Annotated in this window: 202 protein-coding genes and 1 tRNA gene (1 of these 203 only partly in view); 109 read left to right on the top strand and 94 right to left on the bottom strand. The window is 64.4% G+C overall.

Annotated elements, in window-relative coordinates; all coding sequences use genetic code 11:
- The 15 genes from CK215_RS13840 to CK215_RS13770 all read left to right on the top strand — a co-directional run.
- Nucleotides 1-238: the 3' end of a PIG-L deacetylase family protein gene (locus CK215_RS13840; RefSeq protein ID WP_067003507.1), read on the top strand. 452 nt of this gene lie to the left of the window's left edge; only the last 238 of its 690 coding nucleotides appear in the window; its start codon lies beyond the left edge, outside the window; its stop codon occupies nt 236-238.
- Nucleotides 239-478: 240 nt separating this feature from the next.
- Nucleotides 479-1,810: an extracellular solute-binding protein gene (locus tag CK215_RS13835; RefSeq protein ID WP_095782297.1), complete on the top strand. Its 1,332-nt coding sequence runs from the start codon at nt 479-481 to the stop codon at nt 1,808-1,810.
- A 101-nt stretch (nt 1,811-1,911) separates the two neighbouring features.
- Entirely contained in the window at nt 1,912-2,859 is a 948-nt protein-coding gene (locus CK215_RS13830) for a sugar ABC transporter permease (RefSeq protein ID WP_095831228.1), read from the top strand.
- The gene (locus CK215_RS13825) at nt 2,856-3,806 is read left to right on the top strand and encodes a carbohydrate ABC transporter permease (RefSeq protein ID WP_067003501.1); all 951 of its coding nucleotides are present in this window, start codon (nt 2,856-2,858) and stop codon (nt 3,804-3,806) included. The genes CK215_RS13830 and CK215_RS13825 overlap by 4 nt, the downstream gene beginning before the upstream one ends.
- Nucleotides 3,803-4,009: a hypothetical protein gene (locus CK215_RS13820; protein ID WP_095831227.1), complete on the top strand. Its 207-nt coding sequence runs from the start codon at nt 3,803-3,805 to the stop codon at nt 4,007-4,009. Before CK215_RS13825 ends, CK215_RS13820 begins: the two co-directional genes overlap by 4 nt.
- Nucleotides 4,010-4,011: 2 nt before the next feature.
- Complete coding sequence (locus CK215_RS13815; protein WP_095828104.1) at nt 4,012-5,118, top strand: ABC transporter ATP-binding protein; 1,107 nt, start codon at nt 4,012-4,014, stop codon at nt 5,116-5,118.
- A complete protein-coding gene (locus CK215_RS13810) occupies nt 5,111-6,124 on the top strand; it encodes an ABC transporter ATP-binding protein (protein WP_095831226.1) in 1,014 nt (337 codons plus the stop codon). The genes CK215_RS13815 and CK215_RS13810 overlap by 8 nt, the downstream gene beginning before the upstream one ends.
- A gap of 51 nt (nt 6,125-6,175) precedes the next feature.
- On the top strand, nt 6,176-7,816 hold the full coding sequence (locus CK215_RS13805) for a dihydroxyacetone kinase subunit DhaK (RefSeq protein WP_095831225.1): 1,641 nt from the start codon (nt 6,176-6,178) through the stop codon (nt 7,814-7,816).
- A 10-nt stretch (nt 7,817-7,826) separates the two neighbouring features.
- Nucleotides 7,827-8,426 carry a dihydroxyacetone kinase subunit DhaL gene (dhaL, locus tag CK215_RS13800; RefSeq protein ID WP_067003491.1) on the top strand — a complete coding sequence of 200 codons (600 nt, stop codon included), beginning with the start codon at nt 7,827-7,829 and terminating at the stop codon, nt 8,424-8,426.
- Nucleotides 8,426-8,815 carry a dihydroxyacetone kinase phosphoryl donor subunit DhaM gene (gene dhaM, locus CK215_RS13795; protein WP_067003489.1) on the top strand — a complete coding sequence of 130 codons (390 nt, stop codon included), beginning with the start codon at nt 8,426-8,428 and terminating at the stop codon, nt 8,813-8,815. The genes dhaL and dhaM overlap by 1 nt, the downstream gene beginning before the upstream one ends.
- A gap of 19 nt (nt 8,816-8,834) precedes the next feature.
- Nucleotides 8,835-9,137 carry an HPr family phosphocarrier protein gene (locus CK215_RS13790; protein ID WP_067003487.1) on the top strand — a complete coding sequence of 101 codons (303 nt, stop codon included), beginning with the start codon at nt 8,835-8,837 and terminating at the stop codon, nt 9,135-9,137.
- A gap of 41 nt (nt 9,138-9,178) precedes the next feature.
- A complete protein-coding gene (gene ptsP, locus CK215_RS13785; RefSeq protein ID WP_170950296.1) occupies nt 9,179-10,753 on the top strand; it encodes a phosphoenolpyruvate--protein phosphotransferase in 1,575 nt (524 codons plus the stop codon).
- 7 nt (nt 10,754-10,760) lie between these two features.
- On the top strand, nt 10,761-11,192 hold the full coding sequence (locus tag CK215_RS13780; protein WP_095782290.1) for a hypothetical protein: 432 nt from the start codon (nt 10,761-10,763) through the stop codon (nt 11,190-11,192).
- A gap of 26 nt (nt 11,193-11,218) precedes the next feature.
- Complete coding sequence (gene dhaK, locus CK215_RS13775; RefSeq protein WP_095782289.1) at nt 11,219-12,205, top strand: dihydroxyacetone kinase subunit DhaK; 987 nt, start codon at nt 11,219-11,221, stop codon at nt 12,203-12,205.
- A gap of 58 nt (nt 12,206-12,263) precedes the next feature.
- The gene (locus CK215_RS13770) at nt 12,264-13,289 is read left to right on the top strand and encodes a nucleotidyltransferase family protein (RefSeq protein ID WP_095831223.1); all 1,026 of its coding nucleotides are present in this window, start codon (nt 12,264-12,266) and stop codon (nt 13,287-13,289) included.
- Between the two features lie 16 nt (nt 13,290-13,305).
- Here CK215_RS13770 and CK215_RS13765 read toward each other — a convergent pair whose 3' ends face one another.
- From CK215_RS13765 to CK215_RS13755, 3 genes are read right to left on the bottom strand one after another with little or no spacing between them, the layout of a single operon-like run.
- Entirely contained in the window at nt 13,306-14,292 is a 987-nt protein-coding gene (locus CK215_RS13765) for a serine kinase (protein WP_095831222.1), read from the bottom strand.
- Entirely contained in the window at nt 14,289-14,723 is a 435-nt protein-coding gene (locus CK215_RS13760; RefSeq protein ID WP_095831221.1) for a lasso peptide biosynthesis B2 protein, read from the bottom strand. Before CK215_RS13760 ends, CK215_RS13765 begins: the two co-directional genes overlap by 4 nt.
- On the bottom strand, nt 14,723-15,010 hold the full coding sequence (locus CK215_RS13755; RefSeq protein WP_095831220.1) for a PqqD family protein: 288 nt from the start codon (nt 15,008-15,010) through the stop codon (nt 14,723-14,725). The genes CK215_RS13760 and CK215_RS13755 overlap by 1 nt, the downstream gene beginning before the upstream one ends.
- 583 nt (nt 15,011-15,593) lie before the next feature.
- On the opposite strand from CK215_RS13755, the gene CK215_RS13750 reads away from it, so the two are divergent.
- The 3 genes from CK215_RS13750 (at nt 15,594) to CK215_RS13740 (ending at nt 19,666) form a co-directional block, all read left to right on the top strand.
- Entirely contained in the window at nt 15,594-17,501 is a 1,908-nt protein-coding gene (locus CK215_RS13750; RefSeq protein WP_095831219.1) for a propionyl-CoA synthetase, read from the top strand.
- Nucleotides 17,502-17,623: 122 nt separating this feature from the next.
- On the top strand, nt 17,624-18,703 hold the full coding sequence (locus CK215_RS13745) for an acyltransferase (protein WP_095831218.1): 1,080 nt from the start codon (nt 17,624-17,626) through the stop codon (nt 18,701-18,703).
- A 246-nt stretch (nt 18,704-18,949) separates the two neighbouring features.
- Nucleotides 18,950-19,666, top strand: coding sequence for a metallophosphoesterase family protein (locus tag CK215_RS13740; RefSeq protein ID WP_164747572.1), 717 nt, complete (start codon nt 18,950-18,952; stop codon nt 19,664-19,666).
- 30 nt (nt 19,667-19,696) lie between these two features.
- On the opposite strand, the gene CK215_RS13735 is transcribed toward CK215_RS13740, so the two are convergent.
- From CK215_RS13735 to CK215_RS13710, 6 genes are all read right to left on the bottom strand, one after another.
- On the bottom strand, nt 19,697-22,078 hold the full coding sequence (locus CK215_RS13735; protein WP_095777034.1) for a polysaccharide biosynthesis tyrosine autokinase: 2,382 nt from the start codon (nt 22,076-22,078) through the stop codon (nt 19,697-19,699).
- 167 nt (nt 22,079-22,245) lie between these two features.
- Nucleotides 22,246-23,142 carry a UTP--glucose-1-phosphate uridylyltransferase GalU gene (gene galU / locus CK215_RS13730; RefSeq protein WP_067003460.1) on the bottom strand — a complete coding sequence of 299 codons (897 nt, stop codon included), beginning with the start codon at nt 23,140-23,142 and terminating at the stop codon, nt 22,246-22,248.
- Between the two features lie 75 nt (nt 23,143-23,217).
- Nucleotides 23,218-24,168, bottom strand: coding sequence for a glycosyltransferase family 2 protein (locus tag CK215_RS13725; RefSeq protein ID WP_095831217.1), 951 nt, complete (start codon nt 24,166-24,168; stop codon nt 23,218-23,220).
- Nucleotides 24,158-25,102, bottom strand: coding sequence for a glycosyltransferase (locus CK215_RS13720; protein ID WP_095828119.1), 945 nt, complete (start codon nt 25,100-25,102; stop codon nt 24,158-24,160). The genes CK215_RS13725 and CK215_RS13720 overlap by 11 nt, the downstream gene beginning before the upstream one ends.
- Nucleotides 25,102-26,091 (bottom strand): glycosyltransferase family 2 protein, encoded by a 990-nt coding sequence (locus tag CK215_RS13715; RefSeq protein WP_095831335.1) that lies wholly within the window; start codon nt 26,089-26,091, stop codon nt 25,102-25,104. The genes CK215_RS13720 and CK215_RS13715 overlap by 1 nt, the downstream gene beginning before the upstream one ends.
- A 25-nt stretch (nt 26,092-26,116) precedes the next feature.
- The gene (locus tag CK215_RS13710) at nt 26,117-27,289 is read right to left on the bottom strand and encodes a glycosyl transferase family 1 (protein WP_095831216.1); all 1,173 of its coding nucleotides are present in this window, start codon (nt 27,287-27,289) and stop codon (nt 26,117-26,119) included.
- A gap of 195 nt (nt 27,290-27,484) precedes the next feature.
- On the opposite strand from CK215_RS13710, the gene CK215_RS13705 reads away from it, so the two are divergent.
- Together CK215_RS13705 and CK215_RS13700 are read left to right on the top strand one after the other, a co-directional pair.
- Entirely contained in the window at nt 27,485-28,981 is a 1,497-nt protein-coding gene (locus CK215_RS13705; RefSeq protein WP_095831334.1) for a lipopolysaccharide biosynthesis protein, read from the top strand.
- Between the two features lie 81 nt (nt 28,982-29,062).
- Entirely contained in the window at nt 29,063-30,085 is a 1,023-nt protein-coding gene (locus tag CK215_RS13700; protein WP_095831215.1) for a phosphoribosyltransferase, read from the top strand.
- A gap of 122 nt (nt 30,086-30,207) precedes the next feature.
- Here the strand turns inward: CK215_RS13700 and CK215_RS13695 are convergent, their stop codons facing one another.
- The 8 genes from CK215_RS13695 to CK215_RS13660 form a co-directional block, all read right to left on the bottom strand.
- Nucleotides 30,208-31,287, bottom strand: coding sequence for a glycosyltransferase (locus CK215_RS13695; RefSeq protein WP_095831333.1), 1,080 nt, complete (start codon nt 31,285-31,287; stop codon nt 30,208-30,210).
- Between the two features lie 71 nt (nt 31,288-31,358).
- Nucleotides 31,359-31,802 carry a hypothetical protein gene (locus tag CK215_RS13690; RefSeq protein WP_067003730.1) on the bottom strand — a complete coding sequence of 148 codons (444 nt, stop codon included), beginning with the start codon at nt 31,800-31,802 and terminating at the stop codon, nt 31,359-31,361.
- Between the two features lie 11 nt (nt 31,803-31,813).
- A complete protein-coding gene (locus tag CK215_RS13685) occupies nt 31,814-33,259 on the bottom strand; it encodes a GMC family oxidoreductase (protein ID WP_095831214.1) in 1,446 nt (481 codons plus the stop codon).
- Between the two features lie 107 nt (nt 33,260-33,366).
- Nucleotides 33,367-34,698 (bottom strand): UDP-glucose/GDP-mannose dehydrogenase family protein, encoded by a 1,332-nt coding sequence (locus tag CK215_RS13680; protein ID WP_095831213.1) that lies wholly within the window; start codon nt 34,696-34,698, stop codon nt 33,367-33,369.
- 135 nt (nt 34,699-34,833) lie between these two features.
- Nucleotides 34,834-35,706, bottom strand: coding sequence for a glycoside hydrolase family 16 protein (locus CK215_RS13675; RefSeq protein WP_067003444.1), 873 nt, complete (start codon nt 35,704-35,706; stop codon nt 34,834-34,836).
- Between the two features lie 130 nt (nt 35,707-35,836).
- Nucleotides 35,837-36,229: a hypothetical protein gene (locus CK215_RS13670; RefSeq protein WP_095831332.1), complete on the bottom strand. Its 393-nt coding sequence runs from the start codon at nt 36,227-36,229 to the stop codon at nt 35,837-35,839.
- A 127-nt stretch (nt 36,230-36,356) separates the two neighbouring features.
- The gene (locus tag CK215_RS13665; protein ID WP_095777026.1) at nt 36,357-37,370 is read right to left on the bottom strand and encodes a glycosyltransferase; all 1,014 of its coding nucleotides are present in this window, start codon (nt 37,368-37,370) and stop codon (nt 36,357-36,359) included.
- A gap of 56 nt (nt 37,371-37,426) precedes the next feature.
- A complete protein-coding gene (locus tag CK215_RS13660) occupies nt 37,427-38,584 on the bottom strand; it encodes a nucleotidyltransferase family protein (RefSeq protein ID WP_095831212.1) in 1,158 nt (385 codons plus the stop codon).
- Nucleotides 38,585-39,084: 500 nt separating this feature from the next.
- Here CK215_RS13660 and CK215_RS13655 point away from each other — a divergent pair, with 500 nt between their 5' ends.
- The 6 genes from CK215_RS13655 (at nt 39,085) to CK215_RS13630 (ending at nt 44,912) form a co-directional block, all read left to right on the top strand.
- Nucleotides 39,085-39,237: a lasso peptide gene (locus CK215_RS13655; RefSeq protein WP_082953851.1), complete on the top strand. Its 153-nt coding sequence runs from the start codon at nt 39,085-39,087 to the stop codon at nt 39,235-39,237.
- Between the two features lie 159 nt (nt 39,238-39,396).
- Nucleotides 39,397-39,696 carry a PqqD family protein gene (locus tag CK215_RS13650; protein WP_067003437.1) on the top strand — a complete coding sequence of 100 codons (300 nt, stop codon included), beginning with the start codon at nt 39,397-39,399 and terminating at the stop codon, nt 39,694-39,696.
- Entirely contained in the window at nt 39,680-40,096 is a 417-nt protein-coding gene (locus CK215_RS13645) for a lasso peptide biosynthesis B2 protein (protein ID WP_095831211.1), read from the top strand. The genes CK215_RS13650 and CK215_RS13645 overlap by 17 nt, the downstream gene beginning before the upstream one ends.
- 3 nt (nt 40,097-40,099) lie before the next feature.
- Nucleotides 40,100-42,019, top strand: a complete 1,920-nt coding sequence (locus CK215_RS13640) for a lasso peptide isopeptide bond-forming cyclase (protein WP_095831210.1) — start codon at nt 40,100-40,102, stop codon at nt 42,017-42,019.
- Complete coding sequence (locus CK215_RS13635) at nt 42,016-43,005, top strand: serine kinase (protein ID WP_095831209.1); 990 nt, start codon at nt 42,016-42,018, stop codon at nt 43,003-43,005. The genes CK215_RS13640 and CK215_RS13635 overlap by 4 nt, the downstream gene beginning before the upstream one ends.
- 8 nt (nt 43,006-43,013) lie before the next feature.
- Nucleotides 43,014-44,912, top strand: a complete 1,899-nt coding sequence (locus tag CK215_RS13630; RefSeq protein ID WP_095777107.1) for an ABC transporter ATP-binding protein — start codon at nt 43,014-43,016, stop codon at nt 44,910-44,912.
- Here the strand turns inward: CK215_RS13630 and CK215_RS13625 are convergent.
- Nucleotides 44,883-45,152, bottom strand: a complete 270-nt coding sequence (locus CK215_RS13625; protein WP_095777106.1) for an exopolysaccharide production repressor exox — start codon at nt 45,150-45,152, stop codon at nt 44,883-44,885. The two genes, CK215_RS13630 and CK215_RS13625, sit on opposite strands and share 30 nt — an antisense overlap.
- 606 nt (nt 45,153-45,758) lie before the next feature.
- Here CK215_RS13625 and CK215_RS13620 point away from each other — a divergent pair.
- From CK215_RS13620 to CK215_RS13610, 3 genes are all read left to right on the top strand, one after another.
- Entirely contained in the window at nt 45,759-46,436 is a 678-nt protein-coding gene (locus tag CK215_RS13620) for a sugar transferase (protein ID WP_067003431.1), read from the top strand.
- 175 nt (nt 46,437-46,611) lie between these two features.
- Nucleotides 46,612-47,799, top strand: a complete 1,188-nt coding sequence (locus CK215_RS13615; RefSeq protein ID WP_095777021.1) for a polysaccharide biosynthesis/export family protein — start codon at nt 46,612-46,614, stop codon at nt 47,797-47,799.
- Between the two features lie 106 nt (nt 47,800-47,905).
- On the top strand, nt 47,906-49,000 hold the full coding sequence (locus tag CK215_RS13610; RefSeq protein ID WP_095831208.1) for an acyltransferase: 1,095 nt from the start codon (nt 47,906-47,908) through the stop codon (nt 48,998-49,000).
- Between the two features lie 111 nt (nt 49,001-49,111).
- Here the strand turns inward: CK215_RS13610 and CK215_RS13605 are convergent, their stop codons facing one another.
- A complete protein-coding gene (locus CK215_RS13605) occupies nt 49,112-50,395 on the bottom strand; it encodes an O-antigen ligase (RefSeq protein ID WP_067003426.1) in 1,284 nt (427 codons plus the stop codon).
- A 483-nt stretch (nt 50,396-50,878) separates the two neighbouring features.
- Between CK215_RS13605 and CK215_RS13600 the strand changes: the two genes are divergently transcribed.
- The 4 genes from CK215_RS13600 (at nt 50,879) to CK215_RS13585 (ending at nt 56,271) form a co-directional block, all read left to right on the top strand.
- The gene (locus CK215_RS13600; protein ID WP_067324214.1) at nt 50,879-51,808 is read left to right on the top strand and encodes a TIR domain-containing protein; all 930 of its coding nucleotides are present in this window, start codon (nt 50,879-50,881) and stop codon (nt 51,806-51,808) included.
- A gap of 91 nt (nt 51,809-51,899) precedes the next feature.
- Entirely contained in the window at nt 51,900-52,550 is a 651-nt protein-coding gene (locus tag CK215_RS13595) for a bifunctional DNA primase/polymerase (RefSeq protein WP_095828132.1), read from the top strand.
- Nucleotides 52,547-54,709, top strand: coding sequence for a glycosyltransferase (locus CK215_RS13590; protein WP_095831207.1), 2,163 nt, complete (start codon nt 52,547-52,549; stop codon nt 54,707-54,709). Before CK215_RS13595 ends, CK215_RS13590 begins: the two co-directional genes overlap by 4 nt.
- A complete protein-coding gene (locus tag CK215_RS13585) occupies nt 54,706-56,271 on the top strand; it encodes a glycosyltransferase (RefSeq protein ID WP_095831206.1) in 1,566 nt (521 codons plus the stop codon). The genes CK215_RS13590 and CK215_RS13585 overlap by 4 nt, the downstream gene beginning before the upstream one ends.
- An 85-nt stretch (nt 56,272-56,356) precedes the next feature.
- On the opposite strand, the gene CK215_RS13580 is transcribed toward CK215_RS13585, so the two are convergent.
- The 3 genes from CK215_RS13580 to CK215_RS13570 form a co-directional block, all read right to left on the bottom strand.
- Nucleotides 56,357-56,938: a DUF1349 domain-containing protein gene (locus CK215_RS13580; RefSeq protein ID WP_095777014.1), complete on the bottom strand. Its 582-nt coding sequence runs from the start codon at nt 56,936-56,938 to the stop codon at nt 56,357-56,359.
- 12 nt (nt 56,939-56,950) lie between these two features.
- Entirely contained in the window at nt 56,951-58,390 is a 1,440-nt protein-coding gene (locus CK215_RS13575) for an aldehyde dehydrogenase family protein (protein WP_095831331.1), read from the bottom strand.
- A 189-nt stretch (nt 58,391-58,579) separates the two neighbouring features.
- Nucleotides 58,580-59,065, bottom strand: coding sequence for a hypothetical protein (locus CK215_RS13570; protein WP_067003420.1), 486 nt, complete (start codon nt 59,063-59,065; stop codon nt 58,580-58,582).
- 164 nt (nt 59,066-59,229) lie between these two features.
- Between CK215_RS13570 and CK215_RS31610 the strand changes: the two genes are divergently transcribed.
- Entirely contained in the window at nt 59,230-59,415 is a 186-nt protein-coding gene (locus tag CK215_RS31610) for a hypothetical protein (RefSeq protein WP_176477927.1), read from the top strand.
- Between the two features lie 66 nt (nt 59,416-59,481).
- Here CK215_RS31610 and ugpC (CK215_RS13560) read toward each other — a convergent pair whose 3' ends face one another.
- The 10 genes from ugpC (CK215_RS13560) to CK215_RS13515 all read right to left on the bottom strand — a co-directional run bounded on the left by ugpC (CK215_RS13560) (nt 59,482) and on the right by CK215_RS13515 (nt 67,854).
- Nucleotides 59,482-60,549: a sn-glycerol-3-phosphate ABC transporter ATP-binding protein UgpC gene (gene ugpC, locus CK215_RS13560; RefSeq protein ID WP_095831205.1), complete on the bottom strand. Its 1,068-nt coding sequence runs from the start codon at nt 60,547-60,549 to the stop codon at nt 59,482-59,484.
- A gap of 3 nt (nt 60,550-60,552) precedes the next feature.
- Nucleotides 60,553-61,401, bottom strand: a complete 849-nt coding sequence (locus CK215_RS13555; RefSeq protein WP_067003416.1) for a carbohydrate ABC transporter permease — start codon at nt 61,399-61,401, stop codon at nt 60,553-60,555.
- Nucleotides 61,401-62,324: a sugar ABC transporter permease gene (locus tag CK215_RS13550; protein WP_095831204.1), complete on the bottom strand. Its 924-nt coding sequence runs from the start codon at nt 62,322-62,324 to the stop codon at nt 61,401-61,403. Before CK215_RS13550 ends, CK215_RS13555 begins: the two co-directional genes overlap by 1 nt.
- A gap of 273 nt (nt 62,325-62,597) precedes the next feature.
- Nucleotides 62,598-63,875, bottom strand: coding sequence for a sugar ABC transporter substrate-binding protein (locus tag CK215_RS13545; protein WP_067003717.1), 1,278 nt, complete (start codon nt 63,873-63,875; stop codon nt 62,598-62,600).
- 25 nt (nt 63,876-63,900) lie between these two features.
- Nucleotides 63,901-65,103, bottom strand: a complete 1,203-nt coding sequence (locus tag CK215_RS13540) for a PLP-dependent transferase (RefSeq protein ID WP_095831203.1) — start codon at nt 65,101-65,103, stop codon at nt 63,901-63,903.
- Nucleotides 65,100-65,831 carry a FadR/GntR family transcriptional regulator gene (locus tag CK215_RS13535; protein ID WP_067324712.1) on the bottom strand — a complete coding sequence of 244 codons (732 nt, stop codon included), beginning with the start codon at nt 65,829-65,831 and terminating at the stop codon, nt 65,100-65,102. The genes CK215_RS13540 and CK215_RS13535 overlap by 4 nt, the downstream gene beginning before the upstream one ends.
- A 129-nt stretch (nt 65,832-65,960) precedes the next feature.
- Nucleotides 65,961-66,662: a DUF2161 family putative PD-(D/E)XK-type phosphodiesterase gene (locus CK215_RS13530; protein ID WP_095831202.1), complete on the bottom strand. Its 702-nt coding sequence runs from the start codon at nt 66,660-66,662 to the stop codon at nt 65,961-65,963.
- 61 nt (nt 66,663-66,723) lie between these two features.
- Nucleotides 66,724-67,074 carry a hypothetical protein gene (locus tag CK215_RS13525; protein ID WP_245299804.1) on the bottom strand — a complete coding sequence of 117 codons (351 nt, stop codon included), beginning with the start codon at nt 67,072-67,074 and terminating at the stop codon, nt 66,724-66,726.
- A 132-nt stretch (nt 67,075-67,206) separates the two neighbouring features.
- Nucleotides 67,207-67,282 (bottom strand) — tRNA-Ala (locus CK215_RS13520).
- Between the two features lie 176 nt (nt 67,283-67,458).
- Complete coding sequence (locus tag CK215_RS13515; protein ID WP_067003406.1) at nt 67,459-67,854, bottom strand: TIGR02300 family protein; 396 nt, start codon at nt 67,852-67,854, stop codon at nt 67,459-67,461.
- Between the two features lie 194 nt (nt 67,855-68,048).
- On the opposite strand from CK215_RS13515, the gene aroA reads away from it, so the two are divergent.
- The gene (aroA, locus tag CK215_RS13510) at nt 68,049-69,407 is read left to right on the top strand and encodes a 3-phosphoshikimate 1-carboxyvinyltransferase (RefSeq protein WP_095831201.1); all 1,359 of its coding nucleotides are present in this window, start codon (nt 68,049-68,051) and stop codon (nt 69,405-69,407) included.
- A gap of 254 nt (nt 69,408-69,661) precedes the next feature.
- Nucleotides 69,662-70,312, top strand: coding sequence for a (d)CMP kinase (gene cmk / locus CK215_RS13505; protein ID WP_095831200.1), 651 nt, complete (start codon nt 69,662-69,664; stop codon nt 70,310-70,312).
- 9 nt (nt 70,313-70,321) lie between these two features.
- On the opposite strand, the gene CK215_RS13500 is transcribed toward cmk, so the two are convergent.
- Nucleotides 70,322-71,212, bottom strand: a complete 891-nt coding sequence (locus tag CK215_RS13500) for a bile acid:sodium symporter family protein (protein WP_095831199.1) — start codon at nt 71,210-71,212, stop codon at nt 70,322-70,324.
- Between CK215_RS13500 and CK215_RS13495 the strand changes: the two genes are divergently transcribed.
- Complete coding sequence (locus CK215_RS13495) at nt 71,211-71,411, top strand: hypothetical protein (protein WP_067003398.1); 201 nt, start codon at nt 71,211-71,213, stop codon at nt 71,409-71,411. The genes CK215_RS13500 and CK215_RS13495 overlap by 2 nt on opposite strands.
- Before the next feature lie 203 nt (nt 71,412-71,614).
- A complete protein-coding gene (gene rpsA / locus CK215_RS13490; protein ID WP_067003396.1) occupies nt 71,615-73,312 on the top strand; it encodes a 30S ribosomal protein S1 in 1,698 nt (565 codons plus the stop codon).
- A gap of 77 nt (nt 73,313-73,389) precedes the next feature.
- On the opposite strand, the gene CK215_RS13485 is transcribed toward rpsA, so the two are convergent.
- The 4 genes from CK215_RS13485 to CK215_RS13470 form a co-directional block, all read right to left on the bottom strand.
- On the bottom strand, nt 73,390-74,097 hold the full coding sequence (locus CK215_RS13485) for an SDR family NAD(P)-dependent oxidoreductase (protein ID WP_095831198.1): 708 nt from the start codon (nt 74,095-74,097) through the stop codon (nt 73,390-73,392).
- A gap of 183 nt (nt 74,098-74,280) precedes the next feature.
- The gene (locus tag CK215_RS13480; RefSeq protein ID WP_095831197.1) at nt 74,281-75,861 is read right to left on the bottom strand and encodes a 5-guanidino-2-oxopentanoate decarboxylase; all 1,581 of its coding nucleotides are present in this window, start codon (nt 75,859-75,861) and stop codon (nt 74,281-74,283) included.
- A gap of 197 nt (nt 75,862-76,058) precedes the next feature.
- A complete protein-coding gene (locus CK215_RS13475) occupies nt 76,059-76,730 on the bottom strand; it encodes a TetR family transcriptional regulator C-terminal domain-containing protein (RefSeq protein ID WP_095831196.1) in 672 nt (223 codons plus the stop codon).
- Nucleotides 76,700-77,572: a dimethylarginine dimethylaminohydrolase family protein gene (locus CK215_RS13470; protein WP_095831330.1), complete on the bottom strand. Its 873-nt coding sequence runs from the start codon at nt 77,570-77,572 to the stop codon at nt 76,700-76,702. Before CK215_RS13470 ends, CK215_RS13475 begins: the two co-directional genes overlap by 31 nt.
- 211 nt (nt 77,573-77,783) lie before the next feature.
- On the opposite strand from CK215_RS13470, the gene CK215_RS13465 reads away from it, so the two are divergent.
- From CK215_RS13465 to CK215_RS13435, 7 genes are all read left to right on the top strand, one after another.
- Complete coding sequence (locus tag CK215_RS13465) at nt 77,784-78,599, top strand: ABC transporter ATP-binding protein (protein WP_067003385.1); 816 nt, start codon at nt 77,784-77,786, stop codon at nt 78,597-78,599.
- A gap of 55 nt (nt 78,600-78,654) precedes the next feature.
- Nucleotides 78,655-79,449 (top strand): transporter substrate-binding domain-containing protein, encoded by a 795-nt coding sequence (locus tag CK215_RS13460; RefSeq protein WP_067003384.1) that lies wholly within the window; start codon nt 78,655-78,657, stop codon nt 79,447-79,449.
- Between the two features lie 199 nt (nt 79,450-79,648).
- A complete protein-coding gene (locus tag CK215_RS13455) occupies nt 79,649-80,314 on the top strand; it encodes an ABC transporter permease subunit (protein ID WP_127247917.1) in 666 nt (221 codons plus the stop codon).
- On the top strand, nt 80,314-81,123 hold the full coding sequence (locus CK215_RS13450) for an ABC transporter permease (RefSeq protein WP_067003383.1): 810 nt from the start codon (nt 80,314-80,316) through the stop codon (nt 81,121-81,123). Before CK215_RS13455 ends, CK215_RS13450 begins: the two co-directional genes overlap by 1 nt.
- Nucleotides 81,124-81,256: 133 nt before the next feature.
- The gene (locus CK215_RS13445; RefSeq protein ID WP_095831195.1) at nt 81,257-82,258 is read left to right on the top strand and encodes an Ldh family oxidoreductase; all 1,002 of its coding nucleotides are present in this window, start codon (nt 81,257-81,259) and stop codon (nt 82,256-82,258) included.
- A gap of 380 nt (nt 82,259-82,638) precedes the next feature.
- Nucleotides 82,639-83,091 (top strand): DoxX family protein, encoded by a 453-nt coding sequence (locus tag CK215_RS13440; protein ID WP_095831194.1) that lies wholly within the window; start codon nt 82,639-82,641, stop codon nt 83,089-83,091.
- A 158-nt stretch (nt 83,092-83,249) separates the two neighbouring features.
- Nucleotides 83,250-84,233 carry a complex I NDUFA9 subunit family protein gene (locus tag CK215_RS13435; RefSeq protein WP_095831193.1) on the top strand — a complete coding sequence of 328 codons (984 nt, stop codon included), beginning with the start codon at nt 83,250-83,252 and terminating at the stop codon, nt 84,231-84,233.
- A gap of 27 nt (nt 84,234-84,260) precedes the next feature.
- Here the strand turns inward: CK215_RS13435 and CK215_RS13430 are convergent, their stop codons facing one another.
- Nucleotides 84,261-85,631, bottom strand: a complete 1,371-nt coding sequence (locus tag CK215_RS13430) for a cytochrome P450 (RefSeq protein ID WP_095831329.1) — start codon at nt 85,629-85,631, stop codon at nt 84,261-84,263.
- A 180-nt stretch (nt 85,632-85,811) separates the two neighbouring features.
- On the opposite strand from CK215_RS13430, the gene CK215_RS13425 reads away from it, so the two are divergent.
- The 3 genes from CK215_RS13425 to CK215_RS13415 all read left to right on the top strand — a co-directional run bounded on the left by CK215_RS13425 (nt 85,812) and on the right by CK215_RS13415 (nt 90,237).
- A complete protein-coding gene (locus CK215_RS13425) occupies nt 85,812-86,393 on the top strand; it encodes an NADPH-dependent FMN reductase (protein WP_095831192.1) in 582 nt (193 codons plus the stop codon).
- Between the two features lie 236 nt (nt 86,394-86,629).
- Nucleotides 86,630-89,101 (top strand): DNA topoisomerase (ATP-hydrolyzing) subunit B, encoded by a 2,472-nt coding sequence (gene gyrB, locus CK215_RS13420; RefSeq protein WP_095776999.1) that lies wholly within the window; start codon nt 86,630-86,632, stop codon nt 89,099-89,101.
- Nucleotides 89,102-89,319: 218 nt separating this feature from the next.
- Nucleotides 89,320-90,237, top strand: coding sequence for a hypothetical protein (locus tag CK215_RS13415; protein WP_095831191.1), 918 nt, complete (start codon nt 89,320-89,322; stop codon nt 90,235-90,237).
- 76 nt (nt 90,238-90,313) lie between these two features.
- Here CK215_RS13415 and CK215_RS13410 read toward each other — a convergent pair whose 3' ends face one another.
- The 10 genes from CK215_RS13410 to CK215_RS13365 form a co-directional block, all read right to left on the bottom strand.
- Nucleotides 90,314-91,711: an NAD(P)(+) transhydrogenase (Re/Si-specific) subunit beta gene (locus CK215_RS13410; RefSeq protein WP_067324170.1), complete on the bottom strand. Its 1,398-nt coding sequence runs from the start codon at nt 91,709-91,711 to the stop codon at nt 90,314-90,316.
- Between the two features lies 1 nt (nt 91,712).
- Nucleotides 91,713-92,135: an NAD(P) transhydrogenase subunit alpha gene (locus CK215_RS13405; RefSeq protein WP_095831190.1), complete on the bottom strand. Its 423-nt coding sequence runs from the start codon at nt 92,133-92,135 to the stop codon at nt 91,713-91,715.
- On the bottom strand, nt 92,135-93,403 hold the full coding sequence (locus CK215_RS13400) for a Re/Si-specific NAD(P)(+) transhydrogenase subunit alpha (protein WP_095831189.1): 1,269 nt from the start codon (nt 93,401-93,403) through the stop codon (nt 92,135-92,137). The genes CK215_RS13405 and CK215_RS13400 overlap by 1 nt, the downstream gene beginning before the upstream one ends.
- Before the next feature lie 86 nt (nt 93,404-93,489).
- The gene (locus CK215_RS13395) at nt 93,490-93,714 is read right to left on the bottom strand and encodes an aa3-type cytochrome c oxidase subunit IV (RefSeq protein WP_067003362.1); all 225 of its coding nucleotides are present in this window, start codon (nt 93,712-93,714) and stop codon (nt 93,490-93,492) included.
- A gap of 272 nt (nt 93,715-93,986) precedes the next feature.
- Nucleotides 93,987-94,136, bottom strand: a complete 150-nt coding sequence (locus CK215_RS13390; RefSeq protein ID WP_067003359.1) for a DUF3096 domain-containing protein — start codon at nt 94,134-94,136, stop codon at nt 93,987-93,989.
- Between the two features lie 149 nt (nt 94,137-94,285).
- Nucleotides 94,286-95,206 (bottom strand): hypothetical protein, encoded by a 921-nt coding sequence (locus CK215_RS13385; RefSeq protein WP_245418676.1) that lies wholly within the window; start codon nt 95,204-95,206, stop codon nt 94,286-94,288.
- Between the two features lie 223 nt (nt 95,207-95,429).
- Nucleotides 95,430-97,745 carry an EAL domain-containing protein gene (locus CK215_RS13380; RefSeq protein WP_067003356.1) on the bottom strand — a complete coding sequence of 772 codons (2,316 nt, stop codon included), beginning with the start codon at nt 97,743-97,745 and terminating at the stop codon, nt 95,430-95,432.
- A 253-nt stretch (nt 97,746-97,998) separates the two neighbouring features.
- Nucleotides 97,999-101,502 (bottom strand): indolepyruvate ferredoxin oxidoreductase family protein, encoded by a 3,504-nt coding sequence (locus CK215_RS13375; RefSeq protein WP_280953077.1) that lies wholly within the window; start codon nt 101,500-101,502, stop codon nt 97,999-98,001.
- A gap of 175 nt (nt 101,503-101,677) precedes the next feature.
- Nucleotides 101,678-102,205, bottom strand: coding sequence for a hypothetical protein (locus CK215_RS13370; protein ID WP_067324162.1), 528 nt, complete (start codon nt 102,203-102,205; stop codon nt 101,678-101,680).
- Entirely contained in the window at nt 102,198-102,806 is a 609-nt protein-coding gene (locus CK215_RS13365) for a CGNR zinc finger domain-containing protein (RefSeq protein WP_095831186.1), read from the bottom strand. The genes CK215_RS13370 and CK215_RS13365 overlap by 8 nt, the downstream gene beginning before the upstream one ends.
- A 95-nt stretch (nt 102,807-102,901) precedes the next feature.
- Between CK215_RS13365 and CK215_RS13360 the strand changes: the two genes are divergently transcribed.
- The 4 genes from CK215_RS13360 (at nt 102,902) to CK215_RS13345 (ending at nt 107,490) form a co-directional block, all read left to right on the top strand.
- Complete coding sequence (locus CK215_RS13360) at nt 102,902-103,807, top strand: branched-chain amino acid ABC transporter permease (RefSeq protein ID WP_095776991.1); 906 nt, start codon at nt 102,902-102,904, stop codon at nt 103,805-103,807.
- Nucleotides 103,808-104,050: 243 nt separating this feature from the next.
- Nucleotides 104,051-104,656 carry a TRAP transporter small permease subunit gene (locus CK215_RS13355; protein ID WP_067003346.1) on the top strand — a complete coding sequence of 202 codons (606 nt, stop codon included), beginning with the start codon at nt 104,051-104,053 and terminating at the stop codon, nt 104,654-104,656.
- Nucleotides 104,653-106,449 carry a TRAP transporter large permease subunit gene (locus CK215_RS13350; RefSeq protein ID WP_170950295.1) on the top strand — a complete coding sequence of 599 codons (1,797 nt, stop codon included), beginning with the start codon at nt 104,653-104,655 and terminating at the stop codon, nt 106,447-106,449. The genes CK215_RS13355 and CK215_RS13350 overlap by 4 nt, the downstream gene beginning before the upstream one ends.
- 12 nt (nt 106,450-106,461) lie before the next feature.
- Complete coding sequence (locus CK215_RS13345; protein ID WP_095831185.1) at nt 106,462-107,490, top strand: zinc-dependent alcohol dehydrogenase family protein; 1,029 nt, start codon at nt 106,462-106,464, stop codon at nt 107,488-107,490.
- Between the two features lie 84 nt (nt 107,491-107,574).
- On the opposite strand, the gene CK215_RS13340 is transcribed toward CK215_RS13345, so the two are convergent.
- The gene (locus CK215_RS13340; protein WP_067003340.1) at nt 107,575-108,684 is read right to left on the bottom strand and encodes a TRAP transporter substrate-binding protein; all 1,110 of its coding nucleotides are present in this window, start codon (nt 108,682-108,684) and stop codon (nt 107,575-107,577) included.
- 245 nt (nt 108,685-108,929) lie between these two features.
- Here CK215_RS13340 and CK215_RS13335 point away from each other — a divergent pair, with 245 nt between their 5' ends.
- Nucleotides 108,930-109,700, top strand: coding sequence for a gamma-glutamyl-gamma-aminobutyrate hydrolase family protein (locus CK215_RS13335; RefSeq protein ID WP_095831184.1), 771 nt, complete (start codon nt 108,930-108,932; stop codon nt 109,698-109,700).
- Nucleotides 109,701-109,706: 6 nt separating this feature from the next.
- Here CK215_RS13335 and CK215_RS13330 read toward each other — a convergent pair whose 3' ends face one another.
- The 5 genes from CK215_RS13330 to CK215_RS13310 form a co-directional block, all read right to left on the bottom strand.
- On the bottom strand, nt 109,707-110,099 hold the full coding sequence (locus CK215_RS13330; RefSeq protein ID WP_170950294.1) for a hypothetical protein: 393 nt from the start codon (nt 110,097-110,099) through the stop codon (nt 109,707-109,709).
- A gap of 131 nt (nt 110,100-110,230) precedes the next feature.
- The gene (locus CK215_RS13325; RefSeq protein ID WP_095831183.1) at nt 110,231-111,214 is read right to left on the bottom strand and encodes a 2-hydroxyacid dehydrogenase; all 984 of its coding nucleotides are present in this window, start codon (nt 111,212-111,214) and stop codon (nt 110,231-110,233) included.
- Nucleotides 111,211-112,233, bottom strand: a complete 1,023-nt coding sequence (locus tag CK215_RS13320) for a LacI family DNA-binding transcriptional regulator (RefSeq protein ID WP_067324144.1) — start codon at nt 112,231-112,233, stop codon at nt 111,211-111,213. The genes CK215_RS13325 and CK215_RS13320 overlap by 4 nt, the downstream gene beginning before the upstream one ends.
- A 61-nt stretch (nt 112,234-112,294) precedes the next feature.
- On the bottom strand, nt 112,295-113,179 hold the full coding sequence (locus CK215_RS13315; RefSeq protein WP_170950301.1) for a DMT family transporter: 885 nt from the start codon (nt 113,177-113,179) through the stop codon (nt 112,295-112,297).
- 340 nt (nt 113,180-113,519) lie between these two features.
- A complete protein-coding gene (locus tag CK215_RS13310) occupies nt 113,520-113,927 on the bottom strand; it encodes a DUF2000 family protein (RefSeq protein WP_067003707.1) in 408 nt (135 codons plus the stop codon).
- 33 nt (nt 113,928-113,960) lie between these two features.
- On the opposite strand from CK215_RS13310, the gene CK215_RS13305 reads away from it, so the two are divergent.
- Complete coding sequence (locus CK215_RS13305) at nt 113,961-114,812, top strand: AraC family transcriptional regulator (RefSeq protein ID WP_095831182.1); 852 nt, start codon at nt 113,961-113,963, stop codon at nt 114,810-114,812.
- 238 nt (nt 114,813-115,050) lie between these two features.
- On the opposite strand, the gene CK215_RS13300 is transcribed toward CK215_RS13305, so the two are convergent.
- Nucleotides 115,051-115,524, bottom strand: coding sequence for a MarR family transcriptional regulator (locus tag CK215_RS13300; RefSeq protein ID WP_095831325.1), 474 nt, complete (start codon nt 115,522-115,524; stop codon nt 115,051-115,053).
- Nucleotides 115,525-115,882: 358 nt separating this feature from the next.
- Here CK215_RS13300 and CK215_RS13295 point away from each other — a divergent pair, with 358 nt between their 5' ends.
- The 6 genes from CK215_RS13295 (at nt 115,883) to CK215_RS13270 (ending at nt 123,838) form a co-directional block, all read left to right on the top strand.
- A complete protein-coding gene (locus CK215_RS13295; RefSeq protein ID WP_067003322.1) occupies nt 115,883-116,944 on the top strand; it encodes a GTP-binding protein in 1,062 nt (353 codons plus the stop codon).
- A 141-nt stretch (nt 116,945-117,085) separates the two neighbouring features.
- Nucleotides 117,086-118,060 carry a WD40 repeat domain-containing protein gene (locus tag CK215_RS13290; RefSeq protein WP_095782237.1) on the top strand — a complete coding sequence of 325 codons (975 nt, stop codon included), beginning with the start codon at nt 117,086-117,088 and terminating at the stop codon, nt 118,058-118,060.
- Nucleotides 118,061-118,249: 189 nt separating this feature from the next.
- On the top strand, nt 118,250-119,626 hold the full coding sequence (locus tag CK215_RS13285) for an aspartate aminotransferase family protein (protein ID WP_095831181.1): 1,377 nt from the start codon (nt 118,250-118,252) through the stop codon (nt 119,624-119,626).
- Nucleotides 119,627-119,637: 11 nt separating this feature from the next.
- Nucleotides 119,638-121,044, top strand: coding sequence for a glutamine synthetase family protein (locus CK215_RS13280; RefSeq protein WP_095831180.1), 1,407 nt, complete (start codon nt 119,638-119,640; stop codon nt 121,042-121,044).
- An 89-nt stretch (nt 121,045-121,133) separates the two neighbouring features.
- Nucleotides 121,134-122,369, top strand: coding sequence for a putative DNA modification/repair radical SAM protein (locus CK215_RS13275; RefSeq protein WP_095831179.1), 1,236 nt, complete (start codon nt 121,134-121,136; stop codon nt 122,367-122,369).
- 2 nt (nt 122,370-122,371) lie between these two features.
- Nucleotides 122,372-123,838, top strand: coding sequence for a UdgX family uracil-DNA binding protein (locus CK215_RS13270; protein ID WP_095831178.1), 1,467 nt, complete (start codon nt 122,372-122,374; stop codon nt 123,836-123,838).
- 290 nt (nt 123,839-124,128) lie between these two features.
- Here the strand turns inward: CK215_RS13270 and CK215_RS13265 are convergent, their stop codons facing one another.
- From CK215_RS13265 to CK215_RS13250, 4 genes are all read right to left on the bottom strand, one after another.
- Entirely contained in the window at nt 124,129-125,388 is a 1,260-nt protein-coding gene (locus CK215_RS13265; protein WP_095831177.1) for a glycerate kinase, read from the bottom strand.
- Nucleotides 125,385-125,888 carry a heme-degrading domain-containing protein gene (locus CK215_RS13260; protein ID WP_095831176.1) on the bottom strand — a complete coding sequence of 168 codons (504 nt, stop codon included), beginning with the start codon at nt 125,886-125,888 and terminating at the stop codon, nt 125,385-125,387. The genes CK215_RS13265 and CK215_RS13260 overlap by 4 nt, the downstream gene beginning before the upstream one ends.
- Before the next feature lie 75 nt (nt 125,889-125,963).
- A complete protein-coding gene (gene guaD / locus CK215_RS13255; RefSeq protein ID WP_095831175.1) occupies nt 125,964-127,277 on the bottom strand; it encodes a guanine deaminase in 1,314 nt (437 codons plus the stop codon).
- A gap of 2 nt (nt 127,278-127,279) precedes the next feature.
- Nucleotides 127,280-128,506: a urate hydroxylase PuuD gene (locus CK215_RS13250; protein ID WP_095776977.1), complete on the bottom strand. Its 1,227-nt coding sequence runs from the start codon at nt 128,504-128,506 to the stop codon at nt 127,280-127,282.
- Between the two features lie 151 nt (nt 128,507-128,657).
- Here CK215_RS13250 and CK215_RS13245 point away from each other — a divergent pair, with 151 nt between their 5' ends.
- Nucleotides 128,658-129,578 (top strand): LysR family transcriptional regulator, encoded by a 921-nt coding sequence (locus CK215_RS13245; RefSeq protein ID WP_066995946.1) that lies wholly within the window; start codon nt 128,658-128,660, stop codon nt 129,576-129,578.
- A 36-nt stretch (nt 129,579-129,614) separates the two neighbouring features.
- On the opposite strand, the gene CK215_RS13240 is transcribed toward CK215_RS13245, so the two are convergent.
- Complete coding sequence (locus CK215_RS13240) at nt 129,615-130,451, bottom strand: PhzF family phenazine biosynthesis protein (protein ID WP_095777101.1); 837 nt, start codon at nt 130,449-130,451, stop codon at nt 129,615-129,617.
- A 247-nt stretch (nt 130,452-130,698) separates the two neighbouring features.
- Between CK215_RS13240 and dps the strand changes: the two genes are divergently transcribed.
- Complete coding sequence (dps, locus tag CK215_RS13235; protein ID WP_066995949.1) at nt 130,699-131,187, top strand: DNA starvation/stationary phase protection protein Dps; 489 nt, start codon at nt 130,699-130,701, stop codon at nt 131,185-131,187.
- Nucleotides 131,188-131,217: 30 nt separating this feature from the next.
- Here the strand turns inward: dps and xdhC are convergent, their stop codons facing one another.
- The 4 genes from xdhC to uraH form a co-directional block, all read right to left on the bottom strand.
- On the bottom strand, nt 131,218-132,213 hold the full coding sequence (gene xdhC / locus CK215_RS13230) for a xanthine dehydrogenase accessory protein XdhC (RefSeq protein ID WP_095831324.1): 996 nt from the start codon (nt 132,211-132,213) through the stop codon (nt 131,218-131,220).
- A 62-nt stretch (nt 132,214-132,275) separates the two neighbouring features.
- Nucleotides 132,276-134,639 carry a xanthine dehydrogenase molybdopterin binding subunit gene (gene xdhB, locus CK215_RS13225; protein WP_095831174.1) on the bottom strand — a complete coding sequence of 788 codons (2,364 nt, stop codon included), beginning with the start codon at nt 134,637-134,639 and terminating at the stop codon, nt 132,276-132,278.
- Nucleotides 134,639-136,117 carry a xanthine dehydrogenase small subunit gene (xdhA, locus tag CK215_RS13220; RefSeq protein ID WP_095831173.1) on the bottom strand — a complete coding sequence of 493 codons (1,479 nt, stop codon included), beginning with the start codon at nt 136,115-136,117 and terminating at the stop codon, nt 134,639-134,641. Before xdhA ends, xdhB begins: the two co-directional genes overlap by 1 nt.
- A 3-nt stretch (nt 136,118-136,120) precedes the next feature.
- Entirely contained in the window at nt 136,121-136,495 is a 375-nt protein-coding gene (gene uraH / locus CK215_RS13215) for a hydroxyisourate hydrolase (RefSeq protein WP_066995957.1), read from the bottom strand.
- 176 nt (nt 136,496-136,671) lie between these two features.
- On the opposite strand from uraH, the gene puuE reads away from it, so the two are divergent.
- The 14 genes from puuE to CK215_RS13145 all read left to right on the top strand — a co-directional run bounded on the left by puuE (nt 136,672) and on the right by CK215_RS13145 (nt 151,873).
- Nucleotides 136,672-138,096, top strand: coding sequence for an allantoinase PuuE (gene puuE / locus CK215_RS13210; protein ID WP_095831172.1), 1,425 nt, complete (start codon nt 136,672-136,674; stop codon nt 138,094-138,096).
- Nucleotides 138,097-138,106: 10 nt separating this feature from the next.
- On the top strand, nt 138,107-138,967 hold the full coding sequence (locus CK215_RS13205) for a bifunctional allantoicase/(S)-ureidoglycine aminohydrolase (protein ID WP_067324113.1): 861 nt from the start codon (nt 138,107-138,109) through the stop codon (nt 138,965-138,967).
- Nucleotides 138,964-139,455, top strand: coding sequence for an ureidoglycolate lyase (locus CK215_RS13200; RefSeq protein ID WP_095831171.1), 492 nt, complete (start codon nt 138,964-138,966; stop codon nt 139,453-139,455). Before CK215_RS13205 ends, CK215_RS13200 begins: the two co-directional genes overlap by 4 nt.
- Before the next feature lie 19 nt (nt 139,456-139,474).
- Nucleotides 139,475-140,068, top strand: coding sequence for a nucleoside deaminase (locus CK215_RS13195; protein WP_095831170.1), 594 nt, complete (start codon nt 139,475-139,477; stop codon nt 140,066-140,068).
- Nucleotides 140,069-140,151: 83 nt separating this feature from the next.
- Complete coding sequence (locus tag CK215_RS13190) at nt 140,152-142,137, top strand: CocE/NonD family hydrolase (RefSeq protein WP_095831169.1); 1,986 nt, start codon at nt 140,152-140,154, stop codon at nt 142,135-142,137.
- 149 nt (nt 142,138-142,286) lie between these two features.
- The gene (locus CK215_RS13185; RefSeq protein ID WP_095776969.1) at nt 142,287-143,873 is read left to right on the top strand and encodes an ABC transporter substrate-binding protein; all 1,587 of its coding nucleotides are present in this window, start codon (nt 142,287-142,289) and stop codon (nt 143,871-143,873) included.
- A gap of 17 nt (nt 143,874-143,890) precedes the next feature.
- Nucleotides 143,891-144,850 carry an ABC transporter permease gene (locus tag CK215_RS13180; protein ID WP_067324105.1) on the top strand — a complete coding sequence of 320 codons (960 nt, stop codon included), beginning with the start codon at nt 143,891-143,893 and terminating at the stop codon, nt 144,848-144,850.
- An 11-nt stretch (nt 144,851-144,861) separates the two neighbouring features.
- Nucleotides 144,862-145,689: an ABC transporter permease gene (locus CK215_RS13175; protein ID WP_066995982.1), complete on the top strand. Its 828-nt coding sequence runs from the start codon at nt 144,862-144,864 to the stop codon at nt 145,687-145,689.
- A complete protein-coding gene (locus tag CK215_RS13170; protein WP_067324103.1) occupies nt 145,689-147,344 on the top strand; it encodes an ABC transporter ATP-binding protein in 1,656 nt (551 codons plus the stop codon). The genes CK215_RS13175 and CK215_RS13170 overlap by 1 nt, the downstream gene beginning before the upstream one ends.
- A gap of 90 nt (nt 147,345-147,434) precedes the next feature.
- Entirely contained in the window at nt 147,435-148,274 is an 840-nt protein-coding gene (locus CK215_RS13165; protein WP_095831168.1) for an alkaline phosphatase family protein, read from the top strand.
- A 271-nt stretch (nt 148,275-148,545) separates the two neighbouring features.
- A complete protein-coding gene (locus CK215_RS13160; protein WP_095782222.1) occupies nt 148,546-149,112 on the top strand; it encodes a sigma-70 family RNA polymerase sigma factor in 567 nt (188 codons plus the stop codon).
- Nucleotides 149,109-149,777, top strand: a complete 669-nt coding sequence (locus tag CK215_RS13155) for an anti-sigma factor (RefSeq protein WP_095831323.1) — start codon at nt 149,109-149,111, stop codon at nt 149,775-149,777. The genes CK215_RS13160 and CK215_RS13155 overlap by 4 nt, the downstream gene beginning before the upstream one ends.
- Nucleotides 149,767-151,206 carry a S8 family serine peptidase gene (locus CK215_RS13150; protein WP_095831167.1) on the top strand — a complete coding sequence of 480 codons (1,440 nt, stop codon included), beginning with the start codon at nt 149,767-149,769 and terminating at the stop codon, nt 151,204-151,206. Before CK215_RS13155 ends, CK215_RS13150 begins: the two co-directional genes overlap by 11 nt.
- A 127-nt stretch (nt 151,207-151,333) precedes the next feature.
- On the top strand, nt 151,334-151,873 hold the full coding sequence (locus CK215_RS13145; protein ID WP_095831166.1) for a GNAT family protein: 540 nt from the start codon (nt 151,334-151,336) through the stop codon (nt 151,871-151,873).
- A 38-nt stretch (nt 151,874-151,911) separates the two neighbouring features.
- Here the strand turns inward: CK215_RS13145 and CK215_RS13140 are convergent, their stop codons facing one another.
- The gene (locus tag CK215_RS13140; protein WP_067324096.1) at nt 151,912-152,934 is read right to left on the bottom strand and encodes a substrate-binding domain-containing protein; all 1,023 of its coding nucleotides are present in this window, start codon (nt 152,932-152,934) and stop codon (nt 151,912-151,914) included.
- 360 nt (nt 152,935-153,294) lie between these two features.
- On the opposite strand from CK215_RS13140, the gene CK215_RS13135 reads away from it, so the two are divergent.
- From CK215_RS13135 to ugpC (CK215_RS13115), 5 genes are all read left to right on the top strand, one after another.
- A complete protein-coding gene (locus CK215_RS13135; protein WP_066996009.1) occupies nt 153,295-154,650 on the top strand; it encodes an ABC transporter substrate-binding protein in 1,356 nt (451 codons plus the stop codon).
- Nucleotides 154,651-154,817: 167 nt separating this feature from the next.
- Nucleotides 154,818-155,831: a sugar ABC transporter permease gene (locus CK215_RS13130; protein WP_095831165.1), complete on the top strand. Its 1,014-nt coding sequence runs from the start codon at nt 154,818-154,820 to the stop codon at nt 155,829-155,831.
- 1 nt (nt 155,832) lies between these two features.
- On the top strand, nt 155,833-156,987 hold the full coding sequence (locus CK215_RS13125) for a carbohydrate ABC transporter permease (RefSeq protein WP_067324093.1): 1,155 nt from the start codon (nt 155,833-155,835) through the stop codon (nt 156,985-156,987).
- A 4-nt stretch (nt 156,988-156,991) separates the two neighbouring features.
- A complete protein-coding gene (locus CK215_RS13120) occupies nt 156,992-158,656 on the top strand; it encodes an alpha-glucosidase (protein ID WP_095831164.1) in 1,665 nt (554 codons plus the stop codon).
- 33 nt (nt 158,657-158,689) lie between these two features.
- A complete protein-coding gene (gene ugpC, locus CK215_RS13115) occupies nt 158,690-159,802 on the top strand; it encodes a sn-glycerol-3-phosphate ABC transporter ATP-binding protein UgpC (protein ID WP_066996021.1) in 1,113 nt (370 codons plus the stop codon).
- A gap of 104 nt (nt 159,803-159,906) precedes the next feature.
- Here the strand turns inward: ugpC (CK215_RS13115) and CK215_RS13110 are convergent, their stop codons facing one another.
- From CK215_RS13110 to CK215_RS13080, 6 genes are all read right to left on the bottom strand, one after another.
- Nucleotides 159,907-160,137 (bottom strand): DUF680 domain-containing protein, encoded by a 231-nt coding sequence (locus tag CK215_RS13110; protein ID WP_066996024.1) that lies wholly within the window; start codon nt 160,135-160,137, stop codon nt 159,907-159,909.
- Between the two features lie 147 nt (nt 160,138-160,284).
- The gene (locus CK215_RS13105; protein WP_066996029.1) at nt 160,285-160,491 is read right to left on the bottom strand and encodes a DUF680 domain-containing protein; all 207 of its coding nucleotides are present in this window, start codon (nt 160,489-160,491) and stop codon (nt 160,285-160,287) included.
- Between the two features lie 625 nt (nt 160,492-161,116).
- Entirely contained in the window at nt 161,117-162,661 is a 1,545-nt protein-coding gene (locus tag CK215_RS13095) for a DegQ family serine endoprotease (RefSeq protein WP_095831163.1), read from the bottom strand.
- A 191-nt stretch (nt 162,662-162,852) separates the two neighbouring features.
- Entirely contained in the window at nt 162,853-163,599 is a 747-nt protein-coding gene (locus CK215_RS13090) for an MBL fold metallo-hydrolase (RefSeq protein ID WP_170950293.1), read from the bottom strand.
- Entirely contained in the window at nt 163,599-164,765 is a 1,167-nt protein-coding gene (locus CK215_RS13085; RefSeq protein WP_066996041.1) for a diphosphate--fructose-6-phosphate 1-phosphotransferase, read from the bottom strand. The genes CK215_RS13090 and CK215_RS13085 overlap by 1 nt, the downstream gene beginning before the upstream one ends.
- Nucleotides 164,766-164,887: 122 nt before the next feature.
- Entirely contained in the window at nt 164,888-165,655 is a 768-nt protein-coding gene (locus CK215_RS13080) for a L,D-transpeptidase (protein WP_095776964.1), read from the bottom strand.
- A gap of 230 nt (nt 165,656-165,885) precedes the next feature.
- Between CK215_RS13080 and CK215_RS13075 the strand changes: the two genes are divergently transcribed.
- From CK215_RS13075 to xylB, 3 genes are all read left to right on the top strand, one after another.
- Nucleotides 165,886-166,509 (top strand): LysE family translocator, encoded by a 624-nt coding sequence (locus CK215_RS13075; RefSeq protein WP_066996047.1) that lies wholly within the window; start codon nt 165,886-165,888, stop codon nt 166,507-166,509.
- 110 nt (nt 166,510-166,619) lie between these two features.
- Entirely contained in the window at nt 166,620-167,945 is a 1,326-nt protein-coding gene (locus tag CK215_RS13070) for a tetratricopeptide repeat protein (protein ID WP_095831162.1), read from the top strand.
- Between the two features lie 82 nt (nt 167,946-168,027).
- A complete protein-coding gene (gene xylB, locus CK215_RS13065) occupies nt 168,028-169,482 on the top strand; it encodes a xylulokinase (protein ID WP_095831161.1) in 1,455 nt (484 codons plus the stop codon).
- A gap of 197 nt (nt 169,483-169,679) precedes the next feature.
- On the opposite strand, the gene CK215_RS13055 is transcribed toward xylB, so the two are convergent.
- Nucleotides 169,680-170,042: a nuclear transport factor 2 family protein gene (locus CK215_RS13055; RefSeq protein WP_095831322.1), complete on the bottom strand. Its 363-nt coding sequence runs from the start codon at nt 170,040-170,042 to the stop codon at nt 169,680-169,682.
- 111 nt (nt 170,043-170,153) lie between these two features.
- On the opposite strand from CK215_RS13055, the gene xylA reads away from it, so the two are divergent.
- The 3 genes from xylA (at nt 170,154) to CK215_RS13040 (ending at nt 172,716) form a co-directional block, all read left to right on the top strand.
- The gene (xylA, locus tag CK215_RS13050) at nt 170,154-171,479 is read left to right on the top strand and encodes a xylose isomerase (RefSeq protein WP_095831160.1); all 1,326 of its coding nucleotides are present in this window, start codon (nt 170,154-170,156) and stop codon (nt 171,477-171,479) included.
- Nucleotides 171,480-171,664: 185 nt separating this feature from the next.
- Nucleotides 171,665-171,868, top strand: coding sequence for a hypothetical protein (locus CK215_RS13045; RefSeq protein WP_095831321.1), 204 nt, complete (start codon nt 171,665-171,667; stop codon nt 171,866-171,868).
- Between the two features lie 74 nt (nt 171,869-171,942).
- Nucleotides 171,943-172,716 (top strand): TIGR01458 family HAD-type hydrolase, encoded by a 774-nt coding sequence (locus CK215_RS13040; protein WP_095831159.1) that lies wholly within the window; start codon nt 171,943-171,945, stop codon nt 172,714-172,716.
- Here the strand turns inward: CK215_RS13040 and CK215_RS13035 are convergent.
- On the bottom strand, nt 172,697-173,677 hold the full coding sequence (locus CK215_RS13035) for a GlxA family transcriptional regulator (RefSeq protein WP_095776958.1): 981 nt from the start codon (nt 173,675-173,677) through the stop codon (nt 172,697-172,699). The genes CK215_RS13040 and CK215_RS13035 overlap by 20 nt on opposite strands.
- Nucleotides 173,678-173,805: 128 nt before the next feature.
- Here CK215_RS13035 and CK215_RS13030 point away from each other — a divergent pair, with 128 nt between their 5' ends.
- From CK215_RS13030 to CK215_RS12975, 12 genes are all read left to right on the top strand, one after another.
- Entirely contained in the window at nt 173,806-174,723 is a 918-nt protein-coding gene (locus CK215_RS13030; RefSeq protein ID WP_095831158.1) for a 3-keto-5-aminohexanoate cleavage protein, read from the top strand.
- Between the two features lie 95 nt (nt 174,724-174,818).
- Complete coding sequence (locus CK215_RS13025) at nt 174,819-175,442, top strand: HD domain-containing protein (RefSeq protein WP_066996070.1); 624 nt, start codon at nt 174,819-174,821, stop codon at nt 175,440-175,442.
- A gap of 2 nt (nt 175,443-175,444) precedes the next feature.
- Nucleotides 175,445-176,572, top strand: a complete 1,128-nt coding sequence (locus CK215_RS13020) for a carnitine 3-dehydrogenase (protein WP_095828183.1) — start codon at nt 175,445-175,447, stop codon at nt 176,570-176,572.
- 4 nt (nt 176,573-176,576) lie between these two features.
- Complete coding sequence (locus CK215_RS13015; protein WP_066996076.1) at nt 176,577-177,740, top strand: acyl-CoA dehydrogenase; 1,164 nt, start codon at nt 176,577-176,579, stop codon at nt 177,738-177,740.
- A gap of 64 nt (nt 177,741-177,804) precedes the next feature.
- Nucleotides 177,805-179,883, top strand: a complete 2,079-nt coding sequence (locus CK215_RS13010) for an acetate--CoA ligase family protein (protein ID WP_066996197.1) — start codon at nt 177,805-177,807, stop codon at nt 179,881-179,883.
- On the top strand, nt 179,876-180,658 hold the full coding sequence (locus CK215_RS13005) for a carnitinyl-CoA dehydratase (protein WP_066996079.1): 783 nt from the start codon (nt 179,876-179,878) through the stop codon (nt 180,656-180,658). Before CK215_RS13010 ends, CK215_RS13005 begins: the two co-directional genes overlap by 8 nt.
- Nucleotides 180,659-180,874: 216 nt before the next feature.
- On the top strand, nt 180,875-181,816 hold the full coding sequence (locus CK215_RS13000; RefSeq protein WP_095831157.1) for an alpha/beta hydrolase: 942 nt from the start codon (nt 180,875-180,877) through the stop codon (nt 181,814-181,816).
- Between the two features lie 549 nt (nt 181,817-182,365).
- Entirely contained in the window at nt 182,366-184,360 is a 1,995-nt protein-coding gene (locus tag CK215_RS12995) for a hypothetical protein (protein ID WP_095831156.1), read from the top strand.
- The gene (locus CK215_RS12990; protein WP_095831155.1) at nt 184,357-188,079 is read left to right on the top strand and encodes a DUF11 domain-containing protein; all 3,723 of its coding nucleotides are present in this window, start codon (nt 184,357-184,359) and stop codon (nt 188,077-188,079) included. The genes CK215_RS12995 and CK215_RS12990 overlap by 4 nt, the downstream gene beginning before the upstream one ends.
- 200 nt (nt 188,080-188,279) lie before the next feature.
- Nucleotides 188,280-188,957: a ribulose-phosphate 3-epimerase gene (gene rpe / locus CK215_RS12985; protein WP_066996092.1), complete on the top strand. Its 678-nt coding sequence runs from the start codon at nt 188,280-188,282 to the stop codon at nt 188,955-188,957.
- A 261-nt stretch (nt 188,958-189,218) separates the two neighbouring features.
- Nucleotides 189,219-189,962, top strand: a complete 744-nt coding sequence (locus CK215_RS12980) for a GntR family transcriptional regulator (RefSeq protein WP_095831154.1) — start codon at nt 189,219-189,221, stop codon at nt 189,960-189,962.
- 61 nt (nt 189,963-190,023) lie between these two features.
- Nucleotides 190,024-191,550 (top strand): malonyl-CoA synthase, encoded by a 1,527-nt coding sequence (locus CK215_RS12975; protein WP_095831153.1) that lies wholly within the window; start codon nt 190,024-190,026, stop codon nt 191,548-191,550.
- Nucleotides 191,551-191,742: 192 nt separating this feature from the next.
- Here CK215_RS12975 and nagA read toward each other — a convergent pair whose 3' ends face one another.
- The 4 genes from nagA to CK215_RS12955 are packed head-to-tail and all read right to left on the bottom strand — an operon-like array spanning nt 191,743 to nt 195,632.
- Nucleotides 191,743-192,903: an N-acetylglucosamine-6-phosphate deacetylase gene (gene nagA, locus CK215_RS12970; RefSeq protein WP_095831152.1), complete on the bottom strand. Its 1,161-nt coding sequence runs from the start codon at nt 192,901-192,903 to the stop codon at nt 191,743-191,745.
- The gene (locus tag CK215_RS12965; RefSeq protein WP_095831151.1) at nt 192,900-193,931 is read right to left on the bottom strand and encodes an SIS domain-containing protein; all 1,032 of its coding nucleotides are present in this window, start codon (nt 193,929-193,931) and stop codon (nt 192,900-192,902) included. Before CK215_RS12965 ends, nagA begins: the two co-directional genes overlap by 4 nt.
- On the bottom strand, nt 193,928-194,707 hold the full coding sequence (locus tag CK215_RS12960; protein ID WP_067324046.1) for a GntR family transcriptional regulator: 780 nt from the start codon (nt 194,705-194,707) through the stop codon (nt 193,928-193,930). The genes CK215_RS12965 and CK215_RS12960 overlap by 4 nt, the downstream gene beginning before the upstream one ends.
- Before the next feature lie 43 nt (nt 194,708-194,750).
- Entirely contained in the window at nt 194,751-195,632 is an 882-nt protein-coding gene (locus CK215_RS12955) for an N-acetylglucosamine kinase (protein ID WP_095831150.1), read from the bottom strand.
- A gap of 200 nt (nt 195,633-195,832) precedes the next feature.
- Here CK215_RS12955 and CK215_RS12950 point away from each other — a divergent pair, with 200 nt between their 5' ends.
- The 6 genes from CK215_RS12950 (at nt 195,833) to CK215_RS12925 (ending at nt 202,131) form a co-directional block, all read left to right on the top strand.
- Nucleotides 195,833-196,741, top strand: coding sequence for an N-acetylmuramic acid 6-phosphate etherase (locus CK215_RS12950; protein WP_095831149.1), 909 nt, complete (start codon nt 195,833-195,835; stop codon nt 196,739-196,741).
- 52 nt (nt 196,742-196,793) lie between these two features.
- Nucleotides 196,794-198,053 (top strand): ABC transporter substrate-binding protein, encoded by a 1,260-nt coding sequence (locus tag CK215_RS12945; RefSeq protein ID WP_067324040.1) that lies wholly within the window; start codon nt 196,794-196,796, stop codon nt 198,051-198,053.
- Nucleotides 198,054-198,281: 228 nt separating this feature from the next.
- On the top strand, nt 198,282-199,211 hold the full coding sequence (locus tag CK215_RS12940; RefSeq protein WP_066996121.1) for a sugar ABC transporter permease: 930 nt from the start codon (nt 198,282-198,284) through the stop codon (nt 199,209-199,211).
- A gap of 8 nt (nt 199,212-199,219) precedes the next feature.
- The gene (locus CK215_RS12935) at nt 199,220-200,059 is read left to right on the top strand and encodes a carbohydrate ABC transporter permease (RefSeq protein WP_066996124.1); all 840 of its coding nucleotides are present in this window, start codon (nt 199,220-199,222) and stop codon (nt 200,057-200,059) included.
- Entirely contained in the window at nt 200,056-201,117 is a 1,062-nt protein-coding gene (locus CK215_RS12930; RefSeq protein ID WP_095831148.1) for a Gfo/Idh/MocA family oxidoreductase, read from the top strand. Before CK215_RS12935 ends, CK215_RS12930 begins: the two co-directional genes overlap by 4 nt.
- A gap of 15 nt (nt 201,118-201,132) precedes the next feature.
- Complete coding sequence (locus CK215_RS12925) at nt 201,133-202,131, top strand: ABC transporter ATP-binding protein (protein ID WP_066996130.1); 999 nt, start codon at nt 201,133-201,135, stop codon at nt 202,129-202,131.
- A 181-nt stretch (nt 202,132-202,312) separates the two neighbouring features.
- Here CK215_RS12925 and CK215_RS12920 read toward each other — a convergent pair whose 3' ends face one another.
- The 5 genes from CK215_RS12920 to CK215_RS12900 form a co-directional block, all read right to left on the bottom strand.
- Nucleotides 202,313-203,158: a fumarylacetoacetate hydrolase family protein gene (locus CK215_RS12920; RefSeq protein ID WP_095831147.1), complete on the bottom strand. Its 846-nt coding sequence runs from the start codon at nt 203,156-203,158 to the stop codon at nt 202,313-202,315.
- A 239-nt stretch (nt 203,159-203,397) separates the two neighbouring features.
- The gene (locus CK215_RS12915; RefSeq protein ID WP_095831146.1) at nt 203,398-204,129 is read right to left on the bottom strand and encodes an SDR family oxidoreductase; all 732 of its coding nucleotides are present in this window, start codon (nt 204,127-204,129) and stop codon (nt 203,398-203,400) included.
- 200 nt (nt 204,130-204,329) lie between these two features.
- Entirely contained in the window at nt 204,330-206,705 is a 2,376-nt protein-coding gene (locus CK215_RS12910; protein WP_095831145.1) for an aldehyde dehydrogenase family protein, read from the bottom strand.
- A gap of 166 nt (nt 206,706-206,871) precedes the next feature.
- The gene (deoC, locus tag CK215_RS12905) at nt 206,872-207,921 is read right to left on the bottom strand and encodes a deoxyribose-phosphate aldolase (protein ID WP_095831320.1); all 1,050 of its coding nucleotides are present in this window, start codon (nt 207,919-207,921) and stop codon (nt 206,872-206,874) included.
- Nucleotides 207,922-208,061: 140 nt separating this feature from the next.
- Nucleotides 208,062-208,889 carry a ferredoxin--NADP reductase gene (locus CK215_RS12900; RefSeq protein WP_095831319.1) on the bottom strand — a complete coding sequence of 276 codons (828 nt, stop codon included), beginning with the start codon at nt 208,887-208,889 and terminating at the stop codon, nt 208,062-208,064.
- A gap of 220 nt (nt 208,890-209,109) precedes the next feature.
- Between CK215_RS12900 and CK215_RS12895 the strand changes: the two genes are divergently transcribed.
- Together CK215_RS12895 and CK215_RS12890 are read left to right on the top strand one after the other, a co-directional pair.
- The gene (locus tag CK215_RS12895) at nt 209,110-211,182 is read left to right on the top strand and encodes a hydantoinase/oxoprolinase family protein (protein WP_095776939.1); all 2,073 of its coding nucleotides are present in this window, start codon (nt 209,110-209,112) and stop codon (nt 211,180-211,182) included.
- Nucleotides 211,183-211,184: 2 nt separating this feature from the next.
- Complete coding sequence (locus CK215_RS12890; protein ID WP_095831144.1) at nt 211,185-212,891, top strand: hydantoinase B/oxoprolinase family protein; 1,707 nt, start codon at nt 211,185-211,187, stop codon at nt 212,889-212,891.
- On the opposite strand, the gene CK215_RS12885 is transcribed toward CK215_RS12890, so the two are convergent.
- The 6 genes from CK215_RS12885 to CK215_RS12860 are packed head-to-tail and all read right to left on the bottom strand — an operon-like array spanning nt 212,892 to nt 219,953.
- A complete protein-coding gene (locus CK215_RS12885; protein ID WP_066996153.1) occupies nt 212,892-213,353 on the bottom strand; it encodes a MarR family transcriptional regulator in 462 nt (153 codons plus the stop codon). It abuts the gene before it with no gap.
- Entirely contained in the window at nt 213,350-213,934 is a 585-nt protein-coding gene (locus tag CK215_RS12880; RefSeq protein ID WP_095831143.1) for an amino acid synthesis family protein, read from the bottom strand. The genes CK215_RS12885 and CK215_RS12880 overlap by 4 nt, the downstream gene beginning before the upstream one ends.
- Entirely contained in the window at nt 213,927-214,808 is an 882-nt protein-coding gene (locus CK215_RS12875; protein WP_095831142.1) for a hypothetical protein, read from the bottom strand. Before CK215_RS12875 ends, CK215_RS12880 begins: the two co-directional genes overlap by 8 nt.
- The gene (locus CK215_RS12870) at nt 214,808-216,349 is read right to left on the bottom strand and encodes a 6-hydroxynicotinate reductase (protein ID WP_095831141.1); all 1,542 of its coding nucleotides are present in this window, start codon (nt 216,347-216,349) and stop codon (nt 214,808-214,810) included. Before CK215_RS12870 ends, CK215_RS12875 begins: the two co-directional genes overlap by 1 nt.
- On the bottom strand, nt 216,346-219,099 hold the full coding sequence (locus CK215_RS12865) for a molybdopterin-dependent oxidoreductase (RefSeq protein WP_095831140.1): 2,754 nt from the start codon (nt 219,097-219,099) through the stop codon (nt 216,346-216,348). Before CK215_RS12865 ends, CK215_RS12870 begins: the two co-directional genes overlap by 4 nt.
- Nucleotides 219,096-219,953 (bottom strand): xanthine dehydrogenase family protein subunit M, encoded by an 858-nt coding sequence (locus CK215_RS12860; protein ID WP_095831139.1) that lies wholly within the window; start codon nt 219,951-219,953, stop codon nt 219,096-219,098. The genes CK215_RS12865 and CK215_RS12860 overlap by 4 nt, the downstream gene beginning before the upstream one ends.
- A gap of 224 nt (nt 219,954-220,177) precedes the next feature.
- On the opposite strand from CK215_RS12860, the gene pncA reads away from it, so the two are divergent.
- Both pncA and CK215_RS12850 read left to right on the top strand, forming a co-directional pair.
- Nucleotides 220,178-220,792: a bifunctional nicotinamidase/pyrazinamidase gene (gene pncA, locus CK215_RS12855; RefSeq protein WP_095776932.1), complete on the top strand. Its 615-nt coding sequence runs from the start codon at nt 220,178-220,180 to the stop codon at nt 220,790-220,792.
- Between the two features lie 58 nt (nt 220,793-220,850).
- Nucleotides 220,851-222,251, top strand: coding sequence for a sodium:proton antiporter (locus tag CK215_RS12850; protein WP_095831138.1), 1,401 nt, complete (start codon nt 220,851-220,853; stop codon nt 222,249-222,251).
- Nucleotides 222,252-222,341: 90 nt separating this feature from the next.
- Here CK215_RS12850 and CK215_RS12845 read toward each other — a convergent pair whose 3' ends face one another.
- The 6 genes from CK215_RS12845 to CK215_RS12820 form a co-directional block, all read right to left on the bottom strand.
- Nucleotides 222,342-223,070: an ABC transporter ATP-binding protein gene (locus tag CK215_RS12845; protein WP_095782184.1), complete on the bottom strand. Its 729-nt coding sequence runs from the start codon at nt 223,068-223,070 to the stop codon at nt 222,342-222,344.
- The gene (locus CK215_RS12840; RefSeq protein WP_095831318.1) at nt 223,063-223,791 is read right to left on the bottom strand and encodes an ABC transporter ATP-binding protein; all 729 of its coding nucleotides are present in this window, start codon (nt 223,789-223,791) and stop codon (nt 223,063-223,065) included. Before CK215_RS12840 ends, CK215_RS12845 begins: the two co-directional genes overlap by 8 nt.
- Nucleotides 223,788-224,750, bottom strand: a complete 963-nt coding sequence (locus CK215_RS12835) for a branched-chain amino acid ABC transporter permease (protein ID WP_095831137.1) — start codon at nt 224,748-224,750, stop codon at nt 223,788-223,790. The genes CK215_RS12840 and CK215_RS12835 overlap by 4 nt, the downstream gene beginning before the upstream one ends.
- Entirely contained in the window at nt 224,747-225,628 is an 882-nt protein-coding gene (locus CK215_RS12830) for a branched-chain amino acid ABC transporter permease (RefSeq protein WP_095776928.1), read from the bottom strand. Before CK215_RS12830 ends, CK215_RS12835 begins: the two co-directional genes overlap by 4 nt.
- 107 nt (nt 225,629-225,735) lie before the next feature.
- Complete coding sequence (locus CK215_RS12825; protein WP_095831136.1) at nt 225,736-227,040, bottom strand: ABC transporter substrate-binding protein; 1,305 nt, start codon at nt 227,038-227,040, stop codon at nt 225,736-225,738.
- Nucleotides 227,041-227,295: 255 nt separating this feature from the next.
- Nucleotides 227,296-228,651 (bottom strand): hypothetical protein (locus CK215_RS12820; protein WP_141245471.1); only part of this gene is annotated, 1,356 nt, incomplete at its 5' end.

The following is a 228,651-nucleotide window of genomic DNA, read 5'->3' as shown; positions in this document are numbered from 1 at the left end:
CCACTGGGACCTCAAGGGGCAGGCGATTCTCGCGCATCGCTCACAGGGGCCCGAGCATTATCTCAACGGTGCACGCATGCAGAACGCGTTCCGCGCCGGCCAATGCAACGGCGCGCCCGGCGCGCTGGCCGAGGCGTTTCGGTTCGAGCCCGTCTTCCCCTTTGCCGACATCCGCGAGCTGCTGCCTCCGGCGCCGCGGATCCGGCCGGTCACGGTGGGCCCGAAGAGCGTCAAGTAGCCGGCTGAAGCTACGAGCCGCCAAGGCACCGACACATATTTCCCAACGATTTCAAGCACCGCCTTCGTCATGCTGCGGCGCAGCAACGAATTCGCTTGCGTTGTTTAGTAAAAAGAGCATCACTAAACAAATTACTAAACATCGGCGGCGCGACGCGCGCCATGTTCAGGCCCTCGGAGGAGCGAGGTTGAGGCTTTTGAAACCGTCATCCGGACGCGTTTCGCAAATGGGAGGTAAGGCATGAAATCGACCTTGAAACTGGCGTTGGGACTGGCCTCGGCGGCACTCGCGTCGACCGCCGTCTCTAACGCGGCGCATGCGGAAGACCTGACGCTTTGCTGGGCGGCCTGGGATCCGGCCAACGCGCTCGTGGAATTGTCCAAGGACTTCACCAAGGAAACCGGCATCGGCATGAAGTTCGAATTCGTGCCGTGGACCAACTATGCCGACCGCTTCCTCAATGAGCTCAACTCACACGGCAAGCTCTGCGACCTGATCATCGGCGACAGCCAGTGGATCGGCGGCGCGGCCGAGAACGGTCATTACGTCAAGCTGAACGACTTCTTCGACAAGGAGAAGATCAGCATGGACGACTTCGTGCCGGCGACCGTCGTCGGCTATTCCGAATGGCCGAAGAACACGCCGAACTACTGGGCGCTGCCGGCCATGGGCGACGTGGTCGGCTGGACCTATCGCAAGGACTGGTTCTCGCGGCCGGAACTGCAGAAGGAGTTCAAGGAGAAGTATGGCTGGGACCTCGCCCCGCCGACGACCTTCGACCAGCTGAGGCAGATCGCCGAGTTCTTCCAGAAGCGGCAGATCGACGGCAAGACCGTCTATGGCGCCTCGATCTACACCGAGCGCGGCTCCGAAGGCATCACCATGGGCGCCATGGACGTGCTTTACAGCTACGGCTTCCAGTACGAGAACCCGAAGAAGCCCTATGAGATGGACGGCTTCGTCAATTCCGAGAAATCGGTGAAGGGGCTGGAATTCTACAAGGCGCTCTATGATTGCTGCACACCGCCCGGCGCTTCCAACAGCTACATGGGCGAAGGCGTCGATGCCTTCAAATCCGGCCAGGTGGCGATGCACATGAACTTCGCCTTCACCTGGCCCGGCCTGCAGAAGGACGAGAATGTCGGCGGCGACAAGATCGGTTACTTCGCCAATCCGAAAGGTCCCGACGGCGACCAGTTCGCGCAGCTCGGCGGCCAGGGCATCTCGGTGGTTTCCTACTCCGACAAGCAGGAATCGGCGCTGAAATACATCAAGTGGTTCGCCAACAAGGACGTGCAGGCCAAGTGGTGGTCGCTCGGCGGCTATTCCTGCCTGAACTCCGTCGTCAAGGATCCGAAGTTCCCGTCCAGCCAGCCCTATGCGCAGGCCTTCCTCGACTCCATGGCGATCGTGAAGGACTTCTGGGCAGAGCCGAGCTACGCGCCGCTGCTGCAGGCCTCGCAGAAGCGCTTCCACGACTATGTCGTCGCCGGCCAGGGCTCGGCCAAGGATGCGCTCGACGGCCTCGTTAAGGACTGGACGCAGATCTTCCAGGACGACGGCAAGATGTAAGGCTCCTCCCGAGCAGGTGCGTCCCGTGCCGCGTTGGCACGGGACGCAGTTCAGATAAATTTCATCGCCGAGGCTGACCAGTGACCGATGCAGGACTAACCATGCTCAATCGGACTGCGGACAACGCTGCACGGGCCACACCCGAGCCGTTGGCCAGGAAGATCCGGGGCATCAGCGACAAGGGCCTCGCCTGGCTGTTCATTTCGCCGACGATCCTTCTGCTTTTAGCCATCAACATCTTCCCGCTGTTCTGGGCGATCTACCTCTCCTTCACCAATTACCGCGCCAACCGCCCGAACGAAGTGGTCAAGAATCTCGGGCTTTCCAACTACAGGCGCATCCTCGGCGACCAGGATATCTGGATCGCCATGCAGACGACGGCGCATTTCGTCTTCTGGACCATCCTGCTGCAGACGGTGATCGGCTTCACGCTCGCCTGGCTGATCGACCGGAAATTCCGCGGCCACGCCTTCTGGACCACGATCATCCTGGTGCCGATGATGCTGTCCCCGGCGGTGGTCGGCAATTTCTGGCGCTTCCTCTACGAGCCGCAGATCGGACTGTTCGCCTACGCCGTCTCATTCCTCACCGGCATCCCGCCGACGAATGTCCAGATGCTGTCCAACGTCGAGCTGGCGCCATGGGCGATCATCATCGTCGACACCTGGATGTGGACGCCTTACGTGATGCTGATTTGCCTCGCCGGTCTGCGTTCCATCCCAGAATACATTTATGAAGCGGCCGAGGTCGACCGCGCCTCCAACTGGCGGCAGTTCTGGTCGATCACCCTGCCGATGGCGCTGCCCTTCATCATGCTGGCGGTGCTGTTCCGCGGCATCGAGAACTTCAAGATGTTCGATATGGTCAACCTGCTCACTGGCGGCGGGCCGGGCTCGACCACCGAGGTCGCCTCGATCACACTGAAGCGGCAGGCCTTCGAAAGCTGGCGCACCGGCTATTCCTCGGCTTTCGCCATCGTCCTGTTCGTCGCGGTGTTCGGCCTAGCCAACATCTACGTCAAGGCACTCAACAAGGTGAAGCAGAGATGAGCCTGACCGCCGCCCATTCCGTCGTCGCACCTTCGACGAATTCGAAGCGGATCGCCGGCGTGCTCGTCGTCGGCTACGCGCTGATCTCGATCGTGCCGCTCTTGTGGATCTTCGCCACCAGCTTCAAGACGCCGCCGGATTCGATTGCCTATCCGCCGAAGATCGTCTTCCAGCCGAGCATCGAAGGCTACTGCAACCTGTTCACGACCCGCACCAGGCAGACGCCGGAATACATCAACGCGCTCGGACCGGCGACCGGCTTCTGCGATGAGACGGTGCGCAAGCGCAACATGGTGATCGCCGGCCCGTCGAACTTCCTGCCGCGCTTCGTCAACTCGCTGATCATCGCCTTCGGCTCGACCTTCTGCGCGGTGTTCCTCGGCACGCTCTCGGCCTACGGCTTCTCGCGCTTCAAGGTGCCTTTGGCAGACGACCTCCTGTTCTTCATCCTGTCGACGCGCATGATGCCGCCGATCGCCGTCGCGATCCCGATCTACCTGATGTACCGCGAGCTCGGCCTCTCCGACACCGCGCTCGGCATGATCCTGCTCTACACCGCGGTCAATGTCTCGCTGGCGGTCTGGCTGCTCAAGGGCTTCATCGACGAGATCCCGCGCGAATACGAAGAAGCGGCGATGATCGACGGCTATACGCGGCTGCAGGCCTTCTGGCGCACGGTGCTGCCGCAGGCGACCACCGGCATTGCCGCGACCGCCATCTTCTGCCTGATCTTTGCCTGGAACGAATATGCGTTCGCCGCGCTTCTGACCTCCGGCACGGCGCAGACGGCGCCGCCCTTCATCCCGACCATCATCGGCGAAGGCGGCCAGGACTGGCCGGCGGTCGCCGCCGGCACGACGATATTCCTGGTGCCGATCCTGGTCTTCACCATCCTGCTCCGCAAGCAATTGCTGCGCGGCATTACCTTCGGCGCGGTGCGCAAATGAGCACGACCCAGCCTGCAAAACGCAAATCGCGTTGGCCCGTCTGGGCAAGACGCGGCCTGATGGAAAACATCGCCACCGCGATCATCGCCATCGGCTTTTTGATGCTGTTCCAGCCTTTCGCGCTGTCGCTCTACAGCTATTCCTTCGTCACCATGCTCGCCGGCACCGCCATGTTCATCGTCGTCTCGAAATTCCCGGAATAAAAATGGCCGAGATCCGTGTTCAGAACCTGAGGAAGGCCTTCGGCGAGTTCGTCGCCGTGCAGGATTCCAATTTCGTCGTCGAGGATGGCGAGTTCTTCGTCATGCTCGGGCCGTCGGGCTGCGGCAAGACGACGACGCTCCGCATGATCGCCGGTCTCGAACTGCCCACCGGCGGCAAGATCCTGCTCGGCGGCGAGGACGTCACCATGCGCCGGGCGCGCGAGCGTGACATCGCCTTCGTCTTCCAGCTCTTCGCGCTCTATCCGCATATGAATGTGCGCAAGAACATCGGCTTCCCGCTCTTGGCGCAAGGCATGGCGTCGGCCGAGATCCGCACGCGCGTCGAGGAGACCGCGAAGCTGCTGCGCATCGACCACCTGCTCGACAAGTCGGTCTCCGGTCTTGCCGGCGGCGACCGCCAACGCGTCGCGCTCGGCCGCGCCATCGTCAGGCGACCGAAATGTTTCCTGATGGATGAGCCGCTTGGAACCCTGGACACCGAGTTCCGCGATTTGATGGTGCATGAGCTGCGCGAGCTGCACAACCGCATCCACGCCACCACCGTCTATGTCACGCACGACCAGATGGAAGCGATGTCCATGGCCGACAAGATAGCGGTGATGAACCACGGCGTCATCGAGCAGTTCGGCAGCCCGCGCGAGATTTACGACCGGCCGGCCACGATGTTCGTCGCCGATTTCATCGGCTCGCCGCCGATGAACTTCTTGCGCTTCGGCGGTGGGCTCGCGAAGGGTGCGAAGGAGATCGTCGTGCAGGGCGCCAGGGTGACGGTCCCGGAAGTGCGCGAGGATATTGCGCCGGCCGACATGGCGCTTGGCATCCGCCCCGAGCACATCCGCTTCGATGATGCTTCGAAGCTGCGCGGCGCGATCTACGGCACCGAATATCTCGGCACCACGCAGATCGTCGCGGTGGAGACGGCTGACGGCATCATCAAGGCCCGGGTGCCGGCCGGAATCCATCTAAATACGGGCGAACAGGTAGGGCTGGCATTGAGCAGCGCGCGGCTGTCGCTGTTCGAGAAAGGCACTGGACGCGCGGTGAAAACCGCCATGTACGATCAGGCAGTGGAGGCGCGCCATGGCTGACGTGCAGATTCAGGGTGTGACCAAGAGCTTCGGCGAGACAGTCGCGGTCAGCGATCTCGACCTGCAGATCAAGGACGGCGAGTTCGTCGTGCTGCTCGGCCCGACCGGCGCCGGCAAGACGACGACGCTCAGGCTGATCGCAGGGCTCGAGCGGCCGGACAGCGGCACGATCCAGATCGGCGGCCACGATGCGACGGGGCTGTCGCCGGCCGAGCGCGACACGGCCTTCGTCTTCCAGCAATATTCGCTCTACCCGCATCTTTCGGTCTTCGACAACCTCGCCTTCCCGCTGCGCTCGCCGGCGCGGCGTTTTCCGGAGGAAGCAATCCGCCGCCGCATCGAGGAAGTCGCGCGGATGGTGCGCATCGACCACAAGCTCAACAACCGCTCGACCAGGCTTTCGGGCGGCGAGATGCAACGCGTCGCCATCGGCCGCGCGCTGGTGCGAAAACCCTCGATCTATCTGATGGACGAGCCGCTGTCCTCGCTCGACGCCAAGCTGCGCGCCGATCTCAGGCTCGAGCTGAAGCGCATCCAGTCCGAGCTCGGCGCCACCATGCTCTACGTCACGCATGACCAGATCGAGGCGATGACCATGGCCGACCGCATCGGCATCCTCTCCGAGGGCGTGCTGGTGCAGATCGGCACGCCGCGCGCGATCTATTCTGAGCCGGCAAACCTTCATGTCGCGGCCCGCCTCGGCCAGCCGGCGATCAACCTTCTGCCGGCAGGGTTGCTGCCCGACGCGGCCGCGCCCACCGGTACGACGACGATCGGCGCGCGCACCGAACATCTCGCGATCGAAAAGGCGGCGAACGGCCATGCCGACGGCGTCGTCGACTGGGTCGAGCATCTCGGCGACCAGAACCATCTGCATGTCACGGTGGGCGCCAAGAAGCTGGTGACGCTGACCGATCCCGACACGCCGCTCGCAAAGGGGGACAGAGTGACGATCCGCTATCGCTCGCCGCTTTATTTTGGTTCGGACGGTCAAAGATTGATGTAGCCGGCGCACCCGCACTTTTTTGACGACCGCAGATACGACTGGACGAAATCCATGAAGCACTTTTTCAACCGCAAGGACTCGATCGTTACCGAAGCGCTGGACGGTTTTCTGGCCACTACCGGCTCTGGTGCGCTGGCGCGGCTCGACGGCTATCCGGAGATCAAGGTCGTGCTGCGCGCCGACTGGGACAAGGCGAAGGTGAGCGTCGTTTCCGGCGGTGGCGCGGGGCATGAGCCGTCGCATGCGGGCTTCGTCGGCGCCGGCATGCTGACGGCGGCAGTCTCCGGCGAGATCTTCGCTTCGCCGAGTGTCGAAGCGGTGCTGGCGGCGATCCGCGCGACGACCGGGCCGGCCGGCTGCCTGCTGATCGTCAAGAACTACACCGGCGACCGCCTCAATTTCGGCCTCGCCGCAGAAAAGGCCCGCGCCGAGGGCTTCGCGGTCGACATGGTGATTGTCGGCGACGACATCGCGCTGCCCGATATCGCGCAGCCGCGCGGCGTCGCCGGCACGCTGTTCGTGCACAAGGTCGCCGGACATCTTGCCGAATCCGGCCATGACCTGGCCTCGGTCGCGGCGGCAGCGCGGGCGGCGGCGAAGGATATTGTTTCGCTCGGCATCTCGCTCTCCTCCTGCTCGATCCCGGGCCAGACCCACGAGGACCGCTTCGGCGCCGGCGATGGCGAGCTCGGCCTCGGCATCCATGGCGAGCCGGGCGTGGAGCGCATAACCCTGCAGAGCGCCAGTGCGCTCGTGTCCATCATGGCCGAGCGCCTCGCGGCCCGGCTCGATGCCGGCAGCCGCTATGCGCTCCTGATCAACAATCTCGGATCCGTTCCGCCGCTCGAAATGTCGTTGATCGCCAATGCCGTGCTGACCTCACCGCTGGCAAAGGCGGTGACGCTGACGATCGGTCCCGGACATCTGATGACCGCGCTCAACATGAACGGGTTTTCGCTGTCGCTGATCAGGCTCGAGGCGGAGCGCGAGGCGGCGCTGCTGGCGCCGGTCGGCCCGCATGCCTGGCTGCCGGCCAGGCCGGTTCGCCCGCCGGTCGTGGTGGCCACAGCCCAGCCGGCAGGTCGCGACATCGCCAAGGCGGCCAGCCGTGACGCCGGCGCCGAGCGGCTGATTGCTGCGGTCTGCGAGAAGCTGATCTCGCTCGAGGAGGCTCTGAATGGCCTCGACGCCAAAGCCGGCGACGGCGACACCGGATCGACGGTGGCGACCGGCGCACGCAGCGTGCTCGACCGCGTCGACACGCTGCCGCTTGCGGACAAGGCCGCAACTCTCGCCACAATCGGCGATACATTGGGAACTTCTATGGGCGGTTCCAGCGGCGTGCTTTTGTCGATCTTCTTCACGGCTGCCGCGCAGTCGCTCAACGGCGGCGCGCCGCTCAGCAAGGCGCTGCTCGCCGGCCTTGACCGCATGACCTTCTACGGCGGCGCGAAGCTCGGCGACCGCACAATGGTCGACGCCCTGGAGCCGGCTCTGAAGGCGCTCGACACGAACGGGCTGGAGGCGGCTGCTTCGGCCGCGCGGAGCGGCGCGCAGGCGACGGCGGCGATGCAGAAGGCGAAGGCCGGTCGCTCGGCCTATATCGGCCGCCAGCTTGACATAGCGGATCCGGGCGCGTTTGCAGTTGCCGAGGCGTTCGCGGCCGTGGTGGCCATGTTCGCCCCGGCATGAAGGACAGGCGATGGCCGCATCCGATTTCTCACAATTGATCGCGGCGACTGCGGATACGATCGCGGCGCATGCCGACGAGCTGACCGCGCTCGACCAGGCGATCGGCGACGGCGACCATGGGCTGAACATGAAGCGCGGCTTCGATGCGGTGCGTGCCGAAAAGGCCGCAATCGCGGCAAAACCGCTGCCGGACGCGCTGACCGCGGTCGGCACCAAGCTGGTGATGACCGTCGGTGGAGCCTCCGGCCCCTTGTTCGGTACTCTGTTCATGGCGCTCGGCAAGGAACTGTCCGCCACGCCCGACCGCGCCGCGCTGACAGCGGCGCTGGGTAAGGCGATCGAGGCGGTTTCGGCGCGCGGCAAATCGCAGCCGGGGCAAAAAACGATGCTCGACGTGCTGCAGCCGGTGTATGAGGCACTGGCGCAGGGCAAGACGGCTGGCGCAATCGCAGACGCCGCCGACAGGGCGGCCGAGGCCACCGTGCCGATGAAGGCCTTGCGTGGGCGCGCCTCTTTCCTGGGGGAGCGCTCGATCGGGCATATGGACGCCGGGGCGCGCTCGACCGCGCTCTTGGTGCGCGCAGTCGCTGAAGCAATCGAGGGTTCTTGATGAGCAATGTCGGTATCGTCATCGTCTCGCATTCGCCGCTGGTCGCCGAAGGCACGGCCGACATGGTGCGCCAGATGGTGGGCGACGAAGTGCCGCTTGCATGGTGCGGCGGAAACGGCCATGGCGGGCTGGGCACCAGCGTCGAGGCGATCATGGGCGCGATCGAAAAGGCATGGTCGGAAGCGGGCGTCGCCATCCTGGTCGATCTCGGCGGCGCCGAGACCAACAGCGAGATGGCGGTGGAAATGATCGGAGAGCCGCGCTCCCGCAGAATAGTCGTCTGCAATGCGCCGATCGTCGAGGGCGCGGTGATGGCGGCGACGGAATCTTCCGGGGGTGCCTCGCTCAAGGAAGTGGTGGCGACGGCGCATGAATTGTCGCCGTCGTGAGTGAACGGGAATCGACTGAATGTCCGCATCCGCCGAAGCCACGGTTCTGATCACCCACGAGGTGGGCCTGCACGCGCGCCCTTCGGTGAAGTTCACCAAGCTCGCCAAGTCGTTCGCGGCCGAGGTGGAGGTGGCAGTCGCCGCCAACGGCCCCTGGTTCGATGCCAAGAGCATCGTCAAGGTCATGGCGGCCAAGGCGCCGAAAGGAACCGTGCTGCACATAAGGGCGCGAGGCGACGGCGCAAGCAACGCGGTCGAAGCGCTGGTCGGCCTGGTGCAGCGCGACTTCGACGAGGATGCGGATCATGCCCGCTCCGCTTGAGCCGGGTCTGCCGCCCTCTCAGTCCGCAAGGAATGCGGGCCATGCGGATTGAGGGCATCCCTGCCTCTCCCGGCTACGCCGAAGGGCCGCTGTTCAACCTCGACCGTCCACCGGCTGCTTATGTGGCCAAGGCGAGCGAGGCGGAGGAGAAAGCAGCGCTGAAGGCGGCCATCGGCAAGGCGGTGAGCCGGCTGACCTCGCTTGTCGAGACGGCCGATGGCGATGCCGCCGGCATCCTCGAATTCCACATCGCCATGCTGGAGGACGTCGCGCTGAGCGCGCCCGCCTTCGCGGCGCTCGGCTCCGGAGAGCCGGCCGACGCTGCCTGGCGGCAAGCACTGGATGCCGAGATCGCCGGCTATGAGGCGTCCGACCAGGACTATTTCCGGGCACGCGCCGCGGACTTGCGCGATGTTCGCGACCAAGTGCTGCGTGCTTTAAGCGAAGACAGTGAAGCCGCGGCGCCCCCGGGGTCCATCCTCTATGGCAACGATATCGCGCCGACGCGTTTCCTCGAAACCGACTGGAGCAGAGGCGGCGGCATCGCGCTCGAGGCCGGCAGCACCGCCAGCCATGTTGCCATGCTGGCACGCTCGCGCGGCGTGCCGATGGTGGTGGGGCTTGGTGCCTTTGCGGACGAGCCCACCGGAAACGCGCTGCTCGACGCCGAGCATGGCGGCATCGTGCTCTCGCCCTCGCCGAAGGAGATCGAGGCGTTCCGGCAATCATCATGCTCCTTCGCGGCGCGACAAGGCCAAGCGCAGACTTTTCTCGCCCAGCCGGCGGCAACCAAGGCCGGCACGTCGGTGCGGGTGCAGGTAAACATTGCCTACCCTTCCGATGTCGACGGCATCGACATTGCGACCTGTGATGGCGTCGGGCTCATGCGCACCGAATTCCTGTTCGGCAAGGCGCTGCCGGACGAGGAGACACAGTACCAAGCCTACCGCAAGGTGCTGGAATGGGCCGGAGAAAAACCGGTGACCATCCGCACCATCGATGCCGGCGGCGACAAGCCGATCCCCGACTTCACCGTCGAGGAGACCAACCCGTTTCTCGGCCTGCGCGGTATCAGGCTGTCGCTGGCGCGGAGCGACATCTTCCGGGTGCAAATCCGGGCATTGCTGCGCGCCGCCGTCCACGGCAATCTGAAGGTGATGTTTCCGATGATCGCCAGGGCCGAAGAGCACAGGCAGGCCGCCGCGTTGTTTGCGGAGGAGGAGGCCGCTCTCGCGTCGCGCGGTGTTGCGCACAAGCTGCCGCCGCTGGGCATCATGGTCGAGGTCCCTTCGGTGGCCATCGCGCCGGAGGCTTTTGCCGACGTTGCCTTCTTCTCGATCGGCTCCAACGACCTGACGCAATATGTGATGGCAGCCGCGCGTGACAACGCCGCCGTTGCACATCTCAACGCTGTCCGCCATCCGGCTGTGATGCGGCTGATCACTTCGGTCGCGGCCTTCGGGCGCGAGAAAGGAATTCCGGTCAGCCTCTGCGGCGATGCCGGCGGCGATCCGGCCGCCATTCCGGCGCTGATTGAGGCTGGCCTGCGCGACCTATCGGTGGCTCCGGCGCAACTCGCCATGGCCAAGGCGGCCATAGCGGACGTTCCGGTGTAAGCACAGCATGGCCAAGCCTGCCAAAATACAAGAAGCCGGCGCGGAAGACGCGATCCGCGCGTATAAGACCATCCTGTCGCAAGTCATCGACCAGCGGCCTTCCGGCATGCGCCAGCGACTTGCCGATGCGCTCGGCAAGCATCGCAGTTTCGTCACGCAAATCTCCAGCCCGGCCTATTCGATCCCCATCCCGTCGAAGCATTTGCCGGCTATCTTTTCCGTCTGCCATTTCAGCCCGGCCGAGCGCGACCAGTTCCTGGCCGCCTATCACCAGGCGCATCCGGGCAAGCTGCCGGCGGCTTCGGGTCAGCGCAAGACGCGCCACGTCTCGCTCATCGTGCCGGATTTCGGCGACGACAAGCAGAACGCAGCGCTCGACCGAGCGATCAACGAATTCATCCAGAAGATCACCAGCATCGCCGGCAGGGGCAGCGGCTGAGCGAGGACCTATTCGGGAGGACTGCCATGAAGAAGTTTCTGAATTCGGTGGACACGGTCCTCACCGAAAGCCTTGATGGCTTCGTCGCCGCGCATTCCGACATCCTCGCGTTCGGCGACGAGCACAAATTCGTTCGCCGCAAGACGCTGAAACCGGGCAAGGTGGCGCTGATCTCGGGTGGCGGCTCCGGCCACGAGCCGCTGCATGGCGGGCTGGTTGGCCACGGCATGCTCGACGCCGCCTGCCCCGGCCAGGTCTTCACCTCGCCGACGCCCGACCAGATGCTCGCGGCCGCGCAAGCCGTCGACACCGGCGCCGGCTGCCTGTTCATCGTCAAAAATTATGAAGGCGACGTGATGAATTTCGACATGGCCGCCGAAATGTCGGACGGCGTTCTGCAGGTGGTGACCAATGACGACGTCGCGGTCGAGAATTCGTCCTACACCACCGGTCGGCGCGGCGTGGCCGGCACGCTGGTGGTGGAGAAGATCGTCGGCGCCGCGGCCGAGCAAGGCATGCCACTGCCCGAGCTCAAGGCGCTGGGCGACCGCGTCAACGCCTCGACGCGCTCGATGGGCGTGGCGCTGACCAGTTGCACGGTGCCGGCTGCGGGCAGGCCGACCTTCGACATTGGCGACAACGAGATGGAATTCGGCGTCGGCATCCATGGCGAGCCCGGCCGGCGGCGCGATGAGCTGAAGAGTGCCGACGCCATCGCCGAGGAGATCTGCACGGCAATCCTCGGCGATCTTGGTGACCGCGCCTGGGGACCGGCGCTGCTTTTCGTCAACGGCTTCGGCGGCACGCCATCGATGGAGCTTTATCTGATGTACAACAGCGCGCGAAAAATCTTCGAGAAGAGAGGCGTGACGGTAACCCGCTCGCTGGTCGGCTCCTATGTCACCTCGCTCGACATGGCAGGCTGCTCGATCACGCTGACGATGCTCGAGGATGAGACGACGGCGCTTTGGGACGCTCCGGTGCACACGGCGGCGCTGCGCTGGGGGATGTAGCGTCGCGCGGGCTTTTCTGCGACCATGGTCGCCTGTTGTTCGCGATATTGCCCGGTTGATGCTGCTCCCGCTTTCACCTGCCGAAGAAAAGCTGCTGCTCAAATTTGCCGATCCGGAGGCGCCGTCCGAGCGGGGCGGGGCCCTCTCGGCAAGCAGCCTCATTGCGCTGCTCGCCAATGCCGAGTTCCACGGCGTGCTGCCGATCATGCTGCGCAAGCTTCGGGAAATCGGCGAGGCCGATCTGCCGAACGATGCCGCCCTGCGGCAAAAACTCTCCGGGCTTCGCGATCAGGCTACACTGGCGACCGGGCAGTCGATGCTGCTGCAATATCACGGCGACCGCATCATGAAGGCCTTGGCCGCGAAAGGCGTTGCGGCTCGCATCGTCAAGGGCCCGGTGTTCGCGCGCAAGCTTTATCGCCATGCTGCCGATCGGCCGTTCACCGACATCGACATCCTTGTCGATCCGGCCAGCATCGGCGAGGCCAACAACGTGATCGCCGAATGCGGCTTCACGCTTGCCAGCGGCGAGGCCGAATCGCATGAGTTGCAGGAGTTCAAGTGGCTGGAGAAGGAGAACTCCAGTCTGCTGATCGAGCTGCACGGCAATCTGGTGCATGACACCGGCATGCGGCGGCGCCTGTCGCTCGGCTTCCGCGAGCTGCAGATCATTGACGGCGGCGAGGCCGACACGCCGGCGTCGCTGCTCACCATCGCCATCGTTCATGCCGCCGGAGGCCACAAATTCCACCGGCTGCAGCTCTGTATCGACGTGCTGCAAGGTGTGCGCGCTCTGCAATCGCCGGAAGCCGAAGCGCGCCTTCTCGAAGCCGCGCGTATGACCGGCATCGAACTCGAGCTGGCGACCGTGCTCAATGTGACCGGGCGGCTGTTCGACGAGCCGCGCGCGATCGCCCTTGCCAACCGCATCAAGCCCGATCTGTCGATACGGCTCGCCAAATGGCTGATCACCGGCAACATGCTGCTCAGGGTCAATTCGCGGGACAAGATGCGCTCGCGCATTAGCCGCGACGCCTTCCGCTGGGTCCAGCGGCTTGCCCGGCCAAGGCCCTATCCGGCCTGAAGGCCCGTTTGGAGATCTACTCCTCCACCGCGCCGCGGATCAGCCCCGCCGCATCGGCCGGGCTTGAGCCGACTTCCAGAGTGAAAGTGGGGACGGCCCTGACCAGTGCCGCGATCGACGCCATCCGCCGTTGCTGCATCGGCAACAGGCCGGTCAGGCCGGTCCTGACATTGTCGGTGGCAAGCGCGACCATCGCATCGGTCCTGGCCAAGCGCGTGAGCCGGGTGTGGCCGTCGGTCGAGCGCGCCAGATGCAGCAGCGCCGAGACCGGCCTGGGACGGACGTCCTCGATGCGAACGATCTCGGCGAGACGCTCCAGCGAGACGGCCTGCTCGCCCTCGGCGTCCCATCTGTCGCCAAGGCAGGGCGAGAGGAATGGCAGCATCGCCGCGGTGTTGCGATGGATTTTCACCTTACGCGGCATGCCCCAGGCCAGGGTGCCTTCAGATGTTGCGCCGAGGATCATCACATCGTCCGAGCATAGGCCGAAGCCCTGCGATGCCAGCGCCATTGAAGTCGTCGACTTGCCGGTGCCGCTTGGCGCATGGATCAGCACGAGCGCCCCACTATCGGGCAGCGTCAGACCGGCGGTATGGAGCATGTACTGCCCGCCGGAATCGAGCGCGGCATCCAGCACCATCATCAGCAGCGTCCATTTGACCTTGCTGTCGGGATGAACGCGGATTTCGGCCAAGCCCTCGTCGGCACGGATCGAGGCCGTCTGGAGGCCGGGAAAGACCAGATGGACGACGTCGCCGGCGTCGATGATACGGCAATGGCCGTCCAGCGGCACTTCGCCGTCGAAGGCGAGCTTCCCCTCCGGGTTTTCGGGCAGCGCCGACGTTTCGAGGATATCGATGCGAAAGCCGGGTTCGACCGCTTCATTGACGCGCAATGTGCCGAGCATCAGATCGAAGCTCGGCCAGAGCTCGGCGCGCTCTGCCGATATGCCGATGACCTGGCCGTTGAGGTCATAGCAAACGGTGTCTGCGGCGCCGGTCAAGCGGCGCGCGCCTTCACGCTGCCGCCGGGATGGCGATAGATTTCAACCATGTCGGGAAGGCTGTCGCTGACCACCGGCTTGCCGTCGAGGCAAACCCAGCAATGCGCCGAAAGGCGCGGCTCATGCATCGATTTGGCATCGACACCGAAATGGAGGTCGGGGTCGAAACCCGCCATCCGCAGGAAGCGGAAACCGAGCAGCCCTTCCCTCAGGCATCTGCGATCACGCATCACCCAGGGATGCCGAACCGTGCGGTTGACGCGGCTGACGACGTAGCTCCATGGCAGGCCACGATAGGGTGTGGGCAATTGCAGCGGCGCCAATTTCAGCACGCTTTCGAAATCGCGCCGGGCGACCAGTACCGGTATCAGCCGGGCGCTGAGCCACAGATGAGTGCGGAACAGGGCGCGCAGGAACGGTCCGCCGGCCATCACGCGCCCGGGTCGGCAAGGATGCCTTCGGCCACCAGCTCGGCGGCCAGCGCCGTCATATCGTCGCCGAGCGTCGCCTTGTCGACCTCGAATTCTTCCGACAGCAGATCGACGATGTGGTCGAGGCTGCGGGCGCCGTCGACCTTGTCGAGGAACGCTTCGGTGGTGCCGTTGCAGGTGTAAAGCTGGCCGCTGCGCGCCAGAAGCACCACGGCGCCGTCGCCGACATGCTGCACGGAGGCGTCGTCCGCCATCCGCAGAACCGTTTCAAAGGCGATTCCAGCCATACGCCCGCTCCCTATGCCGAACTGCAATTAGCGCGGCATGCCGTCGCTGTCCATTGCCAAGCGGGCAACGCTGCGTGTCAGACGGCCGGCCTATCGGGCCACTCGGGCCCGCAACGATGCTCGACAGCTTCCCGCGCCTGACCGGAACCGGTTTTTCGTAAGTTCTTTTCGTCAAAACTTCCCGGAAAGACTATCCAACTCGCGCGAGAATGATGGCGAGCTGGAACCACTATCTAGCTGCCGTTCGCGCCAGGGTTGCCATCTTTCCCATAAGTAAGCTAAGAGTCTGCCGGCTTTTTGGGAGTGGACAGTATGCGTTACAACTGGGATCGCGCTCCGACGGCATTCGAACGCCATCGGAAGGCATTGGCGGCCGCCATTCTAATAGCCGGCGGTGTCGGGCTGATGCTGGCAGCACTGCCGCTCTAAGCCGAATTCACTTGCTGACGTCATAGCGCGCTCCGATCCGGGAGCGGCTGGATCCGTTTACCGGCAACGCCGACCAAAATGCGAGGAGACATGGCCGGCCAAAGCGGCTTAGGCTATTGCCATACGACGGAATGTTCCTGGGGAGGAAAAGTCGATGGCCTCACGCTACCACGAAGTCTATGAGGGCTGGAAACGCGACCCCATAGCGTTCTGGGCCGAAGCGGCCAAAGCGATCGACTGGTATTCGCCAGCCGAAAAAGTCTTCGATCCGGCGGCGGGCGTCTATGGCCGCTGGTTCACCGGCGCCACCTGCAACACCTGCTTCAATGCCATCGACCGCCACGTGGCGGGGGGGCGCGCCGACCAGCTGGCGCTGATCCATGACAGCGCGATCACCGGCACGATCCGGAAATTCACCTATGCCGAACTGAAGCGCGAGGTGGTCGCGCTCGCCTCTGTCCTCAAGAACCGTGGCATCGGCAAGGGCGATCGCGTGATCATCTATATGCCGATGGTGGCGGAAGCGGCGATCGCCATGCTCGCCTCGGCCCGCATCGGCGCCGTGCATTCGGTGGTGTTCGGCGGCTTCGCCTCGCATGAGCTCGCGACCCGCATCGACGACGCCAGGCCGAAGCTGATCATCACCGCCTCCTGCGGCCTGGAGCCGGGACGCGTCGTCGCCTACAAGCCGCTGCTCGACAAGGCGATCGAGATGTCGAAGCACAAGCCCGACGCCTGCCTGATCCTTCAGCGCGAGCAATTGCACTGTGAGATGAAGGACAATTACGACATCGACTATGCCGATGCGGTCGCCCGCGAGCGCGCCGCCGGCGCCAATGTCGACTGCGTGCCGGTCTTGGCCACCGACCCGCTCTACATCATCTACACCTCCGGCACGACCGGGCAGCCGAAGGGCATCGTACGCGACAATGGCGGTCACATGGTCGCGCTGAAATGGACGATGGACAACGAGTTCGGCGTCAACCCCGGCGAGGTGTTCTGGGCGGCCTCGGACGTCGGCTGGGTGGTTGGCCATTCCTACATCGTCTATGGGCCGCTTCTGCATGGCTGCACCAGCGTGCTCTTCGAAGGCAAGCCGATCGGCACGCCGGACGCCGGCACCTACTGGCGGGTGATCTCGGAACACGGTGTGGTGGCGCTGTTCACGGCGCCGACCGCCTTTCGCGCCATCAAGGGGCAGGATCCGCGCGGCGAGTTCGTGCCGAAATACGATCTGTCGAAATTCCGCACGCTGTTCCTCGCCGGCGAGCGCGCCGACCCCGAGACCATCAAATGGGCGGAGCAGAAGCTCAATCGTCCGGTGATCGACCATTGGTGGCAGACCGAGACCGGCTCGCCAATGACCATCAACCCGGCCGGGCTCGGGCTTTTGCCGGTGAAATACGGCTCGCCGGGCGTGCCGATGCCGGGCTACGATATTCGCATTCTCGACGATGCCGGCCACGAGGTGCCGCGCGGCACGCTCGGCAATGTCGTGGTCAAGCTGCCGCTGCCGGCAGGCTGCCTGCCGACGCTCTGGAACGCCGACGCCCGCTTCCACCAAGCCTATCTCGAGGAGTTCCCCGGTTTCTACAAGACGGCCGACGCCGGCATGATGGACGAGGACGGCTATCTCTACGTCATGGCCCGCACCGACGACATCATCAACGTCGCCGGGCACCGCCTCTCGACCGGCGCGATGGAGGAGGTGCTGGCCGCGCATCCGGACGTCGCCGAATGCGCCGTGATCGGCATCGCCGACGCGATGAAAGGCCAGGTGCCGCTCGGCTTCGTCGTGCTCAACGCCGGTGTGGCGCGCGACACCGGCGCCATCGAAAGCGAGGTGGTGGGCCTGGTGCGCGAGCGGATCGGACCGGTCGCAGCCTTCAAGACGGTGGTGACGATCAAGCGGCTGCCGAAGACGCGCTCCGGCAAGATCCTGCGCGGCACGATGCAGAAGATCGCCGACAAGGAGGAATGGACGATGCCGGCGACCATCGACGATCCCGCGATCCTCGACGAGATCACGGCGGCGCTCAAGGGGCGCGGCATCGGGATCTAGCCGTCTCGCCGGATCGCAACGCGAGGCAGCCTAGCGAATTCATCCTGCGCTGCAATCGACTGTTGTGCAATGCAGCAGCACCCCCTAGAAGTCTGGCCGGGGGGCCGTTCCGAAGGCACGGCATGGCTCAGCACAAGACCACATTCGGCGGCGTCGACATTTTGCGTTTCCTCGCCGCCGTCATGGTGATGTTCTATCACTACGGCTTCTGGGTATGGGCGTTTCCCGACGGCGTGTCGGCGCGCTCGACCGGCGGCATCCCTGCCCATCCCGAAATGGCGTTTGTCGGCTCCGGCTGGGTCGGCGTTCAGGTGTTCTTCGTCATCAGCGGCTTCGTCATCGCATTCAGCGCCGAGAATTCGACGCCGCTGAAGTTCTTCGAGGCCCGTGTCAGACGGCTGGCGCCGGCGGTCTGGGTCTGCGCGCCCATCTCCGCGATCGTGCTGCTGATGGTCGGTCTTTCCTGGCCGACCGATGCCGTGGTGCGACTTGCCCGCACGGCGCTGTTCGTGCCGTTCGAGCCATGGGTCGACAGTGTCTACTGGACGCTCGGCATCGAGATCGCCTTCTACGCCATCGTCTGGACCCTGCTGCGGTTCGGCCGATTCGACCTGATGGAAGCTGTCGCCGTCATCATCGGTCTGCTCAGCACGCTGTTCTGGTGTCTCTATTTCGCCTTCGGCTGGACCGATCTCGCGGAGGCGCGCTGGCTGCAGCTCACCCTGGTGCATCACGGCGCGTTCTTCGCGGTCGGCGTGCTCATCTGGCTGATGCGCTTCAAGGCGGTGACAGCGGCACGGCTCTGCTTCTCGGCGCTGTTTCTCGCCAGCGGAGCGCTGCAGATCGTAAGCTCGGTCGACGTGCACAGCATCAAGGTGGAAGCGGCGATGCCCTATGCGCCGCCGATCATCATCTTCCTGGCCGCGGTGGCGCTGATGGCTTGGTCGCTGCGCCTCAACCTTTCCTGGGGCGGCTGGCGCCGGATCGGACTGATGACCTATCCCCTCTACCTCATCCACGATGTCGTCGGCGCGGCGCTGCTCGGCGTCCTGATCCGCGCCGGCGTGCCATATCTGGTTTCGATCCCGATCGTCGGCACCGCCATGGTCGCGGCAAGCTGGCTGGTGGCGGCCGAGGCCGAGCCGCGCGTCCGGATGCTGCTCGACCGCACGCTTTTCCGCTATCGGCTCAAAGCAGCCTAAAGCGCATCGCGCTGAAACGGAGTCAGGCGACGCTTTTCGGGGTATTGATGCACGTCGTTTTGCCAAGACCGCTGCGCCTTTTTGGCGATGTGCATCGAGCAGCCCGGTGTGGAAATGTTTGCATTCGACATGATATCGAGGCTGGTCCACGCTCCGTGGCATGACCCTAGTTTGAGTACCGAGCCTCAATCCGTGAGCCTGTTCCAACGATCGAGACGACCCCGGCCCTTGCCGCGCGAACGGCTGATGATGGATATGCGCGACACGGTGGTCTACGCGATCGGCGACGTGCATGGCTGCTACGACGAGCTGCGCACGCTGGAGCAGAAGATCGAGCTCGACGCGCTGCAGTTCCGCGGCCGCAAGATCATCATCATGCTCGGCGACTATGTCGACCGCGGGCCCAATTCGCGGCGCGTGGTCGAGCATCTGATGGCGCCGCCGCCAGAAGGTTTCATGCGTGTGTGCCTTGCCGGGAACCACGAAGTGGCGATGCTCGCCTATCTCGACGGCCATCTGTCACTGGAGCCGTGGCTCCGCGTCGGCGGACGGGAAACGCTGTTCTCCTACGGTATCGATCCCGACCGCCTGGCCGATTTGTATGGATCGAGCGAAGAGGTAGACGAGCGTATCCGCGAGGCCATTCCGGCCACCCACGTCGCCTTCATGCGCACGCTGCCGGTGATGATCTGTTCGGAGCGGTTCCTTTTCGTCCATGCCGGCATCCGGCCCGGCATCGCGCTCGAAGCGCAGGACGAGGCCGACCTGCTCAACATACGATCCGAGTTCCTGGCGGCGGCGCACCGCCTCGATCGCTGGGTCGTGCACGGGCATACGATCGTGGACGTTCCGACGCTCGACGGGCGCCGGCTCGGCATCGACACCGGCGCCTTCCAGAGCGGCCGGCTGACCGCCCTCAGGATCGTCGGCAAATATGGGCGGCTGCTGTCGACCGGAGAATAACCGCCGCGGCTTTTCGTCGGATGAACTGCTTTAGGCGGCCTGCTTGGCGCGCGATTCCGACTTCTCGAGGTAGTAACTCGAATAGCGGTCGAAGAACTTTTCCGAACCGCCGAGAGAGCCGTATTTCGCCAGCTTCTTCAGCTCGACCTTGTTGAGCACCGCGCCGGTGATCTTTTCGGCGATGTAGGGTTCGGACTCCAGCATCGAGCGCACCATGGCGCGTGGCGTGCGGCCCCACTCGGTGACGAGCACGAAGCCGTCGACCAACGGCGCGAAGGCCTTGGCGTCGACCACCGGGCCGAGCGGCGGTAGGTCGACGATGATGTATTCGAATGTCTCCTTGGCGTTCTCGATGAAACGCCGCATGCCGGCGGAGCCGAGAAGCTCGCTGGTGTGCGAGAACTGGCCGCGCACCACGGCCGGGATGATCGCCAGCTTGGTCTGGCGGTCGACCTTGCCGACCGACTGCCAGGTCTGTCCATTGACCACCGCCTCCATCAGCCCGTGCTCCGACTCCATGCCGAGGCTGCGGCTGAGGCCCGGATTGCGCAGGTCGCCATCGATCAGCAAAGTCTTGGCGCCGTTGGCGGCGAGCAGACCGGCGAGGTTCGCCGCAACCGTCGACTTGCCTTCGCCGGGCAGGACGGAGATGACGCCGATCACCCGGCTGCCCTTGTCTTCCATCACCACGTCGAAAGCGATCTTGGCGTTGCGGAGCGTCTCGGCGAACATCGAGGCCGGCGCATCGAGGCTCACCCGCATGCGCGCCCGTTTCTCGGCGGCCGACAGGCTGGTGACCTTGCCGTCGGCCGGCAAGTCGTCCGGCTTCGACTCCTTGGCCTTGCCGCCGCCGATCGTCGGCAGATAGCCGAGGAACTTCAGGCCGACACGGTCGCGAATGTCCTCGCCTGTCCGGAAGAAGCGCTCGTTGAATTCGTTCAGGCCTCCGCAGCCGGCGCCGAGCATGAGGCCAAGCACCAGCGAGAGCGCCAGCACACGCAAGGTGCGCGGAGCCGAGGCGGTGAGAGGCATCGACGCGTCGGAGATGATGCGGACCTTGCCGACCGGGAATGACTGCTGCTGCGACGCTTCCTCGTAACGGCTAAGGAAAGTCTGATAGAGCGTGGTCAGCGCCTGCGCCTGCTGATCGAGCTCCTTCAGCCTGACCTGCGACTGGTTGTCGATCGAGCTCTTGCCTGCCTGGGTGGCGATTTTCTCCCTAAGCGCGGTCTCGCGCGCCTGCGCCACCTGATAGTCGTTTCGGTAGCTTTCGGTGATCTGTTTCAGCTGTCCGAAGATCTGCGCCGAGACGTCGGCCTTCTCCTTGGCCAGCGCAACCGCCTGCGGGTGATCCTTGCCGAAGTTGTTCTCGACGTCCTGCAACCGCTTGGCGATCGCGAGATAGCGGGTTTTCAGCGCGATGATGACCGAGCTGCTCGGCTGATCGGCCGCTATCGCCGAATCGTTGAAGGCGCTTTCGGAGCCGCTGTCGACGATCGCCTTGTACTGCTGGTAGCGGGCGCTGGCGCGGGCTGTATCGGCCTGCGCGACGATGAGCTGGGCGTTCAGGTCGGCGAGTTGCTTGTCGCTGAGCAACTGGCCGTCGCTGTTTGCGGAAAGCCCGTGCTCGGCCCTGAACTTCTCGACCGCCAGCGCAGCTGCCTGCGAGCTTTCGCGCAGTTCGGTCAACCTGCCCTGCAGCCAAACGGCCGCGCGCTCGGTGGCGTCGAAGCTGGCGTTGAGCTGGTCGGCAAGGTAGGCGTCCGCATAGGCCTTGGTGATGGCCGTGGCCAAAGCCGGATTGGTCGACTGATAGCCGATGCTGATGACATTGCTGCGGCCGTTGCGATCCGCCATCAATCCGGTTTGCAGCACGAGGACCGCGTAGTCATGGGTTGCCGCCTTCATCATGGCTTCGCGCGTTGCGGCATCGACATTCTCGATCCCGGGGATTTGGTTGCCGCCGCCGCTGCGGAAATAGCCGACGATGCCGCGCAAGAATCCGATTCCCTGGGCCAAAGCCGATTGCGGCGGGTTCATGAATTCCTGGTTCTGGTCCAGCTTCAGCTTGTCGACCACCTCCGATGCCAGCCGCGCCGAGTTGAGGATCTCGATCTGGCTGAGGATCGTCGCATCCGTCTGCTGCGTGGCACTGACAGCCGAAATGTCGTCCACGACCTTGTTCAGGCCGTCGTCGATCAGCACGCTCGCAAGGGAGGTGTATTGCTTGGGCGTCGTCTGGAGATAGATCACACCCAGGAACAGACCGATGACGGCGCAGACCGCCACCACCTTGGCCTGCCGGGCGGCCATGCCAAGCAGACGCTCGATGTCGATGAAGTCTTCACCCTTTTCCGGTTCGGTGCTGGGCAATGGCATCCTCTTGTCGAGAGGAAAGTTGGCATAATTCATCGTCGGTCCAATTCCAGGTTGCAGGCGCTACCGGCCTTCGAAGAGGGTCGTCGTTACCAGAAAAGGCCACGCAACATTCGTGCCACGGAGCGCCTGGCCAAGAAGGCCAAGCGCTTGCGCGGCTGTCGCGCCATCGCGATTTCGCATATGCACCCAAAATTTGGGCATTATGCGGCTACTTCCCGGCGCTCGTGCGACCGGACGAATTGCTGCAGCATTTCGAAGACAGGTCCTTTCATGTCGTCGCGCGCCAGAGCAAAGGCGATGGTGGCCTCGATGAAGCCCTCCTTGGAGCCGCAGTCGAACATGCGGCCGTTGAAGGGCTGGGCAAAGAAAGGCTGGCTTTCAGCCAGTCGAACCATGGCGTCGGTGAGTTGGATCTCGTTGCCGGCGCCGCGTTGCTGGGTGCCGAGCAGGGCGAAGATCTCCGGCTGCAGGATATAGCGGCCGTTGATGTAGAAGTTCGACGGCGCGTTGGCGGGGGCCGGCTTCTCGACCATGGCGGTCACTTCGAAGCCCGAGGCCACCTCGGCGCCGCGGCCGACGATGCCGTATTTGCTGGTTTCCGAAGGATCGCAGCGCTCGACGGCGATGACGTTGCCGCCGGTCCGCTGATAGAGGTCGACGGTTTCCGCCAGGCAGCCCGGCGCGCCGAAGGACACCATGTCGGGGAGCAGCAGCGCGAAGGGCTCGTTGCCGATCACGTCGCGTGCGCACCATACGGCATGGCCGAGACCGTGCGGCGACTGCTGGCGGATGAAGGAGGTGGCGCCGGCTACCGGCAGCAGGCTTTCCAGCGATTGGAGCTGCGCCTTCTTGCCGGTCTGCTCGAGCGTCCCGATCAGTTCAGGGTGCAGGTCGAAATAGTCCTCGATGACCGCCTTGTTCCGGCCGGTGACGAAGACGATGTGCTCGATGCCGGCCTCGAACGCCTCGTCCACGGCATATTGCACGACCGGCTTGTCCACGACGGGCAGCATTTCTTTCGGCATCGACTTGGTCGCCGGCAGGAACCGCGTTCCGAGCCCCGCCACCGGTATGACTGCCTTCCTGACTTTCTGCATCGCTTATTCCTTCTGAGGATATCGCTTTTTTACCTATCGCTGGCTATGAAACCGCATTCCATGCGCCTGCATGCTTCACCTCCCCGTGCCCACGGCAAACTGTGCCGCAACCCTTCTCAGCCGAACCGCGATCGGCATCGACATATGCCGGACCGCGGCCGGATCGCTGAGCGCCGTGCGTATCGCCTTCAGCGGCGCACGCGCCTTGATGTGCTGCACCAATGACAGGAACGAGGCCGCCTTGCGCAGGCTGCGGCCGCGTCTGGCGAAAGCCGCCTTGGCGCCGTCGTCCATGAAATGCTCGGCCGCGAAGGTGGCATCGGCCTCGGCCATCGCCTCGACATGATGCAACTCGAGCACGCGCGAGATTGAGCCGGTGCGGATATGGTAGACATAGCCGACGGTCGGCTCGACCACGCAGCGGCCGCCTTTGGCCAGCGCGCTCGCCAGAAGAATGTAGTCTTCGCCGATGCGCAGCTTCTCGTCGTAGCGGAGCTGATTTTCGTCCAGGAAACGGCGCTGGAAGATCGGCTTCAGATAGCCGAGGTTGAAGCGCGACTCGAAAACGATGTTGCCGGCGATATAGTCGGTCAGCGAGATTTCGCCGAGCCCTTCGAGATACCCGGTCGGGAACATCATGTCTTCGGGCGTGCCGTCTTCGCGCACGACCTGGACATTGTCGACCGCGATCTCGGCACCCGCCTTCTCCGCCCGCGCGATCATGGCCGCCAGTCTGCCGGGCAGGACGGCATCGTCGGAATCGAGCACGGCGACCCAGCGGCCGCGGGCCAGATCGAGCCCGGCATTCCTGGCGCCGCCAGGGCCGCGGTTGGCGGGAAGAGCGACCACCCTGACGATGTCCTGAGGATAAGCGCGCGCGACATCGAGCGTGCGGTCGTTCGACCGGTCGTCGACGACGATGACTTCGATCGCGACATCGCGCTGGGCCATCGCGCTGGCGATCGCCCGGTCGAGAGTTGCCTCGGCGTTGTAAGCGGCGATGACGAAGCTGACGTCAGGCTGCACGCTTTTCCCCTTCCTGCGGAGTGATGCCGTACTGGCGGATTTCGCGGACTCCGACCAAACCGCTGACGACGCCGAGATGCATAATGCCGCGCAGCATGCTGCGGTTCCGTCGCACCGGGCTGACTGCGGCCAAAAGCGCCATACCGAAGCAGTAGCCCGCCTTCGCCGAGGCGAGACCGATCTGGCAGACGCGGCGCAGGCCGCCGGTGTTGCGCCCGATGAGATGGCCGTGCGTCTGCCCGAAGCGGAAGCGGCGGCGGCGCAGCCAGTCGAAGGCGGCCCTCGAGCTCGGCACCACCTCGTCGACGAAGGCCTGGGAGGCAAAGGCGATGCGCCCGCCGGACTTGACCACTGAATCGAAGAATTCGGTGTCCTCGCCGCCGGTCTGGCCACGCGCCAGGCTGAAGCGCCGGTTGCGCAGGCTTTCCTCGGTCATCCTGAGCAGGACGTTGCAGGTGTAGCCGGTGCGGATCTCGCCGCGCACCCAGACGGGCAAGGTCGAGTGGAAATCGCCTTTGCGCATCCAGTCCGGCGCGTCCTGGCGATATGTCGCGCGGACCGGCCCGAGCACGGCCGTCGCGCCGGTCGCCTCCGCGGTCGCCAGGAGTTCGACGAGCCAGCCCGGCGAAGCCGTCTCGTCGTCGTCGATGAAGGCGACGAGGTCCGAGACGCTGGCATCGAGGCAGGCGTTGCGAGCGATCGAGATGTTGCGCGCCGGCGCGTGGCGATAGCGGATCGGCAGCTTCAGTTCCTGCGCCAGCGCCTTCACCAGCGGCTGCGCGCTCGGCTCGTCGTCATTGTCGGCAACGACGATGCCGATCTCGAAACCGGCGGGGTTCTCCAGCGCGGCGATGGAGCGCAGCGTGTCGGCAAGCTCCGGCCTGCGGAAAGTGCAGATGCAGATGTCGATGCTGCCGCTCTTCTTCGCAGCCATCACGTCGCCTCACGCGACGGCTGCGGGCCGAAAAGTTGCAGCCAAAAGCCCATGGACCAGCCCAGATGCATGACCATCACCGACACGCCGGCCAACGCGATGGCGGGATTGCGCTGGCTGATCGCGGTCCGGATGCCGTAACCGAGGCAGACACCCGCCCACACCAGAAACGGCACGGCTGCCAGCACAAAGATCGGAGACAAGAGCGCCATCAGGACCACCGGAAACACCAGCAGCGGGATCATTTGCCGCAACTTGGGCATCATGCGATGCTTGAGCACGTTCCTGGCGCGGCCGCGGCCATAGCCGAGATATTGGAAAAACAGGCTCTTCAAGGTAGAGCGCGGATAATAAACCATCTGCGTCTTGCCGCTCATCCAGATGCGGTAGCCGGCCAGACGGAGGCGGTGATCGAGCTCGGCGTCCTCGTTGTGGCTGAAGCTCTCGTCATAGCCGCCCACCGCGCGGAACGCGGCAATGCGCATCAGCGCATGGTGGCCGTGATCGACCCACTCGCCGGCCGACATGTGGCGGTGCTTGGAGCCGCCGGTACCGAGCCTGGAATTCTGCGCCGCCGCCACGGCTTTCTGTACCGCGCCCGTGCCGCTGGTCAGCATCGAGACGACGACCGAATCGGCACCCGTGGCATGCGCTTCCTCGACCAGCCTGTCGCAATAATCGGCGGGATATCCGCCATGCGCATCGATGCGGATGAGATAGTCGGCGTTGTCGCCGAAGGTCGCCACCGCAAGGTTGATGGCCGCGCTCTGGATGCGCTTCGGATTGGCGATCAGGATGACGCGTGGATCCTCCGCAGCGAGATCTTCGACGATGCGTTGTGTGCCATCGGTGCTGCCGCCGTCGGCCACGACGATGCGCGCGCCGAGCCGCGCCGCGGCCGGCAGCAACCGCTGGAGCAGCCCGCCGATATGAGCGGCCTCGTTGAGGCAGGGGATGACGATCAGGCTCGATGCCGTCGTGCGCGTCATCGGGTTTTGTCCATTCTTAGCCATCCTATGCCAGCGCCTCGGTCGCAAAGCTTCCGCGACCGGCGGTCAGGCCGCGCAGCTTGTCGACGAAAGCCAGGCAATCACTGCGGTCATAGCTCCAGGTCCGCGGATTGCGTGCCAGCACCCGCGACTTCAGCTTGCCGTAGTGTTCCTGACCCATTCGGCCGAGCGCGGTGTCGAGTCCTTCGGACGTGGCCTCGGACAGAAGCACACCGATGTCCTGCTGCTTGAGGAACCGGCCGGTTTCGGTGCTCGCCATCGAGATCGGCACGGCGCCGAAGCGGCAGCCTTCGTAGAGGCGGTTGGGAAGCAGCCATTCGGAATTCTGGCCCTGTTCGAAGAAATCGATTGCCCAGGAGAAATGCACCTCGCGGTAAATCGTCGCCATGTCCTCCGGATTGCGGTAGGGACCGCGGAAGGAAAGCCAGGGCTCGGCTTCGACAAAGGCATGAAAATCCGGGAATTCGGAGAGCGCGGGACGCCCCCTGAGCACCACTTCGAAGCGTCCATCTTGCCGGCGGGTGAACTCGGCCAGGAGTTCCAGCGAGCGCCGGCAGCGCAGCGCGCCGAACCAGCCGATGCGCCAAGGCGGCGCCGCCGGACTGTCGTCCTCGCGGCGATGATCCCCCGGCACGGGCATGGTGTCGAAATATTTGTTCTCGATCAGCTCGACCGGTGCCGCGATTTGCCCGAACGGCTTGAAATAATTGGCGACGAAGGCCGGAGAGCTGGTCACCAGAAGCTTGACGTCGCGGGCCAGATGGCGCTCGGCGCCGCGCAGCGTCTTGCCGATCAGGTCGTTGCGCAACACCAGCCGATGGATGTCGAGGCACTCGTAGACGATCGGCACGCCGGCGCCGAAAGCGCGCCTGGCGCGGCTGGCAAGCGCCAGCATCTCGAGATTGCGCGCGATGATCAGGTCGGGTCGCGCCAGGCCCGCGAATTTGGCTCCGATCGACATGGCGGCCTTGGCAACTGCACCGATGCGCTGGGCGAATCGGCCATCGCGCGTCGGTCCGAGGTCGACGGGCTTGATGCCTTCGATCTCGGCGATCGGATTGGAGGTGCGACGGAAGCCCGCCAGGGTTATCCCGGCGCCGCCTGCCTTGAGCATTTTTATCCTCCGGCGCACCGCCGGGTCGGATATGTCATGCACAAGGTACAAGACATGCAGCATGAAACTCGACCGCTTTTGGGCCCGCCACCCAAGAGGGGATGCTAGTACAGCTTTTGCTGCATCGCAACATTTTTGGTGCAGCGTAGCAATCGCCGCACATTTTTTGTTGCGCTGCAAAAACCTCTTGCGGTAGTTTGTGCATGGCGGCGGGCGCCGGTCGCGATGATGACTGGCGCAAAATCAGGAATCCAGAATTTGGAAACCAGTGCATTCGATCCGCCCGAGGGCTCCCTGCGCAGATCGGTCGGGCGCGGCGCCGTCGTCACCGGGATGGCGCAGGGCGTGCGGGTCGCCACCCAAATCGTGTCGGTCATCGTGTTGTCGCGGCTTTTGTCGCCGCAGGATTTCGGCGTCGTGGCGATGTGCGCGCCGGTGCTCGCCTTCATCGCGCTGTTCCAGGATTTCGGCCTGACCCAGGCCACGATCCAGAAAACCGGCATCCGGCACGAGGAGGTCAACTACCTCTTCTGGATCAACACGGCGGTGAGCGCGATCCTGGCCTGCGTGCTTGCCGCGGCGGCTCCCCTGGTCGCCACCTTCTACGGCGAGCCGCGCGTCACCGGGCTGGTTGCCGCCTTCGGCCTGCAGATCATGGCCTATGGTCTCGGCGCCCAGCATCTGGCGCTGCTGACGCGCCGCATGGAATTCAGCCGGCTCGCCATCATCGACGTAGCCAGCGCCGTTTCGGGCCTTGTGGTCTCGATCGCCTGGACCTTCATCGACCGATCCTATTGGGCGCTTTTTGCCGGCACGCTGACCGGCGCCGTGTTGCCGACGCTTTGCTACTGGGCATCATCGCGCTGGCGTCCGGGGCTGCCGCGCAAGGTCGAAGGCATCAGCCAGCTGATCAATTTCGGCGCCGGCATCACCGGCTTCAACTTCGCCAATTTCTTCGCCCGCAATCTCGACAATGTGCTGATCGGCAAATATTGGGGCGAGGCGCAGCTCGGCCTCTACGATCGCGCCTACAAGCTGCTGCTTTTCCCGCTCAGCCAGATCACCAACCCGCTGTCGAAGGTGATGGTGCCGGCACTTTCGCGGCTGAAGGACGAGCCGGACCGTTATCGCAGCGCCTATCTGCGCGTCATGCCGCTGATCCTCCTGGTGGCGTTGCCGGGCGTGGCCTTCGCCACCGCCATGTCGGATACGCTCATTCCTTTCGTGCTCGGCCCGCAATGGCGGGAGAGCGCCAACATTTTCCTCGCGCTGGGCTTCGCCGGCCTGCTGCAGCCGCTCAACAATCCGGCCGGATGGCTGTTCGTCAGCCAGGGCCGTTCGGGCGATTTCATGCGCTGGGGCATCATCACCGCCGTCACCTCGGTGCTGGCCTTCGCCATCGGCCTGCCTTATGGCGCGCTCGGCGTCGCGGTCGCCTATGCGGTCAGCGAATATCTGCGGACGCCTTTCCTCTGGCTCTATGTCGGCAAGGCCGGGCCGCTGCGGGCGAGCCATGTGCTGCACGCAGCCGCCCCCTTCGTGCTCGGCGCGCATCTGGCGCTGGCCCTGGTCTGGGTCGCCAAGCCGATGCTGCCGGCGCAGCCCATCATCGCTCTCGCAGGCGGCGCGGTGCTGTCCTATGTCGTCACCATCATCGTCGCGCTCGCCTTCGGCGCCGGCCGCGAGGCGCTTCGGGAGGCCCTGCGGCTGATCCCGGCGCGCGGGTTTTCCCCCGCGCCCAGCGAGGCGAAATGACCTTGCCGGCGCAAACCGCCAGGCATTCCGGCCGCGGCCGGGCAGCCCAAAACTGCTGATTTTTGAGGGTTAGGCAACAGCATGAATTACCGATCGATCTCAGACATGAACGACGCGATCGCGCGGAACCTGCACCGGCTGCCGCGCGACATCGACCTGGTGGTCGGCGTGCCGCGAAGCGGGATCCTCGCCGCGACGCTGGTCAGCCTGACGGCGAATATCCCGATGACCGATCTCGACAGCTTTCTCGCCGGCAAGATCTACACCTCGGGGGTCACCAAGCGGCGCGCGGCGCTCGATCGGCAGCATTCCGAAATGCGCAAGATCCTGGTGATCGACGACAGCGTCAGCGGCGGCAACGCCATGCGCGACGCGCGCAGCAAAATCGCGGCTGCCGGCATCCCGGGCGATTTCGTCTACGCGGCCGTGTTCGGCCTGATTTCGCAGCACAAGGAAACCGACATCGTCTTCGAGGTCGTGCCGCATCCCAGGATGTTCCAGTGGAACTTCATGCATCACGTCTTCCTCGAGCAATGCTGCGTCGACATAGACGGCGTGCTTTGCCTCGATCCGACCGCGGATGAGAATGACGACGGGCCGGCCTACGAAAAATTCCTCACCGAAGCGCGGCCGCTGCTCGGGCCGACGCGCAAGATCGGCTGGCTGGTGACCAGCCGACTGGAAAAGTACCGCAAGCTGACTGAAGCCTGGCTCGCCAAGCACGAGATCAAATATGACCATCTCGTCATGCTCGACTTGCCGAGCAAAGCCGAGCGGCAGCGACTCGGAGCGCATGGCAGCTTCAAGGCCGAGTTCTATCGCAAGTCGGACGCCATCCTGTTCATCGAGAGCGAGCACGAGCAGGCGCTCAAGATCGCCAAGCTATCGGGCAAGCCGGTGCTGTGCGTCGAAACCAATATCGTGAGCTTTCCCGACGCGTTTTCCCTGCCGGCGCTGGAGCAGGCGGCCCGCAACCTGCCGGCACGGCTCAGGCAGATCAATTCGCCCGAAGGGCGCAAGAAGGTCATCAAGACCGCCGCGCGCGCCCTGCTCGGCGAACGCGCCTATGAAATGCTGAAGAGCCGGGTCAAAAGGCCAGCGTAAGCAAAGCCTTACGCGGAACTAAGGTGCCTCGCGCCGAATCGAATTCGGTCGACGCGCTTTTCAGTCGTTGTTTCGATGCCTGTCGTTGCGCAGAACCGCTGCAGACTTCTGGGCGAAATGCATTAAGCAGCGCGCCGGGCGCGCTGCCTGGCAGCCCTGTCCAGCAAGGCGAAGAAGGTGGCGAACTGGCGCTCGGGATCGAGTTCCGGGCGCTGCGAGAACGTGAGCGCGGCTTCTGAGACCCGCTCATATTCCTCGCGATCGTTCCACAGCCGCCTGAGCGCCGTGACCCAGTCCTCGAGCGGCGCGTCATAGTCCAGCACGACGCCGCCCGAGCCGATCGCTTCGGGCAGGCCGCCGCGCCGCGAGCCGACGACGGGAATACCGCTGCAATGGGCCTCCGAGGCAACGCGACCCCACGCCTCTTCCCATTTGCTCGGCGCCAGCAGGATCCTGGTGCGGCCGTAGAGAGTTTTCATGTCGTCGGTGCGGTTTTCGAGCTTGATATTGGAGAACGGCGCGATCGTTTCCGCGATGCGGGCGCGGTGATCGTCATCCAGCTTCCAGCTCTCGACGAACAGGAAAGGGATCTCCCGGCAGGCGGCCGCGATCCGCACCGCCAGCTCGAAACCCTTTTCCTCGTAGGGATTGATAAAGGTGACGTACTCGCCCGTCGTCGGCGTGCTGTAAGAGGCCGGATTGATCGTCGGCGGGATCACCGTGGAATCGATGCCAAACTCGCGCTTGTAAGTGCGCGCCGTGAACTCGGAATTGGCGATGTAAGACGCCGAGTTCAGCTCGCGCAGATCGCCCCCGAGTTCATGGAATTCAACATTCCTGAGATAGACCACCAGCGGCACGCCCTCGGCCTCCAGCGCCTTGCCGAGCGGAACCGATTTGTGACACTGCACCACCGCTACGTCCGGCTGCAGCTTCTTTACGGCAAAGGCGACCGCTTCCCAGGGGAACCAGGCGCGCACCACCGGATAGCCGGGGAAATTGTCGAGGACGGCGCGCTGACCGAGGAGCTTCATCTTGGCGCGCGCCTTGTATCCGAACATGCCCTGCCCGAACAAAGCCGCAAGCACCGATGCCTCATGACCGTGTTCGATCAACTGTTCCGCCAGATGATGGGTGCTCGACTGGACGCCGCCGCTGAATTGCGGCGGATAGCCGTTTCCGCCTGCGAAGAGAACTTTCATGGTTCGGCTCCTTGTCACATTTTTCTTGGCCAGTTTTCCTGGCTTGCCGGCAAACATGCCGGCGGGCAGTGTCAGGCAGTCTGCTGCTCGAGATTGGCGAACGGATTGGTGCATGGATGCCAGCCGGTGAAGCGGATCGGATCATTGGGCGAGCTGCGCCAGGCATAATCGGTCAGCATGTGGAACTCGGCGATGACCCAGCGCTCGAAATTGCCGACATCCTGCTGCTTGCGCCTGGGCAGCAATTCGCGCGCCCTGTCGAGCCTCACGGTCTCCAAAAGCGTCACCGCGTCCGCCAGCTTTTCGCTCGGGAATATCCACGGGTTGCGGTTGCGGAATTCGAGCACGAATTGCTGCAGGTGCTCGATGCGCATGTTGAGCGGGCCGAAGTATTTCTCGAGCGTGATGCGGACCAGATCCTCATCCGAGAAGGACGATACGGCCGCAGCGGCGATGCCGGTCGAAGCAATGCCGCCGGCAACAACGGCCAATGCGGTGCGTCGCGTGATCTTCATCGACCCCTCCTTCATGCCAGCCGGCTCGCCGCCCGCAGCGAAAGCGCCGCGGCGGTCAGGCTTGGGTTGGCGCAGGAACAGCTCGGATAGGTGCTGGTACCGACGACGACGAGGTTCCGGAGCTGGTGGTGGATCATGTCGCGGTCGACCACCGAGTCGGCCGGGCCGGTGCCCATCCGCAAGGTGCCCTGCACATGCGATTCGGTCGGCCTTATGCCGCGATCGAATATCTGCTCGACCGGAAGAGGCTTGAGCAGCGCCGGCAGCCTCTCGAGCGCCTTGGCCATGCCCTTGGTTGCATAGTCGGAGGCACCCTTGAAGCTGACGAAGGCGTTCTCGTTCTTGTCGAGGATCACCCGGTTTTCCGGGTCGAGCAGGTTTTCGGTGACGATGACCAGCGGCAGCGCCTGCCGCAGCCGCCCCTTCTCGGCTCGCATGCCGTGCTGCCAGCGGTTCTCGAAATAGACCAGCGCCGCCGCGTGCTCGGCGCGATGCGGGCCATCATAGAGGCCGAAATTCAGGCCCGTGGTGATGGTGCTGCCGTCGAAATTGTCGACGCCGTCGAGATAGACCTCGTAGTTCCAGCCATAGGATTCGTGCAGGCCGAGCCCGACGAATTCGCCGCCGAGCCCCGAGCGCAACATGATTGCAGGGCTCTGGATGGCGTTGGCGCCAAGGATGACGAGATCGCCGCTGACCGAGTATTCCTTGCCGTCGCGCAAGAAGGCAACCGAACGCACCGAGCCGGCTGAACGGTCGAGCCGCCGCACTTCGGCGCCCAAGCAAACCGACACGTCCGCGTGCTGGAAGACGTGCATCAAACCATTGTTGGCGGTGAACTTGGCGTCGGCCGGGCACAGCCAGCATCTGAGGTTGGCGCAGCATGAGTTGCGCTGCGCCGTCGCGACGCGGGCGCGGGCGGTCGGCATGACGAAATGCTGCTCCGGCTGCGCCGCCTTCATCATCCGGTCCGGCGTCGACATGCGGTGCGGCGGCTGCGGAAACGGCCGCGAACGCGGCAGCATCCGGGCCATGTCGGGGTCGCCGGAGATCGACATGACCTCCTCGGCGTCGCAGTAGAACGGCTCCAGCTCGTCATAGCTGATCGGCCAGTCGTTGCCGACGCCGTATGTGCTCTTCAGCCTGAAGTCGTTGGGATGGAAACGCGGCGTTTGCGCGAACCAGCAGTTGGTGCCACCGCCGAGGCCGATCGTGTAGTTCCACGGCTTGTCGGCATTGTCGGTCTTATAAGTGCTCTCGTCGTCTATGTCGGTGTTGGCGTTCTGGTCAAGCTGCCATTCATGCGTGTTGTGGCGGCCCCATTCCAGCACCAAGACCCGGGCTTTGCGCCGCTTCAGGAACTCATGCAGGAAAAAGGCTGAACCGAACCCGGAACCGATGACGACGAGGTCGAAATGCTCGTTGGCGATTTGTTCGGGCTGAACGTCCATCACCATCAGATCGAATCTCCCGAAACGCGCACGATCATTATCGACCCTCCATCATTGTCGGTCCCACTGTCGTTCGCCGGAGCCATGCGGCGGGAAGCTGGCGGCGGACACTGTCATGCCGCCATCCTGCCGATCGAGTGGTATTCGATGCCGTAGCGGGCGATGACCTTCGGGTCGTAGAGGTTGCGGCCGTCGAAGATGACCGGTGTCGACAGCGCGTCCTTGAGCGCGTCGAAGGAGGGAGCCCTGAAGCTCTTCCATTCGGTACAGATGAGAAGCGCGTCGGCGCCGCGCAGGGCCGCTTCCTTGGTCCCGCACAAGAGAAGGTCCTCGCGCTGGCCGTAGATGGCCTGGCACTCCTGCATGGCCTCCGGATCGTAAGCCTGCACCTTGGCGCCGGCGGCCCAAAGCGCCTCCATCAGCGTGCGCGACGGAGCCTCGCGCATGTCGTCGGTGTTCGGCTTGAAGGCCAGGCCCCACAGCGCAAATGTCTTGCCCTTGAGGGCGCCTTGGAAATAGCGGTTGACCTTGTCGAACAGCACCGATTTCTGCGCGTTGTTGCGCTCTTCGACGGCGCGCAGCAGCTTGGCGTCGAACTTGACGCCCTCGGCGGTCTTGATCAGCGCGCGCACATCCTTGGGAAAGCAGGAGCCGCCATAGCCGAGGCCGGGATAGATGAAGTGGTAGCCGATGCGCGGATCGCTGCCGATGCCCTTGCGCACCTCCTCTATGTCGGCGCCCAATTGTTCGGCGAGGTTCGCCATCTCGTTCATGAAGCTGATCTTGGTCGCCAGCATGCAGTTGGCCGCATACTTTGTGAACTCGGCGCTGCGGACATCCATCACGATCATCTTCTCGTGGTTGCGGTTGAACGGCGCGTAAAGCTCGCGCATCACCGCCTCGGTGGCCTCGCTCGACGTCCCGACGATGATGCGGTCCGGCTTCATGCAGTCGGCGACTGCCGAGCCTTCCTTGAGGAATTCCGGATTCGAAGCGACGTCGAAAGTCAGGTCCTCGCGGCCGCGCGCCTTCAGCGTCTGGGCGACCCTTTCCTTGATCTTCTCGCAGGTGCCGACCGGCACGGTGGACTTGCCGACGACAATCTTGGGCGCGTCCATCTCGCGGCCGATGGCCTCGGCGACGGCAAGCACGTACTTCAGGTCGGCCGAGCCATCCTCGCCAGGGGGCGTGCCGACCGCGATCATCTGGATCTGGCCATGCTTGACCGCCGCGGCCGCGTCGGTCGTGAAGCGGATGCGGCCGGCGGCGTGGTTCTCCTTGACGAGAGCTTCCAGTCCTGGCTCGAAAATCGGGATGAAACCCTGGTTGAGCCGCTCCACCTTCGCTTCGTCGATGTCGACGCACACCACCTCGTGCCCGACTTCCGCAAGCACCGCGGCCTGGACGAGACCGACATAGCCAATTCCAAACACTGTCAAATTCATTTGGTTCTATTCCTGTTTAAGGCCGGGCCGCAAAGACGGCCCGGCCAGTTAAGATGTCCCCCAGGCCCTGTATGGAGGCCTAGATATTCGGCATGATCCGCATCCCAAAACCAGTTCCTACTTTGGGGGACATGCCTAGTTGCTGTTGGTTATGGTGCATGCCAGCGACTCCGGAAACTGGCACGGCTGGCCGAGCGCTGTGAAAGCGATGCGCTTGACCTGCATGGTCACCTTGCGGCCGGGATCGGCGAAGGCGCCCATCCAGTTGGTCAGTTTGTCGCTGCCCCACAAGCTGAAGAATATTTTTTGCGGATTGGTCGGCAATTCGTCCGGGTTGGTCACCTCGTTGACCAGCTTGCCGTTGACATACCAGCGCAGCCGGTCCTTCTCCCAGACGAACCCATAGTCGTTGAAGCCCTTATCGGCGCCGCCTTCGACGTCGACCAGCTTGCCGTTCTTCGGCTTGCCTTGGATGTAGCTGTTCACCTGGACTTTGGTCGGGTCCTTGGTGAGGACCTCGAAGTCGATCTCGTCCCAGGGCTTTTTGTCCTGCGGTCCGATATAGGTGAAAAAGGCGGCATTGAGGCCGGATCCGGTATCGGTCTTCATCCGGGCCTCATAGACGCCGTAGCCATAGCGCTGCTTGGTCTGGACCTCGGCGCAGGCGAACTCGCGATCCTTCAGCTTGCGCTTTTCGAAGCTCAGCGACAGCACGCCGTCCGAAAGCCGGACAAGGTCCTTCGACCATGTGCAGTTCTGATGATTGCCGTTGCTCCAGCCGTCGGAGACGAACCAGCGCGAACGGTCGAAATTCGAAAAATTGTCGACGAAGGACGGCGCGCTCTGCATCTCCTCGGCATGCGCCTTATGGGGCGGTGCCACAATAGCGGCCGCGGCCGCAAGCAATGCGCCGGCGAGCCGGAGCTTAAGCGTCTTCGACCTGTTCGAATTCGCGCGCGGCATGCTGCAAGCAGCCGCGGTGGAGGTGTCGTTCGGATATGCGTTCATGACAAACTTACCTTTGTGCTGTCCGCCCCAACCCAAAGTCATTCCTGGCCCGCCTCCAGAGAGCCGCTTCTGATCCTCCGCCTCTTACCCCTCTAATGTTTTGCAGCTATGACCGCGCCTGGACGTGCTGTCAGCCTCTGCCCGCAGACCTTGCCTGTGCGCCCTGCGAACCGGGTTGCCCGACACTTTCGTCGACAATCGCGTCGAGCGAATGACGCAGTTCCTTCATCAGACCTTTCTGGCGCGTGAGTTCGGCGATGCGCCGCTCGTAATTCAGGATCGCGCCGGTCATCGTGTTGACATCCGACGACTTGTCTGTCGACGCTGAGCCGTTCTCCATTGCCTCGACCAGGAAAGCGGCGTTGGTCGCCGTCGACCGATAGCGGTTCTCCAGCCCGGTCTTTTCCGCTTCGATCTCGGCAGAGATCTGGTCGAACAGCTTCGCCAGACGGTCGAGCCACTGGAGATCGGTCTGCCGGTCACGAGCCGGATCCCTGGATCTGAAGCCAAAAATCGAAGCCATTCGATCGGCCTTTCGAAATTGCTGCACCGCAGCATAGCTTGCCATTCTCGGGGCAAGTAGGCAACCTCGTAGTTTCGGAAAGCGGATTTTTTTGGGAACGGCGCCCGCGCTGACCGCTTTTGTCGGATCATTCCGTTGCGGCACTTGTTGCCGGCAACAGGAAGCGCATCGGCGGCACCTGCTTTGCAGCAATGCCGGCGCGGCGGAGCAAGGCGTCCAGCTTGTCGGCCGCCACGCCGCGAACGATCGGGATCAGATTGGACTGGCTGGCCAAGGCATAGGCGGCGGCCGATGCCAGGCCGCGCTCCGCCTTCACGTCAAGGAAATTCCGCAGCCGGTATTTGTCGCGCACATGGCGCTCGTGGCGCCGCAACGCGGCCTTCGAGCCCTCCGGCAGGTTGCCCAGCGCCAGCAAGGCCAGGTCGGCATCGGCAAGCCGCTTCAGGTCCTGCGTCCTGTGGCGGCCGCTCAGCGAGTCGGCACGAACGATCGCGCCATAGCCGCAGGACTTGATGATCTTGAAACGCGCGCCGCAGGCGACCGCGCGCGCATAGAGCTCGTAGTCCTCGCCGAGCCGCAGCTTTTCATCGTAGCTCAGCCCGTGACGATCGAGGAACGCCCGGCTGATCACCGGCTTGAGGAAGCCCAGTTCGCCGCGCAGCACGCGGCGGCGAGAAATGTTGCCTTCGATGAAACGCTCGAAGTCGAGGAATTGCGGTTCTGGCGCGAAGGACGGAGCTGCGACCTTGGTGGGGTCGGTCGCGGCATCGTCCCTGATCAGCATGATGTTGTCCGCCGCGAAATCCCAGTCGGCGTTGGCAAACAGCCGGCGGAAACGCCCTTCGAGGAAGAAATCGTCGGCGTCGAGGATGCTGATGAAAGGCGAAACGGAAGCCTTGATCGCGGCGTTGCGCGCAAAGGACGGACCATGGTTGACGTCGAGACGCATCACCTTGAGCCGACCGCTGCCATCATCGGCGGCGCGCGCCACGTTCTGTGTGTCGTCGGTGGAGGCGTCGTCGACCACGACGACTTCCGCCACCTCCGGCTCGCGCAGAGCCGAAGCGATGGCGACCGGTATGGTCCGCGCCGCGTTGCGGGCGGCGATGATGACGCAGACCCTTGGGGTCGTCACGGCCATGATTCACCTTTCGATTGCATGAGTGACCGCCCACCTATGAATGCAAAACCGAATCTTCATGCGTTGCCCCGCACCGGCGCGGCCGCGGCCGGCCGCTCGAAGATCCGCCGGCTGAGATCGGCGGAAGCCGCCCAGCCGGCCTCCGCCAGATAGCGCACCGGCTCGCGACCGCAGAGCTCCCACAGCACCGTTCGCCGCTGCGGCCAGCGCAACGAGGACAGCCAGGGCGCGATCACCATGTGGAAGAGGTCGGCATTGTCGATGCGCGCCAGGATCCGGGTGGCGCGCTCCGAAAGCAGCGTGGCGGTACCGCCAAGCAGAACGTCGGCCGCGCGCAAACCAAGCAGCAGCGTGTCGGCAAGGCCCTGCTCCGCAGCATGGTCGAGCAGTTTCTGCTGCTCGGCTTCGTTCAGCCTGCGGGCGGCGGCTCTGACGTCGCAGACATAGCCGGCGCAGGGCTCGCGGTTGAAGAAGGCTTTGGCGACGCTGATGCAGGACAAGAGCAACGTGTCGGACGCCGAGATCAGGGGCATGGAGGCGCCCGCAACCTTGACCTCGCGCTTGCGGCGCAGGAAGCCGTCGATGTCGCGCGGGCTCGGCGAGCCCGGCTGCTGCAGCCGATAATGGAGATCGACCGTTGCGGCCCGCACGCCATCGTCGCGGACCATGTGCTGCTCGCCGAGGAAACGCACCCACCAGACCGACCGGGACTTGCCGGCGACCTCGTAGCCGGCCGAGCGAAGGGCTTCGCGGGCGGCAGCGAAGCCGGACGGGCAAACCAGAATATCGACGTCGCCGGACGGCTTCATGAAATGGTCGCCGTAGAGCAATTGCTGCTGGAGCGGTCCCTTCAGGAAGACGAAGTCGATCTGCCTGTCCTGCAACACCTGATGGATGGCGATCGAATCGCCGATGCAGGCGGCATTCATCGACATGGTACGCCGGCGATAGCCATCGAGCCATGCGAGCAATTCGGGAGGCGTCGCGCCGGTGGCCCCATGCGAGAGAGCCTTGAGCATAAAGACGGCGACCTTGTTCAACCTCGCAATGTCGGTAATGTCGGCCACGCAGATTGCCGGAGCCGGCATACCGCCATGGTCGACCGCGCGCGCTGTCGGATTGAAGAACAGCCGCAGACAGGCCTGCACATAGGCGACTTCGTCGGCACTGCCGGTCGCACGCAGCCTGTCGTAAGAAGCGTCCTGCACGGTCATGCCCGTTGTCGTCTCTCCGCAAAACCGCCCGCGGGGGCCTTATACCGCAACTGCGAAGAAAAGCATCGCCAAAAAATCAGGAGCCCCATCCAGGCCCATCCCAAGCCGCCTCGCGCCTGCAACCTGAGCGTTCATATTCGCTCATGGCCGATCACTTTTGAAGACAAATCCGGTGGCGGCGAGGCGAGCTGGCAATTGCTATTCCTGGAGTGTTTTCTCCGCAAGTTCCTACATAGCCACTTAAGCTCTCGAACTTACCTCAATCAAATCATATGCTTACTTAGACGGCAAAAAGGCTATGTTGAACGTTCGAGTGCTGTTCGCCCGAGATGCAAAAGCCGGCGACGTCATCACCGACGCGGGCATGCGCAACCAAGAATTGATTACTACCTGGTAAATCAGGCTTGACTCATAAATGTTGCCGTGCAGCAATTGCGATGCAGCATAGCAATATGCTGGCGGCATTCCGACGCCGCTTCCAGTCTTAATTGGAGAATAGAATGGAACAGAATGTTGAAAAGCAAGAGTACGAGACCCCAAGCCTGACGGTTCACGGTTCGATCGAAACGATCACGCAGGGTGCCTCCGGGACGACGGCGCTTGACGCGGCATTTCCCGCGCACACACCGGTCGGTGAGCTCACCTTCTCCTGAGCTTGTAGCGCCCGGAGTTGTCACAGTTGGGGCTCCGGGCGTTCCCTTTCTTCGAACACTGAGCCGGGGCCTCCTGCCCGGGCTACCTGGACTCCCTAAGGATCGCAGGCAACCGATCCCGGTCGAGGTCACGCAAGCGTTCAACAATGAGGTTTTAGGATGCACTGGAACCCATCGAACCATGACCGCGTGGTCGCGAGCGGCGATGCCGTGGCTTGTGAATTCGGCAACGGACTGGCGCTGCTCCATCTTAAATCCAACATCTACTACAGCCTGAACGGCGTCGGCGCCTACATTTGGGAGCTGATCCAGGAGCCACGACCGATCCCCGACATAACAAGCGCGGTGCTCGCCCGCTATGATGTCGATACAGAACGCTGCAAGGCCGATGTCGAGGGCTTGCTCAAGGGACTGATCGAAGCCGGGCTTGCGAGGTTCCACCATGAGGAACTGGCCTAGGGTCCGCTCGCTTAGCGGGCCGGAGGCGCTGTTTCTGGCGCGCTGCCTGGCAGTGGTCAGCCTCGTGCGGCTGGGGCTTACGCTTTCGTCCTATAATCGCATGCGCGCTCTGGTGACTCGACTGGAAGCGAGGAATGACGCTGCCATCGCCGATCTGCGGCGCGTCGCATGGGGCGTTGCCGCTGCTGCGCGATACGTGCCGGGCGCCAGCTGCCTTACCCAGGCGCTCGCCGGACAGTATCTGCTTGCCCGCCAGGGCAAGGCCTCCACGATCAGCATCGGCATCGCGCGCGACCCCGGCGCCGATCTCAAGGCGCATGCCTGGCTGATCAGCGGCGACCACATCGTGCTTGGCGGCTCCATCAACGGCTTTGCCCATCTTGTCGATCACGGACACTAGGCGATGAGCGGCGTCGCCGGAATTCTGCTCAGACAGGATGGCAGCCCAGCGGCGGCGGCCGACATCCAGCAGATGCTGGCGCGCATGCGCCACCGGGCGCGCGACGGCAGCTCATGGTGGACGGACAGACACGCAGCACTAGGCCATGCCTGGCTCAACACGACCGGCGAGCAGGGCCCTGGGCCGCTGACAATGGCCGGCGGCAAGCTCGCCATTACGGCCGATTGCCGGCTGGACAACCGCGAGGAGCTTCTGGCGCGGCTCGGTGTGCGCGACCGATCGGCCGCCGACGCCATACTGCTGATGCACGCCTATCTCAAATGGGGCGAGGCCTGTCCGACCTACCTGCAAGGCGATTTCGCCTTCGCGGTCTGGGACGCCGAGCGCCGGGCGCTTTTTTGCGCGCGTGACCATTTCGGCGTCAAACCTTTCTACTACCACTGCGCCGACAGGCGCTTTGCCTTCGCATCGGAGATCGGCCCACTTCTGGCGCTGGACGGTGTCGGCAGGGCGCTCAGCGAGCATCAGATTTCCGGCTTCCTCGCCGGCCTGCCGGACGATCCGCAATCCACGCTCTATGCGGAGATCTTTCGCTTGCCCGCTCGGCACAGCATGACGGTGACCAACAATCAGGTCGTGCTGAGCCGCTACTGGGAGATTGAGCCGTCACAAAGGCCGCTGCGTTCGGATGCAGCGGACGAGTTCCTGCATCTTTTCGCGCGATCGGTTGAAAACCGGATGCGGGGCAATCCGTCCGTCGGTGCCATGCTGAGTGGTGGGCTCGATTCGTCCTCGATCGCCTGCATGGCCGGACTTCAAGCTGCGGCGACGCAGAAGCCGAAGCTCAAAACTTTCTCGCTGGTCTTCGAGAGGGGGTCTTCGATGGACGAGCGGCCCTTCATCGATGCAGTGCTGGAGCAATATGGGCTCGACGGCACGCTGATCGCGGTCGGCAACTATGCGCCCTTCGCCGAGTTTGATCGCATTCTGGAGGAACAGGAAGGGACCTTCCTGGCGCCCGGTCTGTCCTTGACCCGCAGCGTCTATCGCACCGCGAGCGCTAAGGGCGTCACAGTGCTTCTCGACGGCCACGGCGGTGACGAGGTCGTATCGCAAGGTCATGGGTATCTGCATGAGCTCGCCCATCGCGGCAGGTGGCTGGAGCTGTGGCGCGAGCTGCACAGTGCCGCCAACACCTATGGCGACGGGATGCTGCCTCTGTACTTCAAGTTCCTCGCCGCCTACGGGCCGGCCTGGCGGATTGCCAGGATGAGGGCGAAGGCCAGGCGCCTTCTCGGAAAACTGCGGCGCAGACCCTCCCATGCACCGCGCGCGGCGTGGGCAGGACTGGTCAATCCGGAGCTTGCCAGGCGTACCGATCTCGCCGAACGTTTCCATTGCGCGGCCTATATGCCCGCCAATGTCAGCACCAGCGAAGCGCTCACCCATCGCTGGCTTTTGTCCACCGGGCTGGTGCCCCATGCTTTCGAGGTTCTCGACAAGGCCGCCGCCAATTTCGGCGTCGAACCGCGCTATCCGTTCTGGGACAAGCCGCTGGTCGAATTCTGCTTGGCATTGCCGGGCGAGGAAAAGCTGCGCAACGGCTTCGGCCGCCATGTGCTGCGCCGGGCGATGGAAGGCGTGCTGCCGCCGGCGGTGCAGTGGCGGCGCGACAAGATCGATTTCACCGCCAGCCTGGTCAAAGGCATGATCGTCAACCATCGCGATCTGCTGGACCGGCTGCTGGTGTCGGACAACGACTTGATCGCCCCCTATGTCAATCTGCCCGAGGTGAACGCGGTCTATGCGCGCATGCTGCAGCGGCCCGAGCAGGCGACGCTGCCCGACGTCCAGCATATCTGGCGTTCGGCCTCACTGTCGCTATGGCTGCGGCAGGTCCAACAGCATGGAAGCCCTGCATGAACTCTCCAGCCGCTTCTCTTGCCGCGAGGCCCGGCTCCGCCATCGAAGCGGCCCCTCGAAACGGGCGTGCCCGTCGGTTCTACAAGGCGTACGGCCTGACGATCGGGTCGGAGGTGGCTTTGCCGGAACTGGAACCGACCGCGCCGGCAGCACCGGACATCGAGATCGCTGTTGGGCCGATCGATTTTCCGGAGGCTGCATTGGCTAACGCCGCGGCCTTTCGCTTCGAGCCGACACGCCAGTACCTGTCCTGGCAAGCCGTCGGCACTTTCCTGATCAGCGATGCCTCCCGGATCGATGTCGATCCGGCGCCGGGCGTCGATGATCCGCTGCTTGCCTTCCCACTTTTGGGTCCGGTGCTGGCGCTCACGCTGCATCAGCGCGGTCTGCTCGTCCTGCACGCCAGCGCGATCGCCGTTGGCGGGCAAAGCGTGATCTTCATGGGCGACAAGGGTGCCGGCAAGTCGACCACGGCGGGCGCGATGATCCGCGCCGGTCACCTTCTGCTTACCGACGATGTCGTGGCGCTGGACCTGTCCGATCCTTCACGGCCGATGATCCTGCCCGGCTTTCCGCAGCTCAAGCTTGCAGCGGATGCCGCGAAGGCCATCAGGATCGGCCGAGCGGAAGTGCGGCCGCAGGTGCATCCGCAGATCGAGAAGGCGCAGCATCGCCTGCGAGACGGATTCTCCGGCGAGGCCGTGCCGGCGGCCCGGATCTATGTGCTGGAGCGCGACGGGCAGGCGGCGATCACACCGCTAAAGGGCGCCGCCGCCCTGCCGGCGATCATCAAATTTTCCTATGTCACGCGGTTCGGCCGGCAGGCGCTGGTCGGCGATTTCGCGTCCACGCATCTCGGTCAATGCGCGCAGCTGGCCGGCCGGATCGGCGCCAGCCGGCTCGAAGTGCCGGCAGGTCTGGAGCGGATCGACGAGGCCGTCACCCTGATCGAGCGCGATCTGGCCGCCGGTTCTCGGGCAAGGTGAGCAGCGGCATGGCCTGGTCCTCGAAACTTCGCCTGACACTTTTGCGGGATGTGGCCGGCTTCGGTGGTGTCATGGCGCATATCGGCGGGCAGCGCACGCTGACGGCGCTTGCCTTCCTGGTCCTCGGCAGTCTGACCGAGGGCCTCTCGATCCTGCTTTTGATCCCGCTCTTGCATCTGATCGGCAGTGCCGACCAGGATTTCGCCGTGCGCGTACCGGGCGCCTTGCGCTGGCTGGTGCCGGGCGGCACGCTCTCGTTGGCGACGGTGCTCTGCCTGCTCGTCGCGCTGGTGGCGCTGCAGGCGATGTTCAACCGCTTCAAGTCGCTCTACATGGCGCGGCTGCTCTACGACTTCGTCAACCGGGTGCGCATGAACCTGTTCGAGAGCATCGGCAAGGCGCGCTGGGGCGTCTTCACCCGCATGCGCAGCTCCGATCTCGACCACGCCATGACCGGCGACATCGACCGCGTTCAGGCCGCAGCCTTCTCGCTGCTGATGCTCGCCCAGACGGCGCTGCTGCTTGCCGGCTATCTCGTGGTGTCGCTGTTCATCTCTCCGGTGATGACGTGCTTCGCCATCCTGATCGGCGTGCTCTTGTTCATCGCGCTGCAGCCCTTCCGTGCGCGCGCCACCGCCTACGGTCGCGTGCTGACCGGCAGCCGCCAGGACCAATACCGCACGGTGTCGGAGTTCCTCGGCGGCATCAAGGTGGCCAAGAGCCTGAATGTCGAGGCGAGCTATTTCGCGCAACTCCGCGCGACGCTGGACAAGATGAAGGCGGACAATGTCGCCTATGTCCGCAACAGCACCATCGGCACCGCGCTTTTCCAGGTCGCGAGCGTAATGGGGCTCAGCCTGTTCATCTACATCGCGCTGGTCCGCTTCCATCTCTCCCTTGCGGAAATCGTCGTGTTGCTCCTGGTCTTCATGCGGGTCGCGCCCCGCTTCATGGACATGCAGGTGCAGGCGCAGCAGATGCTGATCAACCTGCCGGCCTACACCGCCATGCAGGCCCTGCAGGCGCGCTTCGATGCCGAGCGCGAGATGGAGCCCGGCGATGCCGCGCAGAACGCAAGGCTGTCGCTCGACAGGGGCCTCGATATCCGCGACGTCTCGTTCGCCTATGGCGCCGGCGATGGAAGGCCGGTGGTGAGCGGCATTAGCTTCGGCCTTCCCGCCGGCGAGGTGACGGCGCTGATCGGCCCGTCCGGTTCGGGCAAGAGCACGATGGCCGACATGCTGCTTGGGCTGCTCGAGCCGAGCCAGGGCAGTATCCTGGCGGACGGTGTCGAGATCACCGCGCAAAACCGCAGGGCCTGGCGCGGCCAGGTGGCCTATGTGCCGCAGGACGTGTTTCTGCTGCACGACACCATCGGCGCCAATCTGCGCCTGGCGGCGCCGCAGGCCAGCGACGAGGAGCTGTGGGCGGCGCTGCGCAAGGCTCATGCGGCCGACTTCGTCGAGCGGCTCGACCGGAGGCTCGAAACGGTGGTGGGCGATCGCGGCGTCAGGCTTTCCGGCGGCGAACGTCAGCGCATCGCGCTGGCACGGGCGCTGCTGCGCGAACCCTCGCTGCTCATCCTCGACGAGGCGACGAGCGCGCTCGACTGGCAGAATCAGTCGCTGATCGCTCAATCGATCGAGGAACTGCGCGGCAAGATGACTATCCTCACCATCGCGCATCGGCCGTCGATGATCGCCTTTGCCGACTGGGTCGTGGCCATCGAGGGCGGCCGCATCGTCGAGGTCGGGCAATATCAGCGGCTGAAAGCAAAGTCGGGCAGCCGGCTGGCCAGGATGCTCTCCGGCGAACGGGCCGAACGGGAAACCGCAACATGGGCCTACAATGCGCCGCCCCCTGCGCCGGCTGAACGATCAGCGGAGGCTGCCGCGCCGCGCGGTTAGCTTTTCGCCATCGGGCACCTTGTTGATGCCACGGTCGGCCTGCCGCGCCTTGTCGGCGGGTATCGGCCCGCTCCTGGCGATCATGGCGAACACCAGAACGAAGTACCCCACCTGAATGACGACAGCGCAAATCACGGCGCGCATGATGATGGTGCCAAGCGATTCGCCGTCGAGCCAGGACCAGCCGACTACAACAGCGAGCGTGAATATCATCCCGACGATGAACTTTGGCAAAGACATGCTCGTCGGCCCGTCAACCGGCACGCGCATGCAAAGGCTGTGGCTTACCCACCCGCGTAACTCCCCGTTCCGCCAGAGAGCTATTTCTGGCTGCCCAATCCGACCGGTTGCTTCCGGCCTTTCCGACCCATCCAGACTATGACAGCAACAGTTTGCCACTCTATTAAGGCGAGACCTTTGCGGCAAGGCCAAATGCACATCAAGTCAAGGGTTTCGCGGCATCGACTCTGCCATGTTGCGGCGCACACCCCTGCATCGCCACCTATTCACTATAGCGAAATCCTCGACAGTAGAACCCGAAACATTAACCAGTATTTAATGCGAAGAACTTACCTGCGCGAGTGATTCCTACGACGTGCAACCGTCGTTCGTCTGCAGCAAAGAATGCATTGCCCAAAATCAGCCTGAAAGCTGTACTACATCTCCCAAAAAACCTCTCACCTTGTCATAAACATGCCACAAAGGCCAAAATTTGGGCAGGGCAGGTTTATTATTTGATCAATTCATGACGGGAACATTTCACGCGAATGGGAAATTGTGTGTTGCGCTGCAGCATTTTTTTGGTATCGTGCCGTAAACCATCCGTTCAACGTATGGAGCTTTTGCATGAGGGACGTCGCCAAGCCGGCTAATGCGGGTTTTTCGCAGGCCGGCATTGATTTTCCACCCCCCATCGGCGGTCTGCTCAAACGCAGTTTCGATATCGTCGGTTCCCTGGCGGGTCTGGTCCTGCTCAGCCCGCTTTTCCTGATGGTCGCCCTGCTGGTCAAGCTTTCCGACCGCGGCCCGATCTTCTACGGCCACAAGCGGATCGGTCGCGGCGGAAGGATTTTTGCCTGCCTCAAATTCCGCACCATGGTGCAGGATGGCGAGAAGGTGCTCGCCGCGCACCTGGCGGCCAATCCGGATGCTGCCGCCGAATGGGCGGCGACGCGCAAGCTGAAGGACGATCCGCGCGTGACGCGTGTCGGCGCGGTGCTGCGGAAGCTCAGCCTCGACGAGCTGCCGCAAATCATCAACATCCTGCAGGGCGACATGAGCCTGGTCGGGCCCCGCCCTGTCGTACGCGACGAGCTCGAGATCTACGGCAGCGCCGCAGTCTATTATCTGAAGTCGCGCCCGGGCCTCACCGGGCTGTGGCAGGTGAGCGGGCGCAACGACGTGTCCTACGACACGCGCGTCGCCTTCGATCGCCACTATGTCGAGAACTGGTCGATGGTCGAGGACATTCGCATCATCGTCAAAACCGTGCCTGCCGTGTGGATGGCGCGCGGCAGCTATTGACCGCCAGGCCTGTCCCGCCAATCTCGGGACAGGCGTCCGGCAGTAATCTCATCGGGCGGATGGGGCTAACGCGGATCGGAAACGTTCATTGAAAAACCACCCCCTCGGACTCCTTTCCAAGGCGCCCAGCCGATTTGCGGCCGTGGCGCTTGCCCTGTCTCTTGCGATTCCCACCATGGCGGTGGCTGGAGACTATCGTCTCGGGCCGCAGGACAAGCTCAACATCCGCATTGCCGAGTGGCAGACGGTCGACGGCACGTTCCGCGACTGGTCATCCATCAACGGCGACTATTCGGTCGGCCCCGCCGGCACGCTCTCGGTACCGTTCGTCGGCGAGATGCAGGCGGCCGGTAAGACGACCTCGGAGATCGCTGCCGCGATCGGTCTCGCGCTGCAGCGCAAGCTGGCACTGCCCGACAAGCCTGAAGCCTCGGTCGAGATGGCGCAGTTCCGGCCATTCTACATTTCGGGCGAAGTGCAGAACCCTGGCCAATTCCCCTACGTGCCGGACCTTACGGTACTGAAGGCGGTGAGCATCGCCGGCGGCATCCGGCGCAACGCCGATTACGGCCCTCAGCTCGGCAAGGACCTGGTCACCGCCAAGGGCAGTTTCGATATCTATGACGACCAGCGGCTGCGGTTGATCATAAAGCGTGCCCGCATCGACGCAGACCTTGCCGGCAAGACGAGCTTCGAGATTCCGAAGGAGGCTGCGGACGACCCGAGAACGCAGGCCATCGTTGCCGACGAAATGCAGATCCTCACGGCCGACCAGAAGGCGCTGAAGCTGAAGCTGGACGCGCTTGATGACCTGAAAGGCGTGCTCGAAGGCGAGATCGAATCGCTGCAGAAGAAAATCGCCAACCAGCAGCAGCAAGTGGATCTGGCGCAGCAGCAGCTCACCAGCATCGGTCCGCTGGCCCAGAAGGGCCTTGTCGCCAATGCGCGACTGCTCGATTCGAAACAGTCGGTGGCGGACCTGCAGGGCAAGATCCTGGATTATGAGACGGCCATCCTCACCGCCAAGCAGTCGATCAGCAAAGCTGATCAGGACGCCATCGATGCCCGCAACACGCTCAATTCCAACCTGGCCGCGAGCCGGCAGCAGGCCGAGGCCGACCTGAACGAGGCGACGCTGAGGACTGCCATGCAGAAGGGCCTGATCGCCGCGGCCTCGGATCCCGCAATGGCGGCTGCCATAACAGGGGGCCAGGAACCGGCCCTGCTGTATTCGCTGGTGCGTGTTGCCGACGGCAAGACCAGCGAGATCGACGCCAAGGAAGACACGCCGGTGCTGCCGGGCGACGTCATCAAGGTGAAGCTGGCGCCGAGTGCCGGCGGCCCACCCATGGCCAGCCAGTAGCCAGGCGCCCGGGCCTCGCTCAGCGCGGTCCGCGGGAGGAACAAGTCAGGCTCGTTCGCGCCAAGGTGCGGGCGAGCAATCTGTTTGGACCGCTTGAAGGCATAGCATGCAGCCTGCCGCTCCGCGTCACGTCTACCTCAACCTCGACGCCATCCGCGGCGTCGCGGCGATCAGCGTGATGCTCTATCACTTCTCGCCTTTTCTAGCCGACGGCAAAGTGCTGCCGTCGAGCTATCTTGCGGTAGACCTGTTCTTCCTGCTCAGCGGCTTCGTCATCGCCCACGCTTACGACCGCAAGATCGAGAACGGCATGGGCTTCGGCACCTTCCTGGCCATCCGCCTGATCCGCCTCTACCCGCTCTACCTCGTCGGCACGTTGCTCGGCTGCTTCTATCTGCTCGTCAAGAACAGGCTGATTGCGACGGAATACATGCCGTTGTCGGAGATCGGCACGCAGCTCACGACAGGCATGCTCTTCATTCCGCTGGTCGGCGATGCCTACCATACGATCTTTCCGCTCAATCCCGCTTCGTGGTCGCTGTTCTTCGAGCTGATCGTCAACATCGCCTATGCCGCCGTCTTCTTCCTGCTGTCGAAACGTGTGCTGACGGCGCTGGTAGCTGTCAGCCTGGTGCTGCTGATCGTCGCCTCAGCACTTGCCGGCACGCTCGATTTCGGCATGACCGGCAAGACCATCATTAGCGGGCTCCCGCGCGTGTCGTTCTCCTTCTTCCTCGGCGTGCTGCTCTGCCGGTCGATGGCGCGCTACCAGGATGGCCTCGGCTTTCTGCGGCGCGGCTGGTGGGTCGAGGCCGCGATCCTGCTTACGCTGATCGTCTTCGCCATCGCGCCTGCGGGTGCTGCCGGGCGTGTCGCCTACGACCTCGCCTCTATCGCCGTCGTGTTCCCGCTGATGGTGGTGACCGGCGCGGTGGCACCGACGGCGCCGCGACTGGCTAACTTCTATGGCTGGCTGGGGCGGGTCTCCTACCCGATCTACATCATCCACACGCCGATGCTGATGATCATCGCCGGGGCCGGCAAGGCGGCGTCGGTCGACCCGTTCGCGCATCATCCCTGGTTCGGCATCGTGATGGCCGTTGTAGTCATCGTCATCGCCGACATTGCCACCCGCATCTATGACGAGCCGGTACGCCGCTTCCTGCAACGGCAAATGCAGCGCTCGCGAGCCGTGGCCTAAAGCGCGTCGCAATCTTTCAGATTTGCTCCATGCCCTTTTAGGTTTTGATTTTAAGCATGTCTTTGACCCGAAATCGGTTCTCGCTTTCGGGGGACTAGGCGAAAACCGCGATCAGACCGGCGCCGGCATGTGGCCGTTGGCAGGCTTTTCATCCTGGACAGGAATGGCAACCCGCCGTCGCCGGGCAACCGGCAGCGGGGTCAGCTTGAACAGGCCATAATAGACGATGAAGGAGGCCATGAAATAAGGGCCGAGGATCTCGACCTCGAAGAAGGAGCGGATCAGCATCAGCCCGACGGCGCCGGCGAGCACCACCGAATCAGCGCTCCAGACCCCGAACACCACCTTCGAGATATGGCCGTAGAAGGCGCGCAGGATGATCAGCGCCAGCATGGTGACGCCGACGAAGCCGATCTCGACCAGGGTCTCGATATAGGTGTTGTGGAAATGGAAGCCGGTGCGGGTCGTGATGTAGAACTCCGCCCACAACCGTTCCGGATCGGCGAACCCTTGCACCCAGTAGGCGGCATAGCCGTAGCCGAGCAGCGGGTGCAGCTGCGCCGCCTCCCAGCCCTGCTGCCAGAGATAGGTGCGGCCGGTCAGCGTCGAATCCTTGCCGAAGATGCCGAGCACGACGTCCAGCAGGCCGAGGTTCAGCGCGGCCACCACGCCGGCTACCAACGCGCCGCCGCCGACCACGAACAGCACGCGGCGGTAGCGCCGCGACAGGACCCTGCTCATGGTGAGCAAGATGACGATGCCGAGCACCGCCGGCAGCGAGGCGACGGATGTCGCCGAGTGGGAGATTGCCAGCATGTATGCCGACATCAGGATGATCGGCGCGGTCCAGAAGAAGCTCAGCCAGTTGCGCCGGTAAAACATCAGGAAGACGAAAGACAAAAAGATGCCGAACGACGAGAAGAACCCGACCTGGTTCTTGGAGGCGAAGGCGCCGACGAAATTGAAAGTGCCGTCCATTATGTCCAGCGCGTAAGCGTTGACTTTCAGCGAGTAGAGCAGGACGACGAATATCCCGATCAGCGATCCCAGGACCAGCGTCCGCACGCTGATGGTGCGGGCCGCGATATAGGCACAGACGATATGCGAGGAATATTGCACCGCCGCACGCGCGCTGATGCCGGCGGCCTGCGACCAGAAGACCGACAGGCAGACATAGGTCGCGAAGAGTATCGGCAGCCAAGCGTTCGAGAGCTTCCAGGTGAAACGCCGGTAGTCGACGAAGAACAGCGGCAGCCAGACCGCGTAATAGGCGAGGATCAGGACCTGACCGAAATTGCTGGAATAGGCAAAGGCAAGAACGGAAACCGCGACGGCAAAGGCGCCATAGGCCTTGTTTGCCTCCGGATCGAGCAGAATGGATTTTGGAATCTTCATGCCGGATTTTTCGTCCGTTCAGCCTTGGAGCAATTCCAGGAAAAGTGTGTGACTGTCTTTCGTCGGGAATTGCGTAAACAACAGTTAGCGCGGTTCAGTGTCTGATAGCCGGCACGAGCCGATGTTCGGCCCTACCGGGTTCATTGTGCACTGCAGCATAATCTATCGCCCTATCGCCGGTGGCTCAACCGGAAATGTTGCCACGGGCAAAGAGGCGTTATCACAGGCATATTGCACAGCGAAAAGGCCGGAATGGGGCGGCCTGTTGCTCGTTGGCGGATGATCCTTCCCGAAAATCGATTTCGATTATCGGCTCATGCGAGAACAGGTCCCCGAGCATCACCACCGAGCGCGAGCTCTTCCTGCAGTTCTTCCAGAACCGCGCGGAGGTGTAGCTGGAGGCGTGTCTGGTAATGCGGTCGTTGCAATGAGATAGGACAACCGCCTACGCTGTGAGGAGTCTATTGCGCTGGAGAGAAACGAATGGCCAAGCCGCGAATCTTCCTGGGCTCCTCAGGAAAACAGAAGAAGCTGTTGCAGGCGCTGCAGCGTGGCCTTGAAGATATTGCCAATGTCGAACCCTGGACGACATCCTTCAATCCCGGGACGACAACGCTGGGGCGTCTCCTGGAGCTGACGCGCGAGGTCGACTTCGCCGCTTTCGTGTTCGCCCAGGACGACTGGACGAGCGCGAGCCAGCCGGAATCGACCACCACTGTTCCCGCCCAGGCTTCTCCGCGAGACAATGTGGTTTTCGAGGCCGGCCTGTTCGGCGGGGTTCTCGGCATGCGCCGGACCTTCATCCTGCATGCGAATGGTGCCAAGCTTCCCAGCGATCTGCTCGGCCTGACGTCGGTACGCTACGGCGAGGCAGCGACCGCCGCGGAGACCAGAGCAATCAATCAAAAACTGCGAAATGCCATCGAAAATGAGGGGCGAGTCGCCCGCATAGAGGGGTTTTGGTGGCAGTTCTCCCTGTCAGAGCGCACGGCAAGGGAGCCTTCCGCGGTCAGTCTGCTGAGGATCTCGCGGGACCGCAACGGCGCGCTGGAGCTGAACGGCCGCTCATGGCAAGAGAATGGCAGCCTGTCGGCCAGATACTGGAGCGAGGCGTCGAAGGAGAAAGGAGAGTCTTCGGGCATCTTCTACTATTGGAACGGGGAACGGCCGTTGGACGCGAACGCGCCGCAGCTGCACGGGACAGGCGAAATCCGGCTGGAATCCGCCGAGCGCGCGTCCGGATATTTCACGACACGTTCGGACACGAATCCGGAGGTGAATGCGCGAACGTCCGGCGTCTATCTGCGCGCCGATCCGCAGGACTTAACCATCCTGGACGGGAACGACAATCAGCGGCGCGTGGAGTTGATCGCAGAACGGCTAAGTCACTGGAAGTCGATCAAGAATGTCTGACGACAGTGCGGCGAAGGCGCCGGCGCTTGACGAACGGACCGTTCGGCTCAACAGATTGCCGGGAACGTCTCGATCCCGGAACATTTGGCGGATGCAGGCTGGGGCACTGACCGACTATGCCATAAGGCTGTTCGAGCGCGGCTATATCTGCCTGCCGCTTCGTGCCGGCGGCAAGCATCTCGACCTCGCGGCCATGGAGTATGATCCGTTGCACCTGCGGACGTTGCGCAAGGACCTGAAGGAACTGGCGTTCACCTCCATCACCTTCCAACTGGCGCAGAAGCCGCCGGGCCGCAGCGACATCGCGCGCTGGTTTGGCGACTTTGCCGGCAATGTCGGCATATTGGGTGGATTTGCGAACCTGATGATCCTCGATTTCGATGACGACGCCGGCTACCGTGCTTGGCGGTCCAGTCACAAGGCAATTGCGAACGGCACGCCAATAGCAAAATCGCCGAGCGGATTTCATGTCTATCTAAGAACGCGGGAACCGGTGGTCTCTTCCAGCCTCCATTTCGGCTTGCGCCGGGTGGGTCACGCGAAGGCGCTGGGCGGTTATGTCGTGGGCTGCCCATCGGAGCTGAAGGACGGCTCCTCCTACAGCTGGATCGAAGGCCAGTCGCCATTCGACATGGAACCTCAGGTGGTGGGCAATCTTGACAGTCTTTCGCTGCGCCCGGTGTCGGTGCTCAAGCATTGCTATGACCGGCTGCTCAAGCGTGGCTTCTTCGAACAGCAATGAGCGGCTCACCTGTGGCGGCTGACATCACCGTGGTTATCCCGGCAAGAAACGCGGCTGCAACCATCGTGGCGGCACTCGGCAGTCTGGCCTCCGACAGAGCGGTCATTCGCGAGATTCTCGTGATCGACGACAGGTCGAACGACCAGACGGCTGCCATGGCGAGGCAAAGCGCGCACCGTCACGGCTTGCCGCTGGAGGTGGTGAGCGTTCGACTGGGCAGAGCGGGCGCCGCGCGCAATGTCGGACTCGAGCGGGCAAGCGGCAGATCCATATTCTTTCTCGATGCCGACGACGAGGTGATGCCCGGCAGCCTGTCGCGGCTGAGCGCGGCGCTGGCAGGCCCGCCTCGCGCCGGCCTTGCCGTCGGGGCCAGCATACGGCGGACAAAAGGCCGGCCGGACAAGCTCAAGGCACCGCAAGGCTACGGCACGGACCGGCGAGAGAATGTGCGGCGCTACCTTCGCAACGAAGTGTGGCCAATCGCGATGGGAAGCGCCCTGGTCGCCGGCTGGGCGACCGCAAACCTCCGCTTTCCGGAAACGATCGGCCTCGATGAGGACACCTGCTACTGGACCGCCGTGCTGGCCCGTGCCGACGTGGTTACCGTCGAGACCCCGGTGCTGCTCTACCACCATGACGAAGAACGTATGGCGCGCCGCTTCATCACGGCACCGCGCAGTACCTTCCTTGCCATAGCGCTGGAACTGAACGGGCTGGCTGCCGCCGGGGTCGAACGGGAGGCGTTGCAGTGGCGCAAGGCCTGGATAGCTCAGCGGATTGCCCGACAGTTGATCAGGCACCGCAAGTTCGCCGATGCTGGCGGCATGATGCGCGCGGTCCGAGCGCATAAGGAGCTGGGCCGCAGTTGGAAGGCGATGCGATATCTGGCCAGGATCCGAATCGGGCGACTGACCGAGACTGAGGCTAGGATGTCGCCAATGCCCAATTCAGCGACGTCGCGCCGCACGCTGATCATATGCCACGATCCGCCGTTTCCGCCGAGGTCCGGCGCCGATCTCAGGAATTTCGGCAACGCCATGGCGGCAGCCGCGTTCGGCCCGGTCTGCCTGGCCTCGCTCCTGCCGCGAAGCAGCGACGTCCAACCTCCCGGGCCGGACATGCGCGTGACTGAGCTCATGATCAAGTCCGAACCGCGAGCGCCTTCGCTCGCCCGCTGGAGGGCCAAGGGCGAGAGCCGGATACCGCTTCCGGCGCTGGCGCGGCTCAAGGCGCTCGTGGCGGATTTTCGCCCGGATACTATTGTCGTCGAAGGCGTTGGTCTGTTCAGATTTCTCGCTCCGTTGCGGCCGATTGTCCGGCAACTCGTTCTGGACATGCACAATGTCGAATCGGATCTCGCCGGTCAGTTGCCGCGCAAGAAGCGTTGGCGGCCGTTTTCCTCAGACCTCAGGGCGCTCGAGAGAAAGGCGGCAGCCATCGTCGACCGTATCTGGGTGTGCTCGCAACGGGATCGTCAGCGGCTGGAGGCGTTTGTCCGGCCGCAAGTCCCCGTCCACATCGTGCCAAACGGCATCCCGCGAGCGGACGAGCTGCCGCGGCTACTGCCGCTGCAGCGAGCCGTCTCGGATGCGTTTCCCCTTATCCTCTATGTTGGGCATCTGGGCTATCAGCCGAACGTCGACGCCGCCGAGCGGCTGGGGCACACCATCTTGCCCCGCATTCGCCAGACGCTGCCGACCGCGAAGCTCGTTCTTGCCGGCCGTTCGCCCGAGTCGCGCGTTCGCGCCCTGGCAAGACTGGATGGGGTCAGTCTGGTCGAAGATCCGGACGATATCAGACCTCTGTTGTCCGTTGCCCATCTCGGCATCGTCCCGCTTGCCATGGGCGGCGGCACGCGCATCAAGATCCTCGAAGCAATGGCCTGGGGGGTCCCGGTCATTGCAACGCCGCTGGCAGCCGAGGGTCTCAACCTGATCGAGGGCGACGAGGTGCTTCTGTCGGACACCGACGAGGGATTGGCCGACATAGCGGTCAGACTTTGTTCCGACCATGCGCGCATGGCCAGCGTTCGCGCCCGGGCCCACGAGGCCGCGTGGTCGCGGTTCGGGCCGCAGGCGATCCGCGATGCCGTCGGTCAGGGCCTGGGCACGCCCTTCGCCGCCGACTGTGACCAAGTTCAAGCCGTGAGCCGCGGATGATCCCGAAAATCCTGCACCAGACGTGGAAGACCGACATCGTCCCACCCCGTTTCCAAGGCTATGTCGACAGCTGGAAGCGGCATCATCCGGACTGGACGATGATGTTCTGGAACGATCGGACTTTGCTCGAGTTCGTGGCCGCACACTATCCCAGCTTCCTGCCGACCTTTTGCAGCTACGAGTATGGTATCCTGCGCGCCGACGCGGGCCGCTATCTGCTTCTCCACCATTTCGGCGGCGTCTATGCCGATATCGATTGCGAATGCGTGGCGCCGTTCGATCCGATCCTGGGCGAGGATCGGATCGTGTTCTGCACGGAGCCGGACGCCCACGCACGCGTGCAGGCGGACTTTCGCGGATTGCCTTACCTTCTGTTCAACGGGACCATGGCCAGCCCGCCGGGGCACCCATTCTGGCTTCATTTGCTGTCGTTCCTGCCCGGGCTCGTCCGCGCAAAACAGGCGATCGACGCCACCGGGCCGTGCGTGCTTACCTCCGCGCAACTCGGCTATCCAGACCAGACGGCGTTTGCGATCCATCCGGCCGAGTTGTACTCGCCTCTCGATTCGTCGGGAAAGCGGGCGGGCAGCGGCGGCATGACGTTGTCGATCCACCACTGGGCGGGCACATGGTGGACGCCGGAGAAGCCCGCCCGGTTGCGGCATAGGCTGCGCAAGTTGATCTACCAGGCCCGGCACCGCCTGACGCGCGGGACTGTTTCCGATGAGCAAGCCGCCCGGCAAAGCGTCAGCCAAGCGGCCGTCGCAGCGCGGCCACCATCGGGATCCAACCTCGCCGTGCTGGTGCCGCTGCGCGATGCGGCCCAACACATAGAGCCATTCCTCGCCGCGTTGCGGCAGCTCGACTACCCAAAAAATAGGATGAAGCTCGTCTTTTGCGAAGGCGACAGTTCAGATGACAGCTGGGAGCGGCTGCAAGGCGCCACTGCGGCCCTGGGCAAGGACTATCGTGAGGTCGTGCTGCTGCGGAAACAACTCGGCACCGAGCTTGACCGCGACAAGCGAGCGAACCGGCAGCTGCAACGCGTCAGGCGCAGCGGCATCGCCAAGGTGCGTAACCATCTGATCGATAAGGGGCTGACCGAAGAGGACGACTGGGCGCTGTGGATCGACATCGATGTCTGGTGTTTTCCAGCGGACGTCGTGACCCGGCTGATTGCAAGGGGGCACCGCATCGTCGCGCCGCACTGCGTAAAAGTCCCAGGTGGCGACAGCTTCGACCTCAACAGTTTCGTCACGGTGCGGCACAACAAAGACCATAGCTACTTCCGCCATGTTCACGACGGTCTCTATCAGCCTCCGCGGCACACCCATGCAAGGCTGCATATGAGCGACGTCCGCCACCTCGACAGCATCGGCCTGGATGGTGTCGGCGGCACCATGCTCTTGGTCGATGCCGCCTTGCATCGCGGCGGCCTTCGCTTTCCGGAGATCCCCTATCGCGACCTGATCGAGACCGAGGGTTTCGGCGCCCTGGCGAACGATCTCGGTATCAGGCCGATCGGACTGCCGCGGCTGGAGATACAGCACGTCCCCTGGTGAGGCCCCGTTCCCAGTTTCCCTCCAGAAACGGCCGGCCGCGGAGGGCAGCGTCGCAGGTGCGCGCGGGCAGCGCCGCGCGCCACCATCAATCGTGCAACTCTCTCGCGATTGGCGGGCCAACGCTGAAGCCCGAGAACATCACCTCGAAGCCTTCGCGCTGCGGCGAGCAGCACATCATGCCGACGTCGACGCTCCGCGAGACCGGGAAATGGGCCAGCCGCACCGGTTTCCAGCGGCCGTCCGCGGCTTCGAGGTACTGAACGCGAATGGCTTCGGCGTGGCGGGTCAGACGGATCCGTACGCCGTCGGGGTCTGTCGGAATGCTGACCAGCGACCAGTCGGAGGTGTCGTTGGTGACGACAACGGAAAAATAGGCGAGGCCGTCCGTGTATTCGATGCCGGCCTTGATCCAGTGCGTTTCGCTGAGCCGCAGCATCAGCCCGGCCTGATCGTAGAGTACCTCGTAATTGCCCTTGACGCTGACCTCGGCGCTGAAGTCGCCCGCCACGGGACGATAGAGGAAATGACCGTTGTCGCGGCGGAAGCCGTAGAAAGTCTCGCGCCAGAAGTCGGTCTCCTTGCCGGTGCGGACATGCAGCGTCCCGTCGCCGAACACATGGTGCGGCGGCGGGTTGAGCCAGGCCATTCCGGCAAAGTCAGAGGTCATGAAGCCTGCCCGTCAGCCGACGAACGTATAGGCAGTCTTGACGGTAGTGTAGAACTCCATGGCGTAGCGGCCCTGCTCGCGCGGGCCGTAGCTCGAGCCCTTGCGGCCGCCGAACGGCACATGGAAGTCGACGCCCGCCGTCGGCAGGTTGACCATTACCATGCCGGCTTCGGAGTTGCGCTTGAAATGCGTCGCGTGCTTCAGGCTTGTCGTGCAGATGCCGGAGGTCAAGCCGAACGGCGTGTCGTTGGCCACAGTCAGCGCCTCATCATAATCCTTGACGCGGATGACATTGGCGACCGGGCCGAAGATTTCTTCGCGCGAGATGCGCATGGCATTGGTGGCGCCGGTAAACAGCGCCGGCCTGAGATAGAAGCCGGGAGTCTCGCGCTCCAGCCGCTCGCCGCCGAAGGCGAGCTCGGCGCCTTCCTGGCGGCCGATGGCGATATAGTCCTCATCCTGCTTGAGCTGGGTCTGGTCGACGACCGGGCCGATCTGGGTCTTGGCGTCCAGCGCGTCGCCGATGACCAGCTTGTCCAGGCGCTCCTTCATGGCGTCGACGAAACGGTCATGGATGCCTTCGGTGACGATGAGGCGCGAGGACGCGGTGCAACGCTGGCCGGTCGAGAAATAGGCGCCGTTGACGGCACAATCGACGGCCACCGCAAGGTCCGCATCGTCGAGCACGACGAGCGGGTTCTTGCCGCCCATCTCGAGCTGGAACTTGCGCATATGCTCCACACTCGCCGCGGCGACACGCTTGCCTGTGCCGACCGAGCCGGTGAAGGAGATGGCGTTGACGTCCGGGCTGTCGAGCACGGCCTGGCCGACGACAGAGCCCTTGCCCATGACGAGGTTGAGCACGCCCTTCGGCAGCCCGGCACGATGCAGGATGTCGACGATGGTCCAGGCACTTTCGGGGACCAGTTCCGCCGGCTTGAAGACGATGGTGTTGCCGTAGGCCAGCGCAGGCGCAATCTTCCAGGCGGGAATGGCGATCGGGAAGTTCCACGGCGTGATGATGCCGACGACGCCGACGCCTTCGCGGGTCATCTCGACACCGACGCCGGGGCGCACGCTCGGCACAAGCTCACCAGACAGCCGCAGCGTCTCGCCGGCGAAGAAGTCGAAGATCTGCGCGGCGCGGATGGTTTCGCCGACGCCTTCGGCCAGGGTCTTGCCTTCTTCGCGAGCGAGAGACCGGCCGATCTCGTCCTTGCGCGCCATGATCTCGTCGGAAGTCTTCTTCAGCACGGCATGGCGCGCCAGCGGGCCGGAGCGCGACCAGGCCGGGAAGGCCGCCTTGGCGGCCGCGATGGCCTGCTTGGCCTCCTCCGGCCCTGCCGAGGCGTATTCGCCGACCACATCGTTGGTGTTCGACGGGTTGATGTTGCGCGAGCCGGCCTCGCCCAGCCACTCGCCGTCGATCAGGTTCTTGCGGAGCACGGTCATCTTCATTCCTTCGAGATTGGCAAGTGTGTTCGAGATTGGCTGGCGTGGCAAAGCGCCGATCATTTGTCAGACAAATGATATAGCCATGGTCGGCGGAAACGTCTACCCGAGAGCTTTCGATAAAGGTAGGCGCGCGGCGGTGGAAGTCCACCGGCTTCGTCCTTCACGACAAAGGCCTGACGGCCTCCTTCAGAGGGAGAACGACCAGAACAGGCAGGCGAGCGTTGCCGCGGCGAAGATGACGAAGAACAGGCTTCTGAGCAGGATGTTGCGGCGAAGCTCATTCATGGCGAGATGCGCGCCGACGATCGCCGGGACGAACAGGAAGCGCCAGTTGAGAATTGTCCAAGGCACCTCGCGCTGGCCGAGCGCCCATCGGGCGAGAAGCGAACCGACAATGGCGGCGAACAGCACGATCGTCGCCCAGAAGATCGCGTCGGCGGCATGCGTAAGCACAACCCCGGCGGCGCGGATGGGCAGGATCATCATCAACAGCGCGCTGAAGAAATAAATGGCGGCGATGGCAAGGAACGAACCCGCGTCGGCAATGCCGTCGAGACGCTTAACGCCGAAGGCGCCCTGGGGGTAGCCGTGCCTGGCGACCGCCAGCGAGAGCGCCATCAGCAAGGCGCTCAGAACCGTGACCAATGCGAATGTGCCGAGAGCCTTGCTCATGCCGTTCCCTGTCGAGACGAATCACGGGAGTCTAGCAGAGCGCGGCCGCAGAAAACCGCAATTCACCTCGCGGCAGTATCGAAGCGTCAGGGCTTCTGCGAGGCCGAGACGAGTTCGGCCTTGCGCCGGGCCGTCTCCCGGCCGACGTCGATGAAGAGGCGCGGATGGCGGGCCAATTCCATGTTGTCGGTCCACAATTGCGCCAGATCGCCGTCTTCCTCAAGAGGTTCTCGCCGACGATCTCGGAGAGAAGGATTCGCGTCGATCACGACAGCGCAGGCGAGGTCGGTGCAGGCGTGGCGACGAGGCTGGTCTTGTCCGGGATATTGGCCGACTATCAGGCGACCTGACCGGACTGTTCCAAGAGCCTGGCGCGTGGCCCGATTACACTCTGGACGCCTTCCGCCGGCGCTGACCTATCCGATGCGAGCGCCGCTTGCCGGATCGAACAGATGCAGCGCCGCTGGGTCGGCGGCGAGCCGGATCGCGTCGCCCGGTTTGACATTGCTGCGGCCCATGACGAAGACGCAGATCTGCTGGTTGGCCAGCCTGACATAGAATTGCGTCGACAGGCCGAGCGGCTCGACGACCTCGACCTGGCCTTTCAGCGGGCCGTCGTCGGCCAGCCGGATGTGTTCCGGCCGCAGCCCGACGGTCAGCGCATCGCCATCCTTCAGCGGCAATCCGTCCGGCAGCCTCAGCTTCTGGCCGTCGGCCAGCACGGCATCGACCTTGCCGCCCTTGGCGACCTTTGCCGGCAAAAAATTCATGCCGGGCGAGCCGATGAACCCGGCGACGAAAGTGTTGGCGGGACGATCGTAGAGCTCCAGCGGATGGCCGACCTGCTGCACATAGCCGTCATGCATGACGACGATGCGGTCGGCCATGGTCATCGCCTCGACCTGGTCGTGCGTGACATAGACCGAGGTTGTCTTCAGCTGCTGGTGCAGCGCCTTGATCTCGGCGCGCATGTGGACGCGCAGCTTGGCGTCGAGGTTCGACAGCGGCTCGTCGAACAGGAAGACTTTGGGATCGCGCACGATGGCGCGGCCCATGGCGACGCGCTGGCGCTGACCGCCGGAAAGCTGGCGCGGCAGGCGGCCGAGAAACGTCTCCAGACCGAGGCGCTTGGCGGCGGCGCCCACCCTGCCGTCGATCGTCGTCTTCTCGGCCTTCTTCAGCATCAGGCTGAAGCCCATGTTCGAGGAGACGTCCATATGCGGGTAGAGCGCATAGGACTGAAACACCATAGCGATGTCGCGGTCCTTCGGCGCCACATCGTTGACCAGCCGCTCGCCGATGCGGATCTCGCCGCCGGTGACCTCCTCCAGGCCGGCGATCATGCGCAGCAGCGTTGACTTGCCACAGCCGGACGGGCCGACCAGCACGACGAACTCGCCGTCGGCGATCTCGAGATCGACGCCGTGCAGGATGCGCAGCGCTCCATAGTCCTTCTCGACATGTTGCAGGGTGACGGAAGCCATCGATTATCCTTTGACAGCGCCGGCGGTAAGGCCGGTGACGAGATAGCGTTGCAGGAAGGCGAAGAAGATGCAGACCGGGATCAGCGCCAGGATGGAGGCCGCCATCATCTGCCCCCAGTCGACGGCGAACTTGCCGATGAAGGTGAGCAGGCCGACGGCAAAGGTCTTCTGCTCGTCGCTGGAGATCAGCATCAGCGCGAACAGCAATTCGCTCCAAGCGGCGGTGAAGACGAAGCCGAGCGTCGCCCCCATGCCGGGCAAGGTGAGGGGCACGATCACCCGGCGCATCGCCTGGGCGCGCGTGCAGCCGTCGATCATCGCCGCCTCCTCCAGATCCTTCGGAATGCTGTCGAAGAAGGATTGCATGAGGAAGGTGGCGAAGGCGGTGTTGAAGGCGGTGTAGATGATGATCAGCCCGGTCAGGCTGTTGGTCAGGCCGAGATCGCCCATGATGCGGTAGATCGGCGGGATGACCATGACCAGCGGGAAAGTCTGGGTCAGCAAGAGCAGGATCGCTAAAGTCGCCTTGCCGCGGAAGGTAAAGCGCGACATCGCATAGCCGGCAAGCGTGGCGATGACCGTGACCAGTGCCGCCGTCGACACCGAGACGATGACGCTGTTCAAGAAGTAGCGCGGGAAGTCGGAAGCCTCCAGCACGGTGTCGAAGTTCTTGAGCGTCGTTTCCGATGGCCAGAAGGTTATGCCTTCGGAATAGAGCAGCCGCTCCGGCGTCACAGAGATCTTCAGCGTCCAGAAGATCGGGAACAGCGCGAAGACGACATAGGCGGCGATCGCGGCGTAGAGGCCGATGCCGCCGGCGATGCGCGAAGAGGTGGAACGGCCGGCGATCATCAGACATGCCTCACAAGTGTGCGGCGGATGGCTATCAGGCCAACCGCATAGGCAATGAGCAGCACCAGCAGCAGCACCGCGACTGCGGACGCATAGCCTTTGTCCAGCGACTTGAAGGCGCTGACATAGATGTAGACCGGCACCGTGCTGGTCGAGCCTGCCGGTCCGCCCTCGGTCATGACGAAGATCAAGTCGGCGAAGGTCGCGATCCAGATGGTGCGCAGCATTACGGTGATGACGATGGTCGGCGCCAGGAACGGCAGCGTCACCTTGGTGAAGCGCTGCCAGGGCGAGGCGCCGTCGATGGCTGCCGCCTCATGCAGTTCCGACGGGATCGACTTCAACGCCGCAAGCAGCGTGATGGCGAAGAAGGGAATGCCGAACCAAATGTTGGCGACGATCGGCCCCCACATGGCTGTCGCCGGATCGGAAAGCACGTTGGTCGGCTCGGCCTTCAGGCCGAGCGCGAAAAGCCAGTGCGGCAGCGGGCCGATGATCGGGTTGAACAGCCAGGCCCAGGTAAGGCCGGAAAGAAAGGACGGCACCGCCCAGGGCAGGAACACCACGGCCTGCACGACCTTGCGGCCATAAAAGGGCTTGTCGAGCAGCAGCGCCAGACCAAGCCCGAGGAAGAACTGGAAGAACAGGCTGGCGGCAGTCCACCAAAGCGTGTTGACCAGCGCCTGGCCGAGCACCGCGTCGGAGAGCATCGCCTGGTACTGGCCGAGCCCGACATATTCCGATTTGAAGGCGGAGAATTTGCGGAAGGAATAGCTGATGCCGATGATCAGCGGCACCAGGAGCACGACGACCAGCAGGACGATAGCCGGCGAAAGATAGAGCCAGGGCTCGATCGCGGCCTTGCTCAGCCGCTTCTTGCGCGGCCGGCCGGTGGATCGGACTTCGGACACTGCGTAGGTCATGGATTTGGCTCTACGGGTGATGGTGAGGCCAGCGTGGCGACAGCGTCCCTCTCCCCATTCTACGGGGAGAAGATGCCGGTTCACCCTCCGCTGCAGCGCAGCTGCTGCGGAGGAGGGCAGGCAGATGAGGAGCGGAGCCGACTTTCAGGATTCGGCGCTGCCCCTCATCCGTCACTTGTCCGTGAATGTCGTTCTCCCAAAACCGCTTCGCACTTTTGGGCGACATTCATCGGGTGACACCTTCTCCCCGCAAGCGGGGAGAAGGAAGAAAGGTCACTTCTTGTTCTTGGCCAGCCAGGCCTGCTGCTCCTTGGTCAGGAACGCCGCCCACTCGTCGGCCACCTGCTTGGCCGGCTTCTGGCCAAGCAGCACTTCCTGGAAGTTCTTGATCGCCACCTGGTCGACGAAGTTGCCGAGGTTTTCCAGATGCGTCGGCGGCGTCACCATTTCATATTTCGAGCTGTCGTTGAGCTCGGTGAACCAGCCCTTGAACTGCTCGGTCTTGAAGTGGGCGTCCTGATCGGCGCCGTTGTGGATCGGGACGACGCCGACTTCCTTGGCCCATTCCAGATTGTCCTTGGGCGACAGCAGCGTCGCCATCAGCTTCCAGGCTTCGTCCTTGTGCTGCGAATTGGCGAACATCGCCCAGCCGGCATAGCCCAGCGTCGGATAGGATTTGCCGCTCGGGCCGACCGGCAGCGGCGCGACCGCAAAGTCGTCGGCGCTCATCTTGTCGGCGATGCCGAGCAGCGCGTCCGGATCCTGGTTGAGCATGGCGCAGGTGCCGGAATAGAAGCCGGTCACCGTCTCGTTGAAGCCCCAGCTCACGGAATCCTTCGGCGCCAGGCCGTTCTTGTACATGTCGGCCAACATCTGCAGCCCCTTGACCGAGCCCTCGTCATTGATGGTCGAAGTGCCGTCCTCGGTGAAATAGCCGCCCTTGCCGGCGGCGATGTTCATGAACATGTGCATGCCGTTGAAGGCGCCGGGACCGCCGCGGAGGCAATAGCCGTATTTGCCGGGGATGGCGGAGATCTTTTTGGAGAACTCGACGAACTCGTCGAGGTTTTCCGGCGGACGGTCAAGACCCGCTTCCTTGAACAGCTTCTTGTTCCAGAACAGCGCGTTCACATAGTAGCCGTAAGGGATCATGAACTGGGTGTTGTTGACTGTCGAGCCGAACTGCTTGGCCCGGTCGCCGAGCGTCTTGGCGTCGTCCCATTTGGCCATGTAGGGGCCGAGATCCTCGAGCTGGCCGTTGTTGGCATAGAGGCCCATCCAGCGTTCCGGCATCTCGACCACGTCGGGCGTGTCGCCGGCCTGAACCATGGTGAGAAACTTCTCGAACGCCTGACCCCAAGGCAGCGAGACGAGCTCGACCTTGATGCCGGGATTGGCCTGCTCGAATTCGGCGATCTGCTTCTTCAGGAATTCGGTGCGCGGCGGGCTGGTGATGACCTCGACCATCTTGATGGTGGTGTCGGCCAGCGCGGCCCCGGCGGAAATCGCCAGGCCGGCAGCGGCGGCAAGCAGGATTGTCAGTCTTTTCATGTTCGGAACTCCCATTTTGAACACCTTATTTTTTTGCCTTGTCGAAGGCCTGGGCGATGTCGGCCCAGAGGTCCTCGACGTTCTCCAATCCGACATTGAAGCGGATGGTTCGGGGGCTGACGCCGAAGCGCGCCATCGAATTCAGACCCGGCGTCTGCTCGAGCGAGGCCTTGGCCGGCACGACCAGGCTTTCATGGCCGCCCCAGCTGACGCCGATGCGGAACAGCTTCAGCGCATCGACGAAAGCCGGAATGTCGACATCTTCCGCGACCTCGAAAGAGAACAGCCCGGCATAGCCGGCAAGCGTCTTCTTTCCGGGATGATTGGAGTAGGCGGGATGGTTGACCCGCTCGACCTTGCCATGCGCCTTCAGCCGCTCGGCGAGCGTGAGACCGCTCTTCATATGATGCGGCAGCCGCAGCGGCAGCGTGCGCAGGCCGCGCAGCAGAAGCCAGCCCTCGAAAGGCGACAGCTTGCCGCCAAGCGATGAATAGGTCTGCTCGTTGATGTGCTTGATATGCGCGGCCGAGCCCGCCACCACCCCGGCGACGGTGTCGCTGTGGCCGCCGAGATATTTCGAGGCCGAGTGCAGCACCAGATCGACACCATGCGAAATCGGCTTCTGGAAGACGGGCGTCGCCCAAGAATTGTCGATGGTGGTGACGATGCCCCGTTCCTTCGCCAGCCGGGTCAGGTGCGCAATGTCCTGCAGCTCGAACATCATCGAGGTCGGGCTTTCGAGGTAGAGCAGCTTGGCGCCCGGAAGCGCTGCCGCCACCGCATCGGGGTCCGAGCCGTCGACATAGTCGACCTTGATTTGCAAGCGCGGGAACAGGCGCTCGAACAGGCGGTAAGCGTCGCCATAGCAGTTGCGTACGGCAACGATCCGTTCGCCGGCGCCGACGAAGGCGAGCACGGTGGCGCTGATCGCCGCCATGCCGCTGGAAAAGCCCCGCGCGGCTTCCGCACCTTCCAAGGCCGCGACGCGCGCCTCGAATTCCATCACCGTCGGGTTGTCGCCGCGCGAATAGATCGGCTGCCTTCGCCTGCCGGCAAAGGTGTCGGCCATGTCGGCGTAATTGTCGAAGGTGAAGAGCGATGTCTGGTAGATCGGCGGCACCACAGCGCCGCCGGGGAACGGATCGTCATGCGCGAGAAGAGTCGCCGCCTCGCCGAGATAGTCGCTGGCCAAAGAAGCCGGGTCGAACCCTGTGGGATGCTCGTTCATTTGCGATCCAAAAGCTTGAGGTTGGCGGCGCCGCGCTTCAAGTCGTTTTCGACAGTAGCGATGAGCTTCAGCGCTTCGGCCCGGGCTCCCTCCGGGTCGTGCGCGGCGATGCGGTCGAAGATGGTGCGGTGATAGGGAAAGCTGGCATGGCCGAAATCGCGCACGCCGAGCGGATGCTCCCAGAAGCGGTGGAACAGCTCGTGCATGGCGCTGATGATCTGCTCGAACAGCGGATTGCCGGAGGCGCGGTAGACCGACTGGTGGAACTCCCAGTCTTCCTCCGACGACATGCCGGCGCGGCTGTGGAAGGCTTCTTCCATGATGTCGAGCTTGCGCTCGATCTCGGCGACCTCAGCCTTGCCGGCGCGGACGGCGCAAAGAGCGGCGGCCTCGGCCTCCAGCGCGCGGCGGATCTCCAGGGTGCGCATCAGGCCGGCAAAGTCGTTGCCGCCGGCAAGGGTCAGCGGCATGTGCAGCATGTCGGGCGAAACCGCCGCCTTGAGGTAAGTGCCGCTGCCCTGGCGCCGCTCTACGAGGCCCAGCCCCTCCCAGCGGGTGAGTGCCTCGCGAACCGTGTTGCGGCTGACCTTGAGGCGCTCGGCCAGGATGCGCTCGGTCGGCAGTTTTTCACCGGGACCCAGCGCCTCCTGCCGCACGAAGCCGGCCAACGCCTTCAGGACCGCATCATCGCGGGCCGTCGTCTGGATCGGCGGGAGAGGGTCGGTCACGCTGGTGAATTCCGAAAGTGGTCCAATGGTCCAACCAATTTCTGCATGAACGAAGAGGTGAGTCAACCATGCAGGTCCGATTCGGCGATTTCGATCGATAGCCGAGGGTGCGCGGGCGGCGTCGGCCGGTCACGCGCCGAGCTTCGCTCCAAGCTGCTCGACCTGCAGCGGATCGTCTAGGATCCCATGAGATTGTGCGGCCTCCTGCCCGAGTTCGGTCAGAGCGTAGATGCCGCGCTCGGCCCTGGCGAACCAGCCATAATAGTTGTGCAGCAGGATGCTGGCCGCGCGGGGGGCAACGAGTTTCAAATCGCGCGGCCGCTTCGGGCCGTCGGCCATGGCGGCGGCGCAGGCAATCGCTTCCTGGCGGTATGCGGTCATGATCGGCTTTTGCCGCGTGCTGCCGCCGATGGAGGGATCGCCCTTGCGGCGGTGATGCTCCTCGACCAGCCGCGAGCGCCGCCTCGGGTCGCGCCGCGGCGGCACGGCGGCCGGGCTGAGCAGCAACTCGACCTTGCCTTTCCCGTCGACCGCGAGCAGGCCGAAGCCGAGCCGCCGGCAGAGCGCGCGAAAACGTCGATCGTGCTCGCGGCCCTTGCCGCGCGCCGACATCCGCGCGGCGAGCCAGACCTCGTCGCAGGCCGCCGCCCGATCGACGCCTTGCAGAACGAGCTCGAGATTGAACTGCAGCTTCAGCTCGCAGATGACGACCACGGGCGGCTCGCCTTCGCGCAACCCGACGATGTCGCAGCCGCCGACCTCGCCTTTGACGGTGAAGTCGAGGCTCTCGAGGAACCGCTTCACCGGTGCATAGAGGGACGTTTCCTGCATGGGAGAGGCATAGCCGATTCGAGCCCGGCCTACACGGCAGAAGGCGACGCGACCGCCGCCGCTATTGCTTGGCGAACTGGCCCCTATAGGTCTGGCCGGCAAGCGTGTAGGTGCCGGCAAGCGTTCCGTCAGGCTGCATCGTAAACGTGATGTCTGCGCCGTTCGGCAGGCGTCCAAGCTTTAATGTGTTCCCGGCGATCCTGCCGGCGCCATCGGCGATCCCCGGCTTGTTGTCGGCCATATCGCCCCATGCGTAGCTGACCGTCACCTGCCCGGCCGGTGAAACGGTCAGCACGGCCAGCTTGCCTTCAAAGGTGCCATCCAGCCGTCCCGCCCAAATGCCTGAAAACGCCGCATATCGGGCGGGGACACTCTTGCCCGGAGGCGTGATCGCCACGGTTTGGTCGAGCACCGCAGTGTCCGGGACAGCGGGAGCCGCGACAGCAGCCGGGGCAGGTTGAGGAGGAGGAGGCGGGGCCTCGGATACCGATTGACAAGCGACAAGCGCCAATGCCGCGAAACCGAGCATCACAGAAAGACTGTTTGGTGGAGCCAATCGGAATCGAACCGACGACCTCTTGAATGCCATTCAAGCGCTCTCCCAACTGAGCTATGGCCCCACTCCCGGCAGTCAGCCGGCGCCGTTTCCGGCGAAGAGATCCGGCGCGGTTGGGCACCGCGCCGTCGTTTAGTGCTGGCGGCTTCTAGCGCCGCCTTCGGTCAAGATCAAGCCTTGAAAAGCCGCTTTTTCGTCACAGGTCAAAATGGCCGGCAAACAATCGCGCCGGGGCCGAAATCAGACCTCGTCCTCGTCGTCGCCGACGCCGATCATATCGGAAACGTCGTCGTCCTCTTCCTCCTCGTCGGCAAGGAAGGTGTCATCGTCATCGTCACCGAGATCGACATCATCCTCGTCGTCGCCGAGATCGGGCAGATCGTCGCCGCCGCCCTTGGTCTCCTCGTCCGCATCTTCGAGCGAGACGATTTCGGCGCCTTCTTCCTCCTCGGAGTCGACTTCCTTGTCGGCGACGTCCTCATCGTCCTCGATCGCGGAAATCTTGCCTTCCTCGAAATAGGAGCGCGGATAGCTCTTGCCGGTGTAGGGCGAGACGATCGGGTCCTTGTTCAGATCGTAGAATTTCCGCCCCGTTTCGGGGTCGACACGTTTTGTGCCAAGTTCAGGTTTTGCCACAGCAAGCCTCGTCAAAAAAAGAATGGTCCCCTTAACCGCAGTTTTCCGCGCTGTCAAAGCCAAAAGCCGGCATCGCAAAACCTTGCATTCGAAGGCCCGCGTGAGGGGATGACCATTGCGGCGCGCCGTGATACGAGACCGCCGCAATACGACGAATTGAGCCGGCCCGCCGGCGCCCGCATTTGGAACAGACAATGTCTCACGCTGCCGCCCCGAAGCCGGCTACGGCCCGCAAATCCCCTGCCCTTGCCGGCGCGGCGCGGGTGCCGGGCGACAAGTCGATCTCGCACCGCTCCTTCATGTTCGGCGGCCTGGCTTCCGGCGAGACGCGCATCACCGGCCTGCTGGAAGGCGAGGATGTGATGCGCACGGGCGCCGCCATGAAGGCGATGGGCGCGCATATCGAAAAGACGGGCGCCGAATGGGTGATCCGCGGCACCGGCAACGGCGCGCTGCTGGAGCCGGAAGGCCCGCTCGATTTCGGCAATGCGGGCACCGGCTCGCGGCTCACCATGGGCCTGGTTGGCACCTATGACATGGAGACGACCTTTATCGGCGACGCCTCGCTCTCCGGCCGGCCGATGGGCCGGGTGCTGGAGCCGCTGCGCCAGATGGGCGTGCAGGTGCTGAAAGCGGCGCCCGGCGACCGCATGCCGATCACGCTGCGCGGCCCCAAGCATGCCGCGCCGATAACCTATCGCGTGCCGATGGCGTCCGCCCAGGTGAAGTCGGCGGTATTGCTTGCCGGCCTCAACACGCCGGGCATCACCACCGTCATCGAGCCGGTGATGACGCGCGATCACACCGAAAAGATGCTGAAAGGCTTCGGCGCCAACCTGACCGTCGAGACCGACGAGCGCGGCGTGCGCCACATCTTCATCGAAGGCCAGGGCAAGCTGACGGGGCAGACCATCGCCGTGCCCGGCGACCCCTCCTCCGCCGGCTTCCCGCTGGTGGCGGCGCTCATCGTGCCGGGCTCGGATATCGTGATCGAGAACGTGCTGATGAACCCGACCCGCACCGGGTTGCTCCTGACATTGCAGGAGATGGGCGGCCGCATCGACATCCTCAACCCGCGCAATGCCGGCGGCGAGGACGTGGCGGACCTGCGCGTGCGCTCCTCCGACCTCAAAGGTGTCGTCGTGCCGCCGGAGCGGGCGCCGTCGATGATCGACGAATATCCGGTGCTGGCGGTTGCCGCTGTTTTCGCCGAAGGCGAGACGCTGATGCAGGGTCTGGAGGAATTGCGCGTCAAGGAATCCGACCGGCTGTCGGCGGTGGCCAACGGGCTGAAGCTCAACGGCGTCGACTGCAGCGAGGGCGAGGCCTCGCTCGCCGTGCGCGGCAAGCCCGGCGGCAAGGGCCTGGGCGCTCACCCCAACGGTCAGGACACGGCGGTGAAGACGCATCTCGACCATCGCATCGCCATGAGTTTCCTGGTGATGGGGCTGGCGACGGAAAAGCCGGTGACCATCGACGACGCCAACATGATCGCGACGAGCTTTCCGGAATTCATGGGGCTGATGAAGGGGCTCGGCGCCGAGATCGAGTGACGGGCGATGGGTTGGAGCCGAACCGAGATGCAAGCGGAACAGCACCCCGCTTTGTCCTGCCGGACATCTCCCCCGCAACAGGGGAGATTGGCGGCTCCGGCGCTCCGCTCAATCCTGCAACATAGACAATTGGCGCAAGCCGCGATGACGGCTGATCTCCCCCCAAGCGGGGAAGATGTCCGGCAGGACAGAGGGGGGCGCGAAGGATCGCGGCGCTCGTCTTGTTCATTGCGCCTATCGTTCGAGGCGAGCCAATGAGCACCCCCTTCACCATCGCAATCGACGGCCCCGCGGGCGCCGGCAAGGGCACACTCGCTCGCCGGCTCGCCGATCATTACCGGCTGAACCTGCTCGATACCGGCCTCACCTATCGCGCCGTCGCCCATAAGCTGCTCGAGCTCGGTCTGCCGCTCGACAATGTCTCGGCGGCGGAAACCGCGGCTCGCCAAGTCGATCTTTCGAACCTCGACCGCACGGTGCTTTCGGCGCATGCGGTGGGCGAAGCCGCCTCAAAGGTCGCCGTCATTCCGTCGGTCCGGCGCATCCTGGTCGATAAGCAGCGCGAGTTCGCCAAGGCGCCGCCGGGCGCGGTGCTCGACGGACGCGACATCGGCACGGTCGTGTGTCCCGACGCCGATATCAAGCTCTATGTCACAGCGAGCCCGGAAGTGCGGGCAAGGCGCCGGCTGGCCGAGATCGAAAGCATGGGCGGCAGCGCCGATTTTGCCACGATCCTCGCCGACATCGAGCGCCGCGACGAGCGCGATATGGGCCGTGCCGACTCCCCGCTCAAGCCGGCGGCGGACGCGCACTTGCTCGACACCAGCGACATGGCAATCGAGGCCGCGTTTCTGGCGGCCATGGCAATCGTTGACCGCGCCATGGCCGCGAAAGACCTCGCCTGAGCTTGGCGGTCACGACCTGATCGTCCCTTCGATCGCAGGTCTGCCTGACCTGCTCAGGACGGCTACGAAAACCGCCGCGGTGACATAGGCAATCAAGGCGTAAAGCGCTGGCGGGATCGCCATTTCGGCGTTGTTGAGGAGATATTCGCTAAGCGCCAAGGCTATGACGAACGCGGCGTTGTGGATGGCCGTTGCCATGGTGATGGCGACCGCCTGCCGCCTCTCCAGGCGCAGCAGCGACGGAACGGCGTAGCCGAGCGCCATGCTCACCACGTTGAAGGCAAAGGCGGCAAAGCCGACAATGGGCCCCCAGGTCACGATGACCTGCCGCTGATCGACGACGGCAAAAATAACGACCGCCGCAAGAAAAAGCGTCGCCAGTAGCTTGACGGGCCCCTCCAGGCGCTCGGCCAGGGCCGTGTAGCGGTGCCGGACGGCAACTCCGATCGAAACCGGGACAAGCACAACGGCAAAGAACTGCAGGAATTTCTCGATCGGCAGCGGGATGACGTGCCCGGCGCCATAGAAATGCAGCAGCGAAAAATTGGTGATCAATGGCACCGACACAAGCGCCACCATTGAGCTGATCGCCGTCAGCGTCAGGCTGAGCGCCGTATCGCCCTTGGCAAGGTGGGTGAAGAGAACCGCGGACGGGGCGCCGGGACTGGCCGCGAGCAGCATCATGCCGACCGCCATGGCAGGCGGCAAAGCCGAAACCGACACGATGCCGAAGCAAAGGACGGGAAGAACCAGTATCTGCACGATAAGAGCCACCAGGAGGGCCTTCGGTCGCAGCACCACCTGCAAGAAGTCCTGGAGCTTGAGCGACAGGCCAAGCCCCAGCATGATGATGACGAGGGCAACCGGCAGGAAGATGTTGAAAGTGGCGCTTGACTGCATGGTGATGCTCCCCGTGACAATCCATGTCGGCAAAAAAGAACTGCAACCGCGAACGCGTAATCGCAAAAACATTCGGGCGGAGCACGCGCACCGCCGCGACGCGCACTTGCCTGACACCGGCGAAGTGTCTATAGAGACCGCGTTTCTGGCGGCCATGGCTAACCATCAAAGACTGCTGGCCAAGAGAAACAAGGCCTGATGCGGGTTTTCCTCGTGTTTTCCGTTGCCGGAGGCGATGAAAATACCCATATCGGGCACGAACCAGCCTGCCAGCATTCTCTATGCGCCGGACTTGCCGCTTAAGCGGCCGAGGGCTCTTCAGCCCGGAACGCCGGCAGGCTCACGCAACGCTAACCCACGGCGCCCGCTTCGCTTGTTGTGCGAAGCATTCCAGGAGAAACAATGTCAGCTGCAAATCCCACTCGCGATGATTTCGCGAGCATGCTCGAAGAATCATTCACCGCCGGCCATTCCGGCGAGGGCCAGGTTGTCCGGGGCACGATCACCGCGATCGAAAAGGACATGGCCATCATCGATGTCGGCCTCAAGGTCGAAGGCCGCGTGCCGCTGAAGGAATTCGGCGCCAAGGGCAAGGACTCCTCCCTCAAGGTCGGCGACACCGTCGAGGTCTATGTCGAGCGCATCGAGAACGCGCTTGGCGAGGCCATGCTGTCGCGCGAGAAGGCCCGCCGCGAGGAGAGCTGGGTGCGCCTCGAAGAGAAGTTCACCAAGGGTGAGCGCGTCGAAGGCGTCATCTTCAACCAGGTCAAGGGCGGCTTCACCGTCGATCTCGACGGCGCCGTGGCGTTCCTGCCGCGCAGCCAGGTCGACATCCGTCCGATCCGCGACGTCTCGCCGCTGATGCACAATCCGCAGCCCTTCGAGATCCTCAAGATGGATCGCCGCCGCGGCAACATCGTGGTGTCGCGCCGCACCGTGCTCGAGGAGAGCCGCGCCGAACAGCGTTCGGAAATCGTGCAGAACCTCGAGGAGGGCCAGGTGGTCGAGGGCGTGGTCAAGAACATCACCGACTACGGTGCGTTCGTCGACCTCGGCGGCATCGACGGCCTGCTGCATGTCACCGACATGGCATGGCGCCGCGTCAACCATCCGACCGAGATCCTCAACATCGGCCAGACGGTCAAGGTGCAGATCATCCGCATCAACCAGGAAACCCACCGCATCTCGCTCGGCATGAAGCAGCTCGAGAGCGATCCGTGGTCGGATATCGGCACCAAGTTCCCAATCGGCAAGAAGATCAAGGGCACCGTCACCAACATCACCGACTACGGCGCGTTCGTCGAGCTGGAGCCGGGCATCGAGGGCCTCATCCACGTTTCGGAAATGTCGTGGACGAAGAAGAACGTGCATCCCGGCAAGATCCTGTCGACGACGCAGGAAGTCGACGTGGTGGTGCTCGAGGTCGATCCGGCCAAGCGCCGCATCTCGCTCGGTCTCAAGCAAACGCTGGAGAACCCGTGGGAAGCCTTCGCGCGCAACCATCCGGTCGGCAGCCAGGTCGAGGGCGAGGTCAAGAACAAGACCGAGTTCGGCCTGTTCATCGGCCTGGAAGGCGACGTGGACGGCATGGTGCACCTCTCCGACCTCGACTGGACCCGTCCGGGCGAGCAGGTGATCGAAGAGTACAATCGCGGCGACATGGTCAAGGCGCAGGTGCTCGACGTCGACATCGAGAAGGAGCGAATCTCGCTCGGCATCAAGCAGCTGGCCCGCGACACGGTCGGTGAGGCGGCGAGCAGCGGCGAGCTGCGCAAGAACGCCGTCGTCACCTGCGAGGTCACCGCGGTGAAGGATGGCGGCCTGGAAGTGCGGCTGGTCGACAGCGGCCTCGATACCTTCATCAAGCGTTCGGACCTTTCCCGTGACCGCGACGAGCAGCGCCCCGAGCGCTTTACCGTCGGCCAGAAGGTCGACGCCCGCGTCATCGCCTTCGACAAGAAGACGCGCAAGCTGCAGGTTTCGATCAAGGCGCTGGAAATCGCCGAGGAGAAGGAAGCGGTCGCCCAGTACGGCTCGACCGACTCCGGCGCCTCGCTGGGAGACATCCTGGGCGCGGCGCTGAAGAAGCAGGGCAACTAAGCTCCTTCCTTTACCGAAAGCAAAAACCCCGCCGGAGCGATCCGGCGGGGTTTTTCATTGCACTTTGATCTATGAGGTCAGGTTCGCCCGTAGAGGGGCACCAGCGTGCCGCTCATCGCCTGATTGGCGGGCGAAGCGAGATAGGCGATCGCCTCGGCGGCGGCCTCGAGGCTGACCCATTTGGTGAAATCGGCGTCGGGCATGTCGGCGCGGGTGGCGGGCGTGTCGAGCGTCGAGGGCGCGACCGCATTGACCAGGATGCCCTTGTGCTTCAGTTCCTCGGCCATCGCCTGGGTCATCGCGGCGACCGCCGCCTTGCTCGCGGCGTAGGCGACCATTCCAGCACCGCGCCTGGGATCAAGCCCGGCGCGCGCGCTGACGTTGACGATGCGCCCCGCGGTGCCCGACGTCAGCATCGAGCGCACCGCGGCGCGGCTGCAAAGGAAGGTGGTCCGCGCATTGGTGTCCATCATCTCGGCAAAGGATGCCGTCTCGATCTTTTCGACCGGCGCCATGGTGAAACCGCCGGCGAGATGGATCGAAGCCCAAAGCTCCGGAACCTGATGGTAGAAGGCCTCGACCTTGGCGGAGTCCGACAGGTCGACATTGTGCGCCAGATGGACGCTGGCGTGAGCCGCGTAGGGAAAATGCGGCGGAGCCGCGGCATGCGCATTGGGCACGTGGCAAATCGCGCCCTGCTCCAGCAACCTGCCGACAACCGCGCCGCCGAGCGCCCCGGTGCCGCCCGTCACCACGACATGCCTGCCGTTAAGCGTTTCCGTCATATTTCGACTGCTCCTGTCGTATTCTTATGGTTATGCCGCCCCAGCCTCGAACGTCGCGCCTTTCGCGTTGTCACTCAATTGAAATATCGACATGGCAGGCGTCCCGTCTTTGCATGCGTCGAGACAAAGCCGCGTAACGTGACGCGGCTGCGTCTCGGCCGGATGGGACGGTCGCCAGGACCTTCAATCGACGGTGATTTCTATAACCCGCGGCTTGCCGGCAGTTCGCGCGCGCTTCAGCGCACCGACCAGGTCGCCGACCCCTGTCAGCCGCTCGGCTTCGATGCCGTAGGCCTCGGCGAGCTTGCAGAAATCCGGCGGCGCCGGCGACACGCCGACCGGCTCGACGCCGACATCAAGCATCGAGGTCTCGATCTCGCGATAACCGCGATTGTTCCAGACGACGAAGATCACCGGCGCCTCGGCGTCGAGCGCCGCGCCCAGCTCCGGCAAGGTGAACTGGAAGCCGCCGTCGCCGGTGAGGCACACGACCGGCGCTTCGGGCACGGCAAGGGCGGCACCGATCGCCGCCGGCGGACCGTAGCCCAGCGCGCCGAAACCGGTCGCGGCATTGAACCAGCCAGCCGGACGGTCGTGGTCGTAATAGAGATTGGCGGCGTAGATCGGCTGCGTCGAGTCGCCGACGATGATGGCGCCGGGCAGCGCGCCGCGGATCGTCTCCACCGCGCGCAGTTGCGACAGATAGTCTGGCCGCAGCTCCGCCAGCGCGGCCTCTCGCCCTGCGGCAGCGCGGGCTTCGCCGTCTTTCGCGGCGACATGAGCGGCGCCGAGTGCAGCCAGCAGGGCAGAAAGCGCCTCGGCACAATCGGCGTGGATGCCAACCGTCACCGGACGGCGCGCGAGTTGGTCGGCGCCGATATCGATGCGGATGAGGCTCGGCGGCAGCACGAAGCCGCCATCGCCATAACCGTCATAGTCGGTGGGGCCGAATTCGGTGCCGGCGGCGATCACCAGATCGGCGTCCGCCATCATCGCGCGCACCGCCTTGAGGCTTGGGCTTGCCGGCACCAAGAGCGGGTGCCGATGCAGCAGGCCGCGCGCATTGGCGGTCTCGACCACCGGCGCGCCGAGCGCTTCGGCGAAACGCGTCAGCGCCGCGTCGGCTTTCTTGGCACCGCCACCGGCAAGAATCAGCGGACGGCGAGCCGCCTTGATCAACCTCGCAGCCTCGGCAACAGCCGCCGCGTCCGGAGCGGGCGGCGCGGCGTTGCCGAGCACCGGCGCGAGCCCCTCGGCGGGCTTCACCATGACGTTTGTCGGGATCTCGATGTGAACCGGACCCGGCCGCGACGAGGAGAAGACGGCGAAGGCTCGGGCGAGCGCACCCGGCAGTTCCTCGGCCTCGGTGACACGCTCAGAAGACAGCGCCACCTTCTCCATCATGCCGCGCTGGTCCGGCAGTTCGTGCAGGAAGCCCAAACCCTTGCCGAGCGTATCGGTGGCATTGACACCGGAGATCACCAGCATCGGCACCGAATCTGCGCGCGCCTGGCCCATCGCGGTGATGGTGTTGGTGAGGCCGGGTCCGGTGATGACGAAAGCCACGCCCGGCCGGCCGCCGGCGCGCGCGTAGCCGTCGGCCATGAAGCCGGCGCCCTGCTCGTGGCGCGGCGTGATGTGGCGGATCTTCGAACGCGCCAAGCCGCGATAAAGCTCGACCGTATGGACGCCTGGAATGCCGAAGACGGTGTCGACGCCATGCGCCTCGAGCAAGGTGATGAGCGCTTCGCCGAGCGTGGTCATTGGTTTTCTCCCTTTGGAGCGGATCACCGTTTAACGGAAACGGTGATTTGCTCTATCTCTTTGTTTGTTACGCAATCCCGGACGGGAAACCGCTTTTCACCTTTTCCTGGAATTGCTCTGGCCCGTGATGGCGTTTCGTTGAATTGCCATCCCGATCTAACCTTTGTTGAGCATGATCTTTCTCCGAAAACCGGGTCCTACTTTTCGGGATCATGCTTCAGCGGTGCGAGGCCGAGTTCGGCCTCGACAGCCTTGATGCCAATCGCCGCCAACTCGCCGGGCGAGAACATCTCACCGGCCAGGCAGCCTTCGATCCAAAGTCCGTCGATGATCGCATTGATGGCGATGGCATGACGGCGCAGCTGACTTGCGTCCGGTCCGCGCTGTTCGGCGGCAAGCACCTCGGCGACGACAGCTTCCACCTCGTTGCGAAAGCCAAGATAGCCTTCGCGGTGAGCGCGGGCGAGCGTCGGATCCGCGCCGGCACGGCCGATGAAGGTCGCCCAGAGCGAAAACACCCGCTGGTCGATGATCGGCGCGCTGAGATTGGCGGTGACGAAAGCTGCAAGGCGTTGGCGAGGCGACGCGTCTTCCATGACCAATGCCGCTTTCGCCTGCTCGGTCATGCGGCCGACCAGCGCCGTATAGGCCCCCTGCAGCAATTCTTCCTTGCCGGGGAAATAGTGCCGGATCAGGCCGGCGGTGACGCCGGCACGCAATGCGATGGTGCGCAAAGTGGCGCCCTGCAGGCCATATTCCGCCACGCAGTCCAGAGTCGCTTCGATCAGATCCTGCCGCCGCCGCTCCTCGCCCTCGCGACGGAACTTGCGGCGCGCCGTCATCGGCGCAGAATCGGCCGCGTCAGGCATGTCGGCCCGCCTTCACAGGCGATACAGAGCGCATCCGCCTCGAAAATCTCAACCGTGCAGCCGGCGGCCTCCATCGCGGCTTTGGTCTTGGGAAAGCCCGCAACGGCAATGACGTTGTGCGGGCTGGTCGGCAGCACGTTCAGGCTGAGGCCGTTGGAAGCGGCGAATTCTCCGGCGTCGCCTTCGACCAGCCTGATGCCGCGCGCCTTCAGCATCTGATAGAACGGGGCCGGCAACAGCGGCGAATAGACCAGCGCGAGATCGTCGGCCAGCGGGCTGATCACCGACATCAGATGCAGGCACGCCTCTTCACCCTGCCACAGCGGCAGATCAAAACCGTAGACGGAAATTCCCAGCGGCGTCAGCAGGTTCGAAACCTGCTGGATGCCTTCCTGGTTGGAGCGGACCCCGCGCCCGATCGCCAGCGTGCGGGCATCCACCCATACGCAATCACCGCCTTCGACCTGGCCAGGAGCCTCGACGCGGCCGAGGATCGGAATACCCAGCCCTCTATAGGTTTCCTCATGCAGGGAGGGCTCCCTGGCGCGCAATGGCTTGCCCATGGACAGGATCAGCGCACCGTGCTCGGTCATCAGCGATGGGTCGTGCGTGAACACCGAATCCGAAAGGCCGTCGGCCTTGTCCTCGATCCATTCGATTTCGGCGCCGGAAGCCGCTACCAGTTCAGCAAGGGCCGCGTGCTGCGACGCTGCCTTCGCCGGGTTGAACCCGGGGCCATAGTGCCATTGAGCTCTGTCGGCGTCGCGCATGGCGTTCGCCGCCGATCGCATGAGCACGCGCCGCAGCGGCGCCGCCATGGATTGTGATCCGAAAGCGCTCATCAATGCCCTTTTAAGATGAAAAAAACCGAAAAAATTTCATGAAAGGCTATTTATACACTTGCGCAACAAGGTCGCAAGTGCCGTAATGAACGGGATTGACGGGCTCGCGCTGCCGGGTCCATGCTGAAGTGAGGAGCGGGACGGTACAGCGTATGTTGATGAGCCGGATGGACGTTCGACGAACTGCCGTCGCCCCTATAGAGGTTACCCGGTGAGCGCGGTGGAAGCCGCCGCCGTCCCAGCCGGCCAAGCGCAGAGCGGCGCCGCCGAAGCCATCCATGTCGAGAACCTGCACAAGAAGTTCGGCCAGTTGCATGTGCTGAAGGGCGTTTCGCTGTCGGCGCGCGACGGCGAGGTGATCGCCATCATCGGCGGCTCGGGCTCCGGCAAGTCGACGCTGCTGCGCTGCATCAACTGCCTGGAAAACCCGACCAGCGGCATCATCCGCGTCAATGGCGAAGAGATCAAGCTGAAGGCCGACAGCCACGGCCATACGGTGCCTGCCGACCGCAAGCAGATCGAGCGCATCCGCTCGAGACTCGGCATGGTGTTCCAGAACTTCAACCTGTGGAGCCACATGACGCTGATCGAGAACGTCATCGAGGTTCCGGTGCACGTGCTCGGCGTCAAGCGCGACGAGGCGATCGCCCAGGCGGAGAAGCTGCTCGCCCGGGTCGGGCTGGCGGAGAAGCGCGACGTCTACCCGGCGTTCCTGTCGGGCGGTCAGCAGCAGCGCGCCGCGATCGCCAGGGCGCTGGCGATCAATCCGCGCGTCATGCTGTTCGACGAGCCGACCTCCGCGCTCGATCCGGAGCTGGTCGGCGAGGTGCTGAAGGTGATCGGCGACCTGGCGCGCGAGGGGCGCACCATGGTGCTGGTGACGCATGAAATGAAATTCGCCCGCGAGGTCGCGACCCATGTCGTCTACCTCTACAACGGGCTGGTCGAGGAAGAAGGCCCGCCGGAACAGCTGTTCGGCGCGCCGAAATCCGAAAGGCTCAAGCAATTCCTCCGCAATGTCGGCTAGGGCCGGCGTCAAGCGGAGCGAAAACCGGGAACGACAACAAACTGGGAGTCCTGAAATGAAGACTGTTCTCAAGACCTTCGCCGCGGCGCTGCTGTTCGGCGTCGCCGCGATGGGCGTGGCCAAGGCCGATCAGGTCAAGATCGGCGTCGCCGCCGAGCCCTATCCGCCATTCACCTCGCCGGACGCGACGGGCAAGTGGGTCGGCTGGGAGATCGATTTCATCGACGCCGTCTGCGCCGAGGAGAAGCTCGACTGCGTCATCACGCCTGTTGCCTGGGACGGCATCATTCCGGCGCTCACCACCAAGAAGATCGACCTCATCGTCTCCTCGATGTCGATCACCGAAGAGCGCAAGAAGACGATCGACTTCTCGGATAAGTATTACAACACGCCGACAGCAATCATCGGACCGAAGGATCAGAAGTTCGGCGCCACGCCGGACGATCTTAAAGGCAAGGTGATCGGCGTTCAGGTCTCGACCGTACATGCCGTCTACGCCAAGAAGCACTTCACCGGCGCGCAAGAGATCAAGGAATATCAGACGCAGGACGAGGCCAACAACGATCTCGCCGCCGGCCGTCTCGATGCGGTGCAGGCCGACTCCATCGCGCTCGGCGAATTCCTCAAGACGGACCAGGGCAAGGCCTGCTGCGATCTGAAGGGCATGGTCGCGCCGGACGACGAGGTGCTGGGACCGGGCGTGGGCGCCGGCGTGCGCAAGGAAGACACCGCGCTCAAGGAAAAGATCAACGCCGGCATCAAGGCGATCCGCGCCAACGGTAAGTACGATGAGATCTCCAAGAAATACTTCGACTTCGACATCTATGGCGGCGCCACGCAGTCGAACTGACGCCTCCATTTGATATTGGGGCATGGCCAGCGCCATGCCCCTTGGCCCAAACCCTGCCACGCAAGCCCGCCGCTGAACGCTGCGGTCGGCGGCTGCCAGCAATTCGGGGGCGAAGCTGATCAATGCCTTTCTTCCGGCCTCGGCGGCCGGCATCATCGAACTCCTGTCGCCCGTGCCGCCCGGCTGGGGCGGCACCCTGCTGGTCGGATTGCTGCATTCGATCGAGATCGCAATCGGCGCCACCTGCCTTGGCCTTTTGATCGGCACCGGCGGCGCCTGGGGCAAGCTTTACGGCGGACCGGTGACGCGCGATCTGCTCGCCGTCTACACCACGGTGGTGCGCGCCGTGCCGGAACTGGTGCTGATCCTGCTGCTCTATTACGCCGGCACCGATCTCATCAATCAGCTGCTGACCGCTATGGGTTACCAGCGCGTCGACATCAGCGGGCTGGCCGCCGGCATCTTTGTCCTTGGCGTCGTGCAGGGCGCCTATTCGACGGAAGTCATCCGCGGCGCCATCCTGTCCATCCCACAAGGCCAGATCGAGGCCGCCCGCGCCTATGGCATGCCGCCCGGCCTGATGTTGAGGCGCATAACATTGCCGGCAATGCTGCCTTTCGCCATTCCCGGCCTTGCCAATCTCTGGCTGATCGCCACCAAGGACACCGCGTTGCTTGCCGTCGTCGGCTTCTTCGAACTGACGCTGGCGACGCGTCAGGCGGCCGGCGTCACCAAGGCCTATCTGGTCTTCTATCTTGCTGCCGGCGCGCTTTATCTGGCGCTGACGCTGTTTTCCAACGTGATCATCGGCCGCGTCGAGGCCTGGTCGCGGCGCGGCATGCCTTCCGTCAAGGAGGCGCGCTGATGTCGGCGGAAGCGACCGCGATCAACATGGCGGCGCGTGCCTCGCTCTGGCTGAAGCCGCACCGCATCGTGCTGATCCTAATCGCGCTGGGATTGGTCCTCTGCGCGGCCTTCTTCATGCGCTGGGACTGGCTGCCGCAATATTGGCAGATGGGGCTGCTCGGCATCTGGCGGTCGCTGTGGATCCTCGTCGTGACCTGCGCGCTGGGCTTTATACTGGCCGTACCGCTTGGGCTGGCGCAGGCCGGTGGGCCGTTCTGGCTCGCCGCACCGGCCAAGATCTTCTGCACCATCATCCGCGGTACGCCGCTGCTGCTGCAACTGTGGCTGCTCTACTACGGGCTTGGATCGCTTTTTCCGCAATATCCATGGATCCGCGAGTCCTGGATGTGGCCCTATCTCAGGCAAGCCTGGCCCTACGGCGTATTGGCGTTGACCTTGTCATTTGCCGGCTATGAAGGCGAGGTGATGCGCGGCGCCTTCGCCGGCGTGCCGAAAGGCCAGCTGGAAGCCGCGCGCGCCTTCGGCATGAGCCGCTTCAAGATCTTCCGCCGCATCTGGCTGCCGCAGGCCTTCTTCCGCGCGCTTCCGACACTGACCGGCGAAACCGTGCTGCAGCTCAAGTCGACGCCGCTGGTGGCGACGATCAGCGTCATCGATATCTTCGCCGTCTCGTCCAAGGTGCGGCAGGACACTTATCTCACCTACGAGCCCTTGCTGCTGCTGGCGCTGATCTACATGACCATCACCGGCATCCTGGTTCTCATCTTCAGCCGCATCGAGGCCCGGATTCCGGTCAAGATCGGTTAATAGGGGAATAGGGGAATAGGGGAATAGGGGAGTGTTCAGCCACGATCCGCATTCACATTTCCATCCCCATTCGCTAATTGCTCCACAATTTCCCCCTACTCCCTTATTCCCTTACTCCCTCAGGACGGCTCCGATGCAACTCACTCTCGACCAGGCAACAGGGCTCTGCCGCATGGCGGCGCTCGGCGCCGGCGCCAACGAGGAGGCGACGCAGTCGCTGGTTGCCTCGATCGTCGCCGCGCAAGCAGAAGGCCTGTCGGCGGTCGGCCTGTCGCATTTTATCGACTATCTGGAGGCGATCGAGGACGGCCGCATCGACGGCAATGCCGATCCGGTCGTCACCCGGCCGGCGCTGGCCGTCTACCTCTCCGACGCGCGCGGCGGGCTTGCCCATACCGGCTTCGATCGGACTATCGATGACCTCGTCAAGGCAGCAAGGCTGTTCGGCGTCGCCATCTTCTCGCAGAGGAACGCCTATACCTGCGGCGCGCTCGGCTATTTCACCGGACGGCTGGCAGCGCAGGGGCTGGTCTCGTTCGCCGCCACCAACGGGCCGGCAGTGCTTGCAGGCTCGGGCTCGGTCAAGCCGGTCTACTGCACCAACCCGATGTCCTTTGCCGCGCCCGCTGCGGACGGGCCGCCTTTGGTGATCGACCAATCGTCGAGCGCCACCGCCTTCGTCAACATCCGCAAGGCGGCGGAAGACGGCAGGAAAATCCCCGAGGGCTGGGCACTCGATGCCAGCGGCAACCCGACCACCGATCCGGCGGCGGCGATGAAGGGCGCGATGCTCGCCTTCGGCGGCCAGCGCGGCGCCAACATCGCGCTTATGGTCGAGGTGCTGGCGGCGGGGATTTCCGGCGCCAACTGGTCGCTCGACGCACCCTGGTTCTCCGGCGGGCCGGACAGCCCCGGAACCGGGCTCTTCGTGCTCGCTATCGAGCCCAAATTGGTCGATCCGGATTTTGAGCAGCGCATGAAGGACCAGCTCGACCGGCTGCGGCGACGCTACGGCGTGCACATCCCCGGCCGTGCCCGGGCAGAGGCCGCTGAAAAGGCGACGGCGCGCGGTGTCGATATCCCGAAGGCGGTCGTGCAGCGCATTTCCGAATTCGCCGAACGCTACTCGGCCTGATCGAGGCATCGCCCGGCAACAAGGCGCGCATTTGCTTCGCGCCGCTTTGAACCTTTCTTAGCCCGGCAGCGACCCATCAGCGGCACCCCACATCGCAAGCCGCAAAAGGGTGGCTTGGGTCGCGGCTTGCGATTGGCAGCCGTCGCGCCGGGCGTCCAGGGCCGGGGCGGGCGTGCTTGCTTCACGCCGCCTTGATACCGTCTCAGGTCAGGCCGCCTCGTTGGACCCTGTTTCGGTGCGCTCACTGCCCGGAAAACCCCGCCTCGGCGGGGTTTTCTGTTTCTCACTGCGGCAATAAAACATGCGAAAGTTCGTCAGGTTTATTCTATTTGACGGAGTGGACGCCTTTGCGTCCGTCAAATCAGCAAAAAGGAGACCGCATGTTCGCCAGCACCGACACGTCCAGACCAAGGCTTATCGTTCCGGCCCTAGGCGGACTCTATGCGACGCTGAACAATGCGGCCGAAACGCTGCTGCGCGCCGTTGCCGGGGCCTTCCTCGCCATTCATGGCTCGCAGAAGATCGTCAATCCGTTTGGCGCCACGGAAATGGTCGAAGGTCTGGGCTTCTATCCTGGCGTCTTCTGGTCGCCGCTGCTCGCCTGCACCGAATTCTTCGGTGGCATTTTGATTGCCATCGGCCTCGTCACCCGCCCGGCCGCTTTCGCCGGCCTGATCGTGCTTCTGGTCACGGTATGGTTCCACTGGGTCACCATGGGCCAGGGCTTTTCGGGCGCGGAAAAGTCGCTGCTTTGGGCGGCAATCCTCGCCTTCTTCGTCATCCAAGGCGGCAACCGGCATTCGGCAGACGCGCGCATCGGCCGGGCGTTCTGAGCGGCTTTTACCCTGACGCAATTCGGCACGGAAAACCGCTCCACACTTTCCTGGAATTGCTCAAAAACAAGGCGGCGGCGACCTCCGATCGCTCTTTGCCTTTGACGTGAAACGGATTAAGAAGCGGCTCAGCCAAGCATTTGCGCGCGGAGCCAGCCATGACCGAAATCCTGCAGACCCCCAAGCTCGTCGTCGTGTTCGGCGGCTCGGGATTCGTCGGCCGTCATGTCGTTCGCGCGCTCGCCAAGCGCGGCTATCGCATCCGGGTCGCCTGCCGGCGGCCCGACCTTGCCGGCCATGTGCAGCCGCTCGGCAATGTCGGCCAGATCCAGCCGGTGCAGGCCAATGTGCGCGTGCGCTGGTCGGTCGACCGCGCCGTTCAGGGCGCCGACCACGTCGTCAACCTCGTCGCCATACTGCATGAGAGCGGCCGGCAGAAATTCGGCTCCGTGCACGAGTTCGGCGCGCGCGCCGTCGCCGAGGCCGCGCGATCGGTCGGCGCCGGCCTCACCCATATATCGGCGCTCGGCGCCGACCTCAACTCGCCGTCGGGATATGCCCGCACCAAGGCTCTCAGCGAGAAAGCAGTGTTCGAGACGGTGCCCGACGCCGTCGTCTTGCGGCCCTCGATCAATTTCGGACCCGAGGACGCCTTCTTCAACCGCTTCGCCAACATGGCGCGCTTCTCGCCCGTGCTGCCGCTGATCGGCGGCGGGGAGACGAAATTCCAGCCGATCTATGTCGGCGACGTCGCCGAGGCGGTGGCACGCTCGGTCGACGGCAAGGTCGAGCGTGGCCAGACCTATGAGCTCGGCGGCCCGCAGGTGTTGACCTTCAAGGAATGCATGCAGGAGCTGCTCGCCGTTATCGACCGCAGACGCCTCCTGGTGCCGGTGCCGTGGTGGGTGGCCAATATCCAAGCCTCGATCCTGCAGCTGTTGCCCAATCCGCTGCTGACCAAGGACCAGGTGCTGCAGCTGCGCGAGCACAACGTCGTCTCCGAAGCCGCCGCCAAGGCGAACAGAACGATCAATGGCCTCGGCATCCAGCCGCAGGCGATCGCCGCGATCCTGCCGAGCTATCTCTGGCGCTTCCGCGCCGCCGGCCAGTTCCAGCAGCGCCGGCCGATCGCCGACCGGTAGACTGTTCCCGATCGGGACCCGTTCCAATCAGGCGCGGCGGGAAATCTGCATCGGCAGGCCGCCCTGCGGCTGCGTGGTCAGCTTCTGCACCGGCCATGGCCGAGTTTGTGACGTTACGTCGAAACGGAAGCGCGACAACAGGATGGCCAAAGCAATGATCGCCTCCTGCATGGCGAAGCTGGCGCCGATGCAGACGCGCGGCCCGGCGCCGAAAGGCAGATACTGGAAGCGGTCGATCCGTTCGCGGTTCTCCGGATGGAAGCGCTCCGGCATGAAGGCGTCCGGCCTGTCCCATAGCTTGCGATGACGATGCACCACCCAGGGCATCACCAGCACGGCGGCGTATCTCGGGATATAGAGGCCGTTCCAGGTCTCCGGCTCGATCGGCTCGCGATTGATCGAGGGCGCCGGCGGATAAAGCCTCAGCGCTTCCTCGAAGGCGGCGCGGGTGAGCGGCATGGCGTCCAGCCACCTTGTCGGATCGGGCTCGCGCGCCAGCACCGCATCGATCTCCTGCTCGACCTTGTCGCGCTCCCAAGGCGCTTCGGCGAGACAGTAGATCGTCCAGCCGAGCGCGCGCGCCGTGGTCTCGTGCCCGGCGCCGATGAAGGTGATGATGTTGTCCTCGACTTCGGCGCGGGTCAGGCCGTCCGGCCCCTCGGCTTTCAAGAGAAGCGTCAGGAAATCCTGCGGCACGCCGTCGGGATCGCGCTTCAGCCGCTGCTCGCGCATTTTCACCGTGTTGGCAACGATGTTGCGGAAATAGGCCATGGTCTTGCGGCCGCGGATGCGGGTCAGCCGCGGCAGCCATTCCGGGGCGCGCAACAGGTCGAGCGGATCGACCCGGCCCATGGTCTCGAACAGGCGGTCGATCTCCTTGGCGAAGCTGCCGGGCTCGCCGGCGATCTCGCCGGAAAACAGCGTCTCGGCCAGGATGTCATAGGTGAGCATCGTCATGTCGCGGGCGACGTCGGTCGTGCCGCCGGCCTCGTAGCGGGTGGCGAATTCCAGCGTGCGCTTCAGCATCGGCTCGGCGAAACCGAAGATGTGGCGCGGCGTGAACACCGGCGCCATCGCCTTGCGCGAGCGCTTCCACACCTCGCCCTCGGCGGTGAGCAAGCCGTCGCGCAGGATCGGGCGCAGGATCAGCTGGCGCACCGTCGCCATCTTGTAGTTCCTGGCGTTGTCGATCAGCACGTGGCGGATGAGGCCGGGATCGTTGGCGATGACCAGCGGCCCGCCGATACCGGTCACCGAGATCCAGGGCTCGTTGTAGGTATGCTCGCCCCACAGCTCGAGCGGGTTGCGGTAGACGATGCGCATCATCTCCAGCGTCGAGGGCGGCTGGGTGCGCGGCTTCGGCGCAGGCGGCACGAAGGGGGCGGGCTTTGTGTCCATCGGATGCTCCGCTACGACGGCAATGTAATGCGCGGCAAAGCCGGCGTCCATGTGACCGAACGGAAAGCCCATGGAGAGACCGCCTCGCCTGAATGTGAACGGCGCCCTTCGATGGCTGCTTGTTGACGGTGACCGGTTCCTTTAGTCGCCAACGGATACCGTCAATCGAGGAGCTACCCCGTGAAGCACCAGTTGAGCATCATCATCGGCAGCACGCGACCGGGACGTGCCGGACCGATCTTCGCCGAGTGGATGGAGGGGTTCGCGCGCCAGCACGGCAAGTTCGAGCCGGTGCAAGCCGATATTGCCGCCTTCAAGCTGCCGCTGCTCGACGAGCCGCATCATCCGCGCCTGCGCAAATACGAGAACGACCACACCAAGGCCTGGTCGACGGCGATCGACGCCGCCGACGCCTTCATCTTCGTGGCGCCGGAATACAATTACTTCGCCGCTCCGGCGATTGTTAACGCCGTCGACTATCTGCTCAAGGAGTGGCGCTACAAGCCCGCCGCCATCTTCAGCTATGGCGGGGTGTCCGGCGGCCTGCGCGCGGCACAGGCGCTGAAGCCGCTGCTGACCGCCGTCGGCGTCATGCCGATTCCGGAAGGCGTGGCGCTGCCTTCCTACAGGACCTTGCTCGACAAGGAGGGCGCGTATCATCCGAGCGAGCAGGTTCTGGGCGGTGCAAAGACCATGCTGGACGAGTTGTTCCGCTGGAGCGAGGCACTGAAGGCACTGCGCGCCGGCCTCACGGCAGAATAGCAGACGTCCCGATATGACTGCTGCAACGCCGCGCTCGGGCGAGGCGTTCGCGCCGGCATAGCCCGCTTTCCCCCGGTGCATTGAGCCCGGCCTGCGAAAGGCCGCTCGCCAAGCCGGCAAAACGCCTGCAAACCTTGGAAAAACGGCCATTTGCGCCTATATCTAAGACATCAAAACGGCGCGATTCGGGACCATTTTTCCGCGCCGGATCAGCGACATCAATCAGACAGGTATTTATGAGCGATCAGACCGAAAGCGCCATTGGCGCGGAAGCCGAGTATGGCGCCGATTCCATCAAGGTTTTGAAGGGGTTGGATGCTGTCCGCAAGCGGCCGGGCATGTATATCGGCGACACCGACGACGGCTCGGGCCTGCATCACATGGTCTATGAGGTGGTGGACAACGCCATCGACGAGGCGCTGGCCGGGCATGCCGACCTCGTCTCGGTGACGCTCAACCCCGACGGCTCGGTGACCGTCATCGACAATGGCCGCGGGATTCCGACCGATATCCATCCCAGCGAGGGCGTCTCGGCGGCCGAAGTGATCATGACCCAGCTGCATGCCGGCGGCAAATTCGACCAGAACTCCTACAAGGTTTCGGGCGGCCTGCACGGCGTCGGCGTCTCGGTGGTCAACGCTCTTTCGGCATGGCTCAAGCTCAAGATCCGTCGCAACGGCGAAATCTTCGAGATGAGCTTCACGCACGGCAATGCCGACGCTCCGCTGAAGGTGACCGGCACCTACGAGCAGGACAAGCGACCGGGGACCTATGAAGGCCGCAGCGGCAGCGAGATCACCTTCTTCCCGTCGGCCGAAACCTTCACCATGGTCGAATTCGACTACAACACGCTCGAGCACCGGCTGCGCGAGCTCGCCTTCCTCAATTCCGGCGTGCGCATCGTGCTGACCGACGCGCGCCATGCCGACCTCGTGCGCCACGAATTGCATTATGACGGCGGCCTAGAGGAATTCGTGAAATATCTCGACCGGGTGAAGAAGCCGCTGATCGAGAAGCCGATCGCCATTCGCGCCGAGCGCGACGGCATCACCGTCGAGGTGGCGATGTGGTGGAACGACAGCTACCACGAGAATGTGCTGGCCTTCACCAACAACATCCCGCAGCGCGACGGCGGCACGCATTTGGCCGGATTCCGCGCCGCGCTGACCAGGCAGATCACCGGCTATGGCGAGTCCTCCGGCCAGACCAAGAAGGAAAAGGTTTCGCTGACCGGCGACGACTGCCGCGAAGGCCTGACGGCCGTTCTGTCGGTCAAGGTTCCGGATCCGAAATTCTCCTCGCAGACCAAGGACAAGCTGGTCTCCTCGGAAGTCCGGCCGGTGGTGGAAAGCCTGGTCAACGAGGCGCTGGGCACCTGGCTGGAAGAGCATCCAACCGAAGGCAAGGTGGTGGTGGAGAAGGTGATCCAGGCGGCCGCCGCGCGCGAAGCCGCGCGCAAGGCGCGCGACATAACCCGCAAGAGCACGCTCGGCGTCACCTCGCTGCCCGGCAAGCTTGCCGACTGCCAAGAGCGCGATCCCGCGAAATCGGAAATCTTCATCGTCGAGGGCGATTCGGCCGGCGGCTCGGCCAAGGGCGGGCGCTCGCGCCAGAACCAGGCGATCCTGCCGCTGCGGGGCAAGATCCTGAATGTCGAGCGGGCGCGCTTTGACCGCATGCTCAGCTCCGACATGATCGGCACGCTGATCACGGCGCTCGGCACCTCGATCGGCAAGGACGAGTTCAACGCCGACAAGCTGCGCTACCACAAGATCATCCTGATGACGGACGCCGACGTCGACGGCGCCCATATCCGCACGCTGCTGCTCACCTTCTTCTTCCGGCAGATGCCGGAGCTGATCGAGCGCGGCCATCTCTACATCGCCCAGCCGCCGCTCTACAAAGTGACACGAGGCAAGAGCTCGCAATATCTCAAGGACGAAAGCGCCTATGAGGAATATCTGATCGAGTCCGGGCTGGAAGAGGCTTCACTGACGCTCGCCTCCGGCGAGGTGCGGACCGGACAGGACCTGCGCGGGGCGGTCGACGACGCGTTGGCGGTGCGGCACCTGATCAACGGGCTGCACACGCGCTACAACCGCAGTGTCGTCGAGCAGGCGGCGATCGCCGGCGCGCTCAACGCCGACGTGCTCGCCGATCTCGGCCGCGCCACCGCCATGGCCGAACACGTCGCCAGGCGGCTCGACATGATCGCCGAGGAGACCGAGCGCGGCTGGAGCGGACGGCTGTCGACCTCCAATGACGGGTCGGGCGGCTATGTCTTCGAACGCACCGTGCGCGGCGTCAAGGACGCGGTCCAGCTCGATGCCGGGCTGATCAATTCGGCCGATGCGCGCCAGCTGGACCGCTATGCAGCGCGTCTGGCGGAAGTCTATGGCGAGCAGCCGACGCTGCGCCGCAAGGAGACTTCCGAGCTCCTTTCCGGACCGCTGGCGCTGCTCAACGCGGTGTTCGCGGCGGGCCGCAAGGGACTGACCATGCAGCGCTACAAGGGTCTTGGCGAGATGAACGCCGAACAGCTCTGGGAAACCACGCTGGATCCGAATGTGCGCTCGCTGCTTCAGGTCAAGGTGGCCGACGCGACCGACGCCGACAGCTTGTTCTCACGGCTGATGGGCGACGAGGTGGAGCCGCGGCGCGAGTTCATCCAGGACAATGCGCTGTCGGTGGCCAATCTGGATATTTGAGGACCGTGCCAATCGGCCCTCTCAGCCTGCCGTCGGTCCGCCATCCGTGGCGGATGGGGTGATCCGACCGGAACAGAAGGTCTCCTGAAACATTGTGACAGATCGATCACAACTTGTTTCAGGAGGTTTCGATGGGCCGCGGTATCTTGCTCTGGTTGCTCGGGGTTCCGATTCCGATCATCATTCTCATTATGCTTTTTGCCCGCTAGGAGGCTTCGATGCAGCCCACCCTATCGGCAACCGATGCTCCCGGTACGCTAGAATCCTCCGCCACCGCCGTCAGTTGGGGGCCGATCATCGCTGGCGCTTTCGCAGCCTCGGCTTTGACTCTCATCCTTACCTTGCTCGGCTCCGGACTCGGGCTGACGATGGTTTCGCCCTGGTCCGCGTCAAATCCTTCGGTCACCACCTTCGCGGCTACCACCGGCGCCTGGTTGATCGTCGTGCAATGGCTGTCGGCGGGCCTAGGCGGTTATCTTGCCGGGCGGTTGCGGACCAAATGGGTTGGCGTCCACACTGACGAGGTCTATTTCCGCGACACCACCCACGGCTTCCTTGCCTGGGCGCTGGCCACGTTGCTTGTCGCCGGTGTTCTCGGCTCGGTCCTGTCGGCTGCAGTTGGGACGGGCGTGCAGGCGGCATCCACTGTCGCGTCGGGCGCCGCGATGGGTGCCTCGGCAGGCGCGTCGGCAAACGCCAACGGCGCCTCGGTCGACAATGCGACATCGTATTTCGTCGACACGCTGTTCCGTCCGGCGGATGCGAGCAAGCTTGCAGCCGCCAATCCGCAGAACGACGCGGCGACCACGGCGCAAGCGTCTCGCATCCTGGTCGCAAGTGCCGCCTCCGGTGAGGTGTCGGCCGACGACAAGACCTACCTGGCGCAGCTTGTGATTGCCCGCACAGGCCTTCCGGAAGCTGACGCAAAGGCCCGTGTCGATGCGGTGCTTGCAAAGGTGGAGGAGGCTAAGACCAAGGCCAAGCAGGCGGCAGACACGGCCAGGAAGGCAACGGCCTCATTTGCCCTGATCGGCGCCTTGGCGTTGGTCATCGGCGCATTCATCGCCAGCGCTGCCGCAGCTCTCGGCGGCAAGCAGCGCGACGAAGACGAGGCGCTTTTCCTGTCCAAAGGCTAGACTGAACCATCCGGTGATTGAAAGACAAAGCCCGGCTCACGGCCGGGCTTTTCGGTCTTTGAGATGGCGAGCCGGATCAGTGATCAAAAGCCTTGACGATTTCCTCGGTCATCTTCTTGGCGTCGCCGAGCAGCATCATGGTGCCGTCCTTATAGAACAGCGTGTTGTCGATGCCGGCATAGCCCGAACCCAGCGAGCGCTTGACGAAGAGACAGGTGCGGGCCTTGTCGACGTCGAGGATCGGCATGCCGTAGATCGGGCTGCTCTTGTCATCTCGCGCGGACGGGTTGGTGACGTCGTTGGCGCCGATGACATAGGCGACATCGGCCTGCGCGAATTCGGAGTTGATATCCTCCAACTCGAACACCTCGTCATAGGGCACATTGGCCTCGGCGAGCAGCACGTTCATGTGACCGGGCATGCGGCCGGCGACCGGATGGATGGCGTATTTTACCTCGACGCCATTGGCCTTGAGCTTGTCGGCCATCTCGCGCAGCGCGTGCTGGGCCTGGGCCACCGCCATGCCATAGCCCGGCACGATGATGACCTTCTGCGCGTTCATCATCAGATAGGCGGCGTCGTCGGCCGAGCCCTGCTTGACGGTGCGCTCGATGCCGTCGTCGGCAGCCGCAGCCGTCTCGCCGCCGAAGCCGCCGAGGATGACGGAGATGAAGGAGCGGTTCATGCCCTTGCACATGATGTAGGACAGGATCGCACCGGAAGAGCCGACCAGCGCACCGGTGATGATCAGCGCTAGATTGCCGAGCGTGAAGCCGAGCGCCGCCGCCGCCCAACCGGAATAGGAATTCAGCATCGACACCACGACCGGCATGTCGGCGCCGCCGATCGGGATGATCAGAAGCACGCCGAGCACCAGCGAGGCGGCGACGATCAGCCAGAAGATGAGCTTGGATTCGGTGGTGACGAGCAGCACGATCAGCACCACGAGGGCTACGCCAAGCGCGATGTTGATCAGGTGGCGGCCGCCGATCATGATCGGCTTGCCGGACATGCGGCCGTCGAGCTTGAGGAAGGCGATGACCGAGCCAGTGAAGGTGATGGCGCCGATGGCGACGCCGAGGCTCATCTCGATGAGCGCCTGGGCATGGATGTCGCCGGCCGTGCCGATGCCAAAGCTTTCCGGCGCGTAGATGGCGGCCGCCGCCACCATGACGGCAGCGAAACCGACGAGCGAGTGGAAGGCGGCGACCAGCTGCGGCATCGAGGTCATGGCGATGCGGCGCGCCACATAGGCGCCGACGCCGCCGCCGATGGCAAGCCCCAGCACGATCAGGCCGAAGCGGCCAGCCGAGGGCAGCGCCAGTGCCAGCGTGGTGGCGATGGCAATGCCCATGCCGATCATGCCGTAGAGATTGCCCTGTCGGCTGGTGGTCGGATGCGACAGGCCGCGCAGCGCCAGGATGAACAGGATGCCGGAGACCAGATAGAGGAAGGAAGCGAGATTGACGGTCACGTCACTTTTCCTTCTTCTTGTACATGGCGAGCATGCGCTGAGTGACGAGGAAGCCGCCGAAGATGTTGACCGACACCAGCACCAGGGCGATGAAGCCGAAGCCCGCGGCAAGGCCGGAGGCCGCGATGCCGACGGCGAGCAGCGCGCCGACGACGATGACCGAGGAGATGGCGTTGGTGACGGCCATCAGCGGCGTGTGCAGCGCCGGCGTCACCGACCAGACGACATAATAGCCGACGAAGATCGCCAGCACGAAGATGGCGAAGCGGAAGACAAAGGGATCGATGGCGCCGCCCGAGAGCGCGTGCGCCGCGTTGCCGGCAACCTCGGCGCCGGCGGGCGCATTGGCGAGATCCTGCACCGCGAGGCGTACGGCAGCCGTCGCCCGATCGAGCTGGTCGAGGGCTTTCTGCAGCTGTTCCATCACGCGGTCCCTTCTGGCTTAGGCGAGGGTGACTTGGCCGCGGCCCTCCTCCTGGGCGCCGGTTTCTTGTCGGCGGCATCCGCGACCAGGACCGTGGCCGGGATCGCAGCCGGCTCGGTGCGCGGCTGCCCGGCGGCCTCGGCGAAACTGGGGTGCACGATTTGGCCGGCATCGGTCAGCATCGTCGCCTTGACCAACTCGTCATCGCGCTTGATGGCAAGGGTCTTCGTCGCCTTGTCGACCATCGTCTCGAGGAAGGCGTAGAGGTTCTTGGCGTAGAGCAGCGAAGCGGATGCAGCGACACGACCGGGCACATTGAGATGGCCGACGATCTTGACGCCGTTTTCCGTCGTCACGACCCTGCCTGGCACCGCGCCTTCGACATTGCCGCCGCGCTCGACGGCGAGGTCGACGATCACCGAACCCGGCTTCATCGAAGCGACCATGGCGGCCGACACCAGCTTCGGCGCCGGACGGCCGGGGATCAGCGCCGTGGTGATGACGATATCCTGCTTGGCGATGTGCTCTGCGGTCAGGGCCGCCTGCTTGGCCTGATATTCCTTCGACATTTCCTTGGCGTAGCCGCCGGCGGTCTCCGCCGCCTTGAACTCCTCGTCCTCGACCGCCAGGAACTTTGCGCCGAGCGACTGCACCTGCTCCTTCACCGCCGGACGCACGTCGGTGGCGGTGACGACGGCGCCGAGACGGCGCGCTGTGGCGATCGCCTGCAGACCGGCGACGCCGACGCCCATGATGAAGGTTTTTGCTGCCGGCACCGTGCCCGCCGCCGTCATCATCATCGGCAGCGCGCGATCATATTCGGCCGCCGCATCGACCACCGCCTGGTAGCCGGCAAGATTGGCCTGCGAGGAAAGCACGTCCATCACCTGCGCGCGGGTGATGCGCGGCATGAACTCCATCGAGAAGGCGGTGATGCCGGCACTGGCCATCGCGGCAAGCGCCGCATCGTTGCCGTAAGGATCCATGATGGCGATGACGGCCGCGCCCGATTTGTAGCCCTTGAGCTCGGCATCGGTCGGCCGGCGCACCTTCAGCACCACATCGGCGTTCTTGGCGTCCCCGGCAGTTCCAATCGTGCCGCCGGCGGTGGCAAATTCCTGATCGGTGATACGCGAGCCCAGGCCGGCGCCCTTCTCGACGATCACCTCGAAGCCCAGGCCCGCCAGCCTTTTCACCGTCTCGGGCGAGGCCGCGACTCTCGGCTCGTTCGCGTCAAGCTCACGAGGGATGAATACCGTCTGCCCCACCGCATGATCCTTTCGGCTGGAACCTTGCTGCGCAAGGCGTCGGCCGGGACCTCCGGCGAAACGTCGAACGCAATGGCTTGGAAAGTCTACCGCAGAATGAAATAGCCGACGGCCATGATCACGATGAACAGGATGGTCGCCGAGAAGAAGCCGCCCGCGAAGAAGCCGAAGGCCATGGCCAGCAGAATGGCAGCGCAGACGAGCGAGCCGTATTTGGCGAGCGTGAGAAATGCGTTGTAGGTGCGATCATGCTCGGCATAGTCCATCTGCGCGCCCAGTTCGACAGGACCGGTCGGCGTGTGATCAGCCATAGGAATACCCCTTCGAAAATGCCTTCGAGGCACATAGCGAAAAGCCCGAGCAAGAGCAATGGCGCTATTGCCGCACGGCCGGCGACAACAGCCTCAAACGAAAGTTGAAATGGGCGGAAGCTAAAATTGCGATGGGAGGCCCTCGCCGTGGCGAGGGGCGTCGTAGGCCTTTAAAGCGCGTCGCGCTGAATCGGATTCAGGCGAGACGCTTCAAAGCTCTTTTTGATGGGTGCCGTTGCCCAGAACCGCTGCACGGTTCCGGGCGAGATGCATTAGGCGGCGAGGTGCGGAAACAGGCCGAGCAGGCCGACCACGATCAGATAGAGCGCGACGATGTAATTGAGCAGGCGCGGCATCACCAGGATCAATATGCCGGCGATCAGCGAGATCAGGGGCGTGAGCGCAAGCGAGTGGATGGTCATAATAATCGTACTCCTTCCCGTGAAAAACCCGATTTGAGCCGGCGACAAGCCTGGGGGGCAAGAATGCGGCGCCGCCGATGATCAGTGACGCCGGTACTCGTAACGCGGGAGCGGCGGGGAAGGTTCACGAGGCACGGAAGGACGCCCGTTCAGGCGGCATCGCGATAGTATTTGGCCGTCGGTACGATCGACAGCGGGGTGAGCCGGTTGATGGCCGGATTGGCGAACATCATCCGCTGCTCCACCGGCGTCGACTTGAAGAAAGGGAAGCGGTCGAGCGTCTGGCGCAAGTTTTCACCACAGGGGATCTCGAACAAGGCGATCGGCGCAAGGACACCCGGAAACACCTTGCCTTCTGTCCGCTGCACGGCATGGAAGATGCGGGCGTAGTAAGCGGAATGTTCGACCTTGACCGGCGTCAGCACGGCCGTCTGGCCAAAATAGCTGGAAGCCACCATGCCGAGCCTCAGCGTCAGGAAAGGCAGGACTCCGGGCGCGGGCGCGCTATCCGCGTCGGTTGCGAACCGGGTTCCGTCTATGAAGGTTTCTCCGCGGGCAAGCCGCTCGGCCAAGATTTCCGGATAGGCGTCGACAGAGGGCGAATAGGGGTGCTCGCGGGAAATGTAATGGAGCCGCAGCGTGCTGACCAAGTGGCCATCGAAATAGACGCCGAACCGGTAGGAATTCGGCAGGTTGTCCCAGCGATCCTCGAACATCCCGCTGGCGATCGGGCCGCACATGCCTGAGCGCAGGTAGGACTGATAGCGAAGACGGTAGATCGCCTCCAGATCTTCGCCCCCCGTGATCAGACGATAATCGACATGCTCCAGCAATTGCATGATCGAACGATTCAGCGCCGAGCCAGCATTTGCGCCGGCGCCAGACTGCGCATCGTTTCTTGCAGCATCCATTCTCAAGTCCTCGTATCCGCCTGTAAACAGGCTATTCGAGTCAAAATGAGACACAAGCCGAAAATTCGATACTGCTGGTTTACCTTCCGTTAACCTTAACAATGCGCCGGAAAGGGTTGCATGGAAAAGTCGACCTGGCGCCCGGACCTTGGCTTGCATCCGATATCAAAGAGTACACAGCTGCCAGAACTGATAGGACTGGGCCGCCGCAGCTGACAGCAATATAGGACATCTGGCCAAAATACTCGGCTGTATTGAATTGCTTAGAGAAAACAATTGCGAGCTGTTGAACCTGAAAACTCGGGTGAAAACCTTCCGATTTGGCGAAAATGGCTGCGTAGCCAAAGCAACGCGCATTCTCAATCCTGCTTGATGAAATTCCCTACCTGGCCGACCGTCTGGGGGCGAGGCGCAGGTCCGCGGCGAACGGCCAGGTGACGTTCGACATCGTCTCGATGCCGGACGCGCTGAGCGCGGCGCCGAACAGGAAGCCTTGCACGAGGTCCGGCTTGACCGAACGCACCAATATCTTCAGCTGCTCGAAAGTCTCCACCCCTTCGATCGTGACGACCAGGCCCAGCGTCCGGGTCAAGCCGACGATACCCTTCAGAAGATCGAGCGACTGGGGGCTCTGGGTCACGTCGATGAGGAAGGAGCGGTCAATCTTGATCTTGTCGAGCGGCAGCTTGTGCAGGTAGCTGAGGCTGGAATAGCCGGTGCCGAAGTCGTCGAGCGCGATGCGGACGCCCAGCGCTTTCAGCTCTTCGATCAGCTCGCGGGTCAGCGATTTGTCGTCGAGCAGGGCAGTCTCCGTCACCTCGATCTCGAGCCGGTGCGGCGCAAGGCCCGACGCCGCCAGGGCATCACGCACCTTCTGCACGACGTCGCGGTTGCGGAAGTCCTTGGCCGACAGGTTGATCGAAACGCTGGTCTGGGCCGGCCATTTGGCGCATTCGGCGCAGGCCGCCTGCAGCACGAAAGAGCTGATCTCGGAGATGATGCCCATCTCCTCGGCCAGCGGAATGAAGACGCCCGGCGAAATCGGGCCGAGATCGGGATGATCCCAGCGGCAGAGCGCCTCGCAGCTGGCGATGCGCATGGTGCTCATCGACACGATCGGCTGGTAGACGACGCGCAACTCCTTGGCTTGCACGGCGCTGCGCAGATCGGCCTTCATCAGCTGGCGATTGCGGAAGGCGGCGTCCATCGATGCCTCGAACAGCCGCCAGCTGTTCTTGCCGAGCTCCTTGGCTTTGTAGAGCGCGAGGTCCGCCTTGACGATCATGCCGTCAACGTCGGTGTCCTTGACCACGGACAACACCGCGCCGCCGCTGGTCTGGATGCGCAGGCCGTGACCGGCGACGTCGACTTCGCCCTGCAGGCCGGCGAAGATCTCGTCGAGCAGGCTGCTGAGATGGCTCTCATCCTCGATGCGGTCGAAATAGATCATGAATTCGTCGCCGCCGAAGCGGCTGACATTGATGCCCGGCCCGGCGACCGCTGCCAGCCGCTCGGCTACGGCGTAGATCAAACCGTCGCCGACCGGGTGGCCGAGCGTGTCGTTGACGCTCTTGAAATCATCAAGGTCGAGCACCGCCAGGCCGCAGAGCCGGTCGCGGTCGCCGGACGCCATGGCTTCGCCGACCAGCTCGTGGAAGTAGGCACGGTTCGGCAGGCCGGTGAGGTTGTCGTAGCGCGCCATGAATCGGATCTTTTCCTCCGCCTCGACGCGCGCCGTGACGTCCTCGAAGGTGATGACGCCGAGTTCCTGGCTGCCTTCGCGCGCGGAGAACTCGTAGTGCTGGCCATTGGCGAGCGACACGAGCACCTTGCGGTCCCGGCCCTCGCGCAAGGCGCGCGTCAGCTGCGCCTCGATGTAGCGGCAATCCTTCGGTGCCAGCATGCCGCCGGCGACGCCGCGCATCAGAAGGCCGTGGATCGAGCGCCCCAGCAGCGCGTCGGCCGATTTCAGCGACATCAGATGGGCGGCCTCGGCATTGGCGACGGCGACGCGCCCGTCGGGGCCGAGCATGACCAGGCCGTGCGACATCGTGTTGAGCGCGCGGTCGAACCTGCGCGTCAGGTTTCTCGCCTGCTTGTGGCCGATGACCGCCGAGAACAGCACGTTGCGGACATGATCGGCGCCGGTGATGGTGATGAACGTCATCGGGATGATCATCAGGCCGAGGACGACGGAGGGCGCATCCATGCGCAGCAGGAGCGCGAGAGCCGCCGGACCGATGAAGGTCACGGAAAAGATCCGCACCATGCGGGGCGACCCATAGTTGCGGGCGACAACGGTGACCAGGGTCGCCAGCGTCAGCGACATTGCCGCCAGCTCGGCGAACGGTTCGGGATATATGTAGATCGACACGAAACACAGCGCGCCCAATCCGAGACCCTGAAGGCAGCCCTTCAGGATGTAGCTGCGCTCCAACCGCTGCGCGTGTTCGACATCGGCAATCGCGCCGCCTGTCCTCAGGAAGCCGCGAATGCCGAAGTAACGGATAAGGCTGACGGAAAGCAGGGCAAAAGAAAACGCCAGGAACAGGGGATTGTGGGTGCGCAGATAGATCATGAATCCGAGGATCCAGTAGCACGCGCCACCGATCAACAACATGTGCGCGTTGTCGAACAACGACCGCACAAATTGGATATAAACATCCGCGGGGATGCTTTCGGTCTTTGTTTTGCCCATAGGGTCGGCCCAACGCTAAGCCTTGTCATGACACAACCGCCTTAAGAAAGGCTTAGAACAGAACCGTCTTGAGCAGCGGCTTCGGTCTGCCCGCCAAGTCGCAAAGGACCTAACGCATGTCACCCACAAGTGCGCAGCGGTTTTTGGGAGCACGACCTGCATCGAACAAAGGCCTAAAGCGCCTCGCCTGGATCCATTTCGACGCGAGGCACTTTAGGCGACCGACGAAAACTTCGGGATTGGTCTGGCGCAATCACTCGGCAGCGCTGAGAACGGGCACCGGAGCGGCCTCGGTCAGCCGCTGCAGCAGCCTGGAGCGCTCTTCGGACGCCTTTGCGGTGCTGGCCTGCCGGACATGGCCATAGCCGCGGATGAGCGCCGGAACGGAGGCCAGAGCGGCGGCGGCCTCGACCTTGCCCGGCGCAAGTGCTCCGGCGATCAGATCGAGATCGGCCTCGTATTGCCCAAGCAGTTGCCGCTCGGCGCGCCGTTCGGCGGTATGGCCGAACAGGTCGAACGCGGTGCCGCGCAGGCCTCTCATGGCAGCAAGCAGGCGAAATGCCTTCATCATCCACGGGCCGAAACTCGATTTCCTCGGCTTGCCGTCATTGCTGCGCCGCCCGAGGATCGGCGGCGCGAGGTGAAATTCCAGCTTTTCGTAGCTTTGGAACTGCCTTGCGAGATCGGCGGCGAAGCTGCCGTCGGTGTAAAGCCGGGCCACCTCATACTCGTCCTTGATCGCCATCAGCTTGAACAGGTTTTTCGCGGCCGCCTCGGTGACGGCCGTTGAGCCGGGAACCGCTCTCGCCTCGGCTGCGCGCAGGGCCGCGATCCTGTTGGAATAGCGCTTGCCATAGGCGGCGTTCTGGTAGGCGGTGAGGAAAGCCACCCGCCGGGCGACAATGTCGTCGAGCGTTTCGGGTGCCGACGCCGGCTTGCCGGTACGACCGACCAGGCCGCGCACGAAATCCGGCTGGTGCGCGGCGCGACGGCCCCAGCGGAAGGCGGCGATGTTCATCACCACCGCTTCGCCGTTCAATTCTATCGCTTTTTCAACGGCTTCGGCCGAGAGCGGCAGCCCGCCATGCTGGAAGGCGAAGCCGAGCATGAACATGTTGGCGCCGAGCGAATTGCCGAACAGCGCGGTCGCCGTGCGGGTGGCATCGAAGAAGTGGGTCTTGTCGTCGCCGGCGGCGGCACGGATCGCCTTCTTCAGCCGCTCGACCGGCAGCGAAAAATCCGCGGAACGGGTGAATTCGCCGGGCATGATCTCGGCGGTGTTGGCGAGGAACATGGTATGGCCCTCGCGCACCGCGGCGAGCACCTTTTTGGCTCCGGAGACGACGAGGTCGCAGCCAAGCACAAGATCGGCCTTGCCAGCGGAAACGCGGATGGCGTGGATGTCCTCGGGCGTCGGGGCGATGCGGACATGGGTGAAGACCGAGCCGCCCTTCTGGGCAAGGCCCGCCATGTCGATCATGCCGCAGCCCTTGCCCTCGATATGGGCAGCCATGCCCAGCACCGCGCCGATGGTGACGACGCCGGTGCCGCCGACACCGTCGATGATCGCCGCCCAGCCCTGAGATCCGAGTGGAAATTCGGCGGGTGACGGCACGCCTTCGAGCGGATCGCTCTTGCCGGCAATCCCCTCGGCCTTCCTGATCTTGCCGCCATGCACCGTCACGAAAGAGGGGCAGAAGCCGTTGAGGCAGGAAAAATCCTTGTTGCAGCTCGACTGGTCGATCCGGCGCTTGCGACCGAATTCGGTCTCGACCGGCTGGATCGAGACGCAGTTCGACTGCACGCCGCAATCGCCGCAGCCTTCGCAGACCAGTTCGTTGATGAAGACGCGCTTGTCGGGATCGGGGAAGGTGCCGCGCTTGCGGCGCCGGCGCTTTTCCGCGGCGCAGGTCTGGTCATAGAGAAGCACCGACACGCCCTTGACCTCGCGCAGCTCGCGCTGGACGAGGTCGAGGTCGTCGCGGTGATGGATCGTGGCGCCGGGCGGGAAATCGGCCTTGCCGGCATATTTAGCCGGCTCGTCGGTGACGACGGCGATGCGCTCGACGCCCTCCGCGCGCACCTGTCTGGCGATCATATCGACGGTGAGGCCACCTTCGTGCGGCTGGCCGCCGGTCATGGCGACTGCGTCATTGTAGAGGATCTTGTAGGTGATGTTGGCGCCTGAGGAGAGCGCAAAGCGGATCGCCAGCGCGCCGGAGTGGTTGTAGGTGCCGTCGCCGAGATTCTGGAAGATATGGCCGCGCTTGGAGAACGGCGCCTGGCCGACCCATTGCGCGCCCTCGCCGCCCATGGCGGTGAAGCCGACCGTGTTCCGGTCCATCCACAGCGCCATGAAGTGGCAGCCGATGCCGGCGGCGGCAAGCGAGCCCTCCGGCACCTTGGTCGAGGAATTGTGCGGGCAGCCCGAGCAGAAAAACGGCGTGCGCGAACCGATGTCGACGGTATCGGCGAGCATCGCCTGGAACTGGCGCAGCTTCGCCACGCGCGCCGCGATCTCCTCCAAGGGGCCGATGGTACGCAAGATACGCTCGCCGAGCGCGATCGCGATCTCGTTCGGGTCGAGCGCGCCCTTGGCCGGAAACAGCCAGTCCCCGCGCTCGTCCTTCTTGCCGACGATGGCAGGCTGAATAGCGGAACCGTAGAGGTTCTCGCGCAACTGGACCTCGATCAACGAGCGCTTCTCCTCGACGACGACGATGGTGTCGAGGCCGCGGGCGAAGTCGGCGATATGCTGATAATCGAGCGGCCAGGGGCAGCCGACCTTGAACAGGCGGATGCCTATGCGATTGGCCGCATTTTCGTCGATCCCGATATCCTCCAGCGCCTGGCGGACGTCGAGATAGCTCTTGCCTATGGTGATGATGCCGAGCTTCGGGTTGCTGCCGCCCGAATAGACGGTCCGATTGAGCCCGTTGGCCTGGATGAAGGCGGAAGCGGCGGCGCGCTTGTGCTCATGCAGGCGCTCCTCCTGGCCGAGCATGTCGATCTCGTGGCGGATGTTCAAACCGCCGGGCGGCATGTCGAAATCAGGAATGACGATGTTCAGCCGCGCGATCGAGGCGTCGACCGAAGCGGTCGATTCGATGTTGTCCTTGACGCATTTGATCGCCGCCCAGGTGCCGGCGAAACGCGACATGGCGAAGCCCAAGAGACCGTAGTCTATGATCTCCTGGACGCCGGCGGGGTTGAGGATCGGCACCATGGTGTCGACGAACAGGAATTCGGTCGCGTGCGCGTTGGTCGAGGATTCGGCCATATGGTCGTCGCCCATCAGGGCGAGAACGCCGCCATTTTTCGACGAGCCGGCGAGATTGGCGTGGCGGAAAACGTCGCCGGAGCGGTCGACGCCCGGCCCCTTGCCGTACCAGACGGCAAAGACGCCGTCATGGATGCCTTCGCCGAGCAACTCGGTCTGCTGCGAGCCCCAGCACGCGGTGGCGGCGAGCTCTTCGTTGAGGCCCGGCTGAAAGACGATGTCGGCCTGCGCAAGCTGCCGCTTCGCCTTCCACAGCTGCATGTCGAGGCCGCCCAGCGGCGAGCCGCGATAGCCGGAGACGAAGCCTGCGGTGTTGAGGCCGGCGCGGCGGTCGCGCTCGCGCTGCATCAAAAGCATGCGCACGACGGCTTGCGCCCCGGACAGGAAAACGCGCTCCTTGCCAAGGTCGAACTTGTCGTCGAGCGCGACGTCATGCAGCGTCATCAGGCATGTCCTCTGCGGAGGCGCGCCGTGGATCGGCGGCCAACGTCGGAGTGAGAGGCCGCAGTCTTTCTTCCCTTGCGGGACAGGTCAAACGAAATCGCAGCGACCAGAGCGCACGCAACAAACGGTCCCGCTGGAAGCGGTCGCCGCATTCAATCGCACGCTAAACGCTTTGCAGCGCACGAAAATTTTGACCGGTCAACGGGCCTCAAGCCGCCTTCGAGCAATCCGGCTTGGGCGCATCCGGCAGCTTGCCGTCGGGATGGCCGGCAAGGTCCGGGTTGAGCTCGTATTTCGGCCCGATCACCAGCGGCCGGTCCGGCAGCATGGTCTGGTCCGCCGAGGAGGTCATCGTCGTCTCGAGGCTTTGAAGCAACGTGCCGCTCGAATCCTCGATGCGGATCGTCACGGAATAGGGCTTGTCCTTGACCACGCAGGTGAGCGGCGGGCTGGTCAAGGTGATATGCGGGAGCTTCGGCCAGATCTTCTGGTTGACGATGAGCGGGTCGCCGCCGGCCGGATTCTGGAAATTCACCACCGCAATCTGTCCCTCGCCCATCGGCCGCAGCGGTCTCAGCGTGATGACATAGGTGGCGATGCCAAGCCGGTAGTTGAACTCGAACAGCTTGCCGGAAATGGCGAAGAGCTGCTCCTTGCCGGTGTCGCGGCAGGCGCCGAGCGCCGTCGCGGCGATCAGGGCCGCGCCGAGAGCGATCGAACGGAATTTTCTAAGCATTGGTGGCCTCCCTGGCCGCCGTGCGGCGGCGATAATAGCGGTTCGCTTTCTGGCGGTTGCCGCAGACGGCCATGTCGCACCAGAGGCGGCTTGAGTTGCGGCTGCGGTCCAGAAAGAGCCAGCTGCAGTTCGGACAGATCCTGAGCCTGGCAACGGTGTCGTCGCGCAGCAGCGAAAGCGCCGAGACGGCCAAAGCCGCCTCGAAAGCGATCGGCGTCGCCGGATCGCCAAAGGGCCTGCCCGGCGCGCCGATCTCGGTGCTGCTGCCGGAGAGGCCGTTGGCGCAGGCGGTCAGGAAATCCGGCAGATGGCCGGCGGCGATCGCGCCTTTCGCTATGGCATCGCGGAACAGGCGGTCCGTCGCCTCGCGGATCGACAGCACGACCGCGGCGATGCCGCCCGGCTGAGGGGCCTCCAGCCGCCGGCCGCCAAGCTCGGCGGCGCGAAAGCCGCTCGCCGCCTCGGCGAAGCGGGCGATCTCGGCGGGATCAGCGAAACGGTCGAAGGTCTTTTCCGGGTCATTGCGCAGGACGACCGTGTTCGCCGTGTCGAGCGCGAGGATGCCGCCGGTGAAGCGGTGCGGGGTCCAGGATACCGTCATGCCAGAAATCTAACCGATAAAACGTATTTGACAAGTTAGATTTCGGATGCAACGCTCCAAACGAGGGCCAGTTCGCACGGCCCTAGGGATGCTCCATGCTTTATTTCTATCAGCAGGTGCTGAACGGGCTGCATTCGGGCGCGCTCTATGCGCTGCTCGCCTTCGGCTACGTGCTGACCAACGGCATCCTGCACCGCACCAACCTTGCCTATGGCGCGCTGTTTGCCTTTTGCGGCCACACCATGATCCTGACCGCCGCCTTCGGCTATCAGGCGCTGTGGCTGACGCTGTTTGCCTCGGTCGCGCTAGGTATCGTTGCTGCCCTGCTCTATTCGGTGCTGATCAGCCAGGTGCTGTCGCGCAGCGTGTTCGAGAGGCTGGCGGACCGGTCGCCTAATGCGATCGTGGTGACGACGCTCGGCATCTTGCTGTTCCTGTCGGAAGCAAGCCGCATCGCCGCCGACACGCATGATCTCTGGCTGCCGCCGATGCTCGCCCAACCCGTCGTCTTCGCGCAGGGTGCCGGCTTCAAGGTGACGCTCACCGTTATCCAGCTCTTGGATTGCGCGGCGGTGATGGCGATGGTGGCAGTGGCCGCCTGGCTGTTTTCGCATTCGCGCTTCGGACGGGCCTGGCGGGCCGTGTCCGACGACCCGAAGGCGGCCGCGATGTGCGGCATCGACGTCACCGCGGTGTTCCGCCGCGCGGTGCTCTATGGCGGCTTCTGCGCGGCTTTTGCCGGCATGCTCGCCGGCATCTACTACGGCAACATCAGCTTCGGCACGGGCCTCGTCTACGGCCTCAAGATCCTGTTCGTGACGGCGGTCGGCGGCTACATGTCGCCGCTCAAAGCTGCTCTCGGTGCCGCGGCCTTCGGCATGGCCGAATCGCTGTGGGCCGGTTATTTCCCGCTCGAATGGCGCGACGGCTGGATATACCTCTTTCTCGTCGCCATGCTGGTGCTGATCGGCGCCGGCCGCGACCAGGCCAAGGTCGCCTGAAACCCATCAGACTTTGGTTGCATGACGCGCCGTGAGGTGACCGGTTTTTACCGTTGCTCGCCGCGTGGGTCGCCGGCACGTGCTTTGCCATGTTGACCATCCGGGCCACGCACTGCATACCGTTGGGCCAAGCGGCGCGACACCGGAGGGGGACTCGGGCGCGGCGCCAGCACTTTGAGTTAGGCATCGTGCTTTCCGAAATCGAACGCGATTCTCGGGGCCGGTGCGCGAGGGAGGAAATGCATGGCAGGGCTGCTCGCTCTATCCACGACGATCGACCGCATCAACGAGTTCATCGGCCGCTGGGTCTCGTGGCTGATCCTGCTTGCGATCCTGGTGAGCGCCGGCAACGCGGTCATCCGCAAGGTGTTCGACATCTCCTCCAACGCCTGGCTCGAACTGCAGTGGTATCTGTTCGGCGCCGCCTTCATGCTGGCCGCCGCCTATACGCTGAAACAGAACGACCATATCCGCATCGACATCGTCTACGGCATGTTCCCCCGCCGCGTGCAGCACTGGATCGACCTCCTCGGCCATCTCCTCTTCCTGATGCCGTTCGTGGTGCTGATGGTGATCTACTTCGTGCCTTACGTGTCGCTGTCCTTCCGCAGCGGCGAGATGTCGACCAATGCCGGCGGGCTGATCGTCTGGCCGGCCAAGGCCATCCTGCTCGTCGGCTTCTTCCTGCTGGCCATCCAGGGCGTCTCCGAGATCATCAAGAAGATCGCCATCATGCGCGGCGACATGGAGGATCCCACTCCCTATGTGTCGGCCCACGACCAGGCCAAGCTCGAGGCCGAAGCGCTTGCCGAAGAAGCCAAGGCGCTGTCCGGCGAGGTGCGCTCATGATCGAGTTCATCGCGCAGAACATGGCGCCGATCATGTTCGCCTCGCTGATCATCTTCCTTTTGATCGGCTACCCCGTCGCCTTCTCGCTCGCTGCGAACGGCCTGTTGTTCTTCTTCATCGGCGTGCTCTTGTCGCCCTATTCCGGCGGCTCGATCAACCTCGCCTGGCCGCTGCTGCATGCGCTGCCGGATAATTTCTACGGCACCAGGGTGATGTCGAACGACACGCTGCTGGCCATTCCATTCTTCACTTTCATGGGGATCGTGCTGGAGCGATCCGGCATGGCCGAGGACCTGCTCGACACGGTCGGGCAGCTGTTCGGCCCGATCCGCGGCGGGCTTGCCTATGCGGTGATCTTCGTCGGCGCACTGCTTGCCGCAACGACCGGCGTGGTGGCGGCCTCCGTCATCGCCATGGGGCTGATCTCGCTGCCGATCATGCTGCGCTACGGCTACGACCGGCGCCTCGCCTCGGGCGTGATCGCGGCTTCCGGCACACTGGCCCAGATCATCCCCCCCTCGCTGGTGCTGATTGTGCTGGCCGACCAGCTTGGACGCTCGGTGGGCGACATGTATGCGGGCGCACTGATCCCCGGCCTCGTTCTGACCGGCATCTACATGCTCTACATCCTGATCATGTCGATCGTCCGGCCGAACGCGATGCCGGCATTGCCGCTCGAGGCCCGCACGCTCGGCCACGGCGTGATTTCGCTGATCGTGGCGCTGATGGTGACCGGCGCGATTTCCTATGCGGCCTATCGTTACCTCGCGCCGACGCATGGCGACAATGCGGACATCCTTGGCGCCACCGTGGGCGTGATCGCCATCTACATCGTGGCGATCGCCGACCAGCGCCTCCACATCAACATGATGTCCAAGCTGGCACAGCAGGTGGTGATCGTGCTGATCCCGCCGCTGGCGCTGATCTTCCTGGTGCTGGGCACCATCTTCCTCGGCATCGCCACCCCGACCGAGGGCGGCGCCATGGGCGCCGTCGGCGCGCTGATCATGGCGGGCTTCAAGGGGCGGCTGACGATGGACGTCATCAAGCAGGCGCTGGCCTCGACGACGCGGCTCTCCGCCTTCGTGCTGTTCATCCTGATCGGCGCGCGCGTCTTCTCGCTCACCTTCTACGGCGTCAACGGCCACATCTGGGTCGAGCATCTCTTGACCTCGCTGCCGGGCGGCGAGACCGGCTTCCTGATCGGCGTCAACGTGCTGGTTTTCGTGCTCGCCTTCTTCCTCGACTTCTTCGAGCTCGCCTTCATCATCGTGCCGCTGCTGGCGCCCGCCGCCGACAAGCTCGGCATCGACCTGATCTGGTTCGGCGTGCTGCTTGGCGTGAACATGCAGACCAGCTTCATGCATCCGCCGTTCGGCTTCGCGCTGTTCTACCTGCGTTCGGTCGCGGCGCGCGTGCCCTATCTCGACCGCATCACCGGCAAACAGATCGCGCCGGTCACCACCGGCCAGATCTATTGGGGCGCGGTGCCGTTCGTCTGTATCCAGGTGATCATGATCGGGCTTACCATCGCCTTCCCGCAAATGGTGATGCGCTACAAGGGCACCGCCGTCGAGCCGAGCACGATCGACCTCAAGCTGCCGGACATGCCGGGACTTGCGCCGCTCGGCACGCCGCCGGCCGACAATGGTGCGGCGCCCGCCAGTGGCGGCTCGGCGCCCGCCGCGCCTGGCACCCCGGACTTGTCACAGCCGCCGAATTTCGGCGATACGGCCCCCGCCAAGCCGGCGGCGCCGGCGCCCGATCTTTCCAATCCGCCGAGTTTCAACTGAGGTGACCAAGTCATGAGAGCCGTACGGCTGGAAGCAATCGGCGGCATCGCCCTTCGTGAGGTCGACAAACCTGCGCCGGGGCCGGAGGATGTTCTGGTGCGGATCGAAGCCTGCGGCGTCTGCGGCACGGACCGCCACCTGTTCCATGGCGAATTCCCGTGCACGCCGCCGGTCACGCTCGGCCACGAATTCTGCGGCATCGTCGAGGCGGTCGGCGACGCGGTGTCCGGCATCGCCGTCGGCGATCGGGTCACGGGCGACCCCAACATCGCCTGCGGGCGCTGCAGCCAGTGCCGGGCCGGCCGCGTCAATTTGTGCAGCAATCTCAGGGCTATCGGCATCCACCGCGACGGCGGTTTCGCCGATTATGTCGTGATGCCGCAAGGCCAGGCCTTCCTCCTGCCCGGCAACCTTCAGCCGACGCATGGCGCCTTCTGCGAGCCGCTGGCCTGCTGCCTGCACGGCATCGACCTCGCCGGAATCAGGCCCGGCGGCTCGGTGGTGGTGCTCGGCGGCGGCGTCATCGGCCTGCTCACCGTGCAATTGGCGAAGCTTGCCGGTGCCGCGACCATCATCCTATCGACCAGGCAGGCCTCGCGCCGGGCGCTGGCCGAAGAACTCGGCGCGACCGCTACGGTCGATCCCAGCGCCGTCGATCCCATCGAGGCCATCGCCGGAAAAGCCGGGCTTGTGCCGGGCGGCGTCGACGTGGTGCTGGAATGCGCCGGGGTTCGCGACACGATCGAGCAGTCGATGCGAATTGCCAAGGCCGGAGGTACGGTGGTGATCGTCGGCGTGATGCCGCAGGGGCAGAAGGTGGCTTTCGAGCCTTTCGACGTGCTGTTCCGGGAGTTGAAAGTCCTCGGGTCCTTCATCAATCCCTTCACGCATCGACGCGCCGCGGACCTCATCGCGTCCGGCGCGATCGAGATCGACAAGCTGATTTCCAGGCAGGTGCCACTCGAAGAGGCCCCGCAGGTGATCTCGAACCCAGCCGCCCCCGGCGAGGTCAAGGTGCTGGTCGTGCCGGGCCGGACCTGAAGTCCTGCAACGTTGGCGATTGGCGAAACCGGCGGTGACAGCGCCCTCTCCCCGTCACCATAGGGGAGAGGGCGTAGACCCCGGCTACAGCTTGCCGTTACGCTGCTGCACCATCATGAAGGTGTCGTAGTTGTATTCGGCGACCTGGGCCCAGAGATAGTGCTCCTTGCGGAAGCCTTTGATGGATTCCCAGATCTTCTTGAACGGCGCGTTGTTGGCCTCCATTTCGGCATAGACTTCGTTGGCCTTTTCGAAGCAGGCGGCCATGATTTCCTGGCTAAAAGGAGCCAGCTTGGCGCCGCTGGCGACCAGCCGCTTCACCGCCGCCGGATTGAGGTAGTCGTATTTCTGCAGCATGTTGGCGTCGGCGGCTTGCGCGGCCGTGTGCACCAGCGACTTGTAGGCAGGCGACAATTCCTCGTATTTTGCCTTGTTGAACATCAGATGCACGGTCGGGCCGCCTTCCCACCAGCCGGGATAGTAGTAGTAGGGCGCGACCTTGTAGAAGCCGAGCTTCTCGTCGTCATAAGGGCCGACCCATTCGGCGGCGTCGATCGTGCCCTTTTCCAGCGCCGGGTAGATGTCGCCGCCGGCGATCTGCTGCGGCACGACGCCGAGCTTCTGCACCACTTTGCCGGCAAAGCCGCCGATGCGCATCTTGAGGCCGGAAAGATCGGCGACCGTGTTGATCTGCTTGCGGAACCAGCCACCCATCTGCACGCCGGTGTTGCCGCCCGGCAGGCCGAACAGGCCTTGCGTTGCAAGGAATTCGTTGAAGAGGTCAATGCCGCCGCCATGATAGTGCCAAGCGTTCATGCCGCGCGCGTTAAGCGAGAACGGCACTGCGGCACCCAGCGCCCAGGTTGGGTCCTTGCCCCAATAGTAATATGCCACCGTGTGGCATGCCTCGACGGTGCCTGCGGCGGTGGCGTCGGCCGCCTGCAGGCCGGGAACGAGCTCGCCCGAGGCGAAGACCTGAACCTGGAAATTGCCGTCGGTCGCTTCCGACAGCATTTTTGAGAACACTTCCGCACCGCCATAGATCGTGTCGAGCGATTTCGGGAAGGACGATGCCAGCCGCCAGGTCACTTTCGGATTGGACTGGGCTATCGCCGGCGTGGCAAGCGCGGCGGCCGCTGCCGCGACACCAACACCGGATGCACCGGCCTTACGGATGAACGAACGACGATCCATGCATTTTCCTCCCGTTTAGAACCAACAGACCGATGCTCGGACATCCGCGGTGCCCTGATCGGCTGCGCGAAACAATACACGGGCAAGATGTCGAGTCCAGCACCGCGGGCAACGTGCAACTATAGTCTAACGCCGACCGTCCTGGCCCATTCGGAGAACCGAAACTTGCCATGGCAAAGTGCCGACTGATCGCCTATTTTGTAGGCAGAATAATTCGTTAGCCCTCGATGGAACCCGTATCCAAAATGCAGCAGCCGCTCGTTGCCGTCTCAACCGATGTCCGCCAGTTCGACAACTACACATGGCATGCCGCGCCCCAGCAATATATCGAGGCGGCGATCGCCGGCGCCGGCGTGTTCCCGCTCCTGGTGCCGTCCTTCGGCGACCGGCTCGATTTCGACGAGCTGCTGTCCTCGGTCGACGGCGTCATGGTGACGGGTTCGAAATCCAACGTGCATCCCTCGCTCTATGGCGGCGATCCCAGCGAGGCCAACGGTCCCTACGACCCGGCGCGCGACTCCACCACGCTGCCGCTGATCCGCAAGGCGATCGAGCGCGGCGTGCCGCTGCTCGCCATCTGCCGCGGCATCCAGGAGCTCAACGTGGCGCTGGGCGGGACGCTCGGCACCGAGATCCAGGAGCGCGAAGGCTCGCTCGATCACCGCGCGCCGGTGAGCGACAATCAGGACGAGCGCTTCGGCATCCACCAGACGATTTCGATCAAGCCTGGAACCTGCCTCGCCGGCGTGTTCGGCGCCGGCGACATCAAGGTCAACTCGCTGCATCGCCAAGCGATCGACCGGCTCGGATCGAAACTGCAGGTCGAGGCTTTGGCGACCGACGGCACGATCGAGGCCGTCTCGGTCAAGGAGGCCCGCGCCTTCGCCGTCGGCGTCCAGTGGCACCCCGAATATTGGGTGAAGTCGGACAGCAACTCGGCAAAGATCTTCCGCGCCTTCGGCGATGCCGTGCGCCTGCATGCGGCGAAGGCCGGTGCACGCGCGGCGGCGGAATAGCCGAACTCAGTCGCTGGTCGTCGCGTTCAGCGCCAAAAGCGGGGCGGCCGGCGCATAGGATTCGTAGCCGTCGCCATCAGCAACACCGAAGGTGACGATCGGATCGATGCCGTTCTCGCTGAACGCGACCGAGCCGTCGGCCTGCTCGCGCCAGAATTTCACACGCTCGATGCCGGGCATCAGCTTGCTGCAGTTCGGAGCAATTGTCAGCAGCGACAGGCCGTCCGAGACCTCGGCGCCGCGCTTGATTGCGCAGGCCGCTTCGTCGCCATTGGCTGTCAGCCGATAGCTGTTGGAGAGGCCGGCTTGCTCGACCGCGCTTTGGCCGTTGCCGTCGTGCAGGGACTGAACGCCCCCGTATAAGGCGACTGACGTAATCAACCCGGCTAACAGCTTCACTCCGCCTCTCCACATCCTGGCTTGCCGTGCCATGCCGGTCTCCAAACCACGCGCCGATTTGGACAACATGCATAACGAAGTATGCAGAATGATGGTTAAGCAGGCGTTAATAAATGTGGCCGGCCTTCCGCTCAGGCGCGTGGCTTGACGTTGATCGTCTCCGGCACCGGGGTCAGCGGCCGGCGCTCGCCGAACCAGGAGATGAGATTATCGACGCACAGATCCGCCATGGCCCGGCGGGTGTGGTCGGACGCAGATCCGACATGCGGCAGAAGGGAGGTGTTGGGCGCATCGAGCAGCGCTTTGGGCACATTCGGTTCGTCGGCAAAGACATCGAGCCCGGCGGCAGCGATGGTGCCATTGGAGAGTGCCGCAGCCAAAGCCGCCTCATCAACCGTGCTGCCGCGGCCGATATTGACGAAGACGCCGTTCGGGCCGAGCGCCGCCAGGACCGCCGCGTCGATGGCTTTCTCCGTCGCGGCCCCGCCCGGCGCAATGCAAATCAGCGTGTCGACCGCTTCGGCCAGACCCTTCAGCGTCGCATGGTACTCGTAGGACAGGCCATCGACCTGGCGGCGGTTGTGATAGGCGATCGGCAGGCCGAAAGCCTCGAGGCGACGGGCGACGGCAAGGCCGATGCGTCCCATGCCGAAGATGCCGACGCGGCGGCCGCGCAAGGTGAGCCGGCTCAGGCGATAGTCACCCTTCCTCACCCAGTCGCCGTCGCGCAGCCATTTCTCGGCGGCGTACATTTCGCGCACCGTGTTGATCAACAGGCCGATGGTGGTGTCGGCAACCTCTTCGGTCAGCACGTCGGGCGTGTTGGTGACCATGACGCCGCGGGCGGCCGCGTGACAAGCGTCGACGGAGTCATAGCCGACGCCGAAATTGGCGATGATCTCGAGATTGGGCAGCGCGTCGATCATGGCCGCGCTGATGCCGCCGAAGGAGGCGATGCCGCGCACGCTCTCGCGCATCTCGCCGGTGACGAGCGACGGATCGGCGCGCTCGATCCGCACGCGCTTGAACGCCTTGTCGATCCGGCCGATGGCATGGTCGTTGAAACGGCCCGGCACCAGGATGGCGACCGGCGACTTCGCTTCTGTCTGTGTCATTGACGCTCCACCGGCTTGCCGGTGGACTGGCGCACGTGCAGCTCCGGCTTGATCAATTCCTGCGACGGCCGCACGGCCTGCCCGTTCAGCTTGTCGAGCAGCGCGCTGGCGGCGCGGCGGCCGACCTCGCGCTGGCCATTCCAGACCGTGGTCAAGGCCGGCGTTGCTATCGCAGCCTCCTCCAGGTCGTCGTAACCAGTGACGGAAATATCGACGCCCGGCACCAGGCCGGCGCGCGCGATGCCGTTCATCAGCCCGATCGCAACCAGATCATTCCAGCAGCAGGCGGCGGTCGGCTTGTCCTTCAGCGCCAAGAACTGTCCTGCAGCCTCGAAACCAGCCTGCTTGGTGCGCGGTCCAGGAATGCGCCAGGACGGCTTCACCTCCAGCCCGGCCGCCTCCATGGCGTTGACATAGCCCTGGTAGCGGTCGCGGCCGGTCGAGGTCTGGTCCGTGCCGCCGATCATGGCGATGCGTTTGTGGCCGAGCGAGATGAGATGGTTGGTCGCGAGTGCCGTGCCATAGGCATCGTCGCCGCGGAAGACCGGCACGTCGGCGCCGGTGACGGTGCGCGCGATCAGCACCGCCGGGAGGCCGTTTTCCTCGGCCATGATGATGTCCTCGGCCGGCGTGCCTATGGCCGGCGACATGATGACGCCGTCGGCGCCGAGCTGCAGCAGCGTATCGATGAAGGTGCGCTGCTTTTCCAGCTGGTCATAATGGTTGGACAGGATGAAGGTCTGGCGGCTGCGGTCGAGCTCGCTTTCTATCGAGCGCAGAATCTCGGCGAAGAACGGGTTCATGATGTCGTGCACGACGACGCCGACAATGCCGGAGCGCGAGGTGCGGAGCGACGCGGCCCGTCGGTTGTAGATATAGCCGATGGCGCGCGCGTGCTCCTTGATACGCTCGCGCGTCGAGCCCGCGACCAGCGGGCTGTCGCGCAGCGCCAGCGACACCGTTGCCGTGGATACGCCAAGCGCATCCGCGATCGTCGAAAGCTTGATCTTCTGTGCCAGCCTTGGTCCCCGAGGCCTTTAAACTGTTTAAATGGGGCTTATGCCATCGATTGAGGGCAAATCAAAGTTTTTTTGCCAAGCTCTCGGCTTCTGTGTCCAAGGAAGCGGAATTGCGCAGGCGAAGCCTGTGCTCGCGGTGGATGATGTACAGGCCGCTGACGACGATGATGGCCGCCCCGAGCAGGGTCCAGCGGTCGGGAAACTGGTGGAAGATCAGCCAGCCGGAGATGATCATCCAAACCATCTGCGAATAGGGGTAAGGCGCGAGCGCCGTCGTCGTCGCCAGGCGATAGGCCTGGACCAGGAGCCAATGGCCGCCGGCGCCGAAGACGCCGAGCATCAAAAGGATCACCCAGTGCCAGCCGTCCTGCGGCAGGGACAATGAGAAGGGCAGCATGGGCAGGAGCAGCACCGCCGGCGCCAGCGCCGAGAACAGGATCAGGCTCTCGGATCTCTCCGTCGACGACATGCGCCGGGTCATGATGACGTAAAAAGAATTCGACAGCATCGAGCCCAGCGCGAAGAGATGGCCCATGCCGAACACGCCGACGCCGGGCCGGGTGATGATGAGGACGCCGACGAAGCCGGTGAGGATCGCCAGCCAGCGCCGCCAGCCCGCCCACTCGCCGAGCAGCGGGCCGGCCAATGCGGTGATCACCATCGGGCCGAAGAAATAGATCGAGGTGGTCTCGGCGAGCTGCAGCGTCCTGAGCGCCAGGATGTTGAACATAGTCGAGCCGAAAAGCAGGCATCCGCGCAGAATGTGCGCCGGCAGGTTATTGGCGCGGAAGCGCGACGGCTCGCGCCAGCCGCGCAGGAAAACGCCGACAAGCAGGACATGCACGATGAAGCGGGCCCAGGCGACGATCAGCGCCGAGACGCCGGCGAGCACCAGATATTTGCTTGAGGTGTCGAGAAAGGTGAAGCAGACATAGACGCAGAGCATCAACAGCATCGCCGCGGGCGGCGTCGCGCTGTCGTCGTGATTTTTGGGAACGCTCAAAATCGGGCCGGAGGAGAGGTAGACGCCATTCTTTTGCGGCAATCGCCGCCGACCGGCAAGCCAAAAGCGACTGGCCCAACAAGACGTGCCGACAGGCTTAGAGCGCAGTGCCTTGGCGATCAGCAGAACGTTCCTGGTTCGTCATCCCGTGCGGAGCAAGGAGCGACGCGACGCTCGCAGACCCCAGGCTGGCGAAGCAGGGAGGTCGCGGCCAATCTCGAACGTGCGCGACGTCGTCCGGACGAATGGTCAATCAGTCACCAAGAGCATCCTTCCCGGAGAATCAAGCATGCATGCGGGCGCCCTTGGTAATCTTGTCGACGAGCTTCTTTTCGGCGCGCAGCGCGATGCCGACGATCTTGGCGTCGTCCGGCGCGAATTCGGCGAAGACGGCGCGGTTGGCCAGGTCATGGCCGGTGGAGAACATCTCCTCGACATAGGCCGATGTCGTCACGCCGCGCTCCAGGGCCCGGCGGTGGATCGCGGCAAGCGTCGACCCGTCTGCCGACAGCACGATAACGGGCTGGATCGAGAGCGGATTGAAGAAATTGCCGGCGCGGTCGCGATAGGCCTCGCCGATGATTTCAGGACATTGCGCGACGATGCCGCTGGTCAGGAAAGCGGTAACGTTGAGCTTCTGCCAGACGGCGAGATCTTCCTTGAGCACGATTGCAAATTTCGTGTCGAACACCAAAATGTCTCTCCGAGATGTGGATCAGGGACCATGGCGCACGATGTAGGCAATGAGGCGCTGGGAGGTCTTGAACGTTCGTGCGCTGAGGACGACCGGATCGTTTCGGCGCCCGGCGCCACGGGCCTCGAGCGCATCGAGGCGCGATTCCACGGCAATGCTTTCGACCTGCACCGCCACGACACCTACGCCATCGGCGTGACGCTCGACGGCGTGCAGCGCTTCCACTATCGCGGCGCGCTTCGGCACAGCCTCCCCGGCCAGGCAATCGTTCTGCATCCCGACGAACTGCATGACGGCGGCGCCGGCACCGAGCACGGCCTACGATACAGGATTCTCTATCTCGAGCCGTCGATGCTGCTCGACTGCCTCCACGGATCGCCGCTCCCCTTCGTTAAGGATGCTGTGGTGAGCGACCCTCAGTTGCGCGGCACGCTGCTGTCGGCGCTAACACCGCTCACCGAGGAGCTCGACGACCTGTTCGTGGCGGATTTCATCGCGCAGCTGGCGCAGCAATTGAAACGCCATGCCGGACAACCGGCAAAATCAGCGGGAAAGATCGCGTGGCGGGCTGCCGCGCTGGCCCGCGACTATCTCGAAGAAAACGCTGAACGGCCGGTGCGTTCCGACGAGCTGGAGGCGGTTACCGGCCTCGACCGTTACGCGCTGTCGCGCCATTTCCGCGCGACCTATTCGACAAGCCCGCATCGCTTCCTGTTGATGCGTCGGCTGCAGCGAGCACGGCGCATGATCGAAGCGGGAGAGCCGCTTGCCGAAACCGCTGTTGCGGCCGGCTTCAGCGATCAGAGCCATTTCAACCGGCATTTCAAGAAGGCGTTCGGGCTGACGCCGGGACGCTGGGCGACGCTGGTGCGCGACGCGTAGCGTCGTCGCCCTTTCCGATAAGCTGCCGATGCTTGGGTGGTGGCTGAAGCGACGACGCTGTGCATCGCGCTTGCGTCGCTCGAGACGACGCTTACGCGTCGCTCGTGGCCACCAACGCCCCAGCGGCTAAGCGACGATGCTGCGCATCGCGCTCACGCGTCGCTCGTGGGTCACCAATGCCCAGCGACTAAGCGACGATGCGGCGCATCGCGCTTGGGTTGAGCGATGACGCTGCGCGTCACGCTTCATCCAGCTCGGCGTCGTCGTCGATGAGGATCAGGTCCTCGTTCGACAGGTTGGCCTCGATGCGGGCGAGCAGCTTGAACAGCGCCTTCTGGTCTTTCTTGTCGAGACCCCTCAGCGCCTGCTTCTCGGTCTTCTTGACCGATTTCTCGATGGCGCGGATGGTTTCGCGGCCGGAGCCGGTGAGGAAAATATGGGCCTGGCGGGCATCGGCGTTGGAGGCGCGCTTTTCGAGAAAACCCTGCGCCTGCAGCCTGTTGATGGTTTTTGTGATCGTCGGCGGACGTACGCCGAGCTTGTCGGCGAGATTGCCGGGTGTCTGGCCGTCTTCGCGGTCGAGCGCCAGCATGATCTGGTCCTGGCCGGCGTAGAAGCCATGTGCCAGAAGCCGCGCAGCAAGCGCCGTGCGCGCCAGCCGCGCTGCCGAATGCAGCCGGCTCATAGTCGCTGTTCTGTCCGCCTTGGCCATGGTCATTCCCTCTTCGGCCGAACCGGCGCGGGCAGCATAGAGGCTGTCCGGCGGCTGGCAAATGACGATTTAACGAGTCCGGCCTGCAAACACTTTGCCGGCAAGCATTGCGGTGCCCGCGCAGGTGATGCCAGATGTTTATTTCAGTTAGATGACAAACGACTTTTGGCCCGCCGGCATTCACAGCGGAACATCCCGGAGGGGCTCTGATGCCGTGCGGCTGCCCTGTTCCTTTAACCCACTGCGGCTGCCCCGATCGGGACCGGCTGGCCCATCGGTTTGGCGCGTGCAAAAGCGCGGCTCGCATCCTATATGAGGCCGACAAATCCTTCGAGGCACAGATTTTTCGAGGCAGGCCATGAGCGATGCACAGACGCAGATCCCCGTAACCGTTCTCACCGGCTATCTCGGCGCGGGCAAGACGACGCTGCTCAACCGCATCCTGTCGGAGAACCACGGCAAGCGTTACGCGGTCATAGTCAACGAGTTCGGCGAGATCGGCATCGACAACGATCTGATCGTCGAATCCGACGAGGAAATCTATGAGATGAACAATGGCTGCGTGTGCTGCACGGTGCGCGGCGACCTGATCCGCGTCGTAGAGGGCCTGATGCGGCGGCCCGGCCGTTTCGATGCCATCGTGGTCGAGACCACTGGCTTGGCCGACCCGGTGCCGGTGGCGCAGACCTTCTTCATGGACGACGATGTGCGCTCCAAAACCAAGCTCGACGCGGTGGTGGCGCTGGTTGACGCCAAGCACCTGCCGCTGCGCCTGAAGGACTCGAAGGAGGCCGAGGACCAGATCGCCTTCGCCGATGTGGTGGTGCTGAACAAGACCGATCTCGTCACCCCGGAAGAGCTCGAAAAGGTCGAGGCGACGATCCGCGCCATCAACCCGGCGGCCAGGATCCATCGCACCCAGCGCGCCGGGGTGGCGCTCGGCGAAGTGCTCGACCGCGGCGCCTTCGACCTCTCACGCGCGCTGGAGAACGATCCGCATTTCCTCGAGGCGCACGACCACGATCACGACCATGAATGCGGTCCGGATTGCGATCACGACCACCACCATCATCACGACGGGCACGATCACCATCACCACGGCCATCCTTCCGACATCCACGATGTCACGGTGAAGTCGGTCTCGCTGCGCGGCGGCGAGATGGATCCGAAGAAGTTCTTCCCCTGGATCGAGAAGGTGACCCAGATGGAAGGGCCGAACATCCTCAGGCTTAAGGGCATCATCGCGCTGAAGGGCGACGAGGACCGCTATGTCCTGCAAGGCGTGCACATGATCCTCGAAGGCGACCACCAGCGCGCCTGGAAGGACGGCGAGAAGCATGAAAGCCGGCTGGTCTTCATCGGCCGCGATCTCGACGCCGAGCGCCTCAGGAAGAGTTTTGAAGCTTGCCAGGCGGCTTAATTTGGCCGCCCTGACCTTCTCCCCTTGTGGGAGAAGGGAGAGCCGCAACGCTGGCGCCATTCCTCGTTTGCGACCCGAAGCGGGTTGAGACCCGTAGCTCAACCCCTTAAGGGATGGGCGGAAATCGAATGGATCATCCCCATGCCGACAGTCGCCCCGCTTGATCTCGAAGGCCATTGCGTCGCCGCCGTCTTCCTCGGCGACGTGCCGCATTTCGCTTTGGCCGACGGCGCGATCCATCGGCTCGACAATGGGCATAAGACCGTACAGGCGAATGACGGGCTGCTCGCCGCCTTCCACGATGCGGCGAACGACCGCCTGATCACCGGCGGCGAGGACGGCAAGGTGTTTGCGGTCAAGGCCGGCGGTGAGGCGAGCGAACTTGCCAGCGCCGGCAGAAAATGGATCACCAGCGTTGCCGCCGGCCCTCAGGGTGCGGTCGCCTATGCCTCGGGCAAGACGGCGTTCGTCCGTTTCGCCGACGGCAAGATCAAAGAATTCGCCCATCCGCGCTCGGTGGAAGGGCTCGCCTTCTCGCCCAAGGGCATGCGCTTCGGCGTTGCCCGCTACAATGGCGCGACGCTGCATTTCCCTGCGGCTGAGGGCAAGCCGGTCGAGCTCGAATGGGCCGGCGCCCATACCGGGATCAGCTTTTCGCCGGACAGCGCTTTCCTGATCACCACCATGCAGGAAAACGCGTTGCATGGCTGGAAGCTGGCGGACGGCAAGCACATGCGCATGAGCGGCTATCCGGGCAAGGTCAAAAGCCTGTCCTGGAGCGTGAAGGGCAAATGGCTGGCGAGCTCCGGCGCGCCGGCGGCGATCGTGTGGCCTTTCGCCAGCAAGGACGGGCCGATGGGCAAGGCGCCGCTGGAGCTCGGCACGCGCGGCAATACCATGGTGACGTGCGTTGCCTGCCATCCCAGCCAGGAGGTCACCGCGATCGGCTATGAGGACGGCATGGTGATCGCGGCCCGCTTCGCCGACGCCAAGGAAGTGCTGCTGCGTCGTCCCGGCAAAGGCGCCATCACCTCGATGATGTGGGACAAGGAAGAGCGCCGCATCGTCTTCGGCAGCGCGGCCGGCGATTGCGGCGTGATCGACATCACTGCCTAAGGGATTAGGGGAATAGGGCGGCAAGGGAATAGGGAAGGAGAGCCTTCCTCCGCTGTCTTCCCAATGCCCTACTCCCCTACTTCCTTAATCCCTTAATCCCTACTGCCTGAGCCAACGCCCGCCACCTGCGCGGCCAATTGCGGTTTTGCCGACCGGTTGGCAGAGTGCCGCGCGAGAAAGAGGGGCTTCATGCATTCAATCGACCGGACTTCCATCGGCGGCATCGCCGCCGCCCGCATCGCGGAACTGCGCGAAACGGAGGCGGCCGCCTTCCGCAAGGCGCGGCCAAAGTCCGAGGCCAAGGTTGGCAACGGCATGGCCGGCTTCCTCGGCGGCGTGCCGATGCATTGGATGGCCGATTGGCCGACGCCTTTCCCGATCCTGGTCGACAGCGCCAAGGGCGCCACGATTATCGATGTCGACGGCAACAAGCTCGACGATTTCTGCCTCGGCGACACCGGCTCGATGCTCGGCCATTCGCCGCCGGCGGTCGCCCGCGCCATCCGCCGGCAAGCAGCACGCGGCTTGACCTATATGCTGCCCAGCGAGGATGCGCTGGCGATCGGTCCGCTCTTGCAGCAGCGCTTCGGCCTGCCGTATTGGCAGATCGCCACCACCGCCACCGATGCCAACCGCTTCGCCTTGCGGGTCGCCCGCGCGGTGACGGGGCGTGAAAAGATCCTGGTGTTCAACGGCTGCTATCACGGCTCGGTCGACGAGACGATGGTGCGAATGATCGACGGCAAGCCGGTCAACCGGCCTGGGCTGGCAGGCGAGTTCCGCGATCTCACACGGGCAACCAAGGTTATCGAATTCAACGATATTGCAGCATTGGAAGCGGCACTTGGCGACCGCGATATCGCCTGCGTGATCACCGAACCGGTGCTGACCAATTCCTGCATGGTGCTGCCACAACCCGGCTTCCACGACGCGCTGCGGCGCCTCACCCGCGCCGCCGGCACGCTGCTTTTGATCGACGAGACGCACACCATTTCAACCGGGCCCGGCGGTTACACGCGACGGCACGGGCTGGAGCCGGACCTGTTCGTGCTCGGCAAGCCGGTGGCCGGAGGCGTGCCGGCCAGCATCTGGGGCATGAGCGAGGAGATGGCGACGCGCTACGGCGCCTACAATCGCAGCAAGGAGCCCGGCTATTCCGGCATGGGCACCACGCTGTCGGCCAACCCGCTGCAATTCGCGGCGATGCGGGCGACGCTCGAAGAGGTAATGACCGAGGAAGCCTATGCGCATATGGACCGGCTGGCGCGCCGCCTCGACGCGGGGCTCTCCGACGTCATCGAGCGAAACAAGCTGCCTTGGCATGTCGCGCGCGTCGGCGCCCGCGTCGAGTTCATCTGCGCGCCCGGGCCGCTCAAGAACGGCGGCGAGGCGGAGACGGCACATGCGCCGGAACTCGAAGCCGCCGTCCATGTCGCGCTGGTCAATCGCGGCGTGCTGATCGCGCCGTTCCACAATATGATGCTGATCTCGCCGGCGACGACCGCGGCGCAGGTAAGCCGCCTGATCGCGGCTTTCGCCGCGGTTGCCGCCAGGCTTACGGCATGAGACAAGCGGCTATGGACAATCCGAGCACAGTTGTGACCTCCCCTTCGGGCTCGACGCCGGCCGAGGCGAAAGCGTTTCTCGCCGCCCATCCCGACATCGAGGCCTTCGACATCGTGCTCACCGACGCCAACGGCATCGGCCGCGGCAAGATCGTGCGCCGGCACGAGCTAATGAGCATTTTCGAGGGCGGAAGGCATATGCCGATCTCGATCCTCGGCCTCGACATCACCGGTGAGGATGTCCACGAGACCGGGCTGATCTGGGACACCGGCGACGGCGACCTCAGGGCATGGCCGGTCCCAGGCACGCTGGTGCCGCTGCACGGCACCAAGCCGCCGCGCGGCCAGGTGCTGATGGCGATGTATCGTCTCGACGGCCAGCCGATGACCTCCGATCCGCGGCTGGTGCTGGCAAGGCAAGTCGAGCTCCTGGCGGCGCGCGGCCTGCATCCGGCCGGCGCCTTCGAGCTGGAATTTTTTCTGCTCGCCAATGAGCGCGACGCCGACGGCAAGGTGCAGGCGGCGCGCGCGGTGCTCGACGGCCGCCGCTCGGGCAAAACGGAAGTCTATTCGGTCGACCACCTGCACGGCATGGAGCCGCTGTTTTCCGACATCTACGCCGCCGCCAGGGCGCAAGGCATTCCGGCCGAGACGGTGATTTCCGAATATGCGCCCGGACAGTACGAGCTGACGCTCAACTACCGCAAGGACGTGATGCGGGCGGCCGACGACCTGGTCATGCTGAAGCGGCTGGTGAGGGCGCAGGCGCGCCGGCACGGCGTCACCGCCTGCTTCATGGCCAAGCCGATCGAGGCCTATGCCGGTTCGGGCATGCATTTCCACGTCTCGCTGCAGGACGATGCCGGCCGCAACGTCTTCACAGAATCTGCCGGCGAGAAATGGTCGCCCAGCCTGCTCAACGCGCTTGGCGGCCTGATCCACACCATGGCGGAATCGATGCTGGTGTTTGCGCCGCATGCCAATTCATGGCGGCGTTTCGTGGCGCAATCCTATGCGCCGGTGGCGCCGACCTGGGGCGTCAACAACCGCTCCGTGGCGTTGCGCGTGCCGGCGGGCGATGCGATGAACCGGCGTATCGAGCACCGGCCGTCCGGCGTCGACGCCAACCCTTATCTTGTGGCGGCGACGGTGCTGGCGGGCATCGTCAAGGGCCTCGACGAGGCCCTTGACCCCGGACCGGAAACGACCGGCAACGGTTACGAGCAGACAACGGAAGCCTCCACCATGCCGACCGATTGGCGCGCCGCGATCGAGGCCGCACGTGGCTCCGAATTCCTGAAATCGGCGCTCGGTCCCGACCTGCACCGGACCTTCGTGGCGATCAAGCAGGCGGAATATCTGCGCGTCGCACGCACCGTCAGCGAACTCGACTACCACCTCTACCTCCACGAGGTCTGAGGACTTGGCCTCGCAGACGGAGTGATCACGTTTCGCCGCGACACTCAAAAGTTATAGCCAGGCGACTTTCTGGAACATATCATGAACGCATGGCTGTGCTTTCCGTCCGCGAGAAACTGGCGATCCTGTCCGACGCCGCTAAATACGACGCCTCCTGCGCATCGTCCGGTTCGGCGAAACGCGATTCGCTGAAATCGGGCGGCATCGGTTCGACCGAGGGCTCGGGCATCTGCCATTCCTACGCGCCGGACGGGCGCTGCATTTCGCTGCTGAAGATCCTGCTCACCAATTTCTGCACTTACGACTGCAGCTATTGCATCAACCGCTCCTCCTCCAATGTGCGGCGAGCCCGCTTCAGCGTCGACGAGGTGGTGCGGCTCACCATGGATTTTTATCGCCGCAACTACATCGAGGGTCTGTTCCTGTCTTCCGGCGTCATCCGCTCGCCGGACGAGACGATGGGCGAGATGGTCGAGGTGGCGCGAAGGCTCAGGATCGAGGAGAAATTCGGCGGCTATATTCACCTCAAGACCATTCCCGAAGCGTCAGCCGAACTGATCGAAAAAGCAGGCCGTTATGCCGATCGCCTGTCGATCAATGTCGAGCTGCCGACCGACGAAGGGGTGAAGAAGCTGGCCCCGGAAAAGAAGCCGGAAACGATCCGGCTTTCCATGGCCAAGCTGCGCCGCAAGATCGAAGAGAAGGCCGAACCAACGTTGCAGAGCCGCAAACGCGAGCGCTTTGCGCCGGGCGGCCAGTCGACGCAGATGATTGTCGGCGCCGACAAAACGTCCGACGACGGCATCCTGCGCGCCAGCGCCCGGCTTTATGGCAGCTACCATCTGCGCCGCGTCTATTATTCCGCCTTCAGTCCGATCCCGGATTCGTCTGCGGCGCTGCCGTTGCAGAAGCCGCCCTTGATGCGCGAGCACCGGCTTTACCAGGCGGACTGGCTGATGCGCTTCTACGGCTTCTCGCAGCCTGAAATCCTGGCCGGCAGCAATGACGGCATGCTCGACCTTGCCATCGATCCCAAACTTGCCTGGGCGCTGCGCAACCGCGGCCGGTTCCCGGTCGACGCCAACCGCGCCGATCGGGAGGCGCTGCTGCGTGTCCCGGGGTTGGGCACGAAGGTCGTCGACAGGATTCTGCAGACGCGCCGCCATCGCCGGCTGCGTCTCGAAGATGTCGGACGGCTCTGCCATTCGGTCGCCAAGGTACGCCCCTTCATCACTGCGGAAGGCTGGTCGCCGGGCGCGCTCACCGACAAGTCGGGCCTGCGCCAGATCATCACCCGCTCTTGCGAGCAGCTTTCGCTGTTTTGACCATGGCACGGACCCAGCTCAGCCTCGCATCTCATCTCGTCCGGCTTGAAAGCGAGACCGATTTCGCCGGTTGGCGCGATGCGGCGCGCCGGCTGGCCACGAATGATATTCCGCCGGAAGACGTGGCTTGGCAGGTTGGCCACGACGATGATGATCGCGCCAACGATTTGCCGGCTTGCCGACAAGATGCGCGGCTTGTCGTGCCGCGCGACTTCATCGAACGCGCAGAGACGGTCATCTGTCATTCGGACCCCGAGCGTTTCAACTTCCTCTATCGGCTGCTCTGGCGGTTGCGCGTCGAACCGAAGCTGCTGTCGATCGCTTCCGACCCGGATATCCGCAGGCTCGAGTTCATGGAAAAGGCGGTTCGGCGCGACATTCACAAGATGCGCGCCTTCGTGCGCTTCCGGAAGATCGGCGACGGCGCGGAGGAACGTTATGTCGCCTGGTTCGAGCCCGACCATTTCATCGTCGAGCGCAATGCCGATTTCTTCGTGCGCCGCTTCGCCGGCATGCGCTGGACGATTCTCACGCCGCACGCCTCGGCCGACTGGGACGGCGAGCGGCTGGCGATCGGCCCAGGCGCCGGCAAGCGCGACGCGCCGGCAGAAGACGACGCCGAGACGCTGTGGCGGACCTATTTCGAGAATATCTTCAACCCGGCCCGCCTCAAGGTGAAGGCGATGCAGAAGGAGATGCCGAAGAAATATTGGCGGAACCTTCCCGAGGCCTCGCTCATTCCAGACCTGATAGCAGGAGCGGACAGAGCCGCGACAGCCATGATCGCCCGGATGCCAACCTCCCCAGCGCCGCACCACGCCAAAGTGAAGGCAAAACACTGGCCTTCGCCGGAGCCGGCGGATGTGGTGGCGCCCGAAAGTACGGATATTCCGGCATTGCGCGAAGAGGGGAGCGGTTGCCGGCGTTGCCCGCTCTGGCGCGATGCTACGCAAACCGTGTTCGGCGAGGGACCGGAGAATGCCGACGTGGTGTTTGTTGGAGAGCAGCCCGGCGACCAAGAGGACCTTGCCGGCAAGCCGTTCGTCGGGCCCGCGGGCAAGGTGTTCGACAGCATTTTGGACCAGGCCGAGATCGACCGCCGCAAGGTCTATGTGACCAATGCGGTGAAGCATTTCAAGTTCGAGCCGCGCGGCAAGAGGCGGATCCATTCAAAGCCCAATGCCGGCGAAATTCGTGCCTGCCGCTGGTGGCTCGACAAGGAACTTGACATCATCAAGCCAAATCTTGCGGTGGCGCTCGGCGCGACAGCAGCGCAGTCGCTGCTCGGCAAGGCGGTGCCGATCACCAGGATGCGCGGCGATGTCATCCAGCGCGAGGACGGCTTGCGCGTCTTTGTCACCATCCATCCCTCCTTCATCCTGCGCATCCGCGAGCACGAGGACAAGGAGGCCGAGAGGGAGCGGTTTCTCACCGATATGAAGAAGGTGAAGCAGCTGATGGCTGCTTGACCGATCGCGCGCCTGAACGGGACTTGCGCGGACGGATGCTGTTGTACGAGTCGTGCGACTGGGGAGAATTGGGCGAGATGCCCGTCGCCTCGTCATCCACGGGCGAAGCAAGGAGCGGAGCGACGCGCGCGCAGACCCGAGGATCATTCCGTTACCTGCAGGCGTCGCAACGATGCACAATTCTGCTCCGCTGCATTCCATGCCCGAGGTCACGGAATGGATTCCAGGGTCTCCGCGACGGAGCTTCGCTCCTGCTTCGCCCTGGAATGACGACTTCAGCGTTTATTGCGCTACCGGACGAGTATCGCCCTTAGATCATTGACGTTGGTCCCGGTCGGACCGGGCACGAACAGATCGCCGACCGCGTTGAAGGCGGTCCAGGCATTGTTGCCGGCAAGCATAGCCTTGGCATCGACGCCTGCGGCACGCATGCGCGCCACGGTCGTGCCGTCGGCGAAGGCGCCGGCATTGTCCTCGGAGCCGTCGATGCCGTCGGTGTCCGCGGCTAAAGCATGGATGCCGCTGACCCCATCGATGCCGATGGCGAAGGCAAGCAGGAATTCGGAATTGCGGCCGCCCTTGCCTTTCGCCCGCAGCGTTACCGTCGTCTCGCCGCCGGAGAGGATCAGCATCGGCTTCTCGAAAGGCCGGTTACGGGTCGCCACCTCGCGGGCAACCGCGGCATGCACGCCGCCGACCTCGCGCGCCTCGCCCTCGATCGAATCCGACAGGATGACGGCCTCGATGCCTTGCCGCTTCGCTGCGGCGGCCGCGGCTTCCAGCGAGACGCCGGCCGAAGCGATGAGATGCACTTCATTGCCGGCAAAGCGCGGATCGTCGGAGCGTGGCGCATCGGCTGCGGCAGACTGAATATGCGCCATGACCGCATCCGGCAGGCTCATGCCGTAGGCGGCGATCGACGCCAGCGCATCCGCGCGGCTGCCGGTGTCGGGGACGGTCGGCCCCGAGGCCACCAGCGCCGGATTGTCGCCGGGAATGTCGGAGACGACCAGCGATACGACCCGGGCCGGATGAGCGGCGCCGGCCAGCCGGCCGCCCTTTATGGTCGAGACGTGCTTGCGGATGGTGTTCATCGCCGCGATCGGCGCGCCGGAAGCGAGCAGCGCCTCGTTGACGGCGATCTCGTCGGCAAGAGTCAGGCCGGGAGCGGGCGACGGCAGCAGCGCCGAGCCGCCGCCCGAAATCAGCGCCACGACCAGATCGTCCGCGGTCAATCCCCGCACCTTCTCCAGCAGCCGACGCGAGGCTTCGAGGCCGGCGGCGTCCGGCACCGGGTGCGCCGCCTCGATGATCTCGATGCGCTCGGATTTTGCGCCATAGCCGTAGCGGGTCACGACCAGCCCATCGATCGGACCATCCCAGACCTTCTCGAAGGCCGCCGCCATCTGCGCCGAGCCCTTGCCGGCGCCGATAACGATGGTGCGGCCCTTCGGTTTTGCCGGCAAATGATTGCGGATCGTCTTTTCCGGATCGGCGGCGGCGACGGCGGCGTTGAAGATCGACGTAAGGAAAGTTTTTGGATCGGTCATCGCTCTTCCGGTGGCAACTTGAGCTTGCTCGCATCGACTCCGAGATGGGCGCAGAGCGCATCGACAACGACACCGTGGTCTTCTCGTTCGGGCAGACCGGAGACGGCGATGACGCCGATCACGCCTGCACCCTTCACCGCGACGGGAAAGCCGCCGCCGGCCAGCACATAGTCGGCGATGTCGAGCGCTTCGCCGACCTTGAAGGTGCGGTCGGGTCGCTGCTGCTCCAGCACCATGCGATAGGTGCTTGTGAGATAGCGCTTGACGACATTGATCTTGCGCCGCGCCCAATCGGGGTTGGAGGCGTTGGAGCCCGGCATGGCGGCGTAGAATAGGGGACGGTCGAAGGTCCTGATGTCGACGATGATCGGCAAGTTTTCGTTGAGCGCCCGCTCCCTGATCGCCGCGCCTATCTGGAAGGCCACGGCCTCGTCGAAGGCCGGAAAGACCAGCGTGGCTTCCTGTTTCTTGATCAGAGCGATGTCGTCGGCGGCAGCCATGGCGTTTCCCCTGTCAATGTCGACGCACGCTTTGGCCGATGGCTGACGCGGGGTCAAGCGACGAGCACGTTTAATCTATGCGACAATCGCGCTCTTGGCCGGCCGGCCCGCCACATAGACCTCGCTCACGGCGCGGTCGTCGCCCAGCGTCTGCAGCAGGAAGAGCTCCTCCGCCAGGGTCTCCACCGTCTCCATCCTCAGCCGCATCGCCGGCGTGGCGTTGGCGTCGAGCACGACGATGTCGGCATCCGTGCCTTCTTCCAGCGTGCCGATTTTTTCGGCGACAGACAGCGCCTCGGCATTGCCGCGTGTCAGCTGCCAGAAGGACTGGAAGGGGTTGAGCTTCTCGCCATTCAGCGCGATGACTTTGTAGCCCTCGTCCATGGTCCGCAGCATCGAATAGTTGGTGCCGCCGCCGACATCGCTGGCGGCAGCGATCCTGAGCGGCTTTTCGCGACGGCGGTAGCGCTGGTAGTCGAACAGGCCGGAACCGAGGAAGAGATTGGAGGTCGGGCAGAACACCGCAATCGAACCCGATTGCGACAGCGCATCGGCTTCGCGCTCGGATAGATGGATGCAGTGGCCGAAAAGGCTCTTTTTGCCCAGCAGGCCGTAATGCTCATAGACGGCGGTGTAGTCGCGCGACCAGGGGTAGAGCTCCTGGGTGAAGGCGATCTCGGCGTGGTTTTCCGACAGATGCGTCTGCATGTGCAGATCGGGATGCTCACGGCAGAGCGCGCCGGCCATCTCCATCTGCTCGGGCGAGGAGGTGATGGCGAAGCGCGGGGTGATGGCATAGAGCTGGCGGCCCTTGCCGTGCCATTCGGCAATCAGCGCCTTGCTGTCGTCATAGCCGGTCTGGGGCGTGTCCAGCACGCCCTCCGGCGCATTGCGGTCCATCATCACCTTGCCGGCGATGTTGAGCATATTGCGGTCGTGCGATTCGGCGAAGAAGGCTTCGGCCGACGATTTGTGCACCGAGCAATAGGCGACGACCGTCGTCGTGCCCTGGCGCAGCATCTCGTCGAGGAAGAGCCTGGCGATGCGGCGGCCATGCTGCGCGTTCGCGAATTTCGACTCCTCCGGAAAGGTGTATTTGTTCAGCCAGTCGAGCAGCTCGGCGCCGTAGGACGCGATGATCTGCATCTGCGGCACATGCACATGTGCGTCGATGAAGCCCGGCAGGATGAGATGCGGGCGATGGTCGATCGTCTCGACGCCGGCGCCGGCACGCTTGGCGATCTCGGCATGCGGACCGGCGGCAATGATCTTGCCGTCGTCGATCAGCAGCCCGCCATCCTCCTCGTAGCGCCAGGCGGAATGGTCGTCGATTGCTTCGGGCCAGCGCAGGAAGGAGAGCGTGCGGCCGCGCAGGAGTTTCGAGGTCATGCTTACTTTCCGGCGCCTTCGAACCAGGCCACCAAAAGGGCCCGTTCCTGGTCGGTTATCTGAGTGACGTTGGCGGGCGGCATGGCATGCGCGCGGCCGGCCTGGAGGTAGATCTCCCGGGCATGCTCGGCGATGCGCGCGTCGGTGTCGAGCAACACGCCCTTCGGCGCATGGTAGATTCCTTCATAGGCCGGCTCTTCGGTATGGCACATCGAGCAACGGCCGAGCACGGTGTCGCGCACGGCCGGAAAATGCGCCGAGGCGATGTAGACCTGGGCAGCGGCGGATGCGGCGGAGGCCTTGGGCTCCGCTGTCAGCACCTTGGGCACGGTCGACAGCCAGATGACGATCATGAACAGCACGGCGGCACCCAGCCAGGTCCAGGTCGGGTTGCCCTTCCTCGCGTGCACCGTGTTGAAATAGTGCCGGATCAGCACGCCGATGATGAAGACCAGCGAGGCGATGACCCAGTTGAACTGCGTGCCGAAGGCCAGCGGGTAGTGGTTCGACAGCATCAGAAACAGCACCGGCAAGGTCAGGTAGTTGTTGTGCAGCGAGCGCTGCTTGGCAATCTTGCCGTATTTCGGGTCCGGCTTGCGGCCGGCGATCAGGTCGGCGACGACGATCTTCTGGTTGGGGATGATGACCATGAAGACATTGGCCGACATGATCGTGGCGGTGATGGCGCCGAGATGCAGGAAGGCGGCGCGGCCGGTGAAGAGGTGGGTCAGCCCCCAGGCGATGAAGACCAGCACGCAGTAGAGCACCAGCATCAGGCCGGTATCGCTTTTGCCGAGCGGCGAGCGGCAGAGCAGGTCGTAGACGATCCAGCCGACGCCGATCGTGGCGAGCGACAAGAGGATGCCGACGGGCACCGAGATGTTGAGCACGTTGGGGTCGATCAGGAAGAGGTCGGCGCCGGCATAGTAGACCACGCAAAGCATGGCGAAGCCCGACAGCCAGGTGGCGTAGGATTCCCATTTGAACCAGGTCAGGTGCTCCGGCATTTCGGCCGGCGCCACGAGATATTTCTGGATGTGGTAGAAGCCGCCGCCATGCACCTGCCACTCCTCGCCGAAGGCGCCGGCGGGCAGGCCGGGACGCTGGCGCAGCCCGAGATCGAGGGCGACGAAATAGAAGGACGAGCCGATCCAGGCGATGCCGGTGATGACATGCAGCCAGCGGACGGCGAAGCTCAGCCAGTCCCAGAAAATCGCAAAATCCATCATCGAGTCGCCCCTGGGAAATCGTCCCTGCCGATCAGGCGACTTTACGGTCTGGAGCGCAAACGAAAAGAGGCGGGGCGCGCGATGACTTTCAAAAAAAAATGGAAAATACTAGGGTCGTCCCACGCAGCCATTTGAGAGCCACGACCGTCGCATGGCCTATCTCGACAATATCGCCGTCTTCGTCCGCGTCGTCGAGCTCGGCAATCTGTCGGCGGCCGGGCGCGACATGCGCATCTCGCCGGCGGTCGCCTCCAACCGCATCAAGGAGTTGGAGAAGCACCTCGGCGTGCGGCTGTTCAACCGCACCACGAGGCAGCTGATGCCGACCGAGCACGGCACGGTGTTCTACACCGGCGCCAAGCAGGTGCTGGACGCGATCACCGAGGCGGAGGCCGCGGTCGCAGCACTTTCCGGCCAGCCGCGCGGCACGATCAAGGTGACGGCGCCGCTCGGCCTCGGCCGGCGGCTGATCGCCTCGGGCATTCCGGATTTCCACGACAAATACCCCGATATCGAGGTGCGGCTGAGACTCTCCGACCACAATGTCGACATCATGAAGGAAGGCATCGACGTCGCCTTCCGGCTTGGCATCATCGAGGATTCCAGCCTTCGGATGCGCGGCATCATGGAATGCGAGCGCGTGCTGGTCGCGGCGCCGAAATACCTCGAGGCGCGCGGCGAGCCGGTCGAGCCGCAGGAACTGATCGGCAAGAAACATGATTGCCTGATGCTGCGCTATTCCGGCACGCGCGAATATGTCTGGACGCTGCAGACGCCGAACGGTCCGCAGAAATTCGAGGTGCATGGACCCTACGATACGGACGATGGCGATGTGCTGACAGGCTGGGCGCTGTCGGGGCGCGGCATCATCAACAAGCCGCGCTTCGAGGTCGAGCCGTTCATCCGCGACCAGCGGCTGAGAGTGATCCTGGCAAAGACGCCGCCGACGCCGGTCCAGTTCGCCGCCGTCTATCCGCACAAGAAGCTGCAGGATCCGAAGGTCCGCCTGCTGCTCGACTTCATGGCCGATCGCTGCCAGCGGCTGATCAAGGACATTCTTGCCGGCAAGTAGGCTGGCGGGCACGCGCCTTCGCGTGGGTGACCACACTCAGTCTTCGTCCATCAGGCGGGCTGTGCCGGATACCCGGATCGAGCTGCCCGGGGTGGGCGGAATATCGGCATGCAGCCGCGAGCGCATGCCCATATCCTCGCCCTGAACGATGTCGACCGCGCCGCCATGCGCCCAGCCAATGTCGCGCAGATAGCCGGCAAAGGCGGCGGTGGCAGCGCCGGTCGCCGGATCCTCATAGACGCCGCCGGAAGCGAAGGGATTGCGCGTGTGGAAGAGACGCGGCGTTTCGGCATAGGCGAGCAGGATCGTTACCAGTCCCTCGCGCCGCATCAGGGCCCGCCCCTGTTTCAGGTCATAGGCCATGGCGGCGAGCGCCTTGCGCGACTTCAAGGCCAGCACCAGATGGTCGGCGCCGCCATGAACCAGCGCGGGCGGAATGGCGGGATCGAGATCGCCCTCCTGGTAACCGAACATCGCCAGGGTTTCGCCGGCCAGCTCCGACGGGGCCGCCCGGCTGCGCGTCGGCGGCGACTGCAGGGCGGCGGCAAAATTGGCGCCGTCGCGAAACCCTTCGACGGTGATGGCGGCCTGGTTCAGGAGCAGCTTGAAAATTCCGTCGCCGAACCTTCTGACCAACGCCGCGCCCAGCGCGATGGTGGCGTGGCCGCAGAACGGCACTTCCGATTCGGGCGAAAAGTAGCGGACACGCCAGCCTTCCCCTTCACGTGCGGCAAAGGCGGTCTCGGAAAAGCCGACCTCTGCAGCGACGCGCTGCATGTCTGCGGCGTCGGGCAGAACCTCGCCAATCACCACGCCGGCCGGGTTGCCGCCGCTGTTGCCGTCCGAAAACGCCGCTATGCGCAAAACATCCACGTCGCTCGTCCCGTGTTCGTCATTCGTGTTCGTCAGGCGTGCAGAAAACACGGTTCAATCCGGTTTGGGAAACGAAGAAAGCGACGAGCAGCTGTGAGCATCAGTCATACCTTCGCCAGTGTGCGCCCCTCGATCCGATGCGGAACGAAACCCGCTCCGTCCCCGTTCTGGCGATTGGCGGCTGCACGGCCGCCCTTCGAGACCAGTCCCCAGCTTTCGCAGCGACCCAGCGCCACAGGAGCCGACCATGGACGCCATTGTCACCAAGAACGACCTCAAATCCGACGCCAAGAAGGAATCGATCGATCTTCTCAATGCCAGGCTTGCCGATGCCATCGACCTAGCGCTGGTCACCAAGCAGGCGCACTGGAACGTCAAGGGACCGCAGTTCATCGCCATCCATGAGATGCTCGACGAATTCCGCGAGGAGATCGACGGCCATGTCGACATCATCGCAGAACGCGCCGTGCAGCTCGGCGGCACCGCGCACGGCACCTCGCAGGACGTGTCGAGGGCAACGAAGCTCCAGCCCTATCCAACCGACATCCACAAGACTAAGGATCATCTGGCGGCGCTGATCGACCGTTATGCCACGGCTGCCAGGCTGGCGCGTGAGGCGATCGACGAGGCGGACGACGCCGGCGATGCCGACACCGCCGACATCTTTACCGCCTACTCGCGTTCGCTCGACAAATTGCTGTGGTTCCTCGAAGCGCATACGCAGGAAAAGGAATAGCCGGCTAGGCTCCTCCCATGGCCGGCTGAATCAGCCGGCCATCGCCTTTGCGGGCGCGGCCGAGGCCTGGGCCGCATGCGACACCAGCGCCGTCATGATTTCGGCGGCGGCGAGCGCGGCGATCACCGGCGGGCGCTTGTCCTTCACGGTATTGCTGCCGATCGGCGAGAAGAGGCGGTTGAACTGCGCCTCGCTGCCCTCGTTGGACTTCAGGAACCAGTTCTTGAACGTCGCCTTCTTGGTCTTCGAGCCGATCATGCCGACATAGGCGGCGTCGTCGCGCTTCAGCGCCTCGGCGACGATCAAGAAATCGAGCGCATGGTCATGGGTGAGGATGGCGAAGGCCGATCCCGCCCGGGCTTCGCGCACCACCGCTTCGGGCATCGGCGTCAGCCGCGTCTCAACCGTTTCCGGCATGCCTTCCAGCGCATCGGCCCGCGTCTCGACGACCTCCACATGAATGGGCAGCAGCGCCAACGACGCGGCCAGCGCCTGGCCGACATGGCCGCCGCCAAAGACATAGACATGCGGCAGATGCGCCTCCTCGGCCTCGGCCTTGGCGATCAGTTCCTGTTCGATCCTAGCGTCAACCAAGCGGATCAGAACCTCGACTCGGCCGCCGCAGCATTGGCCGATTTCAGGACCCAGTGGAACATCCAGGGTCGCGCAGGTTTCGTCGACCTCGATGCGGGCTTCCCTCCCCCTCGAGGGGAGGGTGGCGGCCAAGCCATCGGGTGGGGTCGCCGGCGCAGTGCTCGGCGCTCTCTCGCCTTCTGAGAGCACCCCCTCTGGCCGCTTCGCGGCCATCGCCCCCTCAAGGGGGGAGAAAAGCATCTGTCGCGCCTTGTCGATCGCCATGAATTCAAGCTGGCCGCCGCCGATGGTGCCGAAAATCGCCGATGGTGAGACGAGCATGAAGGCGCCGGCTTCGCGCGGGGTCGAGCCCTTGGTGGCCGCGACCTCGACGAGCGCGGCCCGGCCTGCCTGGCCGAGAAACGCCTTCAGGCTTTGCACTTTCGAGTTCATCGTCTGCATTTCCACCCAGGAAATATAGCGTTTCGCGCCTCGAATTGCACGTTTTGGCCCGTTCAGGCCGGCTTTGCGGCTTCCCGCTTCAGCCTTTCGATCGCCAACAGCACCCGTTCCGGCGTCGCCGGGGCGTCGAGGCGCGGGCAGATCCTGTGATCGGCGACACTCGCCACCGCGTCGGAGAGCGCATGCAGCACCGACATGCCGTGTGGCAGCGGCGGCTCGCCGACCGCCTTGGAGCGATGGATGGTCGGCTCGTAGGCCGACGACCAGTCGGTCAGCTTGACGTTGAAGATTTTTGGCCGGTCGGAAGCGAGCGGGATCTTGTAGGTCGACGGTGCATGCGTGCGCAGCCGGCCGCCGTTGTCCCACCAAAGCTCTTCCGTCGTCAGCCAGCCCATGCCCTGGATGAAGCCGCCCTCGACCTGGCCGAGGTCGATCGCGCGGTTCAGCGAGCGGCCGGCATCGTGCAGAATGTCGGTACGCTCGACGACATATTCGCCGGTCAGCGTATCGACCGAGACTTCCGAGCAGGCCGCGCCATAGGCGTAGTAGTAGAAGGCATGGCCGCGGCCCTTGCTGCGGTCCCAATGGATCTTCGGCGTCTTGTAGAAGCCAGCCGCCGAGAGCTGGACGCGGTTCATGTAGGCTTGCTTGACCAGATCGTTGAAGGCGATTTCCTGGTTGCCGATGCGCACCCGGTTGGGCAGGAACACGACCTGGTCGAGCGGCACCTGGTATTTTTCGGCCGCGAAATCGGTCAGCCGCTTGCGGATCTGCCGAGCGGCATCCTGCGCCGCCATGCCGTTGAGGTCGGCGCCGGAAGATGCCGCCGTCGGCGAGGTGTTCGGCACCTTGGCTGTGGTGGTGGCGGTGATCTTGACCCGGTCGAGATCGATCTGGAATTCCTCGGCGACGACCTGCGCCACCTTGAGATGCAGGCCCTGGCCCATTTCGGTGCCGCCATGGTTCATATGCACCGAGCCGTCGGCATAGACATGCACCAGGGCGCCGGCCTGGTTGGCCTCGGTCTTTGTGAAGGAAATGCCGAACTTGACCGGCGTCAGCGCCAGGCCGCGCTTGATGAAGCGGCTGTTGTTGTTGAAGGCGCTGATCTCGCGCCGCCGCCGCGCGTAATTGGCGCTTTCCTCCAGCTCAGCGACGATGCGGTGGATGATGTTGTCCTCGACCTTCTGGTGATAGGGCGTGAGGCAGCGTTCGCCGATCGCATCCATCGGGTCATAGAAATTGAGCTTGCGGATTTCGAGCGGATCCTTGCCGACCGCGAAGGCCACTTCGTCGACGACGCGCTCCGCGCCGACCATGCCTTGCGGGCCGCCAAAGCCGCGGAAGGCGGTGTTCGAGACCGTATTGGTGAAAAGCGGCGCCGATTTCGCGTGCACCGCCGGATAGAAATAGGCGTTGTCGCAATGGAAGAGCGCCCGGTCGCCGACCGGACCGGACAGGTCGGCGGAGAAGCCGCAGCGCAGGGCATAGGTGAAATCGACGCCGAGGATATTGCCTTCGTCGTCGAAGCCGACCTCGTAGTCGATGGCGAAATCATGCCGCTTGCCCGTGGCGGTCATGTCCTCGTCGCGGTCGAGCCTGATCTTCACCGCGCGCCCCAGCTTCTTGGCCGCGATGGCGGCTATGGCCGCGCATTGGTTGGCCTGCGTCTCCTTGCCGCCGAAGCCGCCGCCCATGCGGCGCACTTCCACCGTCACCGCATGGCTCGGCACGCCGAGCGCATGCGCAACCAGATGCTGCGTCTCGCTCGGCCCCTGCGTCGAGCAATAGACGATCACCTCGTCGTCCTCACCGGGGATCGCCAGCGAGACCTGGCCCTCGAGGTAGAAATGGTCCTGGCCGCCAAGCCACATGCGGTTCTTGATGCGGCGGGGTGCCGCCGCAATCGCCGCGGCCGCATCGCCGCGCTTCAGGATCAGCGGCGTGGTGACCTGCTTGTCCTTGACCGGGTCGAGGTCCCAGATGTCGATCACAGCCGGAAGCTCGTCATATTCGATCCTAGCCAGGCGTGCCGCGCGGCGCGCCGCCTCGCGTGTCTCGGCTACCACGCCGAAGATCGGCTGGCCGTAGAATAGCACCTTGTGCTCGGCGAGCACCGGATCGTCATGCATGTTGCTTGGCGAGACGTCGTTCTCGCCGGGCACGTCGGCACAGGTCAGCACATCGACGACGCCGGGAACCGATCGCACCGCCGACAAATCGATGCTCTTCAGCGTGCCGTGCGCGACCTTGGCGAGGCCAAGGCCGACATGCAGCGTGCCGGCAGGCTCAGGCATATCGTCGATATAGACGGCGGCGCCGCTGACATGCTTGTGCGCGGAATCGTGCCGCTGCTCGGTGGCGACGCCGCCGACGATTTTTTCGGCCTTGAGGTTGGGAGTGGCGTGCTTGTTCATCAGGCCGCCTCGTTGCGGGTCACTTGGAACGGCGCCCTGGTGCCGGTGGTTTCGACATAAAAGCGCAGCAAAAGATTCTTCGCCGCCAGCCCCCGATACTCGGCGGTTGCACGCATATCGGTAATTGGCGTGAAGTCGCTGGCATATTCGGCCATCGCGGCCTCGACAGTCGCTTCGCTCCAGACTTTGCCGATAAGGGCGGTTTCAACCGCAGTCGCCCGCTTCGGCGTCGGCGCCATGCCGCCATAGGCGATACGGATATCCGCCACGGTGCCGTCCTTGGCTTCGGTCAGATAGAAGGCGCCGAGGGTAGCAGTAATGTCCTCGTCGCGGCGCTTGGTGACCTTGTAGACGGCAAATTTCGTGCCCTCTGCCGGCACGGGCACATGGACGGCCTCGACGAATTCGCCGGGCTGCCGATCCTGCTTGCCATAGGCAATGAAGAAGGTTTCGAGCGGGATCGTGCGTCGGGCATTGCCCTTGCGGAGCGTTAGCCGCGCGCCGAGCGCGATCAGCGGCGGCGGCGTGTCGCCGATCGGCGAGCCATTGGCGATGTTGCCGCCGATGGTGCCCATGTTGCGCACCTGCTCGCCGCCGATGCGGTCGACCAGCGGTCCCAAGGCCGGGATGCGCCTGGAAAGCGTTGCGAAGGCTTCGCTGTAAGTCACGCCGGCGCCGACCGTAATCACGCCATCGGCCTCCGAGATCGTGCGCAAGCCGTCGAGGCCACCGATGAAGATAGCCGGCGAAATGTCGCGCATATGCTTGGTGACCCACAGCCCGACATCGGTCGAGCCGGCAACGATGGTGGCGCCAGGCTCCTTCTCGAGCGCCATGGCGAAATCGTCGACGTCAGCCGGCACGATCAGCCGCTCCTTACCCGAACCGACCTCGACCCTGGCGCCGTCGCGCAGCGCTCCCAGCCGTGCAGTGATATCCTTGCGCTCCACTGCCAGCGAGTCCTTCGCCGCCTTGCCGTAGCTTGATATGGCGCGCGCGGCGCGCATGATCGCCTCGTAGCCGGTACAGCGGCAGAGATTGCCCTGCAGCGCCTTTTCGATCGCCGCGTCGGACGGGTTGGGCGTCTTCATCCACAGCGCATAGAGCGACATGACGAAGCCAGGCGTGCAGAAACCGCATTGCGAGCCATGGAAATCGACCATCGCCTGCTGCACGGGGTGAAGCTGTTCGCCATTGCCGCGCAGATGCTCGACGGTGACGACATGGGTGCCGTCGAGCGAGCCCATGAAGCGGATGCAGGCATTGACGCTTTCATAGACCAGGCCCTCGACCGAGAGCTTGCCGACCAGCACCGTGCAGGCGCCGCAATCGCCCTCGGCACAGCCTTCCTTGGTGCCGCGCAGCGAGCGGTTCAACCGCAGCCAGGCGAGCAGGGTCGCGTCGGGGGCGATGTCGTTCAGCGCGACATCGGCGCCGTTCAGGATGAAGCGTATCTGGTTACGGGTCTTGTCGGCCATGTCTCAGCTCCCGCGATAGGTCGAGTAGCCGTACGGCGAGATCAAGAGCGGCACATGATAATGCCGCTCCTCCGCCATGCCGAAGCGGATCGGCACGGTGTCGAGGAAAGCCGGCTCCGGCAGGCTGGCGCCCTGCCCGCGCAGATAATCGCCGGCAGCGAAGACCAGCTCGTACTCGCCGGTGCGGAAGTCGGCGCCGGCAAGCAACGGCGCGTCGCAGCGGCCGTCATCATTGGTGGTGACGGTCTTCAAATGCGTGCGGGCCTGGCCTTCGAGGCGGAAAAGCCCGATCGAAAGGCCCTTTGCCGGCCTGCCGGTCGCGGTATCGAGGACATGGGTCGTCAGACGCCCGCCATCGGCTTTCGACGTTTCTGCCACTGGCCGCCTCCCATCCCAAGTAGTCGAACGTTTTCAGGTCAATTGTGCGCCAATTAAAGGCGATGCATAAGCCCCGGTCGAGCGGAGTGCGGCAAAAAGCACTTTCAAAAATTTTCGGGGGAATGCACGAGCACTCCTTTCGATATCTTCATCTCAACATTCGGGCAGGAGCGATCATGCGTTACGAACGGGACATGCGCGGTTACGGAGCCAATCCGCCGGACCCGAAATGGCCCGGCGGCGCCTATGTCGCGGTGCAGTTCGTCGTCAATTACGAGGAAGGCGGCGAGAACTGCGTGCTGCACGGCGACAAGGCTTCCGAAGCCTTCCTATCCGAGATCGTCGGCGCCGCCCCCTGGCTCGGCCAGCGCCATTGGAACATGGAATCGATCTATGAATACGGCGCCCGCGCCGGCTTCTGGCGGCTCTACCGGCTGTTCACGCAAGCTGAGGTGCCGGTGACCTGCTACGGCGTCGCCACGGCGCTGGCACGCTCCCCCGATCAGGTCGCGGCGATGCAGGAGGCCGGCTGGGAGATCGCCTCGCACGGGCTGAAATGGATCGACTACCGCGATCATAGCGCGGAGGACGAGCGACGCGACCTCGAAGAGACGATCCGTCTGCATTACGAAGTGACCGGCGCGCGGCCGACCGGCTGGTACACCGGCCGCACTTCCGTCAACACGGTGCGACTCGTCGCCGAGGAAGGCGGCTTCGATTACGTCTCCGACACCTATGACGACGAATTGCCCTACTGGTTCGACCGGGATGGTTTGGAGAAGCCGCAGCTCATCATCCCCTATACGCTCGACGCCAACGACATGCGCTTCGCCACGCCGCAGGGCTTCAATTCGGGCGACCAGTTCTTCGCCTATCTGAAGGACAGTTTCGACACGCTCTATGCGGAGGGCAAGGCGGGGCGGCCGCGCATGATGAACATCGGCCTGCATTGCCGGCTGATCGGCCGTCCGGGCCGCGTGGCGGCGCTGAAGCGCTTCGTCGACTATGTGAAGTCGCATGACAGGGTGTGGCTGACCCGGCGCATCGATATCGCAAAACACTGGCGCGAGACGCACCCCTACCAGGCGCCGGCGCTGCGCCCGTCTCGGATGGAATTCGAGGAATTCGTGCATGCCTTCGGCGGGGTGTTCGAGCATTCGCCGTGGATCGCCGAGCGGGCCTACGAACTGGAGCTCGGCCCGGCCCATGACAGCGCCGGCGGCCTGCACAACGCGCTCTGCCGCGTCTTCCGCGCGGCGACCGAGGCCGAGCGGCTTTCCGTGCTCAACGCCCATCCCGACCTTGCCGGCAAGCTGGCGGCGGCCAAGCGGCTGACGGCGGAATCAGCCAAAGAACAGGCCTCCGCCGGGCTCGACGCGCTGACCGACAAGGAGCGCGAGCTGTTTTCGAAGCTCAACGCCGCCTACGTCACGACCTTCGGCTTTCCCTTCATCATCGCGGTCAAGGGCAAGACGAAGGACCAGATCCTGGCGGAGTTCGAGGCTCGCATCGGCAACAGCCGCAGCAATGAATTCGACACCGCGTGCAAACAAGTCGAGCGCATCGCGCTGCTTCGGCTGAAAGACTTGCTTCCAAAATAGGCTTCAACACATGGACAGGATGAACATGGCCGAGCGAACCTATTACGCGCCGCATGGCGGCCATCCCGGTCAGCACGAGCTGTTGACCGGCCGCGCCGTCTTCACCGAAGCCTATGCGGTGATCCCCAAGGGCGTGATGCAGGACATCGTCACCAGCCCGCTGCCGTTCTGGGACAAGACAAGGGCCTGGATCATCGCAAGACCGCTTTCGGGCTTCGCCGAGACCTTTTCGCAGTACATCGTCGAGGTCCTGCCCGGCGGCGGCAGCGACCGGCCTGAGCTTGACCCCGAAGCCGAGGGCGTGCTGTTCGTGGTCGAGGGCGAGCTTACGGTCTCGCTTGCCGGCAAGAACCATGTGCTTCGCCCAGGCGGCTTCGCCTTCCTGCCGCCGGGCAGCGGCTGGACGGTGCGCAATGAGAGCAGCGGTGCGGTCCGCTTCCACTGGGTCCGCAAGGCCTATGAGGCGGTCGACGGCCTCGACGTTCCGGAAGCCTTCTTCAGCAGCGACAAGGAGGTCGAGCCGAGCCCGATGCCCGGCACGGGAGGCCACTGGGCGACGACGCGCTTCGTCGACCCGGCCGACATGCGCCACGATATGCATGTCACCATCGTCACGCTCAAACCCGGCGCGGTCATCCCCTTCGCCGAGACCCATGTCATGGAGCATGGGCTCTATGTGCTCGAAGGCAAGGCAGTCTATCGCCTCAATCAGGACTGGGTCGAGGTCGAGGCCGGCGATTTCATGTGGCTGCGCGCCTTTTGCCCGCAGGCCTGCTACGCCGGCGGTCCCGGGAATTTCCGCTACCTGCTCTACAAGGACGTCAACCGGCACGCCAAGCTTGGCGGCGCCCTTGGGGCTCGCGCGCGATGACCCAAATCGTGGCCCAGCCGCTGACACGCGAAAACTTCGCGCCGTTTGGCGACGTGATCGATATGGGCGGCGAGAACCGCTACCCGATCAATGGAGGCAAGGCGATGCGCTACCACGATCTCGCCACCGCCGAGGCCACCGGGCCGGATGCCAAGGTGCTGATCTCGATGGTGCGCGGCACCCCCTACGAGATGCCGCTGAAACTGACCATGGTCGAGCGCCATCCGCTCGGCAGCCAGGCTTTCATTCCGCTGTCGCCGCGGCCCTTTCTGGTTGTCGTCTGCCATGACACTCTGGACGGCCCAGGCGAGCCGCACGCCTTCATCACCGCGCCCGGGCAGGGCATCAACTACCGGCGCAACCTCTGGCACGGCGTGCTAACGCCGATCGGCGAGGAACAGGACTTCCTCATCGTCGACCGCGGCGGCGACGGCGCCAACCTCGAAGAGTGCCATTTCTCGCACCCTTACGAGATCCATCTTCCCTGAAAGCTGCCAGTTTTTCCCGATGACAGACATTTCGCTGATCGACCGCCTGCTCGACGTTATCGAGCACGATATCGTGCCGAAGACCGCTGAAGGCGTTGCCCATGGCAACAAACTCTTCGGCGCCGCCATCCTGCGGAAAGACGACCGCTCGCTGGTGCTCGCCGAAACCAACAACGAAATCGAAAATCCGCTCTGGCATGGCGAGATGCACTGCCTGAAGCGATTTTACGAAATGCCCAGGGCCCAGCGCGTCGACACCAGGGATGCGCTGTTCCTGGCCACGCACGAGCCCTGCTCGCTGTGCCTGTCGGCGATCACCTGGACCGGCTTCGACAATTTCTACTACCTCTTCAGCCACGAGGACTCGCGCGACAGCTTCGCCATCCCGCATGACCTGAAGATTCTCAAAGAGGTCTTCACACTCGATCCCGGCGGCTACAATGCCGAGAACGCCTACTGGAAGAGCTTTTCCATACGCCGATTGGTGCGCGCTTTGCCCGGGTCGGAACGCAGGCGGCTGGAGGCGCGCATCGGCCAAATCTCCGCCCTTTATGACGAGCTCTCCGGCACATACCAGGCGAGCAAGGCCGACAACGACATTCCGCTGAACTGACGCTTTGAACAGACGCTTATTGACCAGCCGATTTCGCCGGCTGGCCCACGACGCCTCGGCGACGGTTCCATCATGTGCCTTGCATGAAAACCGTCACAGAATTCCCTCGCAAGGTCGTCGAATTTCCCGATATGGGCATCGTCATGCCGGATGGCTGCCGGCTGTCGGCGCGTATATGGATGCCTGAGGATGCCGGCGACAACCCGGTGCCGGCGGTCCTCGAGCATTTGCCCTACCGCAAGCGCGACGGCACCATCTTCCGCGATCAGCTGACGCATCCCTATTTCGCCGGACACGGCTATGCCTCGATCCGCGTCGACATGCGCGGCAACGGCGATTCCGAAGGGCTGATGGACGACGAATATTCCGAGCAGGAATTGCAGGACGCCTGCGACGTCATCGCCTGGGCGGCCGCGCAGCCCTGGTGCAACGGCAATGTCGGCATGATGGGCATATCCTGGGGCGGCTTCAACTGCCTGCAGGTCGCGGCAAAGCAGCCGCCGGCGCTGAAGGCGGTGATCAGCCTGTGCTCGACCGTCGACCGCTATGCCGACGACATCCACTACAAGGGCGGCTGCCTGCTGCTCGAGAATTTCGGCTGGGCCTCGACGATGCTCTCCTACTCGTCGCGGCCGCCGGATCCGGAAATCGCCGGCGGCAACCGCTGGCGCGATCTGTGGCTGAGCCGGCTGGAGAACCAGGCTTTTCTCGCGCCGCTATGGCTCAGCCACCAGCATCGCGATGCCTACTGGAAACGCGGCTCGATCTGCGAGGACTTTTCGGCCGTTAAGGCGGCAGTGCTGTCGATCGGAGGTTGGCATGACGGCTACCGCAACACGATCTCCAATCTCGTCACCAACATCCAGGCGCCGGTGAAGGGCATCGTCGGCCCCTGGATCCACAAATATCCGCATTACGCGGCACCCAATCCGGCGATCGGCTTCCTGCAGGAGGCGCTGCGCTGGTGGGACCGCTGGCTGAAGGGCGCGGCGACCGGCGTCGAGGCCGACCCGGACTACCGCGCCTATGTGATGGACAGCGTGCGTCCGGCCCGCTGGCATCCCGAACGGCCAGGCCGCTGGATTGCGGAACAGCAATGGCCCTCGCCCAACATCAAGATCAAGGCAACCGAGCTCATTCCCGAGGGCGCCGGGCCGGCAATCGTCGCCTCGCCGCAAAGTTGCGGGCTTGCGGGCGGCGAGTATTTTCCCTTCACCTCCGGTCCGGAACTGCCGGGCGACCAGCGCCCCGACGACGCGCTTTCGGTATGCTTCGACCAGGTCGAACTCGAGGAGGCGATCGACATCGTCGGCGCGCCGGAAGTCGAAGTACGGGTCGCCTCGGACCGCCGCCAGGCCAACATCGCGGTGCGTCTCTGTGACGTGCATCCGGACGGCGCCTCGGAGCTGATCTCCTATGGCGTGCTCAACCTCACCCACCGCAACTCGCACGAGTTCCCGGAAGCGCTGGTGCCAGGCGAGACGGTCTCGGCACGCGTCGTGCTCGATCAGTGCGCCTACCGGGTGCCGGCCGGGCACCGGCTGCGGGTCGCCGTCTCGACGGCCTACTGGCCGATGATCTGGCCGTCGCCGGAGCCGGCGACGCTCGAACTGTCGGCCGCGACGCTCAAGCTGCCGCTGCGCCCGCCGGCGACGGCCGACGAGGCGTCGTTCCTCGAACCGGAAGGGGCTACGCCCTGGGCGACCGAGACGATCAGGCCGACCAATTCCGAACGGCATATCCACCGCAACGAAAAGACCGGCGTCGTCACGCTTGCCGTAACGGACGATTTCGGCGAGGTGCGCGACCTGGAGCACGGGCTGGTCCACGGCAGCATGGTCAGGGAGACATGGGCGATCCAACCCGACGATCCCCTGTCGGCGACGGGCAGCACGCATTGGACGCAGACATTGTCGCGAAATGAATGGTCGGTGCGGACCGAGACCTTCGCCGAGATGCGCTCGGACGCGCAAGACTTCATCCTCAGCGCCAGAATCGAGGCCTATGAGGGCGAAACACTGGTGTTCGAGCGCGATTTCAAACAGACGATTCCCCGCGCTCTCGTGTGAGCGCTGACAAGATTGGTCCAAATGCGACGCGCCATTTACGCCACGGCATGTCGCATTCGGTCTTGCTTACAGCTTTCCGTTGCGCTCATTATCCCTCACAAGAACAAGAACCGACCACATGGTCGTACCATCAGAGTGAGGAACCCGTAATGACAAACGAACTCGACTATCTCAGCCGGCGCGTCGCTGCCGGAAAGCTCAGCCGCCGCGACTTCCTTGGCCGCGCCGCCGCGCTCGGCGTCACCGCGCCCTTCGCCAACTCGCTGCTTTCGAGCGCTGCCCGGGCTGCCGGCCCCGTCAAGGGCGGCACGTTGAAGGCCGGCCTGGTCGGCGGTGAATCCACCAACAGCCTCGACCCCGCGCTGATGATGACCCAGGTGCCCTTCGCCTTCGGCAAGTGCTGGGGCGAAATGATCGTCGAGCTGTCGCCCGACGGCAAGCTCGAGAACCGCATCGCCGAGGAAATCGGCTCTTCCGACGACGCCAAGGTCTGGACGCTGAAGATCCGCGACGGCATCGAATTCCACAACGGCAAGACGGTGACCGCCCAGGACGTGGCAGCCACGCTCGAGCGCCATTCGGACGAGAAGTCGAAGTCCGGCGCGCTCGGCTACATGAAGGGCATCGAGACCATCAAGGCCAACGGCAAGGAAGTGGTGCTGACCCTGAAGGAAGCCAACGCCGACCTTCCCTATCTGCTCAGCGACTATCACCTGATCGTCCAGCCGAATGGCGGCAAGGACAAACCCGATGCCGGCATCAGCGCCGGCCCTTACAAGGTCAAGGTCAACGAGCCCGGCGTGCGCCATGTCGGCGAACGCTTCGCCAACTACTGGCAGGGCGACAAGATGGGCCATGCCGACCAAGTCGAAGTCGTCGTCATCAACGACGCGACGGCGCGCACGGCGGCCCTGCAGGGCGGTCAGGTCAACATGATCAACCGCGTCGAGCCGAAGATCGTCGACCTGATCAAGCGCGTGCGGGGCGTCACCATCCGCAACCACTCCGGTCCCGGCCACTACGTGTTCATCATGCATTGCAACACGGCGCCGTTCGACAACAACGACCTCAGGATGGCGCTGAAGCTGGCGATCAACCGCGAAGAGATGCTGAACAAGGTGCTGCGCGGCTACGGCTCGCTCGGCAACGACTTCCCGATCAACGCCTCCTACCCGCTGTTCACCGAGATCGAGCAGCGCAAATACGACCCCGACAAGGCCAAGTTCCACTACAAGAAGTCGGGTCACGACGGCGCCGTCCTGCTCAGGACGTCGGATGTCGCCTTCCCCGGCGCGGTCGATGCCGCGCAGCTCTATCAGCAGAGCGCGGCCAAGGCCGGCATCAAGCTGGAAATCAAGCGCGAGCCCGGCGACGGCTATTGGAACGAAGTCTGGAACAAGCAGCCCTTCTGCGCTTCCTATTGGGGCGGCCGCTCGACGCAGGACCAAATGTACTCGACCGCGTACCTGTCGAGCGCCGACTGGAACGACACGCGGTTCAAGCGGCCGGACTTCGACAAGATGGTGCTGGCGGCGCGCGCCGAGCTCGACGAGGCCAAGCGCAAGCAGATGTACCATGACATGGCTGTGATGGTGCGTGACGAGGGCGGCTTGATTCTGCCGATGTTCAACCAGTTCATCGACGCAACTGGTCCCAAAGTCGGTGGCTGGGTGGACGATCCGCATCAGGAGCTGATGAACGGCTACGCCTTGGCGAAGTGCTGGATGGAAGCCTAAGGTCCGGCCTTGCGGAGATGTCCTCACCCGTCGTGAAACTGGTGGCCCAGCGCGTTGCGCTGGGCATCCTCCTTCTGCTGGCCGTTTCGGTCCTGATCTTCGCCGGCACGCAGATCCTGCCCGGCGACGTCGCCCAAGCCATCCTCGGACAATCGGCGACGCCGGAGTCGCTCGCCAATCTGCGCGAACAGCTCGGACTCAATCAGCCTGCCTATATCCGCTACTTCCACTGGCTGGGCGGCGTGCTCACCGGCGATCTCGGCACTGCCATGTCGAGCGGCCAGGACATAGCGACATCGATCAAGGAACGGCTGTGGAACACCTTGTTCCTGGCCTTCTGGGCGGCAATCGTGGCCATTCCGCTGGCGATCACGCTTGGCCTGATCGCGGTGCGCTACCGCAATGGCTGGGTCGACAAGATGATCTCCGGGGTGGCGCTCGCCTCGACTTCGTTCCCGGAATTCTTCATCGGCTACCTGCTGGTCTTCTACTTCGCGGTCGAGCATCAATGGTTCCCCGCCATCTCGACCGTCTATGACGGAATGTCGTTAGGCGAGCGCTTGCAGGCGATCGCGCTGCCGGCGGCGGCGCTGACGCTGGTGGTGCTGGCCCACATGATGCGCATGACGCGAGCGGCGATCCTCAACGTCATGCAATCGGCTTATGTCGAGACGGCGGAGCTCAAGGGGCTCTCGGCTTTCGCGGTCATCCGCAAGCATGCCTTCCCGAACGCGATCGCGCCGATCATCAATGTCGTCATGCTGAACCTCGCCTATCTGGTGGTCGGCGTCGTCGTGGTCGAGGTGATTTTCGTCTATCCGGGCATGGGGCAATATCTCGTCGACCACGTCACCAAGCGCGACGTTCCCGTCGTCCAGGCGGTCGGCCTGATCTTTGCGGCCGTCTATATCGCCCTCAACATCATCGCGGACATTGCGGCGATCGTCGCCAATCCGCGGCTCAGGCATCCGAAGTAGGGGGCGCCGGTATGCTCGATATCAGACGCACTCCTGTCGCGGCGCTGATCGGCATTGTGCTGACGACACTGTTCGTGCTGGCCGCGGTCTTGGCGCCATGGATTGCCCCGCACGGCAATGCCGAGATCGTCAGCGACGTCCCTTGGGAACCGATGTCATCGGTGCACCTGTTGGGCACCGACAATCTCGGCCGCGATCTCCTGTCCCGCATGATCTATGGCGCCCGCATCACGCTGTTCATCGCCGTGCTGGCCACCGCGCTGTCCTTTTCGCTCGGCGCCATTCTGGGCTTCTCGGCGGCGGTGTTCGGCGGCTGGTTCGACACGATGCTGTCGCGCCTCGTCGACCTGCTGATGTCGATCCCGACGCTGATCATGGGCCTGGTCGTCCTGTCGGTGCTGCCGTCCAACCTGGTGACGTTGATCCTGGTGATGGGCATCCTCGATTCGACCCGTGTCTACCGCTTGTCGCGCGCGGTGGCGGTCGACATCAACGTCATGGACTATGTCGAGGCCGCGAAACTGCGCGGCGAAGGCAGCGGCTGGATCATTTTCCGCGAGATTCTGCCGAACGCGCTGTCGCCCCTGGTCTCGGAACTCGGTCTGCGCTTCATCTATGCGGTGCTTTTCCTGTCGACGCTCTCCTTCCTCGGCCTCGGCGTGCAGCCGCCGGACGCCGACTGGGGCGGCATGGTGAAGGAGAACAAGGACGGCATCGTCTTCGGCATCCCGGCGGCGCTCATCCCGGCGGCGGCGATCGCGGCTCTGGCGATCTCGGTCAACCTTGTCGCCGACTGGGTACTCAACCGCACGACCAGCCTGAAGGGAGGGCGCGGGTGATGGCTGACAGCAAAGCAAACTCCGGCCGACTCCTCGACATCCGCAATCTGCGCATCGAGGCGACCGTCTACCCGCCCGGCGAGGCGCCGAAGACCATCACCCTTGTCCATGATGTCTCGCTGACGCTGGAGAAGGGCAAGGTGCTCGGCTTGATCGGCGAATCCGGCGCCGGCAAGTCGACGATCGGCCTGTCCTCCATGGGCTATGGCCGGGGCGGCGTGCGCATTACGGGCGGCGAGGTGATCCTCAACGGCCGCGACATACTGAAGGGCGGCAAGGAGGGCTTGCGCAAGCTGCGCGGCCGCGAAGTGTGCTATGTCGCCCAGTCGGCGGCGGCGGCCTTCAATCCGGCGCACCGGCTGATGGACCAGGTGGTGGAGGCGACGCTTCTGCACGGCACGGCAACCCGGGCCGAGGCCGAGAAGCGAGCCGTCGCGCTGTTCAAGAAGCTCAGCCTGCCCAATCCGGAAACGATCGGTGAGCGCTTCCCGCACCAGGTCTCCGGCGGCCAGTTGCAGCGCGTCATGACGGCGATGGCGCTTTGCTCCGAGCCCGACCTGATCGTCTTCGACGAGCCGACCACGGCGCTCGACGTGACGACGCAGATCGACGTGCTGGCGGCGATCAAGGACGCAATCCGCGATACCCATGTGGCGGCTTTATACATCACCCACGACCTCGCCGTGGTGGCGCAGGTCGCGGACGAGATCATGGTGCTGCGCCATGGTCGGCTGGTCGAATGGGGCGGTACCCGCCAGATCATCAAGGAGCCGCGCCAGGAATACACCAACGCGCTGGTCTCGGTGCATGAGATCGAGCACAACGAACAGCAGCCCGGCACCACACCGATGCTGTCGGTGAAGAACGTGACGGCCGCCTATGGCGGCGGCCTCGTCAAGGTGCTGAAGAACGTCTCGGTCGACATCTACCCGGGCCAGACGCTGGCCGTCGTCGGCGAGAGCGGTTCCGGCAAATCGACGCTGGCGCGCGCCATCACCGGCCTCCTGCCGCCCGAGCAGGGCAGCGTCTTCTTCGACGGCCGAACGCTTGGCAACAGGCTCGCCGATAGGCCGAAGGAGGATCTGCGCCAGCTGCAGATGATCTACCAGATGGCCGATGTGGCGATGAACCCGCGCCAGACCGTGGGAACGATCATCGGCCGGCCGCTCGAGTTCTATTTCGGCATAAGGGGCCGCGAGCGCGACAAGCGCGTCGCCGAGCTGCTCGACCAGATCGAGATGGGCAAGGGCTTCATCGACCGCTATCCGGCCGAGCTTTCGGGCGGCCAGAAGCAGCGCGTCTGCATCGCCCGTTCGCTGGCCGCCAAGCCGAAGCTGATCATCTGCGATGAGGTGACCTCGGCGCTCGATCCGCTGGTCGCCCACGGCATCCTCAAGCTGCTGCTCAACCTGCAGCAGATCGAGAAAGTGGCCTATCTCTTCATCACCCACGACCTCGCGACAGTGAAGTCGATCGCCGATTCGATCGCGGTCATGTATCGCGGCGAGGTCGTCCGCTACGGCTCCAAGAGCAAGGTGCTGGCGCCGCCCTTCGATGCCTATACCGACCTTCTATTGTCCTCCGTCCCCGAAATGGAGATCGGCTGGCTGGAGAAGGCGATCGCCGGCCGGCGCATGGAAAGCGCCGGCAACTAAGCTGGCTTGCTCTTCTCTGTGCTTCTGGGACTTGGCCGGGTCGGTCAAGCCCTCGATGCTGATCCTCCCGCAAGACCGCATGGAATTGCCGTGGCGCTTAAATCCAAATTGCTGCTCATCATCCTTGACGGCGTGCCCTACCGGAACTGGCGCCGGCTCATGGGCAATCTCGAAGGCTGGGTACAATCGGGTGAGGCGCAAGTGTGGAGAATGCGCTCCGTGCTGCCGTCAACATCGGCCTGCTGCTACGCCTCGATCCATACCGGGGTCACGCCGCAGGTTCATGGCATCCTCTCCAACGAGAACCGGTTCCGGGTCAGGCAGCCCGATATCTTCTCGGAGGTCAGCAAGGCGGGCGGCAGAACCGGGGCGGTGACGCATTCCTACTGGTCGGAATTCTTCCGCTCCCATCCGTTCGATCTGGTCGAGGACATGGAATTCGACGAGCCTGGCGGGCCGATCACGCATGGCCGCTTCCACACCATGACCGGCTACAATCTCAAGAACCAGATGACGCCGAGCGATGTCGACCTGTTCGCGACATTGACCATGCTCACCCGCCGCCACGGCATCGACTACGGCATCCTGCACAGCTGCACGCTGGACTCGATGGGTCATCGCTTCGGCCACAACTGCCACGAGATGGATCATGCCTGCTACGCGATGGACGGTATGCTCGCCGCCTTCCTGCCCGGTTGGCGCGAAGCCGGCTATGAAGTCATCGTCACCGCCGATCACGGCCAGACGGACCGCGGCCATCACGGCGGGCATGACGACGAGATGCAGGATTTCGCGCTCTACTATTTCGGGCCGGCGAAGGGTCCAGAAGCCGACGCGCTGCTCGACCAGCTGCAGCTCGCGCCGACGGTGCTGAGCCGGCTCGGCGTGGAGGTGCCGGCGACGATGAAGGGGGAGGTGTTTTTGATTTAGCTCCCCCTTCTCCCCTTGTGGGAGAAGGTGTCGCCAAAGGCGACGGATGACGGGTGTTCCAGTGAACGCCAACGTCTCACTCCGCTGGAACACCCCTCAACCGTCTCGGCGCTCCGCGCCGATCTACCTTCTCCCACAAGGGGAGAAGGGGGCGCCACCTCTGGCAACGCTCATCTTCTTCGGTTAGCTTCCGAAAATTCCTTGGCGGAGGATGAACCTTTTTGGACCGACCAGCGACAGAGCCACGAGGAGCCAGGCGGCTCGACCGGCCATGAACGCGGCGACCGAAACCGATCGCGCGCTTGTAGACCGGGTCGCGAAGGGCGACCGGGCCGCCGTGCGGCTCCTGTTCATGCGTCACCACGCGCGGATCTACCGTTTCGTGGCGCGCCAGACGGGATCGGAAATGATGGCCGACGATATCACCAACGAGGTCTTTCTCGAATTGTGGCGCCAGGCGCCGAGCTTCGAAGGCCGCTCCGAAGTCTCGACCTGGCTGCTCGGCATCGCCCGCTTCAAGGCACTGTCCTTGCTGCGCAAGAAGAAGGAAGACTGGATCGACGACGATGCCGCGGCGCAGGTTCCCGACAGCGCCGACACGCCGGAAGTGGTCACCATGAAGGAAGACAAGGCCGCCGCCTTGCGCCGCTTTGTCGATGCCTTGCCGGACGAACACCGCACGGTGGTCGATCTTGCCTATTACCATGGCCAGTCGGTGACCGAGATCGGCGAGGTGCTCAACATCCCGGTTGCCACCGTCAAGACCAGGATGTTCTACGCCCGCAAGAAACTCGGCGAAGCCCTCAAGGCGGCCGGTTACGACAGGGGGTGGCCATGAGCGCCGCTGAAAAGATGTCGCGCCGCGACGAGATGGAGACGCTGCTGCCGTTCTACCTCAACGGTTCGCTGGAAGGCGCCGAACTCGAAGCCGTCGAGGAATGGCTGGCCTCCGATCCTGCGGCGATGGCCGCGCTCGGCGAGGCGGAAGCCGAATTCTCCGGCACCGCCGCCGCCAACGAAGCGATCCGACCGCCGGCCGACGCGCTCTCGCGCTTTGCAAGGGCGCTCGACGCCGAGGCCGGTGCGGCGCGAGCGCCCGCCGGCCAGTCATGGCTGGCGAAGGTCTTCGGCCGGGTCACGGCAATCCCCTCGGGTGTCGCTTGGACGGCGGCCGCGGCGCTGCTTGCGCTGGTCGTGGCGCAGTCTTTCGAGCGGCCGGGCGGCAAGGGCAACGACTTTGAAATCGCCGGCGCTCAGGATGATCTGCCAAACCTGCCCTTCGCCCTGGTGAAGTTCAAGCCGGATGCCAAGATGTCGGACATCGCCGCCTTCCTTGGCCAGAACGGGCTGAAGATCGCCGGCGGGCCGACCGCCGCCAATGTGTTTCACGTGACGATCCCGGCCAGCACGGCGGCCGACTACGACAAGCTCGTCGGCCTTATTGCCGCCCAGCCTTTCGCGGAAGCTGTGGTGCAGGGAAGGAAACCGGTCGATGGCGGCTAAGGCGGTCGTTCTTCATGCGGCAATGCTGGCGGCGACATTTGTAGGCGCTCCCGCCGTTGCGCAGACCAACGATCCGAACCTCTCGCAAAAGCAGATCGACTGCCTCAGCCGCACGACGGCGGCCGGCGCTGACTGCGAGGACGGCGCCAAGAATGGGGGCGGGCAATCCGGCGCGGGCAATGCCGTCGGCGGCGCCGTGTTCCTGCCGTCGCTGATCGTCGACCTGTTCCCGAATCCGCCTGCACGGCCAACGCCTGCGCCAACGCAGCCGGCGCCTCCAAAGAGTCCAACAAGCTCAGCGGCGCCCGCTCCGCCGCCAAGCGGCCCCATCACACCGCCTACCGGGCTCAATCTCGCCGCGCCGCCGCGTGCGGTCAGTGGCGAGTTCGTGCCCGACGAGGTGCTGGTGACGGTCGCCGGCGATGCCGGCGCGGTGCAGCGGATCGCCACCACCTTGGGCCTGCAGGTGCGCTCGCAGCGCCAGTCGCGGCTGCTCGGCACAACGCTGGTGCGCTACGGCATTCCGGACGGACGGCCGGTCGGCGTCGTGCTGGCGCAGCTTGCCGCCGACGGGCGTACGCAGCGGCGTGAGCCCAACCACATCTATTCGTTGCAGCAGGCCGCCGGCATCGTGAACTATGCCTTCGAGCGCATCGCGCTCGATTCGAAACAGGCGAGCGGCGAGAACGTGCGCATTGCCGTCATCGACACCGGCATCGACGATACCAACCCAGCACTGAAAGGCGTGATCGCCGGCCAGTTCGACGCCATGCCGAACGTGCCGATCAAGAAGCGCGACCACGGCACCTCCGTCGACGGGCTGATCGCCGGCGTCGGCGCGCTGGAAGGCATCGCGCCGGGCGCCAAGATCTATCACGCACGGGCCTTCGAGGGCGGCAAGTCGAGTATGGATGTCATCCTGTCGGCGCTCGACTGGGCGGCGGAACAGGACGTGCGCATCATCAATATGAGCTTCGTCGGGCCGAAGAACGACCTCCTCGGCACCGCCTGCCGCAATGCGCGCGCGCTCGGCATGGTGCTGGTCGCAGCGGCCGGCAACAACGGGCCGAAAGCGCCTTACGGCTATCCGGCAGCCTTCGACGGGGTCATCGCGGTCACCGCGACCGACGCCAAGGACGGGCTGATGCCGCAAGCCAATCGCGGCGCCTATGTCTTCCTCTCGGCGCCGGGCGTTGAGATGGTTGCGCCGAGCGGCACCGGCTCGGACGTGGTGACCGGCACCTCCTTCGCCGCCGCGATCGTCTCAGGCGCGATCGCCAACCTGATCCATGCCGCGCCCGACCGCTCGGCCGATGAGATCGAGAAGGCGCTGGCGGCCACGGCCAAGGATCTCGGCCCGAAGGGGCGGGACAATGACTTCGGCTATGGGCTGTTGGATATCAAGGCGGCCGGGGCGGCAAAGGAGTGAGTCTCGTGTTTGAGGCTCATGCCCCGATGCTTTTCTGTTGCAACTCAATCAATTGGCTATCGCAAATGACCGCGATGAGCGGAGTCGGCCGTTCGACAAATAGGCACGAACATCTTAGCTTCTACAAATGATAGCCGATCTTCCCGAACTTCGGGGCGCTCGCCTCATCCTTCGCAGACCAATTCCCCAAGATGTGGAAACGCGGCTAGCGCTTGGTCGGCATCGCGAGATCGTTGAAGCCTATGGTCGGACATTCGGCCCAAACACAACCTTTACCCGAGGAGAAGCCGAGGCTGCCATTCGCTTCATCGAGCAACAGAACTGTGCCTGGGTCATTGATGCCGGTTCCTTTGTCGGCCATGTCCGCCTGCACAGCATAGATTGGCAGGACAAGAGGGCAGCCTTGGCCATCGGCATCGACGACCAAGCATATCTAGGCAAGGGGTATGGTACCGAAGCGATCAGGCTTGTGCTCGAACATGCGTTCGGTCGTGGCCTGCATCGAGTTTCGCTAAGGGTCTTATCGAGCAATTTCCGCGCGATCGCCTGCTATCGCAAGTGCGGATTTGTGGAGGAGGGTCGCGAGCGCGAAGCCGCATTCGTCGGCGGGGCTTGGCAGGATGACATCATTATGGGGCTGCTGGACAGAGAATTCAGTCCGTTCTGAAGGTCGACTCGGTCGCGTCGGAAGAATTGAGGTTTGACCTACACCGGCGCGCCGGCCACCGACCCCCGCACCACCAGATCGACCGGCCAGACCTCGCCGCGCGCGCCCTCTTCCAGCCCTGATATCCGCGCCGCCAACCGCTCGGCAACACGCGCGCCGGCAAGGCGGATCGAGGAGCGCGTGGTCGACAGCGGCACCGGGAAATTCTCCGGCCGCAGCCAGGGAAAGACGTCGTCATGGGCGACCAGCGACAGATCGCCCGGAATGGTCAGGCCGAGATCGCGCACGGCGCGGACGACACCGAGCGCCATGATGAGACTGGAGCAGACGATCGCCGTCGGGGCTCCGCTTTCTTCGAGCAGGCGGCGGGCGGCGCGATAGCCGTTTTCCTCGGTCATGGTCGTGGAACAGATGTGGCGCTCGCCCAGTGTCAGTCCGCTGGCGGCAAGCGCCCGGCGCACGCCGCGCTCGCGATGGATGGCGAAGGTCTCGCGGTCATCGCCGTTGATCAGCGCCAGCCGCTTGTGGCCGAGCTGGACGAGAAGCCTAGCCGCTTCGTGGAAGGCGCCCTCGTTGTCGATATCGAGATAGGGATAGTCGAACTCAAAACCCTCGCTGCGGCCATGGACGATGAAGGGGATGCCCAGCGTGTTGACCAGCGCCAGCCGCCGGTCGGCCGGGCGTGGCGAGGAAATGTAGACGGCGTCGACCTGGCGGTTGGCGACGATACGCCGATAAGTCGTCTCCTGGTCGTCGGCATCGGCCGGCGAGAGCACCAGATCGAGCTCGTGGGAGCGGGCATAGTCGCCGAGACCCGAAAGAAACTCGACGAAATGCGGATCGATGTCGACGGCGTTGCCGGTCGGCAGCACATAGCCGATCATTCCCGATTTGCCGGTGGCTAGCCGCCGCGCGCTGGGGTTCGGCCGGTAGCCGTGGCGCTTAGCAGCATCCATCACGCGACGCCGCGTCTCCTCACTGACCTCCGGGTAGCCGTTCAGCGCGCGGCTTACCGTGGTCTGCGAAAGCGACAGCATGTGCGAGAGTTGCTTGAGGTTCATCGGAGGCCTCCAGCCTCAAAGCGCTTTCAATTTGAATCGATCCGATGATCGCCCGCACCATCGCCCGACGTCATGACCTTAGGGGCGGCCAAAGACGGATTGAAGCCGAAATTGCTGCTGCAGCGCCAAAAAAGCTTGCTGCATTGCACCTTTTTCTCTTCTCGCCAGCGGATTTAAATCGATTAGCACGGCCGACCCCTTGACTTCCGCCTGATTCAATGGCGAGATCAGATTAGCCAAAGCGCTTTGGAAGACTCTTCGAAAGGTTGCGGTTGCCTTCTCGCTGAGTCACAGTTCCGTGGGCGTCGGCGGACGAGATGGAGGTTTCGTCCGAACTGTCTCAACACTGGGAGGACTGCCATGAAGAAAATGCTTCTCTTGGGTGCTGCGTTCGCTGCGCTCACCCTTGGCCTGCCGGCACATGCCGAACTGAAATTCAAGCCGGGCGAGGATTCGAAGTTTCATTGGGCGAATTACGACGATCTCAAGAAGGTCGACCTCAAGGGCGAAACGCTGACCATCTTCGGTCCGTGGCGCGGCGAGGACGAGACGCTCGTGCGTTCGGTGCTCGACTATTTCTCCGAGGCGACGGGAGCAGAGGTCAAATACTCCTCGTCGGAGAATTATGAGCAGCAGATTGTCATCGACACTCAGGCCGGCAGCCCGCCCAACATCGCCATCCTGCCACAGCCGGGACTGATCCAGGATCTCGCTTCCAAGGGTGTGCTGACCCCGCTGGGCGACGACGTCGCCGCCTGGATCAAGGAAAATTATGCCGCCGGCGACTCCTGGGCCAAGCTCGGCACCTATACGGGCAAAGACGGCAAGCCGGGCTTCTATGCCTTTCCCTACAAGATCGACGTGAAAGGTCTGGTCTGGTACTCGCCAGATAATTTCGAGGAGGCCGGCTACAAAGTTCCGAAGACCCAGGAGGAACTGGCCGATCTCGAAAAGAAGATCATTGCCGACGGCGGCAAGCCCTGGTGCATCGGGCTGGGTTCGGGCGGCGCCACCGGCTGGCCGGCGACCGACTGGGTCGAGGACATCATGCTGCGCACCCAGCCGCCGGAAGTCTACGACAAATGGGTGAAGAACGAGATTCCCTTCACCGATCCGGCCGTGGTCAACGCCCTCGACATCTTCGGCAAGATCGCAACCGACGACAAGATGGTCGACGGCGGTGCCAAGGCCGTCGCGGCAACCGACTTCCGCGACAGCCCAAAGGGCCTCTTTACGGTGCCGCCGAAGTGCTACATGCACCATCAGGCATCGTTCATTCCTTCCTTCTTCCCGGAGAATGTGAAGCTCGGCCAGGATGCGGACTTCTTCCCCTACCCGCCCTACGCCTCGAAGCCGGAACTGGGCACGCCGCTGGAAGTGGCCGGAACGCTGGTGATGATCACCAAGGATTCCAAGGCTTCGCGTGAGTTCATCAAGTTCCTCGAGATGCCGCTCGCGCATGAACTGTGGATGGCGCAGAAGAGCTTCGTCACGCCCTTCAAGGGAGCCAACAAGGACGCCTATGGCAGCGACGCGCTGAAGAAGCAGGGCGAGATCCTGGTCGGGGCCACCACGGTGCGTTTCGACGGCTCGGACCTGATGCCCGGCAAGGTCGGCGCAGGCTCGTTCTGGACCGGCATGATCGACCTGGTCGGCGGCAAGTCCGCGCAGGACGTCGCCGCCGATATCCAGAAGAGCTGGGATGCCATCAAGTAGGCCGCCGCGCGCGACCCGAGACTTTTCTCATCCTCCTACTGGATCCGGGCTACGGCCCGGGTCCGACCGGCAGCCCACGCCGGAAGCCTTCGCGTTCCGAATAACTGAAAGTCGGCGCATGCGGCTGCCAGCCTTGGCCGGCCGGTCATGCCCAGGGAGAGGGACCCATGGCGGCTCAGATTTTCTCGGCCATATTCGTCATCATCATCGGCGTCGGCGGCTGTGTCGCGTATTTCTGGGGCGCCAACAAGCTGCTAGATCTCATCTTTCCGTCGCGCGGCGTCTCCGGCAGCGCCGCCGTCGACAATCTGCGCCGGCAAGGGCTGGTGCGGCCATGGCTGTTCGTCGGGCCGGCGATGATCATCCTGACCATCTATCTGATCTATCCGGTGATCGAGACGCTGCGGCTCTCTTTTCTCGACCGCGGCGGCGAGCACTTCGTCGGCCTCGCCAACTACGAATGGGCGTTCAGCGACCAGGATTTCCGCAACTCGATCTTCAACAACATCCTATGGCTGGCGGTTGTGCCGGCGGCCTGCACCTTCCTCGGCCTGATCATCGCCGTGCTCACCGACAAGATCTGGTGGGGGACGATCGCCAAGAGCCTGATCTTCCTGCCGCTGGCGATTTCTTTCGTCGGCGCCAGCGTGATCTGGAAATTCATCTACGAGTATCGCGGCGAGGGCCAGGTGCAGATCGGCCTGCTCAACGCCATCATCCAGTATTTCGGCGGCCAGCCGCAGGTCTGGATATCGCTGCCGTTTTGGAACAATTTCTTCCTCATGGTGATCCTGATCTGGATCCAGACAGGGTTCGCCATGGTGATCCTGTCGTCGGCCTTGCGCGGCATTCCGGAAGAGACGCTGGAGGCGGCCATCATCGACGGCGCCAACCCGTTCCAGATCTTCTGGAAGATCATGGTGCCGCAGATCTGGGGGACGATCGCAGTTGTCTGGACCACCATCACCATCCTGGTGCTGAAAGTGTTCGACATCGTGCTGACCATGACCAACGGCCAATGGAACAGCCAGGTGCTCGCCAATCTGATGTTCGACTGGATGTTCCGCGGCGGCGGCGATTTCGGCCGCGGTGCCACGATCGCCATCATCATCATGATCGCGGTCATCCCGATCATGGTCTGGAACATTCGCCAGGCCAACAAAGAGACGGGAGGACACTGAGATGGCTGCGACCCGCGGAAAGTCCTTCGTCGGCCGATTCGGCGTTCATCTCGCCGTGCTGGTCTTCGTCGTCATCTGGACCATCCCGACACTCGGCATCCTCGTGTCGTCGCTGCGCGACAAGGACCAGATCATCGCGTCGGGTTGGTGGAACTCCTTCTCAAGCTCCAGCCAGACCGAGGCTGGGCGTCTGCCGGCTGCGTCCGCACAAACCCAGAAGGACGGCAAATACGTCATCGAAGGCAACGTCTTCGGCGACGGCGCCAAGCGTGCGATCAGCGCCTTCGGCACCAAGGCGGCGGCGCCGACACAATACAAGGCCGGCACGGCTGCCGATCTCGGCGATGGGGTGTCGCTGCAGGTCAACGCCGACGGCACCTTCGTGCTGTCTTCGCCGAAGCCCTTCGAAGGCGATCGCGGCCAGCGTGTCTACTATGCCTCCTCGGCGCCGCCGAAATTCACCACGGAAAACTACGAGAACGTGCTTCTGTCGCAAGGCATCGGCCGCTCCTTCATGAACTCGCTGACCGTGACCATTCCGGCGACGGTGATCCCGATCCTGATCGCCGCCTTCGCCGCCTATGCGTTGGCCTGGATGCGCTTTCCCGGAAGGGCGCTGCTGATTGCGGTGATCATCGGCCTGCTCGTGGTGCCGCTGCAGATGTCGCTGATCCCGCTGCTCAAGCTCTATAACGGCGTCGGGACCTTCTTCGGCGTGCCGTCGAAAACCTATCTCGGCATCTGGCTGGCGCATACCGGCTTCGGCCTGCCCTTCGCCATCTACCTGCTCAGAAGCTATATCGCCGGCCTGCCGCGCGAGATCATGGAATCGGCACGGATCGACGGCGCCAGCGATTTCGAGATCTTCGTCAAGATCGTGCTGCCGCTGTCATTCCCGGTGCTTGCCTCCTTCGCCATCTTTCAATTCCTGTGGGTGTGGAACGATCTGTTGGTGGCGATGGTTTTCCTCGGCACGGCGCCCGACCAGATCGTGCTGACGGCGCAACTCAACGCGCTGCTCGGCTCGAGAGGCGGCAATTGGGAAATCCTCACGACATCGGCCTTCATCACCATCATCGTGCCGCTGATCGTGTTCTTCTCACTGCAGCGCTATTTCGTCCGCGGGCTGCTTGCCGGCTCGGTGAAAGGAGGTTGAGACAATGCAATCGGCTTTGAAGACGAGTTCGAGACCGGACCCCGCCGTAGACCGCGACTGGTGGCGGGGCGCGGTGATCTACCAGATCTATCCGCGCTCTTATCAGGACTCGAACGGCGACGGCATCGGCGACCTGCAAGGCATTGTCCGGCGGCTGCCCTACATCGCCTCGCTCGGCGTCGACGCCATCTGGATCTCGCCCTTCTTCAAATCGCCGATGAAGGATTTCGGCTACGACGTGGCGGACTATTGCGACGTCGATCCGATGTTCGGCACGCTGGCCGACTTCGACGCGCTGGTGGCGGAAGCCCATCGGTTGGGCCTCAAGGTGATGATCGACGAGGTGCTGTCGCACACCGCCGACATCCACCCTTGGTTCAAGGAAAGCCGCTCCAGCCGGACCAATCCGAAAGCCGACTGGTATGTGTGGGCGGACGCCAAGCCCGACGGCACGCCGCCCAACAACTGGCTGTCGATCTTCGGCGGCTCGGCCTGGCAATGGGATACAAGCCGCCAGCAATATTACATGCACAATTTCCTGGCCGAGCAGCCCGATCTCAACTTCCACAACGCAGAGGTCCAGGACGCGCTGCTCAACATCACCCGCTTCTGGCTGGAGCGCGGCGTCGACGGGTTTCGCCTCGACACCATCAATTTCTACTTCCACAGCCTGGGGCTAGAGGACAACCCGCCGCTGCCGCCGGAAGAGCGCAACGACCAGACGGCGCCGGCCGTGAACCCCTACAATTACCAGGACCATATCTACGACAAGAGCCGGCCGGAGAATCTCGGTTTCCTTGAGCGCTTCCGCGCGCTGCTCGACGAATATCCGGCGCAAGCCGCCGTCGGCGAGGTCGGGGATTCGCAGCGCGGGCTGGAGGTGGTGGCCGCCTACACCGCCGACGGCAAGCGCGTTCACATGTGCTATTCCTTCGACTTCCTGGCACCGGAAAAGATCAGCGCCGCCAAGGTGCGGGCGGTACTGGAGGCCTTCGGCCGGGTCGCCAGCGACGGCTGGTCGTGCTGGGCCTTCTCCAATCATGACGTGATGCGCGTGGCCTCGCGCTGGGCCGCCAACGAAGCCGACCCGAGCGCCTATCTCAAGGTGATCTCGGCGCTGTTGATGTCGCTGCGCGGCTCGGTCTGCATCTATCAGGGCGAAGAGCTCGGCCTCGGCGAGGCGGAACTCAAATTCGAGGACCTGCAAGACCCCTACGGCATCCGTTTCTGGCCGGAATTCAAGGGCCGCGACGGCTGCCGCACGCCGATGGTGTGGGATGCGGCGGCCAAGAATGGCGGCTTCTCGACCGCCAAGCCATGGCTGCCGGTGCCGGGCAAGCATCTGGCGCAAGCCGTGAATGTGCAGCAGGGCGATCCGGGCTCGCTGCTCGAGCACTACCGGCGCTTTCTCGCCTTCCGGCGTCAGCATCCGGCGCTGGGCAAGGGCGCCATCGACTTCATCGAAAGCGATGGCGACACCGTCGCCTTCACGCGCCGCGAAGGCAACGAGCGCATCGCCTGCGTCTTCAACCTCGGCAGCAAGCCGGCCGAAGTCGATCTCGGCAAGGGCTCGCTGCAGACCTTGCCGGGACATGGCTTTTCGGGACAAGGTGGCAGCGGGCCCATCCGCCTTGGCGGCTATGGCGCCTGGTTCGGGCGGATCGACTGAGTTGAGAACAGACAATCACTGGGAGAGGAAACCATGGCCGATGTCACGCTGAACCAGGTGAAGAAATCATACGGCAACCTCAACATTCTCCACGGCATCGACCTCGACATCAAATCGGGCGAGTTCATCGTGTTCGTCGGGCCGTCGGGCTGCGGCAAGTCGACCTTGCTGAGGTCGATCGCCGGTCTCGAGGAAATCACCTCCGGCGTGCTCCAGATCGACGGCGAAGTTGTGAACGACGTGCCGCCTTCGAAGCGGGGCATCGCCATGGTGTTCCAGTCCTATGCGCTCTATCCGCATATGACCGTTTACGACAACATGGCCTTCTCGATGAAGATCGGTAAGGAAAGCAAGGCCGAGATCGACAAGCGCGTGCGCCAGGCGGCCGAGATCCTGCAGCTCACCAAGTATCTCGACCGCCTGCCCAAGGCGATGTCGGGCGGCCAGCGCCAGCGCGTCGCCATCGGCCGTGCCATCGTGCGCAATCCGAAGGTGTTCCTGTTCGACGAGCCGCTGTCGAATCTCGATGCGGCACTGCGCGTCGCCACCCGCATCGAGATCGCGAAGCTGAAGGAATCGATGCCGAACACGACGATGATCTACGTCACGCACGACCAGGTCGAGGCGATGACGCTGGCGGACCGCATCGTGGTGCTGAAGGAAGGCGTCGTCGAGCAGGTCGGCACGCCGATGGAGCTCTACAAGCGGCCGGGCAATCTCTTCGTCGCGCAGTTCATCGGATCGCCGGCCATGAACATATTGCCGGCGAAGATCGAGAAGGCCGGCAATCCGACCGTGGTCAGCCATGTCGGCGACCGCAAGGCGACGGTGCCGATCACAACGCCCGCTTCGGCGAACGGCGCGGCGGTGAGCTTCGGCGTGCGGCCCGAGGATCTCGCGATCGCGACCGGGACGGATTACCTGTTCGAAGGCAAGGTCGACTATATCGAGCAGCTCGGCGAGGTTCAGCTCGTCTATGTCGACATCGGCCGCGCCGATCTGCCGCTGGTGGCCAAACTGCCGGGAAATGTCGAGGTCAAGCGCGGCGAGACGCTGCGGCTCAATGCCGGCGCCGGGGATCTGCACATCTTCGACGCGGAGGGACATTCCTTCACGCTGCATCGCGACGAGGCGAAGGCGGCCTGACGCGCGGTGCTGCCGTTTCGGCCAAGAGGCGCGAGACGGTCCGGCTAAAGAAAGAGCGGCGAGGTTTGCCCTAGCCGCTCTTTTTCGTCAACTGCCTGCGGCTGTTAGCGGCCGAACAGATTGCGGTCGCTGCCCTGCGGGGCCGACTTGTGCACGTCATTCGACGAGTTCAGCAGCTTGTAGACCGGCGAGTCGGTGCCCACCGACGAAGTGCGGGTCGTGTCGACGGCAGGGGCCTGCTGGCTGGCGCCAGCCGAGCCGTAATTGTCGCTGCCTGCGAAAGCTGCGCCGGAGAGGGCCAGAACGGCCGTTGCGGCAAGAACGATCTTCTTCATTTCAATACTCCTGAATTCTTAACCTGATGTCGTTTCCAAAACTGGGGTACACTTTTGGGCGACATGCCTTGGGGACGCGGCGGGTGAACCCACCGTCTGTCTCCTGTCGGCCATGGCCCCTCATGGATCATGGCCAGGTTCGGCAGTTTAGTTGTTGCCGAAGAGGTTGTGGTCCGCGCCCTGGGTGACGGGCTTCTGAGCGGCCGCTTCCGACCTGTGGGTCGAGGCCGTGCGAGAAGTGTCGACCGCGGCGGCCGGCTGATTGGCGGCGTTGGAACCGTAGTTGTCGCTACCAGCGAAGGCGCTGCCGGAAATGGCCAGAAGGGCGGCGGCAGTGAGAACAATCTTTTTCATTTTTGGTACTCCAGTATGTTTTTTCGTCCGACTAGCGGCGTGTCTTGGGAGTGAAAATCGCGTCGTTCGGACAGCCCCGATGTGGGTGAGCCGGCTGCCGGATTCCAATCACGAAGTTGTTTCGGCTGGCCTATGAATCCCCATCTTGAAATTGTACCAATCGCCGGCCACGATCGGTTTTTACACTGTTGAATCAGTTAGTTATCGCATTTATCCATTTGGCTCACCAAGTGTATACGCGCGCCGATGTTCACCCCGTCCTGCACGCACCGTCAACAGAAACGAACTGTTCGGTTCGATTTTAGAATCTCCTAATAGTCACTTTCCGATACCGCTTGACCATTTTGGACCTACCGGTTTGATTCGGGAGCGTTGCTGCCCACGGGTCAAAGGCGTCGGCAACTCTGGGCGCAGCCTCGTCTGAGCGTCCTTCTCTCCGATCTGGAAGGATCGCGCCGGCCGGGCGCCGAGCCTGCTCGCGCGTCAGCGTCAGCACCAGATCGAAGCCGTCGCGACGATCGTCCAGTTCAGTCAACTCGTCGCGGAAGTCGACCTCGTTTGCGGGCAACCGAAATCTTGTCGGCGGAGCCTGCCGAAGAGGCCGGCAGGCTCCTTGGAAGTTTTCTCAGCCGGCGGCGAAAGGCACGGCGACGAATATCTGCGCGTCGCCGCGATCGACCAGCAGCAGCACCGACTTCCTGCCGGACTTGCCGGCCTCGGCGATCGCCTGGTTCGCTTGCCTTGCGTTTTTCACCGGCGTGCGGTCGACGGCGACGATGACATCGCCGGGTTCAATGCCGGCCGCGGAGGCCGCCTTGTCCGGGTTGACGCGCTCGACCACGGCGCCGCGCTGGTTGTCGGCTAGGTTGAGCTGCTCCCGGATGTCCGGCGTGAGGTCCGTAAGGCCAAGGCCGAGCGAGGGCACGCGCAGGCCCTGTTCGCCAGATGGCTTGCCGCCCTCGTCATTCGAGGCGGTCTTCTGGTCTTCGGCATTGCGGCCGACATCGGCCGAGATCTGCATCGCCTTGCCGTTGCGCCAGACACTCAGCGTTTCCTTGCTGCCGGGGGAGACGTCGGCGACGGCGCGCGACAGATCCTTGGGGTCCTTGATCTCCTGGCCGGCGAAGCCGGTGATGACGTCGCCGGTCTCGATGCCGGCCTTGGCCGCCGGCGAACCGTCGGTGACCGCCGCGACCAGCGCGCCGCCCGGATGGTCGAGGCCGATGGCGCTGGCGACGTCCTGCGTGACCGGCTGGATCTGCACGCCAAGATAGCCGTATTCGATGTCACCGCCCTTCATAAGCTTGTCGACCACTTTTTGTGCCTGGTCCGAAGGAATGGCGAAGCCGACGCCGACGCTGCCGCCATTGGGCGAATAGATCGCCGTGTTGATGCCGACCACATTGCCCTTCACGTCGACAAGCGGGCCGCCGGAATTGCCGTGGTTGATCGGCGCGTCGATCTGGATGAAATCGTCGAACGGCCCGCTGTGCAGGTCGCGGCCGCGCGCCGAGACGATGCCGGCGGTGACTGTGGTGCCGATGCCGAACGGATTGCCGATCGCCAGCACCTGGTCGCCGGTCATCAGCTTGTCGGAATCGCCCCATTTGACGGTCGGCAGCGGCTTGCTCGCCTTGACCTTGAGCACCGCCAGATCGTTCTTTGCGTCGTGACCGACGAGCTTGGCGGGAAGCTCGGTGCCGTCGTCGAGCGTCACCTTGATCGAGGTCGCGCCGTCGATGACATGGTTGTTGGTGACGATGGTGCCATCGGACCCGACGATGAAGCCGGAGCCCAAAGCCTCCTGCCGCGGCGCCTGCTGCGGCGGCGTCTTGGGCATCGGGATGCCCTGGTCGCCGAAGAACTGCTGGAAATACTGGTCGAAAGGCGAATTGCCGTCGAAAGGCGAGCCGTCGTCCGTCGCGCCGGGCTGGGCTTTCATCACGGTCGTCACGGTCACGACTGCCGGCTTGGTGGTGGCGACAACCGGCGCGAACGAGCCGTTCGGGGCGGTAATGCCGGCGACCGGCGTCTGTGTCGTCGCGACCAAGTTGCTCAGGCCGGCATTGCCGGGATTTTGCGCAAAGGAAACAACGACGGGGGAGATGATCAGCGCAGCGCCCAGCAGGGCCGCGACGCGATGTCTGCGAAGAATGCTAAATGGTGACATGGTCGTTTCTGTCCGGGCGAGAGTTGATCCGGCGCCGCGGACGGCTCTCTCCAAGGACGCGCCCGTCGGCGTGTCGACGGCCGGGATTGCCCGCCTCGCCATGCTTGGCAGCCGGCCGGATCGACAGCCACGCATTTAGGGCGTGGAATGGTCCGAATTAGGGTTTTGGCGCGACCTTACAAAGATTTAATTCAGAGAGCGCTCACGAAGCGCTCTCGGCGGCGTAGGTAGGAAGACGCGATCTCTCCCATCCTCGCGCGGCCGAAACTCGGGCCATGGCCGCCATGGCCGAGGCGTATCGGCAGGTCGAGCAGCCGCTGCATGGTGCGGCAATAGGCGGCGCGGTCCGAATCCGGCAGGTCGTCGATCAGCATGCCGTCATAGATGGCGTCGCCGGCGAAGAACAGGCCGTCGGCCTCATCGAACAGCGCGATCGAATCCGGCGAATGTCCGGGCAGATGCAGCACGCGGAATTTCCGATCGCCGAGGTCGACGATGTCGCCCTCGTCGAGCATTCGCGTCAACGGTGCGGAAGGGATGCGATAGTCAGCCGCCTTCCAGCCGGGCGCCGGCAATTTGGACACCGCATCATCGAGATTGTGGAACATGTTGGCGTAGGTGACGGCATCATCCATGCCATCGAACTCCGCCGCACTGACCTTCGGCCCCATCCTGAGCGGGAATTCGTGCAGCGAGCCGACATGGTCGAGATGAATGTGGGTGGCGACGACGATCAGCGGCTTGCCGGCCGGGCTGTCGATCTCGGGCGCCAGCGGGCAGATGCCCATGCCGGTGTCGACCAGCAGGTCGGCGTCCCGGCCCTTGAAATGCCAAATATTGGCGCGCACGAAATCGTGCACGAATGGCTCGGTCAGCATCGTCGTTCTGGCATCGACAATGGATTTGCCGAACCAGTCGCCCACCACAAGGTCGCCCATCAGACGAACGGCTTTCCGACCTTGTATTTTTCCGGCACCAACCGCTTCAGATAGGCCATGCCGGCCTCGGACAACTGGTTGACGTCCGGCTTCATGAAATTGTCCGGCATGTGGCGGGTCTTGCCAGCCACCGCCTCGAGCGGCACCTTCTTCAGCACGGTCTTGGTGCCGTCATATTGGAGCGCCACCGAGCCGCCACCCTCCCCGGCAACGGCAACCGCGAACGCGCCGGCTTCGAAGGCTTCCTTGGCGTCCACGGGACTGATCGCGCCGACATAGCCGCGCGGCATATAGCCCAGGGCATCGACGCGCGCCCGCTTGCCCGGCAGGCCTTCCGCCAAAGCGCGTTCGAGCGCCGCCGGCAGATCGCTGCCCGACAATTTGACGTTGCCGTGCTGGTCGCGCTCGAGCTTTTCCGGCGGCACCAGGCTCTCGACCAACGCCTTGCCGTCGGCGGTGCTGACGCCTTCCGAGACGGCGACGATGCAGCGCTTGTGGCGGTCGAGCGTCCTGCGGACATCATCGATGAAACGTTCGGCGGAGAAGGCGCGCTCCGGTACATAGACCAGATGCGGACCGCTATCCGGATCGAGCTGCCAGGCGGCGGCCGCGGCAGTCAGGAAGCCGGCGTGCCGGCCCATGACGATGCCGACATAAATGCCGGGCAACGCGCGGAAATCCAAATCGACCGACAGGAAAGCGCCGGCGACGAATTCGGCCGCCGAGATGAAGCCCGGCGTATGGTCGTTCTCCTCGAGATCGTTGTCGATGGTTTTCGGCGCATGCACGAAGGCGATCGCGCCGCCGGCGGCGTCGGTCAGGATCTGCTGGGTGCCCGAAGTGTCGTTGCCGCCGATATAGATGAAGGCATCGGCGCCGGCCTTCTTGAGGCCGTTGAGGATGACCTCGCAATAGGCCGCGTCTGGCTTGTCGCGGGTCGAGCCAAGGGCGGCGCTCGGGGTGCCTGCGATCAGCCGCAGCCGATCTTCGGGGATGGCTGAGAGGTCGACATAGTTGCCGTCGCGGATGCCGCGCACGCCATGGATCGAGCCGAGCACCTTGGCGCCGGGATGCCGCTTGCGGATCTCCAGCGTGGCGCCGACGACCGTCTGATTGATGACGGCGGTCGGGCCGCCGCCCTGCGCGATGACAAAGGTTCCGGCCATGATCGTTCTCTCCCGAGGCGAAGCTTTTCAGAGCACCTTCGCCTGTCTTGCGGCATCACGCAACGGGAGAAAGGAGGAGCATGATCCCGAAAAAATAGTGACCGTGCTGACCGCCGAAAAAATCAGACGACGACGACCGGGTTCTTCTTCGATACCCTGTTGTAGAGGTCGATGATGTCTTGGTTGATCAGCCGCACGCAGCCCGACGACATCGCCTGGCCGATGGTCCACCATTCGGGCGAGCCGTGGATGCGGTAACCGGTGTCCTTGCCGTTCTGGTAGATGTAAAGCGCGCGGGCGCCCAGCGGATTGGTCAGGCCGCCGGGCTGGCCGCCCTGCCATTTCACCAGTTCCGGCTTGCGCTTGACCATCTCCGGCGGCGGCGTCCAGACCGGCCATTCCTTGCCGTACTGGATGTTGGCGCGGCCCGACCAGCGGAAGCCGTCCTTACCGATGCCGACGCCGTAGCGGATGGCGTCGCCGCCGGGCTGGACGAGATAGAGCATGCGCTCCTGCAAATGCACGACGATGGTGCCGGGCGCTTCGCCGGTCTTGTCGACGACGATCTGGCGGCGGAACTCCGGCTTGACCTTCTGGTAGGGCACCGCCGGGACCTGGAAGCCGTTGTCGGTCAAGGCAGCATACATCACGTCGGGACCAGTGATGTTCTTGTCGACGCTGATCGCTGGTCGGATCGGCACCGATCCGGTGGTGGTGTCGTCGATCTGCAATTGCGGCAGGTCGAGCGTGTCGGTGGTGCTGCAGCCGGCCATGCCGAGCAGCGCCATGGCGCCCATGCCTGAAAGCATGGCGCGGCGGGAAAGCGGAACTTCGGTTTCGACAGTTTCGCCGCTCGAAGGCGGCGTCAGACTTTGCGGCAACTCGCGCATACACCAAACCCTACGCTGTCGGCGGGAAGCACGGTCCGGCCGAATGGCTGCAATTTTCGTCAGTCATGGTTGAAAAAGGGTGAAAGAACTTTGCCCGCACTTAACCCTGACAAGGCGTTGTCCGGGCCAGGCGCCAGGGCAGGCCGGCGCCGAAGATTTTCTCCAACGCCTCTTTACAATCTCGCATACCCCAGGATTTATCCTGTTCTTTGCGCTCAAGGAGTAGGGAAATGTCCTTCGAAAACTGGGCTGCCTTTGCCGCCGCCTCCGCCATCCTCCTCGTCATCCCGGGCCCGACGATCCTCTTGGTCGTCTCCTATGCGCTCGGCCAGGGCTGGCGTACGGCGCTGCCGATGGCAGTCGGCGTCGCGCTCGGCGATTTCACCGCCATGACGCTTTCGATGCTCGGCATCGGCGCGCTGCTTGCGGCTTCGGCCACTGTGTTCACCGTGCTCAAGGTGATCGGCGCCGGCTACCTCATCTATCTCGGCATAAAACTGTTCCGCGCCGGCGGCGCGCTGAAGGCCGAACCGCGCACCGACGCCGTGTCGGCGGCAAGGATGATGGCGCATGCCTGGCTGGTCACGGCGCTCAACCCGAAGAGCATCACGTTCTTCGTCGCCTTCCTGCCGCAGTTTCTCGACCGGCATGCCGATTTCTGGACGCAGATGCTGATCTTCGAAGCGACCTTCCTGGCGCTCGCATTCAGCAATGCCTTCGGCTATGCGCTGATTGCTTCACGAGCGCGCGCCATCGTGCGCAACCCAAGGGCGATCCGTATCTTCAACCGCACCGGCGGGACATTGCTTGTCGGCGCCGGCATCGCCACGGTGGCGATGCGTTCGGGGAATTGAGGAGAAGTCCGGTTCGACACAGTCGAAGCCCTCGCCGGTTGGCGGGCCGACGGTCGATGTTCTAGGATCGCATCGGTCCGACCGGACGAATAGGCATCAAAGGACGCGGCATGGCGCTGAAGGACGCATTCGGCCTGACGCACTCGGGCGCGACCGAAGCCGGGCTTTCGTCCTACGCCAGAGCCGTCCGTGAGCTGCAGTGCTTCATCGGCGACCCGGTCGGCTCCATCGATAGCGCGATCGCCGATGAGCCCAGCTTCGTGATGGCGCATGTGTTCAAGGGCTATCTGTTCGGCCTCGCCACCGAGCGGGAGGCGACGGCGATTGCGCAAACCTGCCATGCGGCGGCGCTGCCGCTCGCCGGCACCGCGCGCGAACGGGCGCATGTCGCGGCGCTCGGCCATCTTGCCAGCGGCCGCTGGCATGACGCCGCCCGCATCCTCGAGGACATCGCCATCGACAATCCGCTCGATGCGGTGGCGCTGCAGGTTGGCCACCAGATCGACTTCTTCATCGGCAATGCGCGCATGCTGCGCGACCGCATCGGTCGGGCGTTGCCGGCTTGGGAGAAGGACATGCCGGGCTACCACGCCGTTCTCGGCATGCAGGCTTTCGGGCTGGAGGAAATGGGCGACTATGCGCGCGCCGAAGCCTTCGGCCGGCAGGCCATCGAGATCGAGCCGCGCGACGGCTGGGCGCAGCACGCGGTCGCGCATGTCATGGAAATGCAAAGCCGGCAAAGGGAGGGCATCGCCTGGATGCGCGCCAATCCGGAGGCGTGGACGAAGGACAGCTTCCTCAAGATCCATAATTGGTGGCATCTGGCGCTGTTCCACTACGATCTCGGCGAGACAAACGAGGTGCTCCGGCTCTATGACGGGCCGATCTACGGCGACCGCTCGACGCTGGCGCTCAACATGGTCGACGCCTCGGCGATCCTGTGGCGACTTTATCTCCACGGCGTCGATGTCGGCGACCGCTGGGCGGCGCTTGCGGCGAACTGGGCGCCAAAGGCGGTCGCCGGCAATTACGCCTTCAACGATGCGCATGCGATGATGGCCTTTGTCGGCGCCGGGCTGCACGCGCCGGCCCAGACCCTGCTCGAAGCGCAGCGCGAAGCAATGCGCGGCGATGACGATAACGCCGCATTCACGCGCGACGTCGGCCACCCTCTGACCTTGGCGATCAAAGCATTCGGCGAGGGCAACTACGGAGAAGTGGTGCGCCTGATCCGGCCAATCCGCTGGATCGCGCACCGCTTCGGCGGCAGCCATGCACAACGCGACGTGATCGACCTGATGCTGATCGAGGCGGCGCTGCGTGCCGGTGACAGCGCACTGGCACGGGCGTTGACCGCCGAGCGTCAGCTGGCGCGGCCGGACAGCCCGCTGTCGGCGCTGTTCTCGCGCCGCGCGGCCGATTTGTCAGAGAATTGACCGGAGGCGGATCTTGGCTTAAGAACTGGCCAAGCCAGATTTTTTCGAGACCCGAAAAAATTAACGGCATCGGGAGGAAATCATGTATCTCGGCCTCGACCTGGGCACCTCGGGCGTCAAGGCGCTCCTGATCGATGATCGCCAGACGGTCGTCGGGTCCGGCCACGGCTCGCTGGACGTCTCGCGGCCGCATGCCGGCTGGTCCGAACAGAATCCGGCGCACTGGATCGAAGCCTGCCAGACAGCGATTGCCGAGCTCAAGACTTCCCATCCCAAGGAGCTTGCATCGGTCAAGGGTATCGGCCTCTCCGGCCAGATGCATGGCGCGACCCTGCTCGACGCCTCGGACAAGGTGCTGCGTCCCTGCATCCTTTGGAACGACACCCGCAGCCATGTCGAGGCAGCGGCGCTCGACGCCGACCCGCGTTTCCGCAAGCTCACCGGCAACATCGTCTTCCCGGGCTTCACGGCGCCGAAGCTGGTGTGGGTGAAGGACAACGAGCCCAGTGTTTTTGCCGCTGTCGCCAAGGTGCTCCTGCCCAAGGACTATCTGCGGCTCTGGCTGACCGGCGAGCATATTTCGGAGATGTCGGATTCGGCGGGGACATCCTGGCTCGACGTCGGCAAGCGGCGGTGGTCCTCCGAACTGCTTGCCGCGACAACGCTCGACGAGAAGCATATGCCGTCGCTGGTCGAAGGCACGGCAAAGGCCGGCGGCTTGCGCGGCGAGCTTGCCTCGAAATGGGGCATTGCTTCAGGCATTCCCGTCGCCGGCGGTGCCGGTGACAATGCGGCGTCGGCCTGCGGCATGGGCACCGTGGGCGCCGGCCACGCCTTCGTGTCGCTCGGCACGTCGGGGGTGCTGTTTGCCGCCAACGCCTCCTATCTGCCCAATCCGGAAAGCGCGGTGCACACCTTCTGCCATGCGCTGCCCAACACCTGGCACCAGATGGGAGTCATCCTCTCGGCCACCGATTCGCTCAACTGGCTGTCGGAGATCACCGGCAAAGGCGCCGGCGACCTGACCGGCGAGCTCGGCGACAAGCTCAAGGCGCCGACAGGCGTGGCTTTCCTGCCCTATCTCTCCGGCGAGCGCACGCCGCATAATGATGCGGCCATTCGTGGTTCCTTCACCGGCCTCGCGCATCAATCGAGCCGCGCCGTGCTGACCCAGGCCGTGCTCGAAGGCGTGGCGTTTGCCTTCCGCGACAGCCTCGAGGCGCTGAAAACGGCCGGCACGACCCTGACCAGTGTGACGGCGATCGGCGGCGGCTCTCGCTCGCGCTACTGGCTGAAGGCGATCGCCACCGCGTTGCAGCTGCCGGTCGACATCCCGGCCGACGGCGATTTCGGCGCCGCCTTCGGCGCGGCGCGTCTCGGGCTGATCGCCGCGACCGGCGCCGATCCGCTTGCCGTTTGCACCGCGCCGGCGACCGATGCGACGATCGAACCGGATGCCGGGCTTGGTGGGGCGTATGCAGATGCTTATCAACGCTATCGTGCGCTCTATCCGGCGATCAGGGCGGTAACCGCGTGAGTATGCGCGAGGCACCCCCCTCTGCCCTGCCGGGCATCTCCCCCTCAAGGGGGGAGATTGGCAGCTTGGGCGCCTCGCTCCCTTTTGCAGCGTTGGAGATTGGCGAAATCCTAGATGAAAGCCGATCTTCCCGCTTGCGGGGGAGATGGCCGGCAGGCCACAGGGGGGTGCCTCGCGCCTCCCTTACCCAGTTAGCCTCACTGCGCCGGCACCTTGTCGAGGAAGCCGGTGACGCTCTTCAGGCGGCCGTTCTCGATGACGCAAATATCGGTGCCTTCGATGACGGATTCTGCGCCTTGGGGGCCCAGATTCCACGAAAAACGGATGCGGTCGGCAAAACCGTCCGGCTCACCCTTCAGCGAGAAGCGGAAGCCGGCGAATTGCTGCTGCACGCCGTCGATCAGCGCGGCGATGCCGTCGTGGCCGTCGCCTTGCATGATCGGGTCGCGATAGCTGACGTCGCTGGTGAAGGCGGCCTCGAGCAGGGTCTTGCGGCGCGCCGCATCGCTCTCGTTCCAGGCGGTGATGTAGTTGCGGGCGATCGTGTTGAGGTCGGTCATGGTCTTCATCCTTCATTGGATCGTTTCGACATGACCCTTTTGGACCCACGGAAGCGCCAAACCAATTACGCCTGAGGTAATCGGCGAAAGCAGTTGGAGAGGAAGGAAACCATGAGCAGCGGATTTTTCGGCAACATCAAGACCATCAAGTATGAAGGGCCGGATTCGACCAATCCACTGGCCTACCGATATTACAACCCGGACGAAGTGGTGGGTGGCAAGCGGCTGGAGGACCATCTGCGCTTCGCCGTCGCCTATTGGCATTCCTTCGCCTGGCAGGGCGGCGACCCGTTCGGCGGCCAAACCTTCGACCGCCCCTGGTTCGCCAGGCCCGGCGGCATCGACACGATGGAACTGGCGAAACTGAAGGCCGACGTCGCCTTCGAGCTGTTCTCGCTGCTCGGCGTCCCCTATTTCTGCTTCCACGACGCCGACGTTCGCCCGGAAGGCAAGGATTTCTCCGAAAGCGCGGCGCGCCTCGACGAGATCGCCGATTATTTTTCGGCCAAAATGAACCAGACCGGCGTCAAGCTGCTCTGGGGCACGGCGAACCTTTTTTCGCATCGCCGCTTCATGGCGGGTGCCGCCACCAATCCCGATCCGGACGTGTTCGCCTACGCGGCGGCGACGGTGAAGAAATGCATCGACGTGACCAAGAAGCTGAAGGGCGAGAACTATGTGCTGTGGGGCGGGCGCGAAGGCTATGAGACGCTGCTCAACACCGACCTCGCGCGAGAGCAAGAGCAGGCCGGCCGCTTCCTCAACCTCGTCGTGGATTACAAATACAAAATAGGTTTCGAGGGCACGATCCTGATCGAGCCGAAACCGCAGGAGCCGACCAAGCACCAGTACGACTACGATGTCGCCACCGTCTACGGCTTCCTGAAGCGCTTCGGGCTGGAGAAGGAGGTGAAGGTCAACATCGAGCAGGGCCATGCGATCCTTGCCGGCCACTCCTTCGAACATGAGCTGGCCTTGGCCAACGCGCTCGGCATCTTCGGTTCGATCGACATGAACCGAAACGACTATCAGTCCGGCTGGGACACCGACCAGTTCCCCAACAATGTGCCGGAGATGGCTTTGGCCTATTACCAGATCCTGCAGGGTGGCGGCTTCAAGACCGGCGGCACCAATTTCGACGCCAAGCTGCGCCGCCAGTCGCTCGACCCGGAGGATCTGCTGATCGGCCATATCGGCGGCATGGACGCCTGCGCGCGCGGGCTCAAGGCGGCGGCCAGGATGATCGGAGACAAGGCGCTGTCGGGCCCGCTCAACGAACGCTATGCCGGCTGGAACACGGCCGAAGGCAAGGCGATGCTTTCCGGCAAGCGTACACTGGAGGAGATCGCCGAACGCGTGGTGGCGGACAAGATCGAGCCGCAGCCGCGCTCCGGCCGGCAGGAGCTCCTTGAAAACATCGTCAACCGCTACGTCTGAGGCTTTCCTGCGGCGCCCGAATCGAGCGCCGCAGAGCTGAAATTGCATTCCATGCGGGGTGAACCTACACGACAAGGTTTTGCCCCGCGCTGCCTCTCAATCGCCGCGCTCTTGCCTTCAAACAGCCGTCACGAATCGCGTATATTGTCGACATGCGGCGGGAAGGAAAGAAGGAGGCGAAACGTATGCAGCACGAACGCGAAATCGACGCCCTGCTCTCTTCCGGCGAGGCTGGTTCGATCATCGATCGGCTGATGGCGCTGCCGCATCCGAAGGATGGCGCCAGCGAAGCAAATGAATGGGATCGCGCGGTCGCCGCGCGGTTGGAAACGGCGCTGGCCAAGAGCATGCGCTCGCGCATTGTGCGCGAAGGCCGCGACGCCGCCTGATTCTTCGGCCCCTGTGTCCGTGGGCCTATTTTCGGCAGTTTGACGAACGGAGACTGTTTCTCCATCCTGCACCGATGATACGCGCGGTGCTGCTCGATCTCGCGGGTGTCGTCTATGATGGCGACACCCCGATCGCCGGCGCTGTGGCTGCGGTCGAGCGTTTGCGCAAGGCCGGACTGCCGCTCCGGTTCGTCAGCAACACGACACGTTCGCCGCGCCACAGAATCATCGCGCAGCTCGCCGCGCTGGGCGTCGAAGTCAGGGATGAAGAATTGCTGACGCCGGCGCGCGCCGCGCTCGAATGGCTGCGAAGGCATGGCCGCCAACCTCACCTGCTCGTCCATCCCAACCTCGAAGCCGAGTTTGCCGGCCTGGACGGCGGCAAGAGCCGCGCTGTCGTCGTCGGCGACGCCGGCGAGGCCTTCGACTATGCCGGCCTAAACCGAGCGTTCCGCGAACTCGTTGCCGGCGCCGATTTTCTGGCTTTGGCCACCAACCGCAGCTTCAAGGACGCCGACGGTGAGCTCAGCCTCGACGCCGGCGCCTTCGTGGCAGCGCTCGAATTCGCCTGCGGGCGAAGCCCTGTCGTGCTCGGCAAGCCGTCGCCCGATTTCTTCCTCTCGGCGCTTGCCGGCTTGAATTGCCCGCAGACCGACGCGGTGATGGTCGGCGACGACGCGGAAAGCGATGTCGCCGGCGCGCTCAGCGCCGGGCTCGGCGCGGCGCTGCTCGTACGCACCGGCAAGTATCGCCCTGGTGACGAGATACGCTTCGACCCGGCGCCCACGGCGCTGGTCGACGACCTCAGCGCGGCGGTGGACTGGATCCTCAGCCGCGCCGCAGCCTGACCGGCGCTTCGCCGAACGCGCGGGAAAACGCCCTGGAAAACGCCGCGGCTGATGAAAAACCCGTACGCCCGGCAATGTCGGCCATGGCGATGCGCGTGTCGACCACCAGACGTCGGGCGGCGGCGAGCCGCAGCCGCAGATAATAGGCGCCCGGCGTCTCGCCGATGGACTTGCGGAAGATGCTCTCGAGTGTTCGCGCCGTGACGCCGGCGCGCTTGGCCACGGCATCGATGGTCAGCGGCTCATCGACATGCGCTTCCATCAGCCGGATCGCCTGCGCCAGGCGCGGATCGTAGCCGTCGAGCCGGCCGAGCGAGACCAGCGGCTGAGCGTCGGTCGCCGCGCGCGTCTGATCGTAGATGAAGACGCTCGCCACATCGAGCGCGGCCGCCATGCCGAGCCGGGTGCGGACCAGATGCAGCATCAGGTCGAAGGTGGGCGAGGCACCGCCCGAGGTGAAGACCGGCCCGTCGATGACATAGCGGTCGGGGCGCACATCGACGCCCGGAAAGGCGGCGGAGAAATCCTCCATGTCTTCCCAATGCGTGGTGGCGCTGCGGCCTTCGAGCAGGCCGGCGCGCGCCACCAGCCAGGTGCCGGCCTCGACGCCGCCGCAGGCGCGGGCTGCACGCGCCGCGCGGCGCAACCCGGCCAGCAACGCCGACGTCGCATAGTTCTGCGTTCCGAAGCCGGCGACGACGACCAGCATGTCGGTCGCTTCGGCGGCATCGAAGCGGCCGCTGACGGCGACCGGCAAGCCGCAGGTCGTCACCGGCGCCTCTCCGGTGAGCGAGACCAGCTTGAAGTCGAACAAAGTCTCGCCAGAGATGCGGTTGGCGGCGCGCAGCGGGTCGACCGCCGAGGCCACGCACATGATCGACGAGCCCGAGAACACCAGAAACGTCACCTTGAGGGTTTCCCGCTCGGCGCGAAAGATCGTCGGTTTTTCGCTTTTAGTCATGGCGCCTTCGTAAAATGCAAAACAGTTTCCGGCAAGTCGGTCATGCTTGGCCAGCTTCGGCGCAGGTCGTCATAGCAAAGCCGGTTTCCGGCTTCATCAATGGCTGATCGAATTTGGGAGGAAAGACGATGCCGCTCGCGATGAACCGTGAGGTTTTCATTACCTGTGCCGTGACCGGTTCGGGCGGGACGCAGGACCGCAGCCCGAACGTGCCGCGCTCGCCCAAGCAGATCGCCGATTCGGCGATCGAGGCCGCCAAGGCGGGTGCTGCGATCGTCCATTGCCATGTGCGCGACCCCGAGACCGGCAAGCCCAGGCGTGACGTCCATCTCTACCGTGAGGTCACCGAGCGCATCCGCGAGGCGAACGTGGACGTGGTGCTGAACCTCACCGCCGGCATGGGCGGCGACATGGTGTTCGGCTCGCCGGAAGCGCCGCTGCCGTTCAACGAGAAGGGCACCGACATGGGCGGCGCCACCAACCGCATGGAGCATGTGCGCCAGTGCCTGCCGGAGATCTGCACGCTTGACTGCGGCACGATGAACTTCGCCGAAGCCGATTATGTGATGACCAACACGCCCGGCATGCTGCGCGCCATGGGCGGCATGATGACGGCGCTCGGCGTGAAGCCCGAGATCGAGGCTTTCGATACCGGGCATCTGTGGTTCGCCAAGCAGCTGGTCGAGGAACAGGTGCTGAAGCCGGATGCGCTGGTGCAGCTGTGCATGGGTGTGCCTTGGGGCGCGCCGGACGACCTCAACACCTTCATGGCGATGGTCAACAACGTGCCGTCGACCTGGAACTGGTCGGCCTTCTCGATCGGCCGCAACCAGATGGCCTATGTCGCGGCGGCGGTGCTGGCCGGCGGCAATGTCCGTGTCGGCCTGGAAGACAATCTGTGGCTGGACAAGGGCGTGCTGGCGACCAATGCGCAGCTCGTCGAGCGCGCGGTGAGCATCGTCTCCAATCTCGGTGCGCGCGTGCTCGGACCGGAGGAAGTGCGCAAGAAGCTCAACCTCACCAAGCGGGCGCCGATCGCGGCATGAGCATGATCCCGCAAAGTGGGAACCGGTTTTTGCTTCGCTGACCTGCGGTTCGGAAAAGATCATGCTCAATCAACATTGAAAAGCGGGAGGTCGAGGTGGCTACCGTCAAATTCACCGCGATGAAGGACGGCGACAAGGAAGACTATGAATTCCTGACCGCCCACGAGATCGACTATGCCGCCAGGACAGGGGATCGGCTGCTTTCCGCCCTGGTGCAGCTCGACGAAGGTTTGTCCGGCTACAAGATCACCCGGCTAGGCCATTCGCTGCAGGCGGCGACGCGCGCCTGGCGCGACGGCGCCGACACTGACTGGATCGTCTCCGCGCTTCTGCACGACATCGGCGACATCTACGCGCCCTACAATCATGACGAATATGCCGCCACGATCCTGAAGCCGTTCGTGCGCGAGCAATGCACCTGGGTTGTCGAAAAGCACGGCGACTTCCAGCGCCTCTATTACGCGCATCATTTGGGCGGCAACCAGCATGCCCGCGACCGCTTCGCCGGCCATCTCTATTTCGACGATTGCGACCGGTTCTGCGAGCGCTGGGACCAGTCGAGCTTCGATCCCGACTACGAGACGCTGCCGATCGAGTTCTTCCGGCCCCTCGTGCTCGAAGTCTTCGCGCGCAAAGCTTACGACCCAGCCGTGATCCGCGCCGGCGAGCGCGTGCCGCTTTCCGATCCCGAAACAGCCAAGACCAGAACCGGAGCCTGACCATGAGCATCATCAACAAGGCGGCCGCCATCGGCGGCGGCGTCATCGGCGCCGGCTGGGTGGCGCGCCTGCTCTTGAACGGCATCGATGTTTCGATCTTCGATCCCGATCCCGAGGCGTCGCGCAAAGTCGGCGAGGTGATGAAGGGCGCACGCCGTGCCTACAAGCAGATGCTGCCCGGCGGCCTGCCTAAGGAAGGCAAGCTCACCTTCGCCAAGACGATCGGCGACGCGGTGGCGGATGCCGATTTCATCCAGGAGAGCGTGCCGGAGCGGCTCGACCTCAAGCACAAAGTGCTGGCCGAGATCGACGCCCATGCGCCAGCCAATGCCATAATCGGCTCCTCGACCTCCGGCATCAAGCCGACCGACATGCAGGTGGCGATGAAGAAGCACCCGGAGCGGCTGGTCGTCGGGCACCCGTTCAACCCGGTCTATCTTCTGCCGCTGGTCGAGATCGTCGGCGGCCAGCAGACTTTTCCCGAGGCGATCGAGGTCGCCAAGGAGATCTACGCCTCGATCGGCATGAAGCCGGTGGTGGTGCGCAAGGAGATCGAGGCCTTCGTCGGCGATCGCCTCCTGGAGGCCGCGTGGCGCGAGGCGCTGTGGCTGGTCAAGGACGGCATCTGCACCGTCGAGGAACTCGACGACATCATGCGCTATTCCTTTGGCCTGCGCTGGGCTCAAATGGGAATGTTCCAGGTCTACCGCGTCGCCGGCGGCGAAGCCGGCATGCGCCACTTCATGGCGCAGTTCGGACCTTGCCTGAAATGGCCGTGGACCAAGCTGATGGACGTGCCGGAGTTCAACGACGAGCTGGTCGACCTGATCGCCACGCAGTCGGACGAGCAGGCAAACGGCCTCTCGATCCGCGAGCTTGAAAAGATCCGTGACGACAATTTGGTCGCCATCATGGATGCGCTGTCGAAGCAGAACAAGGGCAAGGGCTGGGGCGCCGGCGCGCTTCACAAGGACTATACCAGGCAGTTGGCCAAGCTGGCGGCGAAGCCGGCCGCCAAGGCAGGCGACAAAGCAAAAGCCGCCAAGCCGGCGAAGAAGATGGCGAAGCCCGCAAAGGCCGAGAAGCCCGCAAAGGCCGACAAGGCGAAAACAAGCAAGAAGAAGGGCTGAGGCGATGCATTTCGGTCTTTCGGAAGAACAAAAACTGATCGTCGAGACGACGCGTGCCTTTGTCGAGAACGAGCTTTACCCGCATGAGCGCGAGGTGGAACGCACCGGCGAACTGCGCCGCGAGCTGATCGACGAATTGAAGGCGAAGGCGATCGCGGCCGGGCTCTACGCCGCCAACATGCCGGCCGATGTCGGCGGCGCCGGCCTCGATACGGTGAGCTGGCTGCTCTACGAGAAGGAACTTGGCCGCGCCAATTACGCGCTGCACTGGACCTGCGTGGCGCGTCCCTCCAACATCCTGCTCGCCGGCACGCCGGAGCAGCGTGAAAAATATCTCTTCCCCTGCATCCGCGGCGAAAAGTGGGACTGCCTGGCGATGACCGAGCCCGGCGCCGGCTCCGACCTGCGCGGCATGAAGGCGACCGCGGTTCAGGACGGCTCGGACTGGGTGCTCAACGGCACCAAGCACTTCATCAGCCACGCCGACATCGCCGACTTTGCCATCGTATTCATGGCTTCGGGCGAAGAGGATTCGCCGCGCGGCAAGCGCAAGAAGATCACCGCCTTCTTCGTCGACAAGGGCACCAAAGGGTTCACGGTGCGCGACGGCTACCGCAACGTCTCGCATCGCGGCTACACCAACTCGATCCTCGAATTCGACGACTGCCGGCTGCCGGCTTCCCAGGTGCTCGGCGAAGTGCATAAGGGCTTCGAGGTGGCGAATTCGTGGCTCGGCGCCACGCGCCTGCAGGTCGGCGCCACCTGCCTCGGCCGCGCAGAGCGCGCGCTTTCGCATGCCATCGAATATGCCGCGCAGCGCCAGCAGTTCGGCCAGCAGATCGGCAAGTTCCAGGGTGTGTCGTTCAAGCTCGCCGATATGGCGACGGAGTTGAAGGCCGCTGACCTGATGGTGTTCGAAGCCGGCTGGAAGTACGATCAGGGCACCGTCACCGATCAGGACATGGCGATGGCCAAGCTGAAGGCTACCGAGATGCTGGCTTTCGTCGCCGACGAGGCGATCCAGATCCATGGCGGCATGGGGCTGATGGACGACCTGCCGCTGGAGCGCATCTGGCGCGACGCGCGCGTCGAGCGCATCTGGGAAGGCACTTCGGAGATTCAGCGACATATTATTTCGCGGGCGTTGCTGCGCCCGTTCGGGGCTTAGAGCATGATCCGCCAAAACCGGGATCCGGTTTTGGCAACGATCGTGCTCAAATGAAAAGATGACCATGCATAAACTCGAACGTCTCCTGCGCCCGAAATCGATCGCCGTGTTCGGCGGGGCGCAGGCCGCCGCCGTCGTCGCGCAATCAATCAAGATGGGCTTTGCCGGCGAAATCTGGCCGGTGCACCCGACCAAGGACGAGGTCGCAGGCCGCAAGGCCTACCGTTCCGTCGCCGACTTGCCCGGCGCACCGGACGCCGCCTTTGTCGGGGTCAACCGGCATCTCACCATCGAAGTGGTCAAGGCATTGGCCGAGCGCGGCGCCGGTGGCGCCGTCTGCTTTGCCGCCGGCTTCCTCGAGACCGAGGCCTATGACGAGGACGGCGAGCGGCTGCAGGCCGAGCTGGTCGCCGCCGCGGGTGAGATGCCGATCATCGGCCCGAACTGCTATGGTCTGATCAACTATGCCGACGGCGCGCTTTTGTGGCCCGATCAGCATGGCGGGATCAGGCTTGCCGAGGGCGGCAAGGGCGTCGCCATCATCACTCAGTCGTCCAACATCGCCATCAACATGACGATGCAGAAGCGCGGTCTGCCGATCGCGTTCCTGATGACGGCCGGCAACCAGGCGCAGACCGGCCTTTCCGAAATGGCGCTCGGTCTGATCGAGGACGAGCGCGTCACGTCGCTTGGCCTGCATATCGAGGCCTTCGATTCCGTGGCCGGCTTCGAGCGATTGGCGGCGAGAGCCCGCGAGCTGAAGAAGCCGATCATCGCCATGAAGGTCGGCCGCTCGGAACAGGCGCGGCAGGCGACGGTTTCCCATACCGCGTCGCTTGCCGGTTCGGATGCCGCCTCGGGCGCGTTCCTGAAGCGGCTGGGCATCGCGCGCGTCGATTCCATACCGGCCTTCATCGAGGCGTTGAAGCTCTTGCACATCACCGGGCCGCTGCCCGGCTACAGACTGTCGTCGATGAGCTGCTCGGGCGGCGAAGCCTCCGTGATGGCCGACAGCGCGGAAGGACGCTGGGTGCATTTCCCGACGCTAAGCGCCGAGCATCGCGCGCATGTCAAATCGACGCTCGGGCCGCTGGTCGCGGTCGCCAATCCGCTCGACTACCACACCTTCATCTGGAACAACGAGCCGGCGATGACGGCCACCTTCACTGCCATGGTGTCGGGCGGCTTCGACCTCAACATGCTGGTGCTCGACTTCCCGCGCCCCGACCGCTGCTCGGACACCGACTGGTGGGCGACGCTGCGTGCCTTCGAGGCGGCGCTGAAGACCAACAGGGCGCAGGGCGCGATCGTCTCCTCGCTGCCGGAAAACCTGCCGGAGGAATATACCGCCGGGCTGATGGCGCGCGGCATGGTGCCCTTGTTCGGCATTTCGGAAGCGATGGACGCCGCCCAGGCCGCCGCCTTCATTGGCTGGGCCTGGCGCGAGCCGCAGGCGCAGCCGGTCGACACCACGGCGGCGGGCGCTTCCGACGGCGACCACGTCACACCGGACGAAGCCGAGGCCAAAGCGCGTCTGATCGAGGCCGGGCTGCCGGTGCCGAAGGGCGAGCGCGCCTCGAACGCGGTCGAGGCGGTGATTGCGTCCATGGCGCTTGGTTTCCCGGTGGCGCTGAAGACGCTCGGCGTGACGCACAAGTCGGAGGTCGGCGCCGTGCGGCTGAACCTCAAGGACGCCGAATCCGTCAGCAATGCCGCGCATGACCTGTTGCCGCTCGGCACCGGGCTCTATGCCGAGCGCATGGTGCGCGACGGCGTCGCCGAACTGATCGTCGGCTTCACCCGCGACCCGATGTTCGGCGCGGTGATGACGCTCGGCACCGGCGGCGTGCTGGTCGAGCTGCTGCGCGACAGCGTGACCCTGATGCTGCCGGCGACGCGCGACGACATCGAGGCGGCGCTGCGTGGCCTGAAGCTCTATCCGCTGCTGGAGGGCTATCGCGGCCGGCCCAAGGCCGACGTCCAGGCCGCCATCGACGCCATCGCCGGCATTGCCGACTTCGTGCAGAAGAATGAAGGCGAAATCGAAGAGCTCGACATCAACCCGCTGATCGTCTGCGCCGAAGGCAAGGGCGCCTGGATCGCCGACGCACTGCTGGTGCTTGGAGAAAAGAAGAATGGCTGACGTCATCACCACCCGCCGCGAAGGCACGATCCTGGAAGTCACGCTCGACCGGCCCAAGGCCAATGCCATCGACCTCAAGACCTCACGACTGATGGGCGAGACGTTCAAGGCGTTCCGCGACGATCCCGGCTTGCGCGTCGCCATCGTCAAGACGGCCGGAGACAAGTTCTTCTGCGCCGGCTGGGACCTGAAGGCGGCTGCGGCCGGCGACGCGGTCGACGGCGACTACGGCGTCGGCGGCTTTGCCGGGCTGCAGGAACTGCGCGACTTGAACAAGCCGGTGATCGCCTGCGTCAACGGCATGGCGGTGGGCGGCGGCTTCGAGCTGGCCCTGTCCTGCGACCTGATCTACGCCTCCGACCATTCTTCCTTCGCGCTGCCCGAGATCCGCGCCGGCACGCTGGCCGACGCCGCGACGATCAAGCTGCCGAAACGCATTCCCTACCATATCGCCATGGACCTTCTCCTCACCGGCCGTTGGATGGATGTGGCGGAAGCGCATCGCTGGGGCTTGGTCAACGAGGTGCTGCCCAAGGAGAAGCTGGAGGACCGCGTCTGGGAAATCGCGCGGCTTTTGGCCAGCGGCCCGCCGCTGGTCTTCGCCGCGATCAAGGAGACGGCGCGCGTGGCCGAGGCGCTGACCTTCCAGGAGGCCATGAACAAGGTGACGCGCAGGCAACTGCCGACGGTCGATATCCTCTACGGCTCGGAGGACAATATGGAAGGCTTCCGCGCCTTTGCGGAGAAGCGCGATCCGGTGTGGAAGGGTAGATAGGCCGCAGACGATGGCGTTCCGTCACACCCCCCTCTGCCCTGCCGGGCATCTCCCCCGCAAGGGGGGAGATCGGATGTCACGGTCGCTTTCGCCAATTGCCAGCGTCGCAGTTGGATCGCCGGCGCCCAAGCTGCCAATCTCTCCCCCTGCGGGGGAGATGTCCGGCAGGACAGAGGGGGGTGCTCAGGCTCGACCTTCGCGATCGGCCCAAGCGCTATGACCGACTACAAGACCCTCATCGACGCCGAGACCTGGGCTTTCATCGAGAAGACCAATTCCTATTACCCGCCCGACACGATCGACTACACGATCGCAGAGCAGCGGGCGATCTACGACCGGATGTGCCGCGAGTTCTTCGCCGGCTATCCGCAAGGCGTGACGGTCGAAACGACCGCCATCGCCACGCCGACCGCCAGCATCCCGATCCGCATCTATAGCAACGCGGAAACGAACAGCGCCGCAATGGTGCTCTATGTTCATGGCGGCGGATTCATCCTCGGCGGGCTGGACAGCCATGACGATGTCTGCGCCGAGCTGTGCGCCCGCACCGGCTACGAGGTGGTCTCGGTCGATTACCGGCTGGCGCCGGAACATCTGCATCCGGCCGCCTTCGACGACGTGCTAAGCGCCTTTGAATGGGCCGCCAAGACCTATGTTTGCCCTGTCCTGCTTTGCGGCGACAGCGCCGGCGGAAACCTCTGCGCCGCCGTTGCCCACGCAACGCGCGGTCACGTCAAGAAGCCGGCCGGCCAGGTGCTGATCTATCCCAGCCTCGGGGGCGACCACTCGCGCGGCTCCTATGTGGCGCATGCTGACGCGCCGATGCTGACCCTGCGCGATATCGAATTCTACCTGAACATTCGCACCGGCGGCGTGGACCGGACCGGCGACCTCACGCTGTCGCCGCTCGCCGACGCCAATTTCGCCTATCTCCCGCCGACAGTGCTGATCACAGCCCAATGCGACCCGCTGTCCTCAGACGGCGAGGCCTATCGCGACCGCGTCGTCGCGGCCGGCGGGCATGCCTACTGGTTCGAAGAACAGGGGCTGGTGCACAGCTATTTGAGAGCCCGGCATACGGTCGGTCGTGCTCGCGCGAGCTTCACCCGCATCGTCGAGGCGGTCTCCGCGCTCGGCAGGGGCGAATGGATCTGGTGATCTTGCCAAAGCGCGTCGCGTCGAGACGAATTTAAGCGCCGCGCTTCGGGCTTAGCTTTGATGGCTAAAATCGTTGCGGACCTTTCGGCGACATGCATTAGACGGCAAAGATATCTCTACCAACCCGACGCCTAGGCGTCTAACCGTTTCACGAAACGGCGACCTGCTTTGTTCTGACGCAATTCCGGACGGAAACCGCTCACCCTTTTCCTCGAATTGCTCAATCGCATTGAACCTTTCCGCCTCAGCCCGCGACTGACGGCCAGGCGCCGCATGGCGCCGGCCGGAAAGGGAGCCCGTATGATCAGAAATCCGGAGCCGCGACGGTCCGCGGGAGCAACACGAGCTCGGCGCGATCATCGGCTTTGGGATGGAGACGACGCGCTCGGCTTTCGGCTGATTCCGTTGACCCTGCCAGGCACCCGGCGTATCGTGAACAGGCGGAAAACAGACAATTCTATCAGGGACGAACGAGCCGGAACGCTGCGACTTACCTTGTTTTGCGCGGCGAAATCGGAGGGTTCTTCCGAAGACTTCGGGGGGAGCTCAATGTCTCGCGACCGCGGCTCGTTCGTGTCTTTTCGCGGCGGCGGTTTGCGCCGTGCGATCGTGACCACCAGCGGAATGCTTGCCCTGGCACTGGCTGCCGGCTTTTGCCTCGGCGGTGCGGCAAAGGCTCAGGAAACCCAGATCATCTATCCGGGCTCGATGGCGGTGACCGGCTTCCCCGGCACGATCATCCGGGATTTCGGCTCTCCCGATTCCGAAAAGGGCGGCTTGCCGCCCGGCGTCGACCCGGTCGACGAAACCTTCATCGACACTTCGCAGGCCTCGTTGCGCATTTTCAACGTCTCGCAACTCGGCGGCCTAGCTTCCGGCCAGCTCGTCTACACGCCGCCGCCCTTCGAGGTGACAGCCGGCCAGATCGGCGAGGTGTTCGGCCTCACCTATGACGACGGCGTGCGCGATGGGGTGCCGTCGGGCATTCCGAACCTCTATGCGGCGGCGACCTCGCTGCACGGCATCGAGATCGTCACGCCCGACACCGACGAGGACGGGCGGCCTGAGCGACAGCGCCGCGGCGCCGCCGGCGCCGTCTTCATGAACGGCCAGTTCGGCACCGAAAATGGCGGCGGACCGGGCACCATCTGGAAGATCGACGGTATCTCGGGCGCCGTCTCGAAATTCGCCGACATCGACACCAACAGCGGGCCCGGCATCGGCAACCTCGCCTTCGATCCGACCCATCGTGAGTTCTTCGCTTCGGATCTCGAAACCGGGCTCATCCACCGCATCGATATCGAGGGCAATCTGATCGACAGCTTCGACCATGGCATTGCCGGGCGTCCCGCGCATGGGCTGGCCCCGGTCGCCGACGACGGCGCCGTGATGGACATCCACGACACTGCCTTCGATTCGGAAGACCCCCGAACCTGGGGCTATACGCAGGATGCGCGCCGCGTCTGGGCCGTCGCCTACCATGGCGGGCGGCTCTACTATTCCGTAGGCGAGAAAGCCGAAATCTGGTCGGTCGGCATTGCAAGCGACGGGGGTTTTGGCCGCGATCCGCGCTGGGAACTGACGGTCAAGGCCGACCAAGATTATGCCGTCACCGATATCGCCTTCGACAATCAGGGTTTCATGTATCTCGCCCAGCGCGGCCCGGTCGAGAACCGCTACGATTACAGCCGCTTCGCCGAGACGGGCAAAGGCGCGGTGATCCGCTACCAGCGCGAGGATCCGGACGATCCGGCAACGGAATCGGTCTGGGCCGAGGTGCCGCAGGAATATGCGGTCGGCTTCCCGCAGGGCAACCGTCAGTCGGCAGGCGGCGTCGACCTACAATACCGCTACGACCCCGAAGGCAATCTTGACACCTCGGTCTGCACTGACACGGTCGTGAACACCGGCGACAAATTGCGCGACAATCCGGAGCTTGCCGAGCGCCTCGCCGCCGGCGGGCCGCTTGCCGTGCATGGCGTGCAGCTCACGCCAAACAAGCTGGTCAAGCCGGCAAACGTGCCGCCCTTCGGCTCCTGGTTCGTCGACTTCGACGGCTATTTCGAGAACCCCGACGTCCAGGGTCATGTCGGCGACGTGAGGGTCTGGCGCCCCTGCGAGCGCCGCGCCGGCTATTATGAGGAAATCCCTGGCGGCTTCCTGCCTCCCGTCTATCCGCCGGACTTCCCACCGCCCGGCAACCTGCCCCCATGCCTCGATGTCGAGGACGTGCAGTATTTCTGCACACCCCGCGGCCTCCAGGCCGACCTCTATCTCCATGACCACGCCGGCTTTGGCGGCGATTCGATCAAGGCTTTGTCCAAGACACCGGGCGTCGGAGTAACCTCACCCATGTCGCATGCGCCGGGCAAGCCCTACACGATCGGCATAACCGGCCATAATCCGGGCGACACCGTCAATGTCGGGCTCTGCTTCTACCGGAAGTCCGACCGGGACAAGGGCGGCCACTATCCTTGCTGCAAGTTGACGCTGCCGCTCAGGACGCCGGTCGTCGAGTGCGAAGCGCCGAGGAGGGACAGATGAGCGGTCTCGTCCCTTCCCGCCCTGCCCCGCGCAAAACCGTCAAGGGCACGATCATAAAACCCCTGTCACACGCCAGGCGCGGCGCACGCTGGCTGATGGCGGCCGGTGTCGCGATCGCCATGATGCCGGCAGTGCCGGCGCTTGCGCAGGACAAGGCACCGGCTGGCCAGATCGCCAATCCGGAAATCACGGCTGGATCGCGCGGCATCAATCCGGAGCTCGGGCGGATCATCCCCTTCTTCACCAAGAAGGGTGCCCTAAGAGGCTGCGATAGCGTCGAATACGTCTTGAGCTTCGGCATCCATGGCGACCCGCAGGACTTCGACCGGCCAAGCGTGGCGGCCCTTCTGAAGGCGACAAGGCTCGACTTCAAGGACCAGCTGCCGCACGGCTTGCAGATCGTCAGCGTCGACGTCGTCGGCGACGGCACGAGCGCTTCCGGCGGACCGCTGCCCGCTGCTTCGATCAGCACATCGGCCGGTCCAAACGATACGGCAAGCGTTTCCAATTTCCGGATCAGCGCTTCGAACCTCGACGGCGTCGGCGCTGCCGACGAGCGCGTGATCACTTTCCGAATCACGGCCAAGATAGACCATGCCGCCTTCGCCGCGCCGGCAACGGTCGATAACCAGGGTGAGATGAAGGTGGCCTTCAGGGGCGGCCCGGCAACCACGATCCCCTCGCAGGATCCCGACAAGCCCGACGACGGAGATTTCCTCACCGGCGTGAAAACCTCGATCACGATCGACCTGAGCAAGTGCAACCCGCCGCCCCCACCTCCCAGCAAGGAATGCTTCAAGGTCGAACGCGGCACGGTCGACTGCGTGCCCGGCGGCGGCGCCTTCATCTATCACATGCCGGTCGGTCCGGAGATGGCCGGCAAATGGGTGCAGCTGTCGACGACGACACCAGGCATCACCATCGCCCCCGACACCCAGCAGGTACCTGCCGGCGGCGGCGTGTTGAACTGGAAGATCAGCGGCGCCTCGCCGGGCGAGGCCATCCATCTCGTCGTCACCGGCATCGACACCTATGCCGGGCCGAAGGAAGGCTGGGGACTTTGCTGCACGCAGGAGATCGACATCGACATTCCGCGTGATCTCAGATGCCCGCCCGAAAAGCAGCCCGACCTCAAGGTGGAGAAGTGGGCAGAGGTGCCGCGTTGCACGATGTCCGGCGGCTGCGACTTCACCATCACGGTCACCAATGTCGGCGATGCGCCCTATAACGGCAAGATCGTGCTCGACGAGGTAACATTGCCGGCCGGGTCGGCGCTGTCGTCGGGGCCGAACCCGCCCTGGGTCTGCGCGCCCGGGACGACGCCGATGACCTGCACCCATCTGGCAACCACGCTCAACCCCGGGGCCTCCGCCGTCCTCAAGCTCGGCTTCAAGCCGGCCGGCGGCTGGCAGGGCAGCGCGCTGCGCAATTGCGCCGCCTATGACTACCAGGCGAGCGGCAAGCCGCTGTTCGGCAGCCAGCAGAACGATCGCGGCTGCGCCTCGATCCCGGTCTGCCGCCGTGGCGATCGCGATCCGCAATGCCAGCCTGCGGCCGAGAAGAAGGTCGACCTGCTGCTGAAGAAGCGCGCCCGCATGCCGGTCTGCACGCCGGACGGCATCTGCAGCTTCGTGATCGATATCATCAACAACGGCACCAGCACCTATCACGGGCCGCTGACCGTGATCGACACCTATCCGGGCGACGCGCCGACCTCCTCGGCCTTCGGGCCCAGCCCGCCATGGACCTGCGGGCCGAACGGCCCCGGCCAGTTCCGCTGCGACAATGCCGGCATCTCGCTGCCGCCGGGCGCCTCGACGCCGATCGTGGTCAAGACGGTCATGCCGGCAAACTACCGGCCGGACACGGTCGAAAACTGCGCCGAAGTGAAGGCCATTGCCGACGAGGTCGACCTCGCCAACAACAAGGCGTGCGCGACCGAGCGCATCCGCCGTCCGAATGGCGCCAAGCCCGGCCTGCGCATCACCAAGGCGTGCGAGAGCTCGCTGGCCGGTGCGTCTTCGGTATCCTGCCGCATCACCGTGACCAATGCCGGCACTGCTGCCCCCACCGGTCCGGTGCGGGTCAACGATGCCGCCACGCTGGTGTCGGGCGGCGCGCCGGTCGCTGTCCGGACCGTGACCCCGGATGGCACCGACTGGAACTGCGGGCCAGTGCCCGCCAACATGCTGTCTTGCCAGATTGCCGGCGCCGTCATGACACCCGGAACCAGCCGACACTTCGACGTGACGGTCGGCGGCAATGACGCGTTCGAGAACTGCGCGCGCGGCTCTTTTGGGCCGGCGCCCCGCGACGACATCGTCTATCCGATCGGCCAGGCTTGCGCGAAAGGCGGTGGGGCCTCCACGATCCGCGTCGAGAAGACCGGCGACAGCGAATGCCAGCCAGGTGCGCCCTGCTCGTTCGAGATCACCATCACGAATGAGGGGCCGAATGCCTTCTCAGGTCCGGTCCGCATCGGCGATGCGGTCGGCATCGACGGTCTCGGCAGGCTGGAGGGTGTCAAGATCACCGCGATCGACCCGCCTTTCGGCTGCTCGCCGGAGCCGGCGACGCTGCCGGCGTCCTGCATCGCCAATCTGACGCTGGGCGCCGGCGAAAGCCAAACGCATCATGTCACAGTGGTCCTTCCCGACGACGCGCGCCTTGCCACTCTGCAGGGTACGGTCAGCGGACAGAACTGCGTCGGGGTGCTCTCGCCAAACACGCCGGTGCAGGGCGGCGGCGATGTGCTGTCGCGCGGCCCTGCCAACGCGCAAGGCGACCGCGGCAAGGCCTATGCATGCCACCCCTTCACCATCAAGGGTGAGGTGAAGTGTTCGGGCGGCATGGTGCTCAACTCGGCCGGCCGCTGCGCCTGCCCAGACGGCACCACCTTCCGCAACGGTCAGTGCTCGTCCGGCGGCACCAAACTGCAGCCGCTGCCAGTGCCGCAGCGCTGCGTCCTGCTCAAGGGCCAGATCCGGACCGAGGACGGACGCTGCGTCTGCCCGCGCGGCGCCGAGCTGGAAAACGGCAGATGCGTTCAGAGCGAGCAACCGCAGGAGCCGCAGTGCACGCTGCGTCCCGGCCAGTACCGCGACCAGGAGGGCAATTGCGTATGCCGGCGCGGCGAGCTGGTGAACGGCGTCTGCCGGGTCGCTCCGCCGAAATGCACTATCCGCGGCGCCGTGCCGACACCGGATGGCTGCGCCTGTCCCAAGGACACGCATGTCGACCGCGCCGCCAAGGCTTGCGTGCCCGACAGGCAGCAGCCGCCCAGCCAGTGCCGCATTCGTGGCCAGGTGCGCAATGCCGATGGCGATTGCGTCTGCCCGAGGGGGACGGCGTTGAAGGGCAAAGCCTGCGTGCCGGTCAGGAAGCCGCAAGCATGCTCCATCCGCGGCCAGTTCCTCAACAAACGCGGCGTCTGCGTGTGTCCACGCGGCACCGAAGTGATCGAAGGTAGATGCGGCAGGTTCGAAGACGCTGTATGCGCGCCGGGCTCGGAGATGATCGATGGCATGTGCCAGCCGATCATCAGGCGGCGCTGCCCAGTCGGAACGGCCGGCCGGTATCCGGATTGCTTCCCGATCCGCAGGCGGCCAGGCTTGGAGATCGATCCGGACCTGCTGCTCAATCCGAATATCCTGCAGCAGTTGGTGCCAAGAAGCCAACCAAGGCTGCAGCGGAACCCGGCGACCGACAACCTTCAGTAAGGCAGCCCATCACTACCGCGCCCGCGAACCCGCCGGAAAAATCCAGCGGGTTCTCTCCTTCCCGCATCGCAGCTCGCGTTTTGCGTGCCCGTCGAGCGAAGCGGAAAACACGCTTCCCCTTGGCCGGACGATGGTCTAGGCAGACCCGCGTGCCAGCGCGCAGCACAGCGCGCCGATGAGGATGCCGGGAGAAGCCTTTCATGAGCAAGAAGACCCTGATCGCACCATCGGTGCTGGCGTCGGATTTCTCGAAGCTCGGCGATGAGGTCGAAGCGGTCGCGGCGGCCGGAGCCGATTGGATCCATCTCGACGTGATGGACGGCCATTTCGTGCCCAACATCACTTTCGGCCCACCGGTGATCAAGGCGATCCGCAACCGGACAAAAACCTTCTTCGACTGCCATCTCATGATCGCGCCTGCCGACCCCTACCTGGCGGCCTTTGCCGAGGCCGGCTGCGACGGCATAACGGTCCATGCCGAGGCCGGCCCGCATCTCGACCGTTCGCTGCAGACCATCAAAGGTCTCGGCAAGAAGGCCGGTGTCTCGCTCAACCCGGCGACGCCGGAAACGGCGATCGAATATGTGCTCGACCGGCTCGACCTCATCCTGATCATGACCGTCAATCCCGGCTTCGGCGGCCAGGCTTTCATCCCGGCGATCGTCGACAAGGTGCGAAAGGTCAAGGCGCTGATCGGCGAGCGCCCGATCCGCATCGAGATCGACGGCGGCATCTCGCCGGAAACGGCGCCGCTGGTGACGGCCGCCGGCGCCGGCGTGCTGGTGGCCGGCGCGGCCATTTTCAAAGGCGGCACAGTGGAAACCTATCGGGCAAATATCGAAGCGATCCGCTCAGCCGCCGACAAGGCCGCCCGTTAAAGACGTCGACAGTGCGTTCCTAGCAAAGCCGCCTCGCTAACTAAGGGCTGTTCAGTATACCGAGTTATGTCAAGTCTCCCACTGACGTCAGCCTTTTTTCAAGTGGATTTTACTTTATTCGATAATTGACCCCGCCTTGTCTTAAAGTACGAATATCGCCATCATACGTTTTTAGGCGGCAGTGCTCGGCTGCAAGATACATCGTATGAAATTGCTTGGCCGAGGGACCCTGCAAAACAGGGGCCGGCAACAGGAGTCAAATTGCCATACGGGAACGCCGATACGGGCGAAGGCAAGGGTGCCAAGAGCACGCTGGCCAGTTCGGTCTACCATCAGCTCCGCGAGGACTTGCTGCGGGGAGCTTTGGAAGCCGAGGGCAAGCTGCGCGTCGAATGGGTCGTTTCCCGGTATGGCGCCGGCGCCTCGCCGGTGCGCGAGGCGCTGAACCGCCTGGCCGCCGAGGGATTGCTCGGCCGCCACGACCAGCGCGGCTTCTTCGTGATGCCGGTCAACGCGGCCGAGCTGGAGGAGCTCACCCGCACGCGGTGCTGGCTGGAAGAACGCGCATTGCGCGAATCCATTGCGCACCGCACGGCGGAATGGGAAGAACAGCTGGTGCTCGCGCTGCATCGCCTGGCGCGCGCCGAACGCCGCCGGCCCAACGACCCGGCAACCAACAATCCGGAATGGGAGAAGCTGCACCGCGCCTTTCATCGCGCGCTGATCTGCGCCTGCCGCTCGCATTGGCTGATCGGCTTTTGCGACCAGCTTTCCGACCAGGCCTCCCGCTACCGGCTGATCTCGCAGCGCGGCCCCGGCTCCGAACGCGACGACTTCGGCGAGCACCGCACGATTGCCGAGCGGACCATGGACGGCGACGCCGACGGCGCGGTCGAGGCCTTGCTCAGTCACTACCGCCTGACGGCGGAGATGTGCATGGCGCAGCTCAGCCCAGGCGACGGTCCGCGGGCTCGCGCAGGCAAGGCCGCGCGCGGCCGCAAATAGCTGCCCATCGCTGACAAATCTGATATTCGCTCTGGCCGAGCTTTCGACGCCAGGGGACGACATGACCAATCACCTGTTCGACGCGTTTCGCGCCAGCATGCCGGCGCCTGGCCAAGTGCTGATGGAGACGGATGACGGGCGTTCGATTTCCTATGCCGACATGCTGGCGCGGTCCGCGCAGTTTGCGCACGCGCTGGTCGCCGCTGGTTTGTTGCCCGGCGATCGCGTCGCGGTGCAGGCGGAGAAGACCCCTGAAGCCTTGCTCCTCTATCTCGCCTGTCTGCGCGCCGGCGCCGTCTTCCTGCCGCTCAACACCGCCTATACGCTGCCGGAGCTCGACTATTTCTTCCGCGACGCGGAGCCGCGGCTGGTCGTGTGCGATCCGGAAAAGGTAAAGGATGTGCAACCGCTTGCCGCATCGGCGGCGGCGGCGACGCTGACGCTAGGCCGCGACGGACAGGGCACGCTTGCGGACCGTGCGGCGCTGCAGCCGGCGGATTTTGCGGATCTGGAGCGCGGCCCCGACGATCTTGCCGCCATCCTTTACACGTCTGGCACGACGGGCCGCTCCAAGGGCGCCATGCTCAGCCACGAGAACCTCGCCTCCAACGCGCGCGTGCTTGTGGATTACTGGCGCTTCAGCGGCGATGATGTGCTCATCCACGCGCTGCCGATCTTCCACACGCACGGCCTGTTCGTCGCGACCAACGTCATCCTGATGGCCGGCGCAAAAATGCTGTTCGAGCGGAAGTTCGACCCGGCCCGTGTGATTTCGCTTCTGCCGCGCGCGACCGCGCTGATGGGCGTGCCGACCTTCTATGTGCGGCTCCTGCAGCAGCAGGGCCTGACGAAGGATGCGGCCAGCCGCATGCGGCTGTTCATCTCCGGTTCGGCGCCGTTGCTTAGCGAGACGCATAATGCCTGGCGCGAGCGCACCGGCCACGCCATCCTCGAACGCTACGGCATGACCGAAACCAACATGAACACCTCCAACCCCTATGACGGCGAACGGCGCGCGGGCACGGTCGGCTTTCCGCTGCCGGGTGTCTCGCTGCGTGTCGCCGACCCCGAAAGCGGCAAGCCGCTAGCCCAGGGCGAGATCGGCATGATCGAGGTGAAGGGCCCGAACGTCTTTGCCGGCTATTGGCGGATGCCAGAGAAAACCAAGGCCGAATTCCGCGACGACGGCTTCTTCATCACCGGCGACCTCGGCCTGATCGATACCGGCGGCTATGTCCACATCGTCGGCCGCGGCAAGGACCTGATCATCTCGGGCGGCTACAACGTCTATCCTAAGGAAATCGAGAGCGAGATCGACGCGCTTGCCGGCGTTGCCGAAAGCGCGGTGATCGGGGTTGAGCATCCCGACTTCGGCGAAGGCGTCACGGCCGTCGTGGTGCGCAAGCCGGGCTCGGCAATGAGCGCAGCCGATATCGCCGACGCCATCGCCGGGCGGCTGGCCAAATACAAGCATCCAAAGCAGGTGATCTTCGTCGACGAATTGCCGCGCAACACGATGGGCAAGGTGCAGAAGAACGTTTTGCGCGAGGCGTTTAAGGATATCTACCAATCCAGGCCGCAGAGCTAGGACCAGTGCAAACGCCCGGTAGCTTCGTCATTTTGGGGCGGAGCAAGGAGCGAAGCGACGCGCACAGACCCTAGGATCCATGCCTTAACGCCCAACGTTGCAACGATTACAGAATTCTGCACCGTTGCGCCCCACGGCAGAGGTCACGGCATGGATCCTCGGGTCAAGCCCGAGGATGACGAAGGAAGAGGCCTACGCCGCAAACACCTTCTCGCCGCCGATCCAGACATTCTTGACGTCCAGGTCTTCCGACAGCCCGACGATGTCTGCTGCGGTGCCGTTGGCGAAGCGGCCGAGGCGATGCGCCTGGCCGATCGCTTCGGCGGGATAGAGCGAGGCCATGCGGAGCGCCTCGTCGAGATCGAGCCCGACCACGCGATGGACAAAGCGCACGGCGGAAATCATGTCGAGATCGGCGCCGGCCAGCGTGCCGTCGGCAAGCCTGAGACTCCCGTCCTTGCGGTAGATGGTACGGCCGTTGAGGGTGAAGGATATCATGTCGGTGCCGATCGTCGCCATGGCGTCGGTGACCAAAAGGATCTTGCCCGGTCCTTTCTTGGCATTGAGTGCAAGCGCCATGGTGCCGGGATGGACATGGATTCCGTCCGCGATGATGCCAGCGTAGAAGCTGCCGGTGTCGATCGCCGCTCCGGCCAGTCCCGGCTCGCGATTGCCGATCTGGCTCATGGCGTTGAAGAGGTGGGTGACGACCGTGGCGCCGGCCTCGGCGAAGGCCGTTGCCGTGGCATAGCCGGTGTCGGAGTGGCCGAGGCTGACAACGATGTCGGCCGCGGCCAGCGCCGTGACCCGGGCCGGCTCGACCGATTCCGGCGCGACCGTGGTGAGCAGCACCGGCAGGCCCTGACGCGCCGCGACCAGCGCAGCCTGGTCGGCGTCCGTCATTGGCCGGATGAGAGCCGGATCATGCGCACCCTTGCGCGCGACGGACAGATGCGGGCCTTCGAGATGCAGCCCAAGAAAACCCGGCACTTTCTTCCGGGCGGCCTCGGCGCCGGCGGCGACCGCCGCGGCGGTGATCGCCGGCGTGTCGGTGATCAGCGTCGGCAAGAGCGCCGTGGTGCCGAAGGGCGCGTGCGCCCGGCAGATGGTCTCGATCGAGGCGACATCGGGATGGTCGTTGAGCATGACGCCGCCACCGCCATTGACTTGGATGTCGACGAAGCCGGGAACCAAGAGGCCGCCACCGGTCTCGACACGGGAGACGCCTGACGGCACGGCGCCGGTGGGCAGAATGGCTTCGACCATGCCGTCCTTGACGACGAGGGCCGTATCGTCGTGCCAGTCGGCGCCGTCGAAGATGCGAGCGCCGGTGAGGACGAAACGGTCGCTCATACGGTTTCCGTCACCTTGCGCAAATTGCGTGGCGCATCCGGATCGAGGCCGCGATGGCGAGCGAAGGCCTCTACGAAGCCATAGAAGGACACGATCAGCGGCAGCGGATCGGTTAACGGATGGCCGGTTGCGACATACGGCAGCAGCCTGGCTGCCTTCGCCTTGTCGGAGGTGACGAAAGCGGCCGCGCCTTTGGCCGTCAAGCTGTCGGCCGCCTCGGCCACCGAAGGCTCCGACGCGTCCCGGGCAGCAAGCGCCAGGACCGGGAAGCCCGGCCCGACCAGCGCCAGCGGCCCATGCATGACCTCCGCGGCGCTATAGGCCTCGGCATGCATGGCGCAGGTTTCCTTGAATTTTAGCGCCGCCTCGCTGGCGATCGCGAAGGATGGGCCGCGGCCGAGGATGAACAGCGAGCGCGGCGTTTCGAGCGCGGCGGCGAGCGCCATCCAGTCGCAGGCGATCGCCTTGTCGAAATGCTCCGGCAGGCGGGCGAGCGCAGCAAGCAGCGCCTCATCGCCAGTGCTGTGCGCCATCAGCGCCAGGGCGGCGACGGCCGAATTGACGAAGGTCTTGGTGGCCGCGACGCTGCGCTCCGGGCCGGCGAGAATGTCGATGGCGTAATCCGAGGCGCGCGCCAGTGGCGAGTCGGCGGTGTTGGTGATGGCGACGGTGAGCGCGCCGCCGGCTCTCGCGGTTTCGGCCATGGCGACGATGTCGGGACTCTTGCCCGACTGCGAGATCGCCAGGCAAGCCGAGCCGCGCAGCCTCAGCTTCGCGCCATAGATGGAAGCGATCGACGGGCCGACGGAAGCGACGGCGAGGCCGGCCGTCAGCTCCACGGCATATTTCATGAAGGTGGCGGCATGGTCGGACGAGCCGCGCGCCACGGTGACGACGAAATGCGGATCGCGCTCGCGAAGGCCGCGGCCGGCCTCGGCCAGCACCTTGGCCGAGCCCTCCAGCAGGCGGGCGGTGGCCTGCGGGATCTCCTCGATCTCGCGCCGCATGTGGGTGGCGGTTGCGCTCATGGCCGGCTCTCCTCTCCCGGCCCGGTCAGCCGGAGTTCCGCGACGAAGTCATAGGCGTCGCCCCTGTAGATCGAGCGTGTGAACTCGATCACCTTGCCGCTCGCCAGATACGAAATACGTTCGATGTGCAGGCCGGCAACCCCCGGCGGCACTTCGAGAAGGCGCGCGTCGCCGTCGCCGAGATTGGCGGCCGAAATGCGCTGCACGGCCCGCACCGGGCGGTTGCCGGTCAGTTCCAGCGCCGCGTAGAGCGAGGAGCCGATCGCTTCGGGGTCGGGAAGCACGCTCGCCGAAATCGCGGCGCGCTCGATCGCCAGCGGCGTGTCGTTGGCGATGCGCAGGCGCGCCACGCGCGCCACCAGCTCGCTCGAGGACAGGCCGAGCACCATCATCTCGTCCGGCGAGGGCGCATAGAGCCCGCGATCGAGCCAGGCCGAGCGCACGACCATGCCGCGGCGCGCCATATCCTCGGTGAAGGAGGTGAGCCGCGACAGCGACTGTTCGACACGTTCCATGCGCGGGGCGACAAAGGTGCCGGAGCCATGGCGCTGGACGAGGATGCCGCCTTTGACCAGATCCTGCACGGCCTTGCGCACAGTGACGCGCGAAATGTCGGCCTTGCTGGCTATATCGCGCTCCGACGGCAGCGCGTCACCCGGCCCGATCAGGCCGCGATTGACCGCTTCCTCGATGCTTTTTCTCAGCTGCAGGTAAAGCGGCGCGCCGCTTTGCGAGGATTCTTTCAGCATAGCGAAAATCTGGTCGGCGGCGCTCATCGCGGCGCCTCCGGCAGCATGGCGAAGATCCGGTCGACGGCGCTCATCGGGCGCCTCCGGATTTGCCGGCGAAGATGCGCGCGGCCATCTGCACCGCGCCGCCGAGCGCGTCGTCAAGCGGGGCCTTCAGCAGCGCCTGATAGCGCGCCGACAGCCGCGGCGCGTAGAGCGGCGCCAGGCCGCCGAGCAGGCATAGCGGCGCGTCGTCGGCGAGTTCGAGCGCGCCGAGCGAAGCCTCGACATCGGCAACCGCCTTATCGAGGATCCAATTGGCGACGAGATCGCCCTTTTCGGCATGCTCGAAGACTTTTGGCGCGAAACCGCCGAAGTCGCCGGGCTTGGCGTTGGTGGTGAACTCGACCACGTCCTCGGGATTGTTGCGGAAGACGGCAAGCATGGCATCCGTCAGCGGCGAGCCGAGGCGGATGCCGTCATAGGCAAGGAGCGTCTGCTCGAGCAGGTCGCGGCCGATACGGGCGCCGCTGCCCTGGTCGCCGACCTGGAAACCCCAGCCGCCGATGGCGCGCGACTTGCCCGCTTTGCGCGCCATATAGGCGGTGCCGGTGCCCAGGATCGCCATGGCGCCGTCGCCGGAGCCGACGGCGCCTTCGAGCGCGATCTCGGCATCGGTCTCGACGCGGCTTTTGCTGAACGGCAGGATTGCTTCCAGCTGCTGCCTGTAGGTGCCGACATTGGCTCCGGCGAGGCCGAGAATGGCAGGCGTCTCAGGGATCATCTGCGGATCTTCACCGGCGGCCACGAAAGCCTGCCTTGCCGCCTCGACGATGTTGGCGCGCGCACCGGTAAGGTCGGTGCGGATATTGGCCGCGCCGCTCTTGGCGCGGCCAACGACAGCGCCGTCGGCGGTCGCAAGGGCCGCCCTGCAGCTTGTGCCGCCGCCATCGATGCCAAGCACGAATTTCACACGATTTTCTCCTCGTCGCGAATAATACCAATAAAATACCAATAGCCAAGCGTTAATTTCGGCTCAAAAAAGATTAAGGCGTATTTGATTGAAAGGACATGGAAATTCGTCCCCGACGCGCTCCGGAGCATGAAAACGCGATGAGAGATGTGGACAAGTGGTATTTTTTTGGTATTGTTCGATCAGTTGGAGGAAAGCGGATGGTCGAGACGCGCACGGAAGCGCTTCATCAGAACGCCGCGGGGCTGGATGTCCAGACCCCGGCTGCCATCCTTTCGTTCCTCGCCAATGCGCAGATCGAGGCCGCCCGGGCCGTGCACGGCGCCATTCCGGCTATTGCCGAGGCCGCCGAACTTGTCGCCAGACAATTGAAGGGTGGAGGCAGGCTCGCCTACGCGGCAGCCGGCAGTTCCGGCCTCATGGCTGTCGCCGATGCGCTGGAACTTCCCGGCACATTCGGTATCGCGCGTGACCGCATCGCCATCCTGATCGCCGGCGGCGACGAGGCGTTCCACACGCTTGCCGGCGGACCGGAAGACGATACCGAGGAAGCCGCGGCAGCCGTGGCGAATGCCAATATCGGCAAGGGCGACTGCCTGATCGCCATCTCGGCCAGTGGCTCGACGCCCTATGCCGTCCAGGCGATCGGCGATGCGCGGCGCCGGGGCGCGGCGACGATCGCGATCGCCAACAACAAGGGCGCGACGCTGTTCGGCGAGGCCGACGTCGCCATCCTGCTCGAGACGCCGCCGGAGCTGATCGCCGGCTCGACGCGCATGGGCGCGGGTACAGCCCAGAAGATCGCGCTCAACATGTTGTCGACGCTCGCTGCCGTCCATCTCGGCCATGTGCATGACGGCTACATGGTCAACCTCGCCGCCGACAACATCAAGCTGCGCGACCGCGCGGTGCGCATGGTGGCCGCCATCGGCGGACGCAGCCGCGAAGACGCGGCGCGCCTGCTCGAAGAGAGCGGCGGCCGCGTCAAGACTGCCATTCTGCTCGCCGCGGGTGCTGCCAATGCCGATGCGGCCGAGAAGATACTGGAAAAAACCGGCCAGAAGCTCAGGCCGGCGCTTTCCGCGATCGAGGGGAGCAGGGGGCGCTAGCCGCTGTTCTCATCAAAACCGAACCTGAAAAAGGTCAACAGGGAGACTGGACATGACGACCAAACTACTGACGGCACTTCTCATCGGCACGAGCATTCTCGGCACCACCGGGATGGCCCTTGCCGAAGACGTCACGCTCAACATCGAGAGCTGGCGCGGCGACGACCTGACCATCTGGAAGGACAAGCTGATCCCGGCCTTCGAAGCCAAGAACCCTGGCATCAAGGTGGTGTTCGCGCCCTCGGCGCCGACCGAGTATGACGCGGCACTCGGCGCCAAGCTCTCTGCCGGCTCGGCGGGCGACCTGATCACCTGCCGCCCCTTCGACAAGTCGCTTGAGCTGTTCAAGAAGGGCAACCTCGCCGACCTCTCGTCGCTGCCCGGCATGGACAACTTCTCTCCAGTCGCCAAGGCCGCCTGGCAGACCGACGACGGAAAGTCGAGCTTCTGCGTGCCGATGGCTTCGGTCATCCACGGCTTCATCTACAACAAGGACGCCTTCGACAAGCTCGGCCTCAAGGTGCCGACGACCAATGAAGAGTTCTATGCCGTGCTCGACAAGATCAAGGCGGACGGCACCTATATCCCGATGGCGATGGGCACGAAGGACCTTTGGGAAGCCGCGACCATGGGCTACCAGAACATCGGCCCGAACTACTGGAAGGGCGAGGAAGGCCGTCAGGCGCTGATCAAGGGCGAGCAGAAGCTGACCGATCCGCAGTGGGTCGAACCCTACAAGGAACTGGCCAAGTGGAAGCCCTATCTCGGCGACGGTTTCGAGGCGCAGACCTATCCGGACAGCCAGAACCTGTTCACGCTCGGCCGCGCCGCCATCTACCCGGCCGGCTCCTGGGAGATCGGCCTGTTCAACACCCAGGCGCAGTTCAAGATGGGCGCCTTCCCGCCGCCCGTGCAGAAGGCCGGCGACACCTGCTACATCTCCGACCATACCGATATCGGCATGGGCCTGAACGCTGCCTCGAAGCACCCGGAAGAAGCCAAGAAGTTCCTGTCCTGGGTCGCTTCGCCGGACTTCGCCAACATCTACGCCAATGCGTTGCCGGGCTTCTTCAGCCTGAACAACACGCCGGTGAAGATGGAGGACCCGCTGGCGCAGGAATTCGTCTCCTGGCGTGGCAAGTGCAAGTCGACGATCCGCTCGACCTACCAGATCCTGTCGCGCGGCACGCCGAACCTCGAGAACGAGACCTGGGTCGAATCGGCCAACGTGATCAACGGCACCGACACGCCGGAAGCCGCGGCCAAGAAGCTGCAGGACGGCCTCGACAGCTGGTACAAGCCGGCGAAGTAAGGCTTTAGCCATTCGAACCGGCCGGGCGCTGCCCGGCCGGCCTTCGGACAGATCTAGATAGCGATTGTCGGCGCCGCCTCTCGGTCTTACCCTCACCCTTGCGGGAAGACGAAGCCGCACTGTCGCTGGCCTTGTCCCTCGCATCATGGGGACAGTCAGGCCGCCGTGCATCGAGGCATCAGCCAAGCACCATCGACCTGGAACCGAGAGACGGCGGGGACCGAACTCATGGCCGCACAAACACGACCCAAGAAACCGATCCGCTGGCATATCGGCGTCTTCCTGGCGCCGGCGGTGCTCGTCTACACGGCAGTCATGATCCTGCCGCTGTTCGGGACCCTGCAGCTTTCCCTGTTCCGCAACATCAACCAGGCGCAAGTGTTCGTCGGGTTCGACAATTTCCACACGCTGTTCGGCGATCCCAACTGGTCGGTGAATTTCTGGAACGCGCTGCGGAACAATGTCTGGTTCTTCATCATCCACATGCTGGTGCAGAATCCGATCGGCATCCTATTGGCGGCGCTTCTCTCCAGCCCGAGACTGCGGTTTGCCGCCTTCTATCGCACCGCGATCTTCGTGCCGACGATCCTGTCCTTCGTCATCGTCGGCTTTGCCTGGAAGCTGATCCTTTCGCCGATCTGGGGCGTGGCGCCGCATCTGCTCGACTTTGTCGGGCTGAAGAGCCTGTTCACGCCGTGGCTCGGCAAAGAGCAATATGCGCTCACCGCGCTCAGCCTCGTCTCGGTCTGGCAGTTCGTCGGCATCCCGATGATGCTGATCTATGCAGCACTTCTGTCGATCCCCGACGAGGTGATCGAGGCGGCCGAATGCGACGGCGTCACCGGGATGGCGCAGTTCTGGAAGATCAAGCTGCCGCTGATCCTGCCTTCGATCGGCATCATCTCGATCCTGACCTTCGTGGGCAATTTCAACGCCTTCGACCTGATCTACACCGCGCAAGGGGCGCTAGCCGGTCCGAATTATTCGACCGACATCCTCGGCACCTTCCTCTACCGCGCCTTCTTCGGTTTCCAGCTGCAGGTCGGCGATCCCAACATGGGTGCCGCGATCGCCACGATCATGTTCCTGATCATCCTCGCCGGCGTCTGCGTCTACCTGTTCCTCGTCCAGACGCGCCTGCGTCGCTACCAGTTCTGAGGCGCGCCATGAGCACCGCAACACATTCGCTTCCCCGGACCATCGGCGCCCATGCCGTCCTTTTGACCTACACGGTGATCGCGCTGTTCCCGGTGATCCTGGTCATCATGAACTCGTTCAAGTCGCGCGCCGGTATTTTTGGCGCGCCGCTGACGCCGCCGACGCCGAAAACCTTCGACCTGATCGGCTACACCACCGTGTTCGGCCAGGGCGACTTTCTGCATTATTTTCAGAACAGCCTCGTCGTCACGGTCGCCTCGCTGTTCTTCGTGCTTCTGTTCGGCGCCATGGCCGCTTTCGCACTGTCGGAATACCGCTTCCGCGGCAACACGATGATGGGGCTCTATCTCGCGCTCGGCATCATGATCCCGATCCGCCTCGGCACCGTCGCCATCCTGCAGCTGATGGTGGCGAGCGGGCTGGTCAACACGCTGACCGCGCTGATCCTGGTCTACACCGCGCAAGGCTTGCCGCTCGCCATCTTCATCCTGTCGGAGTTCATGAAGCAGGTGTCCGACGACCTGAAGAACGCCGGCAGGATCGACGGGCTGTCGGAGTACACGATCTTCTTCCGGCTGGTGCTGCCGCTGGTGCGCCCGTCGATGGCGACGGTCGCCGTCTTCACCATGATCCCGATCTGGAACGACCTGTGGTTCCCGCTGATCCTGGCGCCGTCGGAAGAGACCAAGACGGTGACGCTCGGCGCGCAGCTCTTCCTCGGCCAGTTCGTCACCAACTGGAACGCGATCCTGGCGGCGCTCTCGCTGGCGATCCTGCCGGTGCTGATCCTCTACGTCATCTTCTCGCGGCAGCTGATCCGCGGCATCACGTCAGGAGCCGTCAAGTGAGTGCAGAACAGCCTCTTCGCGTCGTCGTCGCCGGCCTTGGCAATATGGGCCGTAGCCATGCGCTGGCCTATCACACCAATCCGGGCTTCGAGATCGCCGCGCTCGTCAACCGTTCCGAGGTGCCGCTGCCGGATGGGCTCGCGGGCTATCGCATCAGGCGCTCCTTCGAGGACGTGCTGCGCGACGAGAAACCGGACGTCGCCGCCATCGCTACTTATTCCGACAGCCACGCCGACTATGCGGTGCGGGCGTTCGAGGCCGGCTGCCATGTCTTCGTCGAGAAGCCGCTGGCGACCACGGTGGCGGACGCCAGGCGCGTCGTCGATGCCGCCAAAGCCAACGGCAGGAAGCTGGTGATCGGCTATATCCTGCGCCACCATCCGTCCTGGATGCGGCTGATCGCCGAGGCGCGCAAGCTCGGCGGGCCATACGTATTCCGCATGAACCTCAACCAGCAGTCCTCCGGCCACAGCTGGGAAACGCACAAGCAGTTGATGCAGACCACCCCGCCGATCGTCGATTGCGGCGTGCATTATCTCGACGTGATGCTGCAGATCACCGACGCCAGACCGGTCGAGGTGCGCGGCATGGGCGTGCGGCTCAGCGATGAAGTGGCGCCCTCGATGTATAATTACGGCCACCTGCAGGTGCTGTTCGAAGACGGCTCGGTCGGCTGGTACGAGGCCGGCTGGGGACCGATGGTTTCGGAGACCGCCTTCTTCGTGAAGGACGTGATGTCGCCCAAAGGCTCTGTGTCGATCGTCATGAAGGAGGGCGTTAAGTCCGACGACATCGACACGCACACCAAGACGTCGACCATCCGCCTGCACAGCGCCGCGACCGGGCCGGACGGAAAGTTCATCAAAGAGGACGAACTGCTGTCGATGGAAGGCGAGCCGGGGCACCAGGAACTCTGCGATCTTGAACAAGCCTTCCTGCTCAAGGCCATCCGCGAGGACATCGACCTGACCCGCCACATGGAGGACGCGGTGAAGTCGCTCGCCGTCTGCCTCGCCGCCGACCAGAGCGTGCGCACCGGCGCGCCAATCAAACTCTAGAACAAGGACGAAGCCGTGGGCTCGCTGAACATCGAGAACGTGAAGAAGGCATTCGGGCCGGTCGAGGTGCTGAAGGGCATCGACCTCGAGGTCAATGACGGCGAATTCGTCGTCTTCGTCGGCCCGTCCGGCTGCGGAAAGTCGACGCTGCTGCGCGTGATCGCAGGGCTAGAGGATTCGACCTCCGGGCGCGTGGTGATCGACGGCGACGACGTCTCCGTCACGCCGCCCGCAAAACGCGGCATCGCCATGGTGTTCCAGACCTACGCGCTCTATCCGCATCTGACGGTGAAGAACAATATGGGGCTCGGCCTGAAACAGGCCGGCACGCCTTCGGCCGAGATCGAGCGCCGCATCAAGATCGCTTCCGCGATGCTGTCGCTCGAGCCCTATCTCGAGCGGCGGCCGGCGGAGCTGTCGGGCGGGCAGCGCCAGCGCGTCGCGATCGGCCGCGCCGTGGTGCGCGAACCGAAACTGTTTCTGTTCGACGAGCCGCTGTCCAATCTCGACGCGGCGCTTCGCGTCAACACCAGGCTGGAGATCGCGCAGCTGCACCGGCGGCTAAAGGCAACGATGATCTACGTCACGCACGACCAGGTCGAAGCGATGACGCTGGCCGACAAGATCGTCGTGCTCAATGCCGGCCGCATCGAGCAGATCGGCAGCCCGATGGAGCTCTACAATGCGCCGGCCAATGAATTCGTCGCCGGCTTCATCGGCTCGCCGAAGATGAATTTCATCGACGGCGCCAAGCTTGGCGAGACGGCGAAGACCGTCGGCGTGCGCCCGGAACATCTGACCGTCGATGCAAAATCCGGCGCCTGGAAAGGCACGGTGGTGCATGCCGAGCATCTCGGCGCCGACACCAATCTCTATCTCGACTGCGAGAAGGCCGGGCTGCTCACCGTGCGGATCTTCGGCGTCTACAATGCCGAACCGGGCGCGACGCTCTATGCAACGCCGGATCCGGCGAAGACGTATCGGTTCGGGGCAGATGGAAGGGTGTTGAAGTAGCGCCGGCCTCCCCTTCTCCCCTTGCGGGAGAAGGTGGATCGGGGCGCAGCGCCGAGACGGATGAGGGGTGCTCCAGCGGCGTGCGACGCTTACTTCTGCAACGCAGAGATCGTTCCAACACCCCTCATCCGGCCGCTTCGCGGCCACCTTCTCCCACAAGGGGAGAAGGCGAGGTCTGCGCTTACTCGTCCGCCTTGAAGGTCTGCTTCTGCTGGCCCATGCCCTCGATGCCGAGCTCGACGACGTCGCCGGCCTTCAGGAACACCGGCGGCTTCATGCCCAGCCCGACGCCGGGCGGCGTGCCGGTGGAGATGATGTCGCCGGGATGCAGCGACATGAACTGGCTGAGATAGGAAACCAGATACTTCACGCCGTAGACCATCGTCTTGGTCGAGCCGTTCTGCATGGTCTTGCCGTTGACCGTCAGCCACATTTTGAGGTTCTGCGGGTCGGCGATCTCGTCCGTGGTCACCAGCCAGGGGCCGATCGGGCCAAAAGTGTCGCAGGACTTGCCCTTGGTCCACTGGCCCTGGCGCTCGGCCTGGAAGGCGCGCTCGGAAACGTCGTGCGCGACGCAATAGCCGGCAACATAATCCAGCGCGTCGTCCTCGCTGACATACTTCGCCGTCTTGCCGATGACGACGCCGAGCTCGACTTCCCAGTCGGTCTTGACCGAGCCGCGCGGGATCAGCACGTCGTCGTCCGGCCCGACGATGGCCGAACTCGCCTTCATGAAGATGATCGGCTCCGGCGGCACTGTGGCGCCGGTCTCGGCAGCGTGGTCGGAATAGTTGAGGCCGACGCAGATGAATTTCCCCGTGCCGGCGACGCAGGCGCCGATGCGTGGGCTACCGGAAACAGCCGGCAGCGATTTCGGATCGAGCTTCGACAGCATCTCCAGCGAAGCCGGATGCAGCGCCGTCCCGGCGATGTCGGCGACATAGGCTGAAAGGTCGCGGATCGTGCCATCCTGATCGAGCAGGCCGGGACGCTCGCTTCCCACCTCGCCATAGCGCAGCAACTTCATCTTTTCTCTCCACCTTGCGGCCAAAGACCGATTCGCAAAACTTTCCGCCACGACCTCATGCGAAAATCGGGCGGACCCTAGCCATCAGCCTGGTACCCCGCAAGCGCGCACTCCGCGCAGTCGGTCGGCAGGCTGGATTTTTCAGACTTTTCGATGCTTCCGATGAACGCGTAGACCCGATCCGATCTTCCTGTTCGCCCACTACCACTGCGAACCGCCCCCAATTTTCGAAACGGGCGTCAGATCGACCAGCCGCCATCAATATTGTAGGCCTGCCCCGAAGTGTAGGTGGCGCCCGCCAGATAGACGGCGAGATCGGCGATTTCTTCCGGCGTGCCCAGCCTTCCCATCGGCTGGCGGGCGATGAAGGCGGCGCGCGCCGCCTCATAATCGCCCTGCGCATGCATGCGGTCCTGCAGCGACGGGCTTTCGACCGTGCCCGGACAAATGGCGTTGCAGCGGATGCCCTCAGCCACATAGTCGGCGGCCACCGCCTTGGTGAGGCCGACGACCGCCGCCTTGGTCAGGCCGTAGACGAAACGGTTCGGCACACCCTTCTGCGAACTTGCCAGCGATGCCATGTTGATGATCGAGCCGTCGCCGCGCTCCAGCATGCCGGGCAGCACGGCGCGGATGGTGCGGATCATAGAGCGGACATTGAGATTCAGGGCGAAGTCGAGATCGGCATCCGTCATTTCGAGGATCGACCCCGAATGGACGAAGCCGGCGCAATTGAACAGAACATCGACCGGGCCGATCTCGGCGAAGGCCGATGTGACGGCCGCGTCATCGAGCACGTCGAGCTTGCGGGTTTTTATGCCGGAAGTCTTGCCGAGTTCGGCCAAAAGCTGCTCGTTGATGTCGGTGGCATGAACGGTGGCGCCGGCCTTGGTGAAAGCCAGCGCGCTCGCCCGCCCAATGCCTTGCGCCGCCGCGGTGATGACGACCACTTTGCCTGCCAGATCCGCCATGCTTCCCTCCGGTGTCGCAAGCTTTCTTAGTGGCGGCCAGACGGGATGCAATGTGCCAGGCGAGCCTGACCGCTATTCCGCAGGCCAATTGTTTTTTCTGGTTAAAGAACACATGCCGATGCGTCAAGCCTCGAAGCCTGCGGCAAACGCGCCGAATTTGCGGCGCGAGTGTCGTCAAACCAGACCGGTCTGGAACGCGCCTAGTCGCCGTAAGGCACCCAGACGTTCTTGACCTCGATGGCGCGGCGCAGGACGGCCTCGCCAGCCGCCTCGCTCGATGTCCAGTCGAGGCTGCGGCCATTGCCGGTCCAGACGCGCTTGAGGTTGCCGATGGAATCGGCCTCCGCCTTGGCGCAGGTGTCGGCATCGGCAAACACCCAGAGCCCATCGACGTCGTCGTGCTTGGCCAGAACGCCGCAGAGCTCGGCGCTGCGGCCGGTGACGATATTGATGGCGCCGGCCGGAATGTCGGAATATTCGATGACCTGGTAGAGATCCGTGGCTAAAAGCGGGTGACGCTCGGACGGCACGGCCACCACGGTGTTGCCCATGGCGAGCGCCGGCGCCGCCAGCGAGACGAAGTTGAGGAGCGGCTGATTGTCCGGCGCAACGATGCCGACGACGCCCACGGGCTCGTGCAGCGCAAGCGTCACGGCGCGGGCCGGCGGCTGGTGGACGCGGCCCTCGAACTTGTCGGTGAGGCCGGCATAGAGGAACAGCCGCTCGATGGACTGCTCTACCTCCTCGCGCGCTGCCTTCGCCGTCACGCCGGTGAGTTGGACAAGGCGTGCAGCGAACTCATCAGCACGGCCCGAAAGGTTTTCCGCGAAGTAGTAGAGCACCTGGCTGCGGTTGAAGGCCGTCGCGTCCGGCCAGGCCTTGCAGGCGCGCGCGGCGGCGACCGCGTCGCGGATATCCTTGCGGTTGCCAAGACCGACTTCGCCAGCAAGCTTGCCCTTGGCGGTGGCGACGGCCAGCGCGTAGTTGCCGTCCGGACGCACCTGCTTGCCGCCGATGAACAGCTTTGCCGTGCGGTCGATGGCCATACCGTCAGCCTGCTCGACGACCTGCGCTGAGCCGACTGCGGCCGGCTTGATGGCGGGGCCGACCGGCAGCTTGGCGGCAAGATATTCGAACATGCCTTCGCGTCCGCCTTCGCGACCGAAGCCGCTTTCGCGATAGCCGCCGAAGCCGCAGGCCGCATCGAACATGTTGGTGCCGTTGACCCAGACGACGCCCGCCTTCAATTGCGGCGCGACATGCAAAGCGAGATTGACGTTCTCGCTCCACACCGAAGCGGCGAGACCGTAACGCGTGTTGTTGGCCAGCTCGACCGCCTCCTCGGTGTTGCGGAAGCTCATTGTCGCCAGCACCGGCCCGAACACCTCCTCCTGCGCCAGGATGTTAGCCGGCGAAACAGAGGTGGCGAGCGTCGGCAAGTGATAGTAGCCCGTCGTCGGCAAGGCAGCGTCCGGCTGCCAGCAAGTGGCGCCCTGCCTGGCGCCCTCGGCGATCAGGCCCTTGACGCGGTCGAGCTGCGTGCGGTCGACCAGCGGCCCGATGTCGGTGTTCTTGTCGAGCGGGCTGCCGACCCGCAGGCGGCTCATCCTGACCTTGACCTTGGCGATGAAGGCCTCCGCGATGCCTTCCTGCACCAGGAGCCGCGAGCCGGCGCAGCAGACCTGGCCCTGGTTGAACCAAATGCCGTCGACCAGTCCCTCGACGGCGCTGTCGAGGTCGGCATCCTCGAAAACGACGAAGGCCGATTTGCCGCCGAGCTCCAGCGACAGCTTCTTGCCCGATCCGGCGGTTGCCTTGCGGATGATCTTGCCGACCTCGGAGGAACCGGTGAAGGCGATCTTCTGCACGCCCGGATGGTTGACGATGGCGGCACCCGCCTCCGGTCCGCCCTGAACGATGTTGACGACGCCTTTCGGCACGCCGGCGCGCTCGCAGATCTCGGCGAACAGTATGGCGGTGAGCGGCGTGAATTCGGCCGGCTTCAGCACCACCGTACAGCCGGCCGCGAGCGCGGGCGCGATCTTCCAGGCCAGCATCAGCAGCGGGAAGTTCCACGGAATGACCTGGCCGACGACGCCGACCGGCTTGTGGCCGGGAAAATCCTTCTCGAGCGTCTGCGCCCAGCCGGCATGATGGATGAAGTGGCGGATGGCCAACGGCACGTCGATGTCGCGGCTCTCGCGGATCGGCTTACCGTTGTCGACCGATTCCAACACCGCGAACAGGCGCTGATGGCGCTGCATGGCGCGGCCGATGGCATAGAGCGCTTTCGCTCTGGCGTAGCCCGATGATGCCGACCATTTCGGCAGCGCCTTTGCGGCCGCCGCAACCGCGGCGTCGATGTCGCCGGCGCCGGCATCCGAGATCTTCGCCAGCAGGTTGCCGGAGGACGGCTCGCTGGTATCGAAAGTCTTGCCGCTTGCCGCCGCCTTCCAGGCGCCGTCGATGAACAGCGCCCTGGAGAAATCGCGGCCGGCGAGCCAGGCGTCGGCCTCGTTGCGGGCTTCCGGCGCCGGGCCGTACTCCATGGCGCGATAGCGCTCGAGGATGTTCATGGGGTCGCTCCTTTACCCTTCCCCTTGTGGGGAGGGCCGATCGGCGAAGCCGATCTCGGTGGGGGTGAATGGCTGATGGTCTGGTGCATGGATCAGGCAGATTTGTTTTTCGACCCCCACCCCGCCGCTTCGCGGCGACCCTCCCCGCAAGGGGGAGGGGGGTGGCTCACGCCATCGCGTGGCGATGGTTGGCCGAATAGTGGCCGGTCAAATGATGTTCGAGCTGGCGCTCGATGTCGGTGAGCAGGCTGGAGGCGCCGAAGCGGAACAGCTGCGGCTCGAGCCAGGGCCGGCCAAGCTCTTCCTTCATCAGCACCAGCCAGTCGAGCGAGACCTTCGCGGTGGAAATGCCGCCCGCCGGCTTGAAGCCGATCAGATAGCCGGTCTCCTCGAAATAGGCGCGGATGGCGCGCACCATCGCAAGCCCGACGGGAAGCGTGGCGTTGACGCTTTCCTTGCCGGTCGAGGTTTTTATGAAATCGGCGCCCGCCATCATCGCCACCATCGAGGCCAGCATGACGTTGCGCAGGGTGGCGAGATCGCCCGTGCCTAGGATGACCTTGAGATGGGCTTCGCCGCAGGCGGCGCGCATGGCGACGATCTCGTTGAACAGTTCGCGCCATTTGGCGCCGTAAACCAGCCCGCGCGGGATGACGACGTCGATCTCGTCGGCCCCGTCCTTCACCGAGGCCTCGATCTCCTGCAGGCGGGTCGAGAGCGGCGCAAGGCCGTGCGGGAACGCTGTGGAGACGGCCGCGACATGGATGCCTGTGCCACGCACCGCATCCACGGCCGTGGCCACGAAGGGATGGTAAACACAAATCGCCGCGGGGCGGATCGTTTCGTCGGCGATGCCGAGGCCCTCGACGATATCCCGGCGCAGCGGATTGATCGCTTTGGCGCAGAGCCGGCGCACACGCTCGTCGGTGTCGTTGGAATTCAGCGTGGTCAGGTCCATGCAGGCGATCGCGCGCAGCAGCCAGGCGGCCTGGTTGTCGGCCTTGATCGAGCGCCGCTTGGTGAGGGTCGCGACGCGGCGCTCCAGCGCCGAGCGGTTGACGCTGCGCACGGATTCGAGGAACCCGAGGTCCAGCTTCATGCCAGGATTGCGGACAATGCCGTTCTCCAGCGGCATCGGCGTGTTGGCGGCGGCACGTGCCGGCAGCGGCATGATCTTGGACGCGCCTGCGCCGGCCTCGCGGATGGTGCTGCTCATCTCCTGCCCTTTCATTCAGCGACGTGCACCGAAGATAGCCCGCGAAGTTGTCCTTCACGAGTCCTTCAGTGGCTCATAGCGGAAAAAGGCGGCAAATCCAGTAGGTTTTTGACCGCATGGTCAAAACACTGGGAGACGCCTCAGCCGACGAAGGCGCGCTCGACGACGAAGCTGGCGGGATGGCTGAGCGAGCCCTCCTGGAAGCCGAGGCTTTCGGCGAGCCCCTTGACGTCCTTCAGCATGTGCATCGAGCCGCAGATCATGATGCGGTCGGTCTCCGGATTGAGCTTGTCGATGCCGAGGTCGGAATAAAACTTGCCCGAGCCGATCAGGGCCGTGATCCGGCCCATGCGCGCCGACTCCTCGCGGGTCGTCGAATTGTAGAGCGTGACACGCCCGCCGGTCAGCTCGCCGATCAGCGGATCGGTCTCGAGCGCAGCCACCAGTTCCTGGCCGTAGGTGAGCTCGGCGTTGTCGCGACAGGTGTGGGTGAGGATCACCTGATCGAACTTCTCATAGGTGTCGGGGTCGCGCAGCAGGCTGGCGAAAGGCGCGATGCCGGTGCCGGTCGAGATCATGAACACGCGCTTTGCAGGCGTCAGCGCGTCGAGCACCAGCGTGCCGGTCGACTTCTGGCGCATGATGACGGTGTCGCCGACCTCAATCTTCTGCAACTCGGAGGTCAGAGGACCGTCCGGGACCTTGATCGAGAAGAATTCGAGCTCGTCGTCCCAGGCGGGGCTGGCAACGGAATAGGCGCGGAAGATCGGCTTCTCGGCATTGGGCAGCCCGATCATGACGAACTCGCCGGAGCGGAAGCGCAGCGACTGCGGGCGGGTGATGCGGAACGAGAACAGGCGGTCGGTGTAGTGCTTCACCGATACCACGGTCTCGGCATAGACATTGGCCGGGATCGGGAACTGCAGCGGCTTTGCGCCGGCGAGGTTCAACGCGGATGTCGTGTTCATCAAACCCAACTTTCCGGCGCGGACGCGAGGCGCTGGCGCCAAACTTTCTCGTGCGCGCCCGAACGGTCAGGTTCCGACGTGCTCTCTGCACACTGCCAAGCGGTAAGCTCTTGTGTCCGGAATTTATTAGTATACAAATGATCTTCAGGTCAAGATGGCAGCGTAAAACGGCTTTCCAAACCGAGGCATATCCGTAGTCCTGGCATTTCGGGTTTCGGCAATGAATGAGAAATTTTCGGCGTCGGCGGGAAGCGTGGTTGCCGGCATCGATGTTGGGGGAACCTTCACCGATCTGCTCCTGATCGACGGCAAGGCCGGCGGCAAGGTGCACATCGCCAAGACCCCGACGACGGTAGAAAATCAGGCCTTCGGCGTGGTCGCCGCACTTGGCGCGACCGGCTTTCCGGTTGAGGGCATCGACCTCATCGTGCACGGCACGACGACCACCACAAACGCCGTGCTGGAGCGCCGGCTGGCCAGGACCGGCATGATCACGACGCGCGGCTTCCGCGACGTGATCGAGCTTGGACGGCGCACGCGGCCGCAAGCCTATGGCATGACGGGCACCTTCGTGCCGGTCATTCCGCGCGATCTGCGGCTCGAAGTGTCGGAGCGCGTCGAGGCGTCCGGCGCGGTTCGCCTGCCGCTCGACGCGGCCGAAATGCGCGATGCCGTGAAAAAGCTGCTCGACGCCGGCTGCGAGTCGCTCGTCATCCATTTCCTGCATTCCTACGCCAACCCCTCGCACGAGCGGCGCGCGGCCGAGATCGCGGCGGAGCTCTGGCCGAACGGCCACATCACCACCGGCCATGCGCTGCTTTCGGAGGCGCGCGAATTCGAACGCGGCGTGACGGCGGCGGTCAACGCCTCGGTGCAGCCGATCCTGGAGCGCTATGTCGAACGGCTGCGCAAGGAGCTCGCGGCGAAAGGCTATGCGCGCGACTTCCTGATCATGAACGGCAATGGCGGCATGATCTCGGCCCGCTTCGTCACGCAGGAATCGGCAAAGACCGTCATGTCCGGTCCGGCTTCCGGCGTCATCGCCGCCGCTTACACGGGAAAGCGCGCCGGCTTCGCCAACTTGGTGACCTACGATATGGGCGGCACCTCGACCGACGTGGCGCTGATCCGCAACGCCGAGCCCGCGGTCTCGAACGAGATCGAGATCGAATATGCGATGCCGATCCACGTGCCGATGGTGGCGGTGCACACCGTCGGCGCCGGCGGCGGCTCGATCGCGCGCGTCGACGCCGCCGGCCTGATCCAGATCGGTCCGGAAAGCGCCGGTGCCAATCCCGGCCCGATCTGCTACGGGCGCGGCGGCACGGAACCCACCATCACGGATGCCAATCTGGTGCTCGGGCGGCTGGCGCCGAAGAAGCTGCTTGCGGTCGACAATCCGGTCACTGTCGAGCGCGTCACCGCAATCTTCGAGGACAGAATCGGCAGGCACACGGGCCTTTCCGGCGTCGAGGCGGCCGGTGCCATCTTGAGGCTCGGCAACATGAAGATGGCGGGCGCCATTCGCATGGTATCGGTGTCGCGCGGCCACGACCCGCGCGATTTCGCGCTGTTCGCCTTCGGCGGCGCCGGGCCGCTGCACGCGACGGCGCTGGCCCGAGAACTCGGCCTGCCGAAGGTGGTGGTGCCGGCACGCCCCGGCATTACCAACGCGCTCGGCTGCGTCGTCGCCGACCTCAGGCACGACTTCGTCAATACGGTCAACCAGCCGGTAGCGAGCCTCGACGAAGCAAAGCTTCGCGAGTTGTTGGAACGGCACCGAAACGAAGGCGAGTCGCTGATCGGCAAGGAAGCGGTGAAGCCCGATGCAATCCGCGTCACCCACTCCGCCGACATGCAATTCGTCGGCCAGACGCACATCATCAACGTGCCGCTGCCGTCATCCTCGGTTTCACGGACGACGCTGCAGCAGCTGTTCGAAAAAGCCTATTTCGCGCGTTTCAAGGTCGAACTGCCGGAGATCCGCGCCAATCTCGTCAACCTCAACACCTCGGTGACGGGTGTGCGGCCGCAGATCGACCTGTCTCAGCTGATCGACCCGGCAGGACGCGCGGCGACGCTGGAGGAGGCGCGGCGCGAGATCCGGCCGGTCTGGTACAGCGGGCGCTGGCACGACACGCCGGTCTATGCGCGCGAAAGGCTGCCGCTCGACGCAACAATCGAGGGACCGGCGATCCTCGAGCAGATGGACGCCACCACCGTGCTTGAGCCCGGCGATCATGCGCGTTCGGACGCCGACGGCAACATCATCATCGACATCGGCGAGGCCTGACAATGGCAGTCGAAGGGGCAAAGCTCGACACGATCACGCTTTCGGTGCTGCAGGCCGCCCTGCAGCAAGTTTGCGACGAGATGGATTTGACGTTTTCCCGCGCCGCCTTCTCGCCGGTCATCGCCGAGGCCAATGACCGCTCCGACGGCATCTATTCCGCCGTCGACGGCTCGCTCATCGCGCAAGGCAGCCAGGGCCTGCCGGTGTTCGTCGGCGTCATGCAGTATTCGACCAAGACGGTGATCGAGATGATCGCCGACGGACGCTGCCTGGCCCCTGAGCCCGGCGACATCTACATCGTCAACGACCCCTATCTCGGCGGCACGCATCTGATGGACGTGCGCTTCGTCATGCCGGTCTACCGCGACGGCAAAATCTTCTGCTGGCTGTCCAACACCGGCCATTGGCCGGACATCGGCGGCGCGGTGCCTGGCGGCTTCTCGGCCTCGGCCACCGCCGTCGAACAGGAAGGTCTGCGGCTGCCGCCGGTGAAGCTGTTCAAGAAGGGCCTGCTCGATCCCGAGATCTACGGCATCATCTGCTCCAACATCCGCGTCGCCGACCAGCGCATCGGCGATATCCGCGCGCAGGCTGCGGCGCTGCTGATCGGCCAAGACAGGCTCAATGAAATCCTCGATCGTTACGGCGACGAAACCGTCCTCGAGGCGATCGCCGAACTGCGCCGGCGCGCCGCCGAGCAGATGCGCGCCTCGATCGCCCTTATCCCGGACGGCACCTACCGCTCGCAGGCCTTCGTCGATTCCGACGGCGTGGTGAACGAGCCGCTGACCATCAATCTCGCCGTCGAGAAAGAGGGCGACTCGCTGACCTTCGACTTTGCCGGCTCATCGAAGCCATGCGCCGGGCCGATGAACAGCGTATTGGCGACGACCTTGTCGTCGGTCTATCTCGCCATGCGGCATATCTTTCCGGAGGTGCCGATCAGCGCCGGGGCCTTCGAGCCGCTGAACGTCAAGCGGCCGGAGGGCACGTTCCTAGACGCCAAATACCCACGTCCGGTTTCGGGCTGCGCGGCGGAGGTTTCACAGCGCATCGCGGAAGCGGTGTTCGCCGCGATGGTGCAGGCGCTGCCAGAAAAGGTGACAGCGGCGCCCGCCGGTTCCAGCGGCAATTTCGCGCTCGGCGGCAACGACCCGGCGCGCGGCCGCGACTATGTCATGTACCAGATCTCCGGCGGCGGCTATGGCGGCAATGCCGGCCATGACGGCTTGAGCAATGGCTGCTCGACCATCGGCATTTCGAAATCGCCGCCGGTCGAGATCATGGAGCAGGCCTTTCCGGTGCTCTACCGCCATTACGCGCTGCGCGAAGGCTCCGGGGGCGCCGGCAAACATCGCGGCGGCTTCGGGCTCGCCTACGAGGTCGAGATCCTGCGCGGTGAAGCCCGCGCGTCGTTCGTTATGGACCATGGCCGTTTCGGGCCGCAAGGCGCGCTTGGCGGCAGGGACGGCGCGCCGAACAGCGTGACCGTGTTCCGGGGCGGCGAAGCGCATGTGCCGCCGCATCTGTCGAAAGAGCAGGACATTGCGCTCAAGGCCGGCGACCGCGTGCGTGTCGGCACGCCCGGCGGCGGCGGCTATGGCGATCCGCGCGAGCGTGATCCGAAACAGATCGCCGAGGATGTCCGGCTCGGCTATTATACGCCTGAGCAGGCGCGAGAGATGTTCGGGGTCGATCCGGAGGTTTGATCAGGCCAGCTTCGCCAACAGCCGCAGGAAGGTTGAGGCCTCCTTGGCCGTCAGCGGCGCCAGCGTTTCCTCGGTGATGGTGCGCGCAAGCGGGATCAGCCGCTCGATCGCGTCGCGGCCTTCAGCCGTCAGATTGACCAGCAGCCGCCTCTTGTCCACCTCGTGCTTGGAAAGCTCGACCAGCCCGCGCGCCTTCAGCCGGTCGATGACGCCCTTTACGGTCGCGGCATCCATGGCGATCAGCGTGCCGAGCTGGTTCTGCGAGGTCTCGCCGATGTCGTAGAGCTTGGCGAGAGCGGCGAATTGCGGCGGCGTCAAATCCCCGATGTGCGAGGCGAAGATCGCGACGTGGCGCTGATGCGCCTTGCGCAGGATGAAGCCGACCTGGTCCTGCAGATGGTAGTTGTTCTCGTCCAGCTCTTCGGCCTCGACCAGCCGCAGCAGATTGTCCTCGCCGCTCATCTCAAGCCGTCCCAAGCCTTGATGTCTCCGGCCGCAAGGCCGCCCATACGGTTGTGGACGCGCGGGCCGCAGGTCATGGCGAGGCAGAACAGGATCTCGTCGGGACGTGGGCCGTCGCTGATGCCGACTTCCATCGCGTCGAAATGGCTGCGCACATAGGCGGCGTTGATATGGCCGAGCGGGACATCGAGCCGTGCGCCGAAGGCGCCGACCTTCTTCGCCGACGGCACGATCGCCTTGGCGTCGCCGAGCCGCTCGCGCATGGCGTAGCCGCCGGGCACGTGCCAGAGCGCGCCGTGCTCCAGTTCGCCGGCACTGCCGACGATGGCGCCCTTGCCGTAACCGTCGATCTTTTTCACATCGCCGCCAAGCGCTGCGATCAGTCTGTCGGAAAGCAAGAGCCCGAGCGGCTTCAGGTCTTCCATTGCGCCCTGCAGGTCCTCGACATAGCGACCGGCAAACGGGTTCTTGACCACGGCGAGAGCCGCGGCGCGCAGGCGCGGCTCCTTCGCCACGGCGCCGCCATCGTGGAAGATCTCCTCGGTCAGCACCGCGACCTTGCGGATCGGGAATTCAGGCATGGGCAGTTTCCTTCGCTTTATGCTTGTTGGGCGCGGCGAGCGCCACGGAGCCACTGATGCGGGTTTGGCCGGCAAGGAACAGCGCCGACGCGGCGATCAGGCCGCGCCGGCGAAAATTTTCGGCGACGGCAAGGCCGTTGTCCAGCGCCCGGGCCACCTCGCCGGGCGCTAGCCCGCCGACGCCCTGCGTCACCAGCCGTTCGCCGAGATCGCTGTCGGGTGAAAGGTCCCGCGCGGGCACGCGATGAACCGCCGGATGCCCAGGCAGGTCGACCGCGTTGGCAATCAGCGTCGCCGCGGCATCCGCCTCGGCGCCGGTCCGTGCCAGCACGGTGACCGCGTCGGCGATGCCCAGCGAAAAGGAGCGGCCGCGCCAGCCACTGGTGGCGACGCCGCGCACGCCGTCTTCGGCGCGGATCGTGATCCGGTCGGCCATGCCGTGCCCGGTGCCGGCGATCGCCAGCGTTATTGTCTCGCCCTTACCGAGATGAATGGCGCTGTCGCCGCCATTGTTGACGTAGGCGCGCTCGAGCCGGCGTCCGGCGAGAAGCGCGGCCAGAACTTCGTCGGCTACCGAACCGGCGACCGCAGCCATCGGCGTGATGAAGCTTTCCGCGAGCGGTGCGACCGCGGCCTCCATGCGCCGCGCGGTCGGGCCTGCAAAGCCGCACGGCGGCAGAGACGCCGGACGGCGCAATTCGGGAAGCTCCTTGACCAGTTCGGTCAGAATCGTCTGGAAGCGCGCGACGGCCTGCACGCAGCCGGCGCGGCGTTCAGCTGCATCGCCAAAGGCCTCGACGATGAGGTCGATCGGCCCGTGATTGAGATGAAGCCGCCTGCCGTCGGCGAGCCAATGCGCCTGCGGACCGTTCATCAGTCGGCCCCATTGGCCGGGGTGCGGCGCAATTGCGCCAACGGCGGCCAGGGATTGCCGGCCGGCGCGCCGGCATTGCTGCGCGGATTAAGGTACTCGCCGCCTTTGGCGAGGATATCCTCGACGCTGCGGATTTCGTTCTCGTAACCGCCGAGCCGGACGTAGTCGTCGCGGCGCATGGTGAATTCGATCGGCGCGACCAGCGCCGGCGTCGGCACATAGCCGAATGCGCCTTCCGGCACGCGGGTGACATCGACCATCAGGGTGATGCCGCCGCCCGGCCAGACATAGACCGGCGCGCCGCCGACCGTGACATAGGTCTTCAGGCCCTGAACCGAGCGGGTGAGATTGACCGGGTTTTCGGTGACGCCGGCGCGCAGCGAGCCGCCGGCGCCGCCGATGAAGAGCACGGTGCACAGGGCCGGCTCGCAATTGTCCTCGATCAGGCCGACGGATTTCTGCAGCCGCTCCGGGAACGGTTTTTCGACCGGTTTCAACTGATCGTCCAGTTCGTAGTAAGCGAACTGTTCGCCCGTGGTCGAGACCATCAGCAGCGACAGGCCGGGGCGAGCACCCTTCTTGGCGTTCCAATCGCCCAGGATCGACAGCGGATCGGAGATCGTCGTGCCGCCCCAGCCGAGACCGGGCTCCGAAACCTTGAAGTAGCGGCCGGGCGTCGAGCGGCGGCCGATGATCTTTATCCCGGTATCCTCCCAGCCCAATACCTTGCCGGCCTGATGTTCCGACACGACGCCGGTGATATGGTCGTCAACCACCACAACCTCGTCGACGAGCCCGCGCCATTGCGTGGCGAACATGCCGATGGTGGCCGAACCGCAGCCGACGCGCATGCGATGCTCGATCTTGCCGTCGATGACCGGCGCCTTGCCAGCCTCGACAATGACCGTCGCACCGCCGTCGATGGTGAGCTCGACCGGCTTCCTGTTGCAGAGGTTGAGAAGCGCGTCGCAAGTCGCGCGGCCTTCAGCCTTGGAGCCGCCGGTCAAGTGATGCACGCCGCCAAGCGACAGCATCTGCGAGCCATACTCGCCAGTGGTGACGTGGCCGATCGCCTCGCCTTCCGAGCGCACGGTCGCCGTCTCGTCGCCGATGTGGCGGTCCGTATCGATCTTCACTTTGACGCCGCAATAGGAGAAGATGCCCTCGGTGACGACGGTGACGAGATCGACGCCCTCGACCTCCTGGCTGACGATGAAAGGTGCGGGCTTGTAATCCGGGTAGGTGGTGCCGGCGCCGATCGCGGTGACGAAGCGGCGGCCGGTGTTGACCAGTTCACCAGCCCACTCCTCGCCCTCGGCGACGAATGGCACGACCGCGCCGCCGGTCTCGGCCGCGTGGTCGAGGATGGTCAGGGGATCCATGCGCACGATGCGCCCGCCGACATTGCCGTAGCGGTCGCAGGCGCCGGTGCGGCCGTCGGCGATGTAGCACATCACCGGACAGGCATCGCAGCGGATCTTCTCCGCCACCTGCTTCTCACCGGGATCGTGGGTTTCGAAACGTTCGGCAAGCTCGCTCATCGGCGCGCCTCCTTTCCGCGGATCGCCGCCAGGATGCGGCTCGGCGTCGCCGGGATTTTAGTGACCAGCACGCCGGTGGCATGTCGGATGGCGTTGAGGATCGCCGGCGCGGTCGGGATCAGCACATGCTCCCCCAAACCCTTGGCGCCGAAAGGTCCTTCCGGGTCCGGAACTTCCACCAATATGTGCTCGACTGGCGGCACGTCGCCGATGGTCGGGATGAGGTAGTCGTGCAGGTTCTCGGTGCGGCCGGGGATATATTCCTCCATCAGTGCCATGCCGATGCCTTGCGCGATGCCGCCCTCGATCTGCCCCTCGACCAGTACCGGGTTGATGGCCTTGCCGACATCATGCGCGGCGGTGATCTTGAGCAGCTTCACCGTGCCCAGCTTGAGATCGACCTCGAGCTCGGCGATCTGGGCGCCATAGCCATAGACGGCGTAGGGCTTGCCCTGGCCCTTGGCGTCGAGCGGCAGCGTGGGCGGATCGTAGGTCTCTTCCGCGACGAACACCAAGCCATCGGCATCGATCTTCAGTGTACGCAGATCGATGCGTCGCGTCGCATCCCCCTCGCGGATGGAGATGCTTGCACCGTCGAGCGCGATCGTCGCCTTCTCGGAAACATTGGCGAAGCGCAGGATCTTGTCGCGCAGCGCGCGGCCAGCCTTCTCCGCCGCCTTGCCGGTCACAAAAGTCTGGCGCGAGGCGGATGTCTTGCCGGCGTCCGGCGTGATGGCGGTGTCGGCGCTCTTCAGCCGGAATTTCGCCAACGGCAAGCCGAGCGCATCGGCACAGATCTGGGTGATGACCGTGTTCGAGCCTTGGCCGATGTCGACGGCGCCCTGGTGGAGCACGACATCTCCGGAGGCAGAGATGCCGACCTTGATCGTCGAAGGATTGGGCAGCGAAGTGTTGCCGCAGCCATACCAGCAAGAGGCGACGCCGACGCCGCGCTTGCTTGCCGTGTTGACGGCGTTGAAGGCTTCCGCCTCGCCAAGCGCGCGCGCCCAATGCGGTTGAAGCAACTCCAGGCATTCACCGATGCCCACGCCCGATTCCAGGCGCTGGCCTGTGACCGTTTCGCACCCGTTCCGAAGGCAGTTCTTCAGGCGGAAATCGAGCCGATCCATGCCAAGCTTGCCGGCGAGCTCGTCGTAGAGGGTTTCCTGCATGATGGTCGCTTGCGGCACGCCGAAGCCGCGGAAGGCGCCGGCGATCGGGCCGTTGGTATGGATGGCCCTCCCCGTCGCCCGATAGTTCGGCGTCTGATAGGGGCCGGAGGCATGCACCGGCACGCGGTTGGCAACCGTCGGGCCCCAGCTTGCATAGGCGCCGGTGTTGAAATCGCCCTCAAAGATCATTCCGGTGACGCGGCCCTCGGAATCGGCACCGATGGTCGCCTCCATTTCGGCCGGATGGCGCTTGGTGGTCGACATCATGGATTCGTTGCGTGTGTAGGCGAGTGCCGCCGGCCTGCCGGTCTTCATCGCCACAAGGCCGATCAGAGGCTGAAGCGAGACATCAAGCTTCGAGCCGAAGCCGCCGCCGGTGGCGGTCGGCACGATGCGCACCTTTTCGACCGGGAGGCCGAGGACCTTGGCCGTGTCGTCGCGATCCATGTAGGGCGCCTGCGTGCAGGCGACGACAACGAGCGTGTCGCCATCCATGTAAGCGAAGCCCGCTTCCGGCTCGATATAGGCATGCTCGACGAAGGAAGTCCCGAAGGCGCCGGAGACGATGACAGCAGCGGCGGCAAGGGCGCCGTCGGGATCGCCACGCTCGACATAGCCGGAGGTGAGCAGGTTCGCCGGGCGGTGCCGGTGGATCAGCGCCGCGCCGTCGGCTTTCGCCTCGCGGGGCTGCAGCACATGCGGCAGCTCCGTCCAGGCGATCGGAAAATCCGTCAGGTCGAGGTCGAGGATGGCTTCTCGCTCGCCCGCCACCAGAGCCACCGCCTCGCCGCGCAGGCGCGCGAAACCTTCGGCGAGAGCCGGCTGATCAGCAAAGGGGCCGATGACCCCGAAGCAGTTCCTGCCCGGAATGTCGGCGGCGGTGAAGACGCCGGCAATGCCGGGATGCGCTTTGGCCCAGGCGTCGAGATCTCCGAAGCTGAAACCGGCGTGATAGTAGGGCGAGCGGACGACCAACACCGACAGCGCATCGTGCGGAAAAGAATCGCCGCCGAATTTTTCGTCGCCGGTAACTTTCGGCACGCCGTCGAGCCGGATCGGCGAGGCGCCGACGGCGCGGCCGACCTCCGGCAGGCGACGGTCGAAACCGTCCATATGCTGCGAGGCATGCATCACCGCCGCGACGATTTTCCGGTACCCCGTGCAGCGGCAGAGCACGCCGCCCAGCGCATCCTGCGTCTCGGCCTCACTCGGCGTTGGGTTGCGCTCCAGCAGCGCGGTAGCCGCCACCAGCAGCCCCGGCGTGCAGATGCCGCATTGCGCGGCGCCGTGTTCGAGGAAGGAGGCCTGCAAGGCCGACAACCTGCCGTTGGCGAGGCCCTCGACCGTGATGACGGACGCGCCCGAGACCGAGGCCGCCGGCACAAGGCAGGCGCAGACGGGATTGCCGTCGACCAGCACGGTGCAGGCGCCGCAATCGCCGGCGTCGCAGCCGACCTTGGTGCCGGTCAGCCGCAACTCGTCGCGGAGAACCTGCGAGAGCCGCCGCACCGGCGGCACCGACACGCTGACAGCCGCGTCGTTGACCTCGAAGGCAATATCGGTGCGCTCCATTGTCATGCGGCCACCTTGCCTTCGCCAAGGCTGGTCGCAGCGCACACCGCGCGGACAACGATCTCGCGCGCCGCATGCTCCCGGTATTCGGCGCTGCCGCGCACATCGGCGATTGGCGACAGTTCGTCGATCGGCGCGGACAGCACCGCATCGGCGAGCGCGGCGGTAACCGGCTGGCCGCGCAGGGCCGCCTCGACCCCGGCAAGACGACGGGCGACGGCGGAGCAGGCGCCGACAGCGATAGCAGCATCGGCGACCACGCCATCTTCGATCACGAGACGCGCCGCCGCCATGGCGATCGAGATCACGAGATAGCGCCGCGCGCCAAGCTTGACGAAGGCGGACGAGCCGACAGCCGAACGTTTCGGCACACGAATGGCGGTAACCATCTCGTCCGGCTGCAGCGCCGTGCGGCGATTGCCGAGAATGAACCCGCCAAGCGGCAGGTAGCGCGTGGCTTTCGCCGACCGCAATTCGACTTCGGCATCGACCACCTGCAGCGCCGGCACGCCGTCGGCGGCGGGCGAAGCGTTGCAGAGATTACCGGCGACCGACGCGACGTTCTGGATCTGGACCGAGCCGACTTCGCACGCGGCCGCCTTCAGCGCATCGAACGCCCTGGGCAGCTTGTGGCGCACAACGTCGGACCAGGTGGTGCGGGCGCCGATCCACCAATAGTCGTCCGTCTCGGCGATGCCGCGCAGCGCGGCGAGACCATTGATGTCGAGAATGTTGTCGCGGAAAGGTTTCGCGCCCTGCGCCGGATAGAAATCGGTGCCGCCGGCCAGAATGCGCCAGCGGTCCTCGCCAAGCAGAGCGAGCGCCTCGTCGACCGTGGTGAGTTTCGCGTAACGGATCACGCTTTGCCTTCCCAGAAAGGGGCCTTTCCGAGGGAATCTGCCGCCGTCCAGCCGGGCAAATTCATTCGTATGCAAATGATATCAACTTCGCCGCGATTGTCAAAGCGAAGTGGTCGGCCACGGCTTTGTTATGCCTGTGGAGGTTGACGCCGCCGGCCATCTGGTCAAGGTTCCGTGTCCGGTCGCGTCAACCGGAGCCCAAGCCGAGAAAGAAGGGAGGCCGCATGGCCGACGAAGCGCTCATCGTCATCGACCTGCAGAACGACTTTTGCCCCGGCGGCGCGCTGGCGGTGGCCGGCGGCGACGAGATCGTGCCGCTGGTCAACGACCTGATCCGGCGGACCGATCACGTGATCCTGACGCAGGACTGGCATCCGGCCGGACATTCGAGCTTCGCTTCCAGCCATCCAGGCAAGCAGCCCTTCGAAGCGATCGAGATGCCCTACGGGCCGCAGACGCTTTGGCCGGATCACTGCATTCAGGGCAGCCTTGGGTCCGATTTCCATTCCGGGCTCGCCTGGACCAAAGCGGAACTGGTCATCCGCAAGGGTTTCCGCACCGCGATCGACTCTTATTCGGCTTTCTTCGAGAACGACCACACGACCCCAACCGGCCTTGCCGGCTATCTCAAGGAGCGCGGCATCGACACCATCACCTTGGTCGGTCTGGCCACCGATTTCTGCGTCGCCTTCTCGGCACTCGATGCCGCCAAGCAAGGTTTCAAGACGACGGTGCGGCTGGATGCCTGCCGCGGCATCGATCTCAACGGCTCGGTCGGCACGATGCTGAAACGAATGCGCGAGGCCGGGGTGGTGCTCGAAGATCACCTTTCGGACTGACCGCGTCGTGAGGCATCGAGGGGGCTTTGCGCCATTGGCGAAGGTGTTGGCGGCAACCATGACGGCCGCACTCCTTCTCGCCTTCCCACAACCGGTTTTCGCAGCCGAGGCGCATGAGCTGCCCGGCGCGGCGATGTCGCTCTGGTGGGCGCTGCCCTTTGCCGGCCTGTTGCTGTCGATCGCGACCGGGCCGCTCCTGTTCCATCATGTCTGGGAGCATCATTACGGCAAGATCGCCGCCGCGTGGGCGGCACTTGCCGTGGTTCCGCTGGCGATCGCTTTCGGCATGCCGGCGGCAAGCGAGGCGGTGCTGCACACGCTGCTCACCGAATATCTGTCCTTCATCATCCTTTTGTTCGCGCTGTTCACCATTTCCGGCGGCATCCTGGTCGCCGGCAACATCCACGGCACGCCGCTGGTCAATTCCGGCCTGCTGCTGATCGGCGCAATCCTCGCCTCGGTCATCGGCACGACGGGCGCCTCGATGATCCTGATCCGGCCGGTGCTGCGCGCCAACGACAACCGCCCGTTCAACGCCCATGTGGTGATCTTCTTCATCTTCCTGGTTTCGAACATCGGCGGCTCGCTGACCCCGCTTGGCGACCCGCCGCTCTTCGTCGGCTTCCTGCGCGGGGTCGACTTCTTCTGGACGACCGCGAACCTCTGGCGCGAGACGCTGTTCACCGGCGGGCTGGTGCTGATCATCTTCCTGGCGCTCGACATCGTGCTGCATCGCCGCGAGGGCGGCTTGCCGAAGATCAAGGACCCGACACCGGACACGAAGGTGCGCCTGCGGGGCCTCGCCAACCTGCCGCTGCTGGCCGGCGTGATCGGCGCGATCCTGCTTTCCGCCAGCTGGAAGCCGGGCATCAGCATCCCGATCCTCGGCATCGGCCTGGAACTGCAGAACCTGGTGCGCGACGCGATCATCCTGGCGCTGGCCTTTCTGTCGCTCAAAGTCTCGTACAAAAACCACAGGGAAGCGAATGGCTTCAGTTGGGGGCCCATCGCCGAGGTGGCGAAACTGTTTGCCGGCATCTTCATCTGCATCGTGCCGGTTATCGCCATCCTGAGAGCCGGGCACGATGGCGCGCTGGCGCCGCTGGTTTCGCTGGTCACCTCGGCGGACGGCCAGCCCGACGATCTCGCCTATTTCTGGCTGACCGGAGCGCTGTCGTCCTTCCTCGACAACGCGCCGACCTATCTGGTGTTCTTCGAGCTTGCCGGCGGCGACGCTAGGCACCTGATGACGGAGGCGGCCTCCACGCTCGCCGCGATCTCCGCCGGCGCCGTGTTCATGGGCGCCAACACTTATATCGGCAATGCGCCGAACTTCATGGTCTTTGCTATCGCCAGACATCGCGGCTTCAAGGTGCCGGGCTTCTTCGGCTACATGGCGTGGTCCGGCCTGGTGCTGATCCCGACGTTTTTGATCGCGGGGTTTTTGTTTTTTAGGTGAAGCGGTGCAGAGCTTTACCTCCCCTTGTGGGGAGGTCGGGCCAGGTCCGGGTGGGGGTCGGCGCCAGCTCCCGCTGCTTAGCAGTGACCTTCAGCCCACGCCTACATAGCGCCGAACCGCGGAGGGGTCGGCGCGCAGTTCCTCGACATCGACCGTCTCGCGGTTGCGGCCGTTCTCGATGAATGAGATGCGGTCGGCGACCGACAGCACGGCGTCGACGCGCTGCTCGACCAGGATCGTCGAGACGCCCAGATCGCGCAGCTTCGCCACAGTCTCGCGGATCTTGGCGATCATCGACGGCATCAGCCCTTCGGTGGGCTCGTCGAGAAGAAGCACCTGCGGCTCGAGGCAGAGCGCACGCGCCATGGCAAGCATTTGCTGCTCGCCTCCGGAAAGCGTGCCGGAGCGTTGCTTCAAGCGCTCTCGCAACAGCGGGAAAAGATCGAGGACGCGTTCCCGCGTCGCCTTGCCCTTGCCGCGGGCCATCAGGCCGATCTCGACGTTTTCCGCCACCGTCATGTCGGCGAATAATCGCCTGCCCTGCGGCACATAAGCGACGCCCGTCTTCGGCACGTCATGCGCGGCAAGCCCGGTCAGCTCCTTGCCGGCCAGTCTGATCGAACCGGCAGCGGCCGGAACCAGCCCCATGATCGCCTTCAGCGTCGTCGTCTTGCCGGCGCCGTTGCGGCCGAATAGGCAAAGCACTTCGCCCTTGTTGAGGACAAGGTCGAGCCCGTAGAGCACCTGCACCTCGCCGTAAAAACAGTCGAGGCCGGAAATAGCGAGCAGCCCGCTCTCGGTACCGGGGAGATCAGCCATGGGTCGCTCCGAGATAGGCATCCTGTACCTCGGCATTGGCGCGGATCTGCTCGGGCGTGCCCCCAGCGAGAATCTTTCCCGAATTGAAGACGGTGATGCGGTCGGCAAGCTGCATGACCACCGGCATGTTGTGCTCGATGAGCAGCACGGTGGCATGCTTGGCGATCTCGCGCACCAGTAGGACGAAATTGTCGATCTCGCTGTCGGCCAGCCCTTGCGTCGGCTCGTCGAGGATCAGCAGGCGCGGCCTCAGCGCCAGGCCCATCGCCACCTCCAGCAGGCGCTGGTGGCCGTAGGAAAGCTGGCCGGCCGGGGTGCCGGCGCGGTCGGCGAGGCCGGTGCGTTCCAGCGCCGCCATGACGCCGCTCCTCACCTGCCCCTTCGAGCGGCCGTCGGTCAGCGTGCGCTGCACCGGCAGCGCGACATTGTCGTAGGCCGTGAGGTTGGCGAAGACGCTGGTGATCTGGAAAGTGTAGGCAACGCCGAGGCGAACCCTTTTGTAAGCCGGCATGGTCGTGATGTCGGCGCCGTCGAAGACGATCATGCCGGAGGACGGCTGGATGCGGCCGCTGAGCAGGCTGACGAAAGTTGTCTTGCCGGCGCCGTTGGGGCCGATGATGGCGCGGATTTCGCCCGGCATCAGCGCGAAATTGACGCCGTCGACGGCGCGCAGGCCGCCGAAACGGCGCGAAAGACCCTTGGTGGTGAGCAGCGGCATCACGGCAGCCATCCGAGCCAGCGCTGGCGGACGCTGCCCAGAACCCCCTTCGGAAAGAAGAGCACCAGCAGGATCAGCGCCACGCCGACGATCAAAAGATAAGCGGAGGTGAAGCCGCTGGTGATGTCGGTGACATAATACATGAACAGCGTGCCGATGAGCGGCCCGAGAATGGTCGCGGCGCCGCCGAGCAGCACCCAGAGCAGTGGCAGGATCGAATACTGCACCGACGCGAAGCTCGATCCAATATAGCCGAACAGCAGCGCGTAAGCGGCACCGGACGCGGCGCAGATGGCGCCCGAGGCAATGACGGCGACGAGCTTGTTGGCGACGGTGTCGTAGCCCAGCATCTTCGTGCGCTCCTCATTCTCGCGAATGGCGACCAGCGCGCGGCCGAAGCGGGAGCGAACGAGGACAAGCGTGATGAGCAGCACGACCGAGAACAGCGCCAGAGCGCTCATGTAGCGCACAGTCGGATTGGTCAGGTCGAGCGATGCGCCGCCGATCGCGATTATTCTCGACGGCTGCTGGATGACAAGGCCCTGGTCACCGCCGGTCCAGGCGGCGAAATATAGGATGAGCAGATAAAACACCTGCGCGAACATCATGGTGACGATCATGAACGCCACACCCGATGTGCGCAGCGCGAGCAGGCCGATGACCAAGGCAAGCAGGGCGCCGCAGGCAACCCCGGCGACGAAGGCTTCCGGCACGCCCCAGCCCAATTGATAGACAGCCAGCCCGGCACCATAGAGGCCGGCCGAGAAGAACATGGCGTGACCGAGGCTGAGCAGGCCGACATAGCCGAAGAGCAGATTGTAACCCATGGCGAAGACCGCAAGCGCCATGATGCGCGCGAACAGGCCCTGATGATAATCGGGCAGGACGAAATTCAGCGCGAACAGGAGCGCGATGACGCCGATATGCAGCGCGTAGATCTTCGCCGGCGAAGCATCCTTCATCGCGCCGCCGTCCCGAACAGGCCTTGCGGCCGGAACACCAGCACCATGGCGACCACCAGCGTGGCGATGATCTTGGCCAAGGTCGGCGAGAAGAACACCGAGACAATGCCGTCGGAGAGGCCGATCAGGATGGCAGCGACCACCGTGCCGCGCAGCGAGCCGAGCCCGCCGATGATGACGACGATGAAGGACAGCAGCAGCGGGTCCTGCCCCATCAGGTAATGCGCCTGGCTGATCGGCACGATCAGCACCGCCGCGATTGCCGCCAGCATGGCGCCGATGGCGAACACGCCGGCATAGACACGCTCGACCGGGATGCCGAAGGCCTGCGCCGTCTCGCGGTCATACTGGGTGGCGCGCATGATCAGGCCGATTTTCGTCCGTGTCAGCACCAGCCAGGTGATCACCAGCAGAACCGCGGAGGCGGCAATGACCGAGAGCTTGTAGCCTGAATAGCCGAACCACGGCAGCAGGATGCGGTAGTTGAAGGGCGGCTCGACCGGGCGCGCTTCCGGGCCGTAGAAGGTCAGCGCCAGCTGCTGGATGATATAGAGCATGCCGATGGTGGCGACGATGGTGCCTTCGGGATTGTAGTTCAGCCGGCGCAGCACCAGCCATTCGGCAAGAAACGCGACCAGCCCGACCAGCAAGGGCGCAATCACCAGCGCGGCGACGAAGCCGACCGCGGGATGGCCGGAAATCGCCGTCGAGATCGCCCAGGCAAGCACGGCGCCCAGCATGAAGAACTCGCCATGCGCGACATTGACGATGCGCATGACGCCGAACACCAGCGACAGGCCAAGCGCCGTCAGCGCCAGCACGGCGGACGTGACGAGGCCTTCCAGGGCGGCGAGCAGGAGGTGGGGTCCGAAGTGCATGGGCTAGATACCGGCGGATGCGCGAGGCACCCCCCACTGCCCTGCCGGGCTGTCCGGCAGGACAGAGGGGGGTGGCTTGGCGCTCACGCTCGGTGAAACGTCGAAGCTCACAGCGCTTGCGTCGTGTAATCCCCCTCCGGCTCGTAGAGGCCGTCCTCGATCTTGGTCTTGTGGACGACCTTCAGCTTGCCGCCTTCGACCTTGGAGATGTTCTGGATGCCGAAGCATTGGTGGATCTTGCCGTTAAAGGTTTTCGGACCCTGCGGATGCTCCGGCCCTTCGGCGAATTCCTTCAGCGCTTCGGTTGCCTCGACCAACTTGGCGCGGTCTTCCGGCCCCTTGTAGCCGGCATCCTCCATCGCCTTCTTGACGACATAGAGCGTCTCCCAGCAGCCGAACATGTGGGCGGCGGTGGAGACGTCCTTGGGGTCGCCGACGGCGGCGCCATTGTCGTCGATGCCGACAGCGGCGCGATAGGCCTTCTGCGCGGCGGAGTCATCGGGCTGCGCGTAGCGCGGCGAGCCTTCCCAGAAATGGCTGCCGTCGAGGAATTCGAGGCCGGGGCTGTTGATGTCGACGGCTTCGAGGGAGTCGATGAAGCCGAAGAGCTGCGGCCTTTGCGAGCCGTAGAACTCGCCGAGTTCCTTGACGAAGGTGAGCACGGCCGGACCGACCATGACGTGGTAGATCACCTCGGTCTCGGCCGGGATCTGCGGGAAATATTTGGTGAAGGACGACTCCGTCGGCGGGATGGCGATCTGCGCGATCACTTCGGCGCCTTGCGCCTTCAACGCCGGCGGCAGATAGTCGCGATGGTCGTAGCCGAAGGCGAAGTCGGGGAAGATCTGCGTCACCTTCTTGCCGGCATTCGCCGCGATCCACGGCGCCATCGATTGGATCTGGCTCTTCACGTCGGTGATGCCGGGCTGGAAGACGTAGCGGTTGAGCTTCGTCGAGGCGACGTGGTGGCCTTCGCTGACCACGAAATAGGGAATCTTGTTCTCGCCGGCGGCGGGCGCCGAGCCGATCACCACATGCGAGAACAGCGTGCCGAAGACGATGTCGGTCTTATGCTGCGTGGCGAACTTGCCGACCACCTCGGCGCCGCGGGCAGGATCGGTGCCATCATCTTCGATCACCAGCTCGACCTTGCGGCCGCTGATACCGCCGGCATCGTTGATCGCCTTGACGGCGGCAGCGCTCGTCTTCTCGTACCAGCGGCCGTAGGCGGCGCCGATGCCGGTGCGGTGCGACTGGAAGCCGATCTTGATCGGCGCCGAGCTCTGCGCCTGGCTGTAGCGAACGAAGCCGGGCGCGAGCGCCAGGCCGGCGCCGGCGGCGATGCCTTTCAGCGCGGTGCGGCGGGAAAGCGTGCTTTTGGAGAGGTCGAAAAATCCGTTCTTGTCAGCCATGTCCGTTCCCCTGTTTTCAGTTTTTTGACCAGCGATAAGGCGGCTCGATCCTCCGCGCTCGGAGGACGCGAAAATTGCATGTGTACAAACTAAATCACCAAAGCCGTGACGTGGCAAGCGAGCTTCCACTCCAGCGCCGCGCGTCCTCTAGGGGACGCGCAAAGGACGCTGGAGCACTTTCATGTTGCGCATGATCCTTTCCGAAAATCGAACCCGGTTTTCGGGGTCATGCGCGCGTCATGACGGGCCCTTGTCTCATCCCACCGTCGGCGTGGCAAGCAGCCATAGGCCGAATATGGTGTAGGCGATCATCAGAAGCGTCAGCGGCAGCTGGCTGAGCGCCGCGCGCGACGGCTGCGGGTGGAGTCGCCAGGCTAGGCCGTGTGCGATCAGGACCGCCAGCACATGGCCGGCGATGATGACGCCGGCCTGCAGATTCCACAGCCACCAGGCCGACTCGGCGCCGGCGACAACGCCCGCCTCGACCATCCTGTCGGCGGTGCCGAACAGGTTCCAGCCGAGCGCGAACGGGTCGGACAAAGCGACCAGCGCGTATTGGCCGTCGACGAGCAGCGCCGTGAGGTAGTGGGCGATGTGGTAGGCGAGCGCGATCGGCACGATCGACCAAACCAGGAGGCCGGCGGCTTTCTCGAACGGTTGCCCGTCGCCGGCAAGGCGCTGGCCGAGTGAAACGGCAAGCGCGAACACGGCCGCCAACAAGATGAATGTCAGCACCAAGCCAAAGCTGCCGATGCCGATCAACGCGGTGCGGCCGGGAAATTCCAGCGGATTGACGCCGAACAGGCCGAGCCAGAAGAAGGTTTTGGAAAGACCGTCGAAGGATACGGACGAGAGCGCCAGCAGCAGGAAAGCCGTGCCGCTTGCCGGCAGCGACGAGGCGGAAAGCAGCTTCGCACCGGGCCAGCCGAGGTGGAGCCGGCCTTTCTCGCGCTGCAAAGGCGCGAAGCGGGCGACCATGGAGAAGAAGACGGTCAGGAATTCGCCGCGCCGACTCCAGTCGTCGTAGCCGAAGACGCATATGGCGGCGAAGCTGAGCAGCCAGTAGATGCCGGCGGCGAAGGCCAGGCGCGACGGATCGTCGGGCGCGGGATCGATGAGCTCGAACCAGGCGAAGCCGAAGAACAGGACGAACGCCGGCCAGTAGCCGAGCCATTTGGGAAGGAGCGATGGCTCGGCTTCGTCAGTGCGAAGGCTGAAGACGCGAGATGCAACGCGCCAGGGGCCGTACCACGGGTTGAGCCAGGACCAGAGATCGCCAAGTACCCCCTGCAGCAGCGTGAAACCGGCCCAGAGCAGCGTCCAGATCACCAGAGGCAAGGGGTTGGAGAGTGGATCACGGCTGCCGAACAGGCCGGTGGCGATGAGAAGCACGAAGCCGGCAAAGGAAAGCAGGCTGAGGACGGTGCGCGGGTGATCGCTGACAGTGAACAAAGAGAGGCGCCGGCGCCAGAAGCGGTCAAGAGCGGCGGGCGGCAGCAGCGCCAGCGTCAGAAAGCTGAAAGCCACCGCAAGCGCGCCACCAGCGATGTAGTAGCCCGTGGGAAGAAGCAGGACGTGGCCGCGGTCAGAGGCGTGGGCGAAGGCGGGGGT

It is taken from the genome of Mesorhizobium sp. WSM3864, from assembly GCF_002294955.1.
GTDB lineage: Bacteria > Pseudomonadota > Alphaproteobacteria > Rhizobiales > Rhizobiaceae > Mesorhizobium.
The sequence above is the reverse complement of the archived record's forward strand: the minus strand, read 5'-3'. Positions and strand labels throughout refer to the sequence as shown.

What these genes read in the sequence shown, in the direction of transcription:
- CK215_RS13480 (WP_095831197.1), bottom strand. Translation starts at nt 75,861, where the DNA reads ATGACCACGCTCGGCGAAGCGCTCATCACCTTGCTCGAGGCGCATGGC.
- CK215_RS13000 (WP_095831157.1), top strand. Translation starts at nt 180,875, where the DNA reads ATGACCGACTACAAGACCCTCATCGACGCCGAGACCTGGGCTTTCATC.
- CK215_RS13175 (WP_066995982.1), top strand. Translation starts at nt 144,862, where the DNA reads ATGCTCGATATCAGACGCACTCCTGTCGCGGCGCTGATCGGCATTGTG.
- CK215_RS13620 (WP_067003431.1), top strand. Translation starts at nt 45,759, where the DNA reads ATGAGGGACGTCGCCAAGCCGGCTAATGCGGGTTTTTCGCAGGCCGGC.
- CK215_RS13080 (WP_095776964.1), bottom strand. Translation starts at nt 165,655, where the DNA reads ATGCGCGAGTTGCCGCAAAGTCTGACGCCGCCTTCGAGCGGCGAAACT.
- CK215_RS13760 (WP_095831221.1), bottom strand. Translation starts at nt 14,723, where the DNA reads ATGGCCGGCGGACCGTTCCTGCGCGCCCTGTTCCGCACTCATCTGTGG.
- CK215_RS13395 (WP_067003362.1), bottom strand. Translation starts at nt 93,714, where the DNA reads ATGGCTGATCACACGCCGACCGGTCCTGTCGAACTGGGCGCGCAGATG.
- CK215_RS13010 (WP_066996197.1), top strand. Translation starts at nt 177,805, where the DNA reads ATGCATAAACTCGAACGTCTCCTGCGCCCGAAATCGATCGCCGTGTTC.
- CK215_RS13615 (WP_095777021.1), top strand. Translation starts at nt 46,612, where the DNA reads ATGGCGGTGGCTGGAGACTATCGTCTCGGGCCGCAGGACAAGCTCAAC.
- CK215_RS12960 (WP_067324046.1), bottom strand. Translation starts at nt 194,707, where the DNA reads ATGAGCGCCGCCGACCAGATTTTCGCTATGCTGAAAGAATCCTCGCAA.
- CK215_RS12880 (WP_095831143.1), bottom strand. Translation starts at nt 213,934, where the DNA reads ATGCCTGAATTCCCGATCCGCAAGGTCGCGGTGCTGACCGAGGAGATC.
- CK215_RS13790 (WP_067003487.1), top strand. Translation starts at nt 8,835, where the DNA reads ATGTCCGCATCCGCCGAAGCCACGGTTCTGATCACCCACGAGGTGGGC.
- CK215_RS13085 (WP_066996041.1), bottom strand. Translation starts at nt 164,765, where the DNA reads ATGGCCGGAACCTTTGTCATCGCGCAGGGCGGCGGCCCGACCGCCGTC.
- CK215_RS13405 (WP_095831190.1), bottom strand. Translation starts at nt 92,135, where the DNA reads ATGGAACAGCTGCAGAAAGCCCTCGACCAGCTCGATCGGGCGACGGCT.
- CK215_RS13195 (WP_095831170.1), top strand. Translation starts at nt 139,475, where the DNA reads ATGACAGACATTTCGCTGATCGACCGCCTGCTCGACGTTATCGAGCAC.
- CK215_RS13745 (WP_095831218.1), top strand. Translation starts at nt 17,624, where the DNA reads ATGGCTCAGCACAAGACCACATTCGGCGGCGTCGACATTTTGCGTTTC.
- CK215_RS13675 (WP_067003444.1), bottom strand. Translation starts at nt 35,706, where the DNA reads ATGAACGCATATCCGAACGACACCTCCACCGCGGCTGCTTGCAGCATG.
- CK215_RS13150 (WP_095831167.1), top strand. Translation starts at nt 149,767, where the DNA reads ATGGCGGCTAAGGCGGTCGTTCTTCATGCGGCAATGCTGGCGGCGACA.
- CK215_RS13595 (WP_095828132.1), top strand. Translation starts at nt 51,900, where the DNA reads ATGCAGGCTGGGGCACTGACCGACTATGCCATAAGGCTGTTCGAGCGC.
- CK215_RS13145 (WP_095831166.1), top strand. Translation starts at nt 151,334, where the DNA reads ATGATAGCCGATCTTCCCGAACTTCGGGGCGCTCGCCTCATCCTTCGC.
- CK215_RS13315 (WP_170950301.1), bottom strand. Translation starts at nt 113,179, where the DNA reads ATGCTCTGCGTCTATGTCTGCTTCACCTTTCTCGACACCTCAAGCAAA.
- CK215_RS13700 (WP_095831215.1), top strand. Translation starts at nt 29,063, where the DNA reads ATGAATTACCGATCGATCTCAGACATGAACGACGCGATCGCGCGGAAC.
- CK215_RS31610 (WP_176477927.1), top strand. Translation starts at nt 59,230, where the DNA reads ATGGCGGGCCAATTCCATGTTGTCGGTCCACAATTGCGCCAGATCGCC.
- ugpC (WP_066996021.1), top strand. Translation starts at nt 158,690, where the DNA reads ATGGCCGATGTCACGCTGAACCAGGTGAAGAAATCATACGGCAACCTC.
- rpe (WP_066996092.1), top strand. Translation starts at nt 188,280, where the DNA reads ATGAGCAAGAAGACCCTGATCGCACCATCGGTGCTGGCGTCGGATTTC.
- CK215_RS12950 (WP_095831149.1), top strand. Translation starts at nt 195,833, where the DNA reads ATGGTCGAGACGCGCACGGAAGCGCTTCATCAGAACGCCGCGGGGCTG.
- CK215_RS13545 (WP_067003717.1), bottom strand. Translation starts at nt 63,875, where the DNA reads ATGAAAAGACTGACAATCCTGCTTGCCGCCGCTGCCGGCCTGGCGATT.
- CK215_RS13090 (WP_170950293.1), bottom strand. Translation starts at nt 163,599, where the DNA reads ATGGGCGACCTTGTGGTGGGCGACTGGTTCGGCAAATCCATTGTCGAT.
- galU (WP_067003460.1), bottom strand. Translation starts at nt 23,142, where the DNA reads ATGCAGAAAGTCAGGAAGGCAGTCATACCGGTGGCGGGGCTCGGAACG.
- CK215_RS13750 (WP_095831219.1), top strand. Translation starts at nt 15,594, where the DNA reads ATGGCCTCACGCTACCACGAAGTCTATGAGGGCTGGAAACGCGACCCC.
- CK215_RS13640 (WP_095831210.1), top strand. Translation starts at nt 40,100, where the DNA reads ATGAGCGGCGTCGCCGGAATTCTGCTCAGACAGGATGGCAGCCCAGCG.
- CK215_RS12850 (WP_095831138.1), top strand. Translation starts at nt 220,851, where the DNA reads ATGACGGCCGCACTCCTTCTCGCCTTCCCACAACCGGTTTTCGCAGCC.
- CK215_RS13435 (WP_095831193.1), top strand. Translation starts at nt 83,250, where the DNA reads ATGACCGAAATCCTGCAGACCCCCAAGCTCGTCGTCGTGTTCGGCGGC.
- CK215_RS13095 (WP_095831163.1), bottom strand. Translation starts at nt 162,661, where the DNA reads ATGTCACCATTTAGCATTCTTCGCAGACATCGCGTCGCGGCCCTGCTG.
- CK215_RS12890 (WP_095831144.1), top strand. Translation starts at nt 211,185, where the DNA reads ATGGCAGTCGAAGGGGCAAAGCTCGACACGATCACGCTTTCGGTGCTG.
- CK215_RS13105 (WP_066996029.1), bottom strand. Translation starts at nt 160,491, where the DNA reads ATGAAAAAGATTGTTCTCACTGCCGCCGCCCTTCTGGCCATTTCCGGC.
- CK215_RS13715 (WP_095831335.1), bottom strand. Translation starts at nt 26,091, where the DNA reads ATGACGCGCACGACGGCATCGAGCCTGATCGTCATCCCCTGCCTCAAC.
- CK215_RS13635 (WP_095831209.1), top strand. Translation starts at nt 42,016, where the DNA reads ATGAACTCTCCAGCCGCTTCTCTTGCCGCGAGGCCCGGCTCCGCCATC.
- CK215_RS13590 (WP_095831207.1), top strand. Translation starts at nt 52,547, where the DNA reads ATGAGCGGCTCACCTGTGGCGGCTGACATCACCGTGGTTATCCCGGCA.
- CK215_RS12965 (WP_095831151.1), bottom strand. Translation starts at nt 193,931, where the DNA reads ATGAGCGCAACCGCCACCCACATGCGGCGCGAGATCGAGGAGATCCCG.
- CK215_RS13740 (WP_164747572.1), top strand. Translation starts at nt 18,950, where the DNA reads ATGATGGATATGCGCGACACGGTGGTCTACGCGATCGGCGACGTGCAT.
- CK215_RS13015 (WP_066996076.1), top strand. Translation starts at nt 176,577, where the DNA reads ATGCATTTCGGTCTTTCGGAAGAACAAAAACTGATCGTCGAGACGACG.
- CK215_RS13180 (WP_067324105.1), top strand. Translation starts at nt 143,891, where the DNA reads ATGTCCTCACCCGTCGTGAAACTGGTGGCCCAGCGCGTTGCGCTGGGC.
- ptsP (WP_170950296.1), top strand. Translation starts at nt 9,179, where the DNA reads ATGCGGATTGAGGGCATCCCTGCCTCTCCCGGCTACGCCGAAGGGCCG.
- CK215_RS12945 (WP_067324040.1), top strand. Translation starts at nt 196,794, where the DNA reads ATGACGACCAAACTACTGACGGCACTTCTCATCGGCACGAGCATTCTC.
- CK215_RS13825 (WP_067003501.1), top strand. Translation starts at nt 2,856, where the DNA reads ATGAGCCTGACCGCCGCCCATTCCGTCGTCGCACCTTCGACGAATTCG.
- CK215_RS13270 (WP_095831178.1), top strand. Translation starts at nt 122,372, where the DNA reads ATGGCACGGACCCAGCTCAGCCTCGCATCTCATCTCGTCCGGCTTGAA.
- CK215_RS13655 (WP_082953851.1), top strand. Translation starts at nt 39,085, where the DNA reads ATGGAACAGAATGTTGAAAAGCAAGAGTACGAGACCCCAAGCCTGACG.
- CK215_RS13685 (WP_095831214.1), bottom strand. Translation starts at nt 33,259, where the DNA reads ATGGTGATGGACGTTCAGCCCGAACAAATCGCCAACGAGCATTTCGAC.
- puuE (WP_095831172.1), top strand. Translation starts at nt 136,672, where the DNA reads ATGCGTTACGAACGGGACATGCGCGGTTACGGAGCCAATCCGCCGGAC.
- CK215_RS13755 (WP_095831220.1), bottom strand. Translation starts at nt 15,010, where the DNA reads ATGGCTGGAATCGCCTTTGAAACGGTTCTGCGGATGGCGGACGACGCC.
- CK215_RS13340 (WP_067003340.1), bottom strand. Translation starts at nt 108,684, where the DNA reads ATGGATCGTCGTTCGTTCATCCGTAAGGCCGGTGCATCCGGTGTTGGT.
- CK215_RS13665 (WP_095777026.1), bottom strand. Translation starts at nt 37,370, where the DNA reads ATGGCCGTGACGACCCCAAGGGTCTGCGTCATCATCGCCGCCCGCAAC.
- CK215_RS13570 (WP_067003420.1), bottom strand. Translation starts at nt 59,065, where the DNA reads ATGAGCAAGGCTCTCGGCACATTCGCATTGGTCACGGTTCTGAGCGCC.
- CK215_RS12895 (WP_095776939.1), top strand. Translation starts at nt 209,110, where the DNA reads ATGAATGAGAAATTTTCGGCGTCGGCGGGAAGCGTGGTTGCCGGCATC.
- CK215_RS13495 (WP_067003398.1), top strand. Translation starts at nt 71,211, where the DNA reads ATGGTGATGCTCCCCGTGACAATCCATGTCGGCAAAAAAGAACTGCAA.
- CK215_RS12915 (WP_095831146.1), bottom strand. Translation starts at nt 204,129, where the DNA reads ATGGCGGATCTGGCAGGCAAAGTGGTCGTCATCACCGCGGCGGCGCAA.
- CK215_RS13830 (WP_095831228.1), top strand. Translation starts at nt 1,912, where the DNA reads ATGCTCAATCGGACTGCGGACAACGCTGCACGGGCCACACCCGAGCCG.
- CK215_RS13005 (WP_066996079.1), top strand. Translation starts at nt 179,876, where the DNA reads ATGGCTGACGTCATCACCACCCGCCGCGAAGGCACGATCCTGGAAGTC.
- CK215_RS13805 (WP_095831225.1), top strand. Translation starts at nt 6,176, where the DNA reads ATGAAGCACTTTTTCAACCGCAAGGACTCGATCGTTACCGAAGCGCTG.
- xdhB (WP_095831174.1), bottom strand. Translation starts at nt 134,639, where the DNA reads ATGAACAAGCACGCCACTCCCAACCTCAAGGCCGAAAAAATCGTCGGC.
- CK215_RS13475 (WP_095831196.1), bottom strand. Translation starts at nt 76,730, where the DNA reads ATGCCTGACGCGGCCGATTCTGCGCCGATGACGGCGCGCCGCAAGTTC.
- CK215_RS13660 (WP_095831212.1), bottom strand. Translation starts at nt 38,584, where the DNA reads ATGACCGTGCAGGACGCTTCTTACGACAGGCTGCGTGCGACCGGCAGT.
- CK215_RS13735 (WP_095777034.1), bottom strand. Translation starts at nt 22,078, where the DNA reads ATGAATTATGCCAACTTTCCTCTCGACAAGAGGATGCCATTGCCCAGC.
- CK215_RS13500 (WP_095831199.1), bottom strand. Translation starts at nt 71,212, where the DNA reads ATGCAGTCAAGCGCCACTTTCAACATCTTCCTGCCGGTTGCCCTCGTC.
- CK215_RS13575 (WP_095831331.1), bottom strand. Translation starts at nt 58,390, where the DNA reads ATGACCGTGCTCCGCAAGAACCTGATCGACGGCGAGTGGCTGGGCGAG.
- CK215_RS13835 (WP_095782297.1), top strand. Translation starts at nt 479, where the DNA reads ATGAAATCGACCTTGAAACTGGCGTTGGGACTGGCCTCGGCGGCACTC.
- CK215_RS13325 (WP_095831183.1), bottom strand. Translation starts at nt 111,214, where the DNA reads ATGACACAGACAGAAGCGAAGTCGCCGGTCGCCATCCTGGTGCCGGGC.
- CK215_RS12875 (WP_095831142.1), bottom strand. Translation starts at nt 214,808, where the DNA reads ATGAACGGTCCGCAGGCGCATTGGCTCGCCGACGGCAGGCGGCTTCAT.
- pncA (WP_095776932.1), top strand. Translation starts at nt 220,178, where the DNA reads ATGGCCGACGAAGCGCTCATCGTCATCGACCTGCAGAACGACTTTTGC.
- CK215_RS13280 (WP_095831180.1), top strand. Translation starts at nt 119,638, where the DNA reads ATGGACAATCCGAGCACAGTTGTGACCTCCCCTTCGGGCTCGACGCCG.
- CK215_RS13445 (WP_095831195.1), top strand. Translation starts at nt 81,257, where the DNA reads ATGCAACTCACTCTCGACCAGGCAACAGGGCTCTGCCGCATGGCGGCG.
- CK215_RS13260 (WP_095831176.1), bottom strand. Translation starts at nt 125,888, where the DNA reads ATGGCTGCCGCCGACGACATCGCTCTGATCAAGAAACAGGAAGCCACG.
- CK215_RS13135 (WP_066996009.1), top strand. Translation starts at nt 153,295, where the DNA reads ATGAAGAAAATGCTTCTCTTGGGTGCTGCGTTCGCTGCGCTCACCCTT.
- CK215_RS13300 (WP_095831325.1), bottom strand. Translation starts at nt 115,524, where the DNA reads ATGGCCAAGGCGGACAGAACAGCGACTATGAGCCGGCTGCATTCGGCA.
- CK215_RS13305 (WP_095831182.1), top strand. Translation starts at nt 113,961, where the DNA reads ATGGCGCACGATGTAGGCAATGAGGCGCTGGGAGGTCTTGAACGTTCG.
- CK215_RS13125 (WP_067324093.1), top strand. Translation starts at nt 155,833, where the DNA reads ATGGCTGCGACCCGCGGAAAGTCCTTCGTCGGCCGATTCGGCGTTCAT.
- CK215_RS13360 (WP_095776991.1), top strand. Translation starts at nt 102,902, where the DNA reads ATGCTTTATTTCTATCAGCAGGTGCTGAACGGGCTGCATTCGGGCGCG.
- CK215_RS12995 (WP_095831156.1), top strand. Translation starts at nt 182,366, where the DNA reads ATGTCTCGCGACCGCGGCTCGTTCGTGTCTTTTCGCGGCGGCGGTTTG.
- CK215_RS12865 (WP_095831140.1), bottom strand. Translation starts at nt 219,099, where the DNA reads ATGACAATGGAGCGCACCGATATTGCCTTCGAGGTCAACGACGCGGCT.
- CK215_RS13385 (WP_245418676.1), bottom strand. Translation starts at nt 95,206, where the DNA reads ATGCAAGCCAAGGTCCGGGCGCCAGGTCGACTTTTCCATGCAACCCTT.
- xdhA (WP_095831173.1), bottom strand. Translation starts at nt 136,117, where the DNA reads ATGGCCGACAAGACCCGTAACCAGATACGCTTCATCCTGAACGGCGCC.
- dhaL (WP_067003491.1), top strand. Translation starts at nt 7,827, where the DNA reads ATGGCCGCATCCGATTTCTCACAATTGATCGCGGCGACTGCGGATACG.
- CK215_RS13200 (WP_095831171.1), top strand. Translation starts at nt 138,964, where the DNA reads ATGACCCAAATCGTGGCCCAGCCGCTGACACGCGAAAACTTCGCGCCG.
- CK215_RS13585 (WP_095831206.1), top strand. Translation starts at nt 54,706, where the DNA reads ATGATCCCGAAAATCCTGCACCAGACGTGGAAGACCGACATCGTCCCA.
- CK215_RS13820 (WP_095831227.1), top strand. Translation starts at nt 3,803, where the DNA reads ATGAGCACGACCCAGCCTGCAAAACGCAAATCGCGTTGGCCCGTCTGG.
- CK215_RS13290 (WP_095782237.1), top strand. Translation starts at nt 117,086, where the DNA reads ATGCCGACAGTCGCCCCGCTTGATCTCGAAGGCCATTGCGTCGCCGCC.
- dhaK (WP_095782289.1), top strand. Translation starts at nt 11,219, where the DNA reads ATGAAGAAGTTTCTGAATTCGGTGGACACGGTCCTCACCGAAAGCCTT.
- CK215_RS13130 (WP_095831165.1), top strand. Translation starts at nt 154,818, where the DNA reads ATGGCGGCTCAGATTTTCTCGGCCATATTCGTCATCATCATCGGCGTC.
- CK215_RS12935 (WP_066996124.1), top strand. Translation starts at nt 199,220, where the DNA reads ATGAGCACCGCAACACATTCGCTTCCCCGGACCATCGGCGCCCATGCC.
- CK215_RS13630 (WP_095777107.1), top strand. Translation starts at nt 43,014, where the DNA reads ATGGCCTGGTCCTCGAAACTTCGCCTGACACTTTTGCGGGATGTGGCC.
- CK215_RS13045 (WP_095831321.1), top strand. Translation starts at nt 171,665, where the DNA reads ATGCAGCACGAACGCGAAATCGACGCCCTGCTCTCTTCCGGCGAGGCT.
- CK215_RS13350 (WP_170950295.1), top strand. Translation starts at nt 104,653, where the DNA reads ATGATCGAGTTCATCGCGCAGAACATGGCGCCGATCATGTTCGCCTCG.
- CK215_RS13335 (WP_095831184.1), top strand. Translation starts at nt 108,930, where the DNA reads ATGCAGCAGCCGCTCGTTGCCGTCTCAACCGATGTCCGCCAGTTCGAC.
- cmk (WP_095831200.1), top strand. Translation starts at nt 69,662, where the DNA reads ATGAGCACCCCCTTCACCATCGCAATCGACGGCCCCGCGGGCGCCGGC.
- ugpC (WP_095831205.1), bottom strand. Translation starts at nt 60,549, where the DNA reads ATGGCTTCCGTCACCCTGCAACATGTCGAGAAGGACTATGGAGCGCTG.
- CK215_RS13430 (WP_095831329.1), bottom strand. Translation starts at nt 85,631, where the DNA reads ATGGACACAAAGCCCGCCCCCTTCGTGCCGCCTGCGCCGAAGCCGCGC.
- xylB (WP_095831161.1), top strand. Translation starts at nt 168,028, where the DNA reads ATGTATCTCGGCCTCGACCTGGGCACCTCGGGCGTCAAGGCGCTCCTG.
- CK215_RS13030 (WP_095831158.1), top strand. Translation starts at nt 173,806, where the DNA reads ATGCCGCTCGCGATGAACCGTGAGGTTTTCATTACCTGTGCCGTGACC.
- CK215_RS13355 (WP_067003346.1), top strand. Translation starts at nt 104,051, where the DNA reads ATGGCAGGGCTGCTCGCTCTATCCACGACGATCGACCGCATCAACGAG.
- CK215_RS13345 (WP_095831185.1), top strand. Translation starts at nt 106,462, where the DNA reads ATGAGAGCCGTACGGCTGGAAGCAATCGGCGGCATCGCCCTTCGTGAG.
- CK215_RS13670 (WP_095831332.1), bottom strand. Translation starts at nt 36,229, where the DNA reads ATGGCTTCGATTTTTGGCTTCAGATCCAGGGATCCGGCTCGTGACCGG.
- CK215_RS13680 (WP_095831213.1), bottom strand. Translation starts at nt 34,698, where the DNA reads ATGAATTTGACAGTGTTTGGAATTGGCTATGTCGGTCTCGTCCAGGCC.
- CK215_RS13530 (WP_095831202.1), bottom strand. Translation starts at nt 66,662, where the DNA reads ATGCAGGAAACGTCCCTCTATGCACCGGTGAAGCGGTTCCTCGAGAGC.
- CK215_RS13110 (WP_066996024.1), bottom strand. Translation starts at nt 160,137, where the DNA reads ATGAAGAAGATCGTTCTTGCCGCAACGGCCGTTCTGGCCCTCTCCGGC.
- CK215_RS13370 (WP_067324162.1), bottom strand. Translation starts at nt 102,205, where the DNA reads ATGCTTAGAAAATTCCGTTCGATCGCTCTCGGCGCGGCCCTGATCGCC.
- CK215_RS13140 (WP_067324096.1), bottom strand. Translation starts at nt 152,934, where the DNA reads ATGAACCTCAAGCAACTCTCGCACATGCTGTCGCTTTCGCAGACCACG.
- CK215_RS13205 (WP_067324113.1), top strand. Translation starts at nt 138,107, where the DNA reads ATGGACAGGATGAACATGGCCGAGCGAACCTATTACGCGCCGCATGGC.
- CK215_RS13120 (WP_095831164.1), top strand. Translation starts at nt 156,992, where the DNA reads ATGCAATCGGCTTTGAAGACGAGTTCGAGACCGGACCCCGCCGTAGAC.
- CK215_RS13815 (WP_095828104.1), top strand. Translation starts at nt 4,012, where the DNA reads ATGGCCGAGATCCGTGTTCAGAACCTGAGGAAGGCCTTCGGCGAGTTC.
- CK215_RS13770 (WP_095831223.1), top strand. Translation starts at nt 12,264, where the DNA reads ATGCTGCTCCCGCTTTCACCTGCCGAAGAAAAGCTGCTGCTCAAATTT.
- CK215_RS13155 (WP_095831323.1), top strand. Translation starts at nt 149,109, where the DNA reads ATGAGCGCCGCTGAAAAGATGTCGCGCCGCGACGAGATGGAGACGCTG.
- CK215_RS13810 (WP_095831226.1), top strand. Translation starts at nt 5,111, where the DNA reads ATGGCTGACGTGCAGATTCAGGGTGTGACCAAGAGCTTCGGCGAGACA.
- CK215_RS13625 (WP_095777106.1), bottom strand. Translation starts at nt 45,152, where the DNA reads ATGTCTTTGCCAAAGTTCATCGTCGGGATGATATTCACGCTCGCTGTT.
- CK215_RS13605 (WP_067003426.1), bottom strand. Translation starts at nt 50,395, where the DNA reads ATGAAGATTCCAAAATCCATTCTGCTCGATCCGGAGGCAAACAAGGCC.
- CK215_RS13485 (WP_095831198.1), bottom strand. Translation starts at nt 74,097, where the DNA reads ATGACGGAAACGCTTAACGGCAGGCATGTCGTGGTGACGGGCGGCACC.
- guaD (WP_095831175.1), bottom strand. Translation starts at nt 127,277, where the DNA reads ATGACCTCGAAACTCCTGCGCGGCCGCACGCTCTCCTTCCTGCGCTGG.
- CK215_RS13250 (WP_095776977.1), bottom strand. Translation starts at nt 128,506, where the DNA reads ATGATGGATTTTGCGATTTTCTGGGACTGGCTGAGCTTCGCCGTCCGC.
- CK215_RS12825 (WP_095831136.1), bottom strand. Translation starts at nt 227,040, where the DNA reads ATGGCTGACAAGAACGGATTTTTCGACCTCTCCAAAAGCACGCTTTCC.
- CK215_RS13275 (WP_095831179.1), top strand. Translation starts at nt 121,134, where the DNA reads ATGGCTGTGCTTTCCGTCCGCGAGAAACTGGCGATCCTGTCCGACGCC.
- CK215_RS12920 (WP_095831147.1), bottom strand. Translation starts at nt 203,158, where the DNA reads ATGAAGTTGCTGCGCTATGGCGAGGTGGGAAGCGAGCGTCCCGGCCTG.
- deoC (WP_095831320.1), bottom strand. Translation starts at nt 207,921, where the DNA reads ATGAGCAGCACCATCCGCGAGGCCGGCGCAGGCGCGTCCAAGATCATG.
- xdhC (WP_095831324.1), bottom strand. Translation starts at nt 132,213, where the DNA reads ATGAACTCGAAAGTGCAAAGCCTGAAGGCGTTTCTCGGCCAGGCAGGC.
- CK215_RS13690 (WP_067003730.1), bottom strand. Translation starts at nt 31,802, where the DNA reads ATGAAGATCACGCGACGCACCGCATTGGCCGTTGTTGCCGGCGGCATT.
- rpsA (WP_067003396.1), top strand. Translation starts at nt 71,615, where the DNA reads ATGTCAGCTGCAAATCCCACTCGCGATGATTTCGCGAGCATGCTCGAA.
- CK215_RS13610 (WP_095831208.1), top strand. Translation starts at nt 47,906, where the DNA reads ATGCAGCCTGCCGCTCCGCGTCACGTCTACCTCAACCTCGACGCCATC.
- CK215_RS13550 (WP_095831204.1), bottom strand. Translation starts at nt 62,324, where the DNA reads ATGACCTACGCAGTGTCCGAAGTCCGATCCACCGGCCGGCCGCGCAAG.
- dhaM (WP_067003489.1), top strand. Translation starts at nt 8,426, where the DNA reads ATGAGCAATGTCGGTATCGTCATCGTCTCGCATTCGCCGCTGGTCGCC.
- CK215_RS13580 (WP_095777014.1), bottom strand. Translation starts at nt 56,938, where the DNA reads ATGACCTCTGACTTTGCCGGAATGGCCTGGCTCAACCCGCCGCCGCAC.
- CK215_RS13075 (WP_066996047.1), top strand. Translation starts at nt 165,886, where the DNA reads ATGTCCTTCGAAAACTGGGCTGCCTTTGCCGCCGCCTCCGCCATCCTC.
- CK215_RS13390 (WP_067003359.1), bottom strand. Translation starts at nt 94,136, where the DNA reads ATGACCATCCACTCGCTTGCGCTCACGCCCCTGATCTCGCTGATCGCC.
- CK215_RS13415 (WP_095831191.1), top strand. Translation starts at nt 89,320, where the DNA reads ATGCAGCCCACCCTATCGGCAACCGATGCTCCCGGTACGCTAGAATCC.
- CK215_RS13295 (WP_067003322.1), top strand. Translation starts at nt 115,883, where the DNA reads ATGAGCGATGCACAGACGCAGATCCCCGTAACCGTTCTCACCGGCTAT.
- gyrB (WP_095776999.1), top strand. Translation starts at nt 86,630, where the DNA reads ATGAGCGATCAGACCGAAAGCGCCATTGGCGCGGAAGCCGAGTATGGC.
- CK215_RS13170 (WP_067324103.1), top strand. Translation starts at nt 145,689, where the DNA reads ATGGCTGACAGCAAAGCAAACTCCGGCCGACTCCTCGACATCCGCAAT.
- CK215_RS13190 (WP_095831169.1), top strand. Translation starts at nt 140,152, where the DNA reads ATGAAAACCGTCACAGAATTCCCTCGCAAGGTCGTCGAATTTCCCGAT.
- CK215_RS13285 (WP_095831181.1), top strand. Translation starts at nt 118,250, where the DNA reads ATGCATTCAATCGACCGGACTTCCATCGGCGGCATCGCCGCCGCCCGC.
- CK215_RS13020 (WP_095828183.1), top strand. Translation starts at nt 175,445, where the DNA reads ATGAGCATCATCAACAAGGCGGCCGCCATCGGCGGCGGCGTCATCGGC.
- CK215_RS12835 (WP_095831137.1), bottom strand. Translation starts at nt 224,750, where the DNA reads ATGAAGGATGCTTCGCCGGCGAAGATCTACGCGCTGCATATCGGCGTC.
- CK215_RS13055 (WP_095831322.1), bottom strand. Translation starts at nt 170,042, where the DNA reads ATGACCGACCTCAACACGATCGCCCGCAACTACATCACCGCCTGGAAC.
- dps (WP_066995949.1), top strand. Translation starts at nt 130,699, where the DNA reads ATGGACGCCATTGTCACCAAGAACGACCTCAAATCCGACGCCAAGAAG.
- CK215_RS13720 (WP_095828119.1), bottom strand. Translation starts at nt 25,102, where the DNA reads ATGGCTGCGAAGAAGAGCGGCAGCATCGACATCTGCATCTGCACTTTC.
- CK215_RS13555 (WP_067003416.1), bottom strand. Translation starts at nt 61,401, where the DNA reads ATGATCGCCGGCCGTTCCACCTCTTCGCGCATCGCCGGCGGCATCGGC.
- xylA (WP_095831160.1), top strand. Translation starts at nt 170,154, where the DNA reads ATGAGCAGCGGATTTTTCGGCAACATCAAGACCATCAAGTATGAAGGG.
- CK215_RS12870 (WP_095831141.1), bottom strand. Translation starts at nt 216,349, where the DNA reads ATGAGCGAGCTTGCCGAACGTTTCGAAACCCACGATCCCGGTGAGAAG.
- CK215_RS13695 (WP_095831333.1), bottom strand. Translation starts at nt 31,287, where the DNA reads ATGAAAGTTCTCTTCGCAGGCGGAAACGGCTATCCGCCGCAATTCAGC.
- CK215_RS13460 (WP_067003384.1), top strand. Translation starts at nt 78,655, where the DNA reads ATGAAGACTGTTCTCAAGACCTTCGCCGCGGCGCTGCTGTTCGGCGTC.
- CK215_RS13245 (WP_066995946.1), top strand. Translation starts at nt 128,658, where the DNA reads ATGGCCTATCTCGACAATATCGCCGTCTTCGTCCGCGTCGTCGAGCTC.
- CK215_RS12975 (WP_095831153.1), top strand. Translation starts at nt 190,024, where the DNA reads ATGACCAATCACCTGTTCGACGCGTTTCGCGCCAGCATGCCGGCGCCT.
- CK215_RS13710 (WP_095831216.1), bottom strand. Translation starts at nt 27,289, where the DNA reads ATGCTGCATGTCTTGTACCTTGTGCATGACATATCCGACCCGGCGGTG.
- CK215_RS12845 (WP_095782184.1), bottom strand. Translation starts at nt 223,070, where the DNA reads ATGGCTGATCTCCCCGGTACCGAGAGCGGGCTGCTCGCTATTTCCGGC.
- CK215_RS12830 (WP_095776928.1), bottom strand. Translation starts at nt 225,628, where the DNA reads ATGCACTTCGGACCCCACCTCCTGCTCGCCGCCCTGGAAGGCCTCGTC.
- CK215_RS13540 (WP_095831203.1), bottom strand. Translation starts at nt 65,103, where the DNA reads ATGAACGAGCATCCCACAGGGTTCGACCCGGCTTCTTTGGCCAGCGAC.
- CK215_RS13780 (WP_095782290.1), top strand. Translation starts at nt 10,761, where the DNA reads ATGGCCAAGCCTGCCAAAATACAAGAAGCCGGCGCGGAAGACGCGATC.
- CK215_RS13380 (WP_067003356.1), bottom strand. Translation starts at nt 97,745, where the DNA reads ATGGGCAAAACAAAGACCGAAAGCATCCCCGCGGATGTTTATATCCAA.
- CK215_RS12990 (WP_095831155.1), top strand. Translation starts at nt 184,357, where the DNA reads ATGAGCGGTCTCGTCCCTTCCCGCCCTGCCCCGCGCAAAACCGTCAAG.
- CK215_RS12910 (WP_095831145.1), bottom strand. Translation starts at nt 206,705, where the DNA reads ATGAACATCCTCGAGCGCTATCGCGCCATGGAGTACGGCCCGGCGCCG.
- CK215_RS13650 (WP_067003437.1), top strand. Translation starts at nt 39,397, where the DNA reads ATGCACTGGAACCCATCGAACCATGACCGCGTGGTCGCGAGCGGCGAT.
- CK215_RS12885 (WP_066996153.1), bottom strand. Translation starts at nt 213,353, where the DNA reads ATGAGCGGCGAGGACAATCTGCTGCGGCTGGTCGAGGCCGAAGAGCTG.
- CK215_RS12940 (WP_066996121.1), top strand. Translation starts at nt 198,282, where the DNA reads ATGGCCGCACAAACACGACCCAAGAAACCGATCCGCTGGCATATCGGC.
- CK215_RS13450 (WP_067003383.1), top strand. Translation starts at nt 80,314, where the DNA reads ATGTCGGCGGAAGCGACCGCGATCAACATGGCGGCGCGTGCCTCGCTC.
- CK215_RS13265 (WP_095831177.1), bottom strand. Translation starts at nt 125,388, where the DNA reads ATGACCGATCCAAAAACTTTCCTTACGTCGATCTTCAACGCCGCCGTC.
- CK215_RS13160 (WP_095782222.1), top strand. Translation starts at nt 148,546, where the DNA reads ATGAACGCGGCGACCGAAACCGATCGCGCGCTTGTAGACCGGGTCGCG.
- CK215_RS13645 (WP_095831211.1), top strand. Translation starts at nt 39,680, where the DNA reads ATGAGGAACTGGCCTAGGGTCCGCTCGCTTAGCGGGCCGGAGGCGCTG.
- CK215_RS12900 (WP_095831319.1), bottom strand. Translation starts at nt 208,889, where the DNA reads ATGAACACGACATCCGCGTTGAACCTCGCCGGCGCAAAGCCGCTGCAG.
- CK215_RS13600 (WP_067324214.1), top strand. Translation starts at nt 50,879, where the DNA reads ATGGCCAAGCCGCGAATCTTCCTGGGCTCCTCAGGAAAACAGAAGAAG.
- CK215_RS13440 (WP_095831194.1), top strand. Translation starts at nt 82,639, where the DNA reads ATGTTCGCCAGCACCGACACGTCCAGACCAAGGCTTATCGTTCCGGCC.
- CK215_RS13070 (WP_095831162.1), top strand. Translation starts at nt 166,620, where the DNA reads ATGGCGCTGAAGGACGCATTCGGCCTGACGCACTCGGGCGCGACCGAA.
- CK215_RS13470 (WP_095831330.1), bottom strand. Translation starts at nt 77,572, where the DNA reads ATGAGCGCTTTCGGATCACAATCCATGGCGGCGCCGCTGCGGCGCGTG.
- CK215_RS13040 (WP_095831159.1), top strand. Translation starts at nt 171,943, where the DNA reads ATGATACGCGCGGTGCTGCTCGATCTCGCGGGTGTCGTCTATGATGGC.
- aroA (WP_095831201.1), top strand. Translation starts at nt 68,049, where the DNA reads ATGTCTCACGCTGCCGCCCCGAAGCCGGCTACGGCCCGCAAATCCCCT.
- CK215_RS13365 (WP_095831186.1), bottom strand. Translation starts at nt 102,806, where the DNA reads ATGACGGTATCCTGGACCCCGCACCGCTTCACCGGCGGCATCCTCGCG.
- nagA (WP_095831152.1), bottom strand. Translation starts at nt 192,903, where the DNA reads ATGAGCGACCGTTTCGTCCTCACCGGCGCTCGCATCTTCGACGGCGCC.
- CK215_RS13185 (WP_095776969.1), top strand. Translation starts at nt 142,287, where the DNA reads ATGACAAACGAACTCGACTATCTCAGCCGGCGCGTCGCTGCCGGAAAG.
- CK215_RS13035 (WP_095776958.1), bottom strand. Translation starts at nt 173,677, where the DNA reads ATGACTAAAAGCGAAAAACCGACGATCTTTCGCGCCGAGCGGGAAACC.